We start from the raw sequence: 162,242 nt of genomic DNA, 5'->3' as shown, positions 1-162,242 counted from the left end.
GTGGATAGAGGACCGCTATAACCAGCGCCGCCGCCACTCTTCAATCGCTAATGTCAGCCCCGTGGACTTTGAGCTGGAATACTCATCACAGGGCGCAGGGATCGACCTCGCCGCTTAGCCCCTGTCCACCATCCGGGGTCAAGGCCACCCCGGGTTTTCAGGCGACCACCACCAATCCGCGCCGCGTGAAGCATATGACCCTCGGCCGGTGTACCAACTCGAAGGGTAAATGGCAGCTCGTCCTTTCCGAACATGAGGCCTAAACCCACGCCGCCTGGGGAGCCCGCTAGTGGCCGGCCTTGGCCTCCGCATCCTCGAGACCATCGCCATGGCCATCCGAACTACTAACGTCGACGGCCCCACATGAAGGAGTCCACATCATGTCCAACCCCAAGCCTCTTGTCCTGGTGGGTGTAGATATCGGGGATACTGCTGCCGCGGTGGTCGAGGAAGCGGCAGCGTTCGCCGAGCGGTTCGGGGCGGATTTGGTTTGCGCCAATGTAGACGACTCCAGCGAGAGGGTCGAGGAACGGCCCGACGGCTCGGTGGTGTCGGCACCCATCAACCCGGACTTGCCCTTCGAAAAGACCGAGGTTTTTGATCCGGAGCTGCGTGCAGAGATCGCGGGAATCTTGGACCCTCGGCCCGTGAAATGGTCCGTCCGCGCGCTGGCGGGTGGTCCGGGGCAGGAGCTTGCTCGGCTGGCCGACGAGCTGGACGCGGCCATGATCGTGGTCGGCACGCGCGAATCCGGTGTCCGGGGTGAAGTTGAAAAGTTTCTCAACGGCTCCGTTGCGGTGCATCTCGCCCACCACCAACACCGTCCGGTTGTAATGGTCCCGTTACACCCTGTCATCGACGATTCCGACCTACCTTGGAAAAGGGAGAAATAAGTCAGAGTTCCGCGCAGTCAATCACGGAAGCTCGGCGCCCCGAGTCGCTCAGGAGTTGCCCGTAGGTCAAGGGAGCACAACCTGCGCACAAGCCGGTCCCTCACGATGGGGGCGTCTCATCTGCAACGCCGTCGGAGCGAAGATTGGAATGCCCGCGTCTCGACCAACGGACCAGACCTCACCACTCAACGGGAAGGTTTGGCGGCCCTCGGAGTTGAAGCCCGAAACATCTATGTCGAGTTCGGCCTGCGGGCAATTCATCAGGAAGCGCCGTCGTCGTCACATCCGTGCGGCTGGACGTTCAGGGGCGAGTAGCAGTTCATTCGCGTCTCGGTACAGGCCTGGTCGTGATGAGAGCTCGGTGTGCGTTCCGGCGTCGATAACGCGTCCGTGCTCAATGACGTACACCCGGTCGGCGTCGCGCAAAGTGGATAGCCGGTGGGCGATGACCAGGACGGTGCGTCCGGCGGTGAGGCGGGCCAGACCGGCCATGACATAGGATTCGCTGACGGCGTCCAATCCGCTGGTGGGTTCATCGAGCACCACAATGGGGGTGTCGGCGGCCAGGGCCCGGGCGATGGCGATGCGTTGGCGTTGCCCTCCGGACAGGGACGAGCCGTGCTCGGCAATCCGTGTGTCGTACCCCTGGGGCAGGCGATCGACGAACTCGTCGACGTAAGCGGCCTGCGCAGCGGCCAGCAGGTTTTCACGGCTGGCTCCGGGGGCCCCATATGCAATGTTGTCCAGGATCGAACCGGAGATCATGAGCGGGTCCTGCAGGACGACGGCGATTTGGCTGCGTACCGAGTGCAGGGTCAGCTTGCGTACGTCCTGTCCGTCGAGGAGCACCTGTCCGGCGGTGACGTCGTAAAGCCGTGGGACGAGGCTGACGATCGTGGACTTTCCGGCGCCGGTGGGGCCGGCAAGTGCCACCACCTGGCCCGGTCCGGCGGACAGGGATATCTCGTGCAGGACCGGATGGTCTGGTTCGTATCCGAAAGACACACCACGCAGTTCAATGTCACCGCGCAACGGTGGGGCTTGCACTGCGTCGCCGTGTTCGGGTACGACCACGGTGGAGCGCAGCACCTCCTCGACACGTTCGGCGCCGGCCTGGGCTTTGCCGATCGTGGAGGACAGCCGGGCCAGAGCTTTCATCGGCCCGTATACCTGCGCAAGGTAGGCCAGTAACACCAATAGCACTCCCAGGCTCAGTTGGCCGCGCAGGACCATGGTGGCTCCGGCGAACAATACGGCTGCACGTCCAACCTGGGAGATCAGCTCGATGGCGGCCGGTAGCCGGGAGAGGAGATCGACTTGGCGCAGTCCGGCTTCCAGCCGGGCTTGTGAGTGGGTGCGGAACCGGTCCAGGCTGCGGCGTTCGGCGGCGAAGGACTGCACCAGTCGGATGGTGGACAGGGTTTCTGTAACGTGGCTGGAGACCTGGCCCTCGTGGATACGGGCTTCACGGGAGGCTTGCTTGATGGCACCGCGGTAGTGCCGTACGACGGCGTACAGTGCCGGTACGACGCACAATAGCAGGACGGCGAAGACGGGTTCGATGAGCACCGCGATCAGGACGATTCCGACCAGCAGTGCCAGGTTGGGCAGTAGTGTGGCGAACACCGCTACCAGCAGCACCTGGATGGCGTTGACGTCACCGGTGAGGCGGGTCGCGAGGTCGCCGACCCGCTGCCGGTCATGGAAGGTCAGGGACAGGCGCTGGAGGTGGGTAAAGATGTCCATGCGCAAGTCGATGGTGAGGCGCTCGCCGACCGCCAGCAGCATGCGGGAGGACAGGTAGCCGACCAGCGCAGCCAGGGCGGCCAATACCACCAGGGCCGCTGCGCAGGTCGCCAGGACCGCGCTCGGGGAGTCGGCCAGCGGCCCAAGGAGGTTTCCGAGCGGGCCATCCGGCGCGCGTTGGTTCAGCACGTCATCGACGATGACTTTCAGTGGCCACGGCAGCGCCAGTTCCAGTGCCGCAACGACCAACACCAGCACGCCGCCAAGCAGCAGCCGGGCCCGGTAGGGGCGAAGGAGGGGACCGAAGCAGCGCAGGATCTCAAACACGGCTGGATTCCCGGTGGGGTTCTGAACGGTTCGGGCCGCGGGCCTCAACTGCCGGCGGCACGGTTTCGCGTCCGCCCGCACAGGCTTCGGGCAAGGCTGAATTCGGTGGGGGTGCGGGGTGCAGAAGGCTCTGCGCGGCCCTGATCAGCCTCGGCCCGGTTTGCTCGTTGACGGGGCCGGTTCCCACTACCAGGTGAAGGTGCCGCCCGCACCCGTCCGTGGCGCCGACCAGGGAGTGGCCGCTATCCGGGCTGATGCCGACCAGCTGGCTGGTGTGTTCGGCTGGGTCGTGCGCCACCCAGACGTGAAGCGCGGTGGTGTCACCCCCCCCACCATGTTCGGCCCTGAACCGGGTTGATCGTGTGCCTGCCGGTACGTAACAGATGCGGGTAGTCCGGGGACAACGCCACGGTGGTTCTTAGCTCCCCGGGTAACCCGGTCCGGTGTACGCACACCACTATCGCGGTGCCGTCGGCCCGTAGCAGTATCCGCTTGGTCAGGCCCCGATCCGGACCGGGTTCGACGTCGACCAGTTCCACTACTGCCGCCTCAGCGGTGACCTCGACTCGGCTGAGAACATGAGGGTGGGTTTCGGTGCCCAGTACGCTCAGTGCCCCCGGGTGGTTTGGTGGGGTCTGCATGTGCTGGTGTAGTTCAGTCTGGAAATTCCAGTGGTCAAGCGGGTTGCCGATGACGACAACGCCGTCCGGTTGGTCTCCGGAGCTGCGGGTCACCATCAAGCTGAGTCGTCCGCCGTGACGGGGTGAGAGCACAGTGAAGAGCCGGTCGCTGCTGATAATCAACTCCTCATGGCCGTCACCGTCGATGTCCGTGAGCAGCACCTGCAACTCGTGTGTGCCGGGATTGGCGGCCCACCTGGCGGCGGCCAGCACAGGCAGCGCGTCGGCGGCGTGCGCAGCGGTGGCCTGCACCCATGGGGCCGGGGCCCGTCCGCCGTCGGGCTGCGGATCCTGCCAGGCAGTTTCGTGGCGGCCGAGCAGCACCAAGCGTTCGGCCAGCGCGCACAACCCCGGGTCGGCCCCGTCCTCCTCGGCCTGCTCCAGCGCCGCTTCGACCTGCTCGAGGCCTTCGGCGTACGGAGCCCACCTGGGGTCGGCTGCCCACCGGGCATAATCCTCGCCCGCGCCGTGCTGGTGTGCCAGCTCGTAGTAGGTGCCGGTGTCCGCCGGCAGCTCAAGTCTGGGCTCGGCCCGGTCACACCAGGCATCAAGGACAACCGGGTCCAGCATCTCGCCTTTAGCGATCCAGCGCAGGAACCGCGCGTACCGATCCAGGCCCTGTTCCCAGCCGGCTACACCGGCGACTCGTTCCAGGTCATCAGCAAAAACCAGCAGGGATCCCTCGGACGCCGCTTGGGCGTCTTTCGCCAGTTCAGTGATTAGGCCCAGGTGGTCCGGGTCGTGCGGTGGCACAAGGTAGCGCAGATGAGAGGCGATCGGGACGGCGATCAACCCCTCGCCATCAGTGATCCGATACGGGGTCAAGGACCCCGGGTGCAGCAGCCCGCGGGCACTGGGCGGAAAACCATCTGCATGCCACCGGTAGGGTCCGGTCGCGTCGAAGGCCTCCCGTGCGCTGCCCGGATAGTCGCGGCCCTCCCGCAGCGGAAAGGCAAACCGGTCATCCAGCAGTACCCGCTCGTAGCGCACCCCAGTGCTTTCAGCATCGCGCAACGGCGGCGCGCACGCGGTGGTGTTCCACACCCGTTCGGGCACCCATGCGGTCCTCAGCTCCCGGCGGGATACTCCGAGTAGTTCCTCGACTAGCTCGTGGTAGGCCCGCAACTGTCGACGGTTGTGCCGGGTGGACGAAAGTGTCATCACGTTCTCCCCGTAGGTGCCGCCTATCAGACTAATAAAACCGCTGGCCAGATGCTGACGCAGCCGGGCCAGCACGGCCGGTCGATGCCAAGCGATCGCCTCCAGCACCGGTCCGGAAATGTGCAGTGCCGCCGGGATCCCCAGCTCGACGTGCAATGACAGGACCGCGTCGTATCCGGCGGCAGTGACGCTGATCCCGTCCCGGTCGAGGTACCCGTCGGTGATCACAAACTGGTTGGCGTGGTGCACGAACGCAATCGGCACGCCGCTCACGACCTGACGTCCTGCTCTGTAGTCAGGACCTGTAAAGCGGCCCGGACGCCATGATCCAGCATCGCCTCAGCGATCCCGAGCCAGCGCTGGACCAGGCCGGCACGGCCGGTGCGGTAGGTGATCAGCTCGAAATGCAGGCTCTGCACCAGGGCCCGGACCACCTCGGCCGGCACCGCGCGGGCGTCGGTGCCGCCATGGGTCATCCACCGGTCCCAGAACGTCAGGGCGACGCAGACACCGGCTTGGAACGAGCCGGTACGCATCCAGGAGACGATGAGCAGCTGCGCCAAGGCGTAGCCGACGTCATAAGAAGCTCGACGCATCCCGGCGGTGTCGACGTCAATCGCGGTGACTGCCAGCCGCCCCCCAGCGCTGATGTAGAGGTTCTCCGGGTGCAAATCGCCGTGCGAGGCCACGAGCCCGGCGACCGGTGCGTGGCCTCGGAGGTACAGACACCGGTGGGCAGCTTCGGTGACCCGGAGCAGCCTTGCGGCGTAGACAGGATACCGCTCGGCAAGCAGGCCGCCCTGGCGGCACAGCTCATCGCCCGCACGATGGGCTGTGCGGTCCGGCAAGGTGACCTGCAGCGACTGCAGCCTCGCCAACCAGTCGGCCGCGGCGACGGCGGCGGTGTTGCGACTAATTGTTGGAGCTTGCAGCCAGTGGGCCCAGTTGCTTCCGTCCGCCAGATCGGTCACCAGCGTGCGATGCGTGGCGGACCACCCTCGCTCCCGAGTCACCGCGAATCTGGCCGGTGGGACAAAGCCCGCCTCGGCCAGCTGCTGCAACCACCTCCGGGTTCACATCCCCCGGTCATCGGAGTATTGCTTGAGCACCAGCTCCCGGCCGTTGCTCAGCTCCAGCAGGGCCAACCGCTTAGGCCCTTCGCGCAGCATGCGCACCTCGACAAGGTCCCCCGCCTGGGCTGGGACGGCCTCAGCCAGGACCCCACTTGCCCAGTGCACCGATCCAGCGGACGGGGCCGCCGTAGAACCTGTGCCCGGCAGCGTCGGCCGGTTGGTCTCGCTTCGGGTCAGCAGAGTGCTGGACTGTGGAGAGTGATACTGAGATGGAGTCGTCATGTGTTTATGTGCTTCCGCGGTGGGTTATTGGTTTGCTCTTCACCAATGACGATGCGTGGCCCGGATAAGTTCTACCTTGGCTGGGCGTTAGAAGTTTCTTATGTCCGGGCCTTCCATTCCCGAAGCCTTCAGCGACAGCCCTGCGTCTGAGAGACTTCTAATGTTCGGCTCAGCTTGACCGTTGGGTTCAGGGTAGGGTTCTCCACATGACTGGTCGCCGGATTGCTGCGCTGCTTGGGGTCCCGGTCCTGCTGGCTGGTGCATGGGCCCTCGGCGGAGCGGTGTTCAACCACCCCCCGGTGGACTTGGGCAGCGTGGTCGTGGTTGGCCCCGCCGCTGGTGACCAGCCGAGTACCACTGCGACCGGGGATCCGTCGGCCCCGGGTCCCTCGCCACCTCCATCCGCGACCGCCGCTCCACCTGTACCGGCACCCATATCTCCCGCTGCGCCTGAAGCACCGACGGGAGCCACCAGGGTGTCCGGAGAGCCCGCGCCCGCAGCAGGGGAAGACGATGATGACGACGGCATCGAGGACGGCGGCATTGATGACAGCATCACCGAGGACGACTATGACGAAGGCGTCGTCGACGACGACACCGATAGCTGAACTACCGACAGCTGAACTGACATGCCTGCGCATACTCCGCCCAGTGCCACGGGCCTGAGCGCCCGCACCCGCATCATCGGCTGGATGATGCTGCTGGTGACGCTGGCGCTGGCAACGGAGTTCGTCATTGCCGCTCGCGTGCTGACTGAGCGGGCTGAGGCGGAATTTAACCGGGAGTTGATCCACGAGGGCGATAAGTTCCGCGACTTCGCCGAGCGGGCGGTAGACCCTGTCACCGGGGAATCGTACCGAGACGTCGGTGCGCTGCTCGCCGATTACCTCGCGGAGGTTGTGCCCAACGCCGACGAGACACTGTTTAGCCTCGTCAATGGCCAGCCCGCACACCGTGCCCGCGCCGAACCGCCGGTGCGGCTCGACACCGACCCGACGTTCGTGGGACGCACCGCCGATCTAAGCCGGCCGGAGTCCGGAACGGTGACCAGCGCCGCCGGGCCGGTCAGGTATGCGGTCTTCCCGGTACTGGTCGAGGGCGATCCAGACCGCGGCGCCCTGGTGGTGGCCGAGTTTACCGCCCCGGCCACGGAGCGGGTGAACTCCACGGTCCAGGTGTTGGTTGTTGTCAGCTTAGCGGCACTGGCTCTGGCGGGTCTGGCAAGCTGGGTGATCGCCGGCCGGGTCCTGGCCCCCATCCGCATGCTGCGACAGACCGCCGAGACCGTTCGGGACTCCGATCTCGACCAGCGGATCACAGTGATCGGCAACGACGACGTCGCCGCCCTCGCCCATACCTTCAACCAGATGCTGGACCGCCTGCAGATCGCGTTCACCGGCCAACGGCGCTTCCTGGACGACGCCAGTCACGAACTGCGCACGCCGATCACCGTGATCCGTGGTCACCTCGAGCTGATCAGTGAGGACCCCGCAGAACGCTCGCGAACCCTCGCCCTCGTGCTGGACGAGCTGCAGCGGATGAACCGTTTGGTCGATGACCTGATGCTGTTGGCGAAGGCCGAACGCCCCGATTTCCTGGACCTGCATCAGGTCGACGTTACCGACTTGGTGATGGGGGTCCTCACGAAGGCCAGTGCCCTCGGCGACCGGCAATGGTCGGTGTCCAGGGTCACCGAACACATGGTGCTCGCCGACGGGCAACGCCTCACCCAAGCGCTGATGCAGTTGGCGGCCAACGCCGTACGCCATACCCGGCCGGGGGATCGGATCTCCATGGGTGTGCGGGTTGCCACTGACCGGCTTTTGCTTAGTGTTACTGACACCGGCACCGGCATCGCCCCCGAGGACGTTCCACGTATTTTTGATCGGTTCACCCGCGGCGATCACGGCCGCCGGGGTGACGGGACAGGCCTGGGATTGGCCATCGTTGCCTCGATCGCACACGCCCACGATGGGCAGGTGCTGTTGGACAGCGCCCCGGGCCAGGGCTCGACATTCACCCTCGACCTACCCCTCGTACGAGCCGAGAACGCACCCCACAACACGGCGGATACCCGCCTGTCCGAGGTGCACCCATGAACCGTATCCTGGTCGCCGAGGACGAGCCCCGCATCGCCTCGTTCGTGGAAAGCGGCCTGAGCAGCAATGGGTTCGTCGTCACCGTGGTGGGTGACGGAGAGTCGGCATACCAGTACGCTCGTACCGGTGCGTTCGACCTGATGGTGCTCGACCTCGGGCTGCCGATCACAGACGGCCTGACCGTGCTGCGGCTGCTGCGCGCCGAGAAGATCGATGTGCCGGTGGTCGTTCTGACCGCCCGTGACAGCGTTGCCGACACCGTCACCGGCCTGGAGAGCGGCGCCGATGACTACCTTTCCAAGCCCTTCGGCTTCGACGAGCTCCTCGCCCGTGTCCGGCTCAGGCTGAGAGGGCCGGGGCACAACCCGGCATCGACGGTGCTGCGCGCCGGTGACATGAGCCTGAACCTGCGCACCCGCAGGATCCTGATCGACGGCGAGGTGGCGGAGGTGGAGCTCACCGCCCGCGAGTTCGCCCTCGCCGAGGTATTCTTCCGCCATGTTGACCAGGTCCTGACCCGCGAACAACTGCTCAGCCGGGTGTGGGGCCTGGACTTTGACCCCGGTTCCAACGTCATCGAGGTCTACGTGCGCTATCTGCGCCGAAAGCTCGGGAACTCCCGGATCGAAACACTGCGCGGCATGGGGTACCGGCTGCACTTACACCCCCGGGCCATCGATCTCGACTAGGCACCTCTCCCCCGTGGCACTGGGTATCACCGCAGTCCCGGCACATGCGGCAGTCGCCGGCCTCTCAGAAGGCTCGTTCTTCCTCGGATGAGTTGGCCGCTCCGTTGTCAGGGCGCGGCGTGGGCGCGAAACCAACCCGGTCCGCCACCAGATCATGCGCGCCCTGGTGAACACAGGTGTCGAAGTCACGGATCACCCCGGAGGCAAACATGGTGAACCGTGCGTGACCAGATGCCCCCAACCGAGAGAGCGCTCTCTTGACAGTGACTCACATCACTCCTACTCTGAGGGGGAAGTCAAGAGAGCGCTCTCTCATTACCGGAACCTGATTCGCGTCAGCTTCCAAGGGGAGTACGCCTCTAGTGCAGTAGTTCCCCTTCACCCTTCCCGCTTCCGTCGATCACGCCTGCCCAGCATCACTCGGCACGGTCCACTGCCCCGGGATCTTAATGCTCTATCCACACACAAAGGAGTGACCGTGAAGAATTTCAGATATCCCGCAGCGGCGATTGCAGGGGCCGCAGCAGTGGCCCTGCTCGCCGTAGGATGCGGCGGCGGAGACAGTGAAGCGGCCAGCGCCGACAACCCCATCGAACTATCCGTGACCACCTTCGGCACGTTCGGTTATGACGACTTGTACAAGGAATACGAAGACGCCAATCCCGGCATCAAAATCAAGCCCAACAACATCGACCGCGGCGAGAACGCCCGCACCGAAGCCTTCACCAAGCTTTCCGCCGGATCCGGCCTGAGCGACGTCGTGGCCATTGAAGAGGGCTGGCTCGGCGCCATCATGGAAGTCTCCGACCAGTTCGTGGACCTGAACGAGTACGGCGCTGAAGACATCAAAGACAACTGGGTGGACTGGAAATACGAGCAGGGCACCGACCCCGAGGGCCGGGTCATTGGCTACGGAACCGATATCGGCCCGCAGGGCCTGTGCTACAACGGCAAGCTTTTCGAAGCCGCCGGGCTGCCCAGCGAGCGAGAGGAAGTCGCTGAGCTGTTCGGCGGAGACGACGCCACCTGGGAGAAGTACTTTGAGGTCGGCAACCAGTACCACGAAAAGACCGGCAAAGCCTGGTACGACCAGTCCGGCTTTGTCTGGAATTCCATGGTGAACCAGATGGATGAGGGTTACTACACAGCTGACGGTGAGCTGAACATCGAAGACAACGCAGACATGAAGGAGCAGTTCCTGCAGCTCGCCTCCGGTACCGAAGCAGGCCTCTCAGCGAACGAAACCAAGTGGGACTGGGGAACGGGCAAATCCTTCACCGACGGTTCCTTTGCAACCTTCGTCTGCCCAGGCTGGATGCTGGGAACCATCCAGGGCCAGCTTGAATCTGCAGGAGCAGGGGCGGAAGCCGGCTGGGACTTCGCCGATGTCTTCCCGGGCGGCGCCTCCAACTGGGGCGGCGCGTTCCTCTCGGTTCCGGAGACCTCGGAGCATAAGGAAGAAGCAGCCGCTCTGGCCGCATGGCTGACCGCGCCGGAACAGCAGGTCAAGCAGTCCGCCGCAGCAAACAACTTCCCCAGCACCATCGAGGCGCAGGAGCAGCTGGCTGCCGAAGCCAAGCCCAACGCGCTGTTCAACGACGCACCCACCGGCTCGATTCTCGCCTCACGGGCCGAAGGCGTTACCGCACAGTTCAAGGGACCGGATGACTCGGTAATCCAGGACAAGGTCTTCAGCCCCGCGCTTGCCCTGCTCGATGCAGGCGACGCCGACGGCGAAGCCTCCTGGAACGAAGCGGTGAAGCTCCTGAACGAGCTCGTAGTCAACAACTAGCACATCGCCGGACGCGGGGCCTCCGGCACTTCCGGAGGCCCCCCAGATTGACTGCGAGACCCGTTATGACCGCTACCCTTAAACGCCCCGAACCGTCCGCTCTGCCCATCAAGGCGAAGTCACCGTTCAGCCACCGCCTCAGTGCCTGGGACGTCAAGGCTTCCCCGTATCTCTATATCTCCCCCTTCTTTATACTCTTTGCCCTTGTGGGCCTCTTTCCGCTGGTTTACACACTTTTCGTCTCCCTGTATGACTGGCACCTGCTCAAGGGACAGGGCGAGTTCGTTGGCCTGGGAAACTTCACGGCCGTGCTCGGAGACCGGTTCTTCTGGAACTCGCTCATGAACACCATGAGCATCTTCCTGCTCTCCGCCATTCCCCAGCTCATCGGCGCCCTTGTCATCGCGGCGGTCCTGGACCAGAACCTGAGGGCCAAGACGTTCTGGCGCATGAGCGTGCTGCTTCCGTACGTCGTCACCCCCGTGGCCGTCGCCCTCATTTTCACCAACATGTTCAATGAGCAGAACGGCCTCATCAACAACCTGCTGGGCAATTTCGGCATCGATCCCGTCATGTGGCGGACGGACACGATCCCCAGTCACATCGCGATCGCCACCATGGTCAACTGGCGGTGGACCGGATACAACGCACTGATTCTCCTCGCCGCCATGCAGGCCGTTCCGCGTGACATTTATGAGTCGGCAGCCATCGACGGAGCCGGGGCCGTTCGGCGCTTCTTCAGCATCACGCTGCCGAGCATCCGCCCGACGATGATCTTCGTCATCATTACCTCGACCATCGGCGGGCTGCAGATCTTCTCCGAACCGCGCCTCTTCGATCCGACGAACGCCGGGGGCGCCCAGCGCCAGTTCCAAACCACAGTCCTCTATCTGTGGGAAATGGCCTTCCAACGGCAGAACTTCGGCAAAGCCTCCGCAATAGCCCTGCTGCTGCTTGTCCTGATTGTGATCATTGGGCTGGTCAACTTCACCATCTCGAAGAGGATCGCGTCAGCGGACGCCGCACAGGGACGCCCGAAAAAGCGCCGGACAACGGCTGAAGGGAAACTCAAATGAGCGTCTTGGAGCAAGCCGCCCCGAAGCGGGCTGCCGCCGCCCCCAACCGCAAAGGGCGCCCGCTTCGGCAGCGCATCTTCGGCAACGGCCTGCGGCCGGGATACCTGACGTACGGACTGCTCTTTGCCTTCTTCCTGGGCTCGTCCTACCCGCTGTGGTGGTCCGCCGTCGTCGGCAGCCGAACGAACGCGGCACTGGGACTCCAGTGGCCGCCGCTGCTTCCCGGCGGAAACTTCTGGACCAATGTCGGTGAAGTCTTCGACACCATTCCGTTCTGGACAGCCCTCTGGAACAGCATCCTGATCTCCACCATCATCACGGTATCGGTGGTGACGTTTTCCACCCTGGCCGGATATGCCTTCGCCAAGCTGCGCTTCCGCGGCCGCGACGGACTGATGGTCGCGGTGGTAGCCACCATGGCCATTCCCACCCAGCTGGGCATCATCCCGCTCTTCATGGTGATGCGGACCTTTGGATGGACCGGCGAGATCGGTGCGGTCATCATCCCGACGCTGGTCACCGCCTTCGGCGTCTTCTTCATGCGGCAGTACCTGGTGGACGTCATTCCGGACGAGCTCATCGAATCGGCACGTATGGACGGCGCCAACATGATCAAGACGTTCTGGCATGTGGCGCTGCCCGCCGCCAAGCCGGCCATGGCCATTCTCAGCCTGTTCACGTTCATGATGGCCTGGACCGATTTCCTCTGGCCCCTGCTGGTCCTGGACGCCGGAAACCCGACCATCCAGACGGCACTCAGCCAGCTGCAGTCCAACCGCTACGTGGACTACTCGGTGGTACTTACCGGCGCCGTGATGGCGACCATTCCCCTGCTGGTTCTCTTTGTCCTGGCAGGCAAACAACTTATATCCGGAATTATGCAGGGAGCAGTGAAGGGCTAATGAGCAACAAGAACCCCCAGCGGAACAACTGGCCGGACGGCTTTATCTGGGGATCCGCCACAGCTGCGGCCCAGGTGGAAGGCGCCGCCTGGGAAGACGGCAAGGAGGACTCCATCTGGGATGCCTTTGCACGGACCCCGGGAAACACGTTGAACGGCGATACTCCCGAGACGGCAGTGGACCATTACCACCGCATGCCCGCAGACGTAGCCCTGATGAAGGAACTGGGACTGGACTCCTACCGGTTCTCCACCAGCTGGGCGCGGGTCCGCCCCGACGGCCGCAGCGCCAACCCCAAGGGTCTGGACTTCTACTCCCGCCTGGTGGATGAGCTCCTCGAGGCCGGCATCCTGCCCTGGTTGACTCTCTACCACTGGGATCTGCCGCAGGCACTGGAGGAAACCGGAGGCTGGGCGAATCGGGACACCGCCCACCTGTTCGTGGACTACGCCGATGACGTGTACTCGGCGCTGGGCGACCGGGTGCAGCACTGGACCACCTTCAACGAACCCTTCTGCTCCTCGCTGCTGGGCTACGCCTCCGGCGTACACGCACCCGGCCGGCAGGAACCACGGGCAGCGGTTGCCGCTGTCCACCACCAGCATCTGGCCCACGGCCTTGCCGTCACGCAGCTGCGGGACCGCGGTGCGCAGCAGCTGGGCATCACCCTGAACCTGAGCAACTCCATCCCCCGCGATCCCTCCGATCCCGTTGATCTGGAAGCCGCCCGGCTCTTTGACTCCCTGCAGAACCGCATCTTCCTCGATCCCATCCTGCTCGGCACCTATCCGCAGGACACGCTGCGGGATCTGGAACAGTTTGGCCTGGGCGATGTCATTCAGGACGGGGACCTAGACGTCATCGGCGCGCCCATCGACTTCCTGGGCGTCAACCACTACCACGATGACCTGATCAGCGGCCATCCGGACACCACCGGTGCCGACGGCCACTCGGGCGGATCAGGGCGCCCGGCGGTCTCACCGTGGATCGGAGCCGAGCACATCACGTTCCCGAGCCGCGGGCTCCCCCGCACCGCCATGGACTGGGAGGTCAATCCGGACGGGCTGCGCAAGCTGCTGGTCCGCCTGGGTGAGGAGTATCCCATGCTGCCGCCCCTGTATGTCACCGAAAACGGTGCAGCCTACGACGACGCCGTCAGCACCGACGGAAGCGTGCCCGACCCCGAGCGCACGCAGTACATCCTGGACCACATCAATGCTGTTGGCCGTGCCATCGAGGCCGGCGCGGACGTCCGCGGCTACTTTGTCTGGTCCCTGCTGGACAACTTCGAGTGGTCCTGGGGCTACAGCCGGCGCTTCGGCATTGTCCGGGTGGACTATCAAACACAGGGCCGCACCATCAAGGACAGCGGACAGGCGTACAGTCGGCACATTGCTGCCAGCCGTGCGGCGGCACCCGTGGCACCCCTCGTGTGAGTACCCGTACCATGGAAGGCAGCCGCGATCTCGGCTCCACGGTGCAGGGGGAGAATTCACGTGAGTACTGACTCCAGCCAGACCAGGCCCGCCCCCACCCTGGAAATGGTGGCGGCCCTGGCCGGCGTTTCCCGTGCCACGGTGTCCCGCGTGGTCAACGGATCCCCCTCCGTTGACCCGCAGCTGGTCAGCTCCGTGGAGAAGGCCGTCCGGACCCTGAACTACGTGCCCAACCGAGCTGCGCGGACCCTGGCCAGCCGGCGGACCTATACGGTGACGCTCCTTGTTCCCGAATCAACCTCCAAGGTTTTCGCCGACCCGTTTTTCGCTACGGTGGTGGAAGGCGTGGCACGGTACCTGAATACCACCGACTACATGCTGAATATGGTCACTTCCTCCGAAGCCAACCCGGAGAAAACACGCCGCTACCTCCTGGGCGGCAATGTGGACGGCGTCTTGGTGGTCTCGCACCACTCGGGAGACAATTCCTGGGCTCGCCTTGACGGTTCCCTGCCGCTGGTCTTCGCCGGACGCCCGCTGGTGAACGCGGAAAACAGCTACTTCGTGGAAGTGGACAACGAGGAGGGCGCGGCCGCCGCCACTGCACGGCTGGTAGCGGACGGACGGCGTCATATCGCCACCATCGCCGGTCCACAGGACATGCCTCCCGGAGTGGACCGCCTTGAGGGCTGGCGGGCAACACTGCGCAAGGCCGGCCTGGATGATGCACTGGTGGAGACCGGCGACTTCACCGTCACCTCCGGTGCCGTGGCCATGCGCCGGCTCCTGGACCGGGGAAAACCGCTGGACGGGCTCTTTGTGGCTAATGACCAGATGGCGGCCGGCGCCTACTCCGTCATCAAGGAACGCGGCCTGCGTATTCCCCGGGACATCGCCGTCGTCGGTTTTGATGACGACTACTATGCCACCAGCCTCAGCCCCGCCCTCACCACCATCCATCACCCGATTGCAGCCCTCGGCGAGAAAATGGCCGAACTGCTGGTGGAACTGATTGAAGGGCGGCCGGCCGAACGCATTCACCGCCTGCCCACGTCCCTAGTTGTCCGAGAATCCGCGTAGGAGCTGATCCTTTGTCCCTTACCACTTCGTCCACTGCCGCTGCCCCACGCCGCATTGTCCGTCCTCCCTGCGCCGAGGACGGCGCCCCCTCTCCCCTGGCTGGCACCGGCGCGCCGCTGAACTGGGCAGTGGTGGCCACCGGCGGCATCGCCGGTACCGTCACCGCCGACATTTCCCTCCTGGAGGACGCCGTCCTGTACGCGGTCTCCTCCCGCAGCGCGGCCAAGGCCGCCGACTTCGCCAAACGGTTCGGCTTTGCCGCCTCCTACTCGGACGACGACGACGGCCCCGGCTACGAGGCGATGTTCGCCGACCTGGCCGTGGACGTTGTCTACATTGCCACTCCGCACGCCCAGCACTACGCCGTGGCCAAGAGCGCCCTGGAACACGGCAAGCACGTATTGTGCGAAAAGCCGTTCACTGTGAACGCGGCAGAAGCTGCCGAGCTGATCAACCTGGCCCGGGACCGGAACCTGTTCCTGATGGAAGCGCTCTGGACCCGGTTCCTGCCCAGCACCAACCGGGCCTGGGACATCCTGGCCTCCGGCGAGCTGGGCAACCCCTCCTGGATGCAGGCAGACCTTGGCTTCACCGCCCCGGAAGATCCCGCCTCCAGGATGTGGGACCCCGCAGCCGGCGGCGGAGCACTGCTGGACCTCTCCGTCTACACCCTGACCTGGGCCCTGGGTGCCCTGGGCTATCCGGACAGCATCAACGCCTCCGGCATTCTCAACGGCGACGGCGTGGACATCCAGAATGCCCTGACGCTCCGTTACGACGACGGCCGCCACGCCCAGCTCACGTCCTCACTCGCTGCCTCCGGTCCGGGCACCGCCACCATCGCCTGCAGCGGCGGCTGGCTCCGAACAGGCGGCGGCAACATCCCCAACCCCACGGAACTGCACGTGCACGGGCCAGCCGGAGCGCGCGTGGAAACCTTCGAGCCCGCGGGCGCCGGCTACATCTATCAACTGCGCGAGGTGACCCGCTGCATTCAGCAGGGCCTGGCGGAGAGCCCCACCATGCCGCTGGACGAGACGCTGCGGACCATGGAACTGCTAGACGGCGTCCGCGCCCAGCTGGGCCTGAACTACGCCAACGACACGGTCTAGGTATTCTGCGTTAAGCCCCCAGCCCGGGACGCAGGAGGTTTAACGGCAAAGCGGGCCCCCACCGAAGTGGGGGCCCGCTTTTTTGGAGCTAGTTCAACCGGTTAGTTCAACCGGTTTGTTTAGCACACCGGGAAATTAGTTGCCCGTGAGCTTCTCGCGCAGAGCGGCAAGAGCTTCGTCGGAAGCCAGCGTGCCGGCACCCGTCTCAGCAACGGCCGGCTCGGAGGAGTAGCTGGTGGTGCCGGATTCGGACGTGTCCGAAGCAGCTGCGATGTCCTCGGAAGCGTGCTGTGCAACCTGCTTCTTGTGGGCTTCCCAACGGGCCTGGGCGTCAGCGTACTGCTGCTCCCAAGCGGCACGCTGGGTCTCGTAGCCTTCGAGCCATTCGTTGGACTCGGGGTCGAAGCCCTCCGGGTACTTGTAGTTTCCGGCTTCGTCGTACTCTGCGGCCATGCCGTACAGAGCCGGGTCGAACTCGGTGCCTTCGGGGTCTACGCCCTCGTTGGCCTGCTTCAGCGACAGGGAGATCCGGCGACGCTCGAGGTCGATGTCGATGACCTTGACGAACAGTTCATCCCCTACGGAGACAACCTGCTCGGCCAGCTCTACGTGGCGGACTGCCAGCTCGGAGATGTGGACCAGGCCTTCGATGCCGTCTTCGACGCGAACGAACGCACCGAACGGAACCAGCTTGGTGACCTTACCCGGCACAACCTGGCCCAGGGCGTGGGTGCGGGCGAAGGTCTGCCACGGATCTTCCTGCGTAGCCTTCAGCGACAGGGAGACACGCTCGCGGTCGAGGTCAACTTCCAGAACCTCAACGGTGACTTCCTGGCCAACTTCAACGACCTCGGAGGGGTGGTCGATGTGCTTCCAGGACAGCTCGGAAACGTGGACGAGACCGTCTACGCCGCCAAGGTCCACGAATGCACCGAAGTTGACGATGGAGGAAACAACGCCCGGACGAACCTGGCCCTTTTCCAGCTTGTTGAGGAACGTGGAGCGAACCTCGGACTGCGTCTGCTCGAGCCAGGCACGGCGGGACAGAACAACGTTGTTGCGGTTCTTGTCCAGTTCGATGATCTTGGCTTCGATCTGCTGGCCGATGTACGGAGCCAGGTCGCGGACACGACGCATCTCGACGAGGGAGGCCGGCAGGAAGCCGCGCAGGCCGATGTCCAGGATGAGGCCACCCTTGACAACCTCGATGACGGTACCGGTAACGACGCCGTCTTCTTCCTTGACCTTCTCGATGTCGCCCCAGGCGCGCTCGTACTGTGCGCGCTTCTTGGAGAGAATCAGGCGGCCTTCTTTGTCTTCCTTGGTGAGGACCAAAGCTTCGACCTGATCGCCAACGGAAACAACGTCTCCGGGATCAACATCGTGCTTGATGGACAGCTCACGGGAAGGGATGACACCCTCGGTCTTGTAACCGATGTCGAGCAGGACCTCGTCGCGGTCAACCTTGACGACGGTACCTTCGACGAGATCGCCATCGTTGAAGTACTTGATCGTTGCGTCAATGGCGGCGAGGAAGTCCTCGGCAGTACCGATGTCGTTGATAGCGACCTGCGGGGTACTGGACTTCTCGGTGGTGGTGATGGTCATGTAGTTGGGACTCCGATGTGGAAGTTGTTTTGTATTCCGGATGCGCTCCCACCGAACTCAGAGCAGCCGATCAGGGCCTGCCGCAAGACAGTGCGTGTTTGTCCGGAGATGGACAGAATTGGTAACGTACTGCGCAATTACGCGCCAGATCAGTCTAGCCGCAGCCTGCAACTCAGGTCAAAGCACCGGGACCAGTTTGAAGGAAGTAGTTCTGTTCCGGGCTAGAAATGGGTGCTGCAGTAGGGCGCCGGACCAGCGGTAAAGAGTGCATCAAGGACTTCCAACGCTGCCTGGCTGCCCCGTATTCCGCCCGCTGCCGCCAGCGTCGGGGCACTGACACCGCCCAGATAGAGGGATCCCAGAGCTGCAACGTCGATCTCGGCGGCCGCGGCTGCTTCCTGCACACCATCCTGGGGTGCACCGCCCTCGACCGCTCTGACGCTGCCCCTGCCGCCCTCGACGTCCAGCTGCCACACGCCGTCGGCCATCCCCAGCGGATCCCGGACCGTGAGGACAACGGAGCCCGCACCTGTGTAGTGCCGGGCTTCAAGGGCTGCTTTGGTGTCCAGGACCCGCAGCCACAGCACATCATCCACTGACGTGACAGAGTAGCGGCGGCGGTCCGCCAGCATCCAGGGCAGCGGATCGGCGACCGGTGCCGCATCAAAGGTCAGCCGGTCCACCAGGTCCATGGAGCCGAGATAGCGCCAGAGTTCACGGTAGGCGTCGTCGGTTGCCGCCACCAGGTCGGTGACCTTTACTGTGTGCGGCTCGGTCCGCCAGCCCAGGGACTTGTAGGCGGCGTAGCCGTCGGGGACGCCGTCGGCGTCGTAATGAAGAACACCGCGCAAAGCCTTGTCCGGATCGAAACTATCTTCGCTCCAGGCGGCGGAAGCACGCATCCAGTAGCGGTGCTGGCGCCCCAGGGCACCATCCGTCCGCCCCAGGTGGGCACGGTAGATGTCCGGGGCCAGGAACTGCAGCTTCGCGCTGTCAGCCACGGCGATGCTTCCCGTGGCGCCGGAGGTGAAGTCCAGGCCGCCGCGGGTGTCCAGCCTGATCTCCGCCGTGGAGGTGGCGGCTCCGAATCCGAAGCGGCCGTAGATTGTCGCTTCAGAGGCCGTGAGCCCGGCCAACGCGAGCCCGGCTTCCTTGGCCCGCTGCAGGTCACTGGTGATCATGGTCCGGAGGATTCCGCGGCGGCGGTGCGTCGGCCGCACCGTCACGGCTGTGACCAGATGCGCCGGCAGCAGCCGCCCGCCGCCCACATTCAGGGAATTGACCATGGTGGCGTAGGTAGCCACCGGAACGGCCGGGTCCCAGGCGGAATCCGGGGCTGTGTCGTCATAAACGGCGGTCAGGATGCGGCCGTCCCGCTGACAGGCGTCCACCACGGCGGGGAGGTGCTTGGCGTCGCCCCGCTGTTCATGGAACCCCAAGTCGACCGCTTCCAACCAGTTGCCGGTCCGCGCGTCGTCATTCCCCGGCGCAAAGGAAGCTGTCCGCAACCCGCTGCCCAACCCGCTGCCCAACCCGCTGCCCACTGCCGCATCCTGCTTCATTGTTCCCCCGGTTAAGTTCGCACTGAGTGCGCTTGGTTAGTGGCCGGCCTCGTGCCAGCTGACGCCGACGCCCACCGAGACATCCAGCGGAACCGACAGATCGGCTGCCGAGCCCATCTGCTCCCGGACCAGCTTCTCCACGGCGTCCCGTTCCCCGGGGGCGACTTCGAGCACCAGTTCATCATGGACCTGCAGCAGCATCCGGGACTTAAGGCCCTGTGTCTTAATCTCCACGTCAACTCCCAGCATGGCCTTTTTGATGATGTCCGCGGCGGAGCCCTGGATGGGGGCGTTCAGGGCGGCGCGTTCCGCCATTTCACGCAGCTGACGGTTGTCGCTGGACAGGTCCGGCAGGTAGCGGCGGCGGCCTTCAATGGTGGAGGTGAAGCCGTCCTTCCGGGCCTGCTCCACGACGCCGCGCAGATAGTCGCGCACCGCGCCGAAGCGGCTGAAGTAGTCGCGCATCAGGGTGCGGGCTTCATCCACCGGAATGGCGAGCTGCTTGGAGAGGCCGAAGGAGCTCAGGCCGTAGACCAGGCCGTAGGACATGGCCTTGACCTTGGAGCGCATGGCACTGGTCACTTCTTCCGGCGGAACCCCGAAGATGTGCGAGCCGACAAACCGGTGCAGGTCCTCGCCGGCCTGGAAGGCGGCAATCAGTCCTTCGTCACCGGACAGGTGCGCCATGATCCGCATTTCCACCTGGGAGTAATCGGCGGTGAGCAGGGTTTCATACCCCTCGCCCACGGTGAACACCTCCCGGATGCGCCGGCCCTCTTCGGACCGGATGGGAATGTTCTGCAGATTGGGGTTGGTGGAGGACAGCCGCCCGGTGGCCGCTGCCGTCTGCACATACGTGGTGTGCACACGGCCGTCATCGGACACCGCCTTGCGCAGCCCTTCAACGGTTTGGCGCAGTTTGGTGGCATCCCGGTAGGCCATCAGGTTGGCCAGGAACGGGTGTCCGCCGGTTTTGATGATCAGGTCCGAGAGCGCGTCGGCGTCGGTTGAGTAGCCGGTCTTGATCTTCTTGGTCTTGGGCAGTCCCAGTTCGTCAAAGAGCACTACCTGCAGCTGCTTGGGCGAGCCGAGATTAATTTCCTTGCCGATGATGCTGAACGCTTCACTGCTGGCCTGCGCAATGGTGGCGCTGAAGTCATCCAGCAGCCGGTCCAGCTTTTCGGTGGAAACAGCAATGCCTGCCAGTTCCATTTCAGCCAGGACCTCGGAGAGCGGCAGTTCCAGCCCGCCCAGGAGCTGATTGGCGCCGCGCTCGATCAGTTGCCCGGCGAAGTGCTCGCTCAGCTGCAGCGCTGCGAACGCCTGCATCACGGCGGGAGAGGCAACATCCTCCTCTTCCAGCTGCAGCTGGAGCTGGTTGGTTCCCGGCGCGGACGGCGTCAGGGACATCCGCAGGTGGTGCTGGGTCAGATCCGCCAGGTCGTAGCTGCGGCGGTCTGGCTGGATCAGGTAACCGGAGATGGCGGTGTCATCCACTTCTCCGGCAAGATGCAGGCCGCGGGCGGCCAGGGCCTTGTAGGCCTCCTTGAAATCGTGGACCACCTTCGGGACATCCAGGTCCGCCAGCCAGGCCGCGAGCACCTGCTCGGTGTCGGCGTCGATCTCGGTCAGCGGAACATACGCCGCTGCCGAGGCCGTCACCAGAGCCAGCCCTACGACGTCGCGCCCTGCCTCCGCACCTTCCGTCACCAGCTGCACTGCAGTCTTGGCTTGATTTGTGGCGGCGAGCCAGGACTTCAGCGTTGCAGCGTCAGTGACGGTGATGTGCTCCGGGGGCAGGAGTTCGTGCCCGGTGGACGCAGTTTCCTCTTCGCCGTAGACGTCGAACAGACGCTTGCGCAGCGCGTTGAACTGCAGGGCATCAAAGAGCTCTTCAATGGCCTCCCGGTCCGGGCGCCGGGCAGCCATTGCATCCAGGTCCACCGGCAGGTCCAGGTCCCGCAACAGACGGTTCAGCCGGCGGTTGCGCTTGACGTCCTCAAGGTTGGCGCGGAGCGAATCCCCCACCTTGCCCTTGATGCTGTCAACGTTTTCGAGGATGCCCTCAAGGCCCCCGTACTGCTTAATCCACTTGGCCGCTGTCTTGGGGCCCACGCCCGGCACTCCGGGCAGATTGTCAGCAGACTCCCCCACCAGTGCAGCCAGATCCGAATACTTGTCCGGCGGCACCAGATACTTCGCCTCAACCGCGGCAGCATCCATGCGCGGCAGGTCGGAGACACCCTTTTTGGGATAGAAAACAGTCACCCGGTCATCCACAAGCTGGAACGCGTCCCGGTCTCCGGAGACCACCATGACATCCCAGTTCCGGGCGGATGCCTTTTCGGCCAGCGTGGCCAGGATGTCGTCGGCTTCATAGCCGTCCATGGAGATGGTGGGGATGCGCATGGCTTCCATCACCTTGATGATGAGGTCCACCTGGCCGTGGAACTCTTCGGGCGTCTTGTTGCGGCCGCCCTTGTACTCCGAATACTCCTCGGAACGGAAGGTGGGGGTATCAAGGTCAAAGGCCACAGCAACGTGGGTGGGCTTTTCCTCCTTGATGAGGTTGATCAGCATGGAGGTGAACCCGTAGACGGCGTTGGTGTGCTGTCCGGTGTCGGTGGAAAAGTTCTCCGCCGGGAGGGCGTAGAAGGCCCGGAAAGCCATCGAATGCCCGTCGATCACCAGCAAACGGCTGTGTCCGCCTGCTGAAACGGTTCCGAGCGCTTCCGGTGCGGCTGCAGCTTCGGGTTCCGCGGTTCCGTCAAGAACGGTTTCGGCAGGGGTTTCTGATTGGATATCGGCCAGTTTGGTAGATTCACTCACAGATGTAAGCCTAGTTGGCATGAGCGACATTTTCACGCCGGGCAACGGCGCCCCCTCCGAGCCAGTCAACGACTTCACCGACGAATTGAACGAGGCCGGAATCCCGCCGGAGATGCACGGCTGGCTCAGCGCCAACGGAGTTGGCCCCCTCGTAGTGAAGATGGGCATCCGCTTTTCCGAACTGAGTGCGGAACGGCTTGTGGCCACAATGCCCGTGAAAGGCAATGAGCAGGTGGCTGGAATCCTGCACGGCGGCGCCCATTTGGTGCTGGCTGAGACACTGGGCTCCTTTGGCGCTGCTGTTCACGCCGGGCCGGGCCGCCAGGCGCTCGGCATTGAAATAGGGGCCACCCATCACCGTGCCATCGCCTCGGGGATCGTTACCGGTACCGCCACGGCCATCCATTTGGGCGGCACCCTGGTGACGCACGAAGTGATTATGACCGATGAACAGGGCCGCCGACTGAGCACTGCCCGCATCACCAACATGATCCGCGACGCGCGCTGATTGCCGTCCCCGCAAGCCGTTGACATCCCGGCGTACCGTTAGAGTATGCGTATAGATGCGGACAAGCAGAGAGTTCGGCCCGTGCCCGGCGGTGACGTCTCCCCGGAGTATGTAGACCTTGCCGCGGAAGTGTTTGGCATCCTATCGGACTCAACACGGATCAGAATCATCCTTGCGCTGCGCGGTGTTGATGAACTTCCCGTCAACGCCATCGCGGAAGCAGTGGGGAAAAGCCCGTCCGGAGTTTCCCAGCATCTGGCCCGGCTGCGCATGGCCCGCATGGTTACCACCCGCCAGGACGGAACGCGGGTGCTGTACCGCCTGTCGGATGAACATGCATCCGTCCTCGTGCTTGAGGCCATCAAGCAGGCTGAACATTCGGTGGCCCACGGGCTGACGCTGCCGCACCACCATGAGGCAGCGCCGTAGCTGTGGACCGGTTTCAGCGGTAGGCCGGCCGATGCTCACCGTGCTCCGCAATCCCGTCTACGGCAAGCTTTTCGGAGCCCAGCTCCTAGCCCTGCTGGGTACCGGCCTGCTCACTATTGCGCTGGGTCTGCTGGCCTTCGAGATCGCAGGAGGCGACGCCGGCCTCGTCCTGGGCCTGGCCCTGACCATCAAGATGGTTGCCTATGTGGCCGTGGCACCGGTCATCAGCGCTGTCGCCGCCCGGGTGCCGCGCAAACCCCTGCTTATCGGTTCGGACGCAGTGCGCGCCGGTGTGGCCCTCTGCCTGCCGTTCGTTGCCGAGGCATGGCAGATCTACGTGCTGATTTTTCTGCTGCAGTCGGCTTCCGCAACCTTCACTCCGGCGTTCCAGGCACTCATTCCCTCGATCCTGCCCAATGAACGCCAGTACACCCGTGCGCTGTCACTCTCACGGTTCGCCTACGATCTGGAGTCGCTGGTCAGCCCAATGCTGGCCGCGGCGCTGCTGACGGTCATCACCTACCGCAGCCTCTTCGCAGGCACCGTGGCCGGGTTCATCGCCTCCGCAGCCATTGTCTGGCTTACCCGGCTTCCGCCGATCGACCCTCCGCCCAGTTCGGGTTTCCTGGATCGGCTCACCCGCGGGGGCCGAGCCTTCCGGCAGCGTCCGGAACTGCGCAGCCTCATGGCCCTGAACCTTGTTATTGCCAGCACCACTGCCATGGTCATTGTTAATACCGTGGTGCTGGTCAAGGCAGACCTTGCCCGTTCCCACGTCGATGTTGCGATGATGCTGGCGGCCTATGGTGCCGGATCGATGATCGTGGCCTTGAATATTCCCCGCTGGCTGGACCGGTTCCCTGACCGCCGGGTCATGCTCTGCGGCGCCGGCGCACTGCCCCTGGCACTGGTAGCAGGAGCCGCCGTGATGCAGTGGGGATCCGGTCAGGCGCAGTGGTATGGACTCCTCGGGATTTGGTTCGCCATGGGAGCAGCCGCCTCCATGATCCTCACGCCGTCGTCCCGGCTGCTGCAGCGCAATAGCGATGCCTCCACCAGACCGGCAGTTTTCGCGGCGCAGTTTTCCCTCTCGCACGCGTGTTTCCTGGTGACCTACCCGGTGGCCGGAACCCTTGGGGCCACCATCGGGCTACCGGGGACAGCTCTGGTGCTGGTCATGGTCGGACTGCTGGGGGTTGGGCTGTCCATTGCTTCCTGGCGCCGCAATGACGCTGTGGCCCTCACTGCCTGACATCTCCAGCCCCTCAGCGGCGGAAATCATAGCTAAGCTGCACGGCTCCGTTTCCGAGGGACCGTTCATCAACCAGCGCAGCAGGGGCCGTGATGTTCCGGACCGGCAGCACCGGGTGGCCGCTTCCCAGAACAGCAGGAACAACGGTAAGCACCATCTCGTCCACCAGGCCGCACGCCATGAACTGGGCGGCAAGGTTTCCTCCGCCGGCCAGCAGGACGTCCCGTTCTCCGGCATCCAACACAATATCGGGATGAAACTCAGCAACGTCACCGCGGACAAAGGTAATGTCCGCCTCCCAAATTCCCGGGAATTCGTGGTGCGTAAACACCCACGCGGGAAGGGGTCCATAAGGCCACGAACCGGGCATCTCCAGAAAGGTGCGGTAAGTGCCGGCTCCCATTGCCACGGCACCGAAACCATTAAGGACGTCCGGGCCGGACCCGTCTGTTCCCCGGGCGCGGGCGATGTCCCGGAGCCACTGCCCCGAGTTCTGTGCGTCGGCAATAAAGCCGTCCAGTGACGCAGCAACATAGTAGACAGTCCTGACCATGCCGCCCATGCTAACCCAGGCCGCGTGCTCCGGTCCCACGGAATACTCCGGCCCACCGGCCGGTTGCTCCAAATGGATAGACCACCAGCGCCGACCCGGGAACCGGTCCGCGGCGCGCTCTACAGGAAGACTCTTTGTGAACCTCTTTTCACCGTTGACCCTCGGCGGCCTGGAACTGCCCAACCGCCTGATCATGGCACCGCTCACCCGCACGCGCAGCGGACGCGACGGCATACCCACCGCACTGATGGCCGAGCACTACAGCCAGCGTGCTTCCCTGGGCCTGATCGTGAGTGAAGGGACCTACCCGTCCTTCGCCGGACAGGGCTTTACCGGCCAGCCGGGCCTGGTCACCGACGAGCAGATCGCCGGCTGGAAGAACGTCACCGACGCGGTCCACGCCGCCGGCGGGCGAATCGTGGCACAGGTCATGCACGCGGGACGGGTGACCCATTCCGGGACCAACGGCGGACGCGAGGTGGTGGCGCCCAGTGCCATCGCCATCGACGGCGTAACCCGTACCTATGAGGGCAAGCAGCCCTTCCCTGTTCCCCATGCGCTCACTACCGCTGAGCTGCCGGGCATTGTTGATGAATTTGTGGCCGGATCCCGGGCCGCCACGAAGGCAGGGTTCGACGGCGTAGAGCTGCACAGTGCCAACGGTTACCTGCTGCACGAGTTCCTGTCCGCCGCATCCAACCAGCGGACCGACGGCTACGGCGGTTCGCCGGAGAAAAGGGCACGGTTTGTGATCGAGGTCTACCGGGCCGTGGCCGAGGCCATCGGCGCTGACCGGACCGGCATTCGGATCTCCCCGGAACACAATGTCCAGGGTGCCCTGGAAACCAATCCGGCAGAAGTGCTGGCCACGTACACGGCTCTGGTGAACGGGATCGCACCGCTGAAGCCGGCGTTCCTGAGCATCCTGCACCAGGACCCGTCCGACATCCTCGTCCAGGAACTGCGCAGCAGCTTCGGCGGCCCGGTCCTCCTGAACTCAGGCTTCGGCGTGATCACCACGCGTGAAGAAGCCATCGCCATGCTGGAGAACAAGCTGTGCGACGGCGTGGTTGTTGGCCGCCCCGCGATCGCCAACCCGGACCTGGTGCGCCGCTGGCAGGAAAACCTGCCGCTGAACACCCCGGATCCCAGTACGTTCTACACCGACGGCGCTGCCGGTTACACGGACTACCCGGAGTTCGCCGACGCCTCTTAGGCCTCCCGCTGCGGGACAACAATGCAAAAGCCCGGCGACGGCAACCACTGAGGTGGCTGCCGTCGTCGGGCTTTGGCGTACCGGGCCCACATCCGTGGGACGCAGCTGCTCTCAGCCGTGCAGAGCGGGAACAATCAGGTAAATGCCAAACATCACGGCAACAGCACTGACCGCAAAACAGGCGTAGGCGCCGGCCTTGACGAGGGCAAGCCGGCCCCGTGCTTCGGGGCCGGGGTTGCGGTCCGAGGCCACGGCATAAAGCCGGACACCGGTGGAATACAGGCCCACGACGACGAGTGCGGAGACCAGGGTGACCAGAGCCACCACGAGGTAGGCGAGCCAGTCAATGCTCATTTTGTTGTTTCCTTGACCTTGGTGCGAGCCGCTGCGGAGCTCTTGGAACGGGATTTGCTCTTCTTGATGCGGACTGCTCCGCCGGCGTTGTCAATGTTGCTCACGGCATTGTCATGGCCCACGCGGTTGCGGCGGGACCAGAGGAAGATGAAGACAATAATTACCAACCCCAAGATGCCGTCAATGGTCACACCGATCATGCCGGTGCTGGCGACGGCCGCGGCGGCAGCGCCCATGACGGCAGCGGCCGGAAGAGTCAGCAGCCAGCCGCCGGCGATGCGGCGGGCCGTTCCCCAACGGACCTCGGCACCCTTGCGGCCCAGGCCGGAGCCGATAACCGATCCGGAGGCCACCTGTGTCGTGGACAGTGCGAAGCCCAGGTGGGAGGACGCGAGGATGGCTGCGGCCGTGCTGGTTTCCGCGGCAAAGCCCTGGGCGGGCTTCACATCCGTCAGGCCGGTACCCATGGTGCGGATGATGCGCCAGCCGCCGGCGTAGGTACCGGCGGCAATGGCGACCGCGCAGGAGGCAACCACCCAGAAGGCGGGGGCGGATCCGGCTTCCTGGAAACTGCCGGAGATCAGCACCAGCGTGATGACGCCCATGGTCTTCTGCGCATCGTTGGTTCCGTGGGCAAGGGCCACCAGGGAGGAGGAAAAAATCTGTGCGTAGCGGAATCCGCCGCGCTTGCGGGGCAGCTTGTCGCCGGAATCCGGGTCATGCCGGCGGGTGATGGAGTAGGCCAGTTTAGTGGCCAGATAGGCCACGGACAGTGCAATCGCCGGAGCTATGAAGGCCGGCAGGATCACCTTGGACATCAGTACCGAGTAGTCAACGGAGCCGAAGCCGGCGCCAACGATCGCGGCGCCGATCAGGCCGCCGAAGAGTGCGTGCGAGGAGCTGGACGGAAGTCCCAGCAGCCAGGTAATCAGGTTCCAGATCACGGCGCCGAGCAGGCCCGCGAAGATCATCACCGGGGTGATCTGGATGCCGCCGTCACCCTCCTTGATGATGCCGCCGGAAATGGTCTTGGCAACCTCGGTGGACAGGAAGGCGCCCACCAGGTTCAGCACCGCAGCCAGGGCTACGGCGGTCTTCGGCTTGATTGCACCTGTTGCAATAGGAGTTGCCATTGCATTGGCTGTGTCGTGAAAGCCGTTGGTGAAGTCGAAGAATAATGCGAGCGCGATCACCAGCGCCACCATGAGGGTGAAATCCACCACGTACCCTAACTAAAAGACTGAAGGAAAAAGGAGTCCGTCACTACATCGAAACCGCGTCACGGATGCGTTTGGAACGATGGGACGACGGCGCAGTACGCGCCTCCGAAGCTCCGGAGAAGGGGCCCCGCCGATCCGAAAGGGGACCGCACCCGTTTTACGCCAGAACGATACTATGCTCTGATCCAATCAGGGACCAATCAGGAACCCACTCCAGCCGCGTGTGCTTGGTCTCCGCGCACCATGCCGTATCAGGCCACGCAAACCCGGTTCCAGCAAATCCGGGGATTCCTAAATGCGCAGCCCGGTGGTGGGCGGGTCGCTGCCGAGCTCCACGTCAATGACGGTGTTTGGCGCCGGAAGGGTGACCCGGCGGGTGTGGGTGGTGACGCCGTCGGGCTCCACTAAGGTCAGGATGTAGGTTCCGGCACGCGGGAGCGGAAGTTCGTAGTTTCCGAGGCTGTCCGAAAGCACTGACACTGCGTTTTCTCCCGCGGGCTGGATGAGGATGACCTGCGCCCCGGCAAGCGGGCGCCCCTGGTGGGTGACCTGGCCGGTCAGGCTCAGCGGGGACTTGAACCGGATGTCGTGGCTGCGGGGCACTCCCGGGAACGCGAGGGTCTCCGACACCGGCCGCCACTGGTGCGCGGTGGCCACCAGCACGTAGTTCCCGTCCCCCGGGAGTACAACGGCGTAGCGCCCGCCGTCGTCGGCCCGGTCCCAGTCAACGGGACCGCCGCGGCGGTCCAACGCTGTCACAATGCCGCCCGGAACCGGGGTATGGCCGTCGTCGGCGAGCATGGTTCCTGTGACCATAATCTCGTGCTTCGCATCAGCGGGCGGCGGCTGGAGCTCACCCGGACCGGCATGCAGCTCCGGGTGGGTGGACTCCCGGCGCACCGATTTGGGAATAAAACAGGAGACGCCGGTGGCCAGCAGTGCCGCCAATCCGGCAAGGGCAAAAATTGCCCGGAACGCGTCCAGGCCCGGAAAAACCTCCCCGCCCACGCGGATCGTGACGGAGGCCAGGATGGTGGCGACGGCAGCGCTGCAGGTTGAGGTGCCGACGGACCGCAGCAGGGTGTTTACCCCGTTGGCAGCGGCCGTGTCAGTGAGGGGAACGTTGCTCATGATCAGCGTTGGCATGGCTGACATGGCTACAGCGGTCCCGATGGAGACAATCACGGCGCCAACGATGATGCCTGTCACCGTATGGACCAGCACCATCCGGGATCCGTATCCCAGTGCCATGACCGCGCAGCCGGCCACCATGGTGACTTTCGCACCGAAGGTGTTCGTCACCCGGGCGGACAGCGGCGCAGCCGCCACCATGGCCAATCCCGAGGGGATCATGGTCAGCCCCGCCACCAGCACGCTCAAACCGAATCCGAAGCCGGTTTCCTTGGACAGTTGCAGCTGCTGGGTGGTGATGAGCATGTTGGCGTACATGGAAAATCCCACCAGGACGGTGGCCGCGTTGGTGAGCAGTACGGGCCGGCGCGAGGACGTGCGCAGGTCCACCAGCGGCTCGCCCTTGCGCAGCTCCAGGGGAAACCAGATCGCCAGCAGAACCCCCGCGGCGGCGAACAGTCCCAGGATCGGATCGCTGGTCCACCCCCAAACACCGCCCTTGCTGATGGCCAGCAGCAGCGCGGTCATGGCAGCGGAAAGCACCACGGCACCGGAATAATCGAAACGGCCGGGGGTGCGCACATTGGACTCAGGGACAAAAACAACGACGGCGGCCACGAGGAGGGCCGCGATGACGCCGACAACCCAGAAGGTTGCCTCCCATCCCAGCCGGTCATAGATGAATCCGGACAGGGGCAGTCCCAACGCGCTGCCGATTCCAAAGCTGGCGCTCATCAGGGCCACGGCACCGGCGATCTTGCGCTGCGGCAGCGCGTCCCTCAGGATACTGATTCCCACCGGAATCACCGCACCGGAAAAGCCCTGGACGGCGCGTCCCGCTAACGCCCAAAAAAACGTGCCGCCGATGGAGGCGGTAAAGGCGCCCACCGCCATCATGGACATGGCGATCAGCAGCATCCGCCGTTTCCCGTACATGTCCGCCAGCCGGGACACGATCGGTGTGGCCACGGCAGCCGTCAGCAGGGTGACGGTGACCATCCAGGAGACGTCATCGCTGGTAACGCCGAAGATCCGCGGATACTCCGGCAGCAGGGGAACCACCGCCGTTTTCTCCAGCGACACGGCGATCCCCCCGCTCGCCAGCGTGGCGATGATCACCCAGTCCGGAAACTTGCGCTGACCGGCGGTCCTGGCATCCGGAGCAGGAGTGCTCATCGGGTCCTTTCCACCGAAACGGGTATCTACCCTGGTGCGCTCAGTGCGCTAACCCCGCGAGATGGGCACTTTTGTGGAGGAGGATCCCACCTCGGGCACCGGCACCCTCACTTCCAGAACGCCGTCGTTGTAGGAGGCGGTGACGTTGTCCTGGCTGGAGCCGGCGGGGAGCGGAATGTCGCGGGTGAAGGATCCATAACGGAACTCGCTGCGGTAGCCGTTTTTGTCCTTGTGCTCGCTGCCTTCGCGCCGTTCGCCCTTAATCCGCAGGATCCCGTCACTCACCGATACATCCAGATCTTTGTCCGGATCAATATCCGGCAGTTCGGCTTTCACCACCATGGTGGCACCGTCCCGGTATTCCTCCACCGGAAACGCGGGCACATCCCAGTCCCCCTCAAAAAACTTGCGTACGGGTTCGGGCAGTTCAAAACGGTCGCGCCGCGCCAGTGATGCCATGGGATATCTCCTCGCAGATTCGCCCGGCGGCGACATGCTTCCATCACCCTGGTGCCGGGGCTCGGGGGCTTGGTTTGTGGTCACACGGTACGCGCGGCACCGTTGCGCACACAACCGTCGGGGCCCGTCCGGGGCCTGAACCAAGCCAAAGAGAAGCGATCATTGCAACCCCCCTGCACGGGATCGGTTCGAGTCTGGCCACCCCTATTTGGCGCGCGTAGAGTCTTTGGTGCGCACCCTATGAGCTTCCTGACCGCCGTTCACTGCGGCCCCCGGTGCCGGTTCCGGCATCGCCGATGAAAGGTCGCAAAAATCATGGCGCCAAAACGGGACAAAAGCACCCTGTCCATTAATCCGCTCTTCGCCCGGCCGGGTGAAGACACCGTCGCACTGAAAACCAAACTGGCCGACGGGCAGATGATGCCGGAAACGGCCTATCAAATCGTCCACGACGAAACCATGCTGGACGGTAACGCTCGGCTGAATCTGGCCACGTTCGTCAGCACCTGGATGGATGATCATGCCAACAGGCTGTACGCCGAGACGTACGACAAGAACATGATCGATAAGGACGAGTACCCGCAGACGGCCCAGATTGAGCAGAACTGCTGGAAGATCCTTGCGGATCTGTGGCACGCGCCGGACCCCGAAGGAGCCATCGGCACCTCTACGGTGGGTTCCTCGGAGGCCTGCATGCTGGGCGGCCTGGCGCTGAAGCGGCTGTGGCAGCACGCCCGCCGGGCGGACGGCAAGCCAGCGGATCGGCCCAACCTGGTCATGAGTTCAGCCGTGCAGGTCTGCTGGGAAAAGTTCTGCAACTATTTCGACGTCGAGCCGCGGCTGGTGCCGATCAGCGAGGAGCACAAGTGTCTGGACGGTTTTGAACTGGAAAAGTACGTCGATGAAAACACCATCGGCGTTGTGGCCATCATGGGTGTCACCTACACCGGCATGTACGAACCGGTACGGCAGATCGCAGCAAAGCTCGACGATATCCAGGCCTCCACCGGGCTGGACATCAACATCCATGTGGACGGGGCATCGGGCGCCATGATTGCCCCGTTCATCCAGCAGGAGCTGGAATGGGACTTCACGATTGACCGTGTGCACTCCATCAGCACCTCGGGCCACAAATACGGCCTGGTGTATCCGGGACTGGGCTGGGTGGTGTGGCGCGAACGCCAGTGGCTGCCGGAAGACCTGATCTTCTATGTGAGCTATCTGGGCGGAGACATGCCCACGTTCGCACTGAACTTCTCACGGCCCGGCGCGCAGGTGGTCCTGCAGTTCTACTTGTTCCTCCGGCTCGGACGGGAGGGCTATGCCAAAATCCAGCAGGCCTGCCAGGACGTGGCAGTCTATCTGTCGTCGGGTATCAGTGAAATCGGGGCCTTTGAGCTGTGGAATGACGGCACTGATATTCCGGTGTTCGCCTGGCGCCTCAAGGACGGTCACACGGACAAATGGACCCTGTATGACCTGGCCGAACGGCTGCGGTCCAAAGGCTGGCTGGTGCCGGCCTATCCCCTGCCCAACAATCTTCAGAATCTGACCGTGGAGCGGATTGTGGTCCGCAACGGCCTCAGCATGGATCTTGCCGACCGTCTCCTGGATGACATCCGGAAGGAAACCGAGTACCTCGATCGGCTTGAGTCGCCGATGCCGCAGGAGTCAGCCCAGCCCGGCTTCCATCACTAACCTCAGGAGGTGAGTGGGATGAGTGATTCCACTGCATCGAGCGGTTCACCAGCGGCGGGTGGTTCGGGCACAGGCTCGCAGTCACCTACCCCTGATCAGGCATCAAGAGCGAAATCGAAACAAACGGCCAAAATCACCATTGGCGCCTTGGCGGTCATGAATATCGTGGCTGTGGTCAGCCTTCGCGGGCTGCCTTCGGAGGCTGAATATGGACTGAGTTCGATCTTCTATTACGTCTTCGCTGCCATTGTGTTCCTGGTGCCTGTCTCCCTGGTGGCCGCAGAGCTGGCCACCGGCTGGCCGGAGACCGGCGGCGTCTTCCGCTGGGTGGGTGAAGCCTTCGGTCCACGCTGGGCCTTCCTGGCCATGTTTATGCTCTTCATCGAAGTCACCATCTGGTTCCCCACGGTTTTGACCTTCGGCGCGGTCTCGCTGGCTTACACCGGCGACAACCAAAACCTGGACGCGCAGCTGGCAGGCAATAAGTTCTTTGTCCTGGCCGTAGTGCTGGTGGTGTATTGGCTAGCCACCTTCATTGCCTTCCGCGGAGCCGCGGCCTTCTCCCGGGTCAGCCAGTGGGGGGGGATCATCGGCACCATCATCCCGGCGATCATTCTCATCATCCTCGGGTTCTCCTATTACTTCGCCGGAAACACCCCGCAGATCCAGATGGGCTGGGGCGAGCTCATCCCGGATTTCTCCAATTTCTCCAACGTAGTGCTGGCAGCGAGTATCTTCCTGTTCTATGCCGGCATGGAGATGAACGCCATCCACGTTAAAGAGGTCAAAAATCCAACCCGCGATTATCCGATTGCAGTACTGATCGCTGCGGCCGGAACGGTCATCATCTTTGTCCTGGGCACGCTCGCCATTGCGTTCGTGGTTCCCCAGGCCGACATCAACCTGACCCAGAGCCTACTGACCTCCTATAACGACATGTTCGATTGGGCCGGAATCGGATGGGCCGGGCCGGTTGTTGCGGCCATGCTCCTGATCGGTGTCCTGGCGGGCGTCGTCACCTGGGTGGCAGGTCCCTCGACAGGGCTGCTCACCGTGGCCAGGGCAGGATATCTGCCCCGCTTCTGGCAGCACACGAACAAGAATGGAATGGGTACCCACATCCTGTTCTTCCAGGCGTTCGCTGTTACCGGTCTGGGCATCACCTACGTTGTCCTGCCGTCAGTGCAGGCCGCCTATCAGATCCTGAGCCAGCTGACGGTGATTCTCTACCTGATCATGTACATGCTGATGTTCGCCGGCGCCATTTACCTGAGGTTCAGCCAGCCGAACCGGCCGCGCCCCTACCGGGTGCCGGGCGGGGACATCGGGATGTGGCTGATCGGCGGCCTCGGGTTCCTGGGCTCCCTGGTGGCCTTTGTCTTCAGCTTCATCCCCCCGGACCAGATTTCCGTCGGATCGCCTGCGGTGTACGTAGGCATCCTGGTAGGAGGTGCAGCGATATTCGTCATCCTGCCGTTGGTGATTTACGCGCTGCGCAAGCCGCATTGGCGCGATCCTGAGAGCAGGTTTGAGCCGTTCACCTGGCAAATCGAGCACACTCATCCCGGGACGGTGTCGAAGTCCTCCGTTCCGACGCCGGTCCTCGTGGAAGAGGCGCTCGCGGACACATCCGCCGGTTCCGGTTCGGATGCCACAACCGGAGCCGCAGCGGGCCACGCTGCAACGCAGCCGGGTACGGCTGATAACGGTAACAGACCAACCCTTCGGCCCCGATCGGGGCCGAACACAGGCGGGAGCGCAGCCCTATGATGCCGGACAAGTCAACAATTTCCCGGGCGGTTCAGACAGCCTATGCAGACCACGCCAAGGACACCGGCGGGGCCAATGCCAGCTACATTCCGTACCTGGCATCCGTGGATCCGGCCCTGTTCGGCGTGTGCGTGGTGACGGCCGACGGCGATGTGTTCGAGGCCGGCGACACCGGGTTCGAGTTCGCCCTGGAGTCCATTTCCAAGGTCTTTTCCATGACCCTGGCCATGCAGGACGTGGGGCTGCCCGAATTCCACGACAAGGTGGGCGCAGATCCGACCGGTGAACCGTTCAACTCCGTGGTCGCGGTGGCAACACACCACAACAAGCCCGTGTCACCGCTGGTGAACGCCGGGGCCATGTCTACGGTGTCGCTGATCCCGGCAAAATCACCGGATGAGCGGTGGAAGAAGATCCTGGCCATGCAAAGCGCCTTTGCCGGCCGGGACATCAGGCTCAGCGACGCCGTCAATGACTCCGAACAGTCCACCAACTTCCACAACCGTGCCATCGCCTGGCTGCTTTACTCGGGCGGAACAATGTACTCGGACCCCATGGAAGCCTGCGAGGTCTATACCCGGCAGTGTTCCACCCTGGTGAGCACCAGGGACCTGGCGACCATGGGTGCCACTGTGGCTGCCAGGGGCCGGAATCCGGTCACGGGCAGGCAGGTGTTCGACGCTTCCCTGGTTCCGCCAATCCTGGCGGAAATGACCATGGAGGGAATGTATACGGCTTCCGGTGACTGGGCGTACAAGGTGGGCCTTCCGGGCAAGAGCGGCGTGGGCGGCGGCATCCTGGCGATCATGCCGGGAACGCTGGCGATCGCGGCGTTCTCTCCCCCGCTTGACCCGGTGGGAAACAGTGTCCGTGGCCAGAAGGCCGCCGCGCAGGTAGCTGCGGCCCTGAACCTGAACATCTACAACTCCACCGACTTCGCCACGTAGTTTAGGCGGAAGTTCCCCCAGTCCTTACCGGACGTTGAGGTCGGCCGTGATTTTTTCCGCGGCCGACCTCAGCTGTGGAACCACCGTCTCCTCCACGGACTCGTCCGGATCCCGGTGCATCTGCAGCGACACGTTGGCTGCCGCCACCACCTTCCCCGCACGGGAGACCGGCACGGCCACCCCGCGCAGGCCGCCTTCCAGTTCATCGCTGACCCGTGCCCAGCCCCGGCGGCCGGCCAGTTCCACCTCCTCGCGGAGTTCGTTGAGGCTGGCCACGGAGTGCGGGGTGAACTGCCGGAGTTCGACGGCGGCCAGGTGGGCTTCGCGCTCGTTCGGCTCCAACGCGGCAATCAGCACCCGGCCCATGGACGTGGCCCACGCGGGGAAGCGGGTACCCACCTGGACCGAGACGTGTACCAGCCGCGGCGCCGTCACGCGCGCCACGTAGACCACCTGCAACCCGTCCAGCACGCACAGGGACGTAGTCTCGCCCAATTCCGCAGCCAGCGCTTTCAAATGCGGTTCGGCCACTGAAGGCAGGGTCAGCGTTGCCAGGAACGCCGACCCGATGTCCAGGGACCGCGGCGCCAGCTCGAACAGTGTTCCGTCACAGCGCAGGTACCCCAGGTCGCACAGGGTCAGCAGGAACCGGCGCGCTGCGGCACGGCTAAGCTCCGTGGCGGCCGCCACCGAGCTCACACTCAGCCTCGGATGCTCCGGCGTAAAGGAGCTCAAGACCGCCAGGGTCTTCTCCGCCGATTTCACGTAATAACCGCCGTCTGCCCCCATGGCGCCCATCCTAGCTGCCGCCGCCCGGGCGGGCACGCTGGTACTGCGCGGCCATCCGCACCGGCGCGTTCGGCGCCCCGTACCCGTCATAGCTCTTCCGGCGTTCCACCACCTCGAAAAACACGTTGCCCAGCGTAGCCGTATAGAAGTGCAGGAACTCGCCGTCCCCATCCCGGTCATAGAGCAGGTTCAGGGACTGCAGGAGAACCAGCAGGCCGTCGTCGAGCCGGAACCGCGCCCGGAGGTCCTCGTAATAGTTGGCCGGAACCGGCAGGAAATCCAACCCCCGCTCACGCGCCTGCCGGGCAAGTGCCACCACGTCCGTGCACGCAAAGGCAACGTGCTGCGGATAATCCGACCCGCCGCCGGGCCCGGACCGTTCCAAGCCCAGCGGGGCAATGTTCAGGGCCAGGCGGACCGCGCCGTCACTGCTGCACATCACCTGGCTGCGGACCAGTCCCATGGGGCTGGGCACCTCCTGGGCAGCGCGGGGAGCCAGCGAGAGGGTGGATTCGTAGAACAGCACTGCCTCGTCGAAGTGCTGCCACGGCTGGGAAAGGTTGATGTGGTCGATATGCGTGATCAACCTGTCGTGGCCGATGCCGGCGCTGCTTCCGTCGCTGCTGCCGGGTTCCTTTGTCGACGCCCGGGGCGGGCTGAATTCCTCCGCCCAGGCGACCGTGCCGTCCGCAGTGGCTTCGCACAGGAAGATCTCCGTGGAGTCCGGCGCTGACACCGCTTGGAGGACCGCTTCGTCTGCCTGGCTGCGCCGGTTGACCGGCGGTGCCTTCAGCTGCACGGCCCGCGACGAGGCAGCCAGCGGATCCTGCACGTCAAGTCCCAGCGCGGAGATTCCCGGGGCCGCGCCCCGGCCCTGCTGCTGGTTGAGGAGAACCCGTGCTGCTCCGGCAGTGAACAGCTGGACCGGTTTGGTGCGGTGTGTACCCTCGCAGCGGAAGCCCAGCTGCAGCAGCAGCTCCTGAACTGCGCCGGTGTCATCGGCCAGCACCTCGGCGAAGTTGAAGCCGGTCGGTTCAGCCACGGCTGGCAGGGTGGCCAGTCGCATCGGATAGCCGGGGCGGCCGCCGTCGTGCTCTGCCAGGTATACGGAGGTCCGCTCCTCGAGCCAGATCAGCGAACGCATGGCGTCCACAGCGGTGCGTTCCTCGGCGGTCTGCCGAAACACATCGTTGAAGATTTCCAGCGACACCGGCCCGTTGTAGCCGCTGCGGACCAGATGCGCCATGAACGAGGTCAGGTCAAAGGCGCCCTCGCCGGGGAACACCCGGTAATGCCTGCTCCAGGACAGCACGTCCAGGGACAATTCCGGGGCATCAGCCAGCTGGACAAAGAAAATCTTTTCCGCCGGGATCTTCTCAATGCCGGCCGGATCCGCACCGCGGGAGAGAATGTGGAAGCTGTCCAGGCAGGTTCCAACATTCGGGTGGTCGGCCAGAGCGACGATCCGCTGGGCGTGCTCGTAATCGTTCACGTACCGTCCCCAGGCGAGCGCCTCATACGCGAGTCGGATCCCGTACCGCGCGGCAATCTCCCCCAGGCGCCGCAGCTGGGCAGCAGCAATGCCGTCGTCGTCGATGCTGGCGGTGGCCACGTTGCTGCAGACCAGCATGGTGTCGATACCCAGGCGGTTCATAAGCGAGAATTTGGCTTCGGCTCGGAACAGGTTCGCCTCCAGCAGGTCTTCGCTGACGCCTTCGAAGTCCCGAAAGGGCTGGTACAGGTCCAGGCTCAGGCCAAGCTGAGCAGCCAGGCCGCGGATTTCCTCCGGGCTGTGCGGGGAGACCACCAGATCCTGTTCAAAAATCTCAATGCCGTCAAATCCTGCCGCTCCGCAGGCCCTCATCTTCTCTTCCAGCGTGCCGCTCAGGCACACGGTGGCAATGGATGTCCGCATGGTGTCCTTCCCTTACCGTCCGCGCTTGATCAGGTCGCTGAAATCGGCCCGCATCCGGTCCGCATCGGGACGGATCCCGGTAATCAGCTCAAAAGCATCCACGGCCTGCCCCACCGCCATGAACCCGCCGTCCAGCACCGCGCATCCCTTCGCCCGTGCGGCGCGGACCAGCTCGGTTTCCAAGGGCCGGTAGACGACGTCGGCCACCCACTGCGGCGGGGACAGCAGATCCGGGTCCAGCGGCAGGCCGGGATGGGAGTGCATGCCCACGGGGGTGGCGTGCACCAAGCCGTCCGCTTCGGCCAGGACGGTGGGAAGGTCGGCGCTGTCCGCGGCGGTGACGGCCTGACCGGGGAAGAACGCCCCCAGCGCTTCGGCGCGTTCCCGGGCGCGGCCGTAGTCCAGGTCAATGAGGGTCAGGCGGGAGCAGCCGGCGCTCAGCAGGGCGTAGGCGACGGCGGAACCGGCGCCGCCCACGCCCAACTGAACCACCCGGTCCAGGGCCGCATGGGGCAGGCCGTCGGCCAGGGCGGCCGAAAACCCGGAGAAGTCGGTGTTGTGGCCAACAAATTTGCCGTTCCGGATCAGGACTGTGTTCACCGCGCCCAGCCGGGCGGCGTCGTCGGACACCTCATCCAGGTACTGCAGCACCATCTGTTTGCAGGGGTGGGTGATGTTGAAGGCATTGAACCCCAGCTCCCGTCCGGTGTGCAGCAGGGTGCGCAGCCTGGCTGCCGTACCGCCTGCCCCGTCCGTGCCGTGCCGCCCTGTTCCGGCGTCCTGCCCGGCTGCCGTGGCGGCCAGGTCCACCGGCCGGTACAGGTAGCGCAGTCCCAGCCGGTCGGCCGCCTGCTCATGCAGGGGCGGTGAGAGCGAGGGAAGGACGCCCTCCCCGATAAGGCCAACCAAATAGGATTCCGAGGGGCTGCTCACTGGTACGTCCTTCCACGGTGCGGGCCGATCCTGCCCGCGCTGGTTTGGGCTGAGGGCTGCTGCAACGGTTGACGGGAGAACATTGCCGCACCCTGCAGTTGTGAGCTACATTACGTGAAGTGTTCGAATTCTGCACACTCGTGCGTATAGCGCACAGGTTGCACGAAGCCACCTACAGGAGAACCTATGACTGAGACTGTCCCGGCGGGCAAGGTCCACGCCAAGACCCCCAAAAAAGCAGCGGCAGCCAGCTTCATGGGCAGCGCCGTAGAGTATTACGACTTCTTCATCTTCGGTTCAGCGGCAGCCCTGATCTTCCCCTCTGTGTTCTTTCCCGACGCCGGAACGCAGGCCTCGATTATGTCCCTGGCCACGTTCGGCTTCGCCTACATAGCCCGGCCGGTGGGCGCTGTGATCCTGGGCCACTTCGGGGACCGGGTGGGGCGCCAGAAGGTCCTCATGTTCACTTTGGTCCTCATGGGCGCCTCAACCTTCCTGATCGGCTGTCTACCCAGCTTCAGCGTCATTGGCTGGTGGGCGCCCGCGCTCCTGGTCCTGTGCCGGCTGATGCAGGGCCTCTCGGCAGCCGGTGAGCAGGCGGGCGCCAGCTCCATGACCCTGGAACATGCCCCGGACAGCCAGCGTTCCTTCTTCACCTCCTGGACGCTCACCGGTACGCAGGGCGGCCAGATCCTCGCTGCCCTGGTCTTCATCCCTGTGCTGGCTCTGCCGGATGACATCAAGTACGGCATTGGGTGGCGCATTCCCTTCTGGCTCAGCGCCGTGGTGGTCCTCGTGACCTTCTTTATCCGCCGCTCCCTGCAGGAAACCCCCACCTTCGCTGCAGCCAAAGCCAATAACGAGATTGCAAAACTGCCTGTGAGCGATCTGCTGGCGCATCACTGGCGTGACGTGCTGCGCGTGATCTGCTGCGCGTTTATCGCCGCAGTCTCCACTGTGTACGGAACCCTGGCGATCAAGTACGGCACCGAGGTGGGGACCGTGGATGCCAGCGTCACCCTGTGGCTGGTGGTGGCCGGCAACGTCGTCGCCCTGGGCACCCAGCCGCTCTTCGGCACCCTCGCGGACCGGATCGGACGCAAACCGGTGTTCATTTACGGCGCGCTCTCCTCCGCTGCCGTCATGCCGTTCTATCTGCTCTCCATGGAATCGGGAAACACCCTGCTGCAGTTCGCACTGTCAGTGGCGGTCTTCTCCTGCGGCTACGCCGCGGCCAACGCCGTATGGCCATCCTTCTACGCCGAGATGTTCAGTGCCAAAGTGCGGTTCTCGGGGCTGGCGATCGGCACCCAGCTGGGCTTCCTGATGGCAGGCTTCGCCCCGTCCATCGTGGCGGCACTGGGCGGCCTGGAGCCTGGCGGCTGGGTGGTGATCAGCCTGTTCACCGCGGCAATCAGCATCATCGCCTCAATTTCGGCTCTGACGGCAAGGGAGACCTACCGGACGCCCACGGCGCAGCTGGGCGTGCGCCCGGCTGTTGCCTGAGCGACCTCACAGCTGGATGCCCCGGGACAGCCCGCCGTCCACCAGGATATTGGCCCCCGTGACCCGTGAGGCACGGGGGCTGGACACGAAAACAACGACGTCGGCCACCTCCTGAGGCGTTCCCATCCTTCCGGTGGGATTCCGGGCAACAGCTGCTTCATAGGCCTCGGGATCCGTCTCCTCGAGGATGGCCCAGACACCGCCCCGGTAGTACGTGTTGCCCGCGGTCACCGTGTTGGCCCGGATACCGAGAGGCGCCACGCGAAAGGCAAGGCCCGCCATATATCCGGCCAGTGCCGTCTTGGCCGTGGCGTACGGCCCGGCGGCAAAATCCGCTTCTCTGCCCGATACGTTGGAGACGGCCACGATGGACGGTGCCGAGCTCAGTTCCAGATGGGGTAGGGCGGCCTTGACCAGCCGCACCGTCCCCATCAAATCGATACTCAGGGACACACCCCAGTTTTCATCCGTGTCATCCAGCGCCATCGCTGTGGCAGCGGACACGACAATATCGAGCCCGCCGAAGCTGAGCGCCGACTCGCTGACCCATTTCGCCAGGGAGCCGGGATGTCCCACATCCACCACAGAGCCTTCAATGCGGCCTCTCGCCCCGGACAGCTGCTCCTCCAGAACCTGGACGTCGTACCCGCTGCGCGCACAAAACGCTACGTTGGCCCCTTCCCGGGAGAACTCCTCCACGACGGACCGTCCGATTCCCCTGGTGCCCCCGGATACGAGGACAGTCATTCCCGCCAGCGAGAAGTCCATCAGTAGTCCCTCATCCGCTGTTTGCGGGCGCTCCAGGCCAAATATCCGCCCAGCGCACCGGTGGAGGCCAGTCCCGCTGTCATGAGCGGAGCCTGCCAGTTCTTCCAACGATCGGTGTCCCCCAGCGTCAGCTCACCGACACCCCGGATAAAGGCAGCCGCGAAAACAGCAGCCACCATCCGGTTGCCAACCCTTTCCAGCCGCTCCACGAGAGGGGCGAGCTCCTCGGCCCGCAGATGTACCTCGAACCCCTCGAAATCCAGCGTGTTCAACAGCCGACGCAGCTGATCCGGCAACTCGGCGCCGAGCTCCAGCGTTTCGGCGCCGGCCTGGCCCAGCCGCCGCGCAAAAGTCACCGGGTTCAGCTGATGCATGGTCATCCGCTTGGCATACGGTGCCAGGGTTTTTCCCATGCTGAAGTCCGGATCCAGCACCTCCCCCATGCCCTCCGTCATGATCAGCATGCGCAGCAGCAGCGCCATTTCCCGCGGCAGCTGCAGGTGGTGGCTGCGGATAATGCCCAGGGCTCCGCTGATGATCCGGCCTACGGGGGCGGTTCCCAGAGTCCGGCCCTGATAGAGGCGGATCAGCTGCTGCAGGTCCAGGCGCAGCCGAACCCGGTCCACCCGCCGGGACGTGGGGCACATCCGGATCAGAGCCGACGCCATCTTCTCCGGATCGTTGCGGATAATCGCAACAAAGAGTGCGGACAGCTGGGCGCGCAGCTTGTCGTCAACCTCCCCCACCATCCCGAAATCGATGAGGCCGATCTGCCCGCCTCGCTTCACGAAGATGTTCCCCGGATGAGGATCTGCATGGAAGAAGCCGTCGTCGAAGACCATCTTCATCTCAGCGTCCGCCGCCCTGGCAGCGAGCGCCTTGCGGTCGATTCCGGCAGCGTCGATCGCGGCGATGTCCGTGACTTTCAGCCCGTACAGCCGCTGTAGGGTCAGGATCTTGGAGGTGCTGTAGTCGTGGTACACCACGGGGATCTGGATCGCGGGGTCGTCCTGGAAGTTCGCCGCAAAGCGCCGGGTGTTGCGGGCCTCCTGCGCATAGTCCAGTTCGTCCCGGAGCGTTTGAGCGAACTCGTCCATGAGGGCCTTGACGTCATAGTCCCGCGCCGCCTCCCAGTGCCGGCCCGCATAGCCCGCAAGCCCCTGGAGGATGTCAAGATCTTCGTTGACCACTTCATCCACGCCCGGACGGCGGATTTTCACCACCACATCGGTGTTGTCCGGCAACCGTGCGGCATAGACCTGCCCAATGGAGGCGCTGGCCAGCGGCACGGTGCCAAAGGCGGCAAACCGCGTCAGCGCATCCTCTCCCAACTCCGCTTCCAGCACCGGGCGGATCTGTTCCCAGGGCACCGGATCGGCATTATCCTGCAGCTTGGCCAGCTCCTGCTGGTATTTGGGCGGCAGGAGGTCCTGCCGCGTGGACAGCAGCTGGCCCAGCTTCACGAACGTGGGCCCCAGCTCCTCCAGCGCCCGGCGCAGGTACTCCGGGCTTCCGGCCGGCTGCTGGGGACGGTCACCGGGCTGCTCCTTGCGCCGGAACGGAAGCCTGGCTTCAAGGCCGGACGCGGCAACCAAGTAGCCAAGCCCGTTGCGGTACAGAATTTCGGCCATCTGCCGGTAGCGGTCAAGATGGGTCTTCACGCTGGGCTCCCGTCCCGGCGGCAGGCAATGGAAAGAGTGCAGCGGAAGCTCTGCGGCCGTACCTGAACCCTACGGCTGTGCGGGGAGGTTGGAACAGGGTGCACAGGCCCTTTCACCATCGCGCGCCCGGTGTCTGGACATCCCGCCCGGCGGGGCCGGAGATCAGACGCACTGCCCTGTGCGGGCGCGATGGGTGTGCTGCCGCCGAATCAGGCGACGCCCCAGCCGTCGTCGGCCGGAAGGATCGCACCGGTGACGTTGGCGGCGTCGTCGCTGAGACCAATCACTGCATGCTTGGACGTCGTGTAGGCCGCGCCGGCAATGGAGCCGCGGAGTCCGGCCTGGGAGGAAACGTTCACAATGGATCCGGTGCCGCGCGCGAGCATCAGCGGAATCAGGGCGCGCGATAAGCGGAAGGGCCCGCCCACGTTGATGCGCAACACGCTCTCCCAGAGCTCATCTTCCACCTCGTGCAGAGCCACCATGTTCTCGGCGATCCCTGCCACGACAGCCAGGCAGTCCACGCGGCCCAGCGCCTGGACAGCAATCTTGTTCACGTCGGACTGGTTGGAGATATCGGCCACCACTCCGGTGATGTCCAGGTCCGGGTTACTTTCCAGGAGCGCTTCCATCCGCAGCGTGCTGAGATCAATCGCCAGTACGTGGCCGCCCTCGCGGGCCACCCGCAGGGCCGTGGCCCGCCCAATCCCCGACGCCGCACCGGAGACCACCACCGTTTTGCCGTCAAACCGGCCTTCGACACACGGTTCAACCCAGTCATTCGGAGCCGGCGGGACCGCGGAAGGAACAAGATGGGCGGTTGCCGGACGAAGGGAATCGCCCATAAGCCGGTTTGCTGCCTGCACCATCAGGTCCAGGTATTCAGTGGTCACCATGGGCGTTGCTGACCGTCACCAGCGAGGAGAGAGGGAGCAGGCGGATGGCGTACAGCGCCCGCGCGTCAGGGCTGCGCCGGTGGCTGCCTCCGGGGGCGGATAAAGCAGCTGGAGCCCCGAATCCGCACTCCGCTGCCCGATGGGGCCTGTTAGGCGTCCACTTCGATGGGAGGAATGTGCTCGGTGGGAAGCCGGTCCCGATCGTAGGTGATCTCTGTGAAACCGTGCGGCATCGGATGGCCGTGCGAGTCAAGGCTCACAAAAACAATGCGGTCAATCGTCAGGATGCTCTTGCGGGTAATCATGTTGCGCACTTCGGCGCGCATCGTCAGGGACGTCCGGCCGAACTTGGTGGCGCGGAGCCCCATTTCGATCATGTCGCCCTGCTGTGCGGAACTGACAAAGTTGATCTCCGACATCAGTTTCGTGACGACCCGGCCGTTGCCCATCTGCAGGATGGCGTAAATTGTTGCTTCTTCGTCGATCCATCGCAGAAGGCTGCCGCCAAACAGGGTTCCGTTGGCATTCAGGTCTTCGGGACGGACCCACTTCCGGGTGTGAAAATTAATGTTTTCGAGGTCCATATTTCAAGACTAGCGAGGACCGTCGGGGTCCGGCAGCCAGTTGTGACGCACCAAACGGGCGCCGGTCACACGGCTCACCCCGGTTCCGGAGACACTCCCCGGCAGCGCGCGCTGCGGTACCCACAACGGTGAGGGAAAACACCCGGGTCCTGAGGACCGGCCTGCCGCCGGCTGCCCTGGCTTCGGGAACCCAGCCGCGGCCGGACCGGGAGTGCATGGCCCGGCACCCGGATCGCACGGGGCTCTCCGGGAACTTGACCGCGCCGGGGGCCGATGCTAGTTTCAGCGTGCCCAACCGGCCCGCGCTGCAGCCGGAAACCGCCAGCCAAGGATCTGCCACATGACCAGTACATTTGCTTCCCTTGCCCTCGACGCAGTTGATGTCCGCCGGTTGGCGGATTTTTGGACCCGGGCACTGGATTACCGGATTGCTGAGGAGGGCGACGGCATTATCAGCCTTGCCCCCCTGGACGGCTACGGCCCGCCGATCGACATCCTGCCGGTGCCGGAGCCCAAAACGGTGAAGAACCGGTTGCATCTGGATCTGCGGGCGAATGGTTGCACGGGTGAGGAGGAAGTGCAGCGCCTGCTGGAGCTGGGCGCAGTCCGCGCGGATGTGGGGCAGGACCCGGACGTTACGTGGACGGTGCTGGCAGATCCCGAGGGCAACGAGTTCTGCATCCTCGGGACCTCCAGCTAGCTTCTCCCCGGCCCCGGCCCCGGCTCCGGCCGTCCCAGTCCTGCGGCCTCGTCCCTGCGGTCCGCAGGTCCCTGGTCAAGCCGGAAGGGCGGGTAATCGTCCCGCATCAGCGCCGCATAGGCCAGCACCCGGTAGGACCACCGGTTCAAGCCCATCAGCAGATCGAAAAGATGGCGCGGATAGCGGCCGCGGAACAACAGGATCACCACAGCTATGAGGACCAGGAGGGTCAGCAGAGACAGGCCCTGGGTGCTGACCACGGCTGCGGGGGCTCCTTCCCATCCCTCATCCCAGGCTGCGGCCCACATGCCGCCCGGAACCATCTGAGTCCATCCGCCGCTCCATTCCTGGCCCTGTCCGCCGGAAATGTAGAACCGGTTCACGACGACGGCAGCTTGGGTAAACGCGCTCACAACCAGCGCCTGCGGAATGACGAGGAGCCACCATTTAATGAGGACCAGCCAGCGGGAGAGCTCCCGCGGATAGTCAACGCTGAAGTCTGCCGGATAGTCGGTGCGGTCCAGCGTGAACGGCGGATACCGGTCGGTACCCAGAACACGGGTGGCATAGAACGTGACCCGCCAGCTCCAGCGGACCACCCCCACATTGAAGTCGAACAGTCCGTGCGGATACCGGCCCGTGAAGAGGATGGCGAAACCGGCAACCACAGTGGTGACAAAAAAGGCAATCCACAGGAAAAACAGCACGATGTAGTGCGGAATCGCCAGGAACCATTTGACCAGCCACATCCAGCGGGAGAGGTTCGGTTCCAGCTCCCCGTAGAGGCGCGCGGGGTAGCGGGGGCCGGACAGTGCAGCATCCCGCACCCCTGCACCTGCTGCTGCACCTGCTGCTCCAGCCATGCCAAGCGCGGATGCTCCGCCCGGCCGGACAGCCCGGTTGCCGGACGGCGGCAGCTGCCCCGGTCCGTACCTGTCCTGCATCTGGCCGTACGTTTGGGGCGCACCTGCGCCGTACTGCTCCGCCGGCTGCGGCGGACCGCCCCCAGGAGCCGGCCCAACCGGCGGACGGCGCAGCCCGGATGCTCCGATAACCACCAAGGCAATTCCTGCCACCAGGAAGACGATGCTGGAGATCAGAAGGGCCCAGGTCACCGGCTGGAGGAAGTCGGAACGCACGCCCATCTGCAGGTCCGCAGCGACCGGCCGGCTTCCGTCGGCATTCATGACCACGACGGTCCAATCACCCTGGTCCAGGTTCCATTCCAGGGACTGCTGCCCGCTTCCGCTGGATGTAACGGCCCAGAAATCCTGTTCTCCCGGAGGCGCGGGGGAATCGGACCCCTCCATTTCCAGGTAGTAGGCACGGAACGGGCTGAAGTTCACCCTCTGCAGCTCGCTGTGCTGCACGTCCAGCAGATAGCGGTCCACGGCGGACCGGGGGCCAATGCCAAGGAAGAGCTCCTGGCCCGCATCGGTGGCAACACCCTGGACCCGAAGTGTTGCAACCTCGTCCGCCGAAGTGACGCCCTGATCCACCTCGATTTCCGGCACGGTCAGTGCATATGAGTCCACCGCATAGGTTTCTTCAGGAACGGAGAAAAAACGGTTGTCGCCCTGACGGGCATTCAGGACCCCCACAGCGGCCGCACCCGCAGCCAACCCCAGGCCGATCAGGATCAGCAGGCTCCCGACAACAAGCATGATGATTTTGCCGGTTCTCATGATCTAACCTGCCTCCGGACCATCCCCTCCTCACAGGGTTCTCCGGAGCGCGCAGCTGTGTCAAGGCTCCCGCCAGCCCGCGGATTCGGCGGGTCCCAGCCCGTGCCCGCCGTCGTCGTTCAAGCGGTGCGGGAAGAAAACGTCAGCTAACCGCCCGCCCTCAGAAGTTGATCATATGACCCGTGAGGCCGTGGAAGGCTTCCTGCAGTGCCTCGCTGAGCGTGGGGTGCGTGTGCACGTTTCGCGCCAGCTCATAGGCGGTCAGGTCCCACTTCTGCGCCAGGGTCAGCTCCGGCAGCAGCTCGGATACATCCGGTCCAATCAGATGCCCGCCCAGCAGCTCCAGGTGTTCCTTGTCTGCCACGAGCTTCACGAAGCCCACCGGATCGCCCAGCCCATGCGCTTTCCCGTTGGCCGTGAAAGGAAACATGCTCACCACCACGTCGTGCCCCTCATCGCGGGCCTGCTGCTCGGTCAGCCCAAAACTGGCTACCTGCGGCTGGCAGAAGGTGGCCCGGGGCATCATCCGGTAATCCCCCAGCGGCATAGTTTCGGCCTTACCGATGGTCTCCGCGGCCACCACGCCCATGGCCTCGGCCACGTGGGCCAGCTGCAGCTTGGCCGTCACATCACCGATGGCATAAATGTGCGGCACATTGGTGCGCATGAACTCGTCGACGGCGACCGCCCCGCGGTCGGTGAGCTCAACACCGGTCTTTTCCAGGCCGTATCCTTCGGTGCGCGGCGCAAAGCCGATGGACATCATCACCCGGTCCGCCTCGATGGACCCGTCCTTGCCGTTTTTATCCTTGTAGGTCACTGTCACCGATGATCCGTTGTCGGTCACCGTTTCCACCTTGGTGGAGGTCAGGATTGGCACGCCCAGCTTCTTGTACTGCTTGGTGATCTCCTTGGAGACGTCCGCGTCCTCATTGGGCAGGGCCCGGTCCAGGAATTCGATAATGGTCACGTCCACACCGTAGCTGCGGTGCACATACGCGAATTCCATGCCGATGGCACCGGCACCCACAATCACGATCTTCTTCGGCAGGTCCCGGTCCATGATCTGAGCCTCATACGTCACCACATTCTCAGAGAGTTCGACACCCGGCAGCAGGCGCACATACGTCCCCGTGGCAATGATGGCGTTGTCAAAGGTGATGCTTTCAGTGCCGCCCTTCGAGAGCGAGACTTCAAGGGTGTGGTCATCAGTGAACACCCCGTGGCCGTCATACTCGGTGATTTTGTTCTTCTGCATCAGGAAGTGGACGCCCTTGACCCTGCCGTCCGCGACCTGCCGGCTGCGGTCGAATGCGGCGCCGAAATCAAACGAAACGTCTCCGCTCATGCCGAAGGTTTTCGCCTGGTTGGTGAAAATCTGGGCGAGCTCGGCGTTGCGCAGCAACGCCTTGGAGGGAATGCAGCCAACGTTCAGGCACACACCGCCCCAGTACTTCTCCTCCACCACTGCCACGCTCAAACCGAGCTGGGCCGCCCGAATAGCTGCCACGTAACCGCCGGGACCGGCTCCCAGGACCACGACGTCGTAATGTTCACTCATGCTGGCCAACTCTCCTTTTGCACGCTGTTTTTACACACCGCGGTAGGGGCAAGACATCCAAAGCTGGGTTAACCCTCCCACAGCCTCCCGGTGAGGGCCATCACAAATAGCCGCGGTAACCCGCCCAGGCGCGGCGCCGCTCGGGGAAGGGATCGGACTCAACCCTGTCCTCGACGTCAAAGATCCGGGTATGGCGCTGCACGGGTTCATAGCGCGGCCAGTCCGGACCCGGGCTGCCGGTCTTCGCCAGGCTTAGCAGCGTGCCCTGGAAACGCGCCGAGAGCTCCTTCAGGGCCGCCGCCCCGCCCAGGACGGACAGCGCACGGGTAATGGGCTCGCGGGTTTCGCCGAACATCACGGGCACGTCCATGGCATGGGTGGCACCGAAGCCGAGCAGGTTCATCAGGGGCGTGGCGAAATCGTACCGGTAGGACCAGGTGGGGGCCACCAGCGAGTGCGACTCCGCCACCACGGTGGAGGGATACCAGAACACCAGGTCGCCGCTGATTTCCACCGACCGTTCCCTGGACGGATACCCGGGGTAGGCGGCGAGCACCCGGGCCTGCGCCTCGGGATCCGTGCCGGCAAACATCTTCTCGATGCGGTCCGGGGTGGAGGGCAGGATGTCCACCATCTTGGCGAACAACGCTCCTTCCCGTGCCATGGTGCCCAGTACCAGCGGTACCGGTGCCGCCAGCCCCTTCATGAAGGTGTCCAGGGGGTGCTCGGGCAGGAAATCGCCGTCGACCACCGGCGAGACGCTCAGGGACCCCGGTTTGTCCGCCGGCCCGATCTTGGACGTCAGCTGGTTGGTGGCGCGCACCAGCACCTCAGCCGGAAGGGTGGACAGGGCATCGGCGGCGTCGGACAGGGGCACCTTGAGGATCTGCAGCAGGTCCCGGGCCCAGGAGGCGTGCAGTTCCTGCGAGTAGGCGCTGGACGGAGCCGCACTCTGGGCATAGGCCCGGTGGAACAGCCCCCTGGCGGCGGGGATGCACATCAGTGAGGTCACCGAGATTCCGCCCGCTGATTCGCCGAAGATGGTCACGTTCCGGGGATCCCCGCCGAAGTCTGAGATGTTGTCCCGGACCCATTCCAGAGCGGCCACCTGATCGCGCAGCCCCAGGTTGGAGTCGAAGGCGCGGCCGGCAGCCGAAAACGTGCTGAAGTCCATGAACCCCAGTGCCCCGATCCGGTAGTTCAGGGACACGTAGACTGCCTCCCCGGTCCGGACCAGATGCGAGCCGCGGTAGGTCTTCACCGTGGAGGATCCGGAGCTGAAGGCACCGCCGTAAAAGTAGACCAGCACGGGCAGCTGGCCGAACTCCGGTTCCAGCGGTGCCGAAACGTTCAGCGTCAGGCAGTCTTCGTCCATGGGGGCCCGGCGCCGGGAGCCGGTGAGCGAGGGGTTGCGGGACTGCGGCGGAGCCGCGCCGAACGCGCTTCCGTCCAGCACCCCGTTCCAGCGCTGCGGCAACTGGGGAGACCGCAGCCGCAGCTCGCCAACCGGCGGTGCCGCATAAGGAATCCCCCGCCAGGTCCGGACTCCGTTGGCCACCGTTCCACGGATCAAACCGTTTTCCGTGGGGATCAGCAGGGATGTCACGTCTATGGTCATGAGCTGCTCGATTCCTGTCAACGGTCACGGTGCGGCCTTAAAACCATAGACCCCGCACACGGACGCCTCCTAGGCCCGGAGACCTTCCCGGCACCGGCGAACCCTCAACTGTTTCGATACGTTGCTTTTTGATCCGCCCGGTCAGGTGCCATCCACGGCGCAGCCTCAGGCCGCTGTAACCGCGTGGGGATACTCCGCCGACCGGCCCTGGAACGCCAGTACCGCGGGGTTGAGGATCCGGCCATTCCGGATTTCGATGGCGCGGAACACGCTGGCTTCCTCGTCCCAGGCCTCCGGGCCGGACATCACCGTGCGCAGGAAGGGCAGCACTGCTTCGCTGATTTCCCAGGTTGCCGAATCCCAGAGGTATGAGGGGCTGTGGTCCACGGCGTAATACCGGATGCCGCTGCCCACCTCGAACACGGGATCGGCAAAGGTGGTGGGTTTGGCCCAGGAGAAACCCATGCCCTCATCACAGGACACGTCAATGATCAGGCTGCCCGGAGCAAAAGCCGCCAGATCGTCTTCCTGCAGATACGTCAGCGGAGCGTTGGGATCCTGCAGGGTGCAGTTGACCACCAGGTCGAACCCGGCGAGGTACGGCGCCAGGTCTTCCTGCCCGTCCTCGGTAAGGACGTGGCTCAGGTGGGGCAGCTCGGCGTCGCGCTCAAAGCGCAGGATCCGCGCGGAATGGATGGGCGAGCCCACCGCTGCAGTTTCCCGGTTGGTGAGTACCTGCACATCGTGGATTCCCAGCGCATTCAGGGCGGTGACGGCCCCACGGGCGGTGGCACCAAAGCCGATGACGACGGCGCTGAGCCGCCGGCCGTAGTCTCCGGTGGCGCCGGCAAGTCCCAGGGCGTGCAGGACTGAACTGTAGCCCGCGAGCTCATTGTTTTTGTGGAAAACGTGGAGACCGAATCCACCGTCCGAGTTCCAGTGGTTCATTGCTTCAAAGGCAATCAGCGTGAGGGACTTGTCCACGGCCAGCTGAGTGATGACCCGGTCCTGGACGCAGTGCGGCCAGCCCCACAGCACCTGCCCGTCGGAGAGTTCCTGCAGGTCCTGGGCCTGCGGCTTGGGGAGCAGGACCACATCCGACGCGGCAATGACCTCACTGCGCGGCGCCATCCGGTTTACGAGCGGAGCCAGCTGATCGTCGCTGAGGCCAAACCGTTCGCCGTAGCCCTGTTCCAGGATGATCCGGGCCCGGAGGTCGGCGTCGATCCGTTCCAGATGGCGCGGATGCAACGGGAGGCGCCGTTCGTCCGTCTTGCGCGAGCTGGCAATCACGCCCAGGGTTCTCAACGAGCGGTCCGTAACTGTGCTGCTCATGCGTACTCCCAAGTTTCACCAGGCAAAGTGCCGGGGCTACTGAGACTACGCCCTGTGCCGTGGCAGCTAAGCGGTGGCGAAGACCAGTTCCGCCGAACGGACCGCAGCGGGCTGCCGGGCCGGAGCCGAAGTGCGCTGCAAACGGCGGTGCACCAGCAACTCTTTGAGGCACAGGAGGGCCACCGCGGCAATGTTGAGGGCGGCTTTGGTGCCGGTGGACCAATCCGTGCTCACGCACAGGACCCAGACGCTGAGCAGGACGGGCACGTCCATGACGCGCAGGCCCTTCACCGGTCAATCCTTCCAAGCAGCTGCAGTGAAGCCATGATAACTACTCCCCCCGAAAGACCGAGACCTGAGAAAACCGAGACCTTACATTTACAACGACATATACAGCGACACACTCAAAGCGAAACCAGTTCTTTGCAGTAACATCTACCACATTCACGCCGGTAATGGTATTCAGTATTGCCTCACTGAATACCTCTACTGCACGGTGACAATTCCGCCGGTGACGTCCCAGCGGGCATCCAGCCGGACATTTTCCAGCATCCGCCGGTCATGTGAGACCAGGAGCAGCGCTCCCTCGTAGCTTTCCAGCGCCTCTTCCAGCTGCTCGATCGCCGGCAGGTCCAGGTGGTTGGTCGGCTCGTCGAGCACCAGCAGATTCACGCCGCGGGCCTGCAGCAGCGCCAGTGAGGCCCGGGTCCGCTCGCCCGGCGACAGCGACTGCACGGCGCTGGTCACCTGATCCGCCTTGAGCCCAAACTTGGCCAGCAGGGTGCGCACCTCGGCGCTGTTCATTTCCGGAACCGCCGCCTCAAACGCATCCCCCAGCGGCAGGGCGTGGTCCAGCTGCCCGCGGGCCTGGTCAATCTCCCCCACGGCCACCGAGGAACCCAGTGAGGAGCTGCCGTCGCTGGGTTCCAGCCGGCCGAGCAGGAGTGCCAGCAGGGTGGACTTTCCCGCACCGTTGGGTCCGGTGATCCCGATCCGCTCCCCGGCGTTGATCTGGACCGAGACCGGCCCCAGCGTAAAGGATCCACGGCGGGCCACCACGTTGTTCAGCGTGGCAACCACTGAACTGGACCTCGGGGCCGCCCCAATGGTGAACTGCAGCTGCCATTCCTTGCGCGGCTCCTCCACTTCATCCAGGCGCGCAATCCGGGATTCCATCTGCCGCACTTTCTGCGCCTGCTTCTCGGAAGATTCCGCCGAGGCCTTTCGCCGGATCTTGTCATTGTCCGGCGCTTTCTTCATGGCATTGCGAACACCCTGGGAGCTCCACTCGCGTGTGGTGCGGGCACGGGAGACCAGATCCGCTTTCTTGTCGGCGAACTCCTCGTATGCCTCGCGGGCATGCCGGCGCGACACGTCGCGTTCCTCCAGGAAGGCGTCGTACCCGCCGTCGTATACGGCCACTTTGTTCTGCGCCAGGTCAAGCTCCACCACGGTGGTCACGCAGCGGGCCAGGAATTCGCGGTCATGCGAAACGAGGACCACGCCGCCGCGCAGGCCCTGAACAAAGTCCTCCAGCCGGGCGAGTCCGGCCAGGTCCAGGTCATTGGTGGGCTCGTCCAGGAGCACAATGTCGAACCGGCTCAGCAGCAGGGCCGCGAGTGCCACCCGGGCTGCCTGCCCACCGGAGAGTGAGGTCATCAGCGCGTCCGCGCCCACGTCCAGCCCCAGCTCGGCGAGGACGGCCGGATTCCGGTCCTCCAAATCAGCGGCTCCACTGGCCAGCCAGTGATCCAGCGCGACGGCGTAGGCGTCGTCGGCCCCTTTGGCTCCGGAGCCAAGCGCCTCCGCAGTGGCTTCCATCGCTTCGGTGGCTGCCGCCGCGCCGGTGCGGCGACCGATGTAGCCGGCCACCGTTTCACCCTCCACGCGTTCGTGTTCCTGGGGCAGCCAGCCAATGAAGGCATCCGCGGGAGCGGTGGACACGCTGCCGGCGAGTGGCTCGGCAGCGCCGGCCAGCAGACGCAGGAGAGTGGATTTTCCGGCGCCGTTGGACCCCACCACACCCACTACGTCGCCCGGCGCGACGGTCAGAAACAGATGCGAGAAAAGGGTGCGGTGGGCGTAGCCGCCGGACAGATCGCGGGCTACGAGTGTTGCAGTCATGGGTCCATCCTATTTTGTTTGCGGCGGCGGTTTGTCGGCTGCCAATTTGCCGTGCAGCCGCCCGCCGCTGTCCTTAGCCCTTATCGGGCCCGCTGCTGCGGCGTAAATTGGGGCCATGAGCCAGACCTCCCCCTCCGGTCCCGGCGCGCTGCGCCTAATTTTTCCGCAATGGCAGGGTGCCTCCGGCCCCTCCACCCACCAGCTGCATCCGGGAGTCGATGCGCACGACACCCAGCTTTCGTTCAATCTGGGACCGGCGCTCCTGGAACTGCTGTCCCCGGATCATGACGGCCCCACCGCCCATGTGCCGGTGAGCACCGATACCAGTGATGAGGCGCTGGCCACGGTGGACGGCATCTATGCCCGGGGCGCCGTGGTGCGCCAGCTGACCGCCGCGCTGACGATCCTGCGGGACGCCGCGCCGGAGTCGGTGGTCACCTTTGGCGGGGAGTGCTCCGTGAGCGTGGCTCCCTTCAGCCACCTTGCCTCCGTCTACGGAGAGGACCTTGCGGTCCTGTGGATCGACGCCCATCCCGACACCAGTGTCCCGGGCGATTCCTACACCGGGTTCCATTCCATGGCTTTAGCCACCCTCGCGGGAGAGGGCGACGCCGGAATCATCGCGGAGCTGCCGGCGCTGATTTCGCCGTCGAAAATCCTGCAGGTGGGACTGCGGCAGTGGGATGACGAAGGCATCGCCGTCAAGGAGCGGCTCGGCATCAAGAGTGTGGGCATTATGGACACCTCCGAGGACAGCCGCCGGGTGCTGGACTGGATTGCCGGTACGGGGGCAACCCAACTGGCGGTTCATATTGATCTGGACATCCTGGACCGCCGCGACTTCACCAATTCCGTGGGTACGAACACGGACGGCATGCGAATGTCCGAACTGGTGCGGCTGATAGCCGATGTGTCCACCGTGGCCAATATCGCCGGACTCAGCCTGACCGAGCACCTCCCGGTGGAGCTAATGCGGCTCGGCGGACTGCTGCGGAACCTTCCGATCTAAGCGGACCCTCCCCGTCCGCGGACCATCCCCGTTTTATTCCCGCTGACACCCTATTTGGGGGATGCTCTGCCATCAGCGGAACAAGTGTGCACGCCAACCATCAGCGTGCTTATGGTGGCAGGGACACTGATCCCCACGAAAGGACTCACCATGTCACGTATTGCCATTATCGGAGGCCACGGCAAAGTCGCCCTTCATCTGGCCAGGGACCTCACGGCCAACGGCCACCAGGTCAAGTCGCTGTTCCGCAATCCGGACCACACTGCCGACGTCGAAGCCACCGGAGCTGCCGCCGTCGTCGCCGACGTCGAGAATCTCTCCACCGAGGAAATCGCGCAGAAACTTGCCGGTCAGGACGCTGTTGTCTGGTCTGCCGGCGCGGGCGGCGGAACGGCGGAGCGCACCTATGCAGTGGACCGTGACGCCGCCATCCGTTCAATGGATGCAGCCAAGGCTGCCGGTGTTCCCCGCTACGTCATGGTGTCCTATTTTGGTGCCGGCCCCCACCACGGTGTCCCTGAGGACGACGGGTTCTTCGCGTATGCCGAGGCCAAGGCCGCTGCCGACGAGTACCTGTGCAGCAGCGGACTGGACTGGACCATTCTTGGTCCCAGCGCGCTGACCATGGAACCGGGCACCGGAAAGATTGAAACCGGTCCCGGCGTGGAGGGCACCCAGGTCTCCCGTGAAGATGTGGCCCTGGTTGCCGCCGCCGTGCTGGACCGTCCCGCCACCATCGGGCAGACTATCGAATTTAACAACGGTTCGGTTCCGGTCGACGCCGCCCTTGATGCTTTGAAGGAGCAGAAGTCATGAGTCTTGTTGTAGTTGCCACCATGGTGCCGAAGCCCGAGTCCCGGGATGAAGTCATTGCGGCTTTGGAAGAAGTGATCCCCCGCGTGCACGCTGAAGATGCCGGCTGCGAGGTGTACAGCCTCAATGAGGGACGTGACCGGCTGGTCATGATCGAAAAGTGGGCCACCCCCGAAGACCTGCAGGCCCATTCGGCGAGCCCGGCGTTCAAGGCCCTGACCGCAGCCCTAGACGGCAAGCTCTCCGGAGAGATGGATGTTCAGGTGCTCCAGCCGCATCCGGCCGGCACTCCCGGCCAGGGGCAGGTCTAGAACCCGGAGCCGCCAACCGGCTACCGGTGCGGTTGGCGGCTCTTCCGGTGCATCGTGGCTGACTCGTTCGGCGGTGGACATCCGGTCTTCAGCCTGCATCTCTGTGTGATCAACACCTTCTGTCAGTCCACCCGCCCGGACCGGTAAAATTGGTGGCAGAAGCAGCGGCAGCCACCGGCGAATCGTCCATCTTTTTCGCCCGGATTCGTAGGAAAGTCAGGAGTCATTGGACCTCACCACCACACTGCGCCGCATTGACTGCGGCGAGCCCTCGGAGCACGGTGCAACAACGTACGTTCTGCACACGGCCGCCGGAACGTTTAATACTCAACCGGACAACATCCGGCCCCGTTCCCTCGCTCTCGCAGTGCCTGTGAGTTCCGATCTTCCCGCCCGGCCCCGCCTCACGCTGGTCCTCGACGACGAACGGAGGGTGGTGGACTGGCGACCTGCCGCTAATGATGAGCAGCAGCAGCCGGGAGAAGTGTCGGTTCAGGGTGTGGAGTGGGACGGACACTTCGGCCTGGCTGTGGACTATTACGACACTGCCGCCGCTGCCGCGGCCGCACCGGACACCCGCTGGGCAGTCGTCCGCAGCGGCCCCGACCGCAGGTTCGTCATCGGTCCAACCGCCGACTATGCCGCAGCTTTCCGCGCGGCCCTCAACCACAACCTCTCCGAAGAATACCGCGCTGAGACGTTCGATGACCGGTACATAGTCATTCAAGCCGGCCTCGCCGAGTGGGCCTGTTACGCCGCAGAAGGTCCGCGCGCTGACAGCTGAGTTCGAAGCCCCTTCATCGCCGCGCTGTGCAGCTGCTCAGCGAATGCTCTCGTACCCCTCAAGCGCGTGCCGGCGCGACTGCCGCAAATCCACCAGCGGCTCGGGATAGGCGGGAGTCAGTGCCTCCGGCACCCAGCGCGAGACATACTCACCGTCGGGATCAAAGCGCTTCGCCTGTGTCTGCGGATTGAAGATCCGGAAGAACGGTGCTGCGTCCGCGCCGGAGCCGGCGACCCACTGCCAGTTGGCGGGATTGCTCGCGGGGTCTGCGTCCACCAGAGTCTCCCAGAACCATTCCTCGCCCGCCCGCCAATGGATGCCCAGGTTCTTGATCAGGAAACTGGCGGCGACCATCCGCACCCGGTTGTGCATCCAGCCAGTTCTCCAAAGCTGCCGCTGGCCGGCGTCGACCAGCGGAATCCCTGTTCTTCCGGCCTTCCAAGCATCGAGGGCGGACAGGTCACCCGGCCGGGATTCCGACGGCGCCTGCGCATCTTTCCCGCGCAGGATCGCCGGGGTCAGAGGTCCGGCGCCCTCCGGATGGTCCCAGGGAAACCCGTCGAAGGCAGGCCGCAGGTTCCTGGTAGCCAGATCCGGGTTGTGAAAGAGCTGGTGCCAGCAGAACTCACGCCAGCCGATTTCGGTGCCGAACACATCCGGCCCCGGCCCGTTTCCGCGGACGCGGGACAGGGCGTGCCACACCTGGAACGGACTCACATGCCCCCATCGCAGGTACGGGGAGAGCCTGCTGGTTCCGGGCTTCGCCGGGCGGTCCCGGCCGTCGTCGTAATTCTGCACCGGGCCGGCTAGGAAGTCGCTGAGGGCGGACAGGCCGGCTTCCTCGCCCGGGGTCCAGGCTTCCGCCAACCCTGCGGACCAGTCCGGATGCAGCGGCAGCAGGTTCCAGTCCTCCAGGTCCTCCCCGGCGGGGATGCCGTCCGGCGGGGCATCGGCCCTGTCCGGAACCGAAAGAGGCGCCCGGAAATCCATTGCGGAGACCGTGCGCCAGAAGGGAGTGAAGACCCGGTACGGTCCGCCGCCGCCCGTACGCACAGTCCAGGGTTCGTGCAGCAGCGAAGCCTGAAAGCTCTCAGCCTGCACATCCGCGCCCGCCGCCCACTCCTTGACCGCTGTGTCCACAACCCGCTCCGGCCCGCCGTAGCGCCGATTCCAGAAGACGCGCTCCGCGCCCGTTTCCTGCGCGAACGCGGGAACGACGCCGCCCGCCGGCCCCCGCAGCAGCACCAGCTCAATGCCCAGGGCATCAAGGTCTTCCCGCAGGGTCTTCAGTGCGTGGTGCAGCCACCACTTCGCGGCGGCACCGAGCGGCCGGATACCCGGTGATTCCTCATCCAGAACATAGAGGGCTACCGCGTCGCCGTCGTGGGCTGCGGCCAGCAGGGCAGGATTGTCCGCTGTGCGCAGATCGTCGCGGAGCCAGACGATGGAGACCACGGGCAGGTCCTTTCCTTGGGTATGACGAGCCTACCCGGCCACGGCCGGATGGCCCCTGCCGCACAGAACGGCCGCCGTTGCGGCCACGCCGGAAGCAGACCCTCGAAGGCATTCCGGCTTCCACTCCCTTAGAGTCCACACCACGAGTTCGCGGCTGAATCGGGCCCTCCGGGCTAAACCTCGGTGGTGGACTGTCAGTGCGTAGACTGTTTACCCGTCAGCACTCCGGCCAGCAAGACAACAAGCAATCCACCCAGCGGCATGACCAGCAGGCCGTACCGGAGTTCTGATGCGTCCGCGACCGCGCCGATCTCAGGCGGGGATACCAGGAAGCCAACGCGCATCAGCCAGCTGACGATGGTCAGACCGGCACCGGCCTTGAAACCGGGCAGCTCGTCCGCTGCGTGCATCGCCGCCGGGATCAGTGTTGCCACCCCCAGTCCGGCCAGGCCGAATCCGATGATTGTCGACGCGATGCCGGGCACCAGGAGAGCTGCGGACATGCCGAGCATAACAATGAGGCCGCCCAGGCGGGCGATCAGGCGCTGGCCGAACCGATCTATGAGGCGGTCGCCGAGGAGCCGGCCAATAAGCTGCATGCCCTGCAGAGCAATGAACCCGAGGGAGATGTCAGCTTCCACCGGTTCGGGTCCGGCAAGAAGCAGGCGGTAGATGCCGGCCGCGGCAGCACTGAAAACTATTCCGCTAATGCCGAGATGAAGAGTGCGGGCCATGCCAAGTTCGGCCGCCAGCGCACCCAAGGCACCTCCGGCAACCGCTCCGACGCTCCACAGCGTGAAATGAGTTGAGGATCGACCGCTTGTACAGTCTCTGCACCCGGAGCCCGTGGGAATTCTGGGCGACATCGGTGATGGAGTCCATCGCCCCTGCGACGAACAGTCCCCCGGCCAGCGCCAACCGGCATTGGCCGGTTGCCGCCATGAAGATCCCGATGGCTGCCGCGGCGGTTCCGATGACCGCGACCCTTGCGGATCCCAAGCGGCGGATGAGCACCCCCGCCGAGAAGCCCCAAGAGCAATGCGCCCAGCGGGTAAGCCGCTACAGCAGCACCAAAGGCAGCATTTGTCAGACCGAGAGTTTCCTTGATCTCCGGATATCTCGGCAGGATGCCTGCTAGCGTGGCATCGAGTTACACTGTTTGCACTTGCGAGGAAGTGAAGTGCCCGGCCCATGCCTATCAGCGAACCACCGGAGCTCATTCCACCTCGCGCACAAAAACCTGTCACCACTTGGGTCCTCATGATATGTGCCCTGATATCACTTCTTTTAATCCCCGACTGGACCGGCTCGGGGCGCATTAGACCTTTATGGCTCTTTGGTATTCCGGTTGGCATGGGATTAATGGGTGCAGTTTTTGCAGCACATTCCGGGCGCTTCGGATGGGCTATGCTTTCAGCTTTCTGGGGCTTCTTTCTGGCTCAGGGCCTGATCGCTGGAATTACGCTCATCGATGGCCCCTGACCCGATATGGTTCACCCGGATTGATCAGCGCGCTCCTGAAAGTCTCCGGCGGATCGACGAAAGCGCGTGAGGATTTCCGTCAGCGCCGTGAGGTCCTCCGAGCCAAAACCCGGCCGGGAAAACACCTCAGCGTTCAGGGCAGCAGCTGCGACGGGCACCAGCTTCCTGCCGGCCGGAGTGATCTCCACCAGAACGGTCCGCCCGTCGGAAGGATGCGGTCGCCGTTCGGCCAGTCCCGCCTGTTCCAGCCGGTCCACGGCGTTGGTGACCGACGTCGGATGCACCTGCAGCCGGGCGCCCGCCTTGGCCATGGGCAGCGCCCCGGTGGCGGTGAAACCGAGGAGGGCTAAAAGTTCAAAACGGGAGAAGGTCAGGCCAAACGGCTTGAGAACACTTTCCACCCGGGTGAACAGGATCTGTGACGTCCGCATGACGGCTGTCACAGCAGCCATGCCGTCCGCCGCGTCCCCCCAGCCGTGTTCCTCCCAGTGCCGCCGCGCCTGCTCGATGGGATCCTGCGCCAGGGGCTTGGAGGACGCCGTCACCCCCGGAGCTCCGGAAACTCGTCATCCCGGTATTCGACGCCGGACCGCACCGCACCGCCGTCGTTCTCCAGAGCCCGCAGCTGGACCCGGCGGATCTTTCCGGACATCGTCTTGGGCAGCTCATGGAATTCCAGCCGCCGCACCCGCAGGTAGGGAGCCAAATGTTCACGGGCATACGCCAGGATCGACAGGGCAGTTTCCCGGTTGGGCTCCCATCCCTCGGCCAGCGCCACATAGGCCTTGGGCACCGCCAGGCGAAGCTCATCGGGGGCGGGAACGACGGCGGCCTCGGCCACCGCCGGATGTTCAATCAGCACGCTCTCCAATTCAAACGGACTGATCTTGTAATCGGAGGCCTTGAACACGTCATCGGTGCGGCCAACATAGGTGATGTAGCCGCCGGGGTTTCGGACCGCCATGTCGCCGGTGTGAAAATAGCCGCCGTCCATGACTGTCCGGGTGCGCTCCGGATCACCCCGATAGCCGGTCATCAGGTTCAGCGGTGTTCCGGCGAGGTCCAGGCAAATTTCTCCTTCATCGGCGGGCTCTCCGGTCGCCGGATCGATGATGACCACCGGAACTCCGGGCAGCGGGCGGCCCATGGAACCCGGATGCAGGTCGGCTCCCGGAGTGTTCCCCACCAGAGCCGTGGTTTCGGTCTGGCCGAACCCGTCCCGGATGGACAGCCCCCAAGCCGCCTGGACCTTGGAAATCACTTCCGGATTCAACGGTTCACCGGCACCAATCAGCTCCCGCAGCGCACCCGGCCGCTCCCCCAAGCTGGACTGGATCATCATCCGCCACACCGTCGGCGGTGCGCACAGGCTCGTCACCCCTGCCCGGTGCATCTGCTCCAGCAGGGCCTGAGGGCAGAAGCGCGCGTAGTTGTAGATGAAGATGGTGGCTTCCGCGTTCCACGGAGCAAAGAAGCTGCTCCAGGCATGCTTGGCCCAGCCCGGCGAGCTGATGTTCAGGTGCACGTCCCCGGGCTGCAATCCCAGGAAATACATGGTGGACAGGTGCCCCACCGGATAAGACACCTGCGTGTGCTCCACCAGTTTTGGCCGGCTGGTGGTCCCCGACGTGAAATAGAACAGCAGCGGATCGCCGGCGTCGGTAACGGTATCCAGCTGGACCGGATCCGCCGAGTAGGCCTGGTGGTAGTCCAGCCAGCCGCCACTTTGCAGACGGTCCGCGCCGCCGTCAAAAATGCCCCCGCCAACCAGAATCTTCCCGTAGTCCCCGTTAATGCCGTCGAACTTTGCGGCATCGGCGGCATTGGCGATGACCCAGCGCGCGCCTCCGCGGCTCATCCGGTCCACGAGGTCCGCACTGGCCGCCGCGGAGGCGGTGGGCATGATCACGGCGCCAAGCTTCATGGCCCCGAGCATGCTCTCCCAGAGTTCCACCTGGTTGCCGAGCATCAGCATGACCGGGTCCCCCCGGCGCACTCCCTGCTCCGAGAGCCAGGCGGCAACCTGGTCGGAGCGGCGGACCATGTCATCAAAGCTGTACTTCTGCTCCGATCCGTCCTCTTCCACAATCCACAGGGCGCAGGCGGAGTTGCCGCGGGCCATGGCATCGAACCAGTCCACCGCCCAGTTGAACTGACCTTGAAGCCGGGGCCAGGCAAAGGACTCCACAGCCAACTCATAGCTGCCGGACAGGGCGAGCAGCTCGTCCCGTGCGGCCCGGAACAAAGTGGTGGCGCTGTTCTGGTTCATCGTCCCTCTTCCGTAGGCTCTCTACTGTCAGTTGCGCTGCCGGCTGTGGTCCCTAACGGGGTCCCGCCCGGTCCCGTCCAGGTGAAGACCGGTTCCTCCTTGGCCAGGAACGCCCGAACGCCGATGACGGGATCCGGTGCCGCGGCCATCTCCTGCTGCCAGCGGTTGCTGGCCTGCTCCAGTGCTGCGCTCCCGCCAGCGCCGCCCGCACCGCCCGCGCCGACGGCCGCCATAATATCCACCAGTTCCTTCATGGCCTGCAGCGAGAGCTGGGAGCGGCCGGCCAGGCGGTGCGCAAAGGAGGCGACGTCGGTCCAGAAGTCGGCCTGCGGAATAACCCGCTCCACCAGACCCAGCCGCAGCGCCTGTTCGGCGGGAACAAAGTCGCCGCTGAACAGCAGGTATTTGGCGGCGCCGGGGCCCGCGAGCCGGACCAGCCGCTCAATCCCGGACAGCGGATAGACAATGCCGATCTTCGCCGGCGTGATGCCAAAAACGGCGCGGTCCGAGGCCAGCCGGAAATCACACGCTCCTGCCACCTGCCACGCTCCGCCCAGACAGTAGCCGTCCACGGCGGCAATCACCGGTTTGGGGAACTCCGCAATGGCCTCCTCCCCCGCCGTGACGTCACCGCCGTCGTGCAGTCCGTTCTCCGGATTGTGCAGGATGACCGACAGATCGGAGATGTCCGCTCCGGCCGAGAAGTCCTCGCCGTCACCGCGGATGATCACCACCTTGACGGCGGGATCCTCCGCCAGCGGAGCGAGTACGACCGCGAACTGGCGCCACATGCGCGCGGTCAGGGTGTTGCGGCGGCAGGGGTTGGACAACGTTAGCGTTGCCACGGGACCGTTCCGGGTGAGGCGCAGGGTGCCTTCGCTCATCGATTCCCCCGCCTGTTCACTCATCCCTCAGCCGCGCAGCTTGACGTTGATCTGCTTGGTCTGGGTAAACCCGGCCAGCATGCCCTCCAGCGACACCTCGCGGCCGATGCCGCTCTGCTTGTAGCCGCCGTAGGACTGGCCCACCACCTGACCGCCGCCCTGGTTGACCTGCACCCAGCCGGCGTCCACCCGATGGGCGGTGTTCAGCGCGTTGTCCAAGTTGTGCGACCAGACGTAGGCGGCCAGTCCGTAATGCGAGTCGTTGGCCATGCGGATGACGTCTTCGGTGTCGCGCCACGGAATGGCGACGAGCACGGGCCCAAAGATTTCCTCCTGTGCCAGGCGGAAGTCGTTCCGTCCGCCGCCAAACACGGTGGGCAGGTGGAAGTAGCCCTCGGTCAGCGGACCCTCCTCCGGAACATTGCCGCCCAGGAGCGTCTTCATGGAGCTGCGGCCGTCATCAAGGTAGCCGCTGATGGAGGAGAACTGGCTGTTGTTGATGATGGCCCCCATGTCCGTGGCCTCATCCAGGGGATTGCCCACCACCAGGGCGCCCAGCTTAACGGTGAGACGCTCGAGGACCTCGTCATAAATGTCCTCGTGCAGGAACAGCCGGGACCCGGCCGTGCAGCTCTGGCCCTGCCGGGTGAAGCGCGACGCCAGCAGCAGGCCGTCAATCAGGTCCTCGTCCACGGCATCCGGAAAGACGATCGACGGGTTCTTTCCTCCCAGTTCCAGGGAGACATGGGCCAGCCGCTCTCCGGCGGTGCGGGCAACGCCGCGGCCCACCTCGGTGGAACCGGTGAAGGAAACCTTGTCCACGCCGGGATGCTCCGCCAGTGCCGCGCCGATGATGCTTCCGCGCCCGGTCAGGGCGTTGACCGTCCCGGCCGGCAGGTGCCGTGCGCAGATCTCGGCGAGCAGCAGGATGGTGAGCGGGGCGTCGTCGGCCGCTTTGAGGATCACGGTGTTGCCGGCTGCCAGTGCCGCGGGGAGCTTGAAACCGGCAATCATCAGCGGCGAGTTCCACGGCAGGATGCAGGCCACCACGCCCAGCGGTTCCAGCCGCGTGTACTGCAGCTGACCGTCGCCGGCCGGCAGGGTTACGCCCTTAACCTCCCCGGCAATGCCTGCGAAGTAGCGGAACAGCGCCACGAGCGTCGTGACCTCCGGACGGGCCTGGGTGCGCAGGGCGTTGCCGGTGTCCAGGGCCGTCAGGCGGGCAAAGTCCTCCGCCCGCTCCTCAATGTCGTCCGCGATCAGGGCCAGCGCCCGCGCCCGGACGGTGAAGTGGAGGCTGCGCCAGCCGGGGAACGCTTCGCGCGCAGCACTCACCGCACGGTCCACATCCTCGGGGCCTGCGGCCGGAACCCGCGCAATCACGGTTTCCCGCCTGGCAGGGTTCATCACGTCCCGCCACTGCCCTGAGGCTGCGTGAACCGGTTCCCCGCCGATCCACATGGGCTGGTCGACGCCGGCCAGAAAGGAGCTGTCATCGGAAGTGCCGTTGGTTCCGGCCACCGGTTCCGACGGGATGTTGAGCTGGGTCATGCTGCCTCGTCTCGAGTGGGATTCTGCGGTGAGTTCCTGGCGCTGGTGGTCTGGCGGGGCTGATCAGCGGTGCTTGAAGTCCGGCTTGCGCTTCTCGATGAATGCGGCCATGCCTTCCTTCTGGTCTTCCAGGGCGAAGACGGAGTGGAACACCCGGCGCTCGAAGCGGATACCGGAATCCAGGGTCGTTTCAAACGCGGCGTTCACCAGCTCCTTGCCAAGCATGGCCACCGGCGCGGACATGGAGGCGATGGTTTCCGCAGTGGTGCGGGCGTCGTCGAGCAGGTCAGCGGCAGGCACCACGCGGGAGACCAGGCCGGCCCGCTCGGCTTCCTCAGCATCGATGATCCGGCCGGTGAGGATCATTTCCATGGCCTTGGCCTTGCCCACCGCGCGGGTCAGGCGCTGCGAGCCGCCAATGCCGGGGATCACGCCGAGCCTGATTTCCGGCTGGCCAAACGTGGCGGTGTCCGCGGCGATGATGAAGTCGCACAGCAGCGCCAGTTCGCAGCCTCCGCCCAGGGCATGGCCGGCGACGGCGGCGATCACCGGGGTGCGCACGGCTGCGAGGGCGTCCCAACCGCGGAACCAGTTCCCCAGATACATGTCCATGTAGGTCTTTTCGGACATTTCCTTGATGTCCGCGCCGGCGGCAAACGCCCGTTCGGATCCGGTGATAACAACGGCGCCGATGTCCGGATCATTGTCCAGCTCCGTCGCCGCCGACACCACGTCCTGCATCATCCCGAAGTTCAGTGCGTTCAGTGCCTTGGGCCGGTTCAGGGTAATGATGCCCACCCGTCCACTGCGCTCCAGGAGGATGTTCTTGTACTCGCTCATACTGCTCCGCTCTGTCCTGCCGACTGCTGCCCGGCAGTGTTGCTGTTGTCATAGGTGCTGCTGTTGTTGTCACCGGGACCGCCGTCCGTGGCGGCACGGATGGTGTTGATGACGGCCGAAAAATCTTCTCCTCCGCCGCCGGCATCTGTGAGCTCCCGGAAGATCTCCCCGGCCCGCCGGCCGAGGTCGGCACGGACACCGGTGGAGTCCAGTGCATCGGCGGCCAGGCCCAGATCCTTGGCCATCAGGGCCGCGGCGAATCCGGGCCGGTATTCCCGGTTGGCGGGGCTGGCCGGCACCGGACCGGGAACCGGACAGTTGGTGGTCAGCGCCCAGCATTGGCCGGACGCTGCCGAAGCCACATCAAAAAGGGCCTGGTGGGTCAGGCCGAGTTCCTCGCCCAGGACAAACGCTTCGCTGACGGCAATCATGGACACGCCAAGGATCATGTTGTTGCAGATCTTGGCGGCCTGGCCGGCTCCGGGCCCGCCGCAGTGCACCACGCGCCCGCCCATCACCTCGAGCAGGGGCAGCGCCGCGGCAAAGTCCTCCTCCGCTCCGCCCACCATGAAGGTCAGGGTTCCCGCTTCGGCGCCCACCACACCGCCGGACACCGGTGCGTCCAGGCCGCGGTGACCGGTCTCCAGCATCAGTGCGTGGGCCGTGGTGGCGTCCTCTACGGAAATGGTCGAGCACTCCAGAAACAGGGCATCGGGGGCCGCTGCCGCGAGGAGGCCCCGCGTGTCTCCGTCTCCTGAGAGTGCGTTGAGCACATGCGTTCCGGTGGGCAGCATGGTGATCACGACGCCGGCTCCGGACACCGCTTCGTGGGCCGCGGCCGCCATCCGGATACCCGCGGCAGCGGCTTTGTCCGCGGCGGCGGGCACCGGGTCATAGCCGGTGACGGAATAGCCCGCGGCCACCAGGTTGGCGGCCATGGGACCGCCCATGTTGCCGAGCCCGATGAAACCAATCTGCAGGTGCTGCTCCTGTCTTTGCGTGTTCCGGTCGGCTGTCATCGCTGCTCCTGACTGATCAAATGACCGTCGTTTCCCGCGGGCTGCCGGTTCTCCCACAGCTGATGCCGACCGTTCAGCGGCGCAAAATAGGAATCGACGTCTGCCTGCCGCACCTCCTCCAGCGTGGCCGGTGTCCACTGTGGGGTCCGGTCCTTGTCGATGACCTGCGCCCGGACACCCTCGGCGAAGTCCGGTGCGGTCAGGGCATGCAGAGAGACGCGGTATTCCTGTGCCAGCACGCTCGGCAGGTCTGGAAGTTCCCGGGCCCGGCGCAGCGACGCCAGCGTCACCTTGAGCGCAGACGGGGACTTGGCCAGTACGACGGCGGCTGCTGCGTGCGCGTCCTTGGCCTCCGACCGGAGCAGCGCGTCAATGATGGTCTCAACGTCGTCGTGTGCGTAGCAGTCATCGATCCAGTCCCGGGCTGCGGCAAGGGGCGCGGCGGGTGGCTCCTGCGCGAATTCCTGCAGGACTTCCTCCACCTGCCTCTTCTCCAGTGCCGCCGCCAGCTCACCAAGCCGGGAGCTGTCCACATAGACGTCGGCCAGCCCCAGGAGCAGGGCGTCGGCTCCCGTCATGGTTCCTGCGGTAAGGGCTGCGTGCGTGCCCAGCTCACCCGGTGCCCGGGAGAGCAGGTAGGTGCCTCCGACGTCGGGTATGAAACCGATTCCCGTTTCCGGCATGCCCACCTTTGTGCGTTCGGTGACGACCCGGTGCCGTGCATGTGCCGAGAGGCCCACACCGCCGCCCAGCACAATACCGTCCATCAGTGCCACATATGGTTTCGGATAACTGCTGATCCGGGCGTTGAGTTCGTACTCCTCGGCCCAGAATCGGGCCGACTCCGCACCGCCGTTGCCGGCATCGCGGTAGATGGCCACAATGTCACCGCCGGCACACAAGCCGCGCTCTCCGGCGCCGGAGAGCAGGACGGTGGCCACGCCGTCGTCGTGCTCCCACTCATCCAGGGCCCCGCTGATCAGGGAAACCATGGTGGCCGTGAGCGCGTTGATTGCCCTGGGCCGGTTCAGGATGATGTGTCCCAGGTGTCCGCTGCGTTCGAGGCGGACCTCGGGTTCAGGGTTTTCCTTGAGTTCAGAAGTTTCGCTCATGTCAGGCCTCCGCCAGCGTTCGGCCGACAATGAGCTGCATAATCTCGTTGGAGCCTTCCAGGATTTGGTGAACCCGCAGGTCCCGAACAATTTTCTCCACACCGTATTCGGAGAGATAGCCGTAGCCGCCGTGCAGCTGCAGCGCTTCGTTGGCTACGTTGAACGCGTTGTCAGTGGCCACCCGTTTGGCAATGGCGCAGAGGTGAACAACGTCGGGCGCTCCCCGGTCCAGCGCATCGGCACCCCGCCACAGCATGGTCCGCGCGGTCTGCAGATCCATTTCCATGTCCGCCAGGCGGAACAGCAGGGAGGACTGCTCGATGAGCGGTTTGCCGAAAGCGGTGCGCCCCTTCAGGTGCGCCACGGTCTTGTCCAGTGCTGCCTGCGCTCCGCCCAGGGAACACGCTCCCATGTTGAGGCGGCCGCCGTTCAGGCCCTTCATGGCAATGCCGAAACCGGCACCTTCTTCGCCCAGACGGTTGGCCGCCGGCACCCGCAGATCGGTGAAAATCACCTGTGCGGTGGGCTGGGCATTCCAACCCATCTTGCGCTCGGGCGGCCCAAAGGAGAGGCCCGGGGTGTCTGCCGGCACCACAATGGCGCTGATACCGCGCGGGCCCGCACCGCTGGTGCGGGCCATGACGATGTAATAGCTGGAGGATCCGGCCCCCGAGATGAACTGCTTGACGCCGTTGAGCACGTACTCGTCGCCGTCCCGTTCGGCCTTGGTGGTCAGCGCCGCCGCGTCCGAGCCCGCTCCCGGCTCGGTCAGGCAGTAGCTGCCCAACGCCTGCATGGATGCCAGTTCCGGAACCCATTGGGCCCGCTGGTCCGCGGTGCCAAAGGTGTCAATCATCCACACCACCATGTTGTGGATGGAGATATAGGCCGCAATGGACGGATCCGCCTTGGAGAGTTCTTCAAAAATCACCACCGCGTCCGAACGGGACAGACCCGAACCGCCGTATTCCTCCGAAGCGTAGATTGCTCCCATGCCGAGTTCTCCGGCCTGAGCCAAAACGTGGACCGGAAAGTACTTTGTCTCATCCCATTTCGCGGCATTGGGTGCCAGGGCATCGGAAGCGAATTCCGACACCATATCTCTGATGGCCCGCTGGTCCTCCGTGAGTCCGAACATTCCCTGCCCTTCATTGGTGCCGTGACGCCCAACTTACTTGGACTCCCTAGTAATTACTAGGGGCAGTTTCCGGGGTTCACGGCCAACAAATTCCGGACGGCGTCATACGTCAGTTTGCTGCCGGATCTTCCTGCCCGGTCACGGGGCTTAATCTGCGTTCACCGCGGGCCATCTACTTTGGCCCGCCCCGGAGCCGGGGCCTAACGTTTCGAAGCTGCGGGTCATTTGTCCGCAGCTTCACAACGCTTGAGGAGTACCCCATGCTGATCTCCGGCCTTTTTGTAGGCATGGCTCTGGGCTTTGTTATGCAGCGCGGCCGCTTTTGCGTGACCGGCGCCTTCCGCGATATCTGGGTTACGCGCAACACTCGCTGGCTCACCGCCTTCCTTGTGGTGGTTGCCGTCCAGAGTGTCGGTGTCTTTGCCCTGGATGCCGCCGGCGTCATTACTCTCGCCTCCGGTGCCTTTCCGTGGCTGGCCACGATCATTGGCGGATTTGTTTTCGGATTCGCCATTATCCTTGCCGGCGGCTGTGCTACCGGAACGTATTACCGTGCCGGCGAGGGCCTGGTGGGCAGCTGGCTTGCACTGATGACATATGCGTTGTTTGCCGCCGTCATGAAGACCGGTCCGCTGTCCGGCTTCAACACTGCCATGCGGTCCGTAACCGTTGAGCAGAGCACTTTCTATTCGGTCCTGAACGTTTCGCCCTGGATCTTCGTGGCCCTGTTGGTTGCCGGCGTAAGTCTGGCGGTCCGGCATCACCTGAGCAAACCGCGTTTCACGATGGCCACCCCGCCGGCGTCGAAAACCGGGCTGGCTCACCTGCTGTTCGAAAAGCCGTGGAACGCCTTCGCCACCGCAGCGATCATTGGGCTGATCGCCATTGCCGCCTGGCCGCTGAGCTGGGCCACGGGACGCGAAGCCGGCCTGGGAATCACCACGCCGTCCTCCAACGCCGTGAACTACTTCGTCACCGGCGATCCCGAGCTGGTGGACTGGGGCGTGCTCCTGGTTGCCGGCATCCTGGTTGGGTCCTTCATTGCCGCCAAGAGCAGCGGAGAATTCCGCATCCGCGTTCCCGATGCCGCCACCGTGGTGAAGAGCCTGAGCGGCGGCGCACTGATGGGAGTCGGAGCGGCCCTTGCCGGCGGCTGCACCATCGGCAATGCCAAGGTGGAGACCGCGCAGTTTAGCTTCCAGGGCTGGACGGCCCTGGTGTTCATGATCCTGGGCACCGGTCTGGGCGCACGGCTGACCATTATGAACCGCGGGCCGGCAGCCGGATCAGGTGCTGCAGGAAAGTCACCCGCCCGCACAGCAGCTCACGGCTAGTCGCAGCGCCGCCCAAAAGAACCACACCGCAAGAAAACCATCCCGCCCTGTTCCGGGCGGCCGTTGAAAGGAAATTTTCCGCATGGCACAGGTAACCCTTGAAACCAACGGACAGGTCTGCCCCTTCCCCCTGGTTGAGGCCAAGGAGGCCATGACCACGCTGGCTTCCGGAGACGAGCTGGTCATCCATTTCGACTGCACCCAGGCCACCGATGCCATTCCCCGCTGGGCTGCGGAGAACAGCTACCCGGTGACCGACTTCTCCAAAATCGGCCCGGCGCAGTGGTCCATCACGGTACAGAAGGCCTGACCCGGCGGCCGGCAGTCTCAGCGGCTGAAAGCCTCAGCGGCTAGCGGCGTCAGCGGCTCGCCCGGGCTGCGAAGGTGGTAATCCGCTGCCGCGTGTCAGCGGAGGACGCCATTGACGCGATCGTCTCGGCCTCCAGCTGCAGATGCTCCCCGTAACCGGCCAGGCTGCGGGCACGCAGCAGCCGTTTGGTGGGCCCGAGGGTGGCAACGGCCCCGGAGGCCAGCTGTTCCCCCAGTTGCCGTGCCCTCGAGGCAAGGTCCGCGGACGGGAGAAGTTCGTTCACCAGCCCCCACTCCAGTGCGTCGGTGGATCCTGCCGTCCGGCCGGTCAGGCACATCTCGGCCGCCCGGCGCGGACCAACCACTTCGGGGAGCAGATAGGACACCCCGCAGTCCGGTGTCAGCCCCACTCCCGCGTAGGCGGCCAGAAACCGCGCCTTCGGCGAGGCCAGGATAAAGTCCGTGTTCAGCACCAGCCCCAGGCCGGCCCCTGCCGCGGGTCCGTCCACCACGCCAATGCTGATCAGCCGGGACCGTGCCAGCGCCAGAACAAACTCATGCAGCTTGACCGCAAGTTCCCTGAGGAAACCGCCCTGGTCGGCGGCTGCGGCCATGGCAGCAACGTCCCCTCCAGCGCAGAAAAAACGCCCCGCGCCCTGCAGCAGGAGCACATGGGTATCCGTCCGAGATTCGGTGTCTGCGAGCGCGGCCCCCAGCTCTCCGGCCAGCTCCGGGTCCAGGGCGTTGGCCTGTTCGGGCCGGTTCAGCGTCAGCCGCGCCAGCGCGCCGTCGTACTCCAGAGTGAGATGGCGATAGGCCATGAAAGTGCCTCCTGTGCAGAGTGGTCCGGGCTGCGCGCCAGTCTAACCGCCCCGGACCCGTTCTTCCCCTGCGGGGTCCAATGGGACAGAATGTGGGCCAACAGGGCCGTGGGCGCATCGAAGGTGCGGCGGCGCACAGCATTCAACTCCGGGGGTACCGCATGTCCGTCAACCCGCTCATCTCCTTCTCCCGGAGTCAGTCCCTGGGAGATCTGCCCCGGCGCACCGCCCACCGCTTTCCGCAGCGCACCGCCGTTGTGGACGGTCCGGTACGCCTGACGTTCGCGGAGTTTGAGCAGGCGGTGGCATCGGCCGCGTCGGCTCTCCGGGCACACGGCATGGAGCCCGGCGACCGGCTGGCCCTGCTCTCCCGGAACAACTGGCAGTTTGCGGTGCTGGCGTTTGCCACCGCCCGCGCCGGAGTGGTGCTGGTGCCGATCAATTTCATGCTCGGGGCCGATGAGGTTGCCTACCTCCTGGACCACAGCGGTGCCACCGCGTTCGTGGTCCAGGACGGGCTGGTCTCCGTCGCCGAAGCGGCCATGGACGCTGCGGACACGGACGGCATCGTTGTGCGCTCCTGCATTTGCAGCGGAACCGGGGCCGCGCCTTCCGGGTGGGGGAACGTGCAGGACTGGATGGAGTTCGACGGCGCGGCGCCGGAGGTTACGGTGCCGGGGGTTACGGTGGCGGACGATGATCCGGTGCGCCTGATGTACACCTCCGGCACGGAGTCCCGCCCCAAAGGTGCACTGATGTCCAGCCGGTCCCTGCTGTGGGAATACGTCTCGGCGGTGGTGGACGGCAACATGGGTTCCGACGACGTTGACCTGCACACCCTGCCGCTCTACCACTGCGCCCAGCTGGACTGCTTTCTGGGACCGGACATCTATCTGGGTGCCACCAGCATCATCCTGCCGGCTCCGGATCCGGCGGCCATTCTGGCCGCGATTGAACGTGAGCGAGTCACCAAGTTCTTCGCCCCGCCCACGGTCTGGATTTCGCTGCTCCGCTCGCCGCACTTTGATGCCGCCAACCTCTCCTCCCTGCGCAAGGGCTACTACGGTGCGTCCGCCATGCCCGTGCAGGTGCTCAAGGAGCTGGCGCAGCGCCTGCCGGAGGTGCGGTTCTGGAACTTCTACGGCCAGACGGAAATGGCTCCGGTGGCCACCATCCTGGGACCGGAGGACCAGCTGACGCATGCCGGATCCGCCGGCAGGCCGTCCCTGAACGTGGAGACTGCGGTGGTGGACGACGACGGCCGCCCCGTTCCCGCCGGCACCGTCGGGGAAATCGTGCACCGCAGCCCGCACGCCACGTTGGGCTACTACCGCGATCCCGACCGCACGGCAGAGGCCTATTCCGGCGGCTGGTTCCATTCGGGTGACCTGGGATATTTCGACGAGGGCGGTTACTTGAGCGTGGTGGACCGCAAAAAGGACATGATCAAGACCGGCGGGGAAAACGTCGCCAGCCGCGAGGTGGAGGAAGCCATCTACCTGCTGGACGGTGTGGCCGAGACTGCGGTGTTCGGCGTTCCCCATCCGCACTGGGTGGAGGCGGTCGCGGCGGTGGTGGTGCCGCGGCCGGGAGCCGAGCTGACCCCCGAGGCCGTGATGGCACATACCCGCAGTGTCCTTGCCGGCTACAAGACACCCAAATACGTGGTGATTGCGGACGCGCTGCCCAAGAATCCCAGCGGCAAGATCGTCAAGCGCCTGCTGCGCGGCGAGCATTCCGCTCTGGGGCAGGAGGCCCCGGCCGGGGATATTGCCACGGCGCCCTAGCTGTCCTCCCGCCGCCGGGGGCCGCACTTACCGGCGGGTGCCGGCTTTGTCCAGGCCTCCGCGGAGGAACTCGCGGGCGCCAACCGCCAGGTCGAAACTGTCCTCCCACGTGTTGCGCCAGATCGCGAGGTCCGAGGACAAGGTGGGATGGACAACCTTGGAGGAGAAGGACTCAAAGGTGATGACGCCGTCGTACTCCGCTTCGGCCAGCGACGCGAAGGTCTCGGTCCAGGGCACGGATCCGGTTCCAAGCTGGCCGCGGTGGCTCTCGCCGACGTGGAAATACGCCAATTTACCGGCTGCCGCGGTGGCAACGATGGCATCCCGGAAACTGCGTTCCTCAATGTTCATGTGGTAGGTATCCAGATGGATGCCCACATTGTCGCGCCCAACATCATTTACGAAGTCGAGAGCCTGCTCCGCGGTGTTGAGGACGTTCGTTTCATATCGGTTCACCACCTCCAGCCCCACCCGGATCCCCGATTTTGCTGCCTCATCGGCCAGCAGGGCAATGGACTGTACCGAGTTGCCGCGCCCGGCAGCGCTCACCGGTTCCGTGTACCGGCCCAGCTTGGAATAGATCACACCACCTATGTAGTTCCCGCCCAGTTCGGCCACCATTTCGGCCACGCCAAGCAGGCGCTCGCGGCCGGCCCGGACAATCTGCGGATCAGTGCTGGATACGTCAGTGGCCTCATCCAGTCCCAACGTGGCCGAGACGGACAACCCGTTGTCAGCGAGAAGCGTCCGGATGTAGTGAAGGTCAAGGGCGCGCGGATCAACCGGCGGCAGTTCAATGAGCGAGTACCCTGCCCGGGCGGTACTGGTGATGGCGTGCTCCGCCTCGGGTTTGCTGAATCCGCCCACCCACACCATGCCGTGGATACCGATGGTGTTCATGTTGTTCCTCCATAGCGGCGGGTGGCGATGCCGTTGAGCAGCGCGGCGAGAATCAGGACGGTACCTAGGGCAAACAGCTGAATCTGGGCGCCGGTGTTGCCGGCGAAGAGCAGCAGCAGGCCGGCGTTGAGCCAGACAATCAGCAGGGCCGCCAGAACCACTCCGGAGACCCGGCCAATGCCGCCGGTAATGGCCACACCGCCAAGGACTGCAATGGTGATCGCCGGCAGGGCCATTCCATTGCCGGAAACTCCGGCGTCCGGCCTGGCCGAAGCAAACTGTGCCACCGTCACCACCGCCACCAGGCCGGAAAGAACGCCGGACAGCAGGTAGGCACCGAACCGGGTGCGGCGGGTATCAATGCCTGCCCACTGGGCGGCAGTGTTATTGGTGCCAACGGCAAAGATCCGCCGTCCGTACGCAGTCCTGGCCAGCAGGAACCAGATACAAAGCACGGCGGGGATCAGGAAGGTGAAAATGCCCAGCGGGATGTTGGGGATGTTGTGCCCGATCACGGGCAGCTCCACCGCTTTGGCAGTGGCATAAAAGTCCTGGATTCTGGGGGTGCTGATGGGCCGCTGGTTGTTGATGACCACCGCCAGCGATTTGAACGCGTAAAAGCTGGCCAGGGTTGCAATCAGCGGTGGAAAACCCAGATAGGCCACCAACACGCCGTTTACAGCGCCGCAAAGTGCGCCGAAAACCACGGCGGCGAGAATGCTCACCGGCAGGGAGAATTCCCACAGGCCGTAGGTGAAGCCAAAGACCATTCCGGTGAGGGAGACGATTGCCCCCACCGATAGATCGATCCCGCCGCGACCTGAAAGGATCACTACTAATTCCGCCAAAGCCAGCATGGTTAGGGGTACGGCATTGATCAGGGCTGCGGACATGTAGTCGGCGTTGTACTCGCCGGCCATATACCCGGCGGAACTCAGGGCGCTCATCACGGCAACAACCAGGACCAGCAGCACCGCCAGCAGGACGGTCCGCTGGGTTACCAGCGCCTTCAGCAGCCGGGGACCCAGCGGAGCCTTGGGCAACAGGCCGGTGGCCAGGAAATCCTCTGCGGCGCTCATGGCTTCCTCCTGGCCCGTTGGCGCAGGATGTCGGCGCCCACCGCAATAATGATGAACAGCCCCACGAACAGGTCCGCCAGCTGTGACGGCCACCCGAGCTGCGTCACCCCGGAAGCCACGCTCTGCACCAGCAGCGCGCCCAGCACCGTTCCGAGCACCGATCCGCGGCCGCCCAGGATCGATGTTCCCCCGATCACGACGGCGGCGATCACCGCTAGTTCGCGCCCGCTCCCTACGCTCTGGTCAAGGGTGGAGGTGCCCAGGGCAATGGTGAAGCAGGCGGCCAGGCCCACCAGCAGTCCGGTGAGCGTGTAGGCGATCAGCAGTTGCCGTTTCACCCGGACGCCGGCCAGCCTGGCTGCTTCCATATCGCCTCCTACCGCGAAAAAATGACGGCCACCGGGAGTATGCCGCAGATACCACCACGCCGCCGCTGCGACGAGAAGAGTGATGAAGAAGCTGTGGGGAACGCCGGCGGTCCTTCCGGCTTCTCCCCTGCCGAAAAACGCAAAGGTATCCGGAATGCCGTTGACTGTGGCCGAGCCGAAAATCCGCAGGCCCAGGAAGAGGAACAGGTTTGCGGTCCCGAAGGTGATGATGATGGCGTGCACCCGGCCAAAAGCGATCAGCAGTCCGTTGAGGGAGCCCAGGGCGGCGCCCAGCGCCATGGAGATGAGCATGGCCGGAAGCAGCGGCAATCCGCCGTCCACCAGGAGCTTCGCGGTCACCACCGAAGTGACCATCAGAGCAGCAGCCACCGATATGTCGATGCCGCCGGTGATAATCACAATGGTCATGCCCACACCGATCAGTGCAATCGGTGCCACCGAGGTGAGCAGCGGCTGGAGAGATCCCGGGGTCAGAAAGGACGAGGTCATAAACCCCAATGCCGTCCACAGCACCGCAATGACGCCGATGAGGACCAGTTCCTGGCCGGTGACGGGAAACGGCAGGATCCGGCTGCGGATCTGCGGTGCCCCGGAAACCGCCCGCGCCGGCGCTGAATGCGGGGTGCCGGCAGTCATGGGGTCCTTCCGTCCGGCGTTGGATCCTGTGACTCTCCCGCAGCTGCCGTGAGCACATCCACCTGCGTTGTTTCGGGCCCGAACTTCGCCGTTATGGTGCCGGCGCGGACCACCAGGATGGAGTCACAAAGACCCATCACTTCCGTCAGATCCGAGGTCGCCACCAGCACCGCGCTGCGCTGGTCTGCGAGTTCGGCGATGATGCGGTGGATCTCCTCCTTGGCACCAATGTCGACGCCCTGGGTGGGTTCCACCAGGACCAGCAACCGTGGCCGGCCAACAAGCTGCCGGGCGAGGACAACTTTCTGCGCGTTGCCGCCGGACATGGCACTGATCGGCGTTTTTTCATCAGGGGTACGGATGGACAACTGCCGGATCAGGTCCCGGGCCGTTCGTGTTTCACTGCGCCGGTTGACCAGAAAGTGAGCCCGGCTAAAGAACCGCAGGTGACCCACTGAGATATTGAAGGCAATGGACTGGAAGGAAAACATGCCCTGTGCCTTCCGGTTCGCCGGCAGCAGCGCAATCCCGAGCCGCTGGGCGTGGGCCGGCGAGCGCGGGTCCACACGTCGCCCGCCCAGTGTCATGCTTCCGCCCGAGGGAGCAAGGATCCCGTACAGGGCCGAGGCGACGTCTCCGGCCCCTGAACCGACCAACCCGTAGAGCCCCACAATTTCGCCCCGACGGATGCTAAAGCTGATGTCCCGGAAGCGGCTCCCGGCGCTGAGGCGATCCAGTTCCAGGAAGGGCTCCGGATCTGGAGGCTTCCTTTCCATCCGGTCCCCGGTGAGGACCCCGCCCACCATCAGTTCAGCCATCCGGCGGACGCTGAGCTCGCCGGCGGGCCTCGTTTCGATTGTCCGTCCGTCCCGCATGACGGTGATCTCGTCCGCTATGCGGGAAAGTTCATCGAGCCGGTGCGAAATGTAGATGACGCTCACGCCCTTGGCTACCAGGGCACGGATTACGGCAAACAAGCGGTCAATTTCGGCGTCGGACAGAATGGCCGAAGGTTCGTCGAGGATCAGCACGGACGCGTCGCGGGCCAGTGCCTTGGCGATCGACACCTGCTGTTTCTCGGCGATGGACAACTCGCCCACCGGTACCCGGATGTACTTCTGCGGCAAGCCGATGACGTCAAGCAGATCGGCTACCTCATCAGTGGCCTTGCGCCAATCGATCCGGATCCCCTGGGTGAGCTCGCGCCCTATATAGACGTTTTCCACGACTGTCAGTTCATCAAACAGCTGCGGTTCCTGGTAAACGGTCTCGATGCCCAGGTTCAGGGCACCAACGGTGGAGCCGGCCGTGACGGGCTCGCCGTCAAACATGATGACGCCGGCGTCCGGAACCTCGGCGCCGGAAATGATCCGGATCAGAGTGGATTTTCCGGCGCCGTTTTCCCCGATGAGCGCGTGGACGCTGCCGGGGCGGACCGAAAAATCCGCATTCGTGAGGGCCTGCACGCCGCCAAACCGTTTGGAGATTCCGCGCAGCTCAAGGCGGGGTGCCGTGATCGTAGTGGATGAATCGGCCATCTGTCCTCCTACTCGTTGAGTCATTCACGGTCCCTGCCGCAGCCGGCCCGAGAGCGCGCCCGGTACCCGGACCTGCAGTCGGAGGCTAGTAGTCAAAGTCCCCTACGTTGTCGGCGGTAATGATGAGGGGATCACCCAGCAGCAGCACCTTGGAGCTGCTGTCGAAGGTGATGGCGTCCATTCCCTCCCCCACATTGTTTTCAGCCGCCAGCTCGTTGCCTTCTGCAAGCTGCTGCCCCGTCCATGCCGTGAGATAGCCCAGGTTCTCCACGTTCCACAGCACCGAGGCGCTGGTGGAGCCGTCCTCGAGGTAAGGCGCCATGGACTGCGGTGTTCCCAGCCCTGTAGTGAACACTTCTCCGATTCGGCCGGCATCACGGACAGCCTGTGCCACTCCGGGGGCTGAGGACGTGCACTCCCCCACCAGCCCGGTCAGGTCGGGGTGCGCGTTCATCAAGTCAGTGGCCATGGAAGTGGCCTTGGCCTGGTCCTCGCCGGCGTAGACAATGTCTACGATTTCGGCGTCGGGATATTTTTCGGCGGTGTAGCTTTCCTGCACCGTAATCCAGGAATTGAGGTTTTCAGCGGTCTCACCGCAGGAGACAATCGCGTATTTTCCGGACCCGCCCATCGCCTCCATCATTTGATCCGTCAACGCCTGTCCGATGCCCTCGGCCGAGGCCTGGTTGACGAAGACCTCGCGGACGGAGCCGGGGGCGTCAGTATCCGAGGTAGCCACCTTGATGCCGGCGGCCTGCGCTTCCTGGAGCAGGGGAGCCATGGAATCCGGGTCGTTGGGTGCCACGATCAGCGCGTCCACACCCTGCTGGATGAAGGACCGGACAATATCCGCCTGGGCCGCGGCGTCCGCCGTCGTCGGACCCTGGTAGAGCCACTCGATGCCCATATCCCCGGCGGCTTTTTGTCCGCCGGTGTTCATCGCCTCAAAATAGGGGATGCCGGAGAGCTTGGGGACAAAGGCCACCGTGATGGTTTCATCCCCACCGGTTGCCGCTGTGCCGGAGTCGGCATCATTCTTGCTGGTGCAGCCTGCAGCGGCAAGAAGCACAACCGCTGCTGCCGCCCCGAATACACCTGTCCTGGATGTGCTGCGCATGTTATCTCCCTAGTTCCTGCTGGTTGTTGGTGTCTGTGCTTCTGAGTGCTTCGGCATGGCCGCTTCCCTTCCCCGGATGCGGGGCGGCCACCGTGTGGACTGGTACGTTGCGGCGCTTCCAATCGCGCACAAACGCGTCGCTGATGTGTTCGTCGGTGTACATGCCGGTAATCCGGTCCGGGGCAACAAACGGATGCAGCCCCAGCTGGCCAGCCTTGACGGAGCTGAACATGGCATAGACGGAGGTACAGACGCTGGCCAGGTGGCGCTTGGCGTTCGCTTCTTCAAGTGCCAGTTCAGCGAGTCCGAATTCGAGGGAAATGCTCTTGACTCCGAAGAACCCTTTGGAGATGCGGCCGCGGTCCTTCAAAACATCCTCCACCGGACCCACGAGGGAAGCCGACGAGCGGCGGACTGTACCGCCGGGCATCAGCACCAGGGCATTGGACTGCTCCATGAACAGCGTCGCCACCCGAAGCCCGTTGGTGACGACCAGCAGGTTGCGTCTGCTGAGGAGTTCATGGGCGAGGTAGAAGCAGGTAGTTGAGGCGTCGATGGCGATGGTGTCCCCGTGGTGAACAAGCGGAGCCACGGCCCGGGCCAGGAGGAGCTTGGTTTCGCGTTGGGAGCGAAGCCGAAGGCTGAACGCTCCCTCGTCCGCTGCCTCGGAGGGGACAGCTCCGCCGCGCACCCTGCGCAGTAGCCGGTGACGCTCCATGGCGGCCAGGTCCTTGCGCACCGTGACTTCCGAAACCCCGAAGCGGCAGGCCAGATCACGGACCAGCACGGCGCCCTGGGCGTCAAGTTCCACCAGGATCTCGTGTTCCCGCGCGGCTTCATTGCGGTTGGGTTTCACGCAGGACCTCCGACCACATCGGCGAAAGCAGCCACCGGGACCGGCGACACGTTCAAGTTATGGCAGCGGTACCGGCGGGTCAATGAACGAAGCTCAAAGCCAACCAAGTAGGTTTCGAATGGTCGCTTTCAGCTTTCGTTTATCTCCTGCGCACGTCCCTTTTGACGGCTGGCCAACAGCTGGCCTAGTTTTGCAGCTATATAGACGTGATGTGGATCACCGTCGAACACCGGCAAAAAGGATACGCAGCAATGGAACACAAATACCTCGGCAACAGCGGACTGAAGATCTCCGAGATCATTTACGGCAACTGGCTGACCCATGGCTCCCAGGTGGAGAACGACGTCGCCGCCGCGTGCGTGCGGGCCGCCCTGGACGCCGGGATCAGTACCTTCGATACGGCCGACGCGTACGCCAATACCGCCGCGGAAGCAGTGCTTGGCACCGCCCTGAAGAGCGAGCGCCGGGAATCGCTGGAGATTTTCACGAAGGTGTACTGGCCCACGGGCCCGGCCGGGCACAATGACTCCGGTTTGTCGCGCAAGCACATTATGGAGTCCATCAACGGATCCCTGCAGCGCCTGCAGACCGACTACGTTGACCTGTACCAGGCCCACCGGTACGACTCCGAGACACCGCTGGAAGAAACCATGCAGGCCTTCGCGGATGTGGTGCGCCAGGGCAAGGCCCTGTACATCGGTGTCAGCGAATGGAATGCCGAGCAGCTCAGGGCCGGCCAGGCCCTCGCCAAGGAACTGGGCTTCGCCCTGGTCTCCAACCAGCCGCAGTACAACATGCTCTGGCGCGTGATCGAAGCGGAGGTGGTCCCGGCGTCGGAAGAGCTGGGCATCTCCCAGATTGTCTTCTCCCCCATGGCGCAGGGGATCCTCAGCGGCAAGTACAAGCCGGGAGCTGATCTGCCCGAGGGCAGCAGGGCCACTGATGCGTTGGGCGGCGCTAAGATGATTGGCCGCTGGATGAACGACGACGTCCTGGCCGGGGTGCAGAAACTGCAGCCGATCGCCGATGAGACCGGGCTGACCATGGGCCAGCTGGCCCTTGCCTGGGTGCTGCAGAATCCGAACGTTGCCGGGGCCATCATCGGCGCTTCGCGTCCGGAGCAGATCACCTCCAACGTCCAGGCGGCGGGAGTCGAACTCAAGCCGGACGTTTTGGCCCGGATCGACGCCGCCGTGGGCTCCCTGGCCGAGCGCGATCCGGCCAAGACCCAAGCCCCCGAGGGCCGCCCGTCCTAGCCCGGGGACCTCGAGGCGGGACGGCCGGGAATATCCGCAGCAATTCCCCGGCCACCCGCCTCAGACCGCCGTGAGCGGAGCCCTCGATCCCACCAGGTCATGCGCCAGGTAGAGGGCTCCATGCACGCCCGCACGTTCACCCAGATCGGGGCTGCACACGTAGCCGCTGTCCGGCCGGGTCAGCGGATGCCCGTCCAGGGCACCTCCCACCAGTACCGCCAGCTGGCTCCGGGCGGCAGAGAGCAGTCCGGGCAGCTGAAGGACGCCTCCCCCCAGAATGATGCGGTCCGGCGCCACCGTATAGGTCACGGCTGCAAGCAGCTGGGCCAGGTAATAGGCCAGGACGGGCACGGCTTCGGCAGTCGCCGCGGCGTCCAACAGCTCCCCCGGGCGGCCCCATCTCGCCCTGACAGCCGGTCCGGAGGCCAGACCCTCCGCACAGTCACCGTGAAAGGGACAGATTCCGGGGAAATCGTCCCCGGGGTAGCGCCGCAGAAGCTGGTGACCCATCTCGGGATGACTGCGCTTCAGGAACGGGCTGCCGTCAGCGGCAAAACCGGCACCAATTCCGGTGCCCACAGTCACGTACGCCACGTTTCTGAAACCCGCCCCCGCCCCGGCACGCTGTTCCCCCACCGCCGCGCCGGTCACATCAGTGACCACCTGCAGGGGCACGGTGTCACCCAAACCAAGGGCCCGGGGAACGTCCGTGTTGCGCCACCCCGGTTTTGGAGTGGAGGTAATCCATCCGTAGCTGGGCGAGGAGCTGTCCACGTTAACGGGGCCGAAAGCAGCTAGGCCGACGGCGTCCAGCGCACCTGAGGAAGCATGGCGGTTCAAAAACGACCGAACCGCGCCTAGGGTTTCGGCCGGAGATGTGGTGGGTATGCGGATCTGCTCAATGATGCTTCCCGGCGCCGCGGTCTCAGCAACCGCGCAGATGACCTTGGTCCCGCCGGTCTCGATGCCGGCAATCACCCCTGCCCCCGCCCTGCACCGGCACCTTCGGCGTGATCAGCCCCAACGGTCTCCCCCGCACCGGCGAAGTAATTTTCACCTTCATGAGCAGAGTCGCCGATGCAGCGCAGCACCGGCCAGGCACCGGCCGATGCCGGTGCCGCAGCCAGGGCCGTGCCGTCGCGGCGGGAAACGGTGAACGTTACGGTTTCCCCCGGCAGGACGGTTCGCAGCATCTCGTTTACCCGCAGCAGCGGCGCGGGGACCGCCAGCTCTTCGGCCAGCCGGTCGGCGAAGAGGCAGAGATCCTGCAGGAGGGTGCTGGCCCGGACTGTGACGAGGAGGGTTCCCCCGGAAAGGTCCACGGATGATTCAAACCGCGGAGCCGGAGCGTCAAAGGCAGCGTCGGGAACAAAGAACCACAGCGCCCGGCCGGCCGGGGTTCCGCCGGCATCACCGGCGCTGGACGAGCCGGTACTGAACGAGCCGGCGTTGCCGGCAACCGTGTAATCGGCAACCAGGAACTCCCCCTCCCCGTTGATGCTGGAGGCGAGTCCGCCGTCGAGCGCTACGCGGGTGGTGGAATCGGGAGCCGTTTCCAGCTGATACGAGGCACGGGACACCTCTGTTCCGTGCGCCCGCAATCGGCGGACCTGCACCTCGGTGGACCAGGGAAGCGTTCCGTCGTTGACGGCAACCAGTTCCAGACCTTCCGGTCCGGTGGGGTCAAGGGTGCCGCCGGGAATGCGCGGCACAATGGTCACGAGATGCGCGGCGAAGGAGCGACGCAGGGCAAACCAGACGGGTTTCTCTATCCCGGCACCGTCCACCGCGGACCAGCTCAGCACCGGCCAGCAGTCATTGAGCTGCCAGATGACCACGCCGGCGCACCGTTCCCGGGACCGCAGCCACTCCGCGCCGGCACTCTGGCTCCGGGCCTGGACCACCTGAGTCAAATAGTGCCAGTCCTCGGCCGTCGAAGGAGCACCAAAATACGGCTCCAGGCCTCGGGCCAGTTTTTCCATCCCCCGGTCAGCCCGCATGTGGTGTTCCACCTGGGGGTTGGCGGGCAACAGCCCGCCCTCCGTCACCGCTGCGCGCAGGGTGCTCCACGCTGGCGGGGCGCACCAGCCCATCTCGGAGACGAAAGCAGGATCCACGTCGCGGTAGTGAGCGTAGTCCAGGTCATTCCACACAGTCCAGATGTGCACCGGGCCGCTTTCCGGGTTGTTCGGATGCACATCCAGCGAGCCTGACCAGGGGCTGTTGGGCAGGTAGGGACGGCCGGGATCCACCCGGTCAATGACGGCCGGAAGGATCTCCGTATAGAACTTTGCACCCCAGGAGCGGCCCTGCAGGACCTCACGCCAGCCCCAGTCAAAGTCTCCCCACACGCATTCGTTGCCCCCGCACCACAGCACCAGGCTCGGATGGGCGGACAACCGCGCCACTGCCTGCTCCGCCTCGACGGTGACACTGGCGATCATCTCGGGTGACTCGTCGTAAGCACTGCAGGCAAAGAGGAAGTCATGCCACACCATGAGGCCGCGCTCGTCGCAGCCGTCCATGAACGCATCGGTGGAGAAATAGCCGCCGCCCCAAACGCGCAGCAGGTTAGCCCCGCCGTCAACCGCCTGATCCAACCGTTGGCCTAGCCTCTCAGCGGTCACCTCAGCAATAAAGGGATCCTCGGGAATCCAGTTATAGCCGCGGATCCGGACACGACGCCCGTTCACCACGATCGCCCAGCCGGTGCCGGCTTCGTCAGGGCTTTCGTCAATGGCCACCGACCGCAGTCCCAGCCGGCGTTCCCCGGAAGCCACTGTTTCGCCGTCGTACTGCACTTCGACGGCGAGCGCATACAAAGGCTGGCCGCCCAGCCCCGCCGGCCACCACAGACGGGGCTCGGGCACCGGCAGTTTCACTGTCGTATCCCCTGCCGCCGTCAGCGGCACCGTGCCGCGGGCAACCTCCCTGCCGTCCGGATCGGTCAGTACGGCGGCCAGGCTCAGGCCTTCCCCGTCTCCTGGGAGTTCGACGCCGACGGTGGCGTGCACCGTTGCCTCACCGGCGCCCTCCAGTGTGACGCTGGGACGGATGGAATCGATCCGGGCAACGGACCAGGTCTCCAGCCGGATGGGCTGCCAGATCCCGGCGGTGACATAGTGCGGTCCCCAGTCCCAGCCAAAGTTGCAGGCACTCTTGCGGATGTAGGGATACGGCTCGGCGTAGGGACGCGGAAGCTCGCCAACAACACTCTCGCACTCGTGCGCCGCGTCCCAGGCAGAGCCAAAGGTGATGGCCAGGACGTTTTCGCCCTCCACCAGCAGGTGGCCAACATTCCAGCGCCAGGCAACGTGCTGGTCGGAGGTACGGGCAATCTCCTGGCCGTTCAGGCGTACGACGGCGACGGTGTCCAGTCCGTCGGCAACCAGTTCGGTGCGGGTCTCCGGGGCGTCAGAGGTTTCCGGGGTTTCCTGCTCTGTGCCGTTCCATTGGAAGGAACGTGAATAGGTCCATGTCGAGTGCCCGATCCAAGACTGTTCCAGCTCGCCAAAGCCTGCATCGGGATCCTGCAGCAGCCCGGCTGCCATCAGGTCCGTGTGTACCTGTCCCGGGACGGTGGCGGTCAGCGGCACGCCGGTGCGGGCGTAAGCAGGAGATTCCTCCGGACCGCCCTGCCAGGTCAGGTCCCACAGTCCGTTGAGGTCCAGGCTGTGTCCGGGCCGGGAGGCCGGCTGTTCGGTGATCGGGTGCGTCATGTGGTGCTGCTGTGTCATATGGTGCTGCTGTGTCATCTACTGCTCCAAAAGCGGTGCGGGCGGCATTGCCGCAGGGATAGGTCCGGATCAGGCGTTCAGCCGTTTCTCGGGGTTGGGTGCGGCCTCAGCCAAAAGTCGGGTGTACTCGTGCTGCGGGTTCAGGATGACGTCGTCCGCAGCCCCGCGTTCAACAATTTCCCCCTTGAACATGACCAGGATGTCGTCGGAGAAATGCCGCGCCGTGGCCAGGTCATGGGTGATGTAGAAAACGCCAAGGTTCTCCTCCCGCTGCAGATCTGCCAGCAGGTTCAGGACACCGAGCCGGATGGAAACATCCAGCATGGACACCGGTTCATCTGCCACCAGGATGCGCGGTTCCGGGGCCAGTGCCCTGGCAATGGCGATGCGCTGGCGCTGCCCGCCGGAAAGCTCATGCGGTTTGCGGCCGGCCATGTCTGGTTCCAGGCGCACGCGTTCCAGCAGCCGGTAAACCCCGGCCATCACCTCGTCGCGCCCGGACGCCTTACCGTGCAGGATCAACGGCCGCCCCAGGTGGTGGGCGATGGTGTGATAGGGGTTCAGGGAGGCGAAGGGGTCCTGGAAAACCATCTGGACGTCGCTGCGATACTGCTTCAATCCGGCACCGCGGCGGATCACGGGTTTGCCGTCCAACACAATCCGCCCGGAGGTTGGCTTCTCCAGTTGCATGAGCAGTTTCGCCAGGGTGGACTTGCCGCTGCCGCTTTGTCCCACCAGGGCTACCGTGCGTCCGGTTTCGACGGCGAAGCTCACGTGGTTGACGGCAGTTAGCGTACGGGACTGCCGTCCGTCCCGCAGCCGGTACTCCTTCACCAGGTCCTGCACTTCGAGGACGCTCATCGCTGCACTCCGGTTTCATGGTCATGGACTGTTCCGCGGACAAAGGCGCCGCGTTCACCGGTGAGGCTGGGAAAAGAAGCGAGCAGTGTGCGGGTGTATTTGTGCTGCGGATTGGTGTAAAGCTCCACGGCATCGCCAAGCTCAACAATTTCGCCGTCCCGCATGACCGCAATGCGGTCGCTGATCTCCAGCAGGAGCGGAAGATCATGCGTAATGAAGATGACCGCGAATCCCAGTTCCTCCCGGAGCCGCGTTATTTCCCGCAGGATTTCGCGCTGCACCACCACGTCCAGTGCTGTGGTCGGTTCGTCCATGATCATGACCTGGGGGTCCAGTGCCATGGCCATGGCGATCATGACCCGCTGGCGCATGCCGCCGGAGAGTTCGTGGGGATAGGATTTCAAACGCGTCCGGTCCACGCCCACGCGTTCAAGCAGTTCAGCGCATCTTTCCCGGCGCTCCTTCTTTCCCAGGTCCGGCCGGTGGGTGGTGAAGATGTCCTCCATCTGCGACTGGATGGAGATCACCGGGTTCAGGGAATTCATGGCGCCCTGGAAGACCATGGAGATCTTGTCCCAGCGGAAGGCCCGCAGTTCCTCCCCCGACAGCTCGCCGAGGTCAATGGAGTATCCCTCCCGGGAGTGGAAGGAAACATCGCCGCCGGTGATCACTGCCGGTGGCTTGAGCAGCCGGTTGATTCCGTAGGCCAACGTCGATTTCCCGCAGCCGCTTTCACCGGCCAGGCCCAGGATTTCACCCCGGCCAAGGGCCAGGGTTACGTTCCGCACCGCTCTGACGGTGCGCTCGCCCTGGTACTCCACGCTGAAATCCGCAATGCTCAGGACCGGATGGCTGAGGGCAGCCGCAGCACGTTCGCGGCGGCCCTGGAGCACTCCGCGGCGGGCTTCGTCTTCATCCTCTGCTTCGGCAACGCTTGCAGGCTGATCCAGGCTCACAGGACACCGTCCTTGTCTGCCAGCCGCAGCTGGGCTTTGGAGACCTTCCATGTGCGGCGTGTTCCCCGGGTCTGGGCACGGAGCTTGGGATTAATGATCTCGTCAATGGAGAAATTGATGAGGGAAAGAGCAGCCCCGAAAGCGGCGATCAGCAGCCCCGGCGGCACAAACCACCACCATGCCCCGAGGCGCAGAGCCAGACCGTTCTGGGCAAAGTACAGCATGGTGCCCCAGGTGAAGGACCCCGAAGCCCCCAAGCCGAGGAAGGAGAGCCCCGCCTCCCCCAGAATCGCGAAGATCACGGCAAAAACTGCCTGGGATGCCAGCAGCGGGATCAGGTTGGGCAGGATTTCAATGCCCAGGATCCGCCACGGTTTCTCGCCGGACACCCGCGCGGCGGCCACATAGTCCCGGTTGCGGACGCTGAGGGTGTACCCCCGCAGCACGCGTGCCGAACCGGCCCAACCGGTGACGGCCAGGACAAAAGCCACCAGATAGATGCTCTTGTCCGGAACGTAGCTGGAAATGATGATCACCAGGGGCAGTCCCGGGATCACCAGCATGACGTTGCTGAACAAGGAGAAGGTTTCATCCAGCCATCCGCCGGCGTACGCACCGACAATGCCGAAGACAGCTGAGAGGAGCACCGTCAGCACCCCCACGATCAGGCCGATAGTCAGGGAGCCCCGGGTTGCGTAAGCCAGCTGGGCAAACACATCCTGCCCGGTCTGGGTAGTGCCCAGAATAAAGCCGTTTCCCGGACCGGAGAGACCAATGTTGTTGACCGTGGAGGGGTTGCCCACCAGCATCGGGCCGAAAAGGCCAAAAGCCGTAATGGCTCCCGCGATGATCAGCCCCGAGGCTAGCTTGGGCGTCATGGGCGGAAAGGCACGCTTGGGCCTTGAACTGAGGGCTGCCGCAGCAGCCAGATCGGGATCCTGCGTGGTGCTGGTCATGGCCGGCCTTTCAGCTTCTCGCCCGGGTGCGGGGATCAATGATGGTGTACAGCAGGTCCACAAGCAGGTTGGCCCCGAGCACCGAGAGGGTAATGACGAGGAAGACCCCCTGCATGAGGGAATAGTCATTGCTGCTGACGGCGTTCAGCAGCGCGGACCCGATGCCCGGATAGGAGAACACCGCCTCGGTGACAATGGACCCCGCAACGACGAAGCCCAGCGATATGGCAAAACCGGCCACCGACGGCAGCACGGCGTTGCGGGCGGCATACGCCGTCATAATGCGGCGCGGCCGCAGGCCCTTGGCTTCAGCAGTGAGGATGTAGTCGTCGGAGAGCGTAGAGACCATCATGTTGCGCATCCCCAGCATCCAGCCGCCCACGGACGAGATGACGATGGTCAGGGCAGGAAGTGTTCCGTAGTAAATCAGGCTGCCAATGAACTCCCAGGACCAGCCCGGGGAGGTGGTGTAGACGTTGTAGCCGCCGTTGAGCGGGAACAGCTGCCAGGTACTGCCCAGCAGGAACAGCAGGATCAGGGCAAGCCAGAAATAGGGAACGGATTGGAACATGGTGGTCACCGGAATGAAGTTGTCCAGCCACGAACCGCGCTTCCAGCCGGCAAGCATGCCCAGTCCAACGCCCAGAACAAACGAAATGAGCGTTGCAATTCCGATCAGTCCGATGGTCCAGGGCAGGGTCTGACCGATCACATCAGCCACTGATGCCGGAAAATATGCCACGGAAACGCCAAGGTCCAGAGAAAAGATCTTGCCCAGATATTCGAAATACTGCACCGGGAGCGGAGCCTGGGAGTTAGTGCCCAGGAGCAGTTCGATGGCCTCACGTGCTTCGGGGCTGACCGGACCCCGCTGGGCGAGTTTTGTCAGCATCATGTCCACCGGGTTCCCCGGCATCAGTCGGGGAAGGAAGAAGTTCAGGGTTAGCGCCGCCCAGAAGGCCACCAGGTAAAACCCCAGCTTTTGAAGGATGTATCGCATGTACCACTACTTTCGGCAGCAGGGCAGTTGGTTGCGCACCGGTGCCGGCCCCGGGGAGGCCGGCACCGGAGCAGCTACTTCTCTGCGGGAGTGAGGCTCTTCAGGACAATCCCGTTGTCCCAGGACTTCCAGGAGGCCGGGAGCGCGTACTTGTCCTCACCGCTCGGCCAGCCGGTGGCCCGATCGGTGTTGAACTCGGTCAGCATGGAGTTCACATAGATGGGGATGTAGGGCAGATCCTTGGCAATCTCTGTCTGGATGAGTGCGTACTGCTCTTTCTGCACTGCCTCATCGTTAGTGGCACGGGCAACTGCCACGGCATCGTTGACCACCGGGTTGTCATAGCGGGAGGCGTTTCCGGCGATCGCTGATTCCCCCACGGGGGTGGTGTTCTGGACGTTGTACCACTTCTCATAGGTGTAGTACGGGTTGTTGGACGGCTGCAGGCCGATGGAATCCAGCGAGAGCTGGAACTGGCCCAGTGTCTGGTTGCTGTTCCATTCGTTGTACGTCACCTGTGTGGGCTTCAGCTCGATGCCGGCCGCAGCCAGCTGCTGGGTGAGAGCATCGTTGATGGAGATGTAATCGCTCCACCCGGACACGGTCTGGATCGTCAGGCTCAGGCGCTCGCCGTCCTTGGTCCTTATGCCGTCACTGCCTTTGGTCCACCCCGCAGCATCGAGGACTTTCTCCGCGTCAGCGATATTGGCGTTCTGCGGAACTTCCTTCATGCCCGGATCGGTAATCCACTTGGCATCCCGCTCGGGCAGCGTCATGGTGATGGAGGCCGGCTCGGCAAAGCCGCCGCCGGCCAGCTTGTTCAGCTGATCCCGGTCCATAGCCAAATTGATGGCCTGGCGGACGGCATTGTCAGTCTGCGGCCCGACGCAACCCAGCTTCGCGTTGGAGCAGGTGAAGATCGAGGTCATCATGGCCGGCGTGTTCACGTAGGACAGGTTCTCGTTGTCCTTCAGGATGGTCTCCAGCCCGGGCAGGAAGGAGCTCATCCAGTCAATCTGCCCGTCGAGCAGGGCACCCGTGGCGGCGTCAGCGGATTCAAGGGCAATGTAGCGGACTTCCTGAATGGCGGGCTTTCCTTCCTCCCAGTACAGGTCGTTCTTTTCCATCAGATAGCTCTGTGCGGTGAAGTCCTTCACCTTGTAGGGTCCCGTACCCACCGGGTTGGAGTTAATTTCCGTGACCGGATCGGCGACGTCCTTCCAAATATGCTCAGGAACGATCCCCCGGTTGCCCAGCACATTGGGCTCCTGCATGAAGGAGTTGTCGGGGAACGTCAGGACCACGGTTGTGGCGTCGGTGGCCTCGGCGGTGGCTGACAGCCCGGTGGTATTCAATTCCGGTGTCTTGTTCACGAGGTTGAAGGTGAAGGCGACGTCCTCGGCCGTAAAATCTTCGCCGTCGGACCATTTCACGCCTTCGCGGGTGGTGATGGTCAGCTGTGTGCCGTCTTCATTCCATTCGAATGCGGTTCCCAGCAGTGCCGTGGGTTCCTCGTCAGAGGCAGCGTTGTACCAGAACAGCGGCTCGAACACGACGCCAAGAGTGGGCTGCAGGGCAGTGTTGGAGAACGGGTTGAAGTTCTCCGTGATGGTGCCGGTTGAACCGTTGAACACCGTAATGGAGGTGACTTCACCTTCGGTGCCTTCGGCGCCACCGGTGCCACCGGAGGCACAGCCTGTCAGAGCCAGCGCTGCTGAGCCCACCAGAGCCGCGGCGGCCAGACCGAGCCGCCTGCGGGCCGGTCGGGTGCCAGAAAATGTGAAGGACATCTTTGTACCTTTCGAGATTCGGACGGCCAGTGAGCCGCCGGGCAATGTGAGGTTCACCACAAAAAGAACCGCTGTGTACTTTCTTAGGCGACTTTATTAGGTGAGTCAAGGAACTTTTGGCAGTCCGGCGAATTTATTTTTTTGCTGCTCACTACGCACATGGGTTCCAACCTGCGACACCGCGGCACTGCAGGGTGTGCTCCTTCGCCCAGTGTCCGGCCGGCTACACCACCCCAGTGGCCACCGGCGGCAGGGCCATCGAGGGAGAGCCGATCACCAGGCTGACGCCGACGGCTCGAAACGGACGGGGCCGGGAGATGAGGACATCGTTCTCTTTTCTGCACAGGGGCTGCAGGCAGGCAAATTTGATGACTAAAGTAAGTGATCTGAGTTACACCCCACAACATTCGGGAGAAACCATGCACATCACTGAACCCCGAGCTTTCCAGACGCGCACCGTCTTTGCCGGCGACAGTGTCACGGACTGCGGACGTCGAGACGATGACGGACTGGGGGATGGTTACGTCCGGTTGCTCGCCGCCAGCGCTTACCTGGCCGATACCGCCGTCGTAAACCGCGGCACGGGTGGCGATCGGATCGAGGACCTGGCCCGTCGCTGGGATGCTGATGTCCTGGCTGAACAGCCGCAGCTCATCTCAGTGCTGATCGGCATTAATGACACATGGCGCCGATATGATGCGGGTCAGGAGACCGACCAGCACACCTTCCTTGCGAGGTACCGAGCCCTGCTGGAGCGGGTGGCTCCGGAATCGACTCTGGTTCTCATGGAGCCGTTCCTGCTTCCGGTGACCGCTGAACAGGAACAGTGGCGGAAAGACCTGGATCCCAAGATCGCCGCCGTCCACCGACTGGCCAAGGAATTCGGAGCAGTCCTGGTTCGGACGGACGAAGTTCTGACGTCACTGGTTGCGGCCGGAGCTGCGCCGCAGTCCCTGGCCCTGGACGGTGTCCACCCCACGCCGCTGGGCCATGCGGCCATTGCCGACGCATGGCTGGAAAGCGTCCAGTTCCAGCTCTGATTGCCACCACGCCCTTTCGGCCTGCCCTTGTGCTGGCTGAAACGGAGACCCCCGCCTCCAGCAGCTTTCCCCGTTAGGATCCCCGTGAAGCAAACCCACCGCCGCGAATCATCCCGGGGAAAAATCCTGGATCTGATCCGTGTTTCCGGACCGGTCAGCCGCGTGGAACTCGCAGACATGACGGGCCTGACCCAGGCCACCATCTCCACTGCCGTGCGTTCGCTGCTTAACGACGGCGTGGTCCTGGAAACCGGACGCGGCGAGTCTACCGGCGGTAAGCCGCGGATGCTCCTGGAGCTTAATCCGGCCTCCCGGCTGGGGCTTGGCGTGCACATCGGCCAGGACTACATCACTTATGTGGTGGCAGACCTCAGCGGCCGCGTGCTGGGCCGGCGACGCGTCAGCGGCCCCGGAGACGCCTCCCCCATGACGGTGGTCAGCCGGATTACCGATGATATCGACCGCCTCTTTGATGCACTTGCGGTGGACCGGGAAACCGTGGTGGGGATGGGGCTTGCTGCTCCCGGCCCCCTGGATCGCACGGAGGGAGCCATGATCGGCGCCCCGTCCTTCAGGCACTGGACGGGATTTCCCCTGCGACGGGCGTTGTCCACCACCACCGGACTGCACTGCGAATTCGACAATGACGCCACGGCAGCCGCGATTGGCGAATACTGGCTGGGCGCCACAGAAGGATATTCAAGCTATGCCTCGGTCTACATGGGCTCGGGTATCGGTGCGGGCATCGTCATGGACGGCACCATTTACCAGGGGGTCAGCTCCAACGTCGGGGAAATTGGGCACGTCAGCGTTGACGCAAACGGACTCCCCTGCCCCTGCGGGAACATCGGCTGCCTGGAGTTGTACGCGAGTCCGCAGGTGGTGGTTGCGCAGGCCGCCGAAGCAGCCGCCCGCGGTGAGTTGAACGTTCCGCTGACCGGAGTTGTGTCCGAGGACTTTGCCGCCGTTGGCACTGCCGCCAATGACGGAGACCCCGTGGCCCTGCGGCTGATCGGCCGATCCGCGGAATACCTGGCCAGCGCCGTGATCTCCATGGTGAATCTGCTGGACCTGCAGCTCGTTGTCCTGGCTGGCAGTGCTTTCGCCACCGCCGGGTCCTTCTATGTGGATACCATTGCCTCTGCGCTGGATAAACGTGCCATGGCGCGTGCCATTCACCGTGTTGAGGTAAGGATGTCAGTCAACGGCAATGACGCTGCCGCGCTGGGGGCAGCCACGCTGGTCCTGCAGGACAGGCTCTCTCCCCGGACGCTGCGGTCCGTGTCCATCGCCTAAAGCACCCGCCCATTCCCGTTTGCCGCTTTTGCAATAACCAGAAGGAACAGATGAACACGCCGCTTCCACTCACCGGCCGCACCGCTGTTATCACCGGCGTCAGCCGCTTGCAGGGCATAGGTTTTGCTGTCGCCTCACGCCTGGCGCTGATGGGTGCAAGCCTGTTCCTGGCGCACTACTCCCCGCACGATGAGGAACAGCCTTGGGGTGCAGACCCGGTCGACGACGTCGTCGGCAAGTTGCGCGGCTTCCTTACCGATGATGCGCAACTGGCCCACGGCAGCATTGACCTGGCAGCCGACGACGGCGCCGCGGAACTGATCCGAGATGCTGCCGCAGCACTGGGGCACCTGGACATTCTGATCTGCAACCACGCCCGCAGCGGCGGTGACGGACCGCTGGAAGAGATGACGGCTAAGAAGCTCGACGCCCATTGGCAGGTCAATGCCCGCTCGACGCTCCTGGCGACGCGTGGGTTTGCTTTGCAGCACGACGGACGCCCCGGTGGCCGCGTCATTTGGATGACGTCGGGGCAGATCAACGGCGGAATCATGGAGAACGAGATCGCCTATGCAACTTCAAAGGCAGCGCTTGCCGGGATTACGCCGTCGGTGGCTGCGGACCTCATCCGCAGCGGAATTGTCCTCAACACGGTGAACCCGGGTCCAGTGAACACCGGTTATCTGGACGTCGAGACCGCTGACCGTCCGCCGGAGGTCCTGGCCGGGATCCTCTCACGCTTCCCCGGCGGGCGTTTCGGCGAGCCCGACGATCCTGCAAGGCTTATTGCCTGGCTGGTCAGCGACGAGGGCCGGTGGATGGTGGGGCAGGTGCTGAGCACCGACGGCGGGTTCCGCTGAGGGCGGGTGAACCGCTGACATCGAACTGCCCCATAGTTGTGCCACCTCCGGATCAGCCGAGACTGGTGCCGATGGCCCCCGTTACATAGGGTATGAGCCATATCCCCCAGACGATGAGGGAAAACTTGTGAAAGCGCTCTTTCTCCACGTCGCGGTTGCGAACTAACACAACGACCGCCCAGGCAAGGTGGAATACCATCAGCAGCAATGCAATGGCGCCGGTTACGGCCATGATGGCGTTGAGTCCAGATCCACCCCCGCCAGCACCGGTGTCTCCGGATTCCGCAATTCGGGACATAAAATAGGTGCCGCTGGCATCGCAGAGCAGCCCCAGGGCAAAAAACCCAGCATGCCACCACTTGAGAACGCGCTGCCGGTGCTCCGACCACACACCAATCGTGTAGAAGACCAAAGCAGCAGTGATGAGCACAATTGCAGGCAAGAGCATATGCCGAGATTACAGGTGTTCGCGGGAAAGAAACTAGACCCGAGGCTGAGCCTCGACCCTCGTAGAGCTCATAAGCCGCCGGTCCCCCTGACGGGCGCATCTGCGTGGCAGGGGATGAACTTCCCCCAAGTGGGAATCAGCGGGCTGGATTTGTCTTTGGGCCCGTGAGGGCGGGGGAATCCATACAGAATTCCACCCGCCCGAAGGACAGTCAACATCCATCAGCGCTGCCTGTTACAAGGCCACGCGCCCGGCCGCGACAGTGCTCTCATCCACTGCTCCGTAACGTTCCACTTCGATCTCCTGCAGTGACTTTCCCTGCGTATCCGGGGCAAAGGCCACACCCACAACTGCCGCAACCAGAAGCAGTGCGATCATGGTCAGGCCCAGCGGGACAAAGCCCACGGTGGCAAGCATGGTGGGGAAGAAGAAGCTGAGGATTCCGGTTGCCGTCCGTGCGGCGAAGAACAGGATGCCCTGCGCTCCGGCGCGATACCTGGTGGCGAACAGTTCGCTCGCCCAGAGCCCGTAGAACGCCTGCGCGCCAATACCGGCTGAAACACCCCACAGCACCACAAAGGATCCAAGAACCAGAGGCCCCGGAGTGCCAAAGACCAGCAGTACCCAGGCAATAATGCCCAGCGCTGCACCGATGCCGTAGAGGAGCCGTCGGCTGTAGCGGTCGGCAAGACGCATGAAGCCAAAGTAGGTGGCCAGCACGGTACAGCTCCACAGCGCCACCTGAAGCAGGTTTGCCTGAACTGCGTCCAGCCCGCCAACGGCTTCGTAAATCCGGGGCATGAAGATGCCCATTGCGCCGGCCACCGTATTCCAGAACGCATACACGCCGAACAGGAACAGAAGAGCCTTGAGGTTGATGCGGTTCGTAAAGAGTTCCGAGTACTTGATCCGGGGCCTTTTGCCGCTGACTGCACCCTGCTTGGCCTGCGCCTTTTCTTCCGTCCACATGACGGATTCCTTGAGGCCCTGCCGGATGTACCAGGTCACGAAGGCCACCACAAAGAGGTGCAGGAAGATCAAACGGCTTCCCAGCAGTCCCAGAGGGCCAACCAGGACGGCCAGTGCAAAGCCGATAACCGGCCCCAGGGACCAGGCGAGCTGCGCGGTGCCCACGTGGGCTGCACGCTTGTCGGCCGGTGCTTCTTCGGCAATATAGGTCCACGACGCCGGAACGCCGGCACCTACCGCAATGCCGGTCATGACAAAGGCGGCAAGCAGCATCCAGAAGTTTCCAGCGAACGCTGCAAGCAGGACACCCGCCATGTAAAGCATCAGGTCATAGGTATAGATGAACTTGCGGCCAAACCGGTCGCACAGCGGGCCACCGATGGCGGCCCCGATCGCTGCGCCAAATGCGTTGGCGCTCAGGGCGGCAAGCAGCCCGGTGAGGTAATTATCGATGCCCAGATATTCTTGCCAGAGCGACAGACTCGAAGCGATCGCAATGATCGACCCTGCTTCGATGTAGTTGGACATCGCCACTGAAATGGTGGCCTTCCAACCCTTTGTTTCTTTACTGCCAATGCGCACGCCGTTGTGTCTCCTGATCTTGTGGTCAGCCGGACGCTTTTCTGCCCGCACCGACGTCCTTGGAACGTTTCATAAAAACGATTCAATGTTAGACTCGACACAGATTACAACACCTGCGGCGGAAGCAGAAAACGGCGTCCGTCATGATTTGGAGGCAATTATGCAGCGCGTCTGCTTCACTCTTCAGGTTCGTCCGGAGTGCCTGGAAGAGTACCGCGAACGCCACGCCAACGTGTGGCCGGAAATGCAGGAGGCGCTGCGTGAAACGGGCTGGCACAACTACAGCCTGTTCCTGAAGCCGGACGGGCTGCTGATCGGCTACTTGGAAACCGAGGACTTCGCCGCCGCCCAAGCCGCCATGGACCACCGCGACATCAACGCGAAATGGCAGGCACAGATGGGGAACCTCTTTGCCCCCCTGGACGGACGGCGGCCGGATGAAGCCATGGTTGCCCTCCCCGAGGTTTTCCATCTCGACTGACCCGTTCCAGCTCCAGATTCCCCAGCCGTTAAACCACAGCGTGGACCTGCCCCCAAAAAGCGGAGCAGATCCACGCAGCCGACAGTGAACCGGCAGTGCCTTTACGGCAGTTAGCCGACGTGCGCCACGGCAGGAACCTTCAGCAGGTCCTCCCTGGCGGGACGAATCATGAAGAAGCCGATCGGAGCGGCCAGAAGAATCGCAGCACCGGCCCACATGAACGCCGTGGAGTATCCGCTGACCAAAGCGCCGGCCTGGACTCCGGGCAGAGCCTCATTGCTGCTGAGGTACGTGGTCATGGCCGCCGTGTAGATCGCGGTGAACAAAGCGGTTCCAATGGAGCCGCCAATCTGCTGCGTCGCGGAGACAGCGGCGCTGGCCACACCGGCGTCGTGCTCATCAATGCCGGCCAGCGCCACGTTCTGCAGCGGCACAAAAATCATGGCCAGGCCAAAGCCCAGAAGGATCAGGCCGGGCAGGACCTCCAGCGCGTAGTTGCCCTCCACGGTGATAAAGGAGAGCCAGAACAGGCCGACGGCGCCAACCACGGGTCCCACTGTCATCGGCAGACGGACGCCTGTGCGGGGCAGGAACTTGGACAGCACGCCGGCCCCGGCCGTAATGGCAAGAGTCATCGGCAACGACGCCAGGCCGGACTTTAGTGGCGAGTAGCCCAGGACAATTTGGAAGTAGAAGACCAAAAACAGGATTCCGCCCAACAGAGCTGCGCCGGTCAGGGCGGAAATCAGGAAAGCACCGCCGCGGACCCGGTTAGCCAGTACGCGCAGGGGAAGCAGCGGGTTGGACACCTTGGCTTCCACGAAGACAAACGCAGCGAGGATCACGACGCCGGCGGCCAGGAAGCCAACAGTCTCGGCCCGGGCCCAGCCGTTTTCAGCTTCGGCAAATCCGTACACCAGCGAGGCAAGTCCGGCCACCACCAGGATGGCGCCGGGAAGGTCGTAGCGCGTGTTGCCGTGGGCCTTGCTCTCGCGGATCAGCGGCAGGCCGGCGGCCATGGCGACGACGGCGATGGGCACGTTCACGAGCAGGCACCAGTTCCAGGACGCGTACTGCGTGAGGACACCGCCAAGCAGCAGACCGATGGCTGCACCGCCGCCGCCAATTGCACCGTAGACGGCGAAGGCCTTGATGCGGTCCCTGCCCGAGGGGAAGGTAATGGTCAGGATTGCCAGTGAGGCCGGGGCCAGAAGTGCAGCGAAAGCACCCTGCAGTCCGCGGGCGGCCAGGAGCATTTCGGTGTTGGCGGCAAAGCCGCCCAGTGCGGAGGCAGCGGCAAAGCCGAGCATGCCCACCAAGAAGGTGCGCTTACGGCCCCAGTAATCGGCGATGCGGCCGCCGAGGAGCAGCAGGGACCCAAAGGCCAGCGCATAGATAGTGACCACCCAGGTGCGGTCGCCGTCGGACATGCCAAGGTCAAGCTGGGCATCCGGCAGGGCAATGTTGACGATGGTCCCGTCCAGAACCACCATCAGCTGGGCCAGGGCGAGGACGGACAGGAGGAGCCAGCGGCGCGGATGCGCCGAATGGTCTAGGGCCGGAGGCAGTCCGGCGGGGGTGGTGCGGTCCATGTTGGGAAGATCCTCATTCAAACGAACTAGTTGGTTGGCTTAGATAGACTACAGGTATGAGAACCGACGGCGAAGCTACCCGGGCACGAATCCTTGCGGCGGCCCGAACAGAGTTTGCCCGCTACGGACTGGCCGGTGCCCGCGTGGACCGGATTGCCGCTGAGGCCCGGGCGAGCAAGGAGCGCCTCTATGCCTATTTCGGTGACAAGCGGGCGCTGTTTACCGCGGTCCTGGCGGTAAACATGCAGGAGACGACGGAGCGGATCCCCCGTGACGCCCACGACCTGCCCGGCTTTGTCAGCGCCATGTTTGATCACGCGACGCAGAACCCCGACCACCTGCGCATGCTTGACTGGGCACGGTTGGAAAATGAACCCGGGCTGGCTCCCCAAACCCCCTGCGACCGTCCCGGACCGGCCATTGAGGACATCGTCGGTGCCCAGGAGCAGGGGATTATCGACCCGGGGTGGGATCCGGATGACCTGGTCATCCTGCTCCTGTCGCTCGCGACGGCCTGGGCACAGTCACCCCAGCCATTGTTCACCGGCGAGCCGGAGGAGGCTTCCGGCTCCCAGCGCCGGCGCGACGCAGCCGTTGCGGCTGCCTGCAGGATTTTGAAACCGGAACCGCACGCCGGATAAAGGCAGCCGGCTGAGCCCTCTCATTGGCGACCGCATCCGCGGTCAGGGCCTTTGCAGCAGCTGCAGGCGGCTCATCATCCGGAAGCCATCCGGCCGCCTGTCCACGGTCACGCGAAATTCGTCGATCGACAGCAGCGAGGTGATGGTTGTGCGGACATCGGCATCGCAGAGGACATCAACAACGTTGATCAGCCGCTGTTGAGCCTGTGCATCAGTGTCGGCGAAGGACGGAAGATCCAAAACCACCCAGGAGTCGAACTCCCGTGCCCATTTTAGGTACTCGATGGTTGAGGTTGGGGCCCCGCACAGCTGGTCGAAGGTGATCCACAGTTCGTCTCCGCGCCGGGCAGTAACCGGAAACTGCCTGCTGCCGACCGTAAGTTCCAAAGCTTCCGAGGCTTCCGGCAGTTCAAGACCGGCAAGGCCCGGCCGGAGGTCCGGCTGGAGGTCCGGCTTCAGGCTAATCCAGTGTCCGGACCGGAATCCCGAAACGGATTTCCGCGGCCGGCCCCGGTAGTCTTCCGTCCCCTCGAGTCTCAGGACATCCATGTTGTCCAGAATCAGGTCAATGCCCGGTTCGAACATGTGATGCCAGAGCGGATCCGGCAGCAGGGACCGGGGCGCGTAGTTGGAACTGGCCAGCAGGACGATGCCGGCGTCGAAAAGTGCCCGCAGGAGTTTAGTGAGCAGGGTGGCGTCGGCCGGATCGTGCACATGGAACTCATCGAAGTAGAGAAGCTTCAATCCGGCGGTAAGCTCCCGGACGGCACTTTCGACGGCGTTTGGCTCTCCCCTGAGCTCGTGGATCCGGCGGTGAAGCTGGTCCAGGAATCCATGGAAGTGAACACGGAGTTTCGCCTCGGTGGGAAGAGCCCGGAAATAGGCGTCAAGCAACCAGGATTTGCCGCGGCCCGCGTCGCCCCAGACGTAGAGGCCCCGGACATTAACGCCCTGCGTCTTGGAACGTCTTATTCGGGGTGCAAACAGCTCAGCGCCGAGAGTCAAAAGCCGGTCCCGGACAACCGTCTGCGCACTGTCCAAAGCGAATCCAGCCAGTGCAGCAGATTCATCGATAGCTGCTCCAAGCTGATCCCTTATGTCTGTTCTCCGCGCCACCCCTTGATTATGCCGCCTGCTGGAGCGGCCGATTTCCAGGGCTGCAGCGGACGGCGGCGCTGAAACGCCTGCCGTGTGCTTCAGCAGCCGCAGTTCTCCGCTTTTGCATCCGCAGCATCCTGTTCGTTGGCCAATCGCGCATGCCGGGCAATACTGGGAGTCGGGGTTTGTCCCCCGTGCCAGTCCCGCATCCGCCCGAAAGGCCCTCCGTGTCAGAGCGAACCATTGTCATCACCGGAGCCAGCGACGGCATCGGTGCCGCCGCGGCCCGAAGCCTGCGCAGCCTCGGTAACCGTGTCGTCGTCGTCGGCCGGTCGCCGGAAAAGACCGCGGCGGTTGCCCGGGAGCTGGACACCGATTACCTGCTGGCGGATTTCGCCCGGCTCGACGACGTCCGTGCCTTGGCGTCGATGCTGATCGAGCGGTATCCGCGGATCGATGTCCTGGCGAACAACGCCGGGGGCATCATGGGCAAGCGCGAAGAGACCGTCGACGGCCACGAGAAGACGCTGCAGGTCAACCATCTCGCACCGTTCCTGCTCACCAACCTGCTGCTGGACAGGCTGACGGAGTCCGGCGCGAGCGTCATCAACACCTCCAGTGTGGCCAACAGCCTGTTCGCGCACTTCGACGTCGACGATCTGGAAGCCCGCCGCAAGTACAGCCCGAACCGCGCCTACGGCAATGCCAAGCTGGCAAACATCCTCTTCACCCGCGAACTGGACGCCAGATACCGCGGGCAGGGCATTTCAGCGGCGGCCTTTCATCCGGGCGCCGTGGCGTCGTCCTTCGCCGCAGGATCCACCAGTGCCATGCGCGTGATGTACCGGACCGCGCTGAACCGGTTCCTGATCTCGCCGGACCAGGGTGCTCAGACGCTGGTGTGGCTGGCTACCTCGGTCCCGGGCGAGGATTGGCAGTCAGGGAAGTACTACTACAAGGCCCGCATTTCCACGGCCAATAAGGACGCCTATGACGCCGCGCTGTCCGCCCGGCTCTGGGACGAAAGTGCCCGCATGGTGGGGCTGGCGCCCGCGGCCGGCTGATAGGTCACAGTGGAGGAGCTCCGTGCCACCAGTGCCCGGAGGTCGGCAAGGGTGCCGGACACCGTTCCCGCAGCCCGCGCCTGGACCAGAACATTGCCCAGCGCCGTTGCTTCCACCGGCCCGGCCACCACCGGCAGGCCGGTGGCATCCGCGGTTAGCTGGCAGAGCAGGGCGTTCTGGGATCCGCCGCCCACTATGTGCACAACGTCGATCCGCTGGTCGGACAGCTTTGCGGCGGAGGACAGCGTCCGGGCGTAGGCCGCCGCCAGCGAATCCACGATGCAGCGGGTGACGGCAGCCGGGTCCTCCGGTAAGGTCCCGCCGCCGGCTTGGACGGCGGCGCGGATCCGGGCCGGCATCTCCCCCGGCGCAATGAAGACGTTTGAGTCCACATCAATCTCAGGCCCGCCGGCGGGCAGCAGCGCTGCGGCCGCCAGCAGGTCCGGCAGGTCCGGGTTTTGGCCGTTCGCTTCCCACGTGCGCATGGATTCGCTCAGCAGCCACAGGCCCCCCACGTTACGCAGGTAGCGAATGGTGGAATCAACGCCGCGTTCGTTCGTGAAGTTGGCGCTTCGGCTGGCCCCGCTGAGCACCGGATGCGCCAGCTCAATCCCGGCAAGTGACCAGGTTCCCGAGGAAATGTAGGCGAAGTTAGGTTCCAGTGCCGGAACAGCGGCCACCGCCGAGGCGGTGTCGTGTGATCCGACGGCCACCACCGGCGTTCCGGCGGGCAGTCCGGTGCGCTTGGCCGCCGCTGCCAGCAACCCTCCGATCCTCTCCCCGGGCGCCACCAAATCCGGAAACAGGTTCTCCGGCAGCCCCAGTACGGAGAGGAACTCCGTGGCCCACTCCCCTCCCACCGCATCAAAGAGTCCGGTGGTGGAGGCGTTGGTTTCCTCGGTGCGCCGTTCCCCGGTCAGCCAAAAGGCCAGCAAATCCGGAATCAGCAGAGCCTGCCGGCCCAGGAGGTCCGGTTCGCAGGCCAGCTGGTAGACCGTATTAAAGGGAAGGTGCTGCAGTCCGGTGGTGGCGTACATCTGCGCCTCGTCCAGCTTTTCGTGCACCCGCGGCACGACGTCGGCGGTGCGGCTGTCACGGTAACTGTGAGGCAGCGCCGCCATTCCGCCGTCAGCGTCAATCAGGGCATAGTCCACCGCCCAGGTATCAATGCCAATACTGAGGATCCGGTCGGAGGATTCCGCGGCGCGGGCCGCAGCCAGCGACAGGCCGGTGAGAACTTCCTCAAAAATACCGCGCACATCCCAGCGCAGCGCGCCGTCGATTTCCCGGACACCGTTGGGAAAGCGGTGCACCGTCTCCAGAGCCAGCCCGCCGGGCCCCGTCCGGCCGAGGATAACCCGGCCGGATGAGGCGCCAATGTCGACGGCGGCAAACACGCCGGCCGCAGCCTGCGTGTCCGGCGTGTTCGCGCTCATCGCAGGAAAGCCGCCGCCACGCCGGCGTCAACCGGAATGTGCAGGCCCGTGGTGTGGGACAGGTCCTCGCCGGTCAGCACTGCCACCGCGTTCGCCACGTTCTCCGGCAGAACCTCGCGCTTGAGCAGGGTGCGCTGGGCGTAGAACTTGCCCAGTTCCTCTTCCGGAACGCCGTAAACAGCGGCACGCTTGGCGCCCCAGCCGCCGGCAAAGATGCCGGAGCCGCGGACCACGCCGTCGGGGTTGATGCCGTTGACCTTCACGCCGTACTCCCCCAGCTCCGCGGCCAGCAGGCGCACCTGGTGCGCCTGGTCGGCTTTGGTGGCGGAGTAAGCAATGTTGTTCGGTCCGGCGAAGACCGAGTTCTTGGAGGAGATGTAGATGATGTCTCCGCCCATGTCCTGGTCGATCAGTACCTTGGCCGCAGCTTTGGAGACAAAAAACGAACCCTTGGCCATGACGTTGTGCTGCAGGTCCCAGTCCTTTTCGCTGGTTTCCAGCAGCGGCTTGGAGATGGACAGGCCGGCATTATTGATCACCAGGTCCAGTCCGCCGAAGGCCAGGACGGTCGCGTCGATTGCCGCCTGCACCTGGGCTTCGTCCGTTACGTCCGCCTGCACGCCGACGGCGACGTCGGGTCCGCCCAGTTCGGCGGCCACGGCTTCGGCGTTCTCCAGGTTCAGGTCGGCGATGACCACGCAGGCGCCTTCGGCGGCAAGGCGGGTGGCGATGGCCTTGCCGATGCCCGAGGCAGCGCCGGTCACCAGCGCAATACGGGTGGCGTGGGACTTCGGCTTGGGCATGCGCGCCAGCTTGGCTTCCTCCAGCGCCCAGTACTCAATCCGGAATTTTTCGGATTCCTCGATCGGGGCGTAGGTGGAGATAGCTTCGGCTCCGCGCATCACGTTGATGGCGTTGAGGTAGAACTCGCCGGCCACGCGTGCGGTCTGCTTGTTGGCACCATAAGTGAACATGCCCACGCCCGGCACCAGGACCACAGCGGGGTCGGCACCGCGCAGGGCGGGCGAATCTTCGGTGCTGTGGCGGTCATAGTAGGCCTGGTAATCCGCACGGTACTGCTCGTGTAGTTCCTTCAGCCGGGCAATGCTGTCCTCCACGGAAGCACCCGCGGGCAGGTCTAGGATCAGCGGCTTGACCTTGGTCCGCAGGAAGTGGTCCGGGCAGGAGGTGCCCAGGGCGCCCAGGCGCGGATGTTCGGCGCGTTCCAGGAAGTCCAGGACGACGGCGTCATCGGTGAAGTGCCCCACGGCCGGCTTGTCGGTGGACGCCAGTCCACGAAGAACCGGCGCCAGGGCGGCGGCTTTGGCGCGGCGCTCGGCTTCGGGCAGCGCAGAGTAACCGGGCAGGACGGCGCCGAACGGATCCTTGCGGCCGTTGGCGGCGATGTACGCTTCAGCGGTTTCGATGATCCACAGCGAGTTGGCTTCGGCCTCTTCGGACGTGGCACCCCAGGCGGTAATGCCGTGGCCGCCAAGGATGGTGCCGATGGCCTGCGGGTTGGCTTTCTTGATGGCGGCAATGTCCAGGCCCAGCTGGAAGCCGGGACGGCGCCAGGGCACCCAGAGCACCTTGGAGCCGAAGATCTTCTGCGTCAGGGCTTCGCCGGTGGCCGCCGTGGCAATGGCAATGCCGGAATCCGGATGCAGGTGATCCACGTGTGCGGCGTCCACCAGGCCATGCATGGCGGTGTCAATCGAGGGTGCCGCTCCGCCCTTGCCGTGGAGGCAGTAGTCAAAAGCAGCCACCATTTCGTCTTCGCGGTCCACGCCGGGGTAGGTGTTCACCATGGCGCGCATGCGGTCCAGCCGCAGGACGGCCAGCCCGGCTTCCTTGACGGTGCCGAGGTCTCCGCCGGAGCCCTTGACCCAGAGCAGCTCAACGTTTTCGCCGGTGACCGGGTCGGTATCGAAGCCCTTGGCGGAGGTGTTGCCGCCGGCATAGTTGGTATTGCGCTTGTCAGCGCCGAGACGGTTCGAGCGCGCGATCAGCGCACTGACTGTTTCGTTGGTCATTTCTTTTAGGCTCCCCATCCGGCCTGCTGGCCGCCCTGGCGTTCGGTGTTGATTTTGTTCTGGTATCCGCTGGCCGCGTAGGCCGCCATCGGATCCGCAGGCAGCCCGCGGGACTCGCGCCACTGTGCCAGGCCCGGACGGACATCGGTGTAGAAGGCATCCATGAAGACGGCATTCGCACCCAGGACATCTCCGGAGGTCTGCGCGGATTCCAGCGCCTCGGTGTCGACCAGCATGGCGCGGGCCATCATTTCCTGCACGTTGAGCACGGAGCGGATCTGGCCGGGGATCTTCTCCTCGAGGTTGTGGCACTGGTCCAGCATCAGGGAGACGCCGGACTTGGGGCCGAAGCCGCCGCCGCGCACTACTTCAAACAGGATGCGGAAGAGCTGGAACGGGTCAGCGGAGCCCACAATCAGGTCATCGTCCGCGTAGAAGCGGGAATTGAAGTCAAAGGAGCCCAGCTTGCCCAGGCGCAGCAGCTGCGCCACGATGAACTCGATGTTGGTGCCCGGCGCGTGGTGGCCGGTGTCCAAGCAGACCAGCGCCCTCTCGCCCAGGGCCAGGGTGTGGGCGTAGGACGTGCCCCAGTCGGGAACATCGGTGTGGTAGAAAGCCGGCTCGAAGAACTTGTACTCCAGGACCATCCGCTGGTCCTCGCCCAGGCGGTCATAGACTTTCCGCAGCGAGTCCGCCAGCCAGTCCTGGCGGGAGCGCATGTTGCCCTGGCCCGGGTAGTTGGTGCCGTCGGCAAGCCAGATCTTCAGGTCCCGGGAGCCGGTCTGGTGCATGACCTCGATGCACTCATACATATGGTCAATGGCCTTCTGCCGCACGGCCGGATTGCTGTGCGTCAGGCTGCCGAACTTGTACTCATCATCCTGGAACGTATTGGAATTCACCGTGCCCAGGGCAATGTTGTGCTCCTTGGCGTACGTTCCGAGCTCCGCGTAGTCATCCACCTTGTCCCAGGGGATATGCAGCGCGACGGCGGGAGCCAGCCCGGTCAGCTCGTTGACCTTGGCGGCGTCCGCGATCTTCTCCCGGATGGTGCGCGGGGTTCCGGGGGTGGCGAAAACCTTGAACCGGGTGCCGGAATTTCCGTAGGCCCACGATGGAACCTCAATTCCCAGACCTTCAAGGTCGGGAAGAATCTCGGACAGGGACGTCATTGGCTGATCTCCAAGCTGGCAGAAGGTGGAAAGCGATTCTCCGGCTCACAGCGCCGGGTTTGAATCGTTTCATAATACGAGTCAAACTTATGGTTTCCGCGGTAGGCTGTCAAGACAGGTACCGGCGAAAAATATGGGGATCCCGATGGCAGCGAGTATTAAAGAGGTGGCAGCGCTGGCTGGTGTGGCCGTGGGAACCGTCTCGAACGTCCTTAACCACCCGGATCGGGTGGCACCGGCCACCCGCGAACGGGTGCAGGGCGCCGTCGAAACCCTGGGATTTGTCCGCAATGATGCCGCCCGCCAACTGCGTGCCGGCCAGAGCCGCACCATTGGAATGATTGTCCTGGACTCGTCCAACCCGTTTTTTGCCGCCGTTGCCCGCGCCGCTGAGAACGAGGCCACACTGCACGGCAGCGACATCATCATGGGCAACAGCGGCAATGACCCGGACCGGGAGGCACGGTACGTCACCCTCTTCGAAGAACAGCGGGTCCAGGGGGTGCTGATTTCTCCGGCGGGGGACATCAGCGCCCGGATCGGTGCACTGCGGGACCGCGGAGTGGCCGCCGTCCTGGTGGACCGGGAAGGCGGCCCCGGGGACCACAGTTCCGTTTCGGTGGACGATACGGCCGGAGGGTTCATGGCTGCAGAGCACCTGCTGGACACCGGACGGCGGCGGCTGGCCTTCGTGGGCGGCTCCCCCGGCATCAGGCAGGTCGCAGATCGGCTTGAAGGAGCACTAAAGGCAGTCTCCGAGCATCCGGACGCGAGCCTTGAAGTGCTCGAGGCGGCAGACATGACCGTCCTGGCCGGCCGTGCCGTGGGCCAGGAACTGGTGGAACGAAGCCGGGACAGACTGCCGGAAGCAATTTTCTGCGCCAACGACCTCCTTGCCGTCGGCGTCCTGCAGTCCCTGCTCCTCATCAACGGGCTGCGGGTCCCCGAGGACGTGGCGCTGATCGGCTACGACGACATCGACTTTGCGCAGTCCACCGTGGTGCCGCTGTCCTCAATCCGCCAGCCCGCTGAAGAGATCGGCCGGACCGCCGTCACCCTGCTGCAGGAACAGCTCGCTGACGCCCACGCTCCTGCCCGGCAGGTGCGCTTTACCCCCGAGCTGGTGGCCCGGCAGAGCACGCGGAGCTAACAGTCCACATCCACGCCTCCCTCTCACCTGCACATAGATTCCTGAACCCCGCCACAATAGATGGTCCCGCCCAACGCTTTTTTTGATGCATCCGTGATGTACTGCCTTTACGCGTCCCGCGGGGGGATTCGAGGACCTGCGGGGACACGTTCTTCACTGACGAGCAATGTTCCTCTCTCTTCCTTATCTGGCTTAAAGGAGAGTAGATGCGAACATCGGCATCCATGCGGGCACCGGCCGTGCGGGCTCAACCCTTTTGCTGGACAGCGTGTCTTGCTCTCCTTAGCTTGCTGGCCGGATCCGGGCCAACATGGAACATCAACGGTCCCCTGACTACCGGTGATGCCACGGTCTGCGCCGTACAGCCAAATCACGGCACCGCAGCATTTGGAAGCGTGGTGGAGAACAGCAGCGGCAGCGACCTGACCATCAGGGAAGTATCTCTTATTGATGCAAATAACCTGGAACTCGTCGCGTCCTACCTCATGCCAATAGACGGCATCAAATCGTACGTCGTGGGAACCGGAACAACCGAGCCTGATGAACCGGATGCCAAAGCTGCCTGGAAGAGCATGATGCGGGTGGGGTCCACCGGACTGGCCGCCGGACAGTCCGCGAACATCGTCGTCACTGTTGATAACGGCGACTCTGAAACCGGCACTTCCCGGGCGCTTCGCATTGTGTATGAACACCACAACCATACATATGTGGCAATATCCGTCAACACACTGATACTGGCGGATACCAGATGCCTCTAAACATGCCGTTCCGCCGCAGGCCTCTGTTCCCGGCACAACGCCGTGGCTACCGTAGGACGGACAGGGGTGGCTCTGCCGAGGAGTGACTGAACATGTTCGACCCGTCAGGCATCAGTACTTCAGTGCCGCCATCGGGCCCGGGCTGCGCGGAGTGCACGGCCGAAGGCAGCTGGTGGTTCCACCTGCGCCGGTGTGCCGAGTGCGGCCATATCGGCTGCTGTGACAATTCCCCGGGCCAACATGCCACCGGCCACGAACAGTCAACAGGGCATCCAGTGATCCGCAGTTACGAACCCGGCGAGGACTGGTTCTGGGACTACAGGAGCAGTTCGGTCTTTGAGGGTCCCAACCTGGCACCCCCGGAAAGCCATCCCGCCAGCCAGGGTGTTCCCGGACCGGCGGGGCGCGTTCCTCCCAACTGGCAGGAACAACTACGCTAAGCGGTCCGAACAACGTGCCGGCAAGAGCGTAAATCGGTGCTTTGCGCAAGTCGGATGCGCGGATCACACTGTGTAAAACACGCACGATTCCGGGCGTAATGTGGAGCCATGGCACGTACATACATAGTTACTGGATCAGGATCGGGAATCGGCGCCGCTACAGCCGAACTGCTGCGCGAGCGCGGCAACACCGTTGTGGGAGTGGACCTTCGCGGGGCTGAGGTCGAAGCAGACCTGAGCACCCCAGAGGGCCGCCGTGCCGCTGCTGAGAAGGCAGTGGAGCTCGCCGGCGGCACAGTGGACGCAGTCATTGCCTGCGCCGGAATCTCCGCACCGGCACCCATTACGGTTGCAGTGAACTTCTTCGGTGTTACCGAGTTCCTCGAACTGCTGGCCCCCACGCTCGCCAAGAGCGATGCACCGCGTGCTGCCGTAGTGAGCTCCATGGCGTCGCTGCAGCCTAACTCCCCCGAGCTCGTTGACGCGATGCTGGCCGGGAATGAGTCACGCGCCCTGGAAATCGGCGCAGAACTCGCTGCAAAGGGACCGCGCGAGGGATATCTTAACTACCCGTCGTCCAAGCGGGCACTCAGCCGCTGGGTTCGCCGGGCAAGCATCACCGACACGTTTGCCGGCGCCGGCATCCCGCTGAACGCCGTAGCACCGGGCACCGTTCTCTCGGCGATGACCAAGGAACTGCTGTCCACGCCAGAGGGCCGCGAGATGGTGGACTCCTCGGTACCCATGCCGCTGAACGGACACTCCGAGCCGGTCGTCATTGCCAAGCTCCTCGCCTGGCTCACCAGCGAAGAGAACACGCACACCACCGGCCAGACCATCTACACCGACGGCGGCGCCGACGCCACGCTGCGTGGAGACGACATCTGGGGCGCATAACGAACACCGCTGCCGGCTAGTTTAGTCGGCAGAGCACTGACAGCGGCTCCGGACCATTTGGTCCGGAGCCGCTGTCATATCCGGAGCCGCTGTCATGTCCGGCGCGTCACTGCGGCCACCGGCGTTGAGTCCGGAGTCCCCGTTCGGCGGCCCACCCTCCGCAGGATGCCCAGCCGCAGGGACAGGTAAGCCAGCCCTCCCGCCGGGATCGGCAGCCAAAACTGCACCAGCCGCCAGGACAGCACGCCGAGGACGGCCACATGATCCGGCGCTCCGAAACCCACGATCATCGGTACCAGAATTCCCTCCACCAGGCCCATGCCGCCGGGAGTGAGCGGCACCAGCGCCACCAGGTTTGCGAGTGAATATGCCAACAGCAGTTCGGCAGGATGAAGGACATGCCCGTAGGCGGCAAGGAAGACCCATAGACACGCCGCATCCAGAACATAGTGCAGGGCGGCCAGAACCACGGCTGCTGCCAACCTCCGCGGATCCCGGCGAAACATCTGCACCTCGCCGGCGATCGTCCGGACAAACCGCTCCGCAGCTACCGGAGAAACAAACCTTATGGCCCGGGCCATGGCGCGCACAGCATGGACAGCCCCGGCCAAGTGCCGGTCCAGGACCGCGAGCATAGCGATGGAGATTACCAGCAGCACCAGCACAACGCCGCCGGCGACGGTGAGGTAACGGCCTCCGGCAGTGGTGCCGTGAACAGCCAACAGGCCCGCACTGAACAGTCCTGCCAGCACAAGATTGGCTCCAACCACCTGGACGGTGGCCGCGCTGAGTGCATCCTCGGACTGCACTCCGCAGCGCGTGAGCAGCCTGAAACGGGCGGCCGCCGACGTCGCCCCGCCGCCGGGGACAGTGTGGTTGACGGCCAGATCGGCAAGGTCGATGCGGAACAGGGTAAAGAACCCCGGCCGGCTGCCCCCGGGCAGCACCTCGCGGGTCAGCCAGCTGTAGCTCGCCAGCGAACAGGCCTCCAGGAGCACCGCTGCGAGGACCAGCATCAGCGGCAGGCCGCGCAGGGCCGAAAGTATGTTGCCGGAGCTCACCAGCTGCGGCAGCACAATGTACTCGACCACCAGCACCACAGCCAGCAGCGCCGCTGCCCAGCGCAGCAGCCGGGAGTGCTCGGCCCGCCGCCAGGCCGAGCGCAGGTGCGAGGTCATGCGACAAGCACAGCAGAAGGGCTGCCTGCCCACCAGAGCGAAGCTGGCCGGGGTCACCGGGATATTCAACCCCGCGGACTGACTTGCCCTTCGACGCTTCTTTCTGACACGATGTTGGCATGATGCCGACACGATGTTGGCATCTGCCCCAACAACCCACGGAGTTTCCCATGTTTTTAGCGCTGCGCGAACTGCGCTTCGCGCGGGCACGGTTTGGCCTGATGGGTGGCGTTATTGCCCTCATCGCCATCCTGATGGTCCTGCTGTCCGGTTTGTCCTCCGGTCTCGTGAACGACGGCGTCTCCGGGCTCAAGAGCATGCCCGCCACAGCCTTCGCCTTTAACGAAGGAACAAAGACCGACAATGCCTTCTCACGCAGTGTTGTCGATGAGTCCCAGGCCGAAGCATGGCGCGGCCAGCCCGGTGTGCAGGACGTGACCCTCATGGGTGCTTCCATGATGAACGGCGCTACCGGCGACGGCACCCAGGTGGATCTTTCCTTCTTCGGTGTCGACTCCGAATCTTTCCTCGCCCCGGAAATCGGCGAAGGACGCCCAGCATCCGCCCCGGATGAGATTGTTGTCTCCCCCACAGGTGCAGATGAAGGCCTGGAGCTGGGTTCAGTAGTCACCCTGGAGCGGATCGGCACGGAGCTGACCGTCGTCGGTCACACCGCCGATCAGGCGACCTTCGGTCACGTAACCGTTGCCTACCTTCCCCTGAGGACATGGCAGTACATTGCCGGCGGCGACGCGGGCCCCGGAGCACCCACGGAAGCAGACACCGCCCGAGCATCGTTCATCACGGCCAGCACCGTGGCGCTGCTCGCCAAGGACGGCGCCGACATTAACTTCGCTGCAGGCGACGAAGCTGCCGGAACCGTCACATCAACGCTGAAGGAATCCTTCAACGCCTCACCGGGCTATAGCGCCGAAACCCTGACACTGCAGATGATCCAGGTTTTCCTTTACGCCATCTGTGCACTTGTTGTCGGGGCTTTCTTCACGGTGTGGACCGTCCAGCGCAAGCACGAACTGGCTGTCCTGCGCGCCATCGGCGCCTCCACCTCCTACCTGCTGCGCGACGGTCTTGCCCAGGCAGCCATTGTCCTGGTCGGTTTCACCGCTGCCGGCGTCCTGGTGGGCCTCGGGATGGGCTCCGCCCTGTCCGGCACTGCTATGCCGTTCGCCCTGGAAGCCGGACCAATAGGCCTCGCCACGGCCCTGACGATCCTGCTGGGCCTGATCGGTGCCGCAGCCGCCATCATTCGAATTTCCCGGGTTGACCCCCTGGCTGCTCTGGGAGGACAGCGATGAATACAAAAACCGAAGCCAAAACAGACACAACCCTTGGGCTGATGATTGAAGGAGCCAGCTTGGCCCTGGGCGACGGCGATGCCACCGTCCAGGCGCTCGATGACGTCAATCTCACAGTGCGCCCCGGCGAACTCGTCGCTGTGGTTGGACCCTCGGGAGCCGGCAAGTCAAGCCTGCTCGCAGCGGCCGGCGCGCTCATCAGTCCGGACTCCGGAACCATAACAATCAACGGCACAGACCTCGCCTCACTGAACAGTGCGGCGCGTGCCAGCTTCCGCCTGCGCAACATCGGCTTCGTCTTCCAGTCGGGAAACCTTATACCGGCCCTTACCTCCGGGGAGCAGCTTGAACTGGTGCACCGGATGGCCTTCGGAAAAAAGAGCTTTGATCCGCGGGAACTGCTGGCAGCAGTGGGAATGGACCACAAGCTCAAGAGCCGGCCCGATCAGCTTTCCGGCGGCGAGCGACAGCGCGTGGGAATCGCCCGGGCCCTGGTGACCCGGCCGCCGCTGCTGCTCGTGGACGAGCCCACTGCCGCGCTGGACCGGCGCCGCAGCCAGGACGTGGTAGCACTACTGGCCCGCGAAACCGCTGACCGCGGCGTTGCTACAGTTATGGTGACGCACGATCACGATGTGCTGCACCACTGCCACCGCGTGGTGGAGATGGTTGACGGGCGCCTCATCAACCCGTAAACGTACACAGCAAGAACCAGGAGGGCATGTGCCCCGCATTACCGCCCCTACGGTCGCAGCACACCGCGCGGCCCAGCAACGGGCACTTCTGGATGCGGCACGCACCCTGCTGGCCCGGACCGGCGAGGCTCCCAGCATGGCCGAAGTGGCCGCACTGGCGGGCCTGGCCCGGCCGAGCGCCTACCAGTACTACAAGTCCCGGCAGGACCTCCTGCACGCCCTGGTCCAGGACGTGTTTCCCCGCTGGGCCCAGCGGGTGGAGGAAGCCATGCGCGCCCAATCCGATCCGGCCGACCGCATCCTCGCCTACGTCCTGACCAACATTGCACTGGTGGCCGAGGGTGAACATGCAGTGGGCAACGCCCTGGCGGCCGTGGCGCCCAGCGAGGAACTCAATACCCAGAGCTCCATGATGCATTCGCAGCTCCTGGACCCCCTGGTTGGCACGCTTCGCGAGCTGGGGTCCGAGGATCCGGCCGCCACCGCCGAGCTGATCAACGGCATAGTGCACACGGCCACCAAGCAGCTGGAGTCCGGGACACCGCAGCAGGCCGTAAACGCGCGCGTCACCGAACTCCTTGAACCCTTCGTACGGGAGCAGCGCCGCAGCGCTTCCGGAAAGCAGCAACCATGAATCACCCTCGCACCGCCACCACCTCCCCCGCCACGTCTCCAGCCCCGTCCCGCACCGGCCGTAGCCGTGCCATGCTCCTGGCCCTGGACGTTGTGCTCATTATCCTTTTTGCCGCACTTGGCCGGGACACCCATCAGCACGGCCTGAATCCGGCGGGCATCCTCGTGACCGCTTCACCGTTCCTCGTTGCCTGCCTTGCCGGCTGGCTCCTGCTGCGCCGCCGGCTCTCCCCGGCGTCCCTGTGGCCCGGCGGGGTCATCCTGTGGCTGATCACCGTGGTTGCCGGACTGGGGATCCGCGCACTTTTCGGCGGCGGCGTCGCCCTGAGCTTTGCCGTTGTCACGCTGTGCGTCCTCGGCGCCTTCCTGCTCATTCCCCGGCTTGCTGCGGATCTCCTGGCCCGCAGAAACCACTGACCCAGCCCCTGTCCCGACTTCCGATAGGCTCGCATCAGGGCGCCGCCTGCACCGCAGCTGCGGCCTCCGCCCACGGCAGCATCACGAAAGGCTCACCATGATCACGGCTTTTGTCCTCATCCAGACCGACTCCGCCCGCATCCCCGAATGTGCCGAGGAGATCTCGGAGATCGAAGGCATCAGCGAGGTCTATTCCGTCACGGGCGAATGGGACCTCATAGCCATTGCCCGCGTGCGTCGGCATGAGGACCTCGCCGATGCGATCGCGAACCGGCTTTCCAAGGTCAACGGCGTCATCGGAACAACCACCCAGATTGCTTTCCGCGCCTATTCCCAGCACGACCTGGACGCTGCTTTTTCGCTGGGCTTCGACGGCTAATATGCCACAGCTACGTAGGTCGTTATCACGAATCCATAGCCATACGGACACGGTTACATAACAATTTAGGGCTCTTTTCCACTCCCTATCGGGTGGAAAAGAGCCTTTTTCATGGGTTTTAGGGCCTGCGCCGCTACCGTGAGACGACTACTGGGTGACCTCGATCCAGCGGTCCAGCGCCGCCTGCGCGGAGCCGGAATCAATGGACTCCTCAGCACGGCGGATCCCGGCCATCAGGCGTTCGGGCAGCGGGCCGTGCGCGTTCGGATCCAGGGCCACCAAAGCTGCTGCGGCGTTGAGAACAACGGCATCGCGCACCGGCCCCTTATCGCCGGCGAGGACACTTCGCACCACCGCAGCATTCGCGGCAGCGTCTCCGCCCCTCAGGTCCTCCAGCGTCGCCCGGGGTATCCCGAGGTCCATCGGGTCCACCGATGACACGCTCACGGCCCCGTTACGGACCTCCCAGACGGTGGAGACGCCCGTCGTCGTCATCTCATCCAGGCCATCCTCGCCGCGGAAGACCAGGGCCCGCACCCCGCGCGCCGCCAATACGCCGGCCATCAGGGGCGCCAGCCTGGGATCGGCAACACCAATGGCGGAGGCCGTGGGACGGGACGGGTTAGTCAGCGGACCCATGAAGTTAAAAGCAGTCGAGACACCCATTTCACGGCGCGGCACCGCGGCATAGCGCATGGACGGGTGGAACACCTGGGCAAAGCAGAACGTGATGCCGGCCTTCACCGCCGCCTCCGCCACCCGGTCCACGGTCAGGTCCAGCCGGACTCCCAGGGCTTCGATCACGTCAGCCGAGCCGGACGACGACGACGCCGCCCGGTTTCCGTGCTTAACCACCTTCGCTCCGGCACCCGCACACACGAGGGCGGCCATGGAAGAAATATTGACGGTGTTGTGCCGGTCACCACCGGTGCCGACAATGTCCAGAGTCTCGCCGGGAATCTCAATCGGCCTGGCGTTTTCCAGCATGGCCTCCACCAGCCCGGTCAGCTCCTGGACCGTTTCACCCTTGGCACGCAGCGCCACCAGGAACCCCGCCATCTGGGCGTCGGAGGCCTCTCCGGCCATGATCGAATTCATGGCCCACCGGGTCTGGTCGCTGCGCAGATCCTGCCGCAAAATCAGGGTGTTGATCAGCGTCGGCCAGGTGTGTTGGGGGCTCGGATTCGTAGTCACATCCACAAGGTTATCTACGAATCGTAGAAAATGCTGATTTGTTTCTGCTGATCCACTTCCGCGCCGTTACAGGGATCCGCAGGGTTTCGGCACTATTTAGACGCGCCGACCGTCTTTGTCTGTTGGAGAACTGGAGAGTTTTACGTCCATAATGTCTATGTGACAACAGCGACCCATGCCCCCAGTACCCCGGCTCACCCCACGCTGAACCGCCCCAACATGGTTTCCGTCGGAACCGTAGTGTGGCTGGCCAGCGAACTGATGTTTTTCGCCGCCCTTTTTGCCATGTATTTCACCCTTCGCTCGACCTCGAGTGATCTGTGGGCCATGGAGACGGAGAAGCTTAACGTTCCGTTTGCGCTTGCGAACACGGTGATCCTTGTTCTTAGTTCCGTTACCTGCCAGTTCGGCGTCTTCGCCGCAGAACGCCTCCAGCCGCGCCGCACGGGAGGACTGTTCAACGTCTCCCGCTGGGGCATGGTCGAGTGGTTCCTCCTCACCTTCGTTATGGGATCGGTTTTCGTAGCCGTCCAGGCCTTCGAGTACGCAACGCTCGTTACCGAAGGGGTTTCGATCTCCTCGAACTCCTACGGCTCGTCGTTCTACCTGACGACCGGTTTCCACGGCCTCCACGTGACGGGCGGGCTCATCGCGTTCCTGTTCATCATTGGACGTGCCTACGCAGCGAAGCGTTTTGGCCACTTTGAAGCCACTTCCGCGATCGTGACCTCGTACTACTGGCACTTCGTGGACGTAGTCTGGATTGCCCTGTTCGTCATCATCTACTTCCTCAAGTAACACCTGCTTGAGCCGGCAAACTCCAAAGAAATCCACAGTGGCACCAGCACACCAAAGACCACACAAGTTAGGAACCACCAAGTGAAGGCACTATCGCAAAGGCGACGTCATCCCCTAGCAGCAGTTGCGCTGCTGCTGCTGGGACTCCTCGTTACAGGTGGGCTCTACGCAGCAGTCAGCGGCGCCAACGAGGCCCAGGCTGCCAGCACCGCCTACACGGCTGATGACGAAAACCAGGGCGAGAAGCTCTTCATCGCCAACTGCGCCACCTGCCACGGCATGGACGCTTCGGGATCCGCCAACGGTCCCTCCCTTATCGGCGTCGGCGCCGCTTCGGTCGACTTCCAGGTCGGCACCGGACGCATGCCCATGGCCATGCAGGGGCCCCAGGCCCAGCAGAAGCCCGTCCAGTTCACTGACGAACAGACCGCCCAGCTTGCCGCCTACGTGGCCAGCCTTGGTGCCGGTCCGGTAGTGCCGGACAGTGAAGCAGTTGACGCCTCAGCCGGCAACGCTGCCGAGGGCGGCGAGCTTTTCCGGGTCAACTGCGCCATGTGCCACAACGCTGCCGGCGCCGGCGGCGCCCTGACGCAGGGCAAGTTTGCTCCCTCTCTGGAGGGCGTCTCCGAGAAGCACATCTACGAGGCCATGGTCACGGGCCCGCAGAACATGCCCGTCTTCAACGACGCGAACATCTCCCCCGAGGACAAGCAGAGCATCATTGCCTTCCTGAAGAACATTGAAGCCAACGGCTCCCCGGGCGGTGCCGAACTCGGCTCACTGGGTCCGGTATCCGAAGGCCTGTTTATCTGGACGGCGGGCCTCGGCCTCGTCATCGCTTTCACCATTTGGTTGACCTCCCGGTCTTCCTAGACATCACCCGCGCTCACCCTCCCTGGGTGACATCACAGTTACACATAGGTCTATAAATGCAGTTTCAAGAGAAGGATGAGGGGGATCATGGGCGACCATAGTCACGGCAGTCCGAACACCTCGGGCACCGTCGCTACGGCTGGCCAGGGCGACGAAGAGAAGTTCCGGAATCCCGGACTCCCTCCGCACCGTCCTCGCCTGGCCGATACGAATCCCCAGGCTGAGAAGCGCGCCGAGCGGCAGGTGGCGGCATTGTTCGTCATCTCCATCATCGGCACGCTCGTGTTTTTCATCGGGTACTTCGGCATCAAGCTTGAGGGCAGCCACACCATTGCGGACATCCGCGTGCAGAACCTGCTTCTGGGCCTGGGCACCGCCTTCGCGATGCTCGGCATCGGCGTCGGTATTGTGCACTGGGCCAAGACGCTCATGCCGGACCATGAGGTCACCGAGGAACGGCATGAAATCCGTCCCGAGGAAGACCGCGTCATCGCAGAGAAGATGGTTGGCGACATCATCGAGGAAACGGGCATCAAGCGCCGTCCCCTGATCCGCAACACGCTTCTCGGGGCAATGGTCCTGGCGCCGCTTCCGGCCATCGCTGTTTTCCGCGACCTGGGCCCGCTGCCGGGCAATTCGCTGCGCCACACCATGTGGTCCGAGGGTGTTCACCTGACCCGCGATCCCAGCGGAACCCGCATCAAGGCTTCGGATGTGACGCTGGGGTCAGCTTTCCACGTCATCCCCGAGGGCCTGAACGAGTCCGAGAACAAGCTGGAGGAAAAGGCCAAGGCCGTAGTCCTGCTGATGCGCCTGGACCCGGACGAGCTGAACCCCTCACCCGGCCGCGAAGACTGGAACGTTGACGGCATTGTTGCCTACTCCAAGATTTGCACGCACGTTGGCTGCCCGGTTGCGCTGTACGAACAGCACACCCACCATCTGCTGTGCCCGTGCCACCAGTCCACCTTTGACCTCACGCAGGAATGCAAGGTCATTTTCGGTCCGGCTGTGCACCCGCTTCCGCAGCTGCCCATCGCCGTTGACGATGATGGCTACCTGATCGCCACAAGCGATTTCCATGAACCGGTTGGACCGAGCTACTGGGAGCGTGGCTAATCATGAGTGTTCCCTCTGCAACTCCCTATGAGCCCAAGACACGTTTGGGACGCGTCACCAACTTCGTTGACACCCGGGTCAGCGGATCCGCAATGGTCAAGGAATTCGGCCGCAAGGTCTTTCCCGACCACTGGTCGTTTATGTTCGGTGAAGTTGCGCTGTACTGCTTCGTCATCCTGCTGCTTTCCGGCACCTTCCTGACGTTCTTCTTTGATCCTTCCATGGCTGAGACCCACTATGACGGCAGCTATGTCCCGCTCAAGGGCGTGGAGATGTCAGTGGCCTACGAGTCCTCGCTGAATATCTCCTTTGATATCCGCGGCGGCCTCTTCATGCGCCAGGTTCACCACTGGTCAGCCCTGCTGTTCGTGGCTGCAGTCTCGGTGCACATGCTGCGCGTGTTCTTCACCGGCGCGTTCCGCAAGCCCCGCGAACTCAACTGGGTGGTGGGCGGCGTCCTACTGATCCTCTCCCTCGCTGCAGGCTTCACCGGCTATTCCCTCCCCGATGATCTGCTCTCCGGCAACGGCCTGCGCATCATCGACGGCGTCATCAAGGCAGTGCCTGTTGTTGGAACGTACATCAGCTTCTTCCTCTTCGGCGGAGAGTTCCCGGGCACTGACATCATCAGCCGCCTCTACATGCTGCACATCCTGCTGGTTCCCGCCCTGATCCTGCTGATGATCGCCATCCACCTCTTCATGGTGGTTATTCACAAGCACACCCAGTTCCGCGGCCCCGGCCGTACGAACATGAACGTGGTGGGTTTCCCGGTTGGACCGGTCTACGCCGCCAAGGCCGGTGGATTCTTCTTCATCGTCTTCGGCATTATCGCGATCATCGCGGGCCTGTTCACGATCAACCCGATCTGGAACTACGGACCGTACGACCCGTCCCCCGTGTCTGCCGGTACCCAGCCTGACTGGTACATCGGCTGGGTTGACGGCGCTCTGCGCCTGATGCCGGGCTGGATCGGAAACATTCCCATGGAGTGGAACATTCCGTTCCCGTGGGGCACCAACACGCTCTCCATGAACGTGCTGTTCCCGGCGCTGGTTCCGGCCGGTATCGTGTTCACACTCCTGTTCACCTGGCCGTGGATCGAAGCCTGGCTCACCAAGGACAAGAAGATCCACAACCTGCTGGACCGACCGCGGAACGCCCCGTTCCGCACCGGCGTCGGCGTAGCCGGCATCATCTTCTACTGCACCATGTGGGCAGCTGCCAGCTCGGACCTCATTGCCACGCACTTCCATGTGTCGCTGAACGACGTGACGTACTGGCTGCGCTTCCTGGTGATCTTCGGACCGCTCATCGGCTTCGCCGTAGCCCGCCGTATCGCCTTGGCGCTGCAGCGCAAGGACCGCGAAATTGTCCTTCACGGCGTGGAGAGCGGCCGTATTGTCCGTCTCCCGCACGGTGAATACATCGAGGTTCACGAACCCGTAGACGAATTCAAGCGCTACAAGCTGGTGGACTTCACTTCCCACGAAGTGGCTCCCGCCCAGCCGGACGCACGCGGCAAGGTCACCGGCAAGGAGAAGCTGCGCGGACGACTGTCACGCTTCTTCTTCGAGGACCGGGTTGCTCCCGTGACTCCCAGTGAACTGGAAGCAGCACACCACCACGAGTCGCCCGCTGAAGTTGAAGCGGCCGAGGACGACCAGGCTTCGATCACGAACCGGTAGTTCCCGCTCGGGGTAAAGCACCACCCTACAAAGGGAGCCGGTCAGCATTCGCTGACCGGCTCCCTTTGTGTTTGCCGACTGGTCTTCGGTGCCTGCCGGTCCTTTCTCCGTTGCCCTGCGTGAGCGGTGCTCTGCTTTGTCGGTTAGTCGAGAACGAATGGCGCCTTGGCCGGAAGCGGGTGCCTACGCTTCCAATTGCCCGGCTCCGCAAACGGAGCCGAGCCGATGCCCAGTTTTGTGAAGTCCAGGTTGGCTTCACGGAGGACTACCAGCATGCCCTTTACGGCCTTGGGGACATCCGGCACGAGGCAGAAGATGTTCAGCTTGCCCGGAGCGAATTCGCTCTCCTCTACTGTGCCCAGGCCACGCCAGGAGAAGTAGGACGCCAGTGCGGTCCGTGCCTTGTATTCGAGGTAGCGGTCCCGGTCGGTGCCTTCGGCCGATTTCAGTGCATACTGCGCAACCACCCAGTGCTGCTCTTCGGCGGGGATCTCGGCGTAACCGAGCTCGGCGGATTTTGCGGCGAAGGCAGCGAACTTCTTCTCGGCCGCAGCCTCGTCCACCCCTGCAGTGGCACTGCTGGTCCCCATGTTGCCGACTCGGCCCTGGTTCAGCATGAACTCCTCGGATTCGGCGTCGTACATCGCTTCACGGAAGTGCAGGACCCCCTTGCCGTCACGGTGGTACATCATGGTGATGCTCATCTAGGTAGCCTTCCTGGCTGGTGTTGGTCTCAAAAAAGGCTCCGCGAATGTCGCCGGCGCCCTCATAGCTAGTTGTTCCCCGGCCGCTGGCAGGGCTTAGGCGCCCGGATGACGTCCCGGGTGGTATGAACGCGGTGTGCGCATTCCCGGCCGTTGGAGCGGCACCCAGAGCTTGTAACGGTCCGCCCGGTAGTAGGACACCGAGTAATCAACCATGGACCGGGAGGCGTAAGCGTGCCGCTGGATCTTGAGCAGTGGTGCACCAAGCTCAACATTGAGCAGCCGGGCAATGGAGGCCGAGGCAGCCGTGGCCTCAATGGTGTCCTCACCCCATTCGATCACCATTCCGTAGCGCTCGCTCAGCACCCGGTAGAGGGAGGTGGGAGGCTCTTCGTCGAGCATTCCGGGGACGTGGACAGCCGGGATGAAGTTCTCATCAACACTCATCGGCTCACCGTCCGCCAGCAGCTGGCGGCGGAACCGGACCACGGGCGTACCGGGGTCGATCTGCAGCTCGCGCGCCACCAGGTGGGAAGCCCCCACCTGTTCGAAACTCAGGACACGCGCATCGGGGACCATGCCGCGGCGGGCCATTTCCTCGCTATAGGACGTGAGCTTGATCTGGAGGTCAAGCTTGGGGCGGGCTACGAAGGTGCCCAGACCCACTACTCGTTCAAGTACCTCGTCTGCAACCAGCGCATCAATTGCTTGCCGCACCGTCATCCTGGCCACGCGAAAGTGCTCCGCCAGCGCCCGCTCCGAGGGAATCGCGGCACCGGCTACAGCCTCTTCTTTCACGAAGCGCCGCAGGATGTTCTGGAGCTGCTGATGCTTGGCTACTCCGGCTTCGGTGTCAATGAGATCCGGCAGGCGGCGGAGGGCATGCTCAGTCATCCGCGCCAGGTTCCGGAGTCCGTCATACTGCGCATGCGGCTCCTTCCTTGGCCCTGCGGGTGATTGCCCTACTTGTGGACTTACTCATCCAAGGATAACCGGACCTGGGAGCGGCACGGGTACCGGCGGGACGTCAGGGACAGAGAACAGGAGAGGGCCCGCAGTTGCCTGCGGACCCTCTCCCGGGCGGACCGGCGGTGGTGCCGGTCCAGTGCTCTTTTTAAGCCAATGCTTGGTAGGTCAGCGCGCGCACCCTAGTGTGCGTGGGCGCCCCGGCTGTACTCGTACACCCAGCCAACCAGCGCAATGAGCGCCAGTCCGGCACTGATGTAGAGAATCCACCAGCCAACGGCCATGCCCAGGAATCCACCCGCGGCGGAAGCACCGAGCAGCAGCGGCCACCAGCTCCAGGGGCTGAAGAAGCCCTGTTCGCCGGAGCCTTCGTGGATTTCCGCGTCGAGGCGGTCCTCCGGACGGGGACCAACCCGGCGGCCGGTGAAGCCAATGTAGAAGGCGATCATCGCGGACATGGCTGATGTCAGGAACAGGGCCAGGAAGCCCACGGGTTCCATCCACTCGACCATGTAACCGTAGACAACGCCAACCACAGCGAAGAACGGTGCCATATAGGCGAAGAGCTTAGTCTCTACCTTCACTTGACTGACTCCTTACGGTCGCCCGATCCGAAAACCTTGCCGGCGGCCGATTCATCGGTCACCGTCTGCTGCAGTTCAGGGTGGTGGAGGTCCAGTGCAGGACGCTCAGAACGGATGCGCGGCAGGGACGTGAAGTTGTGGCGCGGCGGCGGGCAGGATGTTGCCCACTCCAGCGATCCGCCGAAGCCCCACGGGTCATCAACTTCAACCTTCTTGCCATGGCGCCAGGTGATGTACACGTTCCAGAAGAACGGAATCATGGACGCACCCAGCAGGAAGGAACCGAAGGTGGAGAACTGGTTCATCAAAGTGAAGTTGTCCTCCGGCAGGTAGTCGGCGTAACGGCGCGGCATGCCGATGACGCCCAGCCAGTGCTGGATCAGGAACGTGGCGTGGAAGCCGATGAACAGCATCCAGAAGTGGATCTTGCCCAGGCGCTCGTTGAGCATCTTGCCGGTCCACTTGGGCCACCAGAAGTAGAACCCGGCGAACATGGCGAACACAACGGTTCCGAAGATCACGTAGTGGAAGTGTGCAACCACAAAGTAGGTATCTGAAACGTGGAAGTCCAAGGGCGGGGAAGACAGGATGATGCCGGTCAGACCACCGAAGAGGAAGGTAATGAGGAAGCCGATACTCCACAGCATGGGTGTCTCAAATGTAATCGACCCCCGCCACATGGTCCCAACCCAGTTGAAGAACTTCACGCCGGTTGGCACCGCGATCAGCATGGTCATGAAGGCGAAGAACGGCAGCATGACCGCACCGGTGACGTACATGTGGTGTGCCCACACGGTCACTGACAGGGCTGCAATGGCGATGGTCGCGTAGACCAGGCCCTTGTAACCGAAGATCGGCTTGCGGCTGAAGACCGGGAAGATCTCCGAGACGATGCCGAAGAACGGCAGCGCAATGATGTACACCTCGGGATGTCCGAAGAACCAGAACAGGTGCTGCCACAGGATGGCACCGCCGCGCTCGGGGTCAAAGATATGCGCTCCGAACCGCCGGTCCGCACCCAGTGCAAACAGCGCCGCTGCCAGGGGCGGGAAGGCCATCAGGACCAGGATGGCCGTAACCAGGGTGTTCCAGGTGAAGATGGGCATCCGCCACATGGTCATGCCGGGGGCACGCATGCAGATGATGGTGGTGATGAAGTTGACCGCACCGAGGATGGTACCGAAACCTGACAGCGCCAGACCAAACACCCACAGGTCCCCGCCGACGCCCGGCGAGAAGGTGGTGTTGGACAGCGGAGCATAGGCAAACCAGCCGAAGGAGGCCGCGCCCTGCGGGGTGATGAAGCCGGCAACGGCAATGGTGCTGCCGAACAGGAAGAACCAGAAGGCCAGGGCGTTCAACCGCGGGAAGGCAACGTCCGGAGCGCCGATCTGAAGCGGCATCATGACGTTGGCAAAGCCGGAGAACAACGGTGTTGCAAACATCAGCAGCATCACCGTGCCGTGCATGGTGAACAGCTGGTTGTACTGCTCCTTGGTCTGCAGGATCTGCATACCGGGTTCAAACAGCTCGGCACGGATGACCAGTGCCATCACACCTGCGAGACAGAAGAAAATAAATGATGCGATCAGGTACATGTACCCGATGGTCTTGTGGTCAGTGGAAGTGATCCAACTGACAACGATGCGCCCCTTGGAGACGGGGACGACGCGCGGTGCAACCTGAGTTTCTTCCGAAGTGTATTCGAGAGTAGTCACAGCTTCTTCCTACCTCCTTACTTCGTTGAGTCTGAGTTGTACACGCGGTCGTATTCGGAGCCGACCTGACCGTCGGGCAGGGTAGCCAGGTACGCGTCGTATTCGGCTTCCGAAACCACCTTGACGTTGAAGAGCATTTCCGAGTGGTACTCGCCGCAGAGTTCTGCGCACTTACCGTCGTAGGTGCCCTCAATGCCGGGAGTGATGTTGATGTAGTTGGTCCGCCCGGGGTAAAGGTCCATCTTCTGCAGGAAGGCAGGAACCCAGAAGGAGTGCTGTACGTCGCGGGAGTTCAGCTGAAGTTCAACGGTCTGGTTGACCGGCAGGTAGAGGGTCGGCAATTCCGACTCCGCCTTCTCCGTGCCGTCCAGGTTCACCTGGACGTTGACGTCATACTTGTCCTCATTGACGTAGTTGAAGTCCCAGGACCATTGCTTTCCGCGGACATCCACAACCACGTCCGGATCATCAACACGCTCACTGATGGCGCGGATGTCCTGGTCGGTGAAGTAGAACAGCACCAGGACCATGAACAGCGGAATGGCCGTGTAGAAGATCTCCAGGGGGAGGTTGTAGCTCAGCTGCCGCGGGTAACCGGTTTCATTCTTCCGGCGACGGTAGGCAACAATGCACCAAAGAATTAGTGCCCAGGTAAGCACGCCAACCGCCAGTGCCGCGATCCATGAATTGACCCAAAGGTCCATGATCCGGCCGGTGTGGTTGGTAGTGTCGCGCTCCGTGGGCAACCATCCCCGTTGGGCTTCTGCTGAACAACCCGATAAAAACAACGCGCCGGCCGACGTTACGGCTGAGATCTTTAAGATCCTGGCGCGTCGGCTGCTGGTTCGGTCCTGCGAACTCACAGACGGCCCTTCCTCTTGTTACGTGCAAGTGCGGCACAGCAGGCAGACGAATCCCCTACTGCGCACGATCAGTTTTACTACTACGTGTAGAGCTTACCCGCACGCGTGGCCATCCAGTGACAGACCGCACCGCGTCCTTGGCAAAATACCGTGTGTTACGGCCTTTCGGCCGCAAGGCCCCGTTAGTGGAACGGGGCCCGGAACGCAGCTTAGTGGAATGAATCTCCGCAGGCACATGAACCGCCCGCATTGGGATTGTCGATAGTGAACCCCTGCTTGGAAATAGTGTCTTCGAAGTCAATGGACGCACCCGACAGATACGGAACGCTCATCTTGTCCACAATGACCTCTACTCCCTCGAAATCCCGCACGGCATCACCGTCGAGGACCCGCTCATCGAAGTACAGCTGGTAGATCAGACCCGAGCAGCCGCCGGGCTGGACGGCCACGCGAAGCCTAAGGTCGGTGCGGCCTTCCTGCTCCAGGAGGCTGCGGACCTTTCCGGCAGCAACCTCGGAGAGGGCAACTTCATGGGTGGGCAGTTCAGTGTCCGGGGCGGTAGCCGCCGCCGAATCCACAGTGGTGCCGGTTTCGCTGGTGGAAGTGCTCATTACTTCTCTCTTTCCTCACGTGGACCGTGCTCGGGAGGGCAGTTGCGCTCCCCCGAAGGCTCCGGGCCAGGTCCTTCTCCATGGTACGTCGGTGCCTATACCCAGACGCAACGCAGCCGGGCCCGAAAAGATTTCCGGACCCGGCTGCGTTGCTGCAAAGGACAGGGGACCGTTAGGCGCCGGCGGCCTGTCCGAGGCTGGCCAGCAGCAGGGCCTCCGCCAGCACTGCATTGCGGAAGTCCCCCAGGTCCAGGGACTCGTTGGCGCTGTGTGCGCGCGAATCCGGGTCCTCGACGCCGGTGATCAGGATCTGGGCGGACGGGAACAGCTCTGTCAGGTCCGCAATAAACGGAATGGAACCGCCCATGCCGGACTCCACCGGCTCCACGCCGCCCCACGCTTCACGCAGCGCCCACAGCGCGGTGCGCGCCGCCGGTGCGGTGGTGTCGGTGGCGAATGCCTGACCCTGCTCCCCCGGCGTGAAGGTGACCTTGGCTCCGAACGGCGCGTGCGCCTGGACGTGGCGGTCGACGGCGGCCATCGCCTCTTCGGGGTTCTGCCCCGGAGCCAGCCGAAGACTGAACTTGGCCCGGGCCTTGGGCTGAATGGTATTGGATGACATATCCACAGACGGAACATCGATTCCGATGATGGACAGAGCCGGCTTGGTCCACAGACGGGACGCGATGGACCCGGTGCCGGCCAGCTGCACGCCGTCGAGCACTGAGGAATCTTCACGGAAGTCCGCCTCCACGTACTCCACGGCAGCGGTGTCGGAGGCCGCAAGGCCTTCGATGGCGACGTCGCCGGCGTCGTCGTGGAAGGTGGCAATCAGACGCGCCAGGAGCGTGGGGGCATCCAGCACGGGACCGCCGAACATTCCCGAATGCACGGCATGAGCCAGAACCTGGACTTCTACCGTGCCGTCCACCAGGCCGCGCAGACTTGTAGTGAGCGCGGGCACGCCCACCTTCCAGTTCCCGGAGTCGGCCACCACAATGACATCAGCCGCGAGCAGGTCGCGATACGTTTCGAGGAAGTCGCGGAACGTGGGCGATCCGGCTTCTTCCTCGCCTTCAATGAACAAGGTGATGCCAACACCGGAATCCTCGCCCAGCACCTCGTCCAGGGCGCGGATGGCACCGATGTGGGCCATAATTCCAGCCTTGTCATCCGCAGCACCGCGGCCGTACAGACGGCCGTTGCGCTCAGTGGCGGTAAAGGGCTCCGACTCCCACAGGGCCAGGTCACCCGGGGGCTGCACATCGTGATGGGCATAAAGCAGGACGGTGGGCCTGCCGTCCTTCGCGGGCCGGCGGGCGACGACGGCGGGACCGCCCGGCGCCCCGTTGTTGTCCACCCGCAGGATCTGCACATCGGAGATCCCGGCCTCGCGGATCAGCGCAGCCACTGCGGCGGCGCTCTCGTTGAGCCGCTCCGGGTCAAAGGAATCCCAGGCAATGCCGGGAATGGATACGAGGGACTTGAGCTGCTCAACCGTACGGGGGAAATCGGCTGCCACGGCGGACCGCAGGGCATCCACATCCACGGATGAAGAGGGAGATTCTGGATTCAAAGTCATAACAAAACAGTACATGCGGCCCGCAGCTGCCCGGCCGTCCGCAGTGTTCAACGGCGCAGAACCCGCGTCCTCGGGCCGGGCCGCCGGTCCAGGCGCGTGACGGCAGCGGATGAAGGGCCGCCGGAGGCCGCCGCCAAGGTATCCTATAAGGGTGTTCGGACGAAAGAATGAAGCGCCCACCGCGCAGGAAACTGTGGACCAGGCTGCCGCGGCAGCCGAGACCAGCTCAGCCCGCGCGGCCGCGGGGAAGGGAGTTCCCACCCCCAAGCGCCGGGATCAGGTTGCAGCGCGTCAGCGCCCGCTGGTCCCCACTGACCGCAAGGCTGCGAAAAACGCCAGCCGCGACGCCATGCGCGAAGAACGGCTGAAGACCCGCGCCGCCCTCGACACCGGGGACGAGCGTTACCTCCCGCTGCGCGACAAGGGACCCCAGCGCCGGTTCATCCGCGATGTGGTGGACTCCCGCTGGAACCTCGGTGAGTTTGTCATGATCGCCGCCCTGGTCTTTGTGGTGGTTAGCTTCGTCCAGAACCTCACCGTACAGAGCATCGTCATGCTGGCCTTCTGGGTACTGATCCTGGCCGTTATTCTGGACAGCTTCATCCTGCGGGCCATCATCCGGCGCCGGCTCACCGATAAATTTGGCGGACCCAATTCCGGCGACGTCTGGTACGGCGTCTCGCGCGCCCTCCAGCTGCGCCGTTTCCGCCTCCCCAAGCCGCAGGTCAAGCGCGGGCAAAAGCCCGAGTAGGCTGCCGCGCCGGACTGCGCAGCTGACGCTGAAGTCTGCGTGAAGCGACTGAAACTGCGTAATAGAACTGCAAAAGAACTGCACTAAAGAAGGGCTGCTCAACCGGTTGAGGTTGAACAGCCCTTCTTTTCGCGTGCGGTGCCTAAGTGCGGCTATTTCAGTGTCCGGGCCAGCTGCCGGTTGATCCGGGCGGCCCAGAACGGACCCTCGTAGAGGAACGCGGTGTACCCCTGCACCAGAGTGGCTCCGGCGGCCAGGCGTTGCCGGACATCCGCAGCCGTTTCGACACCGCCCACCGAGATGATCACCGGACCGTTTGGGCCCAGGGATGAGTGCAGCCTCTGCAACACCTCCAGGGACCGCCGGCGCAGCGGTGCACCGCTGAGACCGCCCACCCCGCAGGCGGTCACCAGGTGCGGGTCAGTCACGAGGTTTTCGCGGGTGATGGTGGTGTTGGTGGCGATCACGCCGTCCAGGCCAAGATCCAGGGCCAGCCGGGCGACGTCGTCGACGTCTTCATCCGTGAGGTCAGGTGCGATCTTGACCAGCAGTGGAACGTGCCGGCCCGCCGCGTCGTCGGCGGCTGCACCCACGGCGGAGAGCAGCGGGCGCAGAGAATCGATGTTCTGCAGCTGCCGCAGCCCGGGAGTGTTGGGCGAGGACACGTTCACCACCAGATAGTCGGCCTGCGGTGCCAGCTCCCGCGTGCTGATCAGGTAGTCATCCACCGCATCGGCCAGATCCACCACCTTGGTCTTGCCAATATTGATGCCAATCACCGGGCGGTTTTGGCCCCAGGCCTTCTCCAGCACCTCCCGCGCGCGTGCCACGCGGGGTGCGACCGCAGCCGCACCGTCGTTGTTGAAACCCATTCGGTTGATCACGGCACGGTCCTTGACCAGCCTAAAGAGCCGCGGCTTGGCGTTGCCCGGCTGGGCACGGCCCGTCACAGTGCCAACCTCCACATGACCGAACCCCATGTTGGTCAGGGCGACGATGCCCGAACCTTCTTTGTCGAAACCGGCAGCCAGACCAAACGGAGACGGGAAATCCATGCCGAGGGCCCGGACACGAAGCGTGGGCGAAGGCCGCATCGCGCGGCGCATCAGGGGCCCGGCGGGAGTTCGAGCCGCCAGTTTAATCAGGTCAAAACCAATTTTGTGGGCCTTTTCAGGATCCATGCCGGAGAAAACGGCACGGAAGAAGGCGGGATAGACGCGCATGATTTCATGCTTCCACTGCGGCGGCCCTGCACCAAATTACGTCTCTCAGGGTTCCTCGTTCCCCGGATCGTCCGCTGCTCCCCCGGGTTATAGGAGGATAGGGGGATGGGTGCAGAGTGGAAACCTGATTTTCTGGGCGATGGCTACCAGTTTCTGACCTTGGAACTTGGCGAGGATGATGAAGGTCCGGTGGTAGCCACGGTGGTCTCTTACACGCCGGCACCGCCGCCTCCGCCCTCCGTCGCCGGACGGGCCCGGGAGCTGCTGCACCGGCTGCGGGCTCCGGTGCCCGCCGAACCGGTACATGCGGTCCTGTACATCCACGGCTGGAGCGACTACTTTTTTCAAACCGAACTGGCGCACTTCTGGAGCGGACTGGGGGTGGCCTTCTATGCGCTCGATCTGCGCAAGTACGGCCGCAGCCTGCGCCCCGGCCAGTCCGAGGGCTTCACCATGGATCTGCAGGAGTACGACGCCGATATCGAGGCGGCGCTGGCTGCACTGGCCGAGCATGTGAGGGCCCATCGGGCGGCCGACACCCCGGTGCGCATCTCCCTGATGGCGCACTCCACCGGCGGGCTGGTGGCTTCCCTCTGGGCGAACCGGAATCCCGGCCGCATTGAAGCGCTCATCCTCAACAGCCCGTGGCTGGAGCTGCGTGGTTCTTCGATCGTGCGCAACGCCACCGCCGGGCTGCTGGAGCCGTTGGCCCGCCTGCGGCCCAAGGCCCGGTTGAAGGTTCCCGAAATGGGGTTTTACTGGCGCAGCATCAGCAGTGAAGCCGACGGCGAATGGGACCTGGACCCTCTCTTACGACCGTCCACCAGCTTCCCGATCCGGGCCGGCTGGATCACGGCTGTGCTCAACGGGCATGCCCAAGTGGCGCGGGGCCTGGATATCCAGGTCCCGATCCTGCTGATGGCCTCAGCCAAGTCCACGGTGGGCGTGGCCTGGAATGAGGCCATGAAAACCTCCGACAGCGTCCTGGACGTAAACCTGATGGTTCAGCGCGGGCTGCTGCTGGGCCCGCAGATTACGGTATGCCGGTTCGAGGACGCCCTGCACGATGTGCTGCTCTCGGCGCTGCCGGTGCGCCGCCGCGTTTACGGCAAGCTTGAGCAGTGGACGCGGGCCTTCGTCCTGAGGTCCTAGCAGGGCCTTAGGCCAGTGCTGCCTTGTCCACCGCTCCCCCGTACCGGCGGTCCCGGCGGGCATAAATCTCCACCGCTTCCCACAGGGTGCGGCGGTCAACGTCCGGCCACAGAGTGTCCATGAACACCATCTCCGCGTAGGCGGACTGCCACAGCATGAAGTTGGAGAGGCGCTGCTCCCCCGACGTCCGCAGGAACAGGTCCACGTCCGGCAGGTCCGGTTCATCCAGGTACTTCTGGATGGTTTTCTCGGTGATTGACCCGGGGCGCAGCTTGCCACGCGCAACGTCGGCCGCAATCGCGGAGACGGCGTCGGTGATTTCAGCCCGGCCCCCGTAGTTGACGCACATGTTCAAAGTGCAGACCGTGTTCTCCCGCGTCACCTCTTCGGCGATCTCCAGTTCCTTGACCACTGACTGCCACAGCCGCGGGCGGCGGCCGGACCACCTGATCCGCACGCCCCACTCATTGAGCTGGTCCCGCTGCCGGCGCAGGACGTCGCGGCTGAAGCCCATCAGGAAACGCACTTCCTCCGGTGACCGCTTCCAGTTTTCGGTGGAGAAGGCGTACACGGAAACGTGGCGGATACCCATCTCCACCGCTCCGGCCATTACATCCAGGAGGGCGGCTTCGCCGGCACGGTGCCCTTCGGTGCGGGGCAGTCCGCGTTCATTGGCCCAGCGGCCGTTGCCATCCATGACGATCGCCACGTGCTGCGGCACCAGCTCGCCGGGCACCGGAGGGGGAACCGCGCCGGAGGGGTGCGGTTCGGGACGGACTGTTGGATGGGACTTTGCACGCAAGCTTAGACACGCTCCACATGTTGAAGTGACTTGACGACCCGTTCCAGGTGCCATTGAAGATAGCTGCCCACCAGACCCGCCGACTCGCGCCGGGACTGCTGGCCGGCGATGTCTGCGGTGTCCCAGTCTCCGGAGAGGAGAGCGGCCAGCAGGACCATCGTTTCGGGTGAAGGTGATGCCGATCCAGGCGGACGGCAGGCGGGGCAGACCGCTCCGCCCAGGGCGGCCGAGAACGCCGTGTGCGGTCCCGGCGCACCGCAGCGGGCACAGACGGTGAAGCTCGGCGCCCAGCCGGCGGTGGCCAGCGCCCGCAGCAGGTAGGAGTCCAGGATCAGCTCCGGCGCATGCGCCCCGCGGTTCAACGCAGCCAGCGCCCCGATGACAAGGTGATAATGGGCGTTGGCCGATTCGCCGTCGACGTCGGTGAGCCGCTCAGCGGTTTCGGCGATCGCCGCTGCCGCCGTGTAGCGCGCGTAGTCCGAGACGATGCCGTGCCCGTAGGCGCCCAGAGTGGACGCCTGCGTGACGATGTCCAGGTTGCGGCCAGAGGACAGCTGCAGGTCGGCCACCATGAACGGCTCCAGCCGGGCACCGAACTTGCTGGAGGTCCGGCGCACCCCTTTGGCCACGGCGTGCACCTGTCCATGGCTGCGGGTGAGCAGGACCAGGATCCGGTCAGCCTCGCCCAGCTTGTGGGTGCGCAGAATGACGCCCTCGTCCCGGTACGTCCGGGAAGCAAATGATTTTCCTGCCACGAACCCTATTTTCCCACGTCTTGCTCCCGCCGCGGCGCACCCGGACACAGGATCCGGGCGCGCCCGCTGCGGGAGTTGGTCAGGCCTGGTCCCTGATGGCCCGGTTTACGGCGGAGATGACGGCCTTGAGGGCAGACATAGTGGTGTTGGAATCGATCCCGACACCCCAGAGCACCCGCTCCCCCACAGCCAGTTCCACGTAGGCGGCTGCGGCCGCGTTGCCGCTGGCCGAGAGGGCATGCTCGGTGTAGTCCAGCAGCCGGACGTCAATGCCGTCCTCACTGAGGATTTCCAGCAGGGCGGCAATGGGGCCGGTGCCGGAGGCACTGCGCTTCTGCTGCACTCCTCCATTCATCAGTGATGCCGTCAGTTTGAACGTACCGTCCTCAGCGGTGTCCGCGTTGACCGAGGAAAGGGCGTAATGTCCCCACGGTTCGCCGTCGGACTCCGGAGTGTTGGGCAGGTACTCGTCCTGGAAGACCTTCCACAGTTCGGCACCGGTGACCTCGCCGCCGGCGGTATCAGTGCGTCGCTGGACCACGCCGGAGAACTCAATCTGTGCCCGGCGGGGCAGGTCCATGTTGTGCTCGTTCTTGAGCAGGTAGGCAACGCCGCCCTTGCCGGACTGGCTATTGACGCGGATCACTGCCTCGTAGCTGCGGCCGATGTCCTTGGGATCAATCGGCAGGTATGGCACGGCCCACGGAATGTTGTCCACTGTGGTGCCGGCTGCGGCGGCATCCTTTTCCATCGCTTCGAAGCCCTTTTTAATGGCGTCCTGATGCGAGCCGGAGAACGCCGTGAACACCAGATCTCCGCCGTAGGGCGAACGCTCGGGAACGGGCAGCTGGTTGCAGTGTTCAACGGTCCGGCGGACGTGGTCAATGTCCGAGAAATCAATCTCAGGGTCGATACCCTGGCTGAACATGTTCATGCCAAGGGTCACCAGGTCCACGTTGCCGGTGCGCTCTCCGTTACCGAACAGGCAGCCCTCAATGCGGTCGGCGCCGGCCAGGTAGCCCAGTTCCGCGGCAGCAACACCGGTCCCGCGGTCATTGTGTGGGTGCAGGGAGAGAATGATGGACTCGCGGTTGGCCAGGTTCCGGTGCATCCACTCGATGGAGTCGGCGTACACGTTGGGCGTGGCCATCTCCACGGTGGCCGGCAGGTTCAGGATCATCTGCCGGTCCGCAGACGCTTCCAGGACTTCGGCCACCGCGTTGGAGATACGCAGGGCAAAGTCCAGCTCGGTTCCGGTGTAGGACTCGGGTGAGTATTCGTACGTGAGGTCAACGCCGCGCAGCTGCTCTTCATACTTTTTACACAGCCGGGCACCGGAGAGTGCAATGTCAACAATGCCGTCCTGGTCGGTATTGAACACCACCTTGCGCTGCAGCACCGACGTGGAGTTGTACAGGTGGACAATGGCCCGGTCCGCGCCTTCGAGGGAGTCGTACGTCCGCTCGATCAGGTGCTCCCGAGACTGGGTCAGCACCTGGATGGTGACGTCATCGGGAATCCGGTCGCCCTCAATCAGCTGGCGGACAAAGTCGAAGTCCAGCTGCGAGGCGGACGGGAAGCCCACCTCAATTTCCTTGTAGCCCATCTGCACCAGCAGATCGAACATCTTGTGCTTGCGTTCGGGCGTCATGGGATCGATGAGGGCCTGGTTGCCGTCCCGCAGATCCACTGCGCACCAGCGCGGTGCCTTGGTGATGAGTTTGTCCGGCCAAGTGCGGTCCGGAAGTTCGAAACTGATCTGCTCGGAGAACGGAGTGTATTTGCCGATGGGCATTCCCGAGGGCTGCTGTGCATTTCGCATGTCTGGTGGGGCCTTTTCTAGGAGTTCAGAAGAGCGGCCGGGCAACACAAACTCCGCAGCGAGGGGCGGCCTATACGTTGGTTATGGCCTCGCCACGGCAGCTAAGGAGAAGAAGCTCTGCGCGCACGTGACAACCCTAACAGTGCCGGCAGGGCCTACCCAATTGTTAATTGCCGAATGCGCTCTGGCACGTAACCTGGGCGGCAGTCTGCCCGGACAGGTCGCCAACGTTGCCGGCGTCCGGCATCGTGTTTTCGGTGGCGAAGTCCTGGCCAACCTGCACGCTGACGCCTGCCACCAGGTTGCTGGCAACCACCTGAACGGTTGGAACTGCCAGGGCCGCTGCCACCTGCTCCGCCATTTCCAGGTAGCCGGGAGCGTAGAAGATTTGGGTGGCAGGGCTGGCGGCGGCCGTCTGCCCGCCGGCTGTGGACAGCGTGTATCCCTCAGAAAGCAGGTAGGCCGCAAGGGCCTGGTCCCGGGATTTGGTACCGGCGTCGCTGGTATTGCCAGTGGCATCAAGGATGGTTACCGGAATGGACGCCGGATCAAAGGCCGGGGCTTCCTCCACCGGCTCCGACGGATCAGCGGTGCCGTCCGGAGAGGTACTTTCCGGTGCCGGTTCGGTTTCCGGTTCAGTAATGTCCTGGTCGGCAACCAGTGCTTCGAAAAGCGGCGTGGCGGCGGCTTCGTCCAGGACAAGACGGTTGGCGTCGTACTCGTACGGCACCACCGGCGCCGTAACAAAGGCAACCCGGCTCAGGTCAACGTCCTTCAACCGGCCGGCCAGGGCGATCAGGGAGGAGACCTCGGTCAGTTCCTTGTCCACCGTCAGGTTGCGGGTCACAGTTTCCGCGATGGAGTACAGCTTGGGCAGGTTGTTCAGAGTGCCTTCATCGTTGACCTTGCGGACCATGGAGGCCAGGAAGCTCTGCTGGGCGCGGATACGCCCCTCGTCTCCCCCGTTGCCGAACCCGTGGCGGGTTCGGAGGAAGGCCAGTGCCTGATCGCCCTTCACACTGCTGACGCCGGCGGGAAGGCTGAGCCCGGACAGGTCGTCCTCGATCGGCTGGTTCACGCACACCTCAACCCCGCCCAGAGTGTTGGACAGTTCCTTGACGGCGTTGAAGTCGGCCATCATGAAGTGGTCAACGCTGAGCCCGGTGAGTTCGTTAATGGCGGCAACAGTGCAGCCCGGACCGCCGTTGCCCAGGGCTCCGTTGAGCTGGCCCAGCTCCACGGCCGGATAGATGTTTCCGGTCTCCGGATCCAGGCATTCCGGCAGCGGGACCAGCAGGTCCCGGGGGAAACTCACCACCGTGACGTGCGACCGGTCCGCGGACATGTTCGCGAGCATCATCACATCGGAGTTGTTGCTGTCCTGGCCCTCGCGATTATCCGTTCCCAGGATCAGGATCTGCAGCGGATCGGTGTTGGTATCCACCGGAGCCACGGATTCCTGGTTGGAACCAAGGTTCAGCGGCTTTGTATCGAAGTTCTGCTGCAGCCGGATCAGCTGCACACCCACGAAGACCAGCCCTGACACCAGTGTTAGCGACAGGATCAGGGCCACCGCCCGAAGAACGGGATGCCCGTTGCTTCCCCTGCCAAGGTGACGTCCACCCGGAGTGGAGGCTGCAGCGCCTCGGGAAACTGAGTTTCCGGAGGGACCGGCACCCGTGTCGGCACGGCGAGATGACATGGGCCGGTCCCCTTCAATGATTCGTGTTAAGTCTTGCAAAACGGCGGTGATGCAGCCAATGGCTTTTCAAAGTGTACGCGGAGCCCCTGAGAAACGTATTCAGGGGATCCGCCTCGCAGGAGGCTAGAAGCCCAGTTTGACCAACTGCTTGGGATCGCGCTGCCAGTCCTTCGCGATTTTGACGTGCAGGTCCAAGTAGATGCGGGTCCCCAGCAATGCTTCGATGGCCAGACGTGCGTTGGTACCGACTTCGCGCAGCCGGGCCCCGCCCTTGCCAATGATGATCGCTTTCTGGGAAGAGCGTTCAACGTACAGATTCACACGGATGTCCAGGAGCTGGTTGTCCGGGGAGCGCCCCTCGCGGGGCACAATCTCATCAACAACCACGGCCAGGGAATGGGGAAGTTCATCCCGCACGCCTTCCAGGGCAGCTTCGCGGATCAGTTCGGCCACCATGACGGCTTCCGGCTCGTCGGTCAGTTCACCGTCCGGGTACAGCGGCGGCGAGGAGGGCATGTAACCGGAGAGGACCTCGGCCACAGTGTCCACCTGGAAACCGTCCGCGGCGGAGACCGGAACAATATCCGCCCATCCGGCCTCGCCCAGGACTTCGTTGCCCAGCGCGGTCACGGCCATCAGCTGCTTGGCAAGGGCCGCACGGTCCACCAGGTCGGTTTTGGTCACCAGTGCCACTACCGGCTTTTTCTTCAGCGCGGCAAGCTGCTTGGCGATGTAACGGTCACCCGGTCCCACTGCTTCGTTGGCCGGCAGGCAGAAACCAATGGCGTCCACCTCGGCCAGGGTGTCTGCCACCAGGTCATTGAGGCGCTTGCCCAGCAGGGTACGGGGACGGTGCAGGCCCGGAGTGTCCACCAGGATCAGCTGGGAATCTTCACGGTGAACGATTCCACGGATGGTGTGCCGCGTGGTCTGCGGCTTGCTGGAGGTGATGGCCACCTTCTGGCCAACCAGCGCGTTAGTCAGCGTGGACTTTCCGGCGTTGGGCCGGCCCACCAGGGAGACGAAGCCGGCGCGGAACTGTGGATCAGTCATTACGTGGTACCAATTCTGTTGAGGAGACGCGGGAGGATGCCCTGCCGTCGTCGGAATATGTATCTGTAGCGGCGGTGCCGGGCGCTTTCCAGGCAATGATGTGGGACACCCGGTTGCGGCGGCCTTCCAGCCGCTCGGCATGCAGGACGACGCCGTCCACCACCACTTCGCTGCCGACAATCGGCACCCGGCCCAAGGCTTTGGCCAGCAGGCCGCCCACGGTGTCCACTTCGTCGTCCTCGAGGTCGATGTCAAACAGCTCACCGAGATCGTCGATTCCGGCGCGGGAGCTGACGCGGTAGCGGCCGTCACCGAGGTTTTCGATTTCGGGGCGCTCGGAGTCGTACTCGTCCACGATCTCGCCCACAATCTCTTCGATGAGGTCTTCGAGGGTCACCAGGCCCGCGGTGCCGCCGTATTCGTCAATGACAACCGCCACATGGGTGGATTCGCGCTGCAGCTCCTGCAGGAGTTCACTGACCGCTTTGGACTCCGGAACGTAGCGGACCCCGCGGGCGAACTCTTCCACGCGTCGGTCGCCCGGCGCTCCGGCGTCGGAGTGCATCTGGGCCGCCACATCCTTGAGGTAGAGGATCCCCACAATCTGGTCCGCGCTGTCCTCGATCACCGGCACGCGGGAATATCCCGAGCGCAGGAACAGCGACATGGCCTGGCGCAGCGTGGAACCGGCCTCTATGCACACCATGTCGGTGCGCGGCACCATCACCGACCGGACCTTGGTGTCGCCCAGCTCGAAGACCGAGTGGATCAGCTCCGCCTCGGTGTTCTCGATCATGTCCGCTTCGGACGCGCGGTCCAGCAGTTCGCGGAATTCCTCTTCGGTGAAGAAGGCTGCGTCCGGACCCTGGGTGCCGGGCGCAACAGCCGTGCCCAGCCGGACGAGCCAGCCCGGAATCGGGCCCAGGACCACGCGGAGGAACCTCACCATGCCCGCCGTCAGGACAACGACGGCGGTGACGTGCCTGCGGCCGATCTGCCGGGGCGAGACTCCCACCAGGACAAAACCAACCCCGGCCATCACCACGGTGGCCAGCAGGCCGGCCAGCCAGATGTTGTCCAGGAGCATCTGGAACAGGGTGGCCACGGTGACGGCAGTGGCCATTTCGAACCAGACCCGCCAGAACCGCAGGGCGTGCATGTGGGCAACGGGATGCTGCAGGATCCGGCGCAGCGGCTTGCCGGCCTTGCCGTGGAGCAGGGCTTCGGCTTCATGCCGCGGCAGGTATCTGTACGCGGATTCAGCAGCGGTCAGCAGTCCGGCCAGGACCAGGAAGGCCACGGCCATGAAGATCAGCAGGGCCACGCTCAACTGCGCGTCTCCTTCGGGGCTTCACGGCCCAGATAGGAGGACAGAAGCTCACGCTGCAGGCCAAACATTTCCTTTTCCTCGTCAGGTTCGGCGTGGTCATATCCCAGCAGGTGCAGCACACCGTGCGTAGTGAGCAGCAGCAGCTCTTCCTGCATGCCGTGGCCTGCCGTTTTTGCCTGCTCGGCTGCCACCTGCGGGCACAGCACAATGTCGCCGAGCACACCGGCGGGTGTCGGGCGTCCCGGGACACCGGGCCGCAGTTCATCCATGGGAAAGGACAGGACATCGGTGGCACCCGGGATGTCCATCCATTCAATGTGGAGTTTTTCCATCGCATCCTCGTCCACCAGGATGATGGAGAGGTCCGCTTCCGGATGCACATAGAGGTTTTCCAGGAGGTAGCGCCCCAGCCGGGACAGTTCCTCTTCATCGACCGCAATGGTGGATTCGTTGTTTACTTCGATGCTCATTTGGCGGTACCCCGTCCTGCAGTGCGCCCGGCCCGGGCTGTTGCCGGAGCAGTACTGCGCCGGGATTCGTCCCATTCGCTGTAGGCAGTCACAATGCTGCTCACCAGCGAATGCCGAACCACGTCGGATGCCGAGAGTTCCGAGAAGGCAACATCGTCCAGATCACCGAGAATGTCGTGGATGATACGCAGTCCCGAAGCGGTTCCGCCGGGCAGATCCACCTGGGTGACGTCGCCGGTCACCACCATCTTCGAGCCGAAGCCCAGACGGGTCAGGAACATCTTCATCTGCTCCGGGGTGGTGTTCTGCGCTTCATCCAGGATGATGAACGCGTCATTGAGCGTACGGCCGCGCATATACGCCAGCGGAGCCACTTCAATGGTTCCCGCCGCCATAAGCCGCGGAATGGAGTCCGGATCCATCATGTCGTGCAGCGCATCGTAGAGCGGGCGCAGGTAGGGGTCGATCTTGTCGCTGAGCGTTCCGGGGAGGAAGCCCAGCCGCTCTCCGGCTTCAACCGCGGGGCGGGTCAGGATGATCCGGCTGACTTCCTTCTGCTGCAGTGCCTGCACGGCCTTTGCCATGGCCAGGTACGTCTTGCCGGTACCCGCGGGACCAATCCCGAACACTATGGTGTTTTCGTCGATCGCGTCCACATAGTTCTTCTGGTTCAGCGTTTTGGGCCGGATGGTGCGGCCGCGTGTCGAGAGAATGTTCTGGGTCAGGACTTCTGCCGGACGCTGGGCACTCTGGTCCCGGAGCATGGTGATCAGCTGGTCCATGAGCTGGGGCGTGACTTTGGTCTGGCTCCTGGCCAGGACCCGGACCTCATTGACCAGACGCAGAGTCAGTTCAACCACTCCGGCCGGACCCGAGATGGAAAGCTCGTTGCCTCGCACGTGCAGGTTGGCTTCCGGATAAGCGGCCTCAATAATCTTGAGAGCCTCGTCATTGGCGCCCAGCGACTGGACCATGTGTTCCGTGGAATCAAAGATGATGGTCTGGCGATCCAGCCCGATGGTGCCAATTCCTGAGGATTCAGTCATATATTCGGCCTTCCCAGGCCTTTCATCGCCCCTTTGCAGAGTCTGTCGTGTTACGTCTGTCGTGTTAAGTGTGTGTGTCGTGTAGACCTCGCCCGGCTTGGCTTGAGTGCGTCCCCTCAAGCTATTAAGACAGGCACTTCAATATTACTTGATGCCTCCGCCCCCGTCTCCTTCCGTTTAATCCGGCTCTCACGGCATTGACGAGGTGAGGGCGGCACACTGCCCGGGTATCAATCGGGTCTCAGTCCGGTAGCAGGAAGGTTAAGACCGCAGATCCGGCTTTCCCCGTATGCCAAGCTGGAAGCCGACCAATGAGCGAAAGGAGGACAAACATGGACGCATCGCCGCAACTTCGGTACCGGCTGCACCGCCGAAACATTGTGGGCCTGCTTGCAGCCTCCTCGCTTTTCCTGAGCAGCTGCGGAGTGGTTGCAGCCACCCCTACCACCTCTATGCCCTCCACCTTCAGTGAGGCGGCCGGCTCGCTCTCCGCCCCCCTGGGCGCCACGGCCCCACCCGAAGGAAAGCCGGCTCCAGGGCGCATCCCCATCTACTGGCTTGGCTTGAACGGCTCCAATGTGTTCCTGTACCGGGAGTTCCAGCCGACTGAGTCCAGCGGCGATCCGATTGTCGAAGCAGTGACTGGCATGGCCGCGGGCAAGCCGTCTGACCCGGACTACTTCAATCCGTGGAACAAGGCCGGAAGCGTTAGCGCGTCGATCTCCGGCAAGAACGTCATTACCGTTGATATCTCCTCTGATGCCTTTAAGAATTCCCTTGACGCCGGCATGGCGCACCGGGCCGTCCAGCAACTGGTCTATACAGCCACAGCCGCCGCGTCAAATGCCGGCCTGATCACAGTGGGCCACCCGCCTTCCGTAGTGCTGCTGGTGGACGGCAAGGCGGACTACCGTGCTTTCGGTCATGAGGTCCTGGACGGCCCACTGGAGCGCGATGCGTCCCTGATGGCCCCCATCTGGATTATTGATCCGCAGGAAGGATCCGGGGCGGAGTCACCCCTCACCGTGCAGGGCGCAGCAGCGTCGGAAGGCGGCCAGCTCTCCTGGAGCGTCGAACCGATCGTGGACGGCCGGCCCGCCGAGACCCCGGTTCACAGCGGCTACGCCGAGCTGGAGGCACCCACCGGCGGAACATCCCTGTACAGCTTTAGCGTGGAACTGGCGCCGGGCGAATACAGCGTCAGCGTTTTCCACGGAACGGACCGCGCGGACGCAGACTCCAAGCGCGTGAGCATCCGTTCCGACGCGCACTAGCCCGGTTCCGCCGGGCGCTACCAGCGGCCCAGCGCGTGGTTCAGAACAGCCAGTGCCGCCGGCCCGGCTGTGGAGGAGCGCAGAACATGCGGCCCCAAACGAACCGCCACCGCTCCGCCCGAGCGCAGCAAATCCACTTCTGATCCGCTGATACCGCCTTCGGGACCCACCACCAGGGCGATGCTCAGCGGCCGGCCGCCGCACCGTCGGCGGGCTTCGGCCACTGCCGGCACCAGCGCGCCGTCGGCCTCCTCATGAAGCACCAGCACCAGGTCCACGTTCTCCAGCCGCCGGGCGAGTGACTTGGAATCCAGCATCTCTTCGGCCACTGGAATCTGTGACCGGCGGGACTGCTTAGCCGCCGCGGTGAGGATCCCCTGCCATTTAGCCTGGCCCTTGGCGGCCTTGTCGGCACGCCAGCGCACAATGCTGCGCTCGGACTGCCACGGAATGACAGCGTGCACACCCAGCTCGGTCGCCGCTTCGATGGCCTGCTCGTCCCGTCCGCCCTTGGCGAGGGCCTGGACCAGGATCAGCGTGTCTGCTGACTCGTTTTCCTCGGTGACGGACTCCACACAGACCTCAAGCCGGGACGGTTCCGCCGCGGAAACCGTGCCGGTCAGCCGGCGGCCGGCTCCGTCCACGATGTCCACCTGCTCACCGCGCGCGAGCCGCTTCACGGCTACGGCGTGGTGGGCTTCGGCTCCTTCAAGCACAAAAACGGAACCGGGCCCGGCGGCCCGGACGGCGTCCGGTTCACCGAAGAAAATCGGGTTGGTCATGTCAGTGGTTGCCCAGGCGGTCCCGAAGGCGCGCGAAGACGCCGGATCCGCTTCCGGCCAGGCGGCCTTCGGCGTATTCCTCGCCGCGCAGCTGAGCCAGTTTGCGCAGCAGCTCCTCCTGCTCAGCGTCCAGCTTCTGCGGGGTTTCCACGTGCAGGTGGACCAGCAGGTCTCCTCTTCCGTAACCGCGAAGGTGCGTCACGCCAAGGCCCTTGAGGGTGGTCACTTCCCCTGATTGGGTGCCCGCCTTGACCGCAATTTCGCGGTCGCCGTCGAACGTTTCGAAATTGATCGTGGAGCCCAGGGCTGCCGCAGTCATGGGAACCGTCAGGGTGGCGTGCAGGTCATCACCTTCCCGGACGAACGTGGGATCGGCGTTCACCCGGATTTCCACATACAGGTCGCCCTGGGGTCCGCCGGCGGTTCCGGCTTCGCCCTGTCCACCCAGCTGGATGCGGGTGCCGGTGGCAACGCCGGCGGGGATCTTGATGTTCAGGGTCCGGCGGCTGCGGACGCGGCCCTCGCCGGCACACTCGTGGCAGGGGTCCGGGATGACTGAACCGTATCCCTGGCAGGACCCGCACGGCGCAGTAGTCATGACCTGGCCGAGGATGGACCGCACGGCGCGCTGCACCTGGCCGGTACCGTGACAGATGTCGCAGGTCCGCGGTGAGGTGCCGGGCTGGCAGCAGCTTCCGTCGCAGGTGGGGCAGGTGACCGCAGTATCGACCTCAATCTTCTTGTTGGTGCCGAAGACGGCATCCTTCAGATCGATGCGCACGTTGATCAGGGCATCCTGGCCACGGCGGGTCCGGGAAGCGGGTCCCCGTCCGCCGCCTCCGCCGGCGCCGCCGAAGAACGTGTCGAAAATATCCTGGAACCCAAAGCCCTGGCCGCCGAAGCCGGCGCCGCCGCCGAAGCCGTTGTCGTTGCCGTTTTCATTTCCGGTGGTGTCATAGATCCGGCGTTTCTGCGGATCCGCGAGCACCTCATAGGCATGGGTGACGGCCTTAAACTCGTCCTGCGCTCCGGGAGCCGGGTTAACGTCCGGGTGCAGCTTGCGGGCAAGCTTCCGGTACGCCTTCTTGATTTCTTCGCCCGTGGCGTCGCGTCCGACGCCAAGGACCTGGTAGTGATCGCTCACTCGTGCACATCGCTTCCTGTAATTGGCAGTAGCCGCGTTTGACGCGCCGCCCTCCGTCCGAAGGCGTCCGCCGGATACCGTTGCCCTCGGGCAGCGGCTGCCGGCGTACTGCTGCTGTAATATCTAACGCTTTTCTAGTTGTTCAGTATCCGGGAAAGATAACGGGCCACGGCACGGACTGTGGCCATGGTGTTGGGATAGTCCATTCGGGTTGGCCCGAGAACACCCACCTTCGCTGAAGAATCAGGTCCGTAGCCGGTGGCCACAACCGATGCTTCCGACAGGGAACCGTGCGGGTTTTCCCGTCCGATCCGCACCGAAACGCCCCGGGCGTCCTGCTCCATTTCAGACAACAACCGAAGCATGACAACTTGTTCCTCAAGCGCCTCCAGGATGGGCCCGATCGTCAGGGGAAAGTCTACTGTGGAGCGCGCAAGGTTTGCGGTGCCGGCCATGACCATGCGGTCTTCCCGGTTGATGCCTGCCAGTTGCTCCAGGCAGTGCGCCAGGGCCGCGGCGTTGCGGCGCTTGCGGGCTGGGACCATGGCCAGGCAATCGGTCAGCTGAGAGGTGATCCGGGTCAGGGAGGTGCCGCTGAGCGTGGACAGGAAATGCTGCCGCAGTTCCAGCAGGTCAGGTTCGGTGACCTGATCGGGAACCGTGATGACACGCTGTTCCACCCGTCCGGTGGTGGAAATCAGGACCACCAGTACCTGAGACGGGGCGAGCAGGACAAATTCGATGTGCCGAACAGCGGCGTTGCCCAGATGCGGATACTGCACCACTGCCACCTGGTTGGTCAGCTGCGAGAGCAGCCGGACGGTCCGTTCCATGACATCGTCGAGGTCTTCGGCGCCTTCAAGCAGGGACTGGATGGCCCTGCGCTCAGCGGCCGAGAGAGGCTTGACGTCCGAGATCCGGTCCACGAACAAACGGTACCCCTTGTCCGTGGGGATGCGTCCGGCGGAAGTATGGGGTGCCACAATCAGGCCCTCTTCTTCAAGGGCTGCCATGTCGTTGCGGATGGTGGCGCTGGAAACACCCAGCTGATGGCGTTCCACCAGTGCCTTGGAGCCCACGGGCTCGCGCGAATGAACGTAGTCCTCAACAATGGCCCGGAGCACCTCGAGTCTGCGTGGTTCACTCATGGTTTTCCCTCCCTTGCTGATGGCCTGCGCCGCTGGCGGATCACTGGCGACGTCGAGTAACCGGCAGTTAGCACTCGACATGCCCAAGTGCTAAGTCTAATACGGATCGGCGGCGTTGCTAGCATTGAGGAGCCCGTGCCCGCACGTGCCGAAGCCCCGTAGCAACCAACCACAGCAATCAGAGTGAGGACAAATCCCGTGTCTAACTTTTCTTGGGGGCCGCAGGACATCAGCGCCCCGGCCCGGCGGGTGCTGCCCAAGGTCGGCGCCGAATCCGGCCTGGTCCTCGAAGACGTACAGACCGGCTGGGTGGGGGCCGTGGTCCGGGTGGAGAAGTCCGGCGGGCTGCATCTGATGGTGCTGGAAGACCGGCGCGGCAAGACAAAGTCCTTTGAGCTGGGTTTCGGGTTCCTGCTCGACGGCGAACCGGTGGAGGTGGTGCCCGCCGTGAAGGCTGCTGCACCGGCCACCAAGCGGACGGCGTCGGGCTCGGTGCGGGTGGACAATGTGCGGGCACGCACCGCTAGGGCCAGCCGAATCTGGGTCGAGGGAAAGCACGACGCCGAGCTGGTGGAAAAGGTCTGGGGCGACGATCTGCGGGTGGAGGGCATCGTCGTCGAACCCCTGCACGGTGTGGACGACCTGTTCTCGGCAGTTCGGGACTTCAGCCCGGGCCCCGGGCGCCGGTTGGGCATCCTGGTGGACCATCTGGTGCCCGGCTCCAAGGAGTCCCGGATTGCCGCCGAGGCCATGGCAGTCCCGGGTGCGCGGGGCAACGTGCTGATTGTGGGGCACCCGTACGTGGACGTCTGGCAGGCCATCAAGCCGCAGACCATCGGCCTGGCTGCCTGGCCGGTGGTGCCACGCCACGAAGACTGGAAAACGGGGATCCTTAAAGGCCTGGGCTGGCCGCACCGGGACCATGCTGACGTTGCCATGGGGTGGAAAAAGCTGCTCGGCAGTGTCAGCTCCTACGCCGATCTGGAGCCGTCGCTGCTGGGACGGGTGGAGGAAGTCATCGACTTCCTGACCGTCCCTTAGTGACCCGCGTCCGCCGCGCCGTTGCGGGCTACCGGCCCCGGAACCAGTACCCTAGATGAGATATACAGCAGCCGGCCGACCCCGATCCGCACAGTCTCACCGGGTACCAGAGTTCCAAGGCATATGACCAAGGCGTCCAGAGTCAAAAGGAAACAGCAGTGTCGAACATCCGTCAGAACCATCACCCCCAGCCCGATGACAAGGGCTCCGGAGAGCGTCCCTCCTATCAGGGCGCCCCGGCAAATGCACTGCCCCTGACCGCCTCCGAAGACCGTCAGTGGGCAACCATGGCGCATTTCGGCGGCATCCTGGGCTTCATTCCGTCGATGGTCATTTACCTGGTCTTCCGCGACCGCGGCCCGTTCACGGCGCAGGAGTCCAAGGAAGCACTGAACTTCACCCTTCCGCCCACCATCATTGCGCTGGTGGCCTGGGTGCTGTCCTTCATACCGGTAATCGGCTGGTTTTTCGCCATCCTGAATGCCCTGCTCTGGGTTGCCATAGCAGTGTCTTCGGTGGTTGCCGGAATCGCCGTCAACCGCGGCCGCCCGTATCGCTACCCGCTGAATCTGCGCCGCATCCCCTAAGGACGGCAGGCAAAAAGAGGGCCCCGAACCGGCAAAGACGCCGGATCGGGGCCCTGTTTTTGTAGGGTGGCGGTATGTCAGTCGGGAAGCAGGCGGCGCACGACGGCGTCCGCCAGCAGGCGGCCCCGGGTCGTGAGCAGCACACGCCCCGTCAGCGCCGCCTGGGGATCCACGAGCCCGTCGGCCATCAGTCCGGCCACAGCGAGCCGGCCGGATTTCTTGAGCCGGGACAGCTCAAGGCCCTCAGCCAGCCGGGTGCGCAGCATGATGTCTTCCACGTACCGGGTTTCGGCGTCGAGCGTTTCCCGTCCGACGGCGGGTGACTCACCTGCTGCGATCCGCTGCGCGTAGGCGGTGGGGTGCTTGGCATTCCACCAGCGCACTCCCCCGGCGTGCGAATGGGCGCCCGGGCCGATGCCCCACCAGTCGTCGCTGCGCCAGTAGGCGAGATTGTGCCTGCACTGGTCCCCGGGTGTCCGGGCCCAGTTGCTGACCTCGTACCAGGACAGGCCGGCGGCGGCCATCATTTCGTCGGCCATGAGGTATTTGTCCGCGTGGTCGTCGTCGTCGATGGGCGGCACTTCACCGCGGCGCATGCGGGCGGCCAGTTTTGTGCCGTCTTCGATGATCAGGGCGTAGGCCGAAATGTGGTCCGGTTCGTAGCTCAAGGCCTCCTCGACAGAGACCTTCCAGTCCTGAAGCGACTCTCCCGGCGTGCCGTAGATCAGGTCAACACTCACGTTCAGCCCGGCGTCGCGCGCCCACTTCACGGCCTCGGGCACACGCGACGGCGTGTGGGTGCGGTCCAGGACGGCCAGGACGTGCGGCACGGCGGACTGCATGCCGAAGGAGACGCGGGTGAACCCGGCATCGGCCAGCAGCTGCAGGGACGCCGGGGTGACCGAATCCGGGTTAGCTTCGGTGGTGACCTCCGCACCCGGTTCCAGGCCCCAGGCATCAATGGCCGTCTTCAGGATGCCGGTCAGGTCCTCCGCCGACAGCAGGGTGGGTGTGCCGCCGCCAAAGAACACGCTCTTCAGGGGCCGCTGCGGCAGCCCGGAGGCAGTGAGCGCGCGGGCGGCAAACCGGACCTCCTGCTCCGCCGTGCCGCCGTACGCAGCCTGCGAAGCCCCGCCGCCGAGTTCCGTGGCGGTATAGGTGTTGAAATCGCAGTAGCCGCAGCGGACGGAACAGAACGGGATGTGGACGTAGAGACCGAAGGCCCGGTCTGCCGCTCCGGCCGCCGCCTGGGCGGGAAGCAGTCCGTCTGCGGGTGCCGGATCCCCGAGGGGCAGTGCGCTTGGTGTCACTTCTTGCTTTTATCCTTGGACTCGTCGGAGGAAAGCGCTGCCACGAAGGCTTCCTGGGGAACCTCGACGCGGCCGACCATCTTCATGCGCTTCTTGCCTTCCTTCTGCTTTTCCAGCAGCTTGCGCTTACGGCTGATATCGCCGCCGTAGCACTTGGCCAGCACGTCCTTGCGGATGGCGCGGATGGACTCGCGGGCGATGATGCGGGAGCCGATGGCGGCCTGGATGGGCACCTCGAACTGCTGGCGCGGGATGAGCTCGCGCAGCTTGCCGGTCATCATCACGCCGTAGGAGTATGCCTTGTCCTTGTGCGTGATGGAGCTGAACGCGTCCACCTGTTCGCCCTGGAGCAGGATGTCCACCTTGACCAGGTCGGCCACCTGTTCGCCGTCGGCTTTCCAGTCCAGCGAGGCGTAGCCGCGGGTCTTGGATTTGAGGATGTCAAAGAAGTCGAAAACGATCTCGGCCAGCGGCAGGCGGTACCGGATTTCCACCCGGTCCTCGGAGAGGTAGTCCATGCCGCCGAGGACACCGCGGCGGGTCTGGCACAGCTCCATGATGGCGCCGACGAATTCGTTCGGCGCCAGGATGGTCGCCGCGACCATCGGTTCGCGGACCTCTTTGATCTTTCCTTCGGGGTACTCGCTGGGGTTGGTCACCGTGACCACCTTCTTGTCCTCCAGCGTCACCTCGTACTCCACGTTGGGTGCGGTGGAGATCAGGTCCAGGTTGTACTCGCGCTCGAGCCGTTCACGGGTGATTTCCAGGTGCAGCAGGCCCAGGAAGCCCACCCGGAAGCCGAAGCCCAGCGCCGCCGATGTCTCGGGTTCGTACACCAGCGCGGCGTCATTGAGCATCAGCTTTTCCAGTGCCTCGCGCAGCACCGGGTAGTCGGCGCCGTCGATGGGGTACAGCCCGGAGAACACCATGGGCTTGGGGTCTGCGTAGCCGGGCAGCGATTCCGTGGCCGGCTTGGCCAGATTGGTGACGGTGTCGCCGACCTTGGACAGGCGAACGTCCTTAACTCCGGTGATCAGGTAGCCCACCTCGCCGACGCCCAGGCCCTTGGAGGTTGTGGGTTCAGGGGAGCTGACACCGATTTCGAGGAGTTCGTGGCTGGCGCGGGTGGACATCATCTGGATGCGTTCGCGGGGCGAGAGCTTGCCGTCAATCACGCGGACATAGGTGACCACCCCTCGGTAGGTGTCGTACACGGAGTCGAAGATCATGGCGCGGGCGGGCGCATTGGGGTCGCCCTGCGGCGCGGGGATCTCGCGGACAATCTGGTCCAGGAGAGCTTCGACGCCAACACCGGTCTTGCCGGAGACCCGCAGCACGTCCGCCGGATCGCCGCCGATCAGCTTCGCCAGTTCCTCGGCGTATTTCTCCGGCTGCGCTGCCGGGAGGTCGATCTTGTTCAGGACCGGAATGATGGTGAGGTCGTTCTCCATCGCCAGGTACAGGTTGGCCAGCGTCTGCGCCTCGATGCCCTGGGCAGCGTCCACCAGCAGCACGGCGCCTTCGCACGCAGCCAGGGAGCGGGACACCTCGTAGGTGAAGTCAACGTGGCCCGGGGTGTCGATCATGTTCAGGGCGTAGGACTCGCCGTCGAGCTCCCACGGCATGCGCACGGCCTGCGACTTGATGGTGATGCCGCGTTCGCGCTCAATGTCCATGCGGTCCAGATACTGGGCCTTCATGTTCCGGTGCTCAACCACGCCGGTGGACTGGAGCATGCGGTCGGCCAGGGTGGACTTGCCGTGGTCGATGTGGGCGATGATGCAGAAGTTTCTGATGATCGCCGGATCCGTCGCGGCAGGCACCGGTGAGAAGCGGGCCATAGGTGACACTGTGGCGGTTCCTTTACTGTTCACAGGACTTCACGGCGGCCGCGGCGGCGGAGGCCGCGTGCCGGAACCGGATGAGGCGCGGTTCGTCGGTTTTTCCTGGTGGGTTAGATACTGAATTAACAGTCTCCCACGAATGCCGGCCCGCGCTGGAACCGCAGAACGTAATAGCGTGGGCTCATGTCCTTCTCCAACCGCTCCCTGCTTTCCCTGGCCCGCTCGGCCATCCGCCTGCTGACCCGTCCCGCTGCCGGTTCCGGCACGGGGTACGGTTCGGGCACCGGAACCGCCACCAAGCCCGGACCGCCTCAGCGCCGGCGCACGTCCTCCGCCCCAACGCCGCCTGCGTCCTCTAATCGGAAATCTTCATCGAAGACCTCCACCGCTCAGAAGCCGGCGGCGCCGGGCGCCTACCCCGGCGACTATCGGGGCGCTGTCACTCCCGTTTACGCCCCGTCACCGGACGGAGCTCCGGACCCGGGTGAAGTGGTCTGGGCCTGGGTTCCCTATGAAGACGACTATTCGCAGGGCAAGGACCGCCCCGTACTGCTGATCGGCCGCAGCGGATCCCGGCTGCTGGCCCTGATGATGACCACCCGCGACCGTAACAATGGCCGCGAGTCGGACCCCAACTACGTTGATGTGGGCACCGGCCCCTGGGACAACCAGGGCCGTCCGAGCGAGGTCAAGCTGGACCGCGTGCTGCAGCTGGACCCGGCCGCCGTGCGGCGGCAGGGATCAGTCATGTCCGCCGCCGCATTCAAGCTCGTGGCCCAGCGCTTTTCTGCCCGGAACTGAGTCAATGGGCCTTCGGGCCCAAGTTCTGCTAACATTTATTGCTGTGTGTCCGCGCAGGTCGACGGGCACTTCAGTTCAGGCGCCATTACGGTATCCCCACGCCGCTCAGTCAATGTCTGGGCTGAAATTCCCTCACCGACCAAGTCCGCAATACAAAGAGAGTTTATATAAGTGGCCAATATTAAGTCCCAGAAGAAGCGCATCCTCACCAACGAGAAGGCGCGCATGCGTAACAACTCGGTGAAGTCCGAGCTGAAGACCGCAATCCGCTCCGTTGACGCTGCCCTGAAGGCCAGCGACAAGGATGCAGCAGTCGCAGCGGTGGCCACTGCCAGCCGCAAGCTGGACAAGGCTGTCAGCAAGGGTGTTATCCACAAGAACAATGCAGCCAACCGCAAGTCGGCCATCTCCAAGAAGGTCAACGCGCTCTAAGCTGTTGTTCTTGCATTAGTCTTATCGCTCTGGCCGGTCCCCTCGGGGGCCGGCCAGAGCGCTTTAAGCGGTTGATTCCACCGCGCTGGCCTCACCCGGCTGGCCTCACCGGCCGGCGGCAGCCAGCGAAATGACTGTAACGGCGTGTTCGACGGCGTACACGGGATCGCGTCCGGCGCCCTTGACCTGCGCATCGGCTTCGGCCAGGACCTGGACTGCCTTGATGAGGGATTCCTGGGACCAGTGCTGGGCGTCCCGCCGGGCCTGGTCCACCTGCCACGGTGCCATGCCGAGTTCCTTGGCCATAGAGGCCGAGGAACCGCGCAGGTTCGCCACCTTGGCAACGGCCCGGACCTTCATGGCCAGCGCGCCGACCAGGGGGACGGGGTCAACGCCGGTGTCCAGTGCGTGGCGCAGCATGGACAGCGCCTGCCCTCCGCGGCCGGCCAGTGCTGCATCGGCAACCTTGAAGGCGGTGGCCTCCACCCGCCCGCCGTAGTACTTCTCGACGAGTTCTTCGCTGATCTCCCCGGAAGCATCGTTGATGAGCTGCCGGCAGGCGGCCGCCAGGTCCGCCAGCTTCGAACCCACCGCAGCGACCAGGGCGCGCGACGCTGCCGGGTCGATTCGCCGTCGGGCGGCCTTGAACTCCTGTGACACAAAGTCCAGCTTCTCCGCGTCCTTCTTGAACGGCTGGCATTCCACCACCGGGGCTCCGGTGGACTTGACCGCATCCAGGAGTTTCTTGCCGCGGTTGCCGCCACCGTGGCTCAGCACCAGCACCGTGTCGGGTGCAGTATCGGTGAGATAGGCCAGGGTGTCGGTCAGGAACTCATCGTTCATGGCGGCGAGGTTGGAGGCTTCGATGAGTTTGGCCTCACCGAACAGCGAAGGGCTCGAATGCAGCATCAGTTCGCCGCCGGCATACGTGGCCGCATCCAGCCGAACGATTTCCGTGTCCGGCTGGTCCTGGCGCAGAGTGGCGCGGATCCGTTCCATGGCCCGGCCGGCGAGATAATCCTCGGGGCCGCTGAGCAGCACCACCGGAGCGGGTTCCACCTCGCGCCAGGAAACAACCTTTCCTGCAGACTTGCCGGTTGATTTCGCGGCACTGCGCTTCGTGGACGGAACAGCCGGATTCACAGTGAACAGACTCCTGGGAAGGGGGAAAAGGTATAGAGCAGGGAACACTCCAACATTACCTGCCCGGATTCATCGCCCGTCCAACCGCAGCACCTGCACTGTTGATCCGTTCACGGTGAGGCCTACTGAGCCCAGCTCGTCGGTGCGGGCAACGGCGGTTCCGTTGAGCCGCAGGGACTCGAGGATCCCCGGCCCGGGGTGCCCGTACTCGTTGTCGGCACCGACCGAAATCAATGCCAGCCGCGGCTTCAGCTTCTCGATCAGTGCGGTGCCGCCGTTGCGTGCCCCGTGGTGGGGCACCTTGAGAACGTCCACGCCGGCAGCACCCAGCCAGGTATACCTGGACAGCAGGGCTGCGGAGGCGTCTTCCTCAATGTCCCCGGTGAGCAGCAGAGTGATAGGGGCGCCGGTCCCGGGTTGTTCCAGGCCCTCTGCCTGCACCGGGTCCACTGTCATCAGGATCACGGAACTGGCGTCATTCTCATTGGGCGGCGGGCTGCCTCCGGGAGGAGGCCACAGGACTTCCCACCGGACGGCACCTGTGGTGGACGCCATGCCCTCCGTCAGCCGGATCATTTCCGCACCGGAGCCCGCCAGCACCGTGCGGAGGGAAGCCGGCAGATCTGCTTCCGCCGTTGAATACGCGATGCGGTGTACCCGGCGCCCGTTCAGCACACCTGAGGCACCGCCGTAGTGGTCCAGATGGGCATGGGAGAGGATGAACAGGTCCACGGTCTGAACCTGCAAACGTTTCAGGCAGCGGTCGATGGCCTCCGGCTCGGGTCCGGCATCAATGACCATGGCTCGGTGTTCGGCTGTCCGCACCACCAGTCCGTCCCCCTGGCCCACGTCACAGGCCGCGGCTACCCACCCGGCGGCCTGCGGGCCCGGCCTAAGATGAAGCCAGCCGGCAGCGGCACCGGCGGGCAGCAGCAGAAACACTGCCGCGAGGGCACTGGAGCGCACCCGTGCCGCCCTGCGCCTCAGCGGAGCTATCCGCGCCGCGTCGTGTGCAGCCCCTCCCAGCGGGAGGCCTTGAACTTCCCTGTCCGCACCGACCTGCCTCCCCTCCGGCTGCGGTCCGGCGCGCCACAGGAGCCAGACGCCGGTGCCGGCGGCGGCAGCCATCAGGATCACGCCGGGAGCGCCGGCCGGCCACGGCACCAGCGAGCCAGGAAGCCCGTCGAAGAATTTCGCCACTGCTGCCGTCCAGGCGGCACCGGCACCCGAGATGACCACCAGCGGCCCCGCGGCGGGCGGAAAAGTAGCTGCCATGACGGCGGCCAGCATCCCCACCACGGTGACCAGGGGAACCACGGGGGCCACGGCCACATTGGCCGGCAGCGAGAACGCCGGGACCTGCGGCTGCAGGAGCACCAGAACCGGTGCGCAGAACAGTTGGGCTGCCATCGGCACGGCGAGGGCAACTGCCAATGGCCAAGGCAGCCGTCTGGCCAGCACTTCAGTCAGCCGGGGCCCCAGCAGGATCAACCCCGACGTTGCCAGCACCGAAAGGATGAAGGCATAGCTGCCGCTGAGCCAGGGATCCACCGCCAACAGAACCGTGATGGAAAGGCACAGCAGCGCGGCCGGCAGCTTACCCCGCCCGGACAACACAGCAAGTGTCCCCAGGCTTCCCATGACCGCGGCCCTCAGGACGCTGGCATCAGGGCGGACCACCAGCACGAATCCCAGCAGGGCTCCAATACCGGCTGCAGCAGCCCAGCCCCGCGGCAGCCTCACAGCCCTGGCCGTCAGGAAGACGAAGGCCAACAGATAACCGCAGTTGGCGCCGGAGACCGCAGTGATATGTGTCAGTCCCGTGTTCTTCATGGCTGCTTCCACCGAGCCGTCCAGGGTACTCCGGTCCCCCAGGACCATCCCGGGCAGCAGGCCGGCGCCATCCTCTCCGGTAACCCCGGCATGTTGGCCGGCCGCAGCGGCAAAGGTGCTGCGAATGCGGGCGGTTGCGCCATACCAACCCTGCGCCGGTTCCACCTCAGGGCTCCCGCTCGCATACAGGAGGGCCACTGAACGTTCACCGGGATCAGTGGCCTGGAGCGACCCGGCGGTGGAGAACCGATCACCGAGCTTGACGTTTTGGAAACCGCTGCCGCCGATCACCAGGACCGTTGCAGCCGCGGAAAATCGCTGGCCGGCGCTGGTCGCCTGCTCCAGCACGGCCTCGATGACATAGCGCTGATCACCGCTAAAACGATCAGCCGCCACAGCACGGGCGTCCGTAGAGGCGAGAAATTCGCCGGTCACCGACCGGCCTTCGGAGATAGCAGCAGCGACCGGCCCGGCGGTCCGTTCTGCGGTCAGGACACCGGCACACACGCAGACCAGTGCTGCTGCAGCCAGAGGAGCCGCAGCCACCCGGGCTGTTGTTCGGGCACGTTGGCTGACTCTGCCCCTCATCGGCAGCAGGGCCAGGACCAGAAGTGTGATTGCTGCCAGAGCCAGGATTGCCCCGAAGGTTTCTGCTCCGCTGCTGGGGGCCCGCACGGCCATACAAGCTGCAGCCCACGAGGCAGCCGCCACCGGAACGAGCCGAAATTCCAGCAGCGGATGGATCCGTGCCTCCACCGGCCTCTCCGGCACCAGGGCACGGATTCGCTCCACCACCCCGCTGACCCTGAAGATACCGAACCCGCGAACCGCAGCAGGTTGCCCGCGTGTCTGCGGCCCCGGACCGGGAGGTTTAGCTGAGTCAGTGCCCGGTGTGCCGGGGTCATAAGGCTGCGACTTTCCCCGAACTGCTGCGGCCGTGTACCGGTGCCATCCACCGTCGCCCCTGGAATCGCGCCGGGACAGCGGCTCCGGTCCCTTCGTGGATCCTTCTTCGTTGCCGGGCCCTTTCCCTGCCATCGTGACCCCGGCGTCAGACGGTGATCAGCGGCAGCAGGGCGGCGAGCATGGCTTCACCAATACCGGGAACCGCATCAAGGTCCTCGGGACGGGAGAAACTGCCGTGTTCCTCCCGCCAGTCAATGATCCGCTGCGCAATCACCGGTCCAACCCGCGGCAGGGAATCCAGCTCCTGCAGCGACGCGGAGTTGATGTTGAGCAGAGCCCCGGAACGGTCTCCTGCCCCGGTGCCGCCTGAGCCCGCGCCGGCACCAAGATCCGGGCTCAGGCCCGGTGGCGGATTTCCAACGGTTTCACCGATCCGGGGAACCACCACCATCATTCCGTCCTGCAACAACGCCGCCAGGTTCACCGCGGTGAGATCCGCATCCGCCGCTGCTCCCCCTGCCGCGTCCACAGCGTCGCCGGTCCTGCTGCCCGAGGGAACCCGCACCACACCGGGCCGCCCCACGGCTCCTGCAACGTGGATGACCAGTACGGTGGGCACCGCGGTTGGACCATCTGCAGCTGTTTGACCGGGGTCCGACCGGGCCTCACCGGGCAAAGGGGCAGGAGCGGGGCTATCTGCGTCAGCCCCTTCCATCGGCCCGGATTCCGGGTGTCCACTGAGGTCCTTGCCTTCCGCAGCGAGCTCGACGCTACTGACCTCCACCTCCGCACCGCCTCCACGGAAGACCGCGAGGCCCCCCGCGACGCCGATCAGCAGACAGACGGCAAGGACGGCGCCGCGAAAAGGCATCATCCAGCGCCGCCGTGGTGTTTCCTGGCGGTCTTCCTCCTCGGATGCCGCCGGGTCCAGCCGTGAGGGATTCAGCTTTGCTGCGGAGGGTGCCGTGTCCCAGCGGTGTTCTGCCATGGGCCCAAAACTAAGGCGGCGGCGGGACCTGGCGTCGAAACACTCGGGGGTCTGTGCAGAACTCTCCCGGCGCGTGGCTCCCGTACCCCCTGTGCAGGAAAGTAAGCGGGCAGCTTCACTCCGTGGTCAACGGTCGATAAGAGCGCCCAAGGCCCCGGCCGGTATGATTGACGGGGCGCATTACCCTATCTCCGGGTCAGTGCCCCCGCACCCCGCACCCTATCCAGGAGCCCGAACCTGTTGAACAAGAAATCGCTTCACGACGATGGGTTCACCGGATTCCGGCCAATGAACACCCTGGACATCAACCGGATTCCGCAGCATCAGGGGATCTTCGTTGTGCTGCGGCCCGAGGGATTTGAACCCCGGTTCCTCCGTACAAGCACGGCCGGTGTCTTCAAAAAGAAAAACCCGTCTCTGCCCAAGGACAAGCTCACCGCAGAATGGGTACCGGACGCGGACATCTTGTTCATGGGAAAAGCCAGCCCCGGCAGCAAAGGCAACCGCGGGCTCCGACGCCAGATCACTGAATTTGTGGACTTCGGAAACGGAAGGCCGCCTGGGCATTGGGACGGCCGGCTGATCTGGCAGCTCGCGGATGCGGAGGACCTGCTGCTGGCATGGAAGGAACTGCCGGCAGAACAGCTCAACACTTCGCTGGCGGCATACCAAGCGGAGTTCCGGCAGGTTTACGGCAAGCTGCCGTTCGCTAACCTTGTCCAGGCCCGCATCTAAGAAGCGCATGCCCACTCAGAAGACGCATCACCGGGTGCGTTGAGCAGTTTCAGCAACCACGTGCTCGTCTAGCCGCTTCCCATCCCGGCACCCGGAACGGCGTCCGGCCCGGGAACCTGCACCGGCGGCACAGCTCCGGAATCCACGGCGATGGCCACCGCCAGCACCCCGAGACCCGCGTGGGCGGCCAGGACGGCGGGCAGCGGGCAGATCATCAGTTCCACGTCGGGAGCAGTGTCAGCAATGGCCCCGGCCAGCCGTTCGGCCTCGGCTTCATTGCCAAAGTGATGCACGGCCGCCCGCACGCGGCCGGTGCGTCCGGCGATGTCCTGGCCGACCAGTTCCGTGAGCCGGGCCAGCGCCCGGGGCGCGGAACGCACCCGCTCCAGCGGAACCACCTTGCCCTCGCGCACCACCAGGATCGGCTTGACCGCAAACAGGGTCCCGAACCAGCCGGCAGCCGCGCTGATCCTGCCGCCGCGGCGCAGCTGGTCCAGGCTGGGAACATAGAAAAGAATGCTGGCGGAACCCGCCGCTGCGCGTCCGGCATCGGCCACGGCCGAGGCGGAACCGCCGTCGCGCGCTGTTTCGGCAGCCGCGGAAACAGCAAAACCCACGCCCATCGCCACACTGGCCGTATCCATGACGGTCACGGGAATGGCAGCTGAACGGGCTGCCAGCCGAGCCGAATCCACCGTTCCGGATAATTCTCCGGAGAGGTGCAGCGAGACAATCGAGGAGCAGCCGGCCGCCGCGAGCTCCGCATAGGCGGCCTCGAACTGACCCGGCGACGGGCGGGAGGTCCGCACGTCGGATCCCTGGGCCAAAGCCAGCGCAAGGGCACCGATCATCCGGTCGGTGCCCTCGCTGTAAATCTGGTCGCCGATCATCACCGGCATGGACACCACGCGCACCAGGTCGGTCACCTCGGCGGAGCGGGCCCAGTTTTCCGGCAGCGCGGCAGCGGAGTCCGTGACCACACCCACCCGGGGTGCCGGGGCGGCACCGGTCTCCCGCAGCCGCCCCCGTTTCGCACGCGCGCCCAGCTTGTCCAGCCAGTCCACGTTCATGAGTCCCCCGAATCGGCGCGCACAGTGTTGGTGATGAGCGCCAGCCTACGCCGGAACGATGTTCACGAGCTTCGGAGCGCGCACGATCACGGTACGGATCCCGCGTCCGTCCAGAGTCTTCTGGACGGCATCGGAGGCCAGTGCCAGTTCGCGCAGGTCTTCCTCGCTGATGTCTGCGGCAACTTCCAGCCGGTCGCGCACCTTGCCCTGAACCTGGACGACGGCGGTGACCGTGTCCTGGACCAGCAGCGCTTCATCGACCGTGGGCCAGCCGGCATTCGCCACGGAGGCCGGACGGCCCAGCAGTGCCCAGAGGTCCTCGGCCGTGTACGGTGCGAACAGGCTCAGGATGACCGCCACGGCCTCGGCGGCCTCACGGACCGCGGGGTCCGCTCCGCCGACGCCGGAGTCGATCGCCTTGCGGGTGGCGTTGACCAGTTCCATGGTCCGGGCCACCACCACGTTGAACTTGTTGTGCTCCAGCAGTTCGGTGGCATCGGCGACAGTGCGGTGCGTCAGGGCGCGCAGCTTCTTGTCGCCCTTCGCGAAGTCGACGCCGGGTTCGCTGGTGACGCCCTGGCCCAGGCGCCAGGCGCGGGCCAGGAACTTCGCGGAGCCCGACGGCGAAACGTCCGCCCAGTCGACGTCGTCCTCCGGCGGGGAAGCAAAGATCATGGTCAGGCGCACGGCGTCCACGCCGTACTTGTCCAGCTGCTGGCCCAGGTCCACACCGTTGCCCAGGGACTTGGACATGGCCTTGCCGCCGTTGAGGACCTGGCCCTGGTTCAGCAGCGAGCTGAAGGGCTCACTGGTTTCCAGCAGGCCCATGTCATGGACCACCTTGGTGAAGAACCGCGCGTAGAGCAGATGCAGGATGGCGTGTTCCACACCGCCCACGTACTGGCCCACCGGCATCCAGTTCTTGGCGGCCTCCGGATCAAACGGACCCTCGGTGTAGTGCGGGGAAACAAAGCGCATGAAGTACCAGGAGGAATCCACGAAGGTATCCATGGTGTCCGTGTCTCGCTTGGCCGGACCGTCGCACGTCGGGCAGGGTACGTTGACCCAGTCCTCCACCGAGGCCAGCGGGGAGGTGCCCTTCGGCGCCAGTGCCTCACCCTTGAGCCCGGTGGGCAGGGTGACGGGCAGCTGGTCATCCGGAACCGGAACCTCGCCGCAGTTCTCGCAGTGAATGATCGGGATGGGCGTACCCCAGAAGCGTTGGCGGGAGAGCAGCCAGTCGCGCAGCCGGAAGTTCACAAACTTCTCGCCGGTGCCCTGCTCCTCGAGCATCTCGATGGCGGCGGGAATGGCCTCGGCCTTCGGCAGGCCGTCCAGCTTCCCGGAGTTGATCAGCGTGCCCTCGCCGGTGGTAGCGATGCCGGACTCTGCCGGATCTTCCTCACCGGTGTCCAGGACGGCCTTAACCGGCAGGTCGAAGGTCTTGGCGAAGTCCAGGTCACGCTGGTCGTGCGCGGGCACGGCCATGATGGCGCCGGTGCCGTAGTCGGCCAGCACGTAGTCGGCGGCCCAGACGGGGAGCTTTTCGCCGTTGAGCGGATTGATGGCGTAGCGGCCGGTGAAGACGCCGGTCTTGGTGCGCTCGGTGGACTGGCGTTCGATGTCCGAGAGGGCCTTGACCTGCTCGCGGTACTCCAGCAGGGCGTCCATGTGCTCGTCAGTGGTCAGCTCAAGCGCCAGCGGCGCGTCGGCGGCGACCACGAAGAACGTGGCACCGGCGAGGGTGTCCGGACGGGTGGTGAAGACGGTGACCTGCTCGGCAGGCTTGCCGCCGTCGGCATCGATGGTAAACCGGACGTGCGCGCCTTCGGAGCGGCCAATCCAGTTCTTCTGCATGGCCAGCACGCGCTCTGGCCAGTGGCCCTTGAGCTGCTCCATGTCATCCAGCAGGCGGTCGGCGTACTCGGTGATCTTGAAGTACCACTGGTTCAGCGACTTCTTGGTGACCTGGGTGCCGCAGCGTTCACAGGCGCCGTTGACAACCTGCTCGTTGGCCAGCACGGTCTGGTCCTTGGGGCACCAGTTGACCGGGGAGTTCTTGCGGTAGGCCAGGCCGCGCTCGTAGAAACGCTTGAACAGCCACTGCGTCCAGCGGTAATACTCCGGATCCGAGGTCTGGATCCGGCGGGACCAGTCAACGCTGATGGCGTAGCGCTTGAACGACGCCGCCTGCGTGTCGATGTTGCGGTACGTCCAGTCGCTGGGGTGGGCGTTGTTCTTGATCGCGGCGTTCTCGGCCGGCAGCCCAAAGGAGTCCCAGCCGATCGGGTGCAGCACGTCGTAGCCGAGCTGGCGCCAGTAGCGCGCGACGACGTCGCCCATGGCGAACGCCTCGGCGTGGCCCATGTGCAGGTCACCGGAGGGGTACGGGAACATGTCCAGCACGTAGCGGCGTTCCTTGGAACCGTCGTCGGCGGGCTGAAACACGCCGAGCTCATCCCAGACCGCCGGCCACTTCTGCTCGATGTCCGCAAAACTGTATACGGCCTCTTCAGACTCATCCGTCTGTGACTGCGTACTCACTGTTGTCGCCTCTGTCCTCAAAGAAATCCTGTTGATCCGCGGTTGCCGGTCCCTGCCGGCCACACCTAAAACTCAAGTTCCTGACGCTCTCCCCCAGACACACAAAAGCCCCTCGGCAGGCAAGGGGCTTGGCCACGCACGGACGGTGCGCGGCTACCTAAGGAGGAGGGAAGCGTTCATCGTTCCACTTTACAACAGCCGCACCTTTGCGGCAGCCGTGCCGGCGCCGTGTTAAGCCGGACCGCTGATCGCATAGAGCAGCGAGTCCTCCCACCGGCCGCGGATCAGCTTGTGCGCCGGCAACCGTGCTTCCAGAACCATCCCGGTTTTCTCCAAGACGCGGGCCGAGGCTGCGTTGGCCGGGCGGCAGGTGGCGCGGATGCGTTCCAGCCCCAGAACTCCGAATCCAAAGCCGACGACGGCGGCCGCAGCTTCGGTCGCGTAGCCGCGGCCCCATTGGTCGGCGGCAATGACGTAGCCGACCTCTCCGGTGCCGGGCCCGGCTGGGGTAGTGGCGCCGTCGTTGTCGGTGCGGCGGGTTGGGTCAAGCGTGAGGCCCACCGTGCCAATCGGCTCGCCGGCTCCTTCACCGCCGTCGGACCGGGTGATGGCAAAGGTATAGGCGGCCCGTGGATCCGCCTGCCCCTCTGCCAGACAGGACACCAGGAAGTCCCGGCTGTCCTGCGGGGTATTCGGGCCCCACTCAACGTACGCGGACAGCTGCGGGTCGGAGGCGAAACGGTGCACAGCGGCAAAATCCTCCGCTGAGTATGGGCGCAGCGTGAGGCGGGGCGTGTGCAGTTCCATGTGTTGATTCTGCCGCATCGCCCTGACAGTTTTGTTGCCGCCGTATCTTTTGGGCATCCCCGTGCGTCTACCGGGTAAGGACATGGCGCAGTGCCATGCTTTCACCAGATACCGCCCAGGCGGGGAGAAAGAAGGGACACCGGCAATGACAGTTGAAACGGGAACTGATTCTGGAACGGCAGTTCAGCCGCAGAGGACAGGTGAGACGGCCGCCCTGGCCGATACTCGAGGGGACCTGCGCCAGGCCCGCCGCGATTTCCTGGTGGAACTGGTACCGGTGCGGGCCTCGGTGTACGCATACTGCCGTAGCCTGACCCCCACGGTGTGGGATGCCGAAGACCTGCTGCAGGACACTCTGGCCAAGGCCCTGGCAGAGGCATCGCAGCGCCATGAGCCAATCCTCAACACGCAGGCCTGGCTGATCAGGATTGCCACGAACAGCTGGATCGATTCCCTGCGGCGCAGTGGGAGGGTCACTCTGGAGTGGACTGATGCCAACCTTGATGTCCCTGATAGTGCGGCGCCGGATCCGCTCGTGAATCTGGCGGTGGAGTCGGCCCTGCGGCAGCTGCTGGCGGTACTGCCGCCGCGGGAGCGGGCATGCGTGGTCCTCAAGGATGTGTTCGCCTATCCGCTGGCCGAGATCGCCGGCATGCTGGACACGACCACCGGCGCCGTGAAATCCGCCCTTCACCGCGGGCGGGCCACCCTGCAAGCTGCCCGGGCCGGGGACGGCTCCGCTTCGATGGAAGCCGATTCGGCGGAAGCCTGGGCGGACTCTTCGATGCAAGCTGCGGCAGCACCGGCAACGACCCAGTCCGCCGATCATGAGCTGCTGCTGCACCGGCTGGCGGAGGCCTTCAATTCCTATGACATCGACGCCATGGTGGACCTGTTCCTGGCCAGCGGACGAACCGAGGTGGTGGGCAATGTCAGCGAAACCGGACACGAGCAGATTCGGACAGGTTCCATGAGCCACACCTTCGGCCCGGACGCCGCGGAGCTGTACCGGGCAACCGTCCATCACTTCGGTGGCGAGGATGTCATCCTGCTGTGGGAGCGCCCCAAGGATGCGCCGGAAACTCCCGAGGTGGTGGCCGATGTCCTGCGGGTGCGCGCTGCCCACGGCGCACCGCTGATCGCCGAGCTAACGTGGTACTTCTTCTGCCCCGAGGTGTTGGCAGAGGTGGCCGGCGGGCTGGGACTGCCGTTCAAGACCAACGGGGTGAGCTACTTCTAGCCTACGAAAGGCTACCGGTTTGGGCGGAAGTGACCGGTTTGGGAATGTGCTGCCGTGGCGCAGTGGCAGCAATTTCCCAAACCGGCCGCGAAAGCCCGATATGGGTACGAAGTCCCAAACCGGCCGCGAAAGCCCGAGGGCCCCGGCGGTTCTACCCGCCGGGGCCCTCATGGTCTAACCGTCCGCAGACTCAGTGCTGGTCCGCGGACTACGTGTGCTGCTTAGAGCACGTCCTCGTCAACCCAGTCGAAGGTCCGGGTGACGGCCTTGGACCACAGACGCATCTGGCGCTGGCGTTCGCTGTCTTCCATCTGCGGAGTCCAGCGCTTGTCTTCGGCCCACTTGGTCTCAAGCTCGTCGGTGTCATTCCAGTAGCCCACGGCAAGCCCGGCGGCGTAAGCGGCACCCAGGGCGGTGGTCTCCACGATCTTGGGGCGAACCACGTCCACGCCCAGGATATCGGCCTGGAACTGCATGAGCGCCTCATTGGCAACCATGCCGCCGTCGACCCGCAGTTCGGTGAGGGGCACGCCGGAGTCAGCGTTGACGGCATCGAGTACCTCGCGCGTCTGGAAGGCCGTGGCCTCCAGTGCCGCACGGGCGATGTGGTTCTTGTTCACGAAGCGGGTGAGGCCGACAATCGCGCCGCGGGCGTCGGAGCGCCAGTGCGGAGCGAAGAGTCCGGAGAAGGCCGGCACAATGTACACGCCGCCGTTGTCGGTGACCTCGTTGGCAAGGGCTTCGATCTCCGGGGCGCTCTGGATCATGCCCAGGTTGTCCCGCAGCCACTGGACCAGCGATCCGGTGACGGCAATGGAGCCTTCCAGCGCGTAAACCGGCTTAGCATCGCCAATCTGGTACGCCACGGTGGTGATCAGGCCGTTCTCGGAACGGACAATCTCCTCACCGGTGTTGAAGATCAGGAAGCAGCCGGTGCCGTAGGTGTTCTTGGCGGCGCCCTGGCCGAAAGCGGCCTGGCCAAAGGTGGCTGCCTGCTGGTCGCCGAGGATGCCGGCAACCGGAACCTCGCGCAGCAGCTGCGAACCGTGCACGGTGCCGTAGACCTCGGAGGAGGACTTGATCTCAGGCATCATGGACAGCGGCACGCCGAAGTCCTTCAGGATGTTCTCGTCCCAGGAAAGGGTTTCCAGGTTCATGAACAGCGTGCGGGAGGCATTGGTGACGTCGGTGATGTGAACGCCGCCGTCGGTTCCGCCGGTGAGGTTCCAGACAATCCACGAGTCGGTGTTGCCGAAGAGCAGGTCTCCGGCCTCGGCACGCTCCCGCGCCCCTTCCACGTTGTCCAGGATCCACTTGATCTTGGTGCCCGAGAAGTACGTGGCCAGCGGCAGGCCAACACGATCCTTGTACCGGTCCAGGCCGCCGTCCTTGGACAGCTCGTTCACGGTGGGCTGGGTGCGGGTGTCCTGCCAGACAATGGCGTTGTAGACCGGCTTGCCCGTGGTCTTGTCCCAGACCACGGCGGTTTCACGCTGGTTGGTGATGCCGACGGCGGCGATGTCGTGCCGCGTCAGGTTTGCCTTGGACAGCGCGGTCCCCACGACTTCGCGGACATTGGTCCAGATTTCCTCTGGATCGTGCTCCACCCAGCCTGCGCGGGGGAAAATCTGCTCATGCTCTTTCTGGCCGGTGGAGACAATGTTGCCGTCATGATCAAAGACGATCGCACGGCTGCTGGTGGTGCCCTGGTCAATGGCAATGATGTACGTGGGGTCAGGCATGGTTCGCTCCTTCTACTGCTGAATGGATGAGGGGGTGGGGGTCAGGACGCGGCCTATGGCTTTAGACAACGGGCATCGGGATGCCGTTGAAGACAATGCCGGCCAGTGAACCGCCGATGATGGGGCCAACAACCGGCACCCAGGAGTAGGCCCAGTCGCTCTTGCCCTTGTTGGGTATGGGCAGCAGCGCATGGATAATACGCGGACCGAGGTCACGCGCAGGGTTGATGGCGTAGCCGGTGGGGCCACCGAGGGAGGCACCGATGGCAAGCACCAGGAGGGCCACTGCCAGCGGGCCCATTCCGTTGGGGGTTCCGCCGAAGGACAGGATGACGAAGACCAGGATGAAGGTACCCAGGACTTCGGTGACAACGTTCCAGCCGTATGAGCGGATGGTGGGACCGGTGGAGAAAACACCCAGAATGTTCTCTGCCTCGGGCTCGTCGTCGAACTGCTTCTTGTAGGCCAGCCAGGTCAGCACGGCACCCAGCATTGCACCCAGCAGCTGCGCGCTCAGGTACACCATGACGGAGGCAAAACTCGTCTCCACCCCGGGGGCCAGGTCTTTTCCGTTGAAAAGGAAGCCTATTGTCACGGCCGGGTTGAGGTGGGCGCCGGATTGAACCGCAACGAACACACCCGCAAACACACCAAGGGCCCAGCCGAAGTTCACCAGGAGGAAGCCTCCGCCGTTGCCCTTCGTCTTGCGCAGGGCAACATTCGCCACTACGCCGCAACCCAGCAGTATCAGTACTGCCGTTCCCGCAAACTCACTGAGGAATACCTCACCGAGAGTCACCATTGACTTCTCCATCCTATTAATCTGATGTCCCAGCCGATTTTTCGCTGGTTTGGTCTAACTCTGCCACGACTCCATCCCCAGTCAGCCACGGGAGCAAATGCACCGCTGTCCCGTTTGCGCAGTATTGCTGTCCTTCACCATGCAATCAAGTTTCTCCCCCGAAACGCCATAAAACCCCGAAAATACAGGTATTTCCGTGTCCGGCGGCCCCCTCATCCAGTGCCGCGCGTCAGTTCAATTCCAACGGCGGGCGCCATCCTCGGTAGAGTCTTCTGCATGGAACCGGCACCCAAACTTACCCTCAATAACGGCGTTCGCATGGACCAAGTGGGATTCGGTACCTACAAGGTACCCGCTCCGGACGCTGCCCGGCTGGTAGCCGGCGCCCTCAAAACCGGATATCGCCACGTGGATACAGCAGCGTTGTACGGCAACGAGGCCGGTGTTGGCGAGGGAATCCGCGCTTTCACGGAGGAGACCAACACCATCCGGGATGAGATTTTTCTCACCTCAAAAGTCTGGAACACGGACCAGGGCTACGACGCTACACTGCGCGCCTTCGATGCCTCCATGGCCCGTCTGGGCCTGGACGTCCTGGACCTCTATCTCATTCACTGGCCCTGCCCCGAGCGGGGGTTGTTTGTGGACACCTACCGGGCCATGGAGGAGTTGTACCGCGCCGGAAGGGTCCGGGCGATCGGCGTGTCCAATTTCCAGCCGGAGCACCTTAAAACCCTGATGAATGCCTCCGAGGTGGTCCCCGCCGTCAACCAAGTGGAGCTGCATCCCTGGTTGCAGCAGCGCCCGCTGATTGCCCTGCACGGGGAGCTGGGCATCCGGACCGTCGCATGGAGCCCGCTGGGCCGCGGCGCTGTCCTCTCCGATCCGGTGATCACTTCCATCGCCGCCGAGCTTGGGGTTTCCCCCGCGCAGGTCATCCTCCGCTGGCACATCGACCAGGACATCATTGCCATCCCCAAGGCCAGTTCCCCGGAACGGATGGCGGAGAACCTGGATCTCTTCTCCTTCGAATTGAGCGCCGCACAACGCGCCGCCATAGCGGACCTGGACCGGAACCAGCGCTCCGGATCACATCCGGACACGGTCAACTAATGCTCACCAGCCGAGCCCCTGCAGCGGACATTCGACTCACCCGCCGCGCCACGGTACGCACCTTCACCGTGGACGGAACGCTTCAGCGCTGCTGGGACTTCCCCGCCCTTTCCTCCGACCACAACGCCGCAGCCATCGCAGGCCCGCCCATTTTCATGCTTCACGGCTTCCGCGGCGACCACCACGGCCTGCTCCGCGTGGTGGAGGCGCTGCCCCGGCACCGTGTCCTGGTTCCGGACCTTCCCGGTTTCGGCAGCGGCCAGCCGCTCCAGGGCCGGCACGACGTCGGCGCTTACGCCGGCTTTGCGGCGGCCGCCCTCTCCTCCGGGCTCCCGGACGTGGGTCCGGACACAGTCCTGCTGGGGCACTCTTTCGGTTCCATCATTGCCTCCCGCGTGGCGGCGGAGCATCCGGACCTGATCAGTGAACTGGTCCTGATGAACCCCATCTG

General features: G+C 64.3%; 146 protein-coding genes (1 of these 146 only partly in view). 58 read left to right on the top strand and 88 right to left on the bottom strand.

Features of this window, described 5'->3' with window-relative positions:
• Window positions 1–380 precede the first annotated feature (380 nt).
• Window positions 381–893, top strand: a complete 513-nt coding sequence (locus ABIB35_RS04300) for a universal stress protein (protein ID WP_354179196.1) — start codon at window positions 381–383, stop codon at window positions 891–893.
• A gap of 279 nt (window positions 894–1,172) precedes the next feature.
• Here ABIB35_RS04300 and ABIB35_RS04295 read toward each other — a convergent pair whose 3' ends face one another.
• From ABIB35_RS04295 to ABIB35_RS04280, 4 genes are all read right to left on the bottom strand, one after another.
• On the bottom strand, window positions 1,173–2,966 hold the full coding sequence (locus ABIB35_RS04295; RefSeq protein ID WP_354179195.1) for an ABC transporter ATP-binding protein: 1,794 nt from the start codon (window positions 2,964–2,966) through the stop codon (window positions 1,173–1,175).
• A 320-nt stretch (window positions 2,967–3,286) separates the two neighbouring features.
• Window positions 3,287–5,080 carry a polysaccharide deacetylase family protein gene (locus tag ABIB35_RS04290; RefSeq protein ID WP_354179194.1) on the bottom strand — a complete coding sequence of 598 codons (1,794 nt, stop codon included), beginning with the start codon at window positions 5,078–5,080 and terminating at the stop codon, window positions 3,287–3,289.
• Window positions 5,077–5,868, bottom strand: a complete 792-nt coding sequence (locus tag ABIB35_RS04285; RefSeq protein ID WP_354179193.1) for a phosphotransferase — start codon at window positions 5,866–5,868, stop codon at window positions 5,077–5,079. The genes ABIB35_RS04290 and ABIB35_RS04285 overlap by 4 nt, the downstream gene beginning before the upstream one ends.
• Before the next feature lie 12 nt (window positions 5,869–5,880).
• Window positions 5,881–6,162, bottom strand: coding sequence for a hypothetical protein (locus ABIB35_RS04280; RefSeq protein WP_354179192.1), 282 nt, complete (start codon window positions 6,160–6,162; stop codon window positions 5,881–5,883).
• 476 nt (window positions 6,163–6,638) lie between these two features.
• Between ABIB35_RS04280 and ABIB35_RS04275 the strand changes: the two genes are divergently transcribed.
• From ABIB35_RS04275 to ABIB35_RS04265, 3 genes are read left to right on the top strand one after another with little or no spacing between them, the layout of a single operon-like run.
• Window positions 6,639–6,770, top strand: coding sequence for a hypothetical protein (locus ABIB35_RS04275; protein WP_354179190.1), 132 nt, complete (start codon window positions 6,639–6,641; stop codon window positions 6,768–6,770).
• 21 nt (window positions 6,771–6,791) lie between these two features.
• A complete protein-coding gene (locus ABIB35_RS04270) occupies window positions 6,792–8,261 on the top strand; it encodes a sensor histidine kinase (RefSeq protein WP_354179188.1) in 1,470 nt (489 codons plus the stop codon).
• The gene (locus tag ABIB35_RS04265; protein WP_354179186.1) at window positions 8,258–8,950 is read left to right on the top strand and encodes a response regulator transcription factor; all 693 of its coding nucleotides are present in this window, start codon (window positions 8,258–8,260) and stop codon (window positions 8,948–8,950) included. The genes ABIB35_RS04270 and ABIB35_RS04265 overlap by 4 nt, the downstream gene beginning before the upstream one ends.
• Before the next feature lie 64 nt (window positions 8,951–9,014).
• On the opposite strand, the gene ABIB35_RS04260 is transcribed toward ABIB35_RS04265, so the two are convergent.
• The gene (locus ABIB35_RS04260; RefSeq protein ID WP_354179184.1) at window positions 9,015–9,161 is read right to left on the bottom strand and encodes a hypothetical protein; all 147 of its coding nucleotides are present in this window, start codon (window positions 9,159–9,161) and stop codon (window positions 9,015–9,017) included.
• A 267-nt stretch (window positions 9,162–9,428) separates the two neighbouring features.
• Here ABIB35_RS04260 and ABIB35_RS04255 point away from each other — a divergent pair, with 267 nt between their 5' ends.
• The 6 genes from ABIB35_RS04255 to ABIB35_RS04230 all read left to right on the top strand — a co-directional run bounded on the left by ABIB35_RS04255 (window position 9,429) and on the right by ABIB35_RS04230 (window position 16,348).
• Window positions 9,429–10,742 (top strand): ABC transporter substrate-binding protein, encoded by a 1,314-nt coding sequence (locus ABIB35_RS04255; RefSeq protein WP_354179182.1) that lies wholly within the window; start codon window positions 9,429–9,431, stop codon window positions 10,740–10,742.
• A gap of 65 nt (window positions 10,743–10,807) precedes the next feature.
• Entirely contained in the window at window positions 10,808–11,818 is a 1,011-nt protein-coding gene (locus ABIB35_RS04250; RefSeq protein WP_354179180.1) for a carbohydrate ABC transporter permease, read from the top strand.
• A complete protein-coding gene (locus tag ABIB35_RS04245; RefSeq protein ID WP_354179178.1) occupies window positions 11,815–12,720 on the top strand; it encodes a carbohydrate ABC transporter permease in 906 nt (301 codons plus the stop codon). The genes ABIB35_RS04250 and ABIB35_RS04245 overlap by 4 nt, the downstream gene beginning before the upstream one ends.
• Window positions 12,720–14,156, top strand: coding sequence for a GH1 family beta-glucosidase (locus tag ABIB35_RS04240; RefSeq protein WP_354179177.1), 1,437 nt, complete (start codon window positions 12,720–12,722; stop codon window positions 14,154–14,156). Before ABIB35_RS04245 ends, ABIB35_RS04240 begins: the two co-directional genes overlap by 1 nt.
• Before the next feature lie 105 nt (window positions 14,157–14,261).
• Window positions 14,262–15,236 (top strand): LacI family DNA-binding transcriptional regulator, encoded by a 975-nt coding sequence (locus tag ABIB35_RS04235; protein WP_502915727.1) that lies wholly within the window; start codon window positions 14,262–14,264, stop codon window positions 15,234–15,236.
• Between the two features lie 11 nt (window positions 15,237–15,247).
• The gene (locus ABIB35_RS04230; RefSeq protein WP_502915724.1) at window positions 15,248–16,348 is read left to right on the top strand and encodes a Gfo/Idh/MocA family protein; all 1,101 of its coding nucleotides are present in this window, start codon (window positions 15,248–15,250) and stop codon (window positions 16,346–16,348) included.
• Window positions 16,349–16,483: 135 nt separating this feature from the next.
• Here ABIB35_RS04230 and rpsA read toward each other — a convergent pair whose 3' ends face one another.
• The 3 genes from rpsA to polA form a co-directional block, all read right to left on the bottom strand.
• Window positions 16,484–17,956 (bottom strand): 30S ribosomal protein S1, encoded by a 1,473-nt coding sequence (gene rpsA / locus ABIB35_RS04225; RefSeq protein WP_354179173.1) that lies wholly within the window; start codon window positions 17,954–17,956, stop codon window positions 16,484–16,486.
• A 221-nt stretch (window positions 17,957–18,177) separates the two neighbouring features.
• Window positions 18,178–19,518 (bottom strand): GNAT family N-acetyltransferase, encoded by a 1,341-nt coding sequence (locus ABIB35_RS04220; protein ID WP_354179171.1) that lies wholly within the window; start codon window positions 19,516–19,518, stop codon window positions 18,178–18,180.
• A 36-nt stretch (window positions 19,519–19,554) separates the two neighbouring features.
• Window positions 19,555–22,188, bottom strand: coding sequence for a DNA polymerase I (polA, locus tag ABIB35_RS04215; protein WP_354179225.1), 2,634 nt, complete (start codon window positions 22,186–22,188; stop codon window positions 19,555–19,557).
• Window positions 22,189–22,366: 178 nt separating this feature from the next.
• Here polA and ABIB35_RS04210 point away from each other — a divergent pair, with 178 nt between their 5' ends.
• From ABIB35_RS04210 to ABIB35_RS04200, 3 genes are read left to right on the top strand one after another with little or no spacing between them, the layout of a single operon-like run.
• Complete coding sequence (locus ABIB35_RS04210; protein WP_354179169.1) at window positions 22,367–22,855, top strand: hotdog fold thioesterase; 489 nt, start codon at window positions 22,367–22,369, stop codon at window positions 22,853–22,855.
• A gap of 45 nt (window positions 22,856–22,900) precedes the next feature.
• A complete protein-coding gene (locus ABIB35_RS04205) occupies window positions 22,901–23,284 on the top strand; it encodes an ArsR/SmtB family transcription factor (protein ID WP_354179168.1) in 384 nt (127 codons plus the stop codon).
• A 31-nt stretch (window positions 23,285–23,315) separates the two neighbouring features.
• Window positions 23,316–24,536, top strand: a complete 1,221-nt coding sequence (locus tag ABIB35_RS04200) for an MFS transporter (protein ID WP_354179166.1) — start codon at window positions 23,316–23,318, stop codon at window positions 24,534–24,536.
• 13 nt (window positions 24,537–24,549) lie between these two features.
• Here the strand turns inward: ABIB35_RS04200 and ABIB35_RS04195 are convergent, their stop codons facing one another.
• Window positions 24,550–25,089 carry a dihydrofolate reductase family protein gene (locus ABIB35_RS04195; protein WP_354179164.1) on the bottom strand — a complete coding sequence of 180 codons (540 nt, stop codon included), beginning with the start codon at window positions 25,087–25,089 and terminating at the stop codon, window positions 24,550–24,552.
• 193 nt (window positions 25,090–25,282) lie between these two features.
• On the opposite strand from ABIB35_RS04195, the gene ABIB35_RS04190 reads away from it, so the two are divergent.
• Window positions 25,283–26,305, top strand: coding sequence for an alkene reductase (locus ABIB35_RS04190; protein WP_502915726.1), 1,023 nt, complete (start codon window positions 25,283–25,285; stop codon window positions 26,303–26,305).
• Window positions 26,306–26,416: 111 nt separating this feature from the next.
• Here the strand turns inward: ABIB35_RS04190 and ABIB35_RS04185 are convergent, their stop codons facing one another.
• From ABIB35_RS04185 to ABIB35_RS04170, 4 genes are all read right to left on the bottom strand, one after another.
• A complete protein-coding gene (locus ABIB35_RS04185; protein ID WP_354179161.1) occupies window positions 26,417–26,659 on the bottom strand; it encodes a hypothetical protein in 243 nt (80 codons plus the stop codon).
• Window positions 26,656–27,879 carry an inorganic phosphate transporter gene (locus ABIB35_RS04180; protein ID WP_354179223.1) on the bottom strand — a complete coding sequence of 408 codons (1,224 nt, stop codon included), beginning with the start codon at window positions 27,877–27,879 and terminating at the stop codon, window positions 26,656–26,658. The genes ABIB35_RS04185 and ABIB35_RS04180 overlap by 4 nt, the downstream gene beginning before the upstream one ends.
• A gap of 291 nt (window positions 27,880–28,170) precedes the next feature.
• Window positions 28,171–30,186: an MFS transporter gene (locus tag ABIB35_RS04175; protein ID WP_354179160.1), complete on the bottom strand. Its 2,016-nt coding sequence runs from the start codon at window positions 30,184–30,186 to the stop codon at window positions 28,171–28,173.
• 48 nt (window positions 30,187–30,234) lie between these two features.
• Complete coding sequence (locus ABIB35_RS04170; RefSeq protein ID WP_354179158.1) at window positions 30,235–30,645, bottom strand: Hsp20/alpha crystallin family protein; 411 nt, start codon at window positions 30,643–30,645, stop codon at window positions 30,235–30,237.
• Window positions 30,646–30,960: 315 nt separating this feature from the next.
• On the opposite strand from ABIB35_RS04170, the gene gad reads away from it, so the two are divergent.
• From gad to glsA, 3 genes are read left to right on the top strand one after another with little or no spacing between them, the layout of a single operon-like run.
• On the top strand, window positions 30,961–32,343 hold the full coding sequence (gene gad / locus ABIB35_RS04165) for a glutamate decarboxylase (RefSeq protein WP_354179157.1): 1,383 nt from the start codon (window positions 30,961–30,963) through the stop codon (window positions 32,341–32,343).
• Between the two features lie 18 nt (window positions 32,344–32,361).
• On the top strand, window positions 32,362–34,113 hold the full coding sequence (gene gadC, locus ABIB35_RS04160) for a glutamine/gamma-aminobutyrate antiporter GadC (protein WP_354179155.1): 1,752 nt from the start codon (window positions 32,362–32,364) through the stop codon (window positions 34,111–34,113).
• The gene (gene glsA, locus ABIB35_RS04155; RefSeq protein WP_354179153.1) at window positions 34,110–35,060 is read left to right on the top strand and encodes a glutaminase A; all 951 of its coding nucleotides are present in this window, start codon (window positions 34,110–34,112) and stop codon (window positions 35,058–35,060) included. Before gadC ends, glsA begins: the two co-directional genes overlap by 4 nt.
• A gap of 24 nt (window positions 35,061–35,084) precedes the next feature.
• On the opposite strand, the gene ABIB35_RS04150 is transcribed toward glsA, so the two are convergent.
• Genes ABIB35_RS04150 through ABIB35_RS04140 form a run of 3 tightly spaced genes read right to left on the bottom strand, consistent with a single transcriptional unit; the run spans window position 35,085 to window position 38,697 of the window.
• A complete protein-coding gene (locus tag ABIB35_RS04150; protein WP_354179151.1) occupies window positions 35,085–35,849 on the bottom strand; it encodes an IclR family transcriptional regulator domain-containing protein in 765 nt (254 codons plus the stop codon).
• 10 nt (window positions 35,850–35,859) lie between these two features.
• Window positions 35,860–37,764 carry a bifunctional sugar phosphate isomerase/epimerase/4-hydroxyphenylpyruvate dioxygenase family protein gene (locus ABIB35_RS04145; RefSeq protein WP_354179149.1) on the bottom strand — a complete coding sequence of 635 codons (1,905 nt, stop codon included), beginning with the start codon at window positions 37,762–37,764 and terminating at the stop codon, window positions 35,860–35,862.
• A 12-nt stretch (window positions 37,765–37,776) separates the two neighbouring features.
• Complete coding sequence (locus tag ABIB35_RS04140; RefSeq protein WP_354179148.1) at window positions 37,777–38,697, bottom strand: shikimate dehydrogenase; 921 nt, start codon at window positions 38,695–38,697, stop codon at window positions 37,777–37,779.
• Between the two features lie 186 nt (window positions 38,698–38,883).
• Between ABIB35_RS04140 and ABIB35_RS04135 the strand changes: the two genes are divergently transcribed.
• Window positions 38,884–40,203 carry an MFS transporter gene (locus ABIB35_RS04135; protein ID WP_354179146.1) on the top strand — a complete coding sequence of 440 codons (1,320 nt, stop codon included), beginning with the start codon at window positions 38,884–38,886 and terminating at the stop codon, window positions 40,201–40,203.
• A 6-nt stretch (window positions 40,204–40,209) separates the two neighbouring features.
• On the opposite strand, the gene ABIB35_RS04130 is transcribed toward ABIB35_RS04135, so the two are convergent.
• From ABIB35_RS04130 to ABIB35_RS04115, 4 genes are all read right to left on the bottom strand, one after another.
• Complete coding sequence (locus ABIB35_RS04130) at window positions 40,210–40,971, bottom strand: SDR family NAD(P)-dependent oxidoreductase (protein ID WP_354179144.1); 762 nt, start codon at window positions 40,969–40,971, stop codon at window positions 40,210–40,212.
• Complete coding sequence (locus ABIB35_RS04125; protein WP_354179143.1) at window positions 40,971–42,632, bottom strand: ABC1 kinase family protein; 1,662 nt, start codon at window positions 42,630–42,632, stop codon at window positions 40,971–40,973. The genes ABIB35_RS04130 and ABIB35_RS04125 overlap by 1 nt, the downstream gene beginning before the upstream one ends.
• A gap of 209 nt (window positions 42,633–42,841) precedes the next feature.
• Window positions 42,842–43,528: an SDR family NAD(P)-dependent oxidoreductase gene (locus tag ABIB35_RS04120; protein WP_354179141.1), complete on the bottom strand. Its 687-nt coding sequence runs from the start codon at window positions 43,526–43,528 to the stop codon at window positions 42,842–42,844.
• 149 nt (window positions 43,529–43,677) lie between these two features.
• Window positions 43,678–44,112: an acyl-CoA thioesterase gene (locus ABIB35_RS04115; protein WP_354179139.1), complete on the bottom strand. Its 435-nt coding sequence runs from the start codon at window positions 44,110–44,112 to the stop codon at window positions 43,678–43,680.
• 340 nt (window positions 44,113–44,452) lie between these two features.
• Between ABIB35_RS04115 and ABIB35_RS04110 the strand changes: the two genes are divergently transcribed.
• Window positions 44,453–44,812, top strand: a complete 360-nt coding sequence (locus tag ABIB35_RS04110) for a VOC family protein (protein ID WP_354179137.1) — start codon at window positions 44,453–44,455, stop codon at window positions 44,810–44,812.
• Here ABIB35_RS04110 and ABIB35_RS04105 read toward each other — a convergent pair.
• From ABIB35_RS04105 to abc-f, 6 genes are all read right to left on the bottom strand, one after another.
• A complete protein-coding gene (locus ABIB35_RS04105; RefSeq protein ID WP_354179135.1) occupies window positions 44,809–46,497 on the bottom strand; it encodes a DUF4389 domain-containing protein in 1,689 nt (562 codons plus the stop codon). The two genes, ABIB35_RS04110 and ABIB35_RS04105, sit on opposite strands and share 4 nt — an antisense overlap.
• A gap of 160 nt (window positions 46,498–46,657) precedes the next feature.
• Entirely contained in the window at window positions 46,658–48,058 is a 1,401-nt protein-coding gene (gene lpdA / locus ABIB35_RS04100) for a dihydrolipoyl dehydrogenase (RefSeq protein WP_354179133.1), read from the bottom strand.
• 100 nt (window positions 48,059–48,158) lie between these two features.
• Window positions 48,159–49,676: a carboxylesterase/lipase family protein gene (locus ABIB35_RS04095; RefSeq protein ID WP_354179131.1), complete on the bottom strand. Its 1,518-nt coding sequence runs from the start codon at window positions 49,674–49,676 to the stop codon at window positions 48,159–48,161.
• 165 nt (window positions 49,677–49,841) lie between these two features.
• Window positions 49,842–51,011, bottom strand: coding sequence for a N(5)-(carboxyethyl)ornithine synthase (locus ABIB35_RS04090; RefSeq protein ID WP_354179129.1), 1,170 nt, complete (start codon window positions 51,009–51,011; stop codon window positions 49,842–49,844).
• Between the two features lie 66 nt (window positions 51,012–51,077).
• Window positions 51,078–51,302, bottom strand: coding sequence for a hypothetical protein (locus tag ABIB35_RS04085; RefSeq protein WP_354179127.1), 225 nt, complete (start codon window positions 51,300–51,302; stop codon window positions 51,078–51,080).
• A 195-nt stretch (window positions 51,303–51,497) separates the two neighbouring features.
• Window positions 51,498–53,135: a ribosomal protection-like ABC-F family protein gene (gene abc-f, locus ABIB35_RS04080; protein WP_354179125.1), complete on the bottom strand. Its 1,638-nt coding sequence runs from the start codon at window positions 53,133–53,135 to the stop codon at window positions 51,498–51,500.
• A gap of 115 nt (window positions 53,136–53,250) precedes the next feature.
• Between abc-f and ABIB35_RS04075 the strand changes: the two genes are divergently transcribed.
• The 4 genes from ABIB35_RS04075 (at window position 53,251) to ABIB35_RS04060 (ending at window position 56,052) form a co-directional block, all read left to right on the top strand.
• Complete coding sequence (locus ABIB35_RS04075; RefSeq protein ID WP_354179124.1) at window positions 53,251–54,144, top strand: arginase family protein; 894 nt, start codon at window positions 53,251–53,253, stop codon at window positions 54,142–54,144.
• Between the two features lie 150 nt (window positions 54,145–54,294).
• The gene (locus ABIB35_RS04070; protein WP_354179122.1) at window positions 54,295–54,960 is read left to right on the top strand and encodes an SDR family oxidoreductase; all 666 of its coding nucleotides are present in this window, start codon (window positions 54,295–54,297) and stop codon (window positions 54,958–54,960) included.
• Entirely contained in the window at window positions 54,957–55,268 is a 312-nt protein-coding gene (locus ABIB35_RS04065) for a putative quinol monooxygenase (protein ID WP_354179121.1), read from the top strand. The genes ABIB35_RS04070 and ABIB35_RS04065 overlap by 4 nt, the downstream gene beginning before the upstream one ends.
• 226 nt (window positions 55,269–55,494) lie before the next feature.
• Complete coding sequence (locus ABIB35_RS04060; RefSeq protein WP_354179119.1) at window positions 55,495–56,052, top strand: hypothetical protein; 558 nt, start codon at window positions 55,495–55,497, stop codon at window positions 56,050–56,052.
• A gap of 36 nt (window positions 56,053–56,088) precedes the next feature.
• Here the strand turns inward: ABIB35_RS04060 and ABIB35_RS04055 are convergent, their stop codons facing one another.
• A complete protein-coding gene (locus ABIB35_RS04055) occupies window positions 56,089–57,507 on the bottom strand; it encodes a cryptochrome/photolyase family protein (protein WP_502915723.1) in 1,419 nt (472 codons plus the stop codon).
• A 194-nt stretch (window positions 57,508–57,701) separates the two neighbouring features.
• Window positions 57,702–58,241: an MFS transporter gene (locus ABIB35_RS04050; protein WP_354179118.1), complete on the bottom strand. Its 540-nt coding sequence runs from the start codon at window positions 58,239–58,241 to the stop codon at window positions 57,702–57,704.
• Between the two features lie 457 nt (window positions 58,242–58,698).
• Between ABIB35_RS04050 and ABIB35_RS04045 the strand changes: the two genes are divergently transcribed.
• Window positions 58,699–58,989, top strand: coding sequence for a hypothetical protein (locus tag ABIB35_RS04045; protein WP_354179116.1), 291 nt, complete (start codon window positions 58,699–58,701; stop codon window positions 58,987–58,989).
• A gap of 11 nt (window positions 58,990–59,000) precedes the next feature.
• On the opposite strand, the gene ABIB35_RS04040 is transcribed toward ABIB35_RS04045, so the two are convergent.
• From ABIB35_RS04040 to ABIB35_RS04005, 8 genes are all read right to left on the bottom strand, one after another.
• A complete protein-coding gene (locus tag ABIB35_RS04040; protein WP_354179115.1) occupies window positions 59,001–59,534 on the bottom strand; it encodes a MarR family winged helix-turn-helix transcriptional regulator in 534 nt (177 codons plus the stop codon).
• Window positions 59,531–61,258, bottom strand: a complete 1,728-nt coding sequence (locus tag ABIB35_RS04035; protein ID WP_354179114.1) for an AMP-binding protein — start codon at window positions 61,256–61,258, stop codon at window positions 59,531–59,533. Before ABIB35_RS04035 ends, ABIB35_RS04040 begins: the two co-directional genes overlap by 4 nt.
• Window positions 61,255–62,166, bottom strand: a complete 912-nt coding sequence (locus tag ABIB35_RS04030) for an enoyl-CoA hydratase/isomerase family protein (protein ID WP_354179112.1) — start codon at window positions 62,164–62,166, stop codon at window positions 61,255–61,257. The genes ABIB35_RS04035 and ABIB35_RS04030 overlap by 4 nt, the downstream gene beginning before the upstream one ends.
• A 3-nt stretch (window positions 62,167–62,169) precedes the next feature.
• Window positions 62,170–63,693: an aldehyde dehydrogenase family protein gene (locus ABIB35_RS04025; protein ID WP_502915722.1), complete on the bottom strand. Its 1,524-nt coding sequence runs from the start codon at window positions 63,691–63,693 to the stop codon at window positions 62,170–62,172.
• 63 nt (window positions 63,694–63,756) lie between these two features.
• Window positions 63,757–64,533: an enoyl-CoA hydratase gene (locus ABIB35_RS04020; protein WP_354179110.1), complete on the bottom strand. Its 777-nt coding sequence runs from the start codon at window positions 64,531–64,533 to the stop codon at window positions 63,757–63,759.
• The gene (gene mmsB / locus ABIB35_RS04015) at window positions 64,530–65,552 is read right to left on the bottom strand and encodes a 3-hydroxyisobutyrate dehydrogenase (RefSeq protein ID WP_354179108.1); all 1,023 of its coding nucleotides are present in this window, start codon (window positions 65,550–65,552) and stop codon (window positions 64,530–64,532) included. The genes ABIB35_RS04020 and mmsB overlap by 4 nt, the downstream gene beginning before the upstream one ends.
• Entirely contained in the window at window positions 65,549–66,664 is a 1,116-nt protein-coding gene (locus tag ABIB35_RS04010) for an enoyl-CoA hydratase/isomerase family protein (protein ID WP_354179106.1), read from the bottom strand. The genes mmsB and ABIB35_RS04010 overlap by 4 nt, the downstream gene beginning before the upstream one ends.
• 1 nt (window position 66,665) lies before the next feature.
• A complete protein-coding gene (locus tag ABIB35_RS04005) occupies window positions 66,666–67,802 on the bottom strand; it encodes an acyl-CoA dehydrogenase family protein (RefSeq protein ID WP_354179104.1) in 1,137 nt (378 codons plus the stop codon).
• Between the two features lie 260 nt (window positions 67,803–68,062).
• Between ABIB35_RS04005 and ABIB35_RS04000 the strand changes: the two genes are divergently transcribed.
• Complete coding sequence (locus ABIB35_RS04000; RefSeq protein ID WP_354179102.1) at window positions 68,063–69,136, top strand: YeeE/YedE family protein; 1,074 nt, start codon at window positions 68,063–68,065, stop codon at window positions 69,134–69,136.
• A gap of 82 nt (window positions 69,137–69,218) precedes the next feature.
• Window positions 69,219–69,446, top strand: a complete 228-nt coding sequence (locus tag ABIB35_RS03995) for a sulfurtransferase TusA family protein (protein ID WP_354179100.1) — start codon at window positions 69,219–69,221, stop codon at window positions 69,444–69,446.
• 49 nt (window positions 69,447–69,495) lie between these two features.
• On the opposite strand, the gene ABIB35_RS03990 is transcribed toward ABIB35_RS03995, so the two are convergent.
• Complete coding sequence (locus tag ABIB35_RS03990) at window positions 69,496–70,266, bottom strand: enoyl-CoA hydratase/isomerase family protein (protein ID WP_354179098.1); 771 nt, start codon at window positions 70,264–70,266, stop codon at window positions 69,496–69,498.
• A 161-nt stretch (window positions 70,267–70,427) separates the two neighbouring features.
• Between ABIB35_RS03990 and ABIB35_RS03985 the strand changes: the two genes are divergently transcribed.
• On the top strand, window positions 70,428–72,053 hold the full coding sequence (locus ABIB35_RS03985) for a fatty acyl-CoA synthetase (protein WP_354179096.1): 1,626 nt from the start codon (window positions 70,428–70,430) through the stop codon (window positions 72,051–72,053).
• Between the two features lie 27 nt (window positions 72,054–72,080).
• Here ABIB35_RS03985 and ABIB35_RS03980 read toward each other — a convergent pair whose 3' ends face one another.
• The 6 genes from ABIB35_RS03980 to ABIB35_RS03955 all read right to left on the bottom strand — a co-directional run bounded on the left by ABIB35_RS03980 (window position 72,081) and on the right by ABIB35_RS03955 (window position 78,568).
• Window positions 72,081–72,953, bottom strand: a complete 873-nt coding sequence (locus ABIB35_RS03980; protein WP_354179094.1) for a sugar phosphate isomerase/epimerase family protein — start codon at window positions 72,951–72,953, stop codon at window positions 72,081–72,083.
• Complete coding sequence (locus tag ABIB35_RS03975) at window positions 72,950–74,032, bottom strand: ABC transporter permease (RefSeq protein WP_354179091.1); 1,083 nt, start codon at window positions 74,030–74,032, stop codon at window positions 72,950–72,952. The genes ABIB35_RS03980 and ABIB35_RS03975 overlap by 4 nt, the downstream gene beginning before the upstream one ends.
• Window positions 74,029–75,057, bottom strand: coding sequence for an ABC transporter permease (locus ABIB35_RS03970; protein ID WP_354179089.1), 1,029 nt, complete (start codon window positions 75,055–75,057; stop codon window positions 74,029–74,031). Before ABIB35_RS03970 ends, ABIB35_RS03975 begins: the two co-directional genes overlap by 4 nt.
• Window positions 75,054–76,595 carry a sugar ABC transporter ATP-binding protein gene (locus ABIB35_RS03965; protein ID WP_354179087.1) on the bottom strand — a complete coding sequence of 514 codons (1,542 nt, stop codon included), beginning with the start codon at window positions 76,593–76,595 and terminating at the stop codon, window positions 75,054–75,056. Before ABIB35_RS03965 ends, ABIB35_RS03970 begins: the two co-directional genes overlap by 4 nt.
• A gap of 85 nt (window positions 76,596–76,680) precedes the next feature.
• Window positions 76,681–77,712: an autoinducer 2 ABC transporter substrate-binding protein gene (locus ABIB35_RS03960; RefSeq protein WP_354179085.1), complete on the bottom strand. Its 1,032-nt coding sequence runs from the start codon at window positions 77,710–77,712 to the stop codon at window positions 76,681–76,683.
• 1 nt (window position 77,713) lies between these two features.
• Entirely contained in the window at window positions 77,714–78,568 is an 855-nt protein-coding gene (locus ABIB35_RS03955) for a DeoR/GlpR family DNA-binding transcription regulator (RefSeq protein ID WP_354179084.1), read from the bottom strand.
• 251 nt (window positions 78,569–78,819) lie between these two features.
• Here ABIB35_RS03955 and ABIB35_RS03950 point away from each other — a divergent pair, with 251 nt between their 5' ends.
• Window positions 78,820–79,824, top strand: coding sequence for an aldo/keto reductase family protein (locus ABIB35_RS03950; RefSeq protein WP_354179082.1), 1,005 nt, complete (start codon window positions 78,820–78,822; stop codon window positions 79,822–79,824).
• A gap of 60 nt (window positions 79,825–79,884) precedes the next feature.
• Here the strand turns inward: ABIB35_RS03950 and ABIB35_RS03945 are convergent, their stop codons facing one another.
• The 7 genes from ABIB35_RS03945 to ABIB35_RS03915 form a co-directional block, all read right to left on the bottom strand.
• Complete coding sequence (locus ABIB35_RS03945) at window positions 79,885–80,802, bottom strand: ROK family protein (RefSeq protein WP_354179081.1); 918 nt, start codon at window positions 80,800–80,802, stop codon at window positions 79,885–79,887.
• Window positions 80,799–83,579 carry a glycoside hydrolase family 2 protein gene (locus tag ABIB35_RS03940; RefSeq protein ID WP_354179079.1) on the bottom strand — a complete coding sequence of 927 codons (2,781 nt, stop codon included), beginning with the start codon at window positions 83,577–83,579 and terminating at the stop codon, window positions 80,799–80,801. Before ABIB35_RS03940 ends, ABIB35_RS03945 begins: the two co-directional genes overlap by 4 nt.
• A gap of 51 nt (window positions 83,580–83,630) precedes the next feature.
• The gene (locus ABIB35_RS03935) at window positions 83,631–84,422 is read right to left on the bottom strand and encodes an ABC transporter ATP-binding protein (RefSeq protein ID WP_354179077.1); all 792 of its coding nucleotides are present in this window, start codon (window positions 84,420–84,422) and stop codon (window positions 83,631–83,633) included.
• A complete protein-coding gene (locus ABIB35_RS03930; protein ID WP_502915725.1) occupies window positions 84,419–85,264 on the bottom strand; it encodes an ABC transporter ATP-binding protein in 846 nt (281 codons plus the stop codon). The genes ABIB35_RS03935 and ABIB35_RS03930 overlap by 4 nt, the downstream gene beginning before the upstream one ends.
• 110 nt (window positions 85,265–85,374) lie before the next feature.
• Window positions 85,375–86,334 carry an ABC transporter permease gene (locus tag ABIB35_RS03925; protein WP_354179075.1) on the bottom strand — a complete coding sequence of 320 codons (960 nt, stop codon included), beginning with the start codon at window positions 86,332–86,334 and terminating at the stop codon, window positions 85,375–85,377.
• 10 nt (window positions 86,335–86,344) lie between these two features.
• On the bottom strand, window positions 86,345–87,334 hold the full coding sequence (locus ABIB35_RS03920) for an ABC transporter permease (protein ID WP_354179073.1): 990 nt from the start codon (window positions 87,332–87,334) through the stop codon (window positions 86,345–86,347).
• Between the two features lie 74 nt (window positions 87,335–87,408).
• The gene (locus ABIB35_RS03915) at window positions 87,409–89,124 is read right to left on the bottom strand and encodes an ABC transporter substrate-binding protein (RefSeq protein ID WP_354179072.1); all 1,716 of its coding nucleotides are present in this window, start codon (window positions 89,122–89,124) and stop codon (window positions 87,409–87,411) included.
• A 419-nt stretch (window positions 89,125–89,543) separates the two neighbouring features.
• Between ABIB35_RS03915 and ABIB35_RS03910 the strand changes: the two genes are divergently transcribed.
• The 3 genes from ABIB35_RS03910 (at window position 89,544) to ABIB35_RS03900 (ending at window position 92,320) form a co-directional block, all read left to right on the top strand.
• The gene (locus tag ABIB35_RS03910; protein ID WP_354179069.1) at window positions 89,544–90,164 is read left to right on the top strand and encodes an SGNH/GDSL hydrolase family protein; all 621 of its coding nucleotides are present in this window, start codon (window positions 89,544–89,546) and stop codon (window positions 90,162–90,164) included.
• Window positions 90,165–90,248: 84 nt separating this feature from the next.
• A complete protein-coding gene (locus tag ABIB35_RS03905) occupies window positions 90,249–91,460 on the top strand; it encodes an ROK family transcriptional regulator (protein WP_354179067.1) in 1,212 nt (403 codons plus the stop codon).
• A 50-nt stretch (window positions 91,461–91,510) separates the two neighbouring features.
• A complete protein-coding gene (locus ABIB35_RS03900; RefSeq protein ID WP_354179066.1) occupies window positions 91,511–92,320 on the top strand; it encodes an SDR family oxidoreductase in 810 nt (269 codons plus the stop codon).
• A 52-nt stretch (window positions 92,321–92,372) separates the two neighbouring features.
• On the opposite strand, the gene ABIB35_RS03895 is transcribed toward ABIB35_RS03900, so the two are convergent.
• Both ABIB35_RS03895 and ABIB35_RS03890 read right to left on the bottom strand, forming a co-directional pair.
• Window positions 92,373–92,768, bottom strand: coding sequence for an HsmA family protein (locus tag ABIB35_RS03895; protein ID WP_354179065.1), 396 nt, complete (start codon window positions 92,766–92,768; stop codon window positions 92,373–92,375).
• Between the two features lie 234 nt (window positions 92,769–93,002).
• On the bottom strand, window positions 93,003–94,319 hold the full coding sequence (locus ABIB35_RS03890) for an MFS transporter (protein WP_354179063.1): 1,317 nt from the start codon (window positions 94,317–94,319) through the stop codon (window positions 93,003–93,005).
• Window positions 94,320–94,404: 85 nt separating this feature from the next.
• On the opposite strand from ABIB35_RS03890, the gene ABIB35_RS03885 reads away from it, so the two are divergent.
• Window positions 94,405–94,800, top strand: coding sequence for an L-rhamnose mutarotase (locus ABIB35_RS03885; protein ID WP_354179061.1), 396 nt, complete (start codon window positions 94,405–94,407; stop codon window positions 94,798–94,800).
• 110 nt (window positions 94,801–94,910) lie between these two features.
• Here the strand turns inward: ABIB35_RS03885 and ABIB35_RS03880 are convergent, their stop codons facing one another.
• Window positions 94,911–96,392 carry an MFS transporter gene (locus tag ABIB35_RS03880; protein ID WP_354179059.1) on the bottom strand — a complete coding sequence of 494 codons (1,482 nt, stop codon included), beginning with the start codon at window positions 96,390–96,392 and terminating at the stop codon, window positions 94,911–94,913.
• 56 nt (window positions 96,393–96,448) lie between these two features.
• On the opposite strand from ABIB35_RS03880, the gene ABIB35_RS03875 reads away from it, so the two are divergent.
• Complete coding sequence (locus ABIB35_RS03875) at window positions 96,449–97,033, top strand: TetR/AcrR family transcriptional regulator (protein WP_354179057.1); 585 nt, start codon at window positions 96,449–96,451, stop codon at window positions 97,031–97,033.
• 42 nt (window positions 97,034–97,075) lie between these two features.
• On the opposite strand, the gene zapE is transcribed toward ABIB35_RS03875, so the two are convergent.
• Window positions 97,076–98,149: a cell division protein ZapE gene (gene zapE, locus ABIB35_RS03870; RefSeq protein ID WP_354179055.1), complete on the bottom strand. Its 1,074-nt coding sequence runs from the start codon at window positions 98,147–98,149 to the stop codon at window positions 97,076–97,078.
• Between the two features lie 209 nt (window positions 98,150–98,358).
• Here zapE and ABIB35_RS03865 point away from each other — a divergent pair, with 209 nt between their 5' ends.
• The gene (locus tag ABIB35_RS03865; RefSeq protein WP_354179054.1) at window positions 98,359–99,195 is read left to right on the top strand and encodes an SDR family NAD(P)-dependent oxidoreductase; all 837 of its coding nucleotides are present in this window, start codon (window positions 98,359–98,361) and stop codon (window positions 99,193–99,195) included.
• Here the strand turns inward: ABIB35_RS03865 and ABIB35_RS03860 are convergent.
• The 3 genes from ABIB35_RS03860 to rhaI are packed head-to-tail and all read right to left on the bottom strand — an operon-like array spanning window position 99,120 to window position 103,836.
• Window positions 99,120–100,631: a rhamnulokinase gene (locus ABIB35_RS03860; RefSeq protein ID WP_354179052.1), complete on the bottom strand. Its 1,512-nt coding sequence runs from the start codon at window positions 100,629–100,631 to the stop codon at window positions 99,120–99,122. The two genes, ABIB35_RS03865 and ABIB35_RS03860, sit on opposite strands and share 76 nt — an antisense overlap.
• Window positions 100,628–102,664, bottom strand: coding sequence for a bifunctional aldolase/short-chain dehydrogenase (locus ABIB35_RS03855; RefSeq protein ID WP_354179050.1), 2,037 nt, complete (start codon window positions 102,662–102,664; stop codon window positions 100,628–100,630). The genes ABIB35_RS03860 and ABIB35_RS03855 overlap by 4 nt, the downstream gene beginning before the upstream one ends.
• 5 nt (window positions 102,665–102,669) lie before the next feature.
• Window positions 102,670–103,836, bottom strand: a complete 1,167-nt coding sequence (gene rhaI, locus ABIB35_RS03850) for an L-rhamnose isomerase (RefSeq protein WP_354179049.1) — start codon at window positions 103,834–103,836, stop codon at window positions 102,670–102,672.
• A gap of 139 nt (window positions 103,837–103,975) precedes the next feature.
• On the opposite strand from rhaI, the gene ABIB35_RS03845 reads away from it, so the two are divergent.
• From ABIB35_RS03845 to ABIB35_RS03830, 4 genes are all read left to right on the top strand, one after another.
• Window positions 103,976–104,986, top strand: coding sequence for a LacI family DNA-binding transcriptional regulator (locus tag ABIB35_RS03845; RefSeq protein ID WP_354179218.1), 1,011 nt, complete (start codon window positions 103,976–103,978; stop codon window positions 104,984–104,986).
• Window positions 104,987–105,384: 398 nt separating this feature from the next.
• On the top strand, window positions 105,385–105,744 hold the full coding sequence (locus ABIB35_RS03840; RefSeq protein ID WP_354179048.1) for a hypothetical protein: 360 nt from the start codon (window positions 105,385–105,387) through the stop codon (window positions 105,742–105,744).
• A gap of 92 nt (window positions 105,745–105,836) precedes the next feature.
• Window positions 105,837–106,184: a UBP-type zinc finger domain-containing protein gene (locus ABIB35_RS03835; protein ID WP_354179046.1), complete on the top strand. Its 348-nt coding sequence runs from the start codon at window positions 105,837–105,839 to the stop codon at window positions 106,182–106,184.
• A gap of 108 nt (window positions 106,185–106,292) precedes the next feature.
• Window positions 106,293–107,081 carry an SDR family oxidoreductase gene (locus ABIB35_RS03830; RefSeq protein ID WP_354179044.1) on the top strand — a complete coding sequence of 263 codons (789 nt, stop codon included), beginning with the start codon at window positions 106,293–106,295 and terminating at the stop codon, window positions 107,079–107,081.
• A gap of 92 nt (window positions 107,082–107,173) precedes the next feature.
• Here the strand turns inward: ABIB35_RS03830 and ABIB35_RS03825 are convergent, their stop codons facing one another.
• Window positions 107,174–108,259, bottom strand: coding sequence for a lysylphosphatidylglycerol synthase transmembrane domain-containing protein (locus ABIB35_RS03825; RefSeq protein WP_354179042.1), 1,086 nt, complete (start codon window positions 108,257–108,259; stop codon window positions 107,174–107,176).
• A 170-nt stretch (window positions 108,260–108,429) separates the two neighbouring features.
• Here ABIB35_RS03825 and ABIB35_RS03820 point away from each other — a divergent pair, with 170 nt between their 5' ends.
• The 5 genes from ABIB35_RS03820 to ABIB35_RS03800 all read left to right on the top strand — a co-directional run bounded on the left by ABIB35_RS03820 (window position 108,430) and on the right by ABIB35_RS03800 (window position 111,699).
• Window positions 108,430–109,575, top strand: coding sequence for an ABC transporter permease (locus tag ABIB35_RS03820; RefSeq protein WP_354179041.1), 1,146 nt, complete (start codon window positions 108,430–108,432; stop codon window positions 109,573–109,575).
• A complete protein-coding gene (locus tag ABIB35_RS03815; RefSeq protein ID WP_354179039.1) occupies window positions 109,572–110,270 on the top strand; it encodes an ABC transporter ATP-binding protein in 699 nt (232 codons plus the stop codon). The genes ABIB35_RS03820 and ABIB35_RS03815 overlap by 4 nt, the downstream gene beginning before the upstream one ends.
• A 28-nt stretch (window positions 110,271–110,298) precedes the next feature.
• Window positions 110,299–110,904 (top strand): TetR/AcrR family transcriptional regulator, encoded by a 606-nt coding sequence (locus tag ABIB35_RS03810; RefSeq protein WP_354179037.1) that lies wholly within the window; start codon window positions 110,299–110,301, stop codon window positions 110,902–110,904.
• Window positions 110,901–111,320: a DUF3054 domain-containing protein gene (locus ABIB35_RS03805; protein WP_354179035.1), complete on the top strand. Its 420-nt coding sequence runs from the start codon at window positions 110,901–110,903 to the stop codon at window positions 111,318–111,320. Before ABIB35_RS03810 ends, ABIB35_RS03805 begins: the two co-directional genes overlap by 4 nt.
• A 97-nt stretch (window positions 111,321–111,417) precedes the next feature.
• Window positions 111,418–111,699: an Lrp/AsnC family transcriptional regulator gene (locus tag ABIB35_RS03800; RefSeq protein ID WP_354179033.1), complete on the top strand. Its 282-nt coding sequence runs from the start codon at window positions 111,418–111,420 to the stop codon at window positions 111,697–111,699.
• A gap of 147 nt (window positions 111,700–111,846) precedes the next feature.
• On the opposite strand, the gene trpD is transcribed toward ABIB35_RS03800, so the two are convergent.
• Complete coding sequence (gene trpD / locus ABIB35_RS03795) at window positions 111,847–112,893, bottom strand: anthranilate phosphoribosyltransferase (protein WP_354179032.1); 1,047 nt, start codon at window positions 112,891–112,893, stop codon at window positions 111,847–111,849.
• A gap of 159 nt (window positions 112,894–113,052) precedes the next feature.
• On the opposite strand from trpD, the gene ctaE reads away from it, so the two are divergent.
• From ctaE to qcrB, 4 genes are all read left to right on the top strand, one after another.
• Window positions 113,053–113,691, top strand: a complete 639-nt coding sequence (gene ctaE, locus ABIB35_RS03790) for an aa3-type cytochrome oxidase subunit III (RefSeq protein ID WP_354179030.1) — start codon at window positions 113,053–113,055, stop codon at window positions 113,689–113,691.
• 81 nt (window positions 113,692–113,772) lie between these two features.
• Window positions 113,773–114,564, top strand: a complete 792-nt coding sequence (gene qcrC, locus ABIB35_RS03785; RefSeq protein WP_354179029.1) for a cytochrome bc1 complex diheme cytochrome c subunit — start codon at window positions 113,773–113,775, stop codon at window positions 114,562–114,564.
• Between the two features lie 87 nt (window positions 114,565–114,651).
• Entirely contained in the window at window positions 114,652–115,683 is a 1,032-nt protein-coding gene (qcrA, locus tag ABIB35_RS03780) for a cytochrome bc1 complex Rieske iron-sulfur subunit (protein ID WP_354179028.1), read from the top strand.
• Between the two features lie 2 nt (window positions 115,684–115,685).
• The gene (gene qcrB, locus ABIB35_RS03775; protein WP_354179027.1) at window positions 115,686–117,371 is read left to right on the top strand and encodes a cytochrome bc1 complex cytochrome b subunit; all 1,686 of its coding nucleotides are present in this window, start codon (window positions 115,686–115,688) and stop codon (window positions 117,369–117,371) included.
• Between the two features lie 143 nt (window positions 117,372–117,514).
• On the opposite strand, the gene ABIB35_RS03770 is transcribed toward qcrB, so the two are convergent.
• The 7 genes from ABIB35_RS03770 to ABIB35_RS03740 all read right to left on the bottom strand — a co-directional run bounded on the left by ABIB35_RS03770 (window position 117,515) and on the right by ABIB35_RS03740 (window position 124,399).
• Window positions 117,515–118,075: a hypothetical protein gene (locus ABIB35_RS03770; protein WP_354179026.1), complete on the bottom strand. Its 561-nt coding sequence runs from the start codon at window positions 118,073–118,075 to the stop codon at window positions 117,515–117,517.
• A 96-nt stretch (window positions 118,076–118,171) separates the two neighbouring features.
• A complete protein-coding gene (locus ABIB35_RS03765; RefSeq protein WP_354179025.1) occupies window positions 118,172–118,969 on the bottom strand; it encodes a GntR family transcriptional regulator in 798 nt (265 codons plus the stop codon).
• Window positions 118,970–119,223: 254 nt separating this feature from the next.
• Window positions 119,224–119,625 carry a cytochrome c oxidase subunit 4 gene (locus ABIB35_RS03760; RefSeq protein WP_354179023.1) on the bottom strand — a complete coding sequence of 134 codons (402 nt, stop codon included), beginning with the start codon at window positions 119,623–119,625 and terminating at the stop codon, window positions 119,224–119,226.
• Window positions 119,622–121,343, bottom strand: a complete 1,722-nt coding sequence (ctaD, locus tag ABIB35_RS03755) for an aa3-type cytochrome oxidase subunit I (RefSeq protein ID WP_354179021.1) — start codon at window positions 121,341–121,343, stop codon at window positions 119,622–119,624. Before ctaD ends, ABIB35_RS03760 begins: the two co-directional genes overlap by 4 nt.
• Window positions 121,344–121,360: 17 nt before the next feature.
• Window positions 121,361–122,206 carry an aa3-type cytochrome oxidase subunit II gene (gene ctaC / locus ABIB35_RS03750; RefSeq protein WP_354179019.1) on the bottom strand — a complete coding sequence of 282 codons (846 nt, stop codon included), beginning with the start codon at window positions 122,204–122,206 and terminating at the stop codon, window positions 121,361–121,363.
• A gap of 209 nt (window positions 122,207–122,415) precedes the next feature.
• Window positions 122,416–122,817, bottom strand: a complete 402-nt coding sequence (locus ABIB35_RS03745; RefSeq protein ID WP_354179017.1) for a HesB/IscA family protein — start codon at window positions 122,815–122,817, stop codon at window positions 122,416–122,418.
• Between the two features lie 172 nt (window positions 122,818–122,989).
• On the bottom strand, window positions 122,990–124,399 hold the full coding sequence (locus ABIB35_RS03740; RefSeq protein WP_354179015.1) for a dipeptidase: 1,410 nt from the start codon (window positions 124,397–124,399) through the stop codon (window positions 122,990–122,992).
• A 151-nt stretch (window positions 124,400–124,550) separates the two neighbouring features.
• Between ABIB35_RS03740 and ABIB35_RS03735 the strand changes: the two genes are divergently transcribed.
• Entirely contained in the window at window positions 124,551–125,150 is a 600-nt protein-coding gene (locus ABIB35_RS03735) for a DUF3043 domain-containing protein (protein ID WP_354179013.1), read from the top strand.
• A gap of 152 nt (window positions 125,151–125,302) precedes the next feature.
• Here ABIB35_RS03735 and ABIB35_RS03730 read toward each other — a convergent pair whose 3' ends face one another.
• The gene (locus ABIB35_RS03730; RefSeq protein WP_354179011.1) at window positions 125,303–126,373 is read right to left on the bottom strand and encodes a quinone-dependent dihydroorotate dehydrogenase; all 1,071 of its coding nucleotides are present in this window, start codon (window positions 126,371–126,373) and stop codon (window positions 125,303–125,305) included.
• Between the two features lie 105 nt (window positions 126,374–126,478).
• Between ABIB35_RS03730 and ABIB35_RS03725 the strand changes: the two genes are divergently transcribed.
• Window positions 126,479–127,525 carry an alpha/beta hydrolase gene (locus ABIB35_RS03725; RefSeq protein WP_354179009.1) on the top strand — a complete coding sequence of 349 codons (1,047 nt, stop codon included), beginning with the start codon at window positions 126,479–126,481 and terminating at the stop codon, window positions 127,523–127,525.
• A gap of 7 nt (window positions 127,526–127,532) precedes the next feature.
• On the opposite strand, the gene ABIB35_RS03720 is transcribed toward ABIB35_RS03725, so the two are convergent.
• The 8 genes from ABIB35_RS03720 to ABIB35_RS03685 all read right to left on the bottom strand — a co-directional run bounded on the left by ABIB35_RS03720 (window position 127,533) and on the right by ABIB35_RS03685 (window position 136,505).
• Window positions 127,533–128,327 (bottom strand): isoprenyl transferase, encoded by a 795-nt coding sequence (locus ABIB35_RS03720; protein ID WP_502915721.1) that lies wholly within the window; start codon window positions 128,325–128,327, stop codon window positions 127,533–127,535.
• A 2-nt stretch (window positions 128,328–128,329) separates the two neighbouring features.
• Complete coding sequence (gene recO / locus ABIB35_RS03715; protein ID WP_354179006.1) at window positions 128,330–129,082, bottom strand: DNA repair protein RecO; 753 nt, start codon at window positions 129,080–129,082, stop codon at window positions 128,330–128,332.
• Window positions 129,083–129,161: 79 nt separating this feature from the next.
• Complete coding sequence (gene leuA, locus ABIB35_RS03710) at window positions 129,162–130,904, bottom strand: 2-isopropylmalate synthase (RefSeq protein WP_354179004.1); 1,743 nt, start codon at window positions 130,902–130,904, stop codon at window positions 129,162–129,164.
• Window positions 130,905–131,070: 166 nt separating this feature from the next.
• Window positions 131,071–132,606 carry an LCP family protein gene (locus ABIB35_RS03705; protein WP_354179002.1) on the bottom strand — a complete coding sequence of 512 codons (1,536 nt, stop codon included), beginning with the start codon at window positions 132,604–132,606 and terminating at the stop codon, window positions 131,071–131,073.
• A 123-nt stretch (window positions 132,607–132,729) separates the two neighbouring features.
• Window positions 132,730–133,659 carry a GTPase Era gene (gene era, locus ABIB35_RS03700; RefSeq protein WP_354179000.1) on the bottom strand — a complete coding sequence of 310 codons (930 nt, stop codon included), beginning with the start codon at window positions 133,657–133,659 and terminating at the stop codon, window positions 132,730–132,732.
• A complete protein-coding gene (locus tag ABIB35_RS03695) occupies window positions 133,652–134,989 on the bottom strand; it encodes a hemolysin family protein (protein ID WP_354178998.1) in 1,338 nt (445 codons plus the stop codon). The genes era and ABIB35_RS03695 overlap by 8 nt, the downstream gene beginning before the upstream one ends.
• On the bottom strand, window positions 134,986–135,459 hold the full coding sequence (gene ybeY, locus ABIB35_RS03690; protein ID WP_354178996.1) for an rRNA maturation RNase YbeY: 474 nt from the start codon (window positions 135,457–135,459) through the stop codon (window positions 134,986–134,988). The genes ABIB35_RS03695 and ybeY overlap by 4 nt, the downstream gene beginning before the upstream one ends.
• Window positions 135,456–136,505, bottom strand: coding sequence for a PhoH family protein (locus tag ABIB35_RS03685; RefSeq protein WP_354178994.1), 1,050 nt, complete (start codon window positions 136,503–136,505; stop codon window positions 135,456–135,458). The genes ybeY and ABIB35_RS03685 overlap by 4 nt, the downstream gene beginning before the upstream one ends.
• 332 nt (window positions 136,506–136,837) lie before the next feature.
• On the opposite strand from ABIB35_RS03685, the gene ABIB35_RS03680 reads away from it, so the two are divergent.
• A complete protein-coding gene (locus ABIB35_RS03680) occupies window positions 136,838–137,779 on the top strand; it encodes a GerMN domain-containing protein (protein ID WP_354178992.1) in 942 nt (313 codons plus the stop codon).
• Between the two features lie 17 nt (window positions 137,780–137,796).
• Here the strand turns inward: ABIB35_RS03680 and ABIB35_RS03675 are convergent, their stop codons facing one another.
• The 3 genes from ABIB35_RS03675 to hrcA all read right to left on the bottom strand — a co-directional run bounded on the left by ABIB35_RS03675 (window position 137,797) and on the right by hrcA (window position 140,853).
• The gene (locus ABIB35_RS03675; RefSeq protein ID WP_354178990.1) at window positions 137,797–138,561 is read right to left on the bottom strand and encodes a 16S rRNA (uracil(1498)-N(3))-methyltransferase; all 765 of its coding nucleotides are present in this window, start codon (window positions 138,559–138,561) and stop codon (window positions 137,797–137,799) included.
• A gap of 1 nt (window position 138,562) precedes the next feature.
• A complete protein-coding gene (gene dnaJ / locus ABIB35_RS03670) occupies window positions 138,563–139,705 on the bottom strand; it encodes a molecular chaperone DnaJ (RefSeq protein ID WP_354178989.1) in 1,143 nt (380 codons plus the stop codon).
• A 134-nt stretch (window positions 139,706–139,839) separates the two neighbouring features.
• Window positions 139,840–140,853, bottom strand: a complete 1,014-nt coding sequence (hrcA, locus tag ABIB35_RS03665; RefSeq protein WP_354178987.1) for a heat-inducible transcriptional repressor HrcA — start codon at window positions 140,851–140,853, stop codon at window positions 139,840–139,842.
• 198 nt (window positions 140,854–141,051) lie between these two features.
• On the opposite strand from hrcA, the gene ABIB35_RS03660 reads away from it, so the two are divergent.
• The gene (locus ABIB35_RS03660; RefSeq protein ID WP_354178985.1) at window positions 141,052–141,894 is read left to right on the top strand and encodes a DUF3097 domain-containing protein; all 843 of its coding nucleotides are present in this window, start codon (window positions 141,052–141,054) and stop codon (window positions 141,892–141,894) included.
• A gap of 167 nt (window positions 141,895–142,061) precedes the next feature.
• Window positions 142,062–142,481, top strand: coding sequence for a DUF4870 domain-containing protein (locus tag ABIB35_RS03655; protein ID WP_354179217.1), 420 nt, complete (start codon window positions 142,062–142,064; stop codon window positions 142,479–142,481).
• Between the two features lie 77 nt (window positions 142,482–142,558).
• On the opposite strand, the gene hemW is transcribed toward ABIB35_RS03655, so the two are convergent.
• Both hemW and lepA read right to left on the bottom strand, forming a co-directional pair.
• Window positions 142,559–143,791 (bottom strand): radical SAM family heme chaperone HemW, encoded by a 1,233-nt coding sequence (gene hemW / locus ABIB35_RS03650; RefSeq protein ID WP_354178983.1) that lies wholly within the window; start codon window positions 143,789–143,791, stop codon window positions 142,559–142,561.
• Entirely contained in the window at window positions 143,788–145,641 is a 1,854-nt protein-coding gene (gene lepA / locus ABIB35_RS03645; protein WP_354178981.1) for a translation elongation factor 4, read from the bottom strand. Before lepA ends, hemW begins: the two co-directional genes overlap by 4 nt.
• Before the next feature lie 177 nt (window positions 145,642–145,818).
• On the opposite strand from lepA, the gene ABIB35_RS03640 reads away from it, so the two are divergent.
• Together ABIB35_RS03640 and rpsT are read left to right on the top strand one after the other, a co-directional pair.
• Window positions 145,819–146,436: a type II toxin-antitoxin system PemK/MazF family toxin gene (locus tag ABIB35_RS03640; RefSeq protein WP_354178979.1), complete on the top strand. Its 618-nt coding sequence runs from the start codon at window positions 145,819–145,821 to the stop codon at window positions 146,434–146,436.
• Between the two features lie 171 nt (window positions 146,437–146,607).
• Window positions 146,608–146,868: a 30S ribosomal protein S20 gene (gene rpsT, locus ABIB35_RS03635; protein WP_104054078.1), complete on the top strand. Its 261-nt coding sequence runs from the start codon at window positions 146,608–146,610 to the stop codon at window positions 146,866–146,868.
• Between the two features lie 105 nt (window positions 146,869–146,973).
• On the opposite strand, the gene holA is transcribed toward rpsT, so the two are convergent.
• From holA to ABIB35_RS03620, 3 genes are all read right to left on the bottom strand, one after another.
• Window positions 146,974–148,011: a DNA polymerase III subunit delta gene (holA, locus tag ABIB35_RS03630; protein ID WP_502915719.1), complete on the bottom strand. Its 1,038-nt coding sequence runs from the start codon at window positions 148,009–148,011 to the stop codon at window positions 146,974–146,976.
• A 69-nt stretch (window positions 148,012–148,080) separates the two neighbouring features.
• Window positions 148,081–150,639, bottom strand: coding sequence for a ComEC/Rec2 family competence protein (locus ABIB35_RS03625; RefSeq protein WP_354178977.1), 2,559 nt, complete (start codon window positions 150,637–150,639; stop codon window positions 148,081–148,083).
• Window positions 150,640–150,895: 256 nt separating this feature from the next.
• A complete protein-coding gene (locus tag ABIB35_RS03620) occupies window positions 150,896–151,738 on the bottom strand; it encodes a ComEA family DNA-binding protein (RefSeq protein ID WP_354178975.1) in 843 nt (280 codons plus the stop codon).
• A gap of 288 nt (window positions 151,739–152,026) precedes the next feature.
• On the opposite strand from ABIB35_RS03620, the gene ABIB35_RS03615 reads away from it, so the two are divergent.
• Window positions 152,027–152,473 carry a hypothetical protein gene (locus ABIB35_RS03615; protein ID WP_354179213.1) on the top strand — a complete coding sequence of 149 codons (447 nt, stop codon included), beginning with the start codon at window positions 152,027–152,029 and terminating at the stop codon, window positions 152,471–152,473.
• 68 nt (window positions 152,474–152,541) lie between these two features.
• Here ABIB35_RS03615 and ABIB35_RS03610 read toward each other — a convergent pair whose 3' ends face one another.
• The 3 genes from ABIB35_RS03610 to ABIB35_RS03600 form a co-directional block, all read right to left on the bottom strand.
• Window positions 152,542–153,543 carry a DegV family protein gene (locus ABIB35_RS03610; protein WP_354178973.1) on the bottom strand — a complete coding sequence of 334 codons (1,002 nt, stop codon included), beginning with the start codon at window positions 153,541–153,543 and terminating at the stop codon, window positions 152,542–152,544.
• Between the two features lie 45 nt (window positions 153,544–153,588).
• Window positions 153,589–156,087, bottom strand: a complete 2,499-nt coding sequence (gene leuS, locus ABIB35_RS03605) for a leucine--tRNA ligase (RefSeq protein WP_502915718.1) — start codon at window positions 156,085–156,087, stop codon at window positions 153,589–153,591.
• 231 nt (window positions 156,088–156,318) lie between these two features.
• Window positions 156,319–156,894 carry a GNAT family N-acetyltransferase gene (locus ABIB35_RS03600; protein ID WP_354178971.1) on the bottom strand — a complete coding sequence of 192 codons (576 nt, stop codon included), beginning with the start codon at window positions 156,892–156,894 and terminating at the stop codon, window positions 156,319–156,321.
• A gap of 145 nt (window positions 156,895–157,039) precedes the next feature.
• Here ABIB35_RS03600 and ABIB35_RS03595 point away from each other — a divergent pair, with 145 nt between their 5' ends.
• Window positions 157,040–158,134: an RNA polymerase sigma factor gene (locus tag ABIB35_RS03595; RefSeq protein WP_354178969.1), complete on the top strand. Its 1,095-nt coding sequence runs from the start codon at window positions 157,040–157,042 to the stop codon at window positions 158,132–158,134.
• Window positions 158,135–158,355: 221 nt separating this feature from the next.
• On the opposite strand, the gene glpK is transcribed toward ABIB35_RS03595, so the two are convergent.
• A complete protein-coding gene (glpK, locus tag ABIB35_RS03590) occupies window positions 158,356–159,876 on the bottom strand; it encodes a glycerol kinase GlpK (protein WP_354178966.1) in 1,521 nt (506 codons plus the stop codon).
• A gap of 61 nt (window positions 159,877–159,937) precedes the next feature.
• Entirely contained in the window at window positions 159,938–160,675 is a 738-nt protein-coding gene (locus ABIB35_RS03585; RefSeq protein WP_354179210.1) for an MIP/aquaporin family protein, read from the bottom strand.
• A 279-nt stretch (window positions 160,676–160,954) separates the two neighbouring features.
• Here ABIB35_RS03585 and ABIB35_RS03580 point away from each other — a divergent pair, with 279 nt between their 5' ends.
• A complete protein-coding gene (locus tag ABIB35_RS03580; RefSeq protein ID WP_354178964.1) occupies window positions 160,955–161,791 on the top strand; it encodes an aldo/keto reductase in 837 nt (278 codons plus the stop codon).
• Window positions 161,791–162,242: the start of an alpha/beta fold hydrolase gene (locus ABIB35_RS03575; RefSeq protein WP_354178962.1), read on the top strand. Its footprint extends 478 nt past the window's final position; the window shows 452 of its 930 coding nt (coding positions 1–452); it begins with the start codon at window positions 161,791–161,793; the stop codon falls past the right edge of the window. Before ABIB35_RS03580 ends, ABIB35_RS03575 begins: the two co-directional genes overlap by 1 nt.

This window comes from Arthrobacter sp. UYP6 (assembly GCF_040547315.1).
GTDB lineage: Bacteria > Actinomycetota > Actinomycetes > Actinomycetales > Micrococcaceae > Arthrobacter_B.
Note: the sequence above shows the minus strand (reverse complement) of the source record. Positions and strands in the feature narration are given on the sequence as shown.

Coding starts and splice junctions, on each gene's coding strand:
- ABIB35_RS04235 (WP_502915727.1), top strand. CDS start 14,262: ATGGTGGCGGCCCTGGCCGGCGTTTCCCGTGCCACGGTGTCCCGCGTG.
- ABIB35_RS03900 (WP_354179066.1), top strand. CDS start 91,511: ATGAACACGCCGCTTCCACTCACCGGCCGCACCGCTGTTATCACCGGC.
- ABIB35_RS04110 (WP_354179137.1), top strand. CDS start 44,453: ATGACCAGTACATTTGCTTCCCTTGCCCTCGACGCAGTTGATGTCCGC.
- ABIB35_RS03915 (WP_354179072.1), bottom strand. CDS start 89,124: ATGTCCTTCACATTTTCTGGCACCCGACCGGCCCGCAGGCGGCTCGGT.
- ABIB35_RS03995 (WP_354179100.1), top strand. CDS start 69,219: ATGGCACAGGTAACCCTTGAAACCAACGGACAGGTCTGCCCCTTCCCC.
- ABIB35_RS04205 (WP_354179168.1), top strand. CDS start 22,901: ATGCGTATAGATGCGGACAAGCAGAGAGTTCGGCCCGTGCCCGGCGGT.
- ABIB35_RS04025 (WP_502915722.1), bottom strand. CDS start 63,693: ATGACCCAGCTCAACATCCCGTCGGAACCGGTGGCCGGAACCAACGGC.
- ABIB35_RS03935 (WP_354179077.1), bottom strand. CDS start 84,422: ATGAGCGTCCTCGAAGTGCAGGACCTGGTGAAGGAGTACCGGCTGCGG.
- ABIB35_RS03970 (WP_354179089.1), bottom strand. CDS start 75,057: ATGACTGCCGGCACCCCGCATTCAGCGCCGGCGCGGGCGGTTTCCGGG.
- ABIB35_RS04115 (WP_354179139.1), bottom strand. CDS start 44,112: ATGGACCTCGAAAACATTAATTTTCACACCCGGAAGTGGGTCCGTCCC.
- ABIB35_RS04000 (WP_354179102.1), top strand. CDS start 68,063: ATGCTGATCTCCGGCCTTTTTGTAGGCATGGCTCTGGGCTTTGTTATG.
- ABIB35_RS03680 (WP_354178992.1), top strand. CDS start 136,838: ATGGACGCATCGCCGCAACTTCGGTACCGGCTGCACCGCCGAAACATT.
- ABIB35_RS03685 (WP_354178994.1), bottom strand. CDS start 136,505: ATGACTGAATCCTCAGGAATTGGCACCATCGGGCTGGATCGCCAGACC.
- polA (WP_354179225.1), bottom strand. CDS start 22,188: ATGGCTTTCCGGGCCTTCTACGCCCTCCCGGCGGAGAACTTTTCCACC.
- ABIB35_RS04105 (WP_354179135.1), bottom strand. CDS start 46,497: ATGAGAACCGGCAAAATCATCATGCTTGTTGTCGGGAGCCTGCTGATC.
- ABIB35_RS03745 (WP_354179017.1), bottom strand. CDS start 122,817: ATGAGCACTTCCACCAGCGAAACCGGCACCACTGTGGATTCGGCGGCG.
- ABIB35_RS03855 (WP_354179050.1), bottom strand. CDS start 102,664: ATGACCAACGAAACAGTCAGTGCGCTGATCGCGCGCTCGAACCGTCTC.
- ybeY (WP_354178996.1), bottom strand. CDS start 135,459: ATGAGCATCGAAGTAAACAACGAATCCACCATTGCGGTCGATGAAGAG.
- ABIB35_RS03885 (WP_354179061.1), top strand. CDS start 94,405: ATGTTAGACTCGACACAGATTACAACACCTGCGGCGGAAGCAGAAAAC.
- ABIB35_RS04075 (WP_354179124.1), top strand. CDS start 53,251: ATGAGCCAGACCTCCCCCTCCGGTCCCGGCGCGCTGCGCCTAATTTTT.
- ABIB35_RS04245 (WP_354179178.1), top strand. CDS start 11,815: ATGAGCGTCTTGGAGCAAGCCGCCCCGAAGCGGGCTGCCGCCGCCCCC.
- glpK (WP_354178966.1), bottom strand. CDS start 159,876: ATGCCTGACCCCACGTACATCATTGCCATTGACCAGGGCACCACCAGC.
- ABIB35_RS03620 (WP_354178975.1), bottom strand. CDS start 151,738: ATGGCAGAACACCGCTGGGACACGGCACCCTCCGCAGCAAAGCTGAAT.
- ABIB35_RS03640 (WP_354178979.1), top strand. CDS start 145,819: ATGTCCTTCTCCAACCGCTCCCTGCTTTCCCTGGCCCGCTCGGCCATC.
- ABIB35_RS03920 (WP_354179073.1), bottom strand. CDS start 87,334: ATGCGATACATCCTTCAAAAGCTGGGGTTTTACCTGGTGGCCTTCTGG.
- ABIB35_RS03580 (WP_354178964.1), top strand. CDS start 160,955: ATGGAACCGGCACCCAAACTTACCCTCAATAACGGCGTTCGCATGGAC.
- abc-f (WP_354179125.1), bottom strand. CDS start 53,135: ATGACTGCAACACTCGTAGCCCGCGATCTGTCCGGCGGCTACGCCCAC.
- ABIB35_RS04045 (WP_354179116.1), top strand. CDS start 58,699: ATGCCTATCAGCGAACCACCGGAGCTCATTCCACCTCGCGCACAAAAA.
- ABIB35_RS03805 (WP_354179035.1), top strand. CDS start 110,901: ATGAATCACCCTCGCACCGCCACCACCTCCCCCGCCACGTCTCCAGCC.
- ABIB35_RS03600 (WP_354178971.1), bottom strand. CDS start 156,894: ATGGAACTGCACACGCCCCGCCTCACGCTGCGCCCATACTCAGCGGAG.
- ABIB35_RS04050 (WP_354179118.1), bottom strand. CDS start 58,241: ATGGCCCGCACTCTTCATCTCGGCATTAGCGGAATAGTTTTCAGTGCT.
- ABIB35_RS04135 (WP_354179146.1), top strand. CDS start 38,884: ATGACTGAGACTGTCCCGGCGGGCAAGGTCCACGCCAAGACCCCCAAA.
- ABIB35_RS03925 (WP_354179075.1), bottom strand. CDS start 86,334: ATGACCAGCACCACGCAGGATCCCGATCTGGCTGCTGCGGCAGCCCTC.
- ABIB35_RS04145 (WP_354179149.1), bottom strand. CDS start 37,764: ATGCGGACATCCATTGCCACCGTGTGCCTGAGCGGCACGCTGGAAGAG.
- ABIB35_RS03940 (WP_354179079.1), bottom strand. CDS start 83,579: ATGACACAGCAGCACCATATGACACAGCAGCACCACATGACGCACCCG.
- ABIB35_RS04210 (WP_354179169.1), top strand. CDS start 22,367: ATGAGCGACATTTTCACGCCGGGCAACGGCGCCCCCTCCGAGCCAGTC.
- ABIB35_RS03705 (WP_354179002.1), bottom strand. CDS start 132,606: ATGTCATCTCGCCGTGCCGACACGGGTGCCGGTCCCTCCGGAAACTCA.
- ABIB35_RS04120 (WP_354179141.1), bottom strand. CDS start 43,528: ATGGTGACCACTGAATACCTGGACCTGATGGTGCAGGCAGCAAACCGG.
- ABIB35_RS03990 (WP_354179098.1), bottom strand. CDS start 70,266: ATGGCCTATCGCCATCTCACTCTGGAGTACGACGGCGCGCTGGCGCGG.
- ABIB35_RS04260 (WP_354179184.1), bottom strand. CDS start 9,161: ATGTTTGCCTCCGGGGTGATCCGTGACTTCGACACCTGTGTTCACCAG.
- ABIB35_RS03730 (WP_354179011.1), bottom strand. CDS start 126,373: ATGCGCGTCTATCCCGCCTTCTTCCGTGCCGTTTTCTCCGGCATGGAT.
- ABIB35_RS03610 (WP_354178973.1), bottom strand. CDS start 153,543: ATGAACGTGGACTGGCTGGACAAGCTGGGCGCGCGTGCGAAACGGGGG.
- ABIB35_RS03770 (WP_354179026.1), bottom strand. CDS start 118,075: ATGAGCATCACCATGATGTACCACCGTGACGGCAAGGGGGTCCTGCAC.
- ABIB35_RS04175 (WP_354179160.1), bottom strand. CDS start 30,186: ATGAGCACTCCTGCTCCGGATGCCAGGACCGCCGGTCAGCGCAAGTTT.
- ABIB35_RS03960 (WP_354179085.1), bottom strand. CDS start 77,712: ATGCGCAGCACATCCAGGACAGGTGTATTCGGGGCGGCAGCAGCGGTT.
- ABIB35_RS03765 (WP_354179025.1), bottom strand. CDS start 118,969: ATGACTGAGCATGCCCTCCGCCGCCTGCCGGATCTCATTGACACCGAA.
- ABIB35_RS04020 (WP_354179110.1), bottom strand. CDS start 64,533: ATGAGCGAGTACAAGAACATCCTCCTGGAGCGCAGTGGACGGGTGGGC.
- rpsA (WP_354179173.1), bottom strand. CDS start 17,956: ATGACCATCACCACCACCGAGAAGTCCAGTACCCCGCAGGTCGCTATC.
- ABIB35_RS04170 (WP_354179158.1), bottom strand. CDS start 30,645: ATGGCATCACTGGCGCGGCGCGACCGTTTTGAACTGCCCGAACCCGTA.
- ABIB35_RS04130 (WP_354179144.1), bottom strand. CDS start 40,971: ATGGACTTCTCGCTGGCGGGAATGACTGTCCTCGTATCCGGGGGCACC.
- ABIB35_RS04065 (WP_354179121.1), top strand. CDS start 54,957: ATGAGTCTTGTTGTAGTTGCCACCATGGTGCCGAAGCCCGAGTCCCGG.
- rhaI (WP_354179049.1), bottom strand. CDS start 103,836: ATGACGTCCCTGTCCGAGATTCTTCCCGACCTTGAAGGTCTGGGAATT.
- ABIB35_RS04070 (WP_354179122.1), top strand. CDS start 54,295: ATGTCACGTATTGCCATTATCGGAGGCCACGGCAAAGTCGCCCTTCAT.
- ABIB35_RS03980 (WP_354179094.1), bottom strand. CDS start 72,953: ATGAACACCATCGGTATCCACGGCATGGTGTGGGTGGGCGGATTCAGC.
- ABIB35_RS03800 (WP_354179033.1), top strand. CDS start 111,418: ATGATCACGGCTTTTGTCCTCATCCAGACCGACTCCGCCCGCATCCCC.
- ABIB35_RS03820 (WP_354179041.1), top strand. CDS start 108,430: ATGTTTTTAGCGCTGCGCGAACTGCGCTTCGCGCGGGCACGGTTTGGC.
- mmsB (WP_354179108.1), bottom strand. CDS start 65,552: ATGACAGCCGACCGGAACACGCAAAGACAGGAGCAGCACCTGCAGATT.
- ABIB35_RS03875 (WP_354179057.1), top strand. CDS start 96,449: ATGAGAACCGACGGCGAAGCTACCCGGGCACGAATCCTTGCGGCGGCC.
- ABIB35_RS04005 (WP_354179104.1), bottom strand. CDS start 67,802: ATGTTCGGACTCACGGAGGACCAGCGGGCCATCAGAGATATGGTGTCG.
- ABIB35_RS03950 (WP_354179082.1), top strand. CDS start 78,820: ATGGAACACAAATACCTCGGCAACAGCGGACTGAAGATCTCCGAGATC.
- ABIB35_RS04010 (WP_354179106.1), bottom strand. CDS start 66,664: ATGAGCGAAACTTCTGAACTCAAGGAAAACCCTGAACCCGAGGTCCGC.
- ABIB35_RS04220 (WP_354179171.1), bottom strand. CDS start 19,518: ATGAAGCAGGATGCGGCAGTGGGCAGCGGGTTGGGCAGCGGGTTGGGC.
- ABIB35_RS03740 (WP_354179015.1), bottom strand. CDS start 124,399: ATGACTTTGAATCCAGAATCTCCCTCTTCATCCGTGGATGTGGATGCC.
- gadC (WP_354179155.1), top strand. CDS start 32,362: ATGAGTGATTCCACTGCATCGAGCGGTTCACCAGCGGCGGGTGGTTCG.
- qcrA (WP_354179028.1), top strand. CDS start 114,652: ATGGGCGACCATAGTCACGGCAGTCCGAACACCTCGGGCACCGTCGCT.
- ABIB35_RS04095 (WP_354179131.1), bottom strand. CDS start 49,676: ATGACCATAGACGTGACATCCCTGCTGATCCCCACGGAAAACGGTTTG.
- ABIB35_RS03725 (WP_354179009.1), top strand. CDS start 126,479: ATGGGTGCAGAGTGGAAACCTGATTTTCTGGGCGATGGCTACCAGTTT.
- gad (WP_354179157.1), top strand. CDS start 30,961: ATGGCGCCAAAACGGGACAAAAGCACCCTGTCCATTAATCCGCTCTTC.
- era (WP_354179000.1), bottom strand. CDS start 133,659: ATGACTGATCCACAGTTCCGCGCCGGCTTCGTCTCCCTGGTGGGCCGG.
- glsA (WP_354179153.1), top strand. CDS start 34,110: ATGATGCCGGACAAGTCAACAATTTCCCGGGCGGTTCAGACAGCCTAT.
- ABIB35_RS04200 (WP_354179166.1), top strand. CDS start 23,316: ATGCTCACCGTGCTCCGCAATCCCGTCTACGGCAAGCTTTTCGGAGCC.
- ABIB35_RS03860 (WP_354179052.1), bottom strand. CDS start 100,631: ATGAGCGCGAACACGCCGGACACGCAGGCTGCGGCCGGCGTGTTTGCC.
- ABIB35_RS04270 (WP_354179188.1), top strand. CDS start 6,792: ATGCCTGCGCATACTCCGCCCAGTGCCACGGGCCTGAGCGCCCGCACC.
- ABIB35_RS03965 (WP_354179087.1), bottom strand. CDS start 76,595: ATGGCCGATTCATCCACTACGATCACGGCACCCCGCCTTGAGCTGCGC.
- ABIB35_RS04035 (WP_354179114.1), bottom strand. CDS start 61,258: ATGAACCAGAACAGCGCCACCACTTTGTTCCGGGCCGCACGGGACGAG.
- ABIB35_RS04030 (WP_354179112.1), bottom strand. CDS start 62,166: ATGAGTGAACAGGCGGGGGAATCGATGAGCGAAGGCACCCTGCGCCTC.
- ABIB35_RS03895 (WP_354179065.1), bottom strand. CDS start 92,768: ATGCTCTTGCCTGCAATTGTGCTCATCACTGCTGCTTTGGTCTTCTAC.
- ABIB35_RS03985 (WP_354179096.1), top strand. CDS start 70,428: ATGTCCGTCAACCCGCTCATCTCCTTCTCCCGGAGTCAGTCCCTGGGA.
- ABIB35_RS04090 (WP_354179129.1), bottom strand. CDS start 51,011: ATGAGCAGCACAGTTACGGACCGCTCGTTGAGAACCCTGGGCGTGATT.
- ABIB35_RS03910 (WP_354179069.1), top strand. CDS start 89,544: ATGCACATCACTGAACCCCGAGCTTTCCAGACGCGCACCGTCTTTGCC.
- leuA (WP_354179004.1), bottom strand. CDS start 130,904: ATGCGAAATGCACAGCAGCCCTCGGGAATGCCCATCGGCAAATACACT.
- ABIB35_RS03830 (WP_354179044.1), top strand. CDS start 106,293: ATGGCACGTACATACATAGTTACTGGATCAGGATCGGGAATCGGCGCC.
- ABIB35_RS04150 (WP_354179151.1), bottom strand. CDS start 35,849: ATGGGGGCAGACGGCGGTTATTACGTGAAATCGGCGGAGAAGACCCTG.
- ABIB35_RS03615 (WP_354179213.1), top strand. CDS start 152,027: ATGAACACCCTGGACATCAACCGGATTCCGCAGCATCAGGGGATCTTC.
- ABIB35_RS04280 (WP_354179192.1), bottom strand. CDS start 6,162: ATGACGACTCCATCTCAGTATCACTCTCCACAGTCCAGCACTCTGCTG.
- ABIB35_RS04195 (WP_354179164.1), bottom strand. CDS start 25,089: ATGGTCAGGACTGTCTACTATGTTGCTGCGTCACTGGACGGCTTTATT.
- ABIB35_RS04240 (WP_354179177.1), top strand. CDS start 12,720: ATGAGCAACAAGAACCCCCAGCGGAACAACTGGCCGGACGGCTTTATC.
- ABIB35_RS04250 (WP_354179180.1), top strand. CDS start 10,808: ATGACCGCTACCCTTAAACGCCCCGAACCGTCCGCTCTGCCCATCAAG.
- lpdA (WP_354179133.1), bottom strand. CDS start 48,058: ATGAGTGAACATTACGACGTCGTGGTCCTGGGAGCCGGTCCCGGCGGT.
- ABIB35_RS04185 (WP_354179161.1), bottom strand. CDS start 26,659: ATGAGCATTGACTGGCTCGCCTACCTCGTGGTGGCTCTGGTCACCCTG.
- ABIB35_RS03675 (WP_354178990.1), bottom strand. CDS start 138,561: ATGACCAACCCGATTTTCTTCGGTGAACCGGACGCCGTCCGGGCCGCC.
- qcrB (WP_354179027.1), top strand. CDS start 115,686: ATGAGTGTTCCCTCTGCAACTCCCTATGAGCCCAAGACACGTTTGGGA.
- hrcA (WP_354178987.1), bottom strand. CDS start 140,853: ATGAGTGAACCACGCAGACTCGAGGTGCTCCGGGCCATTGTTGAGGAC.
- ABIB35_RS03975 (WP_354179091.1), bottom strand. CDS start 74,032: ATGAGCGCCGCAGAGGATTTCCTGGCCACCGGCCTGTTGCCCAAGGCT.
- ABIB35_RS04300 (WP_354179196.1), top strand. CDS start 381: ATGTCCAACCCCAAGCCTCTTGTCCTGGTGGGTGTAGATATCGGGGAT.
- ABIB35_RS03815 (WP_354179039.1), top strand. CDS start 109,572: ATGAATACAAAAACCGAAGCCAAAACAGACACAACCCTTGGGCTGATG.
- ABIB35_RS04265 (WP_354179186.1), top strand. CDS start 8,258: ATGAACCGTATCCTGGTCGCCGAGGACGAGCCCCGCATCGCCTCGTTC.
- ABIB35_RS03880 (WP_354179059.1), bottom strand. CDS start 96,392: ATGGACCGCACCACCCCCGCCGGACTGCCTCCGGCCCTAGACCATTCG.
- ABIB35_RS04190 (WP_502915726.1), top strand. CDS start 25,283: ATGGCACCGCTCACCCGCACGCGCAGCGGACGCGACGGCATACCCACC.
- ABIB35_RS03835 (WP_354179046.1), top strand. CDS start 105,837: ATGTTCGACCCGTCAGGCATCAGTACTTCAGTGCCGCCATCGGGCCCG.
- ABIB35_RS03825 (WP_354179042.1), bottom strand. CDS start 108,259: ATGACCTCGCACCTGCGCTCGGCCTGGCGGCGGGCCGAGCACTCCCGG.
- ABIB35_RS03595 (WP_354178969.1), top strand. CDS start 157,040: ATGACAGTTGAAACGGGAACTGATTCTGGAACGGCAGTTCAGCCGCAG.